At 33.2% G+C, this 230,686-nt stretch carries 188 protein-coding genes (2 of these 188 running past the window's edge); 97 read left to right on the top strand and 91 right to left on the bottom strand.

From position 1 onward, the window contains the following. On the bottom strand, nt 1-6 hold the 5' end (the start) of the coding sequence (locus tag ERX46_RS06080) for an AMP-binding protein (RefSeq protein ID WP_130092947.1). 987 nt of this gene lie to the left of the window's left edge; 6 of the gene's 993 nt are visible here — the first part of the coding sequence; it begins with the start codon at nt 4-6; the stop codon falls past the left edge of the window. A 108-nt stretch (nt 7-114) separates the two neighbouring features. Between ERX46_RS06080 and ERX46_RS06075 the strand changes: the two genes are divergently transcribed. After that, a complete protein-coding gene (locus tag ERX46_RS06075) occupies nt 115-543 on the top strand; it encodes a thioredoxin family protein (protein ID WP_130092946.1) in 429 nt (142 codons plus the stop codon). A gap of 543 nt (nt 544-1,086) precedes the next feature. On the opposite strand, the gene nagB is transcribed toward ERX46_RS06075, so the two are convergent. The 4 genes from nagB to ERX46_RS06055 all read right to left on the bottom strand — a co-directional run bounded on the left by nagB (nt 1,087) and on the right by ERX46_RS06055 (nt 7,104). Then, nucleotides 1,087-1,863, bottom strand: a complete 777-nt coding sequence (nagB, locus tag ERX46_RS06070; RefSeq protein ID WP_130092945.1) for a glucosamine-6-phosphate deaminase — start codon at nt 1,861-1,863, stop codon at nt 1,087-1,089. Nucleotides 1,864-2,234: 371 nt separating this feature from the next. Then, nucleotides 2,235-3,314 carry a CaiB/BaiF CoA transferase family protein gene (locus ERX46_RS06065; RefSeq protein WP_242494539.1) on the bottom strand — a complete coding sequence of 360 codons (1,080 nt, stop codon included), beginning with the start codon at nt 3,312-3,314 and terminating at the stop codon, nt 2,235-2,237. Between the two features lie 281 nt (nt 3,315-3,595). After that, nucleotides 3,596-5,677, bottom strand: coding sequence for a TonB-dependent receptor (locus tag ERX46_RS06060; protein WP_130092944.1), 2,082 nt, complete (start codon nt 5,675-5,677; stop codon nt 3,596-3,598). A 179-nt stretch (nt 5,678-5,856) separates the two neighbouring features. Further along, nucleotides 5,857-7,104, bottom strand: a complete 1,248-nt coding sequence (locus ERX46_RS06055) for a PQQ-dependent sugar dehydrogenase (RefSeq protein ID WP_130092943.1) — start codon at nt 7,102-7,104, stop codon at nt 5,857-5,859. Nucleotides 7,105-7,478: 374 nt separating this feature from the next. Here ERX46_RS06055 and ERX46_RS06050 point away from each other — a divergent pair, with 374 nt between their 5' ends. Next, complete coding sequence (locus ERX46_RS06050) at nt 7,479-9,587, top strand: Tex family protein (RefSeq protein WP_130092942.1); 2,109 nt, start codon at nt 7,479-7,481, stop codon at nt 9,585-9,587. A 447-nt stretch (nt 9,588-10,034) separates the two neighbouring features. Here ERX46_RS06050 and ERX46_RS06045 read toward each other — a convergent pair whose 3' ends face one another. After that, the gene (locus ERX46_RS06045) at nt 10,035-13,106 is read right to left on the bottom strand and encodes a DUF7619 domain-containing protein (RefSeq protein WP_130092941.1); all 3,072 of its coding nucleotides are present in this window, start codon (nt 13,104-13,106) and stop codon (nt 10,035-10,037) included. A 58-nt stretch (nt 13,107-13,164) separates the two neighbouring features. Between ERX46_RS06045 and ERX46_RS06040 the strand changes: the two genes are divergently transcribed. The 25 genes from ERX46_RS06040 to ERX46_RS05920 all read left to right on the top strand — a co-directional run bounded on the left by ERX46_RS06040 (nt 13,165) and on the right by ERX46_RS05920 (nt 39,916). After that, a complete protein-coding gene (locus tag ERX46_RS06040; protein WP_130092940.1) occupies nt 13,165-13,320 on the top strand; it encodes a S1 RNA-binding domain-containing protein in 156 nt (51 codons plus the stop codon). A 159-nt stretch (nt 13,321-13,479) separates the two neighbouring features. Continuing rightward, a complete protein-coding gene (locus ERX46_RS06035) occupies nt 13,480-13,833 on the top strand; it encodes a type II toxin-antitoxin system HigB family toxin (protein ID WP_449374881.1) in 354 nt (117 codons plus the stop codon). Between the two features lie 2 nt (nt 13,834-13,835). Beyond that, on the top strand, nt 13,836-14,186 hold the full coding sequence (locus ERX46_RS06030; RefSeq protein WP_130092939.1) for a helix-turn-helix domain-containing protein: 351 nt from the start codon (nt 13,836-13,838) through the stop codon (nt 14,184-14,186). Nucleotides 14,187-14,300: 114 nt separating this feature from the next. Then, nucleotides 14,301-14,522 (top strand): hypothetical protein, encoded by a 222-nt coding sequence (locus ERX46_RS06025; RefSeq protein ID WP_130092938.1) that lies wholly within the window; start codon nt 14,301-14,303, stop codon nt 14,520-14,522. 566 nt (nt 14,523-15,088) lie between these two features. After that, complete coding sequence (locus tag ERX46_RS06020) at nt 15,089-15,406, top strand: hypothetical protein (protein WP_130092937.1); 318 nt, start codon at nt 15,089-15,091, stop codon at nt 15,404-15,406. A gap of 11 nt (nt 15,407-15,417) precedes the next feature. Next, nucleotides 15,418-18,378, top strand: a complete 2,961-nt coding sequence (locus ERX46_RS06015) for a DEAD/DEAH box helicase (RefSeq protein WP_242494538.1) — start codon at nt 15,418-15,420, stop codon at nt 18,376-18,378. Between the two features lie 298 nt (nt 18,379-18,676). After that, nucleotides 18,677-20,116, top strand: a complete 1,440-nt coding sequence (locus ERX46_RS06010) for a choice-of-anchor V domain-containing protein (protein WP_130092936.1) — start codon at nt 18,677-18,679, stop codon at nt 20,114-20,116. A 388-nt stretch (nt 20,117-20,504) separates the two neighbouring features. Next, nucleotides 20,505-21,278: a DUF6090 family protein gene (locus tag ERX46_RS06005; RefSeq protein ID WP_130092935.1), complete on the top strand. Its 774-nt coding sequence runs from the start codon at nt 20,505-20,507 to the stop codon at nt 21,276-21,278. A 96-nt stretch (nt 21,279-21,374) separates the two neighbouring features. Further along, entirely contained in the window at nt 21,375-22,511 is a 1,137-nt protein-coding gene (locus ERX46_RS06000) for a tetratricopeptide repeat protein (RefSeq protein WP_130092934.1), read from the top strand. 143 nt (nt 22,512-22,654) lie between these two features. Beyond that, nucleotides 22,655-23,392: a DUF6090 family protein gene (locus ERX46_RS05995; RefSeq protein WP_165366138.1), complete on the top strand. Its 738-nt coding sequence runs from the start codon at nt 22,655-22,657 to the stop codon at nt 23,390-23,392. A 406-nt stretch (nt 23,393-23,798) separates the two neighbouring features. Beyond that, nucleotides 23,799-25,430, top strand: coding sequence for a tetratricopeptide repeat protein (locus ERX46_RS05990; RefSeq protein ID WP_130092932.1), 1,632 nt, complete (start codon nt 23,799-23,801; stop codon nt 25,428-25,430). A gap of 102 nt (nt 25,431-25,532) precedes the next feature. Continuing rightward, complete coding sequence (locus tag ERX46_RS05985; protein ID WP_130092931.1) at nt 25,533-26,978, top strand: T9SS type A sorting domain-containing protein; 1,446 nt, start codon at nt 25,533-25,535, stop codon at nt 26,976-26,978. 448 nt (nt 26,979-27,426) lie between these two features. Beyond that, a complete protein-coding gene (locus ERX46_RS05980) occupies nt 27,427-28,158 on the top strand; it encodes a DUF6090 family protein (protein ID WP_130092930.1) in 732 nt (243 codons plus the stop codon). 266 nt (nt 28,159-28,424) lie between these two features. Beyond that, complete coding sequence (locus ERX46_RS05975) at nt 28,425-29,171, top strand: DUF6090 family protein (RefSeq protein ID WP_130092929.1); 747 nt, start codon at nt 28,425-28,427, stop codon at nt 29,169-29,171. A 245-nt stretch (nt 29,172-29,416) separates the two neighbouring features. Then, the gene (locus tag ERX46_RS05970; RefSeq protein WP_130092928.1) at nt 29,417-30,145 is read left to right on the top strand and encodes a DUF6090 family protein; all 729 of its coding nucleotides are present in this window, start codon (nt 29,417-29,419) and stop codon (nt 30,143-30,145) included. Nucleotides 30,146-30,399: 254 nt separating this feature from the next. Then, on the top strand, nt 30,400-31,131 hold the full coding sequence (locus ERX46_RS05965; protein ID WP_130092927.1) for a DUF6090 family protein: 732 nt from the start codon (nt 30,400-30,402) through the stop codon (nt 31,129-31,131). A 320-nt stretch (nt 31,132-31,451) separates the two neighbouring features. Beyond that, nucleotides 31,452-32,465, top strand: coding sequence for a hypothetical protein (locus ERX46_RS05960; protein ID WP_130092926.1), 1,014 nt, complete (start codon nt 31,452-31,454; stop codon nt 32,463-32,465). 601 nt (nt 32,466-33,066) lie between these two features. Beyond that, nucleotides 33,067-33,795 (top strand): tRNA-uridine aminocarboxypropyltransferase, encoded by a 729-nt coding sequence (locus ERX46_RS05955; protein WP_262708082.1) that lies wholly within the window; start codon nt 33,067-33,069, stop codon nt 33,793-33,795. Nucleotides 33,796-34,056: 261 nt separating this feature from the next. Further along, nucleotides 34,057-35,340: an agmatine deiminase family protein gene (locus ERX46_RS05950; RefSeq protein WP_130092925.1), complete on the top strand. Its 1,284-nt coding sequence runs from the start codon at nt 34,057-34,059 to the stop codon at nt 35,338-35,340. Nucleotides 35,341-35,449: 109 nt separating this feature from the next. Next, on the top strand, nt 35,450-36,181 hold the full coding sequence (locus ERX46_RS05945; RefSeq protein WP_130092924.1) for a DUF6090 family protein: 732 nt from the start codon (nt 35,450-35,452) through the stop codon (nt 36,179-36,181). Between the two features lie 817 nt (nt 36,182-36,998). Next, entirely contained in the window at nt 36,999-37,643 is a 645-nt protein-coding gene (locus ERX46_RS05940; RefSeq protein ID WP_130092923.1) for a DNA alkylation repair protein, read from the top strand. Between the two features lie 148 nt (nt 37,644-37,791). Next, nucleotides 37,792-37,974 (top strand): hypothetical protein, encoded by a 183-nt coding sequence (locus ERX46_RS05935; RefSeq protein ID WP_130092922.1) that lies wholly within the window; start codon nt 37,792-37,794, stop codon nt 37,972-37,974. Between the two features lie 15 nt (nt 37,975-37,989). Next, the gene (locus tag ERX46_RS05930) at nt 37,990-38,376 is read left to right on the top strand and encodes a hypothetical protein (RefSeq protein WP_130092921.1); all 387 of its coding nucleotides are present in this window, start codon (nt 37,990-37,992) and stop codon (nt 38,374-38,376) included. A gap of 176 nt (nt 38,377-38,552) precedes the next feature. Continuing rightward, nucleotides 38,553-39,272: a hypothetical protein gene (locus ERX46_RS05925; protein ID WP_130092920.1), complete on the top strand. Its 720-nt coding sequence runs from the start codon at nt 38,553-38,555 to the stop codon at nt 39,270-39,272. A 62-nt stretch (nt 39,273-39,334) separates the two neighbouring features. Next, nucleotides 39,335-39,916 carry a HutD/Ves family protein gene (locus tag ERX46_RS05920; protein WP_130092919.1) on the top strand — a complete coding sequence of 194 codons (582 nt, stop codon included), beginning with the start codon at nt 39,335-39,337 and terminating at the stop codon, nt 39,914-39,916. 227 nt (nt 39,917-40,143) lie between these two features. Here the strand turns inward: ERX46_RS05920 and ERX46_RS05915 are convergent, their stop codons facing one another. Further along, a complete protein-coding gene (locus tag ERX46_RS05915) occupies nt 40,144-41,190 on the bottom strand; it encodes a choice-of-anchor L domain-containing protein (protein WP_130092918.1) in 1,047 nt (348 codons plus the stop codon). 527 nt (nt 41,191-41,717) lie between these two features. Further along, nucleotides 41,718-42,890 carry a proline dehydrogenase family protein gene (locus ERX46_RS05910; RefSeq protein ID WP_130092917.1) on the bottom strand — a complete coding sequence of 391 codons (1,173 nt, stop codon included), beginning with the start codon at nt 42,888-42,890 and terminating at the stop codon, nt 41,718-41,720. Between the two features lie 133 nt (nt 42,891-43,023). Between ERX46_RS05910 and aroB the strand changes: the two genes are divergently transcribed. The 6 genes from aroB (at nt 43,024) to ERX46_RS17480 (ending at nt 47,725) form a co-directional block, all read left to right on the top strand. Next, a complete protein-coding gene (gene aroB, locus ERX46_RS05905) occupies nt 43,024-44,085 on the top strand; it encodes a 3-dehydroquinate synthase (RefSeq protein WP_130092916.1) in 1,062 nt (353 codons plus the stop codon). A 16-nt stretch (nt 44,086-44,101) separates the two neighbouring features. Continuing rightward, a complete protein-coding gene (locus tag ERX46_RS17485; protein WP_165366164.1) occupies nt 44,102-44,263 on the top strand; it encodes a hypothetical protein in 162 nt (53 codons plus the stop codon). A 199-nt stretch (nt 44,264-44,462) separates the two neighbouring features. Next, entirely contained in the window at nt 44,463-45,443 is a 981-nt protein-coding gene (locus ERX46_RS05900; RefSeq protein WP_130092915.1) for an acyl-CoA dehydrogenase family protein, read from the top strand. Between the two features lie 84 nt (nt 45,444-45,527). Then, the gene (locus ERX46_RS05895) at nt 45,528-46,910 is read left to right on the top strand and encodes an MATE family efflux transporter (RefSeq protein ID WP_242494537.1); all 1,383 of its coding nucleotides are present in this window, start codon (nt 45,528-45,530) and stop codon (nt 46,908-46,910) included. 46 nt (nt 46,911-46,956) lie between these two features. Next, nucleotides 46,957-47,553 carry a hypothetical protein gene (locus ERX46_RS05890; RefSeq protein ID WP_130092914.1) on the top strand — a complete coding sequence of 199 codons (597 nt, stop codon included), beginning with the start codon at nt 46,957-46,959 and terminating at the stop codon, nt 47,551-47,553. Between the two features lies 1 nt (nt 47,554). Next, entirely contained in the window at nt 47,555-47,725 is a 171-nt protein-coding gene (locus ERX46_RS17480) for a DUF5522 domain-containing protein (protein ID WP_165366163.1), read from the top strand. A gap of 3 nt (nt 47,726-47,728) precedes the next feature. Here ERX46_RS17480 and ERX46_RS17475 read toward each other — a convergent pair whose 3' ends face one another. From ERX46_RS17475 to ERX46_RS05835, 12 genes are all read right to left on the bottom strand, one after another. Beyond that, on the bottom strand, nt 47,729-47,902 hold the full coding sequence (locus ERX46_RS17475) for a hypothetical protein (RefSeq protein WP_165366162.1): 174 nt from the start codon (nt 47,900-47,902) through the stop codon (nt 47,729-47,731). 5 nt (nt 47,903-47,907) lie between these two features. Next, the gene (locus tag ERX46_RS05885) at nt 47,908-48,582 is read right to left on the bottom strand and encodes an MBL fold metallo-hydrolase (RefSeq protein ID WP_130092913.1); all 675 of its coding nucleotides are present in this window, start codon (nt 48,580-48,582) and stop codon (nt 47,908-47,910) included. Between the two features lie 270 nt (nt 48,583-48,852). After that, a complete protein-coding gene (locus ERX46_RS05880; protein ID WP_130092912.1) occupies nt 48,853-49,158 on the bottom strand; it encodes a hypothetical protein in 306 nt (101 codons plus the stop codon). 3 nt (nt 49,159-49,161) lie between these two features. Beyond that, nucleotides 49,162-49,368 (bottom strand): hypothetical protein, encoded by a 207-nt coding sequence (locus tag ERX46_RS05875; RefSeq protein ID WP_130092911.1) that lies wholly within the window; start codon nt 49,366-49,368, stop codon nt 49,162-49,164. 363 nt (nt 49,369-49,731) lie between these two features. Then, complete coding sequence (locus ERX46_RS05870; protein ID WP_130092910.1) at nt 49,732-50,268, bottom strand: DUF1697 domain-containing protein; 537 nt, start codon at nt 50,266-50,268, stop codon at nt 49,732-49,734. Next, nucleotides 50,268-50,684: a hypothetical protein gene (locus ERX46_RS05865; protein ID WP_130092909.1), complete on the bottom strand. Its 417-nt coding sequence runs from the start codon at nt 50,682-50,684 to the stop codon at nt 50,268-50,270. Before ERX46_RS05865 ends, ERX46_RS05870 begins: the two co-directional genes overlap by 1 nt. 121 nt (nt 50,685-50,805) lie before the next feature. After that, entirely contained in the window at nt 50,806-51,579 is a 774-nt protein-coding gene (locus tag ERX46_RS05860) for a DUF3050 domain-containing protein (RefSeq protein WP_130092908.1), read from the bottom strand. A gap of 152 nt (nt 51,580-51,731) precedes the next feature. Continuing rightward, the gene (locus ERX46_RS05855; protein ID WP_130092907.1) at nt 51,732-52,175 is read right to left on the bottom strand and encodes a PepSY-like domain-containing protein; all 444 of its coding nucleotides are present in this window, start codon (nt 52,173-52,175) and stop codon (nt 51,732-51,734) included. Between the two features lie 136 nt (nt 52,176-52,311). Next, nucleotides 52,312-52,725 (bottom strand): hypothetical protein, encoded by a 414-nt coding sequence (locus tag ERX46_RS05850; protein WP_130092906.1) that lies wholly within the window; start codon nt 52,723-52,725, stop codon nt 52,312-52,314. 137 nt (nt 52,726-52,862) lie between these two features. Next, nucleotides 52,863-53,306 (bottom strand): hypothetical protein, encoded by a 444-nt coding sequence (locus ERX46_RS05845; protein ID WP_130092905.1) that lies wholly within the window; start codon nt 53,304-53,306, stop codon nt 52,863-52,865. 1,072 nt (nt 53,307-54,378) lie between these two features. Further along, the gene (locus tag ERX46_RS05840) at nt 54,379-55,113 is read right to left on the bottom strand and encodes an FkbM family methyltransferase (protein ID WP_130092904.1); all 735 of its coding nucleotides are present in this window, start codon (nt 55,111-55,113) and stop codon (nt 54,379-54,381) included. A 525-nt stretch (nt 55,114-55,638) separates the two neighbouring features. Next, nucleotides 55,639-57,483: a hypothetical protein gene (locus ERX46_RS05835; protein WP_130092903.1), complete on the bottom strand. Its 1,845-nt coding sequence runs from the start codon at nt 57,481-57,483 to the stop codon at nt 55,639-55,641. A gap of 221 nt (nt 57,484-57,704) precedes the next feature. Here ERX46_RS05835 and ERX46_RS05830 point away from each other — a divergent pair, with 221 nt between their 5' ends. Next, on the top strand, nt 57,705-58,871 hold the full coding sequence (locus ERX46_RS05830; protein WP_130092902.1) for an MFS transporter: 1,167 nt from the start codon (nt 57,705-57,707) through the stop codon (nt 58,869-58,871). A gap of 307 nt (nt 58,872-59,178) precedes the next feature. Here the strand turns inward: ERX46_RS05830 and ERX46_RS05825 are convergent, their stop codons facing one another. The 5 genes from ERX46_RS05825 to hisS form a co-directional block, all read right to left on the bottom strand. Further along, nucleotides 59,179-59,736: a hypothetical protein gene (locus ERX46_RS05825; RefSeq protein WP_130092901.1), complete on the bottom strand. Its 558-nt coding sequence runs from the start codon at nt 59,734-59,736 to the stop codon at nt 59,179-59,181. Between the two features lie 1,375 nt (nt 59,737-61,111). Beyond that, a complete protein-coding gene (locus ERX46_RS05820) occupies nt 61,112-61,669 on the bottom strand; it encodes a hypothetical protein (protein ID WP_130092900.1) in 558 nt (185 codons plus the stop codon). Between the two features lie 457 nt (nt 61,670-62,126). Then, a complete protein-coding gene (locus ERX46_RS05815; protein WP_130092899.1) occupies nt 62,127-62,660 on the bottom strand; it encodes a hypothetical protein in 534 nt (177 codons plus the stop codon). Then, nucleotides 62,657-64,153, bottom strand: a complete 1,497-nt coding sequence (gene hutH / locus ERX46_RS05810) for a histidine ammonia-lyase (RefSeq protein ID WP_130092898.1) — start codon at nt 64,151-64,153, stop codon at nt 62,657-62,659. Before hutH ends, ERX46_RS05815 begins: the two co-directional genes overlap by 4 nt. Further along, nucleotides 64,153-65,523, bottom strand: a complete 1,371-nt coding sequence (gene hisS, locus ERX46_RS05805; protein WP_130092897.1) for a histidine--tRNA ligase — start codon at nt 65,521-65,523, stop codon at nt 64,153-64,155. Before hisS ends, hutH begins: the two co-directional genes overlap by 1 nt. Before the next feature lie 745 nt (nt 65,524-66,268). Between hisS and ERX46_RS05800 the strand changes: the two genes are divergently transcribed. Continuing rightward, a complete protein-coding gene (locus ERX46_RS05800; RefSeq protein WP_130092896.1) occupies nt 66,269-68,245 on the top strand; it encodes a ComEC/Rec2 family competence protein in 1,977 nt (658 codons plus the stop codon). 308 nt (nt 68,246-68,553) lie between these two features. On the opposite strand, the gene ERX46_RS05795 is transcribed toward ERX46_RS05800, so the two are convergent. Together ERX46_RS05795 and ERX46_RS05790 are read right to left on the bottom strand one after the other, a co-directional pair. Beyond that, nucleotides 68,554-69,189, bottom strand: coding sequence for a carboxypeptidase-like regulatory domain-containing protein (locus tag ERX46_RS05795; RefSeq protein WP_130092895.1), 636 nt, complete (start codon nt 69,187-69,189; stop codon nt 68,554-68,556). 56 nt (nt 69,190-69,245) lie between these two features. Further along, complete coding sequence (locus ERX46_RS05790) at nt 69,246-69,767, bottom strand: DUF7935 family protein (protein ID WP_130092894.1); 522 nt, start codon at nt 69,765-69,767, stop codon at nt 69,246-69,248. A 237-nt stretch (nt 69,768-70,004) separates the two neighbouring features. Here ERX46_RS05790 and ERX46_RS05785 point away from each other — a divergent pair, with 237 nt between their 5' ends. Genes ERX46_RS05785 through ERX46_RS05775 form a run of 3 tightly spaced genes read left to right on the top strand, consistent with a single transcriptional unit; the run spans nt 70,005 to nt 74,232 of the window. Then, on the top strand, nt 70,005-71,573 hold the full coding sequence (locus tag ERX46_RS05785; protein ID WP_130092893.1) for a hypothetical protein: 1,569 nt from the start codon (nt 70,005-70,007) through the stop codon (nt 71,571-71,573). Continuing rightward, nucleotides 71,570-72,796, top strand: coding sequence for a hypothetical protein (locus ERX46_RS05780; protein WP_130092892.1), 1,227 nt, complete (start codon nt 71,570-71,572; stop codon nt 72,794-72,796). The genes ERX46_RS05785 and ERX46_RS05780 overlap by 4 nt, the downstream gene beginning before the upstream one ends. Continuing rightward, complete coding sequence (locus ERX46_RS05775; protein ID WP_130092891.1) at nt 72,784-74,232, top strand: T9SS type A sorting domain-containing protein; 1,449 nt, start codon at nt 72,784-72,786, stop codon at nt 74,230-74,232. The genes ERX46_RS05780 and ERX46_RS05775 overlap by 13 nt, the downstream gene beginning before the upstream one ends. A gap of 48 nt (nt 74,233-74,280) precedes the next feature. On the opposite strand, the gene ERX46_RS05770 is transcribed toward ERX46_RS05775, so the two are convergent. Beyond that, complete coding sequence (locus tag ERX46_RS05770; RefSeq protein WP_130092890.1) at nt 74,281-74,796, bottom strand: KdsC family phosphatase; 516 nt, start codon at nt 74,794-74,796, stop codon at nt 74,281-74,283. After that, a complete protein-coding gene (locus tag ERX46_RS05765; RefSeq protein WP_130092889.1) occupies nt 74,793-75,566 on the bottom strand; it encodes a Rossmann-like and DUF2520 domain-containing protein in 774 nt (257 codons plus the stop codon). Before ERX46_RS05765 ends, ERX46_RS05770 begins: the two co-directional genes overlap by 4 nt. Before the next feature lie 103 nt (nt 75,567-75,669). Here ERX46_RS05765 and ccsA point away from each other — a divergent pair, with 103 nt between their 5' ends. The 5 genes from ccsA to ERX46_RS05740 all read left to right on the top strand — a co-directional run bounded on the left by ccsA (nt 75,670) and on the right by ERX46_RS05740 (nt 83,185). After that, nucleotides 75,670-78,993, top strand: a complete 3,324-nt coding sequence (gene ccsA / locus ERX46_RS05760; protein ID WP_130092888.1) for a cytochrome c biogenesis protein — start codon at nt 75,670-75,672, stop codon at nt 78,991-78,993. Between the two features lie 4 nt (nt 78,994-78,997). Next, nucleotides 78,998-79,474: a glutathione peroxidase gene (locus tag ERX46_RS05755; RefSeq protein ID WP_130092887.1), complete on the top strand. Its 477-nt coding sequence runs from the start codon at nt 78,998-79,000 to the stop codon at nt 79,472-79,474. Then, nucleotides 79,440-80,189 carry a bacillithiol biosynthesis deacetylase BshB1 gene (gene bshB1, locus ERX46_RS05750; RefSeq protein ID WP_242494536.1) on the top strand — a complete coding sequence of 250 codons (750 nt, stop codon included), beginning with the start codon at nt 79,440-79,442 and terminating at the stop codon, nt 80,187-80,189. The genes ERX46_RS05755 and bshB1 overlap by 35 nt, the downstream gene beginning before the upstream one ends. A gap of 54 nt (nt 80,190-80,243) precedes the next feature. Beyond that, the gene (locus ERX46_RS05745; protein ID WP_130092886.1) at nt 80,244-81,383 is read left to right on the top strand and encodes a glycosyltransferase family 4 protein; all 1,140 of its coding nucleotides are present in this window, start codon (nt 80,244-80,246) and stop codon (nt 81,381-81,383) included. A 77-nt stretch (nt 81,384-81,460) separates the two neighbouring features. Further along, the gene (locus ERX46_RS05740) at nt 81,461-83,185 is read left to right on the top strand and encodes a T9SS type A sorting domain-containing protein (RefSeq protein ID WP_130092885.1); all 1,725 of its coding nucleotides are present in this window, start codon (nt 81,461-81,463) and stop codon (nt 83,183-83,185) included. 476 nt (nt 83,186-83,661) lie between these two features. Here the strand turns inward: ERX46_RS05740 and ERX46_RS05735 are convergent, their stop codons facing one another. Together ERX46_RS05735 and ERX46_RS05730 are read right to left on the bottom strand one after the other, a co-directional pair. After that, nucleotides 83,662-84,576: a polymorphic toxin type 23 domain-containing protein gene (locus ERX46_RS05735; protein WP_130092884.1), complete on the bottom strand. Its 915-nt coding sequence runs from the start codon at nt 84,574-84,576 to the stop codon at nt 83,662-83,664. Nucleotides 84,577-84,578: 2 nt separating this feature from the next. Further along, complete coding sequence (locus ERX46_RS05730) at nt 84,579-85,970, bottom strand: right-handed parallel beta-helix repeat-containing protein (RefSeq protein ID WP_130092883.1); 1,392 nt, start codon at nt 85,968-85,970, stop codon at nt 84,579-84,581. A gap of 349 nt (nt 85,971-86,319) precedes the next feature. On the opposite strand from ERX46_RS05730, the gene ERX46_RS05725 reads away from it, so the two are divergent. The 7 genes from ERX46_RS05725 (at nt 86,320) to ERX46_RS05695 (ending at nt 89,562) form a co-directional block, all read left to right on the top strand. Next, entirely contained in the window at nt 86,320-86,577 is a 258-nt protein-coding gene (locus tag ERX46_RS05725; protein ID WP_130092882.1) for a type B 50S ribosomal protein L31, read from the top strand. Between the two features lie 145 nt (nt 86,578-86,722). Beyond that, nucleotides 86,723-87,073, top strand: a complete 351-nt coding sequence (locus ERX46_RS05720; RefSeq protein WP_130092881.1) for a cupin domain-containing protein — start codon at nt 86,723-86,725, stop codon at nt 87,071-87,073. Further along, nucleotides 87,070-87,474: a group III truncated hemoglobin gene (locus ERX46_RS05715; RefSeq protein WP_207214127.1), complete on the top strand. Its 405-nt coding sequence runs from the start codon at nt 87,070-87,072 to the stop codon at nt 87,472-87,474. Before ERX46_RS05720 ends, ERX46_RS05715 begins: the two co-directional genes overlap by 4 nt. Before the next feature lie 138 nt (nt 87,475-87,612). Next, nucleotides 87,613-88,104, top strand: coding sequence for a thiol peroxidase (tpx, locus tag ERX46_RS05710; protein ID WP_130092879.1), 492 nt, complete (start codon nt 87,613-87,615; stop codon nt 88,102-88,104). Between the two features lie 64 nt (nt 88,105-88,168). Further along, complete coding sequence (locus ERX46_RS05705) at nt 88,169-88,747, top strand: hypothetical protein (protein WP_130092878.1); 579 nt, start codon at nt 88,169-88,171, stop codon at nt 88,745-88,747. Nucleotides 88,748-88,769: 22 nt separating this feature from the next. Beyond that, nucleotides 88,770-89,093: a phosphoribosylpyrophosphate synthetase gene (locus ERX46_RS05700; protein WP_130092877.1), complete on the top strand. Its 324-nt coding sequence runs from the start codon at nt 88,770-88,772 to the stop codon at nt 89,091-89,093. Nucleotides 89,094-89,106: 13 nt separating this feature from the next. Further along, nucleotides 89,107-89,562 (top strand): hemerythrin domain-containing protein, encoded by a 456-nt coding sequence (locus tag ERX46_RS05695; RefSeq protein ID WP_242494535.1) that lies wholly within the window; start codon nt 89,107-89,109, stop codon nt 89,560-89,562. An 11-nt stretch (nt 89,563-89,573) separates the two neighbouring features. Here ERX46_RS05695 and ERX46_RS05690 read toward each other — a convergent pair whose 3' ends face one another. From ERX46_RS05690 to ERX46_RS05680, 3 genes are all read right to left on the bottom strand, one after another. Continuing rightward, the gene (locus ERX46_RS05690) at nt 89,574-90,959 is read right to left on the bottom strand and encodes an FAD-binding oxidoreductase (protein ID WP_130092875.1); all 1,386 of its coding nucleotides are present in this window, start codon (nt 90,957-90,959) and stop codon (nt 89,574-89,576) included. Between the two features lie 139 nt (nt 90,960-91,098). After that, a complete protein-coding gene (locus ERX46_RS05685; protein ID WP_130092874.1) occupies nt 91,099-93,174 on the bottom strand; it encodes an OmpA family protein in 2,076 nt (691 codons plus the stop codon). A 12-nt stretch (nt 93,175-93,186) separates the two neighbouring features. Beyond that, the gene (locus ERX46_RS05680; protein WP_130092873.1) at nt 93,187-94,284 is read right to left on the bottom strand and encodes a tetratricopeptide repeat protein; all 1,098 of its coding nucleotides are present in this window, start codon (nt 94,282-94,284) and stop codon (nt 93,187-93,189) included. A 169-nt stretch (nt 94,285-94,453) separates the two neighbouring features. On the opposite strand from ERX46_RS05680, the gene ERX46_RS05675 reads away from it, so the two are divergent. Beyond that, nucleotides 94,454-95,665, top strand: coding sequence for an acetyl-CoA C-acyltransferase (locus ERX46_RS05675; RefSeq protein ID WP_130092872.1), 1,212 nt, complete (start codon nt 94,454-94,456; stop codon nt 95,663-95,665). A gap of 61 nt (nt 95,666-95,726) precedes the next feature. Here the strand turns inward: ERX46_RS05675 and ERX46_RS05670 are convergent, their stop codons facing one another. The 5 genes from ERX46_RS05670 to murB form a co-directional block, all read right to left on the bottom strand. Beyond that, nucleotides 95,727-96,245 carry a GNAT family N-acetyltransferase gene (locus tag ERX46_RS05670; protein ID WP_130092871.1) on the bottom strand — a complete coding sequence of 173 codons (519 nt, stop codon included), beginning with the start codon at nt 96,243-96,245 and terminating at the stop codon, nt 95,727-95,729. Between the two features lie 141 nt (nt 96,246-96,386). Next, on the bottom strand, nt 96,387-97,154 hold the full coding sequence (locus ERX46_RS05665; RefSeq protein ID WP_130092870.1) for a CDP-alcohol phosphatidyltransferase family protein: 768 nt from the start codon (nt 97,152-97,154) through the stop codon (nt 96,387-96,389). Nucleotides 97,155-97,382: 228 nt separating this feature from the next. Further along, a complete protein-coding gene (locus ERX46_RS05660; RefSeq protein WP_130092869.1) occupies nt 97,383-99,107 on the bottom strand; it encodes a 3-ketosteroid-delta-1-dehydrogenase in 1,725 nt (574 codons plus the stop codon). A 514-nt stretch (nt 99,108-99,621) separates the two neighbouring features. After that, complete coding sequence (locus ERX46_RS05655; protein ID WP_130092868.1) at nt 99,622-100,887, bottom strand: aminotransferase class I/II-fold pyridoxal phosphate-dependent enzyme; 1,266 nt, start codon at nt 100,885-100,887, stop codon at nt 99,622-99,624. A 171-nt stretch (nt 100,888-101,058) separates the two neighbouring features. Next, nucleotides 101,059-102,069 (bottom strand): UDP-N-acetylmuramate dehydrogenase, encoded by a 1,011-nt coding sequence (gene murB / locus ERX46_RS05650; protein ID WP_130093195.1) that lies wholly within the window; start codon nt 102,067-102,069, stop codon nt 101,059-101,061. Between the two features lie 104 nt (nt 102,070-102,173). On the opposite strand from murB, the gene ERX46_RS05645 reads away from it, so the two are divergent. From ERX46_RS05645 to ERX46_RS05635, 3 genes are all read left to right on the top strand, one after another. Further along, a complete protein-coding gene (locus ERX46_RS05645; RefSeq protein WP_130092867.1) occupies nt 102,174-102,593 on the top strand; it encodes a PaaI family thioesterase in 420 nt (139 codons plus the stop codon). Between the two features lie 7 nt (nt 102,594-102,600). After that, nucleotides 102,601-103,578, top strand: coding sequence for a chorismate-binding protein (locus tag ERX46_RS05640; protein ID WP_130092866.1), 978 nt, complete (start codon nt 102,601-102,603; stop codon nt 103,576-103,578). 111 nt (nt 103,579-103,689) lie between these two features. Beyond that, nucleotides 103,690-103,950, top strand: a complete 261-nt coding sequence (locus ERX46_RS05635) for a hypothetical protein (protein ID WP_130092865.1) — start codon at nt 103,690-103,692, stop codon at nt 103,948-103,950. A 217-nt stretch (nt 103,951-104,167) separates the two neighbouring features. Here the strand turns inward: ERX46_RS05635 and ERX46_RS05630 are convergent, their stop codons facing one another. The 5 genes from ERX46_RS05630 to ERX46_RS05610 form a co-directional block, all read right to left on the bottom strand. Further along, nucleotides 104,168-104,881, bottom strand: a complete 714-nt coding sequence (locus tag ERX46_RS05630; protein ID WP_130092864.1) for a glycoside hydrolase family 25 protein — start codon at nt 104,879-104,881, stop codon at nt 104,168-104,170. Nucleotides 104,882-104,960: 79 nt separating this feature from the next. Beyond that, nucleotides 104,961-105,311: a 50S ribosomal protein L19 gene (rplS, locus tag ERX46_RS05625; RefSeq protein ID WP_130092863.1), complete on the bottom strand. Its 351-nt coding sequence runs from the start codon at nt 105,309-105,311 to the stop codon at nt 104,961-104,963. 160 nt (nt 105,312-105,471) lie between these two features. Continuing rightward, nucleotides 105,472-105,900: a hypothetical protein gene (locus ERX46_RS05620; protein WP_130092862.1), complete on the bottom strand. Its 429-nt coding sequence runs from the start codon at nt 105,898-105,900 to the stop codon at nt 105,472-105,474. Between the two features lie 191 nt (nt 105,901-106,091). Then, a complete protein-coding gene (locus ERX46_RS05615; protein WP_130092861.1) occupies nt 106,092-107,207 on the bottom strand; it encodes a DNA polymerase III subunit gamma/tau in 1,116 nt (371 codons plus the stop codon). A 743-nt stretch (nt 107,208-107,950) separates the two neighbouring features. After that, entirely contained in the window at nt 107,951-109,630 is a 1,680-nt protein-coding gene (locus ERX46_RS05610) for an RluA family pseudouridine synthase (protein WP_130092860.1), read from the bottom strand. A gap of 163 nt (nt 109,631-109,793) precedes the next feature. On the opposite strand from ERX46_RS05610, the gene pheT reads away from it, so the two are divergent. Further along, nucleotides 109,794-112,232 carry a phenylalanine--tRNA ligase subunit beta gene (gene pheT, locus ERX46_RS05605; RefSeq protein WP_130092859.1) on the top strand — a complete coding sequence of 813 codons (2,439 nt, stop codon included), beginning with the start codon at nt 109,794-109,796 and terminating at the stop codon, nt 112,230-112,232. A 245-nt stretch (nt 112,233-112,477) separates the two neighbouring features. After that, nucleotides 112,478-112,912, top strand: coding sequence for a DoxX family protein (locus ERX46_RS05600; protein ID WP_165366161.1), 435 nt, complete (start codon nt 112,478-112,480; stop codon nt 112,910-112,912). Nucleotides 112,913-112,970: 58 nt separating this feature from the next. On the opposite strand, the gene ERX46_RS05595 is transcribed toward ERX46_RS05600, so the two are convergent. After that, a complete protein-coding gene (locus tag ERX46_RS05595; protein ID WP_130092857.1) occupies nt 112,971-113,426 on the bottom strand; it encodes an RES family NAD+ phosphorylase in 456 nt (151 codons plus the stop codon). Between the two features lie 2 nt (nt 113,427-113,428). Continuing rightward, nucleotides 113,429-113,854 (bottom strand): antitoxin Xre/MbcA/ParS toxin-binding domain-containing protein, encoded by a 426-nt coding sequence (locus ERX46_RS05590; protein ID WP_130092856.1) that lies wholly within the window; start codon nt 113,852-113,854, stop codon nt 113,429-113,431. 95 nt (nt 113,855-113,949) lie between these two features. Between ERX46_RS05590 and ERX46_RS05585 the strand changes: the two genes are divergently transcribed. The 3 genes from ERX46_RS05585 (at nt 113,950) to ERX46_RS05575 (ending at nt 117,259) form a co-directional block, all read left to right on the top strand. Then, nucleotides 113,950-114,303, top strand: coding sequence for a hypothetical protein (locus tag ERX46_RS05585; protein ID WP_130092855.1), 354 nt, complete (start codon nt 113,950-113,952; stop codon nt 114,301-114,303). 148 nt (nt 114,304-114,451) lie between these two features. Beyond that, a complete protein-coding gene (pepT, locus tag ERX46_RS05580; protein ID WP_130092854.1) occupies nt 114,452-115,702 on the top strand; it encodes a peptidase T in 1,251 nt (416 codons plus the stop codon). A gap of 156 nt (nt 115,703-115,858) precedes the next feature. Further along, entirely contained in the window at nt 115,859-117,259 is a 1,401-nt protein-coding gene (locus ERX46_RS05575) for a T9SS type A sorting domain-containing protein (protein ID WP_130092853.1), read from the top strand. 20 nt (nt 117,260-117,279) lie between these two features. On the opposite strand, the gene ERX46_RS05570 is transcribed toward ERX46_RS05575, so the two are convergent. From ERX46_RS05570 to ERX46_RS05530, 9 genes are all read right to left on the bottom strand, one after another. Then, nucleotides 117,280-117,591, bottom strand: a complete 312-nt coding sequence (locus ERX46_RS05570; protein WP_130092852.1) for a hypothetical protein — start codon at nt 117,589-117,591, stop codon at nt 117,280-117,282. Nucleotides 117,592-117,817: 226 nt separating this feature from the next. Then, a complete protein-coding gene (locus tag ERX46_RS05565) occupies nt 117,818-118,630 on the bottom strand; it encodes a metallophosphoesterase (protein WP_130092851.1) in 813 nt (270 codons plus the stop codon). Beyond that, the gene (locus tag ERX46_RS05560; RefSeq protein ID WP_130092850.1) at nt 118,627-119,535 is read right to left on the bottom strand and encodes a T9SS type A sorting domain-containing protein; all 909 of its coding nucleotides are present in this window, start codon (nt 119,533-119,535) and stop codon (nt 118,627-118,629) included. Before ERX46_RS05560 ends, ERX46_RS05565 begins: the two co-directional genes overlap by 4 nt. A 237-nt stretch (nt 119,536-119,772) precedes the next feature. Continuing rightward, nucleotides 119,773-121,518: a hypothetical protein gene (locus ERX46_RS05555; protein ID WP_130092849.1), complete on the bottom strand. Its 1,746-nt coding sequence runs from the start codon at nt 121,516-121,518 to the stop codon at nt 119,773-119,775. A gap of 15 nt (nt 121,519-121,533) precedes the next feature. Continuing rightward, nucleotides 121,534-125,025, bottom strand: a complete 3,492-nt coding sequence (locus ERX46_RS05550) for a toxin-antitoxin system YwqK family antitoxin (protein WP_130092848.1) — start codon at nt 125,023-125,025, stop codon at nt 121,534-121,536. 335 nt (nt 125,026-125,360) lie between these two features. Beyond that, on the bottom strand, nt 125,361-125,606 hold the full coding sequence (locus tag ERX46_RS05545; protein ID WP_130092847.1) for an AbrB/MazE/SpoVT family DNA-binding domain-containing protein: 246 nt from the start codon (nt 125,604-125,606) through the stop codon (nt 125,361-125,363). 102 nt (nt 125,607-125,708) lie between these two features. After that, nucleotides 125,709-127,856, bottom strand: coding sequence for a cation:proton antiporter (locus tag ERX46_RS05540; protein WP_130092846.1), 2,148 nt, complete (start codon nt 127,854-127,856; stop codon nt 125,709-125,711). Nucleotides 127,857-128,190: 334 nt separating this feature from the next. Next, nucleotides 128,191-129,477 carry a citrate synthase gene (locus ERX46_RS05535; protein WP_130092845.1) on the bottom strand — a complete coding sequence of 429 codons (1,287 nt, stop codon included), beginning with the start codon at nt 129,475-129,477 and terminating at the stop codon, nt 128,191-128,193. A 251-nt stretch (nt 129,478-129,728) separates the two neighbouring features. Beyond that, nucleotides 129,729-131,921, bottom strand: coding sequence for a S9 family peptidase (locus ERX46_RS05530; RefSeq protein ID WP_130092844.1), 2,193 nt, complete (start codon nt 131,919-131,921; stop codon nt 129,729-129,731). 1,239 nt (nt 131,922-133,160) lie between these two features. On the opposite strand from ERX46_RS05530, the gene ERX46_RS05525 reads away from it, so the two are divergent. The 5 genes from ERX46_RS05525 (at nt 133,161) to ERX46_RS05505 (ending at nt 140,912) form a co-directional block, all read left to right on the top strand. Continuing rightward, nucleotides 133,161-134,171, top strand: a complete 1,011-nt coding sequence (locus ERX46_RS05525; RefSeq protein WP_130092843.1) for a lamin tail domain-containing protein — start codon at nt 133,161-133,163, stop codon at nt 134,169-134,171. A gap of 62 nt (nt 134,172-134,233) precedes the next feature. Beyond that, a complete protein-coding gene (locus ERX46_RS05520; protein WP_130092842.1) occupies nt 134,234-136,960 on the top strand; it encodes a TonB-dependent receptor in 2,727 nt (908 codons plus the stop codon). 30 nt (nt 136,961-136,990) lie between these two features. Further along, a complete protein-coding gene (locus tag ERX46_RS05515; RefSeq protein WP_130092841.1) occupies nt 136,991-139,276 on the top strand; it encodes an endonuclease in 2,286 nt (761 codons plus the stop codon). A 15-nt stretch (nt 139,277-139,291) separates the two neighbouring features. Beyond that, nucleotides 139,292-140,002 carry a 5'-nucleotidase C-terminal domain-containing protein gene (locus ERX46_RS05510; RefSeq protein WP_130092840.1) on the top strand — a complete coding sequence of 237 codons (711 nt, stop codon included), beginning with the start codon at nt 139,292-139,294 and terminating at the stop codon, nt 140,000-140,002. A 1-nt stretch (nt 140,003) separates the two neighbouring features. Beyond that, entirely contained in the window at nt 140,004-140,912 is a 909-nt protein-coding gene (locus tag ERX46_RS05505; protein WP_130092839.1) for a bifunctional metallophosphatase/5'-nucleotidase, read from the top strand. Between the two features lie 20 nt (nt 140,913-140,932). On the opposite strand, the gene ERX46_RS05500 is transcribed toward ERX46_RS05505, so the two are convergent. Then, complete coding sequence (locus tag ERX46_RS05500; RefSeq protein WP_130092838.1) at nt 140,933-141,136, bottom strand: hypothetical protein; 204 nt, start codon at nt 141,134-141,136, stop codon at nt 140,933-140,935. 96 nt (nt 141,137-141,232) lie between these two features. Here ERX46_RS05500 and ERX46_RS05495 point away from each other — a divergent pair, with 96 nt between their 5' ends. The 3 genes from ERX46_RS05495 to ERX46_RS05485 all read left to right on the top strand — a co-directional run bounded on the left by ERX46_RS05495 (nt 141,233) and on the right by ERX46_RS05485 (nt 143,349). Further along, nucleotides 141,233-141,730, top strand: a complete 498-nt coding sequence (locus ERX46_RS05495; RefSeq protein WP_130092837.1) for a transposase — start codon at nt 141,233-141,235, stop codon at nt 141,728-141,730. Nucleotides 141,731-141,847: 117 nt separating this feature from the next. Then, on the top strand, nt 141,848-142,663 hold the full coding sequence (gene panB, locus ERX46_RS05490) for a 3-methyl-2-oxobutanoate hydroxymethyltransferase (RefSeq protein ID WP_130092836.1): 816 nt from the start codon (nt 141,848-141,850) through the stop codon (nt 142,661-142,663). A gap of 2 nt (nt 142,664-142,665) precedes the next feature. Next, entirely contained in the window at nt 142,666-143,349 is a 684-nt protein-coding gene (locus ERX46_RS05485) for an RluA family pseudouridine synthase (RefSeq protein WP_207214126.1), read from the top strand. A gap of 244 nt (nt 143,350-143,593) precedes the next feature. Here ERX46_RS05485 and ERX46_RS05480 read toward each other — a convergent pair whose 3' ends face one another. Continuing rightward, nucleotides 143,594-143,839 (bottom strand): hypothetical protein, encoded by a 246-nt coding sequence (locus ERX46_RS05480; protein ID WP_130092835.1) that lies wholly within the window; start codon nt 143,837-143,839, stop codon nt 143,594-143,596. Between the two features lie 100 nt (nt 143,840-143,939). On the opposite strand from ERX46_RS05480, the gene mnmE reads away from it, so the two are divergent. The 6 genes from mnmE (at nt 143,940) to ERX46_RS05450 (ending at nt 150,916) form a co-directional block, all read left to right on the top strand. Then, nucleotides 143,940-145,310: a tRNA uridine-5-carboxymethylaminomethyl(34) synthesis GTPase MnmE gene (gene mnmE / locus ERX46_RS05475; protein ID WP_130092834.1), complete on the top strand. Its 1,371-nt coding sequence runs from the start codon at nt 143,940-143,942 to the stop codon at nt 145,308-145,310. 170 nt (nt 145,311-145,480) lie between these two features. Continuing rightward, nucleotides 145,481-146,599 (top strand): site-specific integrase, encoded by a 1,119-nt coding sequence (locus tag ERX46_RS05470; RefSeq protein ID WP_130092833.1) that lies wholly within the window; start codon nt 145,481-145,483, stop codon nt 146,597-146,599. Between the two features lie 65 nt (nt 146,600-146,664). Then, nucleotides 146,665-147,702 (top strand): hypothetical protein, encoded by a 1,038-nt coding sequence (locus ERX46_RS05465; RefSeq protein ID WP_130092832.1) that lies wholly within the window; start codon nt 146,665-146,667, stop codon nt 147,700-147,702. Nucleotides 147,703-147,871: 169 nt separating this feature from the next. Then, nucleotides 147,872-148,213: a helix-turn-helix domain-containing protein gene (locus ERX46_RS05460; RefSeq protein ID WP_130092831.1), complete on the top strand. Its 342-nt coding sequence runs from the start codon at nt 147,872-147,874 to the stop codon at nt 148,211-148,213. Further along, complete coding sequence (locus ERX46_RS05455) at nt 148,210-149,784, top strand: primase-helicase family protein (protein WP_130092830.1); 1,575 nt, start codon at nt 148,210-148,212, stop codon at nt 149,782-149,784. Before ERX46_RS05460 ends, ERX46_RS05455 begins: the two co-directional genes overlap by 4 nt. A gap of 94 nt (nt 149,785-149,878) precedes the next feature. Next, nucleotides 149,879-150,916 carry a DUF6371 domain-containing protein gene (locus tag ERX46_RS05450; RefSeq protein ID WP_130092829.1) on the top strand — a complete coding sequence of 346 codons (1,038 nt, stop codon included), beginning with the start codon at nt 149,879-149,881 and terminating at the stop codon, nt 150,914-150,916. A gap of 270 nt (nt 150,917-151,186) precedes the next feature. On the opposite strand, the gene ERX46_RS05445 is transcribed toward ERX46_RS05450, so the two are convergent. Together ERX46_RS05445 and ERX46_RS05440 are read right to left on the bottom strand one after the other, a co-directional pair. Continuing rightward, nucleotides 151,187-151,420, bottom strand: coding sequence for a hypothetical protein (locus tag ERX46_RS05445; protein WP_130092828.1), 234 nt, complete (start codon nt 151,418-151,420; stop codon nt 151,187-151,189). Beyond that, a complete protein-coding gene (locus ERX46_RS05440; protein ID WP_130092827.1) occupies nt 151,413-151,775 on the bottom strand; it encodes a hypothetical protein in 363 nt (120 codons plus the stop codon). Before ERX46_RS05440 ends, ERX46_RS05445 begins: the two co-directional genes overlap by 8 nt. 582 nt (nt 151,776-152,357) lie before the next feature. Here ERX46_RS05440 and ERX46_RS05435 point away from each other — a divergent pair. Next, entirely contained in the window at nt 152,358-152,975 is a 618-nt protein-coding gene (locus ERX46_RS05435) for a hypothetical protein (protein ID WP_130092826.1), read from the top strand. A gap of 80 nt (nt 152,976-153,055) precedes the next feature. Next, the gene (locus tag ERX46_RS05430; protein WP_165366160.1) at nt 153,056-153,493 is read left to right on the top strand and encodes a hypothetical protein; all 438 of its coding nucleotides are present in this window, start codon (nt 153,056-153,058) and stop codon (nt 153,491-153,493) included. A gap of 187 nt (nt 153,494-153,680) precedes the next feature. On the opposite strand, the gene ERX46_RS05425 is transcribed toward ERX46_RS05430, so the two are convergent. The 10 genes from ERX46_RS05425 to ERX46_RS05380 all read right to left on the bottom strand — a co-directional run bounded on the left by ERX46_RS05425 (nt 153,681) and on the right by ERX46_RS05380 (nt 174,903). Further along, complete coding sequence (locus ERX46_RS05425; protein ID WP_207214125.1) at nt 153,681-154,733, bottom strand: hypothetical protein; 1,053 nt, start codon at nt 154,731-154,733, stop codon at nt 153,681-153,683. Nucleotides 154,734-154,916: 183 nt separating this feature from the next. Then, on the bottom strand, nt 154,917-160,889 hold the full coding sequence (locus ERX46_RS05420) for a DEAD/DEAH box helicase (RefSeq protein WP_130092823.1): 5,973 nt from the start codon (nt 160,887-160,889) through the stop codon (nt 154,917-154,919). A 3-nt stretch (nt 160,890-160,892) separates the two neighbouring features. After that, nucleotides 160,893-162,311, bottom strand: a complete 1,419-nt coding sequence (locus tag ERX46_RS05415; RefSeq protein ID WP_130092822.1) for a 5-methylcytosine restriction system specificity protein McrC — start codon at nt 162,309-162,311, stop codon at nt 160,893-160,895. Nucleotides 162,312-162,314: 3 nt separating this feature from the next. Continuing rightward, on the bottom strand, nt 162,315-164,045 hold the full coding sequence (locus ERX46_RS05410) for an AAA family ATPase (RefSeq protein WP_130092821.1): 1,731 nt from the start codon (nt 164,043-164,045) through the stop codon (nt 162,315-162,317). A gap of 109 nt (nt 164,046-164,154) precedes the next feature. Then, the gene (locus ERX46_RS05405) at nt 164,155-164,898 is read right to left on the bottom strand and encodes a hypothetical protein (RefSeq protein ID WP_130092820.1); all 744 of its coding nucleotides are present in this window, start codon (nt 164,896-164,898) and stop codon (nt 164,155-164,157) included. A gap of 2 nt (nt 164,899-164,900) precedes the next feature. Then, nucleotides 164,901-169,703 (bottom strand): Eco57I restriction-modification methylase domain-containing protein, encoded by a 4,803-nt coding sequence (locus ERX46_RS05400; RefSeq protein WP_130092819.1) that lies wholly within the window; start codon nt 169,701-169,703, stop codon nt 164,901-164,903. 6 nt (nt 169,704-169,709) lie between these two features. Beyond that, nucleotides 169,710-172,541: a helicase-related protein gene (locus ERX46_RS05395; RefSeq protein WP_130092818.1), complete on the bottom strand. Its 2,832-nt coding sequence runs from the start codon at nt 172,539-172,541 to the stop codon at nt 169,710-169,712. A gap of 314 nt (nt 172,542-172,855) precedes the next feature. Beyond that, nucleotides 172,856-174,076, bottom strand: a complete 1,221-nt coding sequence (locus ERX46_RS05390; RefSeq protein ID WP_130092817.1) for a J domain-containing protein — start codon at nt 174,074-174,076, stop codon at nt 172,856-172,858. A gap of 79 nt (nt 174,077-174,155) precedes the next feature. Beyond that, on the bottom strand, nt 174,156-174,596 hold the full coding sequence (locus tag ERX46_RS05385) for a hypothetical protein (protein WP_130092816.1): 441 nt from the start codon (nt 174,594-174,596) through the stop codon (nt 174,156-174,158). Beyond that, on the bottom strand, nt 174,583-174,903 hold the full coding sequence (locus ERX46_RS05380; RefSeq protein ID WP_130092815.1) for a DUF6804 family protein: 321 nt from the start codon (nt 174,901-174,903) through the stop codon (nt 174,583-174,585). The genes ERX46_RS05385 and ERX46_RS05380 overlap by 14 nt, the downstream gene beginning before the upstream one ends. A gap of 249 nt (nt 174,904-175,152) precedes the next feature. Here ERX46_RS05380 and ERX46_RS05375 point away from each other — a divergent pair, with 249 nt between their 5' ends. The 4 genes from ERX46_RS05375 to ERX46_RS05360 all read left to right on the top strand — a co-directional run bounded on the left by ERX46_RS05375 (nt 175,153) and on the right by ERX46_RS05360 (nt 178,660). Beyond that, entirely contained in the window at nt 175,153-176,184 is a 1,032-nt protein-coding gene (locus ERX46_RS05375) for a hypothetical protein (RefSeq protein WP_130092814.1), read from the top strand. 413 nt (nt 176,185-176,597) lie between these two features. Then, the gene (locus ERX46_RS05370) at nt 176,598-176,966 is read left to right on the top strand and encodes a hypothetical protein (protein WP_130092813.1); all 369 of its coding nucleotides are present in this window, start codon (nt 176,598-176,600) and stop codon (nt 176,964-176,966) included. 159 nt (nt 176,967-177,125) lie between these two features. Further along, entirely contained in the window at nt 177,126-178,289 is a 1,164-nt protein-coding gene (locus tag ERX46_RS05365; protein WP_130092812.1) for a hypothetical protein, read from the top strand. An 11-nt stretch (nt 178,290-178,300) separates the two neighbouring features. After that, nucleotides 178,301-178,660: a DUF3127 domain-containing protein gene (locus ERX46_RS05360; RefSeq protein WP_130092811.1), complete on the top strand. Its 360-nt coding sequence runs from the start codon at nt 178,301-178,303 to the stop codon at nt 178,658-178,660. A 136-nt stretch (nt 178,661-178,796) separates the two neighbouring features. On the opposite strand, the gene ERX46_RS05355 is transcribed toward ERX46_RS05360, so the two are convergent. The 9 genes from ERX46_RS05355 to ERX46_RS05315 form a co-directional block, all read right to left on the bottom strand. Beyond that, nucleotides 178,797-179,744 carry an endonuclease/exonuclease/phosphatase family protein gene (locus tag ERX46_RS05355; protein ID WP_130092810.1) on the bottom strand — a complete coding sequence of 316 codons (948 nt, stop codon included), beginning with the start codon at nt 179,742-179,744 and terminating at the stop codon, nt 178,797-178,799. Nucleotides 179,745-179,792: 48 nt separating this feature from the next. Next, the gene (locus tag ERX46_RS05350) at nt 179,793-182,990 is read right to left on the bottom strand and encodes a C1 family peptidase (protein ID WP_130092809.1); all 3,198 of its coding nucleotides are present in this window, start codon (nt 182,988-182,990) and stop codon (nt 179,793-179,795) included. Between the two features lie 66 nt (nt 182,991-183,056). Next, a complete protein-coding gene (locus ERX46_RS05345; protein WP_130092808.1) occupies nt 183,057-185,831 on the bottom strand; it encodes a tubulin-like doman-containing protein in 2,775 nt (924 codons plus the stop codon). A gap of 18 nt (nt 185,832-185,849) precedes the next feature. Then, complete coding sequence (locus ERX46_RS05340) at nt 185,850-186,758, bottom strand: hypothetical protein (protein WP_130092807.1); 909 nt, start codon at nt 186,756-186,758, stop codon at nt 185,850-185,852. After that, nucleotides 186,751-187,671 carry a vWA domain-containing protein gene (locus ERX46_RS05335; RefSeq protein ID WP_165366158.1) on the bottom strand — a complete coding sequence of 307 codons (921 nt, stop codon included), beginning with the start codon at nt 187,669-187,671 and terminating at the stop codon, nt 186,751-186,753. The genes ERX46_RS05340 and ERX46_RS05335 overlap by 8 nt, the downstream gene beginning before the upstream one ends. A 277-nt stretch (nt 187,672-187,948) precedes the next feature. Then, nucleotides 187,949-188,488: a zinc ribbon domain-containing protein gene (locus ERX46_RS05330; protein ID WP_130092805.1), complete on the bottom strand. Its 540-nt coding sequence runs from the start codon at nt 188,486-188,488 to the stop codon at nt 187,949-187,951. Nucleotides 188,489-188,730: 242 nt separating this feature from the next. Next, nucleotides 188,731-188,988 (bottom strand): hypothetical protein, encoded by a 258-nt coding sequence (locus ERX46_RS05325; protein ID WP_130092804.1) that lies wholly within the window; start codon nt 188,986-188,988, stop codon nt 188,731-188,733. Nucleotides 188,989-189,243: 255 nt separating this feature from the next. Continuing rightward, nucleotides 189,244-189,990, bottom strand: coding sequence for an N-formylglutamate amidohydrolase (locus ERX46_RS05320; RefSeq protein ID WP_130092803.1), 747 nt, complete (start codon nt 189,988-189,990; stop codon nt 189,244-189,246). 400 nt (nt 189,991-190,390) lie between these two features. Further along, a complete protein-coding gene (locus ERX46_RS05315; protein WP_130092802.1) occupies nt 190,391-191,083 on the bottom strand; it encodes a lysozyme inhibitor LprI family protein in 693 nt (230 codons plus the stop codon). A gap of 463 nt (nt 191,084-191,546) precedes the next feature. Here ERX46_RS05315 and ERX46_RS05310 point away from each other — a divergent pair, with 463 nt between their 5' ends. Then, a complete protein-coding gene (locus ERX46_RS05310; RefSeq protein WP_130092801.1) occupies nt 191,547-192,056 on the top strand; it encodes an NADPH-dependent FMN reductase in 510 nt (169 codons plus the stop codon). A 199-nt stretch (nt 192,057-192,255) separates the two neighbouring features. Here ERX46_RS05310 and ERX46_RS05305 read toward each other — a convergent pair whose 3' ends face one another. From ERX46_RS05305 to ERX46_RS05265, 9 genes are all read right to left on the bottom strand, one after another. Next, entirely contained in the window at nt 192,256-193,443 is a 1,188-nt protein-coding gene (locus ERX46_RS05305) for a class I SAM-dependent methyltransferase (protein ID WP_130092800.1), read from the bottom strand. A gap of 137 nt (nt 193,444-193,580) precedes the next feature. Further along, complete coding sequence (locus tag ERX46_RS05300; protein ID WP_130092799.1) at nt 193,581-194,483, bottom strand: LicD family protein; 903 nt, start codon at nt 194,481-194,483, stop codon at nt 193,581-193,583. A 15-nt stretch (nt 194,484-194,498) separates the two neighbouring features. Next, the gene (locus ERX46_RS05295; protein WP_130092798.1) at nt 194,499-195,221 is read right to left on the bottom strand and encodes an SGNH/GDSL hydrolase family protein; all 723 of its coding nucleotides are present in this window, start codon (nt 195,219-195,221) and stop codon (nt 194,499-194,501) included. A gap of 10 nt (nt 195,222-195,231) precedes the next feature. Continuing rightward, nucleotides 195,232-196,716: an MATE family efflux transporter gene (locus tag ERX46_RS05290; RefSeq protein ID WP_130092797.1), complete on the bottom strand. Its 1,485-nt coding sequence runs from the start codon at nt 196,714-196,716 to the stop codon at nt 195,232-195,234. 149 nt (nt 196,717-196,865) lie between these two features. Then, a complete protein-coding gene (locus tag ERX46_RS05285) occupies nt 196,866-197,285 on the bottom strand; it encodes an LNS2 domain-containing protein (RefSeq protein ID WP_449374883.1) in 420 nt (139 codons plus the stop codon). A 98-nt stretch (nt 197,286-197,383) separates the two neighbouring features. Next, nucleotides 197,384-199,108 carry a serine hydrolase gene (locus ERX46_RS05280; RefSeq protein ID WP_130092795.1) on the bottom strand — a complete coding sequence of 575 codons (1,725 nt, stop codon included), beginning with the start codon at nt 199,106-199,108 and terminating at the stop codon, nt 197,384-197,386. 110 nt (nt 199,109-199,218) lie between these two features. Further along, a complete protein-coding gene (gene pbpC / locus ERX46_RS05275) occupies nt 199,219-201,588 on the bottom strand; it encodes a penicillin-binding protein 1C (RefSeq protein WP_130092794.1) in 2,370 nt (789 codons plus the stop codon). Between the two features lie 2 nt (nt 201,589-201,590). Beyond that, on the bottom strand, nt 201,591-207,173 hold the full coding sequence (locus ERX46_RS05270; protein WP_130092793.1) for an alpha-2-macroglobulin family protein: 5,583 nt from the start codon (nt 207,171-207,173) through the stop codon (nt 201,591-201,593). Nucleotides 207,174-207,439: 266 nt separating this feature from the next. After that, nucleotides 207,440-207,829 carry a GxxExxY protein gene (locus ERX46_RS05265; protein WP_242494534.1) on the bottom strand — a complete coding sequence of 130 codons (390 nt, stop codon included), beginning with the start codon at nt 207,827-207,829 and terminating at the stop codon, nt 207,440-207,442. 372 nt (nt 207,830-208,201) lie between these two features. Here ERX46_RS05265 and ERX46_RS05260 point away from each other — a divergent pair, with 372 nt between their 5' ends. Both ERX46_RS05260 and ERX46_RS05255 read left to right on the top strand, forming a co-directional pair. Continuing rightward, on the top strand, nt 208,202-208,534 hold the full coding sequence (locus ERX46_RS05260) for a tRNA-binding protein (protein WP_130092791.1): 333 nt from the start codon (nt 208,202-208,204) through the stop codon (nt 208,532-208,534). A 207-nt stretch (nt 208,535-208,741) separates the two neighbouring features. Continuing rightward, entirely contained in the window at nt 208,742-209,851 is a 1,110-nt protein-coding gene (locus tag ERX46_RS05255; RefSeq protein WP_130092790.1) for a hypothetical protein, read from the top strand. A 373-nt stretch (nt 209,852-210,224) separates the two neighbouring features. Here the strand turns inward: ERX46_RS05255 and ERX46_RS05250 are convergent, their stop codons facing one another. After that, nucleotides 210,225-211,814 (bottom strand): peptide chain release factor 3, encoded by a 1,590-nt coding sequence (locus ERX46_RS05250; protein WP_130093193.1) that lies wholly within the window; start codon nt 211,812-211,814, stop codon nt 210,225-210,227. An 85-nt stretch (nt 211,815-211,899) separates the two neighbouring features. Between ERX46_RS05250 and ERX46_RS05245 the strand changes: the two genes are divergently transcribed. From ERX46_RS05245 to ERX46_RS05235, 3 genes are all read left to right on the top strand, one after another. Next, nucleotides 211,900-212,703, top strand: a complete 804-nt coding sequence (locus ERX46_RS05245) for a murein L,D-transpeptidase catalytic domain family protein (RefSeq protein WP_165366157.1) — start codon at nt 211,900-211,902, stop codon at nt 212,701-212,703. A 614-nt stretch (nt 212,704-213,317) separates the two neighbouring features. Next, nucleotides 213,318-213,509, top strand: coding sequence for a cold-shock protein (locus ERX46_RS05240; RefSeq protein ID WP_107038051.1), 192 nt, complete (start codon nt 213,318-213,320; stop codon nt 213,507-213,509). A gap of 583 nt (nt 213,510-214,092) precedes the next feature. After that, the gene (locus ERX46_RS05235; RefSeq protein WP_130092788.1) at nt 214,093-214,767 is read left to right on the top strand and encodes a response regulator transcription factor; all 675 of its coding nucleotides are present in this window, start codon (nt 214,093-214,095) and stop codon (nt 214,765-214,767) included. 108 nt (nt 214,768-214,875) lie between these two features. Here ERX46_RS05235 and ERX46_RS05230 read toward each other — a convergent pair whose 3' ends face one another. Next, complete coding sequence (locus tag ERX46_RS05230) at nt 214,876-216,213, bottom strand: UDP-N-acetylmuramate--L-alanine ligase (RefSeq protein WP_130092787.1); 1,338 nt, start codon at nt 216,211-216,213, stop codon at nt 214,876-214,878. A gap of 345 nt (nt 216,214-216,558) precedes the next feature. Here ERX46_RS05230 and ERX46_RS05225 point away from each other — a divergent pair, with 345 nt between their 5' ends. The 5 genes from ERX46_RS05225 (at nt 216,559) to ERX46_RS17770 (ending at nt 221,340) form a co-directional block, all read left to right on the top strand. Next, nucleotides 216,559-217,101: an outer membrane beta-barrel protein gene (locus tag ERX46_RS05225; protein ID WP_130092786.1), complete on the top strand. Its 543-nt coding sequence runs from the start codon at nt 216,559-216,561 to the stop codon at nt 217,099-217,101. Between the two features lie 154 nt (nt 217,102-217,255). Then, complete coding sequence (truA, locus tag ERX46_RS05220; RefSeq protein WP_130092785.1) at nt 217,256-217,999, top strand: tRNA pseudouridine(38-40) synthase TruA; 744 nt, start codon at nt 217,256-217,258, stop codon at nt 217,997-217,999. Nucleotides 218,000-218,079: 80 nt separating this feature from the next. Then, the gene (locus ERX46_RS05215) at nt 218,080-218,904 is read left to right on the top strand and encodes a PorV/PorQ family protein (protein WP_130092784.1); all 825 of its coding nucleotides are present in this window, start codon (nt 218,080-218,082) and stop codon (nt 218,902-218,904) included. Next, the gene (locus ERX46_RS05210) at nt 218,904-220,979 is read left to right on the top strand and encodes a helix-hairpin-helix domain-containing protein (protein WP_130092783.1); all 2,076 of its coding nucleotides are present in this window, start codon (nt 218,904-218,906) and stop codon (nt 220,977-220,979) included. The genes ERX46_RS05215 and ERX46_RS05210 overlap by 1 nt, the downstream gene beginning before the upstream one ends. Before the next feature lie 232 nt (nt 220,980-221,211). Then, complete coding sequence (locus tag ERX46_RS17770; protein ID WP_262708081.1) at nt 221,212-221,340, top strand: hypothetical protein; 129 nt, start codon at nt 221,212-221,214, stop codon at nt 221,338-221,340. Between the two features lie 224 nt (nt 221,341-221,564). On the opposite strand, the gene ERX46_RS05205 is transcribed toward ERX46_RS17770, so the two are convergent. Beyond that, the gene (locus ERX46_RS05205) at nt 221,565-222,041 is read right to left on the bottom strand and encodes a DUF2452 domain-containing protein (RefSeq protein WP_130092782.1); all 477 of its coding nucleotides are present in this window, start codon (nt 222,039-222,041) and stop codon (nt 221,565-221,567) included. Between the two features lie 155 nt (nt 222,042-222,196). Between ERX46_RS05205 and ERX46_RS05200 the strand changes: the two genes are divergently transcribed. The 4 genes from ERX46_RS05200 to ERX46_RS05185 all read left to right on the top strand — a co-directional run bounded on the left by ERX46_RS05200 (nt 222,197) and on the right by ERX46_RS05185 (nt 226,336). Then, a complete protein-coding gene (locus ERX46_RS05200) occupies nt 222,197-223,009 on the top strand; it encodes an enoyl-ACP reductase FabI (protein WP_130092781.1) in 813 nt (270 codons plus the stop codon). Between the two features lie 679 nt (nt 223,010-223,688). After that, nucleotides 223,689-224,084, top strand: coding sequence for a DUF5684 domain-containing protein (locus ERX46_RS05195; protein ID WP_130092780.1), 396 nt, complete (start codon nt 223,689-223,691; stop codon nt 224,082-224,084). Nucleotides 224,085-224,311: 227 nt separating this feature from the next. Beyond that, nucleotides 224,312-224,788 (top strand): hypothetical protein, encoded by a 477-nt coding sequence (locus ERX46_RS05190; protein ID WP_130092779.1) that lies wholly within the window; start codon nt 224,312-224,314, stop codon nt 224,786-224,788. A 1,068-nt stretch (nt 224,789-225,856) separates the two neighbouring features. Next, nucleotides 225,857-226,336, top strand: coding sequence for a hypothetical protein (locus ERX46_RS05185; RefSeq protein WP_130092778.1), 480 nt, complete (start codon nt 225,857-225,859; stop codon nt 226,334-226,336). Between the two features lie 81 nt (nt 226,337-226,417). Here ERX46_RS05185 and dnaA read toward each other — a convergent pair whose 3' ends face one another. Beyond that, on the bottom strand, nt 226,418-227,848 hold the full coding sequence (dnaA, locus tag ERX46_RS05180) for a chromosomal replication initiator protein DnaA (RefSeq protein ID WP_130092777.1): 1,431 nt from the start codon (nt 227,846-227,848) through the stop codon (nt 226,418-226,420). A 310-nt stretch (nt 227,849-228,158) separates the two neighbouring features. Here dnaA and ERX46_RS05175 point away from each other — a divergent pair, with 310 nt between their 5' ends. The 3 genes in view from ERX46_RS05175 to ERX46_RS05165 are tightly spaced (at most 38 nt apart) and all read left to right on the top strand, a layout consistent with a single transcriptional unit that may run on beyond the window. Continuing rightward, complete coding sequence (locus ERX46_RS05175) at nt 228,159-228,599, top strand: acyl-CoA thioesterase (RefSeq protein WP_130092776.1); 441 nt, start codon at nt 228,159-228,161, stop codon at nt 228,597-228,599. Then, a complete protein-coding gene (locus ERX46_RS05170) occupies nt 228,592-229,554 on the top strand; it encodes a formimidoylglutamase (RefSeq protein WP_165366156.1) in 963 nt (320 codons plus the stop codon). The genes ERX46_RS05175 and ERX46_RS05170 overlap by 8 nt, the downstream gene beginning before the upstream one ends. A 38-nt stretch (nt 229,555-229,592) precedes the next feature. Next, on the top strand, nt 229,593-230,686 hold the start of the coding sequence (locus tag ERX46_RS05165) for a patatin-like phospholipase family protein (RefSeq protein ID WP_130092774.1). The gene runs 1,189 nt beyond the window's last position; the window shows 1,094 of its 2,283 coding nt (coding positions 1-1,094); the start codon lies at nt 229,593-229,595; the stop codon falls past the right edge of the window.

Here is a 230,686-nt window from a genome sequence, read left to right as displayed (position 1 = left end):
GCGCATTCAATCTATTTAAAGGGCACGGAATTTGAATCACGTTGTTTTAATATTAATCCAAATATGCTGATTTTAAATCTAGTTTTGTAACTTTAGCATAATAAAAATATGAATATGAAATATCTAAGTGTTATTACGATTGTATTTGCATTAATTGCATCTTCTTTCGTTTGGGCGCCTGCTAATAATGATGAAGCAGGAATTAATTTTGAAACGCTTTCATTTGAGGAAGCAATTCAAAAAGCTAAAAAAGAAAAGAAATTAATTTTTCTAGATGCTTATGCAGTGTGGTGTGGACCATGTAAAATGATGGACAGAACGACATTCAAAAATGAAAAAGTTGGAGAAGTATTCAATAAAAATTTCATCAATATCAAAATAGATATGGAAAAAGGTGAAGGTCCAGCAATTGCTAAAAGATATCAAGTTCGTGCCTACCCAACAATGATGTTGATCAATGCAGAAGGTAAAGTTGAAAAAAGAATTCTAGGAGCAGTAAGAGATACGCAGCTTCTTTCAGAGGTAAATGATTTTGTGAAATAATATATTTTTTTCATTGACGATAAATTTAGGGGCGAATTAATTTTCGCCCTTTGTCATTTTTATGAAAATATTGGGTTACCAAAATAAGTCGTAATTATTTAAAAAGACTTCCCTATGTACTGTCATTCGGATAGTTGAGAATAGCTTAGGTTTTAACAACTGAGGAATCCCTTCTTCCTTTTTAATATAGTTTAACTTCTGAAAAAAATAATTGATGCGATTATCGGCTGTAATTATTGAAAAACACAACGTTAAAACTAGTGATTAACGACCTATCTTTGTAGCCCAATCAAAATATAATGTTTAATTGAATGCATAATTTTATTGGTCTCAAAAAGAGGTGGAATACTATGTTCCTGACAATCCATCGGGATTAATTCGTCTCGACTTAGCTTGTATGGGTCTCGATAATAAGTGCTTAGTTTTGTGAGAAAGACAAAAAAGAGGGTCTATTGTCTAACCTCTTTTGTCTATATCTTTTGATTTTCATAGAATATTATTCTCGTACGAATCAATGGTACTTTCAGTCAATTGTTGTTCAATCTATATCAATCTAGCCGCTTCATTATCTAGCACATACTCAACTTGTGGCATTGTTTGAAGAATAGAAGCAGGAACTTGGATAGATATTTCACCGTTTATGGCTTCATTAATGATCTCAGATTTTCTTTCTCCTAATGCGAGTAATAAGATTTTTTTTGCTTGTATTATGGTATGAATACCAATACTTATCGCTTGATGAGGAACTTTGTTGAGCGTCCCAAAATCTGTTATGGCATCTTCTCTTGTAATGGAGTCTAAATTTACCAAGCGTGTTGTAGAATCAAAGCTAGAACCAGGTTCATTAAAACCGATGTGACCATTGCGACCAATTCCTAATAATTGCAAATCTATACCACCAAAACCGGCTATTTTAGATTCATAATCTAGACAGTATTGTGTTATTTGATCTGGTGAAGAATCTGTATGTGGTACGTGAATATTTTTGGGTTGGATATCTATATAACTAAATAAATTCTGATTCATAAAGTAAGTATAGCTCTGATCGTTTTCTGAGCCAATTGGGTAATACTCATCAAGATTGAAGCTAACGACATTGTGAAAACTCAAGCCTTCATATTGATGCAAACGGATCAATTCTTTATAAACTTTTTTAGGTGTGTTTCCAGTCGCTAATCCCAAAACTGCTGGTAAACCCTGTTTTTGTTTTTCAAGAATAAGTTCAGCTATCTGTTTCGCTGTGTAAAGTGAGGCTTGCACAGCATTAGAAAATAATGTTGGGCTTTTAAGTAATGTATGTTTGCTATAATTGTTAGACATATTTGTAGACTGAATTCATTTTTAAAGCATTGATGCTTTTTTAACTATTTTAAAAATGGGATATATTTAAGTAGTTTTTTGTTTAGCTAATATTTTGTTTTTAACACGAAATAAAAAAATGTGTAACAAATATATTTAATTGGTTTTTTTGATTGATCAAATATACAATTATTTTTAAGTCATCAAAAGATTTTGAATGATTTACATGTTCTTCTTTCTTAAAAGTATGTATATCTCAAGTTGTAAATTGTATTAAAAAGTAGTCACTCGTTTTTAGAGACTAAAATTTTATATTATTATTTGAAGTTAGCATATTTTGAAGGTTTTAGAACGAAGAGTTATAGAGCTTGTCTAATTACGGAAGCCAGTTACTATTTGGAACGAAAAGCAATCCCTGTAACACGCTTAGTTTCCACTCCATCAATGACCTCGCTTCTCACTAAATCTTGAGCAAGATTAGTCTCAAAAACAGCTTTTAGATTCTTAATTTCTCCACAAGGAACAAAGTGTTCATTCATGTATTCCAAAGTTTCATCTGCTGAATGTTCAACCACTTTTACTTTCAATAACTCAAATAATTCAGTTCTGTTTTTTACTCTTTCCTGAACAGTAGAATAGCGGTTGTTCATTGCTAATGCTGATAAATTCAAATAGTCACACAGCTTACTGAAATGCGTATTACTTCCAATTGCAAAAGTTATTGTTCTGTCATCTGAAGTGTTGAAAAGCTCGCCATAAGGAGCGATATTAGGATGTAAAGAACCAATTCTTTGTGGAACAGCATTATTCATTAAATAATTCGAAGCTTGATTTGCCAAAGAACTTACAGCAGCTTCGTAAAGTGAAACCGTCACACTTTTTCCTTTGTAATTCTCATTGCTTTTTTTGGAAATTAACTCAATCAAAAGCCCTTCTTTTAAATGATGAGCTGCTAAAACATCTATAAAAGCAACAGGCATTTTTACAGGACCACTTTCTGGAGTTCCGTTCATAGACATAATTCCAGATTCTGCTTGTAAGATTAAATCATAAGCGACACGATCACTTTTATCACCATATCCATTGATTTTCCCGATGATTAATTGAGAATTGAATTCACGAAGAATTTCATCCGTAATCTTTAATTTCTCTTGATCTCCAAATTTGAAATTCATCAATAGAATATCAGCAGTCTTTACCAATTCATAAAGCTTTTCTCTGTCAGATTCTAATTTTAAATTCAGTTGCTGATAAGTTTTCTTGTAATTGATACTCGAAAAATAAGCGGAAACAGAACTTGATTGATTTTCCATTGGTAATTTCCAAGAACGGGTAATATCTGGATATACAGGATTTTCAACCTTAATGACATCAGCACCCAATTCAGCGAAAAATGAACCAACTGATGGACCTGCCAAAACTGTTGATAAATCAATTACTTTAAGGTTTTTGAAAATAGATTGTGTAGACATTGAAATTCGCTTTTCTTATTTGTAAAGATAGTTAATTATGGATTGTATTATAATGCACTATTTGTAAGATTTATTCTTTAAACGGCACGAAAGTGCATTATACTTCAATTTTCAATGCGTGATAATTCAGCTTAGGCGCAGGGTTCATTGGAACGCGGATGACGCGGATACTTCTAGAAGCAACGTGGATTTTCACGGATCTTAAGAATCAAGTAAAAAATCTGCGTTAAATCCGCGTTCGGAGATCCGCGTCATCCGTGTTCCATTAAAGCGCAAATTCCCTAAAACCCCAACTTCACACCTCCAAAGTAATTTCTACTCGCCGCTGGATTAAAATAGCGATTTCCAAAAGCATTGATATCATTTCCTAAACTGTATTTTTCGTTCATTAAATTATCTATTCCTGCGAAAAATTGGATTTCTAATTTTGAAGATATTTTCCAATTCCATGTTCCTTTTAACTGCACCAAATGAAATTCTTCTGAAAAGACAGTGTTTGCATCATTCAAAGGCATTGATGAAGTATAATTATGAGAAATATTTAATCCAAACCTTTTTGGGAAAGTGATGGTCAATGTGTTTGATAATACCCAATCAGGAACCGCAGTTACCTTGTTTTGAGAAAAGTCATTTTCTTTAACCTGATATTTTCCAAAACGATAATAATTAAATGTAGCAGCAGATTGTAAATTCAACTTTCGGATAAATCGACTAGAATTCGGCTTCAAAATAAACGCCCAAACCGAAGCTTCAATTCCTTGTTGATTGATTTCTCCTGCATTCACATAAAAGTCAGCTCCATCTTCGTTGATTTGCCTTACAATTCCATTGTTCATTTTGTAATTGTATAAACTCACATCCGCAATAAATCTTCTGTTGGAAGTTTCCCAGCGCATTCCAACTTCATAATTGATCCCTGTTTCAGGTTTTAATTCTGTGTTGATGGTATTATTGGAAGAACGAACTTCAGCAATTGTGGGTGGAGAATACCCTTTTGAGATGCTTCCTCGAACAGCCAACGTTTTTGTAATTAAATAAGAAGTCGCAACTCTAGGCATTAAAATATTCCCGAAATTGATTGCTCCACTTGAATTTTGGGCTATTGGAAAAAGCGTATTGTAATTGATTTTAGCTTGATTCAAGCCAACCGAAGCTTCAATTGTCCAACGTTTGTATAGGTTGGCCATTGCACGATAGAAGTAACTTCCTTGTGAATTGTCTAAATTGTCTTTTGCTTGTGGATTACCTTTTACTCCTTGATTGTTATCATAATTCTCAATTTCGTTCCATCCTTTTTGACCTTCAAAACCCAATTGCATTTGCCATTGAATATTTTCTTTGATTGTGTCTTTATAAGAAAGGTAGGTGCGTAATCCTAGATTTTTCTCTGTTCTAAATTCATAATTCGTAATGAAAGGATTTTCAAATTCAGTATGTGAACCAAAAATGCTAATTGTATGAGAGAGATTTTTGGTAATTTGGGCATCATGCGCAATTCCTCCGAAAAAAGTTTTGTTATAAATCCCCGCATTTTGTTCGCTTGCAGATGGATTTGGCCCACCAGCTGGACGGGCCATTGTTGGATTTTCTTTGAATTGAAACTCTGTTAATCCCCCTGGAGTTTCATAATGTAAATCAGAATACAAAGCCAAAATCCGCAATTCATTATGCTTTGAATATTGCAAATTATGAGCCGTTTGGAAAGTCTTTTTATCCAATGCTGAATTCTCACGATAACCATCTGAACGTGTAAAAGATTGATCAACTGAAAATGAATATTTATCATTTACTTTTCGCTGAATGGAAAGTTGCTCTTGAAATAATCCGAAAGAGCCTCCGCCTAATAACAATGAACCTTGGTTTTTATTGACATCAAATCCTTTGGGTTGAATTCGAATTACACCACCAGAATTAGCACCATAAAGTGAACCATCTGGACCTTTTAAAACATGAATCGAAGAAATTGAAGCAGGATCTAACAAATTCAAATATGTATTTCCGCCAGCATCAGTCAAAGGAAATTCATCCATATAAATCTTAGTATTTCGAATCCCAAAAGGAGAACGAATCAAACTTCCACGCATTGCCAATCGATAACTTCCCGGAGAACGTTCTTCCATTCGAATTCCGGGAACTGTATTCAATGCTGGTAAAAGAGTCGTGGTCTGTTGGATTTCAATTTGACGAGAAGAAATATTCTGAGCTGATGAGGTTAATCCCAACAAAGGTTGTTTGGAGAAATAAGCAATGATTTCCACTGCTTCGAATTCAATTTCTTGGGACTTAGAAACGCTGTCTGGTTTTTGTCCGAAAAGAAATGCAAATGAAAATATAGATAATGTGAGTGGAAGAAATTTGTGCATTTAAAGTGAGATTTTAAAAATTAACCGCGAAGCCGCAAAGGAATCGCAAAGGTCGCAGAGTTTTTTACCGTTGGTGAAGGGAGGAAAAGGAGAGCTAAACAACTTTGTTTTATCAATGGTTAACGTCAAGTATTAAATTGTAAATTTGACGTTAACCATTAATAATTAAACATTAAAAATTATTTCCCATCAATTGAATAAAGCTTCCCACCTTGAGTAACAACATACAATTCACCATTCTTCCCTTGTGTAATATCTCTAAAACGTTCTCCTTCGTCCGCTAAAATTCTTTCTTCTCCAACGACTTTATTTCCTTCGATAACCAATCTTGCAATGTGATTGCTGTTTAATCCTCCAAGGAAAAGATTGTTTTCCCATTCTGGAATTTTGTTTCCTTTATAGAAAGTCATTCCGCTTGGAGAAAGTACAGGATCCCAATAGTAAACTGGTTGTTCCATTCCTTCTTTTTGCTGAATGACAGGATCACCAATTTTAGTTCCGATATATTCAATTCCATAAGTAATTACTGGCCAACCGTAGTTTTTCCCTGATTTAATTAAATTTAATTCATCTCCACCTCGTGGGCCAAATTCGTTGCACCACAATTCACCTGTTTCTGGGTGGAAAGCCAATCCTTGAGGATTACGGTGACCATAACTGTAAATTTCTGGACGTGCATCGGCTTGATCTTCAAAAGGATTTCCTGCAACAGGTTTTCCTTCGGTTGTGATATGAACTATCTTACCAAATGAAGTACTCAAATCTTGAGATTTCACTCGTGTTTCTTTGTCTGAACGTTCTCCAATGCTTACAAATAAATTTCCTTCTTTATCAAATATTACTCGTCCTCCATAATGCAATTTCCCATCATAAGTTGGTGATGCGCGATAAATAACTTGCGCATTTTCGATTGATTTTTCATCTTTTGACAATTTTCCTTTCGCAATTGCTGTATGGTTTCCTTTATCTACTTTTTCGGTAAAAGCCCAAAATATCATTCTGTCATTTGAAAAATCAGGAGATAAAGTCAAACCCAATAATCCACCTTGACCACGATCGTCTACTTCTGGAATTCCAGTGATTTCTTCACTCACTTTCCCACTCGAAGCGTCTACAATTCGCATTACGCCTTCCGTTTCAGTGATTAACAATCTACCATCTGGAAGTTCTACAACACCCCACGGCGCATTTAAAGATTCCGTAATTACTTTGAATTCATAAGGCGTGGTCGTCTTTACCCCAGCAATTCTTGTTTGCCCCTCAAAAGCGGGTTTATAATCCGCATTTCCTTTTTTGGTTTCTACAGGAGGTAAGGTATCACTGATTTCCTGATTTGCGACCACCTGAATTTTTTCAGATGTGGAATTCGCATTGCTGCAAGATGTTAAGGTTGCAGCCAAGAGTATTGTGGTGTAAATGATCTTCATATTGTTTGTTTTAAGTCTGTTCAATCTAACAAACTTAAATATAAAAAGTTTAATTCTATTATGAGGGTATTGTAATAATTTATCCATATCATGAAATGATTAAAAAGTCCTCCCTCGGTATCTCTCCCGATTCTTTCGGGACAGGCTCTTCAAAGGGAGAGGTGCTTCGAATTAGTCATCTTCATTTAATAAAAGTCGATATTCAAATTAACAAATTAAAAAAAAAATCTGCGATAATCTGCGTTCGAAGATCCGCGTCATCCGCGTTCCAATACAGCGCAACTAACCATCCTAATTCAATATAACATTAACTGGTGTTTATCTCCATTTCACTCATTGAATTTACTAAATTTAGCCTTCTTAAAAATGGATAAATGACAGAACTAAGTTACATCGTTGGGGAAACACAAATCAAAGATAAAAACATTGAAGCAACTCTAAAATTGCTGAATGAAGGAGGAACAATTCCGTTTATTTCACGCTATAGAAAAGAAGCGACTGGCGGACTCGATGAGGTTCAGATTGCAGAAATTCGAGATGTTGCCGATAAATACAAGCAGATTTCTCAACGTCAAGAAACGATTTTAAAAGCCATTGATGAGCAAGGTGAATTGACGGATGAATTGAAGAAGAAAATCAGCGGCTGTTTTAATATCAATGAATTAGAAGATCTTTATTTGCCGTTCAAGAAAAAACGAAAAACCAGAGCTGAATCTGCCAGACTGTTAGGTTTAGAAGGCTTGGCAAAAATCATCATGTCGCAAGGAAATCAATCCCCACAAGCTGCAGCTAAAAATTTTGTAAAAGGAGAAGTGAAAAACGCTGAAGATGCATTAGCTGGAGCAAGAGACATTATCGCTGAATGGATCAATGAAAATAGTGTGGTCAGAAGTCGATTGAGAAAGTCTTACGAAAATCAAAGTTTACTGACTTCAAAAGTGGTGAAATCAAAAGCGAAAGAAGCAGAGAAATACCGTGATTATTTTGACTATTCTTCGTCTTTAAAAAAATGTCCATCTTATCGTTTTCTAGCAATTTACAGGGCGAACAATGAAGGCTTTTTGAGAATGAAAGTTGTGGTAGATGAAGACTATATTTTTGATTTCATGAATCGACTTTATGTGAAGAACAATTCTCCAATGAATGAGCAAATCGAAATGGCTTATCACGATGCATACAAACGATTGTTGCATCCAGCATTGGAAAATGAAGCTTTATCAGAGAAGAAAAAAGAAGCAGATAAAACGGCAATTGATGTATTTTCTGAAAACCTAAGACAGCTTTTATTAGCACCAGCTTTAGGAAAGAAAAGAATTCTAGCTATCGATCCAGGGTTTCGCTCGGGTTGTAAAGTTGTGTGTTTGGATGAAGCAGGAGAATTATTAGAGAACGTTAATATTTACCCTCACGCACCACAAAATGAATTAGAAAAAGCGAAAAATAAGATTTTAGAATTGACTGAAAAGTATAAAATTGACGCAATTGCCATTGGGAATGGAACTGCAAGTAGGGAAACAGAATTCATGGTGAAACAAATAAAATTCAAAACTGAAGTTGCGATTTTTGTAGTTTCTGAAGATGGAGCGTCCGTTTACAGTGCAAGTGCAATTGCCCGACAAGAATTCCCTGATTATGATGTCACAGTAAGAGGTTCGGTTTCTATTGGTAGAAGATTAATGGATCCTTTGGCAGAATTGGTGAAAATTGACCCAAAATCGATTGGAGTTGGTCAATATCAGCATGAAGTAGACCAAAAACTCCTCAAAGAAAGTTTAGATGATGTTGTAATTTCTTGTGTAAACGAAGTAGGAGTGAACCTCAATACCGCATCACCCTATTTAATGAGTTACGTTTCTGGATTAGGGCCACAGCTAGCAGAAAATATTGTTGAATACCGACGAGAAAATAACGGAATTAAATCTCGACTAGAATTAAAGAAAGTCAAAAGACTAGGTGAAAAAGCCTTCGAACAATGTGCTGGATTTTTAAGAATTTTGGATGGTAAAAATCCGTTAGACAATTCGGCTGTTCATCCAGAAACTTATCCAGCGATTGAGAAAATGGCCAAGCAATTAAAAATGACTGTTTCTGCTTTAATTGGAAATGCAGAAGTGTTGAATGGTTTGAATCAAAAAGACTTTCCTTATATAGATGCTTTTACATTTGAAGACATTATTAAAGAATTAAAAAAGCCAGGAAGAGATCCAAGAAAGAAAGTTGAGGTACTGGAATTTGATAGTACGGTCAAGACGATTGGTGATTTATCGGTAGGCAAAGTGCTGAATGGAATTGTGACGAATGTGACAAATTTCGGTGCATTTGTGAATATCGGAATCAAAGAGAATGGCTTAATTCATAAGTCAAATATGGCGGATGTATATGTTGAGAATCCTGCGGATTATATTAAGCTGCATGAGCATGTGGTTGTCGAGGTTATATTGTTGGATGTGGAGCGGAAGAGGATAGGATTGAAGAGGGTGTAAAAATTGATAATTAATTGTTTCACCTCTTTAACGCTAGCGTTAAAGACCGAGCACTGGTAGGGACGATTTGCAAATCGTCCTTACAGCTCGTAGGGAAACTTCATGTATTAAATTTTAAGAAAAGAATCGCGGTTGTGATTGATTCGTAATTAATGGTATAAAAAGAAATAGAAAGATGAGCGATATAATTTTTTATTCTGAATTATTATCATAATCGAACCTTTTTGATAAAGACTTAAAAAGAAAAATCGGAAATTCCGATTTTTCTACTAAACCAACAAATTGGAGATACTTTTTATCGATAATAAATTACAATAAGATAGAGTTGTTGCAAATTTTGCAACAACTGCTACTGATGGGCAAAACCACAATACAAATCACTACAATCTATCAGCTCTTATCGCGGTGGGTTATAAGGGCATTTAGAAAATCATTTAGTCAGTACTTCTATCTCTTTATTATCTTAATAGTTTCACTTTTATCGATATGAATTAAATACAATCCTGTGCTTAAATTACGAATATCTATCTTGTTTTTTTGTTGAGAAAGCTTTCCAGATGACACTATTCGACCATTGATATTTGTGATTTTGTAATCAATTGGCTCAACGATTTTTTCTAATTCTATGAATAACATTCCACTGTTTGGATTAGGATAAACCTTAATAACATTTCCTTCAATGAGCAAAATTTCATTTACCTGAAGAGGTGAACTCGCAATCATATCATTTATGCGATGAACCGTTTCATTTGTAATTATCGGAGAATTGAAATCGAAATAAATATCTGCTTGATTATTTATGATAGTGCCGTTTGGAAGGTTAGGAACTTGATCAACAGTAAACGTTACAAATCCATTACTTCCAGGCTCATTTGTTGTGCTGTCTGGTAAAAGAATATGGTCAAATGTCCATTCTAGCACTCTCTGGCCGTACTTTTTAAAAGTATAGTTATGACTCGATGCTCCAGGTGTAACAGTAAAAATATTTAAATCAATATCTAAGGTGTCTCGAATTACAACAGTAAAAGCAGTATCTGTTCCAGTGTTTTGGAATCTAACGATATACTGCAATTGCTGATTTGGTTTTACATAGTTTTGATCTGAAATACCTGAAGGAAAACCTCTCTTATCATTAGGATCATAACTTCCTGTTACAACATCGCAGTAGATGTCAACAAAGGGATCTGCATCATCCAATGGAAAGTTATTTACCATGTTAGATATCCACTGAGTCGAATCAGATCCACATAATTCAACATGGGCATTAGGATGAGAATTTCCAGGATGTAAAGGATGTTGTTCCGCTGCTAAAATCCAAGTTTGGCCATTTGCGGGATAAGAGAGGTAAATTGTCTCTTGTCCTTGAAGTTGAACAGAATCTATGCTCACTAAAGTATCATTTACATAGAGAAAAATAGGAGCATAACATTCCATATCACCATTTACTAAATCACCATTATTAGTTATCGAGAACTGAACAGAATTTCCTTGACACCATCCATCGACTTGTAAGCTTGAGTTATCCCAAGGTAATGTGCAGGGTTGAGGCATAACAAGGTTAGTGTTGTTTCCATAATTTGAAGGCAATGGGGTTGGTGGTATTGTATCTAAAGCACAACTGTCTATTGGATATAATTTTGCATCCATACAAAGTGTTTCACCTAAAAATGCATTACAACTAATCGTGGTGTTGATAGTAAAACTTACACATTGACCTGGATTGAGATCGCCTAAATCAAATTGATATGTGTTATTTCCAAGACTTGTATACGGTAAAGATGAGGAAGTTGGTGTAAAAAGTGAATCTAACTCCACTGTTGCATAAGATGCGCTAAGGACACCAGTTGCTGTGATTTTATTACAAGCTTGAACGTAAATAACTTGGTCGTTAAAACATCTTCTCAGAAAAGGTGCTTGAATACTAATTTCAGGACTACTACAAGGATTATTATTTATTAATCCAAAATTGGGTCCGGGTGTAAAAATTTGTGGATCAGTAACTATGAAGGTTTGTGATGCAAAACAGGTTGGTGTCCAGTTTAAATTTGTGGTGTCAATTGTCACGGTATAAGTTCCGATTGGCAGTGAATCAAGATACCACATACCGTTAGTGTTGATTTGTGCAATATAGCCACCCGGATTAATAATCAAATGCATCCCCGACAAACTAGGCTCAGAACTTTCCTTAATGCAATTTCCATTTAGGTCGTTGTATGTTTTTCCGAATATGTTAGGAATATCCTCTAGTTTTACAATCCAATAGTCAAATGATCCATTATTATTAGTTACGTCTCCATCATTGGAATTAGATGTTCCAGCAATAATATATCCTCCATCTGATGTTTGTTGAATTGACCATGGAATATCGGACGAAGAGCCGCCTAATGATTTCTGCCAAATGATATTTCCAATTGTATTTAATTTAGCTATCCAACTGTCTTGACCTCCGTTGCTTACAGTTGTATTCCCGTCGTCAGAGTCAGAATATCCAGCAATAATATAACCTTTATCAGCTGTTTGATGGATTGAGAGCGCTCTATCATATCCAGAGCCACCTAATGATTTTTGCCAAGTTATATTTCCTGCTGTATTTAGTTTAACAACCCAATAATCTTGTGCTCCATAATTACCATTTACATCTCCATCATTTGAATTAGAGTATCCACCAACAATATAGCCACCATCCATAGTTTGTTGGATTGACCATGCTTCATCATTTCCAGAGCCACCTATTGATTTTTGCCAAATGATGTTTCCATTTGTATCTAACTTTATAATCCAATAGTCACACCCTCCATTATTTACTGTTAAATCTCCGTCATTAGAATATGAAAATCCAGCAATAATATATCCACCATCTGTTGTTTGTTGAACTGATGTTGCTTTGTCTTGTCCAGAGCCACCCAATGATTTTTGCCAATTTATGTTTCCAGTTGCATCTAATTTAACAACCCAATAGTCAATAAATCCATTATTTCCTGTTATATCTCCATCATTTGAAGAAGAACTCCCAGCAACTATAAATCCACCATCCGTTGTTTGTTGAATAGAATATGCAACATCATTACCAGAGCCGCCTAATGATTTTTGCCAATTTGTACCTCCATTTGCATCTAGTTTAACAACCCAATAGTCGCTCGATCCATTATTTCCTGTTACATCTCCATCATTTGAGAAAGAACTTCCTGCAACTATATATCCTCCATCTGATGTTTGTTGAATTGACCATGCAATATCGGACGAAGAGCCGCCTAATGATTTCTGCCAACTGATACTACCAATTGCATCTAATTTCACAATCCAATAATCACTATAACCATTATTTACTGTCACATCTCCATCATTCGAATAAGACAAACCAGTAATAATATATCCGCCATCTGTTGTTTGTTGAACAGATTTTGCCTCATCCTGTCCAGATCCACCTAAAGATTTTTGCCATTCAATAACAGCTTCTTGGCTAAATCCAAAACTTGAAAACAATAGCAATAAAAGCGAAAATATTAATTTATTTTTCATAGGTTTCTTAAATGAGTTTGTAAATATAAATGAATTTGAGTTGTAGTCCAAATTTGAGATGGATTTGAAAATATTGCTAATTATTAAATCGAATATGGCGGATGTTTATGTTGAGAATCCGGCAGATTATGTGAAATTGCATGAGCATTTGGAGGTGGAGGTGATTCAGTTGGATGTGGAGCGGAAGAGGATAGGGCTTAGGAAAAGAGAGTGAGAAAGAGAGTGGGAGCGATGTGAAACCTTTCGAAATATGTTTAATGATGAATTATGAACGATGAATGTTGGAAAGGATGGAATTTGTTTTCCCTCTTTAACGCTAGCGTTAAAGCCTCGAGCACTGGTAGTACGGACGTACAGCGCGCAGGCAAATTTTATGAATGAAATATCCCAAATTGGGAAATCACAATTTGTTTCGTATATTTGTAGCATGAGAATTATTGCTTTTCGAAGACTAAGAGAATTTTTTGAGGAACAAAAGTATGCTGACTCAGAAATTTCTTTGAGAGCTTGGTATCAAGTTGCGAAAACTGCTGATTGGGAAAATTCTAATGATTTGAAAAAGCAATTTAAAAATGCAAGTATTGTCGGAAATACTAGAGTTGTTTTTAATATTAAAGGCAATGATTACAGATTAGTAGTTGCTATAGATTATGAGTTTCAGGTAATCTTCATAAGATTTGTAGGAACACATAAGGAATATGATAAAATTGATGCTAAAACTATTTGATTATGAATATACGACCAATTAAAACAGAGGAAGATTATACTGCTGCAATTGACAGAATCGAAGAACTGTGGGGAGCAAAAAAAGATACTATGGAAGGCGATGAATTAGACTTGCTTGTAACCTTAGTTGAATCCTATGAGTTGAAACATTATCCAATTGCGCCTCCTGATCCAATTGATGCGATTAAATTCCGAATGGAACAAATGGGAATGACCAATGCTGATATGGTTAAATATTTGGGTAGCCAAAGTAGAGTGAGTGAGATACTTAATAGAAAGAGAAAACTTACATTGGGAATGATTAAAACTTTATACAAAGAATTGAAAATACCCGCTGATATTTTATTGGCTTGATCAATATGAAATCAAATGGTTAAGAATAAAAAATGAAACATCAAAATGACGGATAATATGACTCCATAGAAATATTAACTAATAGCCAATTGAAAAACCGTCATCATTCATCAAATGAAAGTAAAAACAGACCTTGTCAAAATAATTGAAGTACTACCTCACGTAACCTTTGAGTTCGAGAAAAAGGAAGCATTAATTATCAAATCAAAGAAAACCAATTCTTCAATAAGAATTGCATTCTGGGAAAGAGAGCACACTGTGTTTTTTAAAGATTTCCATCAGGAGAAATATGATTTCTTTGTAAATAAAGAGGTTCAATTAGTAGAGTTTGAATAATGGTTTATTCCCTTTTTAATGAAAATAACTACATTTCGGAATGAAAAATCTATTCATAATCTTATCTCTCATCTCAACCCAGACTGCCTTTAGTCAATTGAATTGTCATTTAAAATTATCTGATTCTTATTCGTTAAAGCAAATAGAGAATTTTAAATCATTAGAAACGCTGATTTTTCCAAAAATTATGGTTCGCGGTCGTGATGAATCATCGAGGGATTTATCATTGAATTTTAGAATTGTAATGTGATATCAAAGGTTTTTGCGTCTTTAACGCAAGCGTTAAAGCCCGAGCTCTGGTAGGGACGATTTGCAAATCGTCCGTACAGCGCGCAGGGAAATTTCATGAATGAAATTTTAGGAAAAGATTGTAGTTTATATTGATTGGTGATATATTTAAACAATTAATAATGCTAGAAAATAATTCTTAAATAGTTATATATCAAACAGAAGGAAATCGAGAATTTAAAAGGCAGCATTTGTTTTATAAACTTGACGCTATAATTTCAGTTAGTTATCGGATAAATAAAAAAAATATAGAAAGTAACCTTAAAACTCTAATCAAAATGGATACAGACGATTTATCAATCCCAACATACAACGGTATCCTCAGTGAAGCTGAGAAGTTTAATCGCGACTTAACCTTGCAATTTGGACTTTTAGCTTCTCAGTGTAAAGACGATGATGATTATTTAAATAATGCAGAAGCTTTAATCAAACATTGGCTTGGCGAAAAGAATTTTGAATACATAATCGAAGAATTGTTTTTTGGAAACAATGTAAATAAAATTGAATTCAAAAAGACCTTAAATATAATTCTAAAAAACATAACTGAAATAAGAAAAACCCCCATGAAGGAAAGAGAATATGAAGATTGGGGTTAACTTTATAGTTAATGGAAAGTACTTCTGACAATATCAATGTATTCAAATCCCTTTTCAACGGGAGAGATGATGTGTTTGCTATTCGTTGGGAGAAAGGAAAGAAATCAGGCTATATGCCTGCTTATTTTTATGATCCTTATCGTTATCGAATGCATAGAATGAATGGAGGTACATTCCAAAATTTCACAGAGAAATCTTATCTGAAATATTCGGATGAACAAATTCAAAAACATTTGGATGGTTATCATCACATCGGAATTTATCCTTTATTGCATGACAATACCACTTGGTTTTTAGTTGCTGATTTTGATAAAGAGAACTGGGAAAAGGAGGTGATTGTTTTTCTAGATGCTTGCCAAGAGCATAAAATACCAGCTTATTTGGAGCGTTCACGTTCTGGGAATGGAGGACATGTTTGGATATTTTTTGATCAACCTTATCCTGCAATACGAAGTCGGAAAATATTCATTTCTATTTTAGAAGAATCGGGAGCATTTTCAATCTTTGATAAAAGCTCAAGTTTTGATAGATTGTTTCCTAATCAGGATTATCTTTCAGGGAAAGGATTTGGAAATCTTATCGCTTTGCCACTTTTTAAGCCAACTTTTGAAAAAGGGAATAGTTGTTTTGTAAATCCTGAAACTTTTGAACCATTACCTAAACAATGGTCTTTTCTGAAAAACATTCAAAGGGTTTCAATTGATTATTTAGATGAATTTCATAAAGGATTAAAACCTGATGTTAGTGTTGTAAAACAACCTCCTACAAACGGAAAACTAGGGATTTCATTGAACAATAATGTAAAAATAAGCAGAATTGGATTAACGCCAATACTTATCAATTATTTAAAAGAAGAATTAAACTTTGCCAATTCTGAATTTTTCATTAAAAAGAAATCTGGTAGAAATACTTATGAAACTACTCGTTATTTCAAACTGGTTGAGGAATCGGAAAATGAGATTTTCATTCCAAGGGGTTTTATCGGAAAGCTTTTAAGATTTTGTAGAGAAGCACAAATCGAATTTGACTTTGCCGATGAAAGAAAGCTAAAGCCATCAACTCCTTATGGATTTAATGCTTCTTTACGATCCCATCAAAAGAATGTAATTGAAACGGTTGCTAAAAAGGATTTTGGTGTCATTGTAGCTCCGCCAGGTTCTGGAAAAACAGTGGTTGGGTTAAAAATAATTGCTGATAAAAGTCAGCCTGCTTTAATTATTGTTCACCGAAAACAATTATTGGAGCAATGGACAGATCGAATTGAAGCATTTTTGGGTATTCCTAAAAAAGATATTGGTGTTATAGGGAAAGGCAGGTCAAAAATCGGTAAACAAATTACGGTTGCAACGATTCAAAGTTTACCTAAACAAATAGAATCTATTCAAGATCAATTTGGAACTATCATTGTGGATGAATGTCACCACGTTCCAGCAGAGACTTTCAGGAAAACTATTGAGAAATTAAAAAGTTATTATCTGTATGGATTGACCGCTACACCTTTTAGAAAATACAGTGACGGAAAAATGATTTTTACGCATTTGGGAGAAATTATTGCCAATATTCAAACTACAGAAATAGAAAATTATAAACATGCGAAAATTATCATTCGGAATACAGAATTAGCTGTTCCTTACAATTCTAAAACGGATAATTTCGAAGTATTATCAAAAATATTGATTCACGATACTGCACGAAATAAGCTGATATTAGCGGATGTGAAAACTGAATTGAATCAAGGTAAAAAGGCGGTAATTATTACCGAACGAAAGGAACATATTGATTCGTTGAATTTGTTTTTGAAACAATCTTATGAAACCATCACATTAAGCGGAGAAGATTCAGAAATTTCAAAAAAATATAAATGGGAAATATTAAACGAAGGTAATTTTCAAGTATTAATAACTACTGGACAATATTTTGGTGAGGGAACAGATTTGCAAAACATTAGCTGTTTATTTTTAGTTTATCCTTTTTCATTTGAAGGAAAGTTAATCCAATACATCGGTAGAGTTCAGCGCTCTGAAATAAATCCTATTATTTACGATTACAGGGATTTTAAAATTGATTATCTCAACAAACTCTTTTTAAAACGGAATACATATTATAGGAAAATCAGTAGACAAACAACTTTGTTTGATGAACCAGACAAAGAAATTAAAACTTCAAATGACCTTTTATCCATAGAAAAGAAAATCAAAATACCGATTGAGGAATTGGAGTTTAATTACGGAAATGTCGGATTTACTTATCCTATAAAGGAAATGAATATAACTCTTGAGTTTTACATCGAAAACATTGAAATTCGTCCTGAATTTGAAGTGCTTAAACCGTATTTAATCAAAGTATTAAAATCTAAAAATATTTCAGTGGGGTTGTTTGCTGAGTTTGAAAATGGAAAATTAGTTTCTCAATTAGCTTCATCCACTGATATCGAGAAAATAAATAAAGAAGTAGTTGAGGGAGTAAAAATTCAATTTTTAAATAAGGGATTACTAAAGCAATTCGGCACAAAAAAGAAAAATGTTTTAACTTCAGATGAACTACAAGAAGGAGGACGGGTTTACGATAACGCAGAAGATTTACTAAATGAAATTCTGAAAAATAAACAATACAAACATTCAGAACACATTCAATATTTAGCGGATAGACACGAAAAACAAGTCATGAAAATTCGATTTGTTTTAAAGCCATTTTCGTTTGTTTTCCTTCTTTCTGGTGAGAATAATTACTTTATTGTCTTGGAGACTTTAGATACTGAAGAAGCAACTTATATTTGGAAAACTGCCAACAACAAGGAATCTTTAATTGAAGAAGTAAAGCAAATTGATAAACAATTGGGAATTATTAGAGAACAAGGGAGACAGGTGTTTTTGGAAAATAGCCATCAAAATTTCACAAGAATCATCCACGATTATTCAGACAACAAAAAAGGATTTGTAACATGGAAATCAGGGATAGAGGAAATTGTTTAGTATGTCTAAAGCTTTAATAACTTTTGCAAATGCTCTATTATGTCGATTCAGTATGATTCTTTTTTTCATAAAACGCACCACATTTAACATTCCAAAAAAACAGCTTAAACACTTCTCTGTAAATTGGGGAATAACCACAATTATATACTTAATAAAAGACAGAATATAACCAAAAAACAACAGCTATTAATTGTCTCATTTATTAAAAACAGTCATTTTATTAGCGGGTAAATTCAACTAATGAATTAATAATTAGCATGCTATGTAGGATTTTTTTATACTTGTGAAAACACTACAAATGATAAAAAAATACTTATTTATAGCTTTACTTGGATCAGCTTCATTGGTTTTAATTTCTGCTGGTCTCTCGGAGACATCTAACAAAATAGAATCCTACAAACCGCTTCCAACTTATTCAGGAGGGCCTGGTTCAGGTGGACTTGGAGATCGCACAGGCAGTCCACTTTCGTCTGCAACATGTGCACAATGTCACAGTGGTGGATCTTTTGGTGCTTCAATTTCAATGCAACTTTTAGATGGTGGAGTTCCTGTAACTAGCTATACTGCTGGAACCACATATACCATTGAATATACAGTTGCTGGAACTTCCAGTGGATTTGGTTTTCAAGGGGTGGCATTAACTAGCACAAATGCTGCGGGAGGTTCATTTAGTGCACCATCTGCAGGGAGTCAAACAGTAACTATAGCTGGAAGATCTTATGTCGAACATTTAGGTTTGTCATCGAATGCAAATTTTCAAGCAACTTGGACAGCACCTGCTGCCAATTCAGGATCAATTAGCTTTTATGGTATTGGTTTAGCTTCAAACAGTAACGGCGGAACTTCAGGAGATCAAGTTACTGCTCCTGGAGTTATAACAATTTCAGAATCAGTTCAAACTAGTGTAACATACACAGGAAATCCATTTTGTGGAGATGCAACAAATCAATCACCTCAGGTAACTGGAACTGCAAATGGAACTTATAGTTCAGCAGCTGGTTTATCAATTAATGCAAATACTGGTGTAATTGATGTGAGCGCTTCAACTCCTGGAACGTATACTGTTAACTATGTTTATGCATCAGGTTCAACAAATACAAACGTGACAATTTACCCAGATTATATCACTTCAACTTCTGAAACAATTTGTGCAGATGAAACTTTGACATTTGGAACGCAAGTCTTGGATGCATCAAACGCTGGTTTAAACACCGAAGTTTTCCAATCGATGAACGGTTGTGATTCTACAGTGAACTTGACATTAGCTGTTGAAGTGATTGATATCACAACAACACTTTTCGGTGGCCTATTAACTGCAAATCAATTTGGAGCGGATTACCAATGGGTAGATTGTGATAATGGTAACGCTGCAATAACTGGAGCAACAAATATGTCTTTCACGCCATTGGTGACAGGAAATTTTGCTGTGGAAATTACACTTAATAATTGTACGGAAACATCAGCTTGCACACTCGTTGATGTTGCTTCTGTTGATGAATTTAATATCGAGTCAGTTGTAGTTTATCCAAATCCAGTAGTTGATGTACTTGAAATTAAAAATATGGATCAATTCGGTAATATTAATTCAATTGCTTTAATTGATGCGAATGGAAGAATAGTGAAAGAAATTTCTGTAAATAGTTCTTCAATGAATATCGGGAATTTGGATTCAGGAATATACTTTTTAAGAATTAAAAGTAATTCAAGAGTTTCGACTATTTCGGTTGTGAAAAAATAGTTTTTGGATATCAAATCTTGAAATAAAGCATCGTCAATTGGCGGTGCTTTTTGATGAAGTGGTTATGTATTCTCTAAGCCTTTTTATATAACGACTGCAAGAAAACTAAAGATTTATACCACACACCTTGCACATTGACAAACTCTTTAGAATTTCACCAAAGGATTTTAAGCAGGAGTGTGGAATAGTTTAAATGATATTAATTCAACCAAATGGTACTTTTAAGGCTTTGAGAAAGCAAATAAATTATAAGTATGCAGTATGAAATTTGACCGAACAGGAATAATATTTTAAACTATTGAAAATCAAATAAGTTCATTAAATGATTGAAAGTCAAATGGTTTTCTTAATTTTGATATTGTACTTCATTATGACCAACCAATAACCAATGATAAAATTCTTTAGAAAATTCCGACAACGCATGCTTATAGAAAATAAGTTTGGCAAATACCTACTTTATGCTGTTGGAGAAATTATTCTTGTCGTGATTGGAATTTTGATTGCTTTACAAATAAATAATAATAACGAAGAACGTAAAATAAAAATAAAAGAACTTAGCTATTTGGCAAATATAAAAGCCGATTCACATCTTAATTTAATCGAACTCAAAGCTTATATTATAACAAGAGAAAGATCGGTAAATTCAGCTGAAACTATACTCGAATTTTTTGAAAATATAGAAAACGTCGACCCAGAAGATTTTAATTTTCACAATCTAAATGTTCAGATTTGGTATCCATTTAATAAGAACAACAATGCATATCAAGAATTGATAAACTCTGGAAACCTTGCAATTATATCTAATGATTCAATAAAGAATTTACTTATCAATATGGAATTGAATTACAAGCAAATAGAATTTATAGAGCGTCACATGAGGCAAGATTTCGAAAGTTATTTGTACCCAATTTATTTTAGCATTACTGACCTTCAATCAGATATTACAAACTATACTTTTCAAGTATCAAAAGGAACAGAAGGAACAAAAGCAGAATTATCAAAGGATAAAATGGAATTGTTATTAAAAAATCAAACATTTAAGAATGGATTTGTACTTTCAATTTTCAGTAACAATAGGCTCATTCTTGACTATAAAAAGATGATTTTGATGACTGAAAAATTATTGAGTTCAATTGATTCAGAATTAGCTGAAAATAAATAACGAAAGCACATCAAAGATTATGAGATCACAGTGCCTCAAGGGATACTATGCTTCATAGACTAACCGCTGTTCATCATTTTAACAACCAAGAACCAAATGATAAAATTCTTTAGAAAATTTCGCCAACTCGCTTTGATAGAAAACAAAACTGGAAAGTACTTTAAATATGCCATTGGAGAAATTATACTTGTTGTTATTGGAATCTTGATTGCACTTCAAATAAACACTTGGAATGAGAATAGAAAAAGCGCTGCAATTTTAGAGAATTATTACTTCCAGATACAAGAAGATTTAAAAAAGGACTATAACCTTATAAATATCGCAATTTATAACCTGGAAACGAATATTAAAATGTACAACGAATTTAAAGAAGAATTTCAAAATCAAATGAATCCAGAAGCGGCTTTGAGGCTAGTCAATAAGCTCAATCTACAATACAATGCTATTAAATTTAACGCAAATACTATTAAAACGCTCGAAACCACCGGAGATATTAAATTGATTCCTCCGTTCATGAGGAATAAGCTTCTTGAAACGGCAAATATTCAAGCTGTTGTTACGAATAAAGCGCAAACAAACTATGAACTATTTATGAAGGAAATAATGAATGTATCAAAGTTAGGGTACGATTTACCAGATAGAACGGTGCATGTAGCCAATTTTGATGATTCATATCCCCTGTACAACGCGCTAAACATAAATGATAATTATAGAGAAATCGTATTGATTTTAAGAGCAGCTTTTAAATTTAAAAACGTTAATGAACAAATTCAATTAAGTACAATAAAAGGGGGTAAATATTATATAAATATTCTAAATAATATCATTAATGCAGAACTAGGCATTCCTGATAAGGATATTGAAAGTACAATTGTTAGCTTATATTCTTTATATGAAGCAGGCAGGACTATTGATGAAATCATTGAAGTAATAAAACAGCAAGATAAGGGAAATATAGAAAATATAGATTTTGATATCTCTGAAACAGAAATCAATGCTATAGGTTATTATACTATGACTGAAGTCAAAAGGAACACGGAAGCTCTTAAATTATTTAAACTCAATACAGAACTATATCCTGAAGCTTGGGGCACATACGACAGTTATGGCGCTTGCTTACTGATCATGGGAGATAAAGAAAATGGCATTAAAGCTTATAAAAAATCATTAGCATTAAATCCAGAAAATGGGTCTGCTATAAAAGTACTTTCAGAATTAGAACTAGAAAAGTAACGAGTTCTAGACTGTTTAAATGTAATTAATCTTCTGATTTAAAATGAAATAAAACGCTATGATTCATCATTTAGACTGTTAGCGAAGAAACAATAATAACCCAATAACTAATGATAAAATTCTTTAGAAAATTTCGCCAAAAAATGCTTGTTGAAAATAAAATCGGTAAGTATCTTATTTATGCCAGTGGAGAAATAATTCTTGTTGTTATTGGTATTTTAATTGCTTTACAGATCAATAATCAGAATGAAACCGATAAAATTCACGATAAACAGGATACTTATTTATCTCTAATTAAAAGCGAAATGCTTAACAATCTTGAATCGATAAAAGCGGAAAGAAATAGTTTGGCTAAAAACGTCAATAGTCAAAGACAGTTAATTGAATTTATGCATAATCAATTGACCTTAGACACGATAAGCGAAAAGGTTCTCTCAAAAGTGTTAGCCGCTGTTCTTTCCCCAACTATTAAGGTTGATTACGAAAATGGTATCTTAAGTGAATTAATAGCATCTGGAAGTTTAAAAGACATAGAAAACCTGGTTATTGTTAATGAACTGGCGTCTTGGGAAGGTAAAGTTTCTAAACTGAGAGATCAAGAAAAAGGACTGCGGATATCATGGCATAGGGCCAATATCTATTTTGAAAATCATGGTAATTTTAGAACAGTTTTTGATTATTCAAGCTTTTCGGACTATGTTGAAATCCCTAAATTATCATCTTTTACAAGTAATAAACAAATCCTATCGTCAACTGAGTTTGAAAATATTTTATTAATTCAATTGGCAACTTCAATGCATCTGCACAAAACCAATTATCCCGATTTTGAAGAAGATATTCTCAATTTGATTCATTTAATTGAAAAGGAATTGTTCAAGTAATTTAAATAATAACTGATCGTTTTGATTCCTTTTTCCGAAAAGCCAAGAAAGAGGAACCCAAAGCCGCTTGTCCAGTTCACCTAGTCGAAAGCGGAATGTATTTGCTCATACTTACCAAAGAAAACGGCGAATATCGGATTAGTCGTTTTAGTTTTCCAGTCAAAAAAGACCATCCCAATTTTGATGATTATGTAGAACAAAAAAAAGCACAAATTCGCAGAGAATAAAGTGCGTCTTTTTCTAATTTCATGCATTAGGATATAGTTTGTTTTGTAGCTTATTTGAAGTAATTTTGTTGAGATATAAAATCCAGATCATTAAAACGGATCATGCAAAAGATAAATCCAGTTTGAAAAAAAGCTAGATGCGTTAGCTTAAAAATTTATTTCAGAAAAATAACCCTTAAATGCGATTGAAATTAGTACTAAAATTGTTCATATTCATTCTATTAGTGTCGTCTATTGCTAAGACAAGTTATTCCCAAAACAAAGGAGATTCTTTGCAATCGATATATTCTAATGTAAAAGAATTAGATTCAATAAGATTTAAGGCGCTAAAAGAATATCATGATATTTTCAGCTATTCTCAACCGGATTCAGCGTTATTTTCAATCGATTACCATTACAATTTAGCCAAAGAGAAGAAGGCAACACGCGAAATGTTTCGTGCCTTAAATAGAAGAGGAAATATATACAGACTCAAAGGTGACTTTACTAAATCTTTGGAATCCTATAATAGAGCAGGGGAATTAGCAATACAACTAGAAAATCCAATTCTACAAGCAACGATAACGGGTAATATTGGAAATATTTTTTTAAAGCAACAAAATTATCAAGAAGCAACTCAATATTATTCTAAAGCTTTAAAAATTTTCCAAAAAGAAAAAGATAAAAAAGGCGAAGGTAGGATGCTGAGAAGTTTAGGAAGCGTTTATTTAACAATTGGTAACCGTGATTTAGCAATTGAATATTACAATAGATCTCTTGAAATAGCCAAAAATAGTGGGGTTGAAAATACTGGAACAGCTGTAAATCTAATGAATATTGGATTAATAAAATTCGAGAAAGAATTGTACAATGAAGCTATAATTCCTTTTGAAAAAGCGCTAAAAATACTTGAAATAAAAAATGAGAAATTCTTTATTGCGGGATGTTATAAGCTCTTGGCTAAAATATATCTTGAATTAAATAAATTAGAGAAAGCGCTTGTATTTGCTGAAAAGAATTTAGCAATTAATAAAGAACTCAATATCGAAAGAGGAACTGCTGAAGCCCTTTTAGTAATTGCGCAGATAACATTTGAAACTAATGTTGATGAAGCAGCAAGACAAGGAGAAGCTATTTTAACTTTAATTCTTCCGGAAACAGACAAAGACATAAAAAAAGAGGCATACCATTTATTGTATATGTGTTATAAAGCACAAAATAAAATCAGATTATCTCTTGAGATGCACGAGCAGTACACCATTTTCAATGACAGTATTCAATTAGAAAAAAACAATTTTGCCGTTGCTAGGGAAGCCGTTAAAAATGACTTTGAAGTGAAACTATTTGAAACCAAGCTAGAAAATGAAAAAGAGCAAGCAAAACTAGAATTGAAACAATTAAAAATAACGTTTGCTATTACTTTTGCATCCGCTTTATTAATTGCATTGATTATTATTTACTATTCTTCTCGCATAAAAAGAAACCATAAAAAGAGAGAAGATTTACTTGTTGAAATAGAAAATCTTAAACTTAATGCAAGTTCAAATCTTATTGTTGATGCTAATAAATTTGAATTGGTGAGAGAAAAAATAGAAATTTCGATTAAAAGGAAATTAAACGAAACTGATTGGACAGTGCTTAATATTCTATTGGATGACCCTGTAATTACAAATAAAGATATAGCAGAGAAAGCTTTCAAAAGTGTTGATGGAATTGGTTCTTCATTGCGTAGGATGTATGATTACTTCGGAATTAAGGAAACTAAATACAAAAAAATATCTCTGCTATTGGAAGGAATAAAAATTTCCAATAATCCAATTTTACCGTCTTAAATTTTACGTCTAAAGGTGTTTTTTTGATTTCACCCCTAGCCGTGAAGCCTTATTTACATTGATTGTTGACCTTTGTTGAACAAAAAAAGTAAATAACGAAATATGAAAAAGATAATTTTAGTTTTAGCAATCATTCCAACTTTCGTCTTCGGACAATGGACCCAAATAGGTTCAGATTTGGATGGGGATTCCGCCAATGATGAATTTGGTACAACTGTAGGTTTAAGTGCAGATGCAAAAGTTTTAATCGTTGGAGCTCCAAAAAACGATACGAGCACAGGTCAAGTTAAAGTCTTCGATTGGAATGGAACAACTTGGATGCAAAAAGGGGCGAGTTTATTAGGTTTAGAGGGCGGTTCACAATTTGGGAATAGTGTAGATGTTAGTTCAGATGGAAATACAATACTCGTTGGAGCGCCATCAGCAGCAGTATCTGGTTCTCCAGGATACTCTCAAGTTTATGAATGGAATGGAACAGCATGGTTACAAAAGGGAAGCACTATTCTTGGTGAAAATGCTAACATTTTAAATGGAGCAGGCTCATCAGTAAGTATGAATAGTGACGGAACCGTAATAGCAATTGGTGCATCTGGTAATTCAAACGTTACCAGTTATACCGGACATGTTCGCATCTATGAGTGGGACGGTTCAGATTGGTTACAACGCGGAATCGATATTGATGGACAAGCGCAATTTGATTCATTTGGAGCTTCAGTTAGTTTAAATGAATCAGGTACAGCTTTGGCTGTTGGTGCAATGGGAGCAGGAATTGGTGGAGAATGTAGTCTATTTTTATGGAATGGTTCAAGCTGGTTGCAAAAAGGAAACGTTTTGTTAGGTGAGGAAAATAATGGTTTCGGTTCTGCCGTTCATTTGGATGCTTCTGGGAATACTTTGGCAGTAAGTGCTCAGAGTAATGCCCTCTTTGGAACAGGATATGTAAAAGTATTTTCTTGGGATGGAGCAAGCTGGAATCAAAAAGGAAGTATACTAGAGGGAGAACAAATAGGAACAGATTTTTTCGGTCAAGCTAAATTGAGTGCCGATGGTAATACGCTTGTGGCAGGTGCTTACGGCAATGCTGCAGAAAATGGTTATGTAAAAGCTTTTCAATTTGATGGAACAGATTGGATGCAACAAGGAAGCACAATTTCAGGAGAAGCTGAGGGAGATTTTTTCGGCTTTTCAGTTGATATTAGTGATGATGGGGCTATAATTGCAGCTGGTGCAACTTTAAATGATGCAAATGGCGCAAGTTCAGGACATGTTAGGGTGATTGAAAATTTAACTTTAAGTACTGACAATATAAGCGCACTAAATAATTTGGAAGTTTACCCTAATCCTACAAGAAATATAATTCACTTAAAGAGTGAGTTAGAAATTACATCATACAGCATAATTGCTTTAGATGGTAAAACTCTGAAATCTCAAATTACTAAAGGAAAAACAGACCATGTTATTGATTTAACTGATTTGAATTCGGGAATTTATGTTCTAGTAATCAATACCGCTAACAGTATGAAGTCGGTTAAAATAGTTAAAGAATAGAAGAGGTTTTTAGTTAAAATAGGAGGGAGGTTAGTGGCGAATTTAAGGATGAAATTAATAATCGGAATTATGATGAAAGTTGTGTTTTAGATTCGCCACTGGCCAAAACTTTTATGATAAGCTTTTCAGCTTAAGAAATAAAGAGATTTAATTTTAGTTGCTGAAAGCATTGATAAATTAGGGGGTTATATTTTTAAACGAATTCACGGAATTTTAGAGTGATAGAATAAAGCTATTCATGTTCGTTATTAATATGGTGTTCATTGCTTATCCAAATCTGTTAGCGTTTGAGTTAAGTATGTAAATCTATACAATTCGAATTTAAAATAAAACCTTAAATTATTAAAAATCAAATAGTTTTGTTAATTTTGAAAGGAAGACAGTTGATGTGAACTCATCAATGCATTTAACCTAATATCGTTCATCTTTTAAAATCAAAACTAACCAAATGATAAAATTCTTTAGAAAAATTCGACAAAAATCTTTAATCGAAAATAAGTTCACTAAATACCTGATTTATGCACTTGGAGAAATAGTTTTAGTGGTTATTGGAATTGTAATCGCACTTCAAATTAATAATCAAAATGAGGAAAGTAAGTTAAAACATAAAGAGCTTATTCTTTTAATTGAGATGCAACTCAATTTAAAAGAAGACTTATCTGTATTGAATGGGACTATAGGAGCAAATAAAGAGAGAATTCGTTCAAATGAAGCTGTGAAAACTGCTCTTGAGACAAAACTACCCTTCAATGATTCTTTAAAATATCATTTTGGAAATACTTTTGGAAATTTTCAATTAACGGAGAATACATCTGCTTGGGAAAATATGAAATCTATTGGCTTTGATTTGATTTCAAATGATTCATTGCGAAATTCATTATCTCGCCTATATTCTACAAAATATGTCTACTTAGAAAATGTTGAAAAAGGCGTAGATGATTGGTATCAGTGGAAGCAACTTTATCCTCAGGTTTTAAAACACATTCATATTGAAATGCTGTGGGTTTCAGGAACTCCAGAAAATTATGAGGAATTAATAGAAGATAGAGAATTTTTAGAAGTTATTAAATTGAACATTTTCTTGAGGAATTTTATGCAGAACAAATATATTGACGTTCAAAAGGAAGTGAGTTTGGTGTTGATTCAACTTGATAAACATCTTCAATATCTGAATGATTAATGGAAGTATAAAATAAAGATATATGATTTTCATGCTTCACACTTGGTCTGCATGTCGACCGTAGAATAAAAAATATTTAAATCATTTCCTCTCCTTAAATAGACCAAAACAATCACGTGATTTCCAAAATAACCATTTCAATTTAACAAAACCTTAAATATTTCAAAATCAATTAGTTTTGTTAATTTTGAATGGAAGACATTTGGTGTAAATTCATCAATGCATTTAGCCTAATATTGTTCATCTTTTAAAATCAAAACTAACCAATGATAAAATTCTTTAGAAAAATTCGACAAAAATCTTTGATTGAAAACAAGTTCAGTAAATACCTGCTTTATGCGAGTGGAGAAATTATACTTGTTGTCATTGGAATTTTAATTGCCTTACAGGTAAATGAATGGAATGAGGAATCTAAAAAGGAAAAAATCAGTGATAGTTACATAATCGCATTGCAATCAGATTTAAGAGCTGACGTTATTTTACTCGAAGACCAAATAGCGCGTTTTGCAAATGATATGTCAAATAATTTGGCTTTGTCAAAACGACTTTCCTCTGTCACTGCTGATATTGACACGATAATAGAAATAGCGCGTTACGAATTTTTACCTTATTTTGACCCTTCAAATGAATTGAACTTAAGCACATTTAATGCATTGATTGCAACGGGTAATTTGGATTTGCTTGACAAGGGTTTTGTTAAAAAAATTCAAGAACACCATGCTTACCAGTTAACCGTTTTAAAAGGAATTGATTTTAATCTAGAAATTGCTGCAAATGTCGGTGTAGAATATTCCCAAAGTTATCCGCTAAACATTGCCACTAACGCAATTAATGGTCAGATTTTGAATCCGTTTTGGGAACAAATTGATCACAACAAGCTAATTATAGACTTAAATGCTGCGATTTCTTCGAAAATATTTGGACTTCAGGGAGTCAATTATTTTAGAACAATCTTGTTAGAAAAAACCAAGAGATTAATTTTAGAAATTGACAAAATTATAAATGAGAATTGATATTATTAGAATAGATGGAAAGCCTATCCTCTTCTCTGGATAAATTCGCTTAACAATTTAGAGCTAGGATGGTTTCAAAATAAATAAAATTTACGAATATTCACATTTTCTTTTCTGGTAGAAATTAGAATTAAATATCTGAAATTCAGTTTGTTTTATTAAATTTAAAATTAATAGATTTAGGCTGGAACTCTTAACAGAGACTATCCAATTGTTTTACTCCAACAGCAAAAACCGCCAACCAAATGATAAAATTCTTTAGAAAATTTCGCCAACGCATGCTTATTGAAAACAAGATGGGTAAATACCTGCTTTATGCCAGTGGAGAAATTATACTTGTTGTAATTGGAATATTAATAGCGTTGCAGATTAATAATTGGAATGAAGAAAGAAAGGAACAGCGCTTGGAGGGGCAATTAATTGATTTGTTAATTTCAGATTTAAAAGGAAAACAAAGAGAGCATTTCTCAGACTTAAAAGACACTGAAAATGTGATTAAATCATTTCATAAAACAATAGATCATTGGGAAAATGAAAAAGAAATTGATACTACTAATCTAAAATGGACTTTAAAAAGGTTGGGTACGGATATTTATTTTCAAAATGAAAATTCGCCTCTCTACAACAGTCTATCCAACTCAGACTTATTAAATCAATTACCAGATAGTTTGACTAAACAAATCGACAATATGTACCGTCTGAAAATAATGGGGGTAAAAATACAATTAGATAAAGCTACTGAATATGGGACTCATTGTAAATTAAATTTTTTAGTCCCAAATAATTTGATTGATTTAAATCAAAGTAATTTAGAAATTAAGGAAAGAATTAAAAGTGTGGATAAAGAATTTATTTCTTATGCTAAATTATTTCTAAATACCTGCAATCGCCTAAACAGCGTATTAGAAAGATCTTCTCTCGATCTGAATAAATTGATAGATGATTTGGAATCCTATAATGAGGTTAAAAATTAATGGAATTAGCAAAGTACAATATTGAATAGAAGATTAAATTTATTAACATCTCGTCTATACACTAAACAATTGCTTGACACAGGATTCAATTAAACCATAAAAACTACTATTATTCAATATGATGGTTTCAAGTTTGAAATGGAATTAAATAATTGAAATTCAGTTTGTTTTGTTAAATTTGGATTGACATATATTCTGAATTTATGCTTTGGACTATCCAATTGTTTTGATTCATTATCAGAAACCACCAACCAATGATAAAATTCTTTAGAAAATTTCGCCAACGCATGCTTCTGGAAAACAAGATGGGTAAATACCTACTTTATGCCAGTGGAGAAATTATACTTGTTGTAATTGGAATTTTAATAGCGTTACAGCTCAACAATTGGAAAGAAAAAAATAATGAAAAAATACTAGAGATAAGTACATTGAGTGAATTGAAATCGTCTTTTAGGGAAGATTTGAATGACATTAACTTCAATCTTAACTTTAACAAGAAAGGACTTTATGCGTGTGAGCAGTTGATTTCTGCCTTCGATCAGGGATTGCCGTATCATGATAGTTTAGATCGCCATTTCGGTCAATTCTATATTATTTCAGTATTCGTAAATAATACTGGTGCTTATGAGACTTTAAAATCCAGAGGTTTGGACATTATCAGCAATGACAGCTTGCGAAGACAAGTACAGTTGATGTATGATATTATCTATTCTGAAATCTTGGAGAATCAGCGGAATTTTAACTACATAGATTTAGAACAAAACAAAATCTTTATGATTGAGAATATGACCAATTGGAAACTTTTTGAGTCGGCAAAGCCAAGGAGTTTCGATGAAATTAGTAAAGATACTGTGTTTCACAGTAGATTAGCATATACAGCACAAGTAAGAAATGTATCGATTAGCAGGTACAGTAGAGCGAAGAAGGAATGTGAAAGTATTTTGAATAGGCTTGAGTTAGAAATAGAACGACTTTCGAATTGGTAATGTTATCAAAAACAAATTGAATAGTTTAAAAATCAGGGTTTATCTGAGTATTTGGTGGATTGGTAAGGGTATGTTTTGAATTTTGTTGTAGGTTTTTTTGAATGATGGAATTCTGCTGGTAATTATGGTGGGGGAAGTGGATTTTCGTTTTCGTGAATGGATTTTACATGGATTAACTTCGGAAAATGTAGAGTTAAGTTTTTGTGATTGTTTAAACAATGAAAAGTCTAATTAAATTATTAAATTTGATTGAAAAGATATAGCTTGGGTATGCGTAATACGTTTAGCCAATTGTAGCAAAAACTTTAACAACTATCGTTATGAACGAACATAAATATATAATTTATAGTGATAAACAGAGGGTTGGAGTTAATACAGAAATATCTTTCAGAATTATAGAGCATTATTTCGGGAAAACACAGACTAGAAAAAAGTGGAAAAAGGATAACAAGACTTATAATGTAAATTGGATTGATGGAAACGAAATAAAACAAAGTAGTAAGCCAATCAATTATCTAATAATAGCGAAATACATAAGAGAAAAAGGCTATTTCGATTATCAATATTTCAATTTATCACCATTGGAATGTTTTTGGCTTGACACTTCACTTGACATTGCTGTTAATTGGCACAAATTTGATCATACAGCACCAAATGGTTTATCAGTTTTTGATGGATTTACTAAACAACAATTTGGCGAGAAATATCCTATTGAGCCTATAATGAGTAGAGAAGGTAGGTCTTTCACAACTTTGCAACCGCAACTCTTAAATAGAATAAGAAAGTTACGTGATAGACTGATAAATAACTCTCAAGTTATTGTTGATGACGATTGGTTTTTTGACCTAAGGTCATTAATAAGTGATACCATTTCTCTCGTTGAAATAACACTCACACAGTTTTATATTAAAGCTGAATATGATCCATTACCGAATTGGACTTTTGACATTGAAGTTTTAGGAAAAAGACATGGTAGAAAATTTGATGATAAAATAAATTGGATTTATAAAATAACAGGGAATCATTTGAAAGCTGAAAAGTTTTTACCAAGTTTCACAAAGCTTCGTGAATTAAGAAATCACTTTATGCATTTTGACCCACCATCTTTGATTATAACAATTGAAGAAGCTACAATATGGATTAATTGCGTTATTGATACAGGTTTTTTACTCATAACAATGCGAGATGCAATGGGAGTAAGTTCTTCACTTGCATTGCTGAATTTTGTTTTACAAAAAGATGCAGTTTTTAATCCTGAACCGCATTTTGCACAAAGATTACCTTTAGGAATTGGAAATGCAGATTACAAATCATCTAATTGGCCAAGAAAATAAAAGTAAATTGCTAACACAGCCTTTGACGGTCAGCCTTTAATAACCTTCTATTTTTACATTCATGTAAATCTAAATGTTTGTATCTTCGGTAAAACATTTATTAAACAGGCCGCCGCAAAGCCTTATCTGTTAGCAAACCTTAAATAGAACAACTATAACTCAACTCTCCTATCATTTCTGGTAATAAAATAATAGCATTCATTAAATCTTTAGCATATAAACCAATTTTCTAAAGAGACGGAGGATGAGTAATTCAAGGAACTCTTTTTATTTAGTTTTACCATATTGGTAACTTTTGTCAAATAAAGATTTAGCTCAAATCATAGGTTATAAAAGCAGAGTGTCTGAAATTTTAAGTAGAAAAAGAAAACTTTCTCTTAATATGATTAGAAACTTACACGAAAAATTGAATATTCCTTATGAATCTTTGATTGAGAATTATTAAAACATTTTTGCTAGAATAGCCTTTGCATGAATGTAAAAACCTTCTACTTTTGTATTCTTGAAGATTAAATATTTGTATTTTCGATAAACAATACGCTAACCAGTTGCGCCCATGATATAAAAGATTGGTAATCAGAAAAATAAATAAACATTCACTTTGCAAGTAGAAATAAAAAATCCAAGAATCAAATGTTACAAATGCATGAGGCCTTCGAGTGCATGTATTTGTAAACACACTAATCCTTTACAGACCAAAACACGTTTTATTATTCTTATGCACCCAATGGAGTACAAAAAAGAAAAAAACGGAACGGGACGAATGACCAATCTTCAACTTGAAAATTCAGAAATTATAGTGGGTGTCGATTTTACCGATAATAAACGTGTAAATGAAATACTGAATAAAGAAAATAGTTCTTCTTTTTTGCTTTATCCAGGAAAAGAAAATTTCAACTTATCGACGAGCAAAGGTTCAGAAATAAATTCATTTATGGGTAATAACCCAAGCATCTTCCTTCTCGATGGCACATGGCCTTGCGCCCGTAAAATGCTTAAACTAAGTAAGAATTTGCAAAAACTAAAAAGAGTGAGTTTTGATAATAAAATAAAATCAAAATTTATAATTAAGCAGCAACCAGCATCTCTTTGCCTCAGTACTATTGAGTCAGTTTTTACTGTCATAAATTTACTTAAAGAAGGCAACTTAGAACAATGCGACACGAAGAATTTCCTTTTTCCTTTTGAAAAAATGATTGAGTATCAACTCGAATGTATTCTAAATCCACATAATAAAAGCTATCGTTCAAATGCGAACAAAGGGATTATTCCTAAGAACATGTACAAAAAAGATTCGGAAAGAAATATTATTTTTGAACAAGAAGGTTAGGTGTATTTTTGTGGAAGTTGATGGGTGAATATTTTAAAACATAAAGATATGGATTTTCTAAATTCAGCTTGTATTAAAAAAGATCCTTGCTAAACCACTTAACTAATCATTCACAAACTCTATTTTCTTTCCTAACTATAAATTGAAATCAGATACTTGATAATCAATTAGTTTTACTAAATTTGAATATCAAAATTAATTTAATTAATCCAAAAAAGATTAACCAATTTTCAAACAGCACCAAAACACATAACACACCTTATGAAATCGATTTTTTCCATCTTTTTAATCGTCTTTTTTATCATTTCATGCTCTGCTCCAAAATCAACAGACATTCTAATTGTTGTAAACCAACCAGCAGAGTTTGAAGCCCAAGAAGCGATTTGGTTGATATGGCCATCCACGAATCACAAAGAAGGAGAATCGGTTGAAAATGTTACCCTTTCTATTATTGAAGCTTTAATTGACAATAGTAACATTGTAGTTACTTGCAAGGATAAAGAACTCCTAGGACAAGCAAAACAAACGGTAGAAAATCACTTTGGTAATCAGCCAAGTATTAAATTTATAGAAATCCCATCTTTTGAAATTTGGGTAAGAGACATGGGGCCAACATTCGTAGAAACAAATAAAAATACTTTGGCAATTGCGGACTTTAATTTTAATTCTTGGGGATATTCAGATACTTTAGACAACGATACGAAAACAGAAGAAATGTATGATGTAAGAGCAGCTGAACATTATAACTTACCTGTTATTTCGAGTACAATGATTAGTGAAGGCGGGAATAGAGAAGTAAACGGAAAAGGAATTTTGTTGACCACAGAATCGGTTGAAATGGGAAGAAATCCAACCATGACCAAAAAGGAAATGGAGGCTGAATACAATCGACTTTTAGGAGTTAAAAAAACGATTTGGCTGAAACAAGGTTTAGTTGAAGACAGCCACACTTTCCTAGGCCCTGTTTTAACTTCTGACGGAACAAAAGCCTACACTGTTGTTACCACAAACGGGCACATTGACGAATTTGCGCGTTTTGTAAATGACTCCACAATCCTTTTGGCACAAATAGATAGTTCAGAATTTAGCGACCCAATTGCTTATGAAAATCACAAACGAATTGAAGAAAATTATCAAATCTTATCCGCAGCAACAGATCAAGATGATAACCCATTTACTATTATTCGAATGCCACTAGCAGTAACTATTTTTTCAACATTGAGTCCCGGTGATTATGTTTATGAATACATTAAAACACTTGATTACATTGATGGAAGTATTTTCCCTTCTGGAGACACCGTAAAGGTTATGCCAGCATTTAGTTATCTCAACTTTATTATTACCGACAAAGTAATCGTTGGTCAAACTTGTTGGCGAGAAGGAATGCCTATTGAATTGAAAGAAAAAGATGAAAAGGCAGCGCAAATATTGCAATCTGTTTTTACTCGCCGAAAAATAGTAATGATTGATGCTCTTGCTGTTAATTTGGGTGGTGGCGGAATACATTGCATTAGTATGAATCATCCTAAGTTTTTAAACAGATAGAGTTAAATGACTGAAAGACAGTTTGTTTTTTTTTAAATTTGATGAACATCTATTTCGAATTTATGCTATGTCATAAACCAATTATTATATTTCAATAAACCACTAACCAATGATAAAATTCTTTAGAAAATTTCGACAACGCATGCTTATCGAAAACAAGTTTGGTAAATACTTGCTTTATGCCACTGGTGAAATACTGCTTGTCATGATTGGTATTTTGCTAGCCTTACAGGTAAACAACTGGAATGAAAATAGAAAACTAAGAATAAATGAAATATCAGCTTTAAAAGAAGTTGGACGAAACCTTGACCAAAATATTATTCAGCAAGAGAGTTATTTGAAACATGATTCCACTATACTAAATAATGGCGAGAAATTGATTGAAATTCTTAAGGATGAAAACTCAACCTATCATGATTCATTAGATATAATGTTCGGTCTTATAGGAGTATATAGCCCTTACTTCGTAATAGATGGTGCTTATGAAAATCTGAAAGAAAGGGGAATAGACTTAATTCATAACGATACCTTAAAACGGGTTTTGATAGAATTATTCGAACAATCGCTTCCAATGATAGAGCAAGCAGGGAATGCTTTTGAATTAGATATAGTAAACCGCAGATATGATATATCTATAGCTTATTTTGAAACAGGTAAATCATTTTTTTCTATGCGACCCAATAATTTTAGTGAACTTAAGACTAATCAAAAATTCTTCAACTTTTTATCCATGACAATTGCAGCTAAAAGGTTAACAATACAACATCGAAATAATCTTATTGAACAGACAAGTAGAGCAAAACATGTTCTGGAGGAATATTTAGAAAAAATTGATAAATAACAAAGGTTCTATATGATTTTGTGTGGGTAGATTTAAAATCTATGATTTTAATTGAGGCAAAACGATTGTTAATTTGGTACTACTTTTATTTAAATGGAAACTTTCTATTAAAATACAATTGGCTTAACTTTATAAGTTACTGATATTTAATTATTTATCATTCGAAGTCCCCGAGGGACGGCATGTTAATAGGGATGGAAGTAAGTCCATCCGCCAAACGATACAAACCGAAACAAAACCCCACAAAATCGACCTAATTGCATGCAATTAGGTCGATTTTGTGGGGTTTTGTATTATATCTATTTTTTTTAAACCAAGGACTTATGTCCTTGGCTATTAATATGCCGTCCCGTCGGGGATAAGAAATTGAAATACAGGGTTCTATATGCTTGTTTGTGAAAATTAAATTATAAATAAGGTTTGTGTAAAATGAAGGACCCAAGAGCTTTGATTGATCTTTTTGAGTGCGCTGTTATGGAACGCGGACCTTCGGCATTTCGACAAGCTCAATGCAGCGCATGCTCAGTCACCGCGAAAGAACTGCAAGCAACGCGCATGTGCAGAGCGAAGTCGAAGTGGATGATCGCGGATTTTTTCACCTGTGGTGTTTTATGATAATCGCCGATTTTTAAAAAAAGTATATTACTAGAAAAATCTTTAAAGTTTATTCTCAATGGCATGCCTTATTCCATTAAATTGGTGGTAGAACTATTCTTAATTTCAACAATATTAATACATAAAACATTCTTTTTTTTACCATAAGACAATTCATTTTACAATTTAGAATCCTAAATTTATATTCTAAAAACAAAATCAAATGTCAGCCGAAGAATTCATCGAAACTTTAGAAATGATAGGCCGAGATTATCTTGGAGCAATTCCTAAAAGGGAAATCTTTGCTTTAGCGAAAGAATATCAGCAAATGCCAGTGGATGAGGTGGTGAAACTTTTGAAAGGCAAATCTAACAATCAAAAAATCAGCGCTATTTCAATTTTAGATTGGAAAGCACGAAATAAGAAAACTTCCGAAGAAGAAAAAAAAGCCGTTTATGAAGCTTACATTCAAAATCATGAGTTCATTGACGATTGGGGAATGGTGGATAGAGCAGCTCCTTATGTTGTAGGAGGATATTTGTATGATATGGATAGGAAGCCTTTGTATGATTTGGCGAAATCCAAAAATCCAATGGAGCGCCGAACAGCAATTGTGAGTACCTATTATTTCATTCGCAAAGATGAAATTGAAGACACCTTTAAAATCGCTGAAATCCTTGTTCATGATTCAGAACATTTTGTTCAAACCGCTGTGGGAAGTTGGGTGAGAGAAGCAGGGAAAAGAGATGAAGAAAAGTTGAGGGATTTTCTTGATAAATATGCTGTGGATATGCCGAGAATAATGCTTCGGTATGCGATTGAAAAACTCGATCAGGTGACTAGAAATTATTATTTGGGCTTGAAGTGATAGAGTATTTATGTTTGTTCAATTCTAAATCCTTTTCTCCTTTTTACTAGGAATATAATCTTTGAATTCAGGTGGATTTATTATATTTACTTTCAGGTAATTAACTGCAAACATAGCTATTTCAAAGATTCACCTAAAAAACACAATTATGGAAACTAAAGAAAAATGGTACAACAAGCCGCAATTGGTTGGAACGTTATTGATGTTTTGGCCTCCGTTTGGTTTGTATGGACTTTATAAAAGTGAGAACATAGATTCAAAATTTAAGATAGCGATTTATGGAGTTTTTATTTTTGTAATTGTATTGTTTTTAGTGATTCATTTTGGTTAGATTTCACTAAATATCATGAAATTCTTATCTAAAAATGCAATTAAGCTGCTATTGGGATTATTGACAGCAATAACCATTTTCCATATTTGTATTCTTCTAAAAATAATTCCTTACGACATAGCTTGGGGTGGAAGGCTTCAAAATGACCAAGAAATGTATGTGTTTGAATCCATTTCAATTCTAGTCAATCTATTTTTGATATGGATTTTATTAATGAGAGGTAATCTGGTAAAATTTAAGTTTTCTAATCGAATTGTCAATATAATTCTCTGGATCTTCTTTGTAATCTTTATTCTCAATACCATAGGGAATGTTTTTGCAAAAACAAATTTCGAAAAGTTTTTTGCGCTTGTAACAGGTCTTTTTGCTTTCTTGTTATTTAGGATTTTAAAGAAAACATGAGTGAGGAGCGATTGGTATTGAACTAATTTACCCTTCGTTTTTTGATTTTCACCTACATGAACTATAAACATTCAAAACAATAACACGTGTTACGGTGTTTTTTTATTCGTATAAGCAGGCTTGTTAAAAAAAATCCAAATTGAACAATTTGCCAAAAAGTATAATAACAATTACATATGAATCAAGTCACCACATGCAGTTTTTTTAAGCTAGACACTCTCTCCGCCAAATGGTGGGCATTTAAGCAAATGCAGCTGGGACATTATTCTTTAAAAAATGTTGAAGGTTTAACATTCTCTAAAATATTAGGATCGGGATCCAAAAACGGTTTTAGTTCTATTCCTAATTTTGGTACTTATGTTTTGCTTTGCGTATGGAACTCTGAAAAAGAGGCGGAGAATTTTTTCAATGAAAATACTTTCTTCAAAAACTATCAAGAAAAAAGCACTGAAAATTTTACTGTGTTTTCAAATGCTGCTGAATCACATGGTTTTTGGGATAAAAAACAACCTTTTAAAAAGAAAGCAAAATTGGAGTTGGATCAACCTGTTTTAGTGCTAACAAGAGCAAGAATTCGTTTTACTAAATTAATTTCCTTTTGGAGGAAAGTAGGAAAAGTAAGTCACAGTTTAGAGAATTACGATGGTGTTCTTGTTTCTATTGGAATAGGCGAGTGGCCACTTATCCAGCAAGCAACGATTAGTATTTGGCAAACGCAAGCTGAAATGATGGATTATGCTTATAAGAACGAAGCGCATAAAAAAGTTATCAAACTCACGCGTAAATTGAATTGGTACAAAGAGGAATTGTTTGCTCGATTTGTACCTTATAAAATGGCAGGAATATGGAATGGTGAAGATGTAAGCGATTTGTTAAGTAAAAATCAAACATCGTAGTATATTGTGTTTGATAATTTAACTGCTCATTTTGACATCCAAAATAATAACAAAAATTTCAAATGAAATTCAAGATACTCACCCCGAAAAACTTCCAAACCACAAATTGGTCTGGAGGAACAACAACGCAACTCTACATCTCCCCAGAGAGCGCAACTTTAGCAAATAAAGATTTCAATCTAAGAATCAGTACAGCCAAAGTCGAAGCAAACGAATCTACTTTCACTTCTCTGCCTGGCATAAATCGAAAGTTGATGATTTTGGAAGGGGGAATCACTATTTCGCATGAAGATCAATACAGCAAACACCTGAAACCTTTCGATGTAGATACTTTCAAAGGAGATTGGAAAACAACTTCTATAGGAACTTGCACAGATTTTAATGTCATGACAACTGGTGATAAAGAGATTGGATTGTATCCCTTGAGGATGAACGGAGCGAAGAATTTCAAGTTTGCACCCCTTTTAAATTGCAAAGATTTATTTTTCTACGCAACTAATGGAAATATTACTGTAGAGATTTCAGGAGAAGATTATTTACTTCAAAAAGGGAATTTGTTGGTTATTCAAGACTTCGATGTTCCTTCGATTGCTATTAGTAGCGATGAAGCTTTTGGAATTGTAGTGGTGCAAGTTAATAAGTAAAAATGCAATACCTCTAATAAAATAAACTGATCTCCTAAAGCGTTAAACCACTTGTCGGACAACTGGCGGATTATATTCTTATATATTAATAATTAAAATCCATATAACGTTAATAATCAAACCTTTAGAGTTAATAATTAAGATCCCTATTGCGTTAATAATTAAACCTTAAACATTATTAATTAGATCAAGCCTTAATAATTATAAAGCCTTCCTGTCTTTCCCGCTTATTCTACCACAAATTTAGATGAATAAAAATCTCCATTTTTAGAATTGAAATTTATCCAATAAACTCCAGGATTTGCTTTCTCAAGTTTAATTCTAATTTGAGAATCGTTATTTTTTTCAATTTTAAAAGAAACTTCTCGTCCTAATGATGAAATAACTTTCAAATTTTCAACATCATTTTCTGAAGGCTTTTCAATCGAAAATACGCCTTTATTGGGATTAGGATATAAATTGACGTGTTTTATCTTTTGTGATTCAGTTAGCCTAGTTGATAAACTGCTGGCTTCTATAAATACTCCAGTATCATAAATGCCGTCACCAACATCTGCAATACCAATGATTAAATGATAGGTTTCACCAGGAATAATTTGAGAATATGCTGTTAATTTAGTCGTGAACCCATCGTATTGAATGAATTGATCATCTTGATTGAAAGGAGCTTCTGTTCCATTACCGTTGTTATTATAAAAAATAGGGTTGGTTAGTTGGTTAATAGTATTGATATTAATCGGTTGGGAAGTATTAGGAACTGTAGCTATATTTTGAATCCCTCCAACAATTCCAGGTCCAGAAATAAATATTCCAAAAACACCGTTAAAACTAGTTCCAACAAATTCTGGATATTCGTCAGATCCGAAGATGTAATCTAATTTCAATGTGTCAGAATTTGCAACTAGGTCAAATTCTAAAAGAGAAGCATTATAAGTTTCAACACCTGCCAATTGTGTTAGTAAAGCGTTGCCGAGCGCGCCATTATCAACCCCAGCATTTGATTGGTCATTTGGACCGTGAGGACCATTTTCACTATATCCCGCAGTTCCTGTTGTCATTATCAAACCGTACTGAATTTCTAGAACAGTATTTGCTCCATTAAATAAGCCCATTGAGGAAACATTCCCTGTATAACTCACATTTGAAACATTAACACCATAACCAGAAAGTATAGATTGTGCAAGGAAATTAGGACTTAAACTATTGTTAGTCGTTAATTGCGCGTTGATTATAAGTAAGTTGAGTGAGAATAATATGGCTAATATAGTTTTCATAAAGTAGTTCTTTAAGTTTTGAGAAAACTAAGTTAAGTTTTTTTTATGAAATATATAGATTAAAAATTTCCACGCTTTGTATTTGATTATGAGTGATTTCGGAAATAAATGCTAATCATAAGCGATGATTTAGTTTATGGATTTACTATTTTCAATTAAATATAATTCTCTAACGTGAATAAATATTTAATTATCTTCTCGTAAAAATGAATCGAAATTTAATTAGAAAATAGAAAAGATTACACTGTCGTGAAAAACTCTGAAATCACAGATTAGCTAAAAACCCCTAACTTAATCCCTTCTGGCGAGTTAAAGTAAAGGGCAAATAACCAGCAATTTGTTTAGGATAAAATCCATGCTTAATAATTAGTAGTAAAAGAAACATAGCTTAAAATCAAGAATTACTCTTCCAAAAAGCAGCATATTTCGAAGCTCTTTTTTCGTTTAAAATTAAAACACACCCCTATCGCATTAATAATTAAACCTTAAACATTAATAATTATCAATTATCAATTGTGAATTATCAATTATTTCAAAAGCTTCCGCCTCTTCCATTCTCTAGAAATCAAATTCAACTCCCTTCCCGTTTGACCGGCAACAGAAGTATTCTCATCCGCTCTTCTCAACAAATATGGCATAACTTCTTTAACAGGACCGTAAGGAACATATTTTGCCACTTGATAACCATGATAGGCTAGGTTGAATGAAATGTTGTCTGACATTCCTAAAAGTTGAGCGAAATAGATTCTTTTATCATCTTTTGCAATGTTTTTTTCATCCATTAAGTTGACCAACATGTGCGAACTGTCCTCGTTATGTGTTCCACAGCAGAGTGCACAATGTTCGATTTCTTCAACCATTAATTTAATCGCTGCATTAAAATCAATATCAGTTGAGATTTTGTCAGGTTGAATTGGCGATGGATATTCCATTTCCGCAGCTCTTTCACGTTCTTTTTCCATGTAAGCACCACGAACAACTTTTCCACCAAATTTGTATCCTTCTCTTTTCGCTTTTTCTATTCCTTCCTTAATATGTTGCAATCTGTCATGACGATACATTTGAAAAGTATTGTAAACTATACATTGCTCTTTGTTGTATTTCGCCATCATGGACTCAACAACTCTGTCTAAGGTTTCTTGAATCCAAGATTCTTCGGCATCAATAAAAATGGGAACTTTAGAATCATGCGCGTGTTTACAAATATCATTTATGCGGTTCACGACTCTTGCAAATTCTGCTTTTTCTAATGCGCTTGGTTCAGCTTTTTCATCGTTTAATTTTTCTAATAATGCATGACGCGAAAGCCCAGTAACTTTAAATACAGAGAAAGGAATTCCTTTATTTCCATTGGCTTTTTCTATTGTTGCTAGAATTTCATCACGTGTGAAATCAAAATCTTTTTCATCAGTTTTTCCTTCAACAGAATAATCGAGAATCGTTCCTACATTGTTTTCATGAAGGGTTTTAATAGTGTCATCACAATTATCAATTGTTTCTCCACCACAAAATTGCTTAAAAATAGTGGCTTTTATAATTCCATTGATTGGTAGCCTAAGCTTGAAAGCAATAGGAACCATGAATTTTCCAAATTGTACTAACCAAGATTTACCCACTAGTTTAAACATGGTGTACGCGCGCTTCAAGTCTTTTGTAGACTTATATTTAAACGCGATTTCTGTATTATCAAATGATATCATTCGGCAAATTTAATTTCTAATATTTTATAGACAAGCTTTTTTAACTGATGTTATTCATTTTTTTAACTGATCTTCTTTCGAAAGTTAAAAAGTTTCAGTTGCTTTGTCCTCCATCAACATAATATTATAAAGTATGGCAAAGCAAATCGCCTCTAAAAGTAACAAAATAGAGTTGGGATTGTTGACAAGTTCTAGTTTTAACTTGCTTCTAACCACAAAATATAAAGACAGCAAGAAAATTGTTATCGTCGATGAAAATACGGAACAAGAATGTTGGCCTTTTTTATTGACCACTTTTGAAGCGTTGAGTGATGCTGAAGTGATTCTTTTGCCTTCGGGTGAGGAGAATAAAGTCATGGAAGTTTGCTTTCAAGTTTGGGAAGCTTTCACGAATTATCATATCCAACGCAACGATTTAGTGATTAATCTCGGTGGAGGAGTAGTGACGGACATGGGAGGATTTATTGCCTCAGTTTATAAGCGCGGAATCGACTTTATTAATATTCCAACTACGCTTTTATCGATGGTTGATGCCTCTGTTGGTGGCAAAACGGGAATTAATTTGGGAGCACATAAAAATCAATTGGGGGTTTTTTCAGCGCCTGAATTAACAGTTTGCGATCCTTCATTTCTACATACTTTAGAGCCAAAAGAATTACTTTCTGGAAAGGCTGAAATGATTAAACATGGATTGATTGCTTCGGCATCGTTATTTAATGATTTATTGAAAGATAAAAACGAAATTCCATCTGAGAAGTTAATCGAAGCAGCGATTCAGATTAAATCAGATATTGTAGATAGAGATTATAAGGAACAAGGGGAACGCAAGAAATTGAATTTCGGTCACACAATCGGACACAGCATAGAAGGATATTTATTAGAGAAAGGTGTTGAAATCACCCATGGCGAATGTGTAGCTTGGGGAATGTTGGTTGAATCTTATCTCTCTTATGAATTTGCTGGTTTAACTGAAAAAGAATTAGAGACAATTGAAACTTTTATTCGAAAAACTTATCCTGAATTGACTATAGATGAATCCGAATTTGGAAATCTTATTCATTTGATGCGTCATGACAAGAAGAACCAAGGAGATAAAATCAATTTCACTTTATTGAATGCAATTGGAGAATCAACAGTGGATTATCAATTAGAAGAAGAACAAATTGTAGAAGCGTTAAATGATGTTTTTAAATAATTATAAGTGATTAATTATGAATGTTGAATCAAAAATAAAGGGTTGGAATCACAGGGTATTAGCACACAATGATGATGGTGAGGTTTATTTAGAAATTCACGAAGTTTATTATGGCGACAATGGTACTCCTGTTTCATACACAGAAAATGCTATAAGCGTTGGTGGTGAGGATGTTTAAAGTGTAGCTTGGACACTCAATAAAATGAAAGAGTGCTTGGAAAAGCCCATTCTTTTGGCAGGAGATAAATTTCCAAATGAATATATACTGAATAAATAATTTTAAAATATTTTTGAATTCTTCAATGACGAACGGCGAAGCCCTCAACGCAGTTAATTTTTGAATTTTTCAATACTTGAATCTTTGAATTAAAAGTAATATGAACGCATTCACAATCCAAGAATACCAGCAATTTCATCTGAACGAAGACAGATTACAAAAATGCTACGCCGAGAAATGGTTTAAGCTTTTTGTTCCTAAATCCTATAACGGACTTCAACTTTCAATGGAAGATGGTTGTCGGGAATTATTGAAAACTGCCGAAATTCAAGGAGGTTTAGGATGGACAGTTAATCTGGGTGCTGGTGCGAATTGGTTTTCTGGATTTTTCGATGATGAAATTGCCAAAGAATTATTTACTCCAGAAAATGCTGTAATCGCAGGAAGTGGAACTACAAATGGGAATTGCAAACCTACAGAATTAGGATTTAAAATCACGGGAGAATGGAGTAAATGTACCGGAGCAAATCATGCTACGTTATTCAGTTTAGCGGCAAATAATGACGAACATAATTCCAAAATTTTCGTTGTTCCAAAAGATAAAGTTCAGTTGTCTGAAGAGAAATGGCCAATTATGGGAATGCGGAATTCTTCATCATTTGGAATAACTTTAAATGAAGTTGAAATTCCAACAGGCTATGATTTTCAAATGAATGTCATCAAAAATAATGCTGATTACGGTGTTTTTCATATTCCATTTCAATCTTTCGCTCGCTTGTGTATGAGCGCATCTTACCTGGGAGTAATTAAATGTTTAGTAAAGATTTGTCTGAAAGATTTAAGAAAACCATTGGTTATATCGACTATAGAAATTGATTTATTGCCTTTGCTTCATTCCTCAGCAGAAAAGCTTTATGCACTCGCTAGTCAAATTGAAAAAGCTTGTTTAGCTGGAGAATATCAAGCGGAAGATGAGCAAAATATGCGAACAGAGTTGGGGGGAAACAATATGAAAATATTTAAAGTTGTTCAAACCTTATTTTTAGCTGGTGGATTACCATTTATCGAAGAAGATAAATTAGTACATTGGGCGTATCGAGATGTGCTCACAGCGGTTCAACATTTTATGGTAAAGCCGTAGAGTGAAAGAATAGAATTCTAATCGAACAAAACTGATTTTATAGCGTTGGGTATAAATTCAAAAGTAAACAAAAATAGAAATAGAGTGAAGCAATTAAAAGATAGAAATTTAACGCAAGGAAGCATTTTAAGCTCCTTAATCAATCTTTCTGTGCCTATTATTTTGGCGAATGCTTTACAAAGTATGTATCAATTGATTGATACTTTTTGGCTGGGTAGATTAGGAGTTAATGCCGTTGCCGCAGTCAGTTTGAGTTTCCCGATATTATTTTTAATTCTATCATTAGGAGCTGGATTAACATTAGCTGGATCAGTAATTGTCGCTCAAGCAAAAGGAGCGAAGAATCAGAAAAATGTGAATTATAGTTCGTCACAAACTGTTGTAGTCATCTTTTTTCTATCCATTTTATTGTCATTTGTAACCTATCATGCTTCCGAACCTCTGATGAGATTAGTTGGTGCTGGACCAGAAATTCTAACCGAATCAGTTATTTATTTTAAATATTCTTCCTTCGGATTTGTATTTCTATTCATGTTTTTCGTCTTCCAATCTTTAATGCGTGGAATCGGAAATGTTTGGCTGCCAATGTATATCGTATTGGGGACAGTACTTTTAAATTTGGTGCTCGATCCATTATTCATTTTTGGTTATGGTTCATTCGAAGGAATGGGAGTAGCAGGAGCAGCGATTTCTAGTGTAATTACCCAAGGAATTTCGGCAGTTATCGGAATGATCATTCTCTTTAAAGGAAAACGGGGAATTAAAATAAAGTTCCCTCAAATGAAATGGGATTTTAAATGGACCAAACAAATGTTTGCCATCGGAATTCCGTCAAGTTTGGAACAATCCACAAGAGCAGGAGCAATGACAATGTTGGTGGTTTTGGTAACCAGTTTCGGAAGTGAAGTCGTCGCCGCTTATGGAATTGGAGTGCGGATTTTGAGTTTAATCGTAATTCCAGCACTTGGATTCTCTATTGCCACAACAACTTTGGTTGGACAAAACATCGGAGCCAATCAAATTAAAAGAGCAGAAAAAGTTGGAGATTTAAGTGCTAAAATCGCCTTTTTTGGTTTGACAGGAGTAGGGATCTTACTCTTTGTTTTTGCTGAACCTATTACTGCTTTCTTTGTTCCAAATGATCCACAAGTAATTAAAGAAAGTGCTTTGTTTATCAAGATTATGGCACCTAGTTTTGGACTTTTAGGATTACAGCAAGTTTTGAATGGTGTTTTCAATGGTGCTGGATTTACACAAATTTCATTATTGATTTCTATTTTTGGACTTTGGATGATTCGTTTCCCAGTTGCATTTTTACTCTCCAATAATACGTCTTTAGATGAGGTTGGATTGTGGTGGTCTTTCCCAATTTCAAACTTTTTGGCAGCCTTAGTTGGTTTTATTTATTACAAAACAGGACATTGGAAAGGAATGTTGGTCAAAGGAAGACATCAAATTAGTAAATAGTTTAGAAAGACCCTGAAAACTCTTATTTTCGTTAAAAATATTAGGCATGATTAGATTTACTTTTGTAGTTGTATTCTTCTTTACTTCCTTATTTGGATTTGCGCAGTCCTATCACTCAGAACTTGGCGTTGAAGTTCAAGCTGCAAGTTTCTCAAATATGGGAGGAACAATCGGTGGAGCTCTAAAATGGGCTTTCGTTGAAGAAGAATCTTTAGCGTATGGACCAAGTTTTAGATTCCAATATTTGTTTAGTCAAAACACTTATCTCGGAACATCAAGTAGTGCTTTTGTATTTGGAGGTGGTGGATTTCTTCATTATCGATTTTTAGAATGGTTTTTCTTGGGGACAGAGGTCGAAGTATTGAAAAATCCTTACCGCTATGTTAATCCACAGAAAAATTGGAAATTAACCGCATTTTTAGGAGGAGGGATTTCAAAGGATTTCGACTTTGTAAGATTAAACGTAGGAATTCTTTATGATGTTGCAGATGCAATTTCTGATCCTTTGACTTCAAATCCTTCACCATTAAGTGGAGACTATTTCTTTAGAGTTTCTGATCCCAATAATCCAAATCTAGGTAAATACATGCCGATAATTTATCGTATCGCATTTTTCTTTCCATTAAACAGAAACAAAGATTAGTATGTTTAAGAAGAAAATTCCAATGATAGAAGGCGATTACTACAAAACCGAAGAAGGTTATATCGTTTTCACAGAACAGTATTTACTGAGGCGAGGCTATTGTTGTAAAAACAATTGCAGACATTGTCCTTATGGTTATGATCCAAAAACAGATCGACTGAAGAAGAATTGATTTTTATGAATTGAAATTATACTCTTGAAATTCGATTATTGCAGCGCAGTAGCTAATACCTTTAAATTTACTTTCTCCTACAACATTCCAAATGATATTTTCATTTAAATGATCTGATGTTTTATCAAATTCTCCATTTGCAAAATTTATTGCTATTTCTTCAATTGAATGTTTCATTATGTTTAATAAGGAAGCGAGATAATTGCTTTTTGTTTTCGTAAAATAATCATATTGTCAGGAATATTACCACTAACAGTTTCATTAGGATAAAGATGATAGAGACCAATTCGTTTGGCGTCTATTTTAATATCCTTTTCTTTAGCGTCTATAAAAATCCAAGACGGAAGAAATGCCATATCCATATTTTTAATTTCTCCAATGGTTTCAGCACTTTCAGTATCTCCAGATAGAAAAATCTTCTTTCTATGCCATGTAATCAGATATGAATACTGACTGAAAGAAAATCTATGCTTGGTTTTAAAGGTCTGAATTTCAAAATCTGGATTTGAATCAGCAAATTTCTTTAGTTTTTTAATATTCGATGGACCATATTTCTTTCCGCCTTTTGCTCTTAAAGTTTTCCTCATGTTTTTGCCTGAATAATGGTCAGCATGTTTATGAGTGAAAATAAAAATTGAATTTTCTTTGATGCTATCTAGTTCAGAATTATCAAACTCCATATAGCCATAAGCGCCTGATTTATAAGGAAAATCCGAATAAATATTCAAGTCTCCATCGGTCATGTATAAGCCACAATTTCCAATAAATTTGATTTTAATTTCATTCGATTGTGCAAGCCCTGTGAAGGATAAAAGCATTCCTAAGGCGAAACTTAGTAATGTATAGATATGTTTCATAGTTTTCTCACGAATTTAATGGAATATTGTTTCCCAAGGGAGTAAATCCTGCTTTTTGTTTATCTAATACGCTCAATCACAACTTTCTTTGACCATTTTAGAATTACAAAATCTTCTTTTTTTTTAGAAGTTTCAAGCCTCATACTAATGCTAGAACAATAAATACGTTTGTTATTTCTAGGTTCAGCCTTGAGTTAAGATATCCATAAAAATATCAATATTGCATTTAGGTAATTTATCCTCGATTTCTTTTAATAGGTTAAAATTTATTTATCTCACCCAATTTGTATGAGGGTCTTTACGGGTAGGAATCACAGAATAAACACGAACAGTATTTGATTTCTGATTGACTGAATAGTGAATTAAATATGGAAAGTTGTTAACTTTTACACACCTTATGCTACTATATTTTATTTGATACAAAAGTGCATCTTTATTTAGGGACTTTGGTGTTGCTTTTGATGAAGTATAGAATCTTGTCCCAAGCGAATCTTGTTTCTCATTATAAAAATCAACACCTTTTTGAATATCTTGGGCTGCGTGTTCATTTATAATCACTTTGAAAAAGTGCTTCACATTTTAAAGTTTAATTTTATTATCCAAATCTTCTAAAGGAAAGAAATCCTTCTCTTTGGCATTCTTCATTCTCTCAAGAACAAGCTCCTTGTGCCATTCAGGAGTTTCGAACTCCTCATCTTGATCAGCAGTTTTAATCCCTAACTGTTTCACAAGTTCCATAAAAAAGTCGAACTTATTTTCGGGTATTTTTAAAATTACTTCTTTCATAACATAAATATACAAACTTATTTTTAAAGTTAGCTTTTCGAATGTAAAGAAGTTTTCTTCACCTTTCCGCGTCTGCAAGAAAAGGTAGTTTAGTTTGGGAGGATGAAAAAGACTAGCTTCTTCCGTAAATTATGGAACAAGTTCCAAGTTGAATTTCCCTTCAAATGAATGCAGTGACCGAGCAAGTTTTATTTTTTGATAAAATAATACATGCGCACCACAAAATCTACAATCATCCGCGTAGCTTTTTTAAGCATCCGCGTCATCCCGATTAAAATGCGGGACAAGTTCCGCGTTCCAATACAGCGCAAATGAGCAAACCATACAATCGATTATACTATTCTTATTTCAGATTAAATAATTTCAACCTTCACTCAACTCCATCAATTTTAAAACAGTTTTCCAATTCCTCGTCGTCGCCCCAACTTTCAATTTCTTCTCAAAAAAGTTATTGGTCAACTTCGATTCATGATATTTCCCTTCACAATATATAAAAACATTCATGTCTTTTACCACAAATAAATCAGGAGTATAATCAATTGACTGAATCAAATCTAAATCACTTTTCAACGGCTTTTGCTTTAAAAAAGTTAGGTGTAAATTATTTACATCAGCCTCTGAATCGTAGAATGGATTAGATTTTATAGATTTCTCTAATTCTTTCGCTTTTCTAATAATTACAGGAACAACAAACCCAAACTTTTCAAGAATAGCAGATTCAATTAGATCAGATAATTCTATTGGATCAAGGCTTGATTCAAAAATCACATTTCCACTTTGAATGTAAGTGATCGCATCAGGAATTCCCAAATCATGAAACATAGACTTTAAATCATTCATCAAAATTTTTCGATTTCCGCCAACGTTTATTCCTCTTAGAATTGCAATTTTCTTTTCCATTATTTTTGGTATAACTTTTCGATTACTGAATAATTTTCATTCACAAAATGCTCTAAGTATTTAATTGATTCGTCTAGCGTAAAAGGCCATACATCATCTACTTCCATTCTTTCAGTTTGTCCCAATAATCCAAAAAGTATTTTCACTTTCTTAGGTCTATTAAACCACAATGCAAAGCTAATTTCTCCATCGATAAAATCTGCTGTTAGTGTTAAGGAATACTTAGAAGTGGTATTTATAAATTCCAATGATGGACTATAAAAAATCTGTTCTTCAAGTAAACTGAAGCATAAGTCAATTTGTTCTTTCCAAGGATATTTTTTAGCTAAATCAATAACTTGCTGATTATTCAATACCTCTGAGGGATATTCTATTGCTTGTTTATCTGGATGACAAATGGTGTATTTGAAAGACATAAGTTTTTTTAATTGGTGTTGATTAAATATCAATCACCTATGTAGTTAGTTCAAACTTATTCTTTTCAAATGTTTTATCCTATAGAATCTCTACTATTTTTTAATCTATAAAATAATGTTTTTAAGATTTACTTTCAGTTATCATTTCATCAATAGCATTCCAAAGTGAAATCCTTTGTTTTATAGATTGCTTTGCAATTTCAAGTGTTTCACTCCATTTATTTTCATCAGATGCACATAATTCTGATATCATTTTATGTGAAGCAGGCCCATGTCCATCGCCATCTAAATCTATATGTCGTTGAAGGTAGTAAGTCAGTTTATTATAAGATTTGTTTTCAGCATTTCCTTTTTGTAAAATAGCAATAAACATTTCAGGGATTATTCCCTCTCTGCTAAATGTAAAAGCTGAGGCTATAACGTGAGGTTTGTTAGTCGCGATAATTTCAAATGAAAAACGCACAAAATCTGCAACTCTTTTGTCAATTTTAATCGAATTTAAAGACTGTTCAACTGAATTACCTGCTTGGATTTTATCTATAAACTGATTTATCAAAGTTGTGTTTGCACCGATTTGTTTCATCGCGTCAAGGTACATTTCGAAATGGCTTTTGGGTTCACCTAATTCATTGACATCACTTTCTTCCTCAAAAACTATTTCATTTATAAATCTACAAACAGTCGCATTTTTTACTGGAACCCAAGGCACTTCAATGTTCGTTAAATTTCTTTGAAGTGATTTCAATAAAGACATGAAATCCCAAACTGCAAAGATATGGCTCTCCATAAAAATTTTCACATCAGAGATCTCTTCTAGATTATCATAAAGTTTGTGGTTCTTTAATTCAATTATCAAATCAGAGATTTCTGCTTCTATCTTTCTAATTTTTTCCACAACAAATCAATTTTAATAAATACAATATAAACGATAAATAATAAGGGGTTAATTTGTTTTAAAGAACACGATATTTTTGAATTTAAAGACGTAACCAAGCAACTTCTAATAATTCCTAAATGGGTTTTTCAAGAACAATTACTTTGCACATGTTAATTATCAATACTCAAGAAATCATCATTCAAATCAAAAAGTAATTCTAATCCATTGTCCAATTCAACTTCTTGTGTTCTTCGCTCTAATTCCCACTCTATAATTGAATTGTCAGGAAAATAGGCCGCCACAAAAGCAATAATCTTTTCAGGAATAACTGAATCAGGTAATTTTGAATTTGCTTCAATTTCAATTATTTCTCCTCTTTTATTGAATTCTAAATTGATTTTCCCATCTAAAAATACGTCGTAAGTTCTATTAAAAATATCTTTGCTTTTCACGGCTTTTTTGATTGTATGAGCAGGGAAATGAATATTAACATAATCTTTCATAATCTGCGGAAGCGTATCAACAAAGACGATCTTATCTTTTTTAGATCTTGCTATGATGATCCCTATTGCAGTGGTAATAATTGCGTTTCCTATAAGTTTTCTAGAATTCATAACTGTTTTTTATAAATTAAATGTTCTATGAAAGTTAAGAATAAAATGGCATATTTCAATTTGTTTTAACAGTCTTTTGGTTTTGATCCGCTAATCGAAAATCATGTAAGCTGTTTGAAAACGATTTGACTTCTTTCTAATCAATTAGATTTTGAATTTTGCTTATTGAACGCAATTTAAAGCTTAGTGTCGTTTCCATAATTCCAATAATCAAATACAACACTTGTAAGAAGTGCAATAAGCCTATGAAGTAGACTTGAACGAGCATCCATAAAATAAGAAAGATTCCTAACGTAATTCCTATGGCTGGAGCATATTTGTTTTTAGAGAAAGTTAAAAAAGACGCCAATAGATTGAGTAGACCATTCACAACCAGCAAGAATATTCCTGGGATTAAAAAATCATTAAAAGGTGTGTCTTTAAAAATCTCAGTAGACATTCCAATTGTAAATCCATTAGGTTCTAAAATCATCGTTAAACCAGCTGGAATTGCTCCAATCGCGACAAATAGTTGAGTAAACCCTAACACTCTCCTAAAGTTGATGTCCATGGAATAAATATAGGAAAAGAAATAGGTTAAATTTTTTAGTTTGACTTTATTTTAAAAGATGGGCTAGAAGATCCTTAGTGAAAAATAAATGAGGTAACTCAATAAGCTACCTCATTTATGGAATATATAAAAGATGTTTAGTACACTATTTCAACAGATTCACATGAGTTTGCCTCAAAGTTTAAAATACCTCCAGCAACTGTAAAGCCAAGATCATCTTCAACAGTATACGTATAAGTTTTGTTTTTGGCAGATCCCAAATCTTTGGTAATCGTGATTGAACCATTCGCTCCACATGCTGGTGCGGAAGCCCAATAAACAGAAGCAGAAGTTGAACCTACAAGTTTAGAATCTACATAGAACTTCAACGTTGAAACTCCTTGAAGCATTAATTCTTGAGATGTATCTTCACCATACCAAATAACTGCTTCACCTTCATATTTACAAGAACCATCGTCTTTTTTTGCATCAGCGCTATAGTTTACGCTAGATGAATCTATACAACCTTCTTTTTTGCAGCTTGAAAGAACTGAAGTTCCAGCCAATGCTACGCTAATGATTAAAAATTTTAACACATTCATATTTTATTAAATTAAGATCTTTCCTACTCGTAAGGCTTTTCAGTATCGCCCCGTTTTTGAAATGGTTTCTGGCTCCATTTGTATAAAGTGTTTTTTTTTAGAATTTCCCAAAATAAATGTAATACGAACCTTTATGTTTTAGAACGATATAATCAAATTGATGCGCTTTAAAAACGCTAAGAAATCGAGTTTTATAGAGCTATTGCAAAGTGGAATGTAGATTTCATTTGCTGTATGTTTCAATAATTAGTCATAACAAAATTAATAATTTTCAGCATTTAGCCAAATTTCGTGGTGAATTTGTTGGTCTCAGAAATAGTTCAAAATATGCTCCCGATAAGCCATCGGGATTAGTACATGCATCTTCAGCTTCCAAAAGTTTTAAATCAAACAATGGATTTTAGGCAAAAGACAAAAAATATAATGTCTAGTATCTAAATATCTTGATAGGTATAGAATTTCATTCTCATTTGAACCTATTGTATTTTCGTCCCTAGTAGTTCAGTTAATGCCTTAATACTTCTCTCTTCGTTATTAACGATGTCGCGGAATGATACATTAGGAAACTCAGTATATCTTGATGTATTGAAAGCTTCTTAATTATTTTAAATGCAAGTAAGCCGATGTTATAGCCCAATTCTTTTATTGGGTTACCAAGCTAAGTCTTAATTTTTTAAAAAGAGATTCCTCATCGTTTCATTCCGATAGTTGAGAAAATCTTAGATTTTAACAACTGAGGAATCCCTTCTTCCTTTTTGCTAAAGTTTAACTCTAGGTAAAATTAATCAATGCGATTATCGGCTGTATTATTGAAAAAACACATCGTTAAAATTAGGGATTAACGACCTATATTGGTAGGCCAATTCTTTTATACGTATCCATTTCACAATCTGTGACAACGTCATCTATAAATCCGGGTGAATTAAGTAAGGTTTTGATGTGTTTTCAACAGTCCCGAGAATTAGAATTCTTGCTGAATATCAATGTTTTTGAATTGGATTTTAAAGAGTTAACGACTAGACTTTCTTTCTCTTAGCTGAAGGCTTTAATCAAAATTAACGCAGTATTGTCATTATGAATTTTGGTGTGGCGCTGCAACAAAATAATACTCTTCACCTGTATTAAAGCAATTTTGAAACTCTTTTGCACCCATGGAACTATTGTTTTTAATAAATGATTGTAGGGTAAATATCTTCATGCCTATTTCTTTTGTGATGAAATCGTAAATATCTTCTGGCTTGGTTCCGTAAAATTCACTTGCACCTCTTCCACATTCAAATAGAACAATCGGTTTGTCTTTATTTATTATTTTTTGTGCTCCTTTCAATACACCAAATTCTCCTCCTTCAACATCAATTTTTATAAAGTCAATTTTTTCTTTTAATGATATCACATCATCCAGTTTTTTCATCTCAACTTCTATTTCTTCAATCTCTGGATTCTTTATCGCATATTTTCTTTGCTTGATTCCGCTATATGCAGGGGCATTTTTAACCAATTGGAAAGTGGTTTTTCCATTGGTGTCAGAAAGTGCAAAAGGATAAATTTTGGCTTTGTCTTCAAACTTCTCCTTTATTTCATTAAATAAATAAGGAATAGGTTCAAAAGCATAATGTTTTCCTTTTGGAGAGAATTTAATCATTAAACTGAGGATTTCACCTTTATGACAACCAATATCTACACAGTTTGAATCATTCTTGATGTGCTTTTTCATGATAGCTTTTGTGAGTCTATCGTATTTTAGATTTTTAGTTAAATCAATATGCGAAAAGATCAAAGCTTCTCTAATAAAATCCTTTATAGTCATTTAATTAATCCTTAATTAATATTTAAAATTTACCAGAAATATTATTCCTGAGAAAAAAGAATTGCAAAATAAACACCATTTTTCTAATCCATGACATTAATTATCACTTCTTTTTAATTAATAGCTTTTCATTAATTGATTTCCGACCATCTACCAGTTATATTGGTCAACAATTATAGCCTATCTTTAAATATATTCTCAACAAATTCCATCATATCCCCATTTATGTTTCGACTAACTCTATTCCAATGGAAATTCTTATTCTGTGCTTAAAAAATTAAACAGTATTGTATTGCTGATGGCTGGATTGACGCTTAAGTTCAAATGCCAGTAAAACTTTTTATTGAAGATATTAAGCCTACTTTTATCATTGCTTTTTAAGATGAACTTTGAAGCTCTCTTCAGTCGGTGAACCTTAGGAAAACTTCATTTTATTGATGTTTCTAATATTAATTTTGAGCTAAGAAATACTACAAGGTTGTAATTAATTTAGGTCCACTTTTAAATAGATGGGGATCAAATTAGCTATTTACTTAATGCCTTAATAATTCTCTCTTCATTAATAACGATGTCGCGGAATAATACATGAGGAAACTCAGTATATTTTGATGTTTTGAAAGCTTCTGAAATATTTAAAAGAGTGGAGGCCGTTATTAGTGACAAATTCATTTCCGTATCCATTTCACAATCTGTTACAAAGTCATCACTAAATTCAGGTGCAATAAGTAGGATTTTTACAATTCGTAAGTTACTTTTTAAAGCAACATTTTGATATGATTTTAATTGCCTTGAAACTGAACTGAATTTATTATAACCTCTTTCTTTACTGGTTTTACATTCAATTATTATTATCTCATCATTCCCTAAGTTTATGAGTAAATCCATTAAATCATTTTTGGTATTTAATTGATTTTTTAATGTATCATCGAGATTAAATCCTAAATCTTTAAAGATAACTTTTGTGAGTTCTTCAAATTTAATCCCTAACTCACTTTCTTTAACTATAATACCATTTTCTTTCAGAATATTTAAGTTCCTATAGGCTACATTCTCATAATTTTCCAGATATAGATTCTCAACATCTTTATAATGATCTAAAATATTTAAGATGTTGTCTCCTCTTTGTTTTACTCCGTATTCTTTTATAAAACTGTTTAAGTCATTTTTTTCTATTAAGTCTAAAATGTCTCGTGGTTTGATGTTGTAATCAAGTAAAAAGTCTGCTTTTAATACATATTCTTCCTGTAACTCAAACTGAGTTCTGATTTGTTGGTTTAAACCGGTAAGAGTTTCATTCAGTTCTGTCAATAGTTTGTCATATCCATCTATTGAAATTCCTACTTTCTCATCACGTTCAACATTTTCAAAATGTTCAATTAAACTATTTATCTTCTCATCTAGTGTACTGCCTTTCAAAGTGCTTATATTTAAGCCTTTTTCGCAAAGTTCGTTTAAAGTTTTTTTCTTTTCTGTCAAGTTACTTCCCATTTTATAAATATTATTTAGGAGTAAATTTGTAAAAGGAACACCACCATTAATTATTTTTTCAATTTTTTCAGAATATGATTTTTTTCTGTCGATGTTATGCTCTTTAGCAATTTGGTTAATGATTGGCTCTTTTAGTAGAATGAGAGTTCGACGATAAAATTTTTGAGCCACCTCTTTCTCACGAACTTTTCTTAATATTCTTACCATTTCGTCTGCAACATAAATAGTGTTCTCTTTAGTCGAATAGAATATTACACCAATATTTTTCAAGCTCTTTATCACCTCTTGAATATCGATTTTCTGAATAGGTAATATTGAATAGTTTATCAGTTTAATCTCCTCCTGAGAAAGTCCAAGGTGTTTTGATAAAGTCAATATTATTGATAATTCATCTGATGTTATTTTAGCATCTCTATTATTAATTTTGTCATTATTGTAGGCCGTATGTAAACACGCTTTATATATTTTATAGTCTCTTTTTCTCGAGATACTTAGCTCTGATTTTTCATCTTCAAAATCAGTGTTTAAATCTTTTAAATTTGATTTTAAATTTTTCAATTCGTCATCATATAGTCTTGAAAACCAATCTTGTTTCATAATACAATTACCATCGCGGATTATTATATCTATTAAAACGTCTAGTTGATTTGTAATTTCTTGAAACTCACATTTTATATGTTCTTGAAATTCAGAAGATATTAAAGAGAATATTTTTGAAATATTTTGATTATCAACTGATTTTAGTCCTTTATCCGAGGAGCTCAATATACTGTTGATTTCTTTAAGGTTTTTAGGGTTTTTTGATATGATATTATCAATTATTTTTATGAAAGAATTCTTTTCTAAAGAACCAAGCTTATCTAATATTTTTTCTAACTTCATGATTGTAAGTGTTTAGAGGTTTTTTTTGAATATATATAGTGTTGAAAATACATATTCATTTACTTTCAAAAATAGCAACTTTTCTTAATCCTTAAAGTTTAATGTGATTTAAATTTTGGATTCCAAACTATTTATTTCATTTCCCATCTTCTTCTAAATACAAACCAACCCACGAAAAAATCAATATCTTTGCACTCTTTTTTTAAACGGTAGTAGTAGAGATGAACAAAGGATTAATCGCATTAGCATTTGGAGGTTTAGCAATGGGGATGACCGAATTCAATATGATGGGTTTGCTCATGAATATTGCAGATGACATCAACATCAGTATTCCAAAAGCGAGTAACTTGATCGGACTTTATGCTTTAGGAGTGGTGGTTGGGGCTCCAATTCTAGTTATTGCCACAGCAAATATGCGCCCTAAAAAAGTACTTTTCTTCTTAATGTTATTGTTTTTCTTTTTCAACGGGATTTTTTCAATTGCACCTAATGAATGGAGTTTATACATTTCTCGTTTTGTTTCTGGTTTGCCGCATGGAGCTTTTTTTGGAGTAGCTTCAGTGGTTGCTGCAAAACTCGCTAAACCAGGGAAAGAAGCACAAGCAATTTCAATTATGTTTACCGGGATGACCTTGGCTAACTTGGCCGGAATTCCTCTTGGAACTTATGTCGGTCAGCACTTTTCTTGGAGAATTACTTACGGTGTAATCAGTTGTTTGGGTTTGGTGACTGCACTAACCATCTATTTTTGGCTTCCTGAAATTGAAAAACCTAAAGTTAATATGCGCAAGCAAATGAATTATTTTTCTAGAAAAGAAGCTTGGCTAATTATTTCTGTTATTTCAATTGGTACAGGTGGATTATTTGCATGGATCAGCTATATCGGACCATTGGTGACTAAAGTTTCTGGGTTGGATGAAACCCACGTTCCAATAATTATGTTTTTAGTGGGCTTAGGAATGTTTATCGGAAATCTTATTGGTGGAAAATTGGCCGATACAGTAATTCCTACCAAAGCCGCAATGTTCTCATTTATGGCCATGGCAGTATGCTTAGTTTTCGGGTATTTTGTATCTCACATAGAATGGGCTGCTTATCCAATGGCTTTCTTAACTGGAGGAATTGCCTTTAGTATTGGTTCTAGCTTGCAAATGATGCTTATCAATAGTGCTGAAGGTGCAGAAACGCTAGCTGCCTCTGCCGGACAAGGTGCTTTTAATATCGGAAATAGTCTAGGTGCTTATCTTGGCGCTATTCCAATCGGATTGGGTTATGCGTTCAATACGCCATTACTTGTTGGAGCTGGCTTGGCAAGTATAGGTAGTGTTTTAGCGTTCTTTTATCTAGTGAATTTCCGTTTGCGCGCTATTGGTAAGTCGAGTAGGTAAATTATAGTTCCTACTAGCGTCTTGATTCAGAAAATTTTACGAGTGATTTAAAAGTGTTATCTATTTGTGATTTCAATTAGAATTGTACCTCTTTATTTGTAAAGGAAACATGATTGAAAAGTATTTTTTTAATCTTCTAAATCTTTTTAATCCGTGTAAAAAGTAGTTAATGCATTAAATAAGTAGACGTTAAGCATTTTGTTACCATAATGATTTAGGTCTAAATCTAAATATTAGAATCCATTGATTAGAAATACTCTTTTTGAAATACTATTATCTGTTTGTTTTGTCATTAAAATTAATACTGTTATGACTTGGCCTTTTTCTTATTTTCATCAAGTTTGTTGAAACCAATTGTGTAAAGGAAAAATAAAACTGCAGATGTAAATGCAATGATGAAAATTGGAGTTTCTAAAATCAATCCTGATGGAGTGATAAGATAAGTGCTGATAATTGGAAGCATACTGTAGATTAAGTAAAAACATAATCCTATTTTAAATCCGAAGAACATAAGGAAAACACTTATCAATCCAATTCCAAGCGTAGCCACTAATGATACATTTGATAAATAAAATATTTCATTATTAATGTATCTAGAGTTTTCTACAATTAGTTGTGTCTCTTGCATGAATTCATTGCTTGCACCCTGGTTTACCAAAACTTGAGTATTACCATATAGTTTAGACATTTCTTGCTCCAATTGAACCTCTGTCATTGGGCCATCTATTAATCTTTGTGTAACTGCTGTTAATGTCGAAAGGATAAAAATAGAACTCAATAAAAGTAAAAAGCTCAATAGTTTTGGTCTTTTAGTAGTGCTTATAGAAGTGTAATTTTCAACATATGTTTCGTTTGAGTAATCCATAATAGTGTATTTTAAATTAAAAGTATTTCTTATTTGTAAAGTAATTGTGATGAATAATTCACTTATTACTTGTGCTAAAGTATTCGTTTTTTCTTGATGGCGAAAAAGTTTTAGACGAATAGCTTGGAATTCTTAAATGTGTTTTGAGAAGGTTTTTATCTTTTTATAGATTTATCGAAATTATCACATTGTTAAGCTTAAAATAATGCTTAATCATCTAAGAAAACAAGCGCCAAATAGTAGTTAGATTTCTTTGGTGAGATTCGACTAAAATATGTTGAATAAGCGATATTAAGCGTTTTTAGAAGTTTTTAATAGCTCATTTTCTCCATTTATAAGTATTCTTTTGTCGAAATGAAACTATTCCTACCTCATAACGTATATTGCTTGATTTTTTTTAAAATAATTAGCTTATTCCTTGTTATAGTATTAAAGTGTCAGGCTGAAACTCACATTAAAACTTCATTGTTTTGTAAAAATAAATTTCTGTCTTTACTTTAGTCATATCCGTAAGAAATTTCTCAATTCCATGATTTTTTAGCTCAACTATCGAACTTTTAATAACAGGGGTCTCAGTTTTTATATGAGTGTTTAAAAAAGACCAAGCAACAAATCTGCCTTTTTGATCATAAAGAGATCGTCATTAAAAGGCAGTTCAAAAATATTTTAAATCATTACAATCTGCGTGAAAAAAAATTGATCCACTAATACATTAGGAGTAAAGCGTTTTATAATCTTAATGGAATAGATCTGATTTTCATAAACAGTGTATTATAAAGACACCGTTTGAAACTAGATAAGCATAAGCACCTGTTTTGAATTCGAAATAAATAAACCTCTACCTTAATAGTATTCTGATTCAGGTACCTCACGAGAGATTTTATATTTGCTATCTATCTGTGTATCCAATTAGAACTGTACCTTCTTCATTTGTGACGAAATCAACATTAAAAGACAGTTCAGAGATCTTTTAAATCATTACAATCTGCGTGAAAAATATTTGATACACGAATACAGTAGGAGTAAAACGTTTTATAGTGTTAAAGGAATAGATTTTATTTTCATAAACAGTGTATTATAAAGACACAGTTTGAAACTAGATAAGCATAAGCACCTGTTTTGAATTCGAAATAAATAAACCTCCACCTTAATAGTATTTTTATTCAGATACCTTACGAGAGATTTTATATTTGCTATCTATCTGTGTATCCAATTAGAACTGTACCTTCTTCATTTGTGACGAAATTGTCATTAAAAGGCAGTTCAGAGATCTTTTAAATCATTACAATCCGCGTGAAAAACATTTGATCCCCTAATACAGTAGCAGTAAAACGTGTTATTATCCCAAAAAACCAGATCTAATTAATAAGCGATATTAAGACTTGTTGTTTTTCTTCGCTACATCAAGTTTATGGAAACCAATTGTGTAAAGGAAAAATAAAACTGCAGATGTAAATGCAATGATGAAAATTGGAGTTTCTAAAATCAAGCCTGATGGAGTAATAAGATAAGTGCTGATAATTGGAAGCATACTGTAGATTAAGTAAAAACATAATCCTATTTTAAATCCGAAGAACATAAGGAAAACACTTATCAATCCAATTCCAAGCGTAGCAAGTAACGATACATTTGATAAATAAAATATTTCATTATTAATATATCTAGAGTTTTCTACAATTAGTTGCGTCTCTTCCATGAACTCATTACTAGCACCTTGGTTTACCAAAATTTGAGTATTCCCATAAAGTTCAGACATTTGTTGTTCCAATTGAACTTGTGTCATTGGACCATCAATTAGTTTTTGTGTAACCGCTGTTAATGTTGAAAGAATAAATATAGAACTCAATAGAAGTAAGAAGCTTAATAATTTTGGTCTTTTAGTCGTACTTAAAGAAGTATAATCTTCAACATATGTTTCGTTTGAGTAGTTCATAATAGTGTATTTTAAATTATCTGTAGTTTCGATATTTTTCACGGTATTTACATGAAAATATCACTTGTTACTTACACTAATGTACAATGTTTTTTCTAATGTTAGCAATGTTTTAGACGAATAGCTTGGAATTCTCGAAAATTCGTTATTCGATATTCTGCTGTTTTCTTGGGTCTGTCGCTTTTATATTATCGTTAAGCATTGAAAACGCCTTAATCGTCTAAAATAAATATTTTCAGAAAAAAGTTGATTTTATAGCGGAGATTCGACCAAGCTTTTCTAAAAACAAGATATAACGGGTTTCTTAGGTGATTTAACTGAGTTTAAAACCTCTTTTTTATGAGTAAAATGATGTTCTTTTGTCGTAATGAAACTTTTCTTGTCTCAAACCATGTTATTAATTGGATTTTTCAAAAATTATATACTTGAGAGGAGATATTATATTCCTAAGTAATTTCTACTTCATGTACTTTAACTTCGAACCATATAGGAAAGCAAATAACGCAGCAAAAATTAACATGAGAACAATTGAAGCTGTAAGTATAAATTTTTGTGGTAAAGTGATATAGGTCGTAATAATTGGAAATAGACTGTAGAATAGGTAAACATGAAATCCAGTCTTTTTCAATTGAAACATCAATACAATACTAATTGCTCCAATAATAAGCTCAAGTAGTCTAAGGTTATTGGTCAAATAAAAAGCTTCATTATTGATGTAAAAAGAAGATTCGATCATTACTCCAGCCATATCCGTTAAGCCTTCGCCAATTCCTTGGTCTTTCAATTCAACAATTGAACTATAAAATTCAGCAGTATCAGTCTCCATTTGAACTTCAGTTCGTGGACCATCTGAAAGAGATTGAAGTGTTGCAGAAAAGCTCATCACAATATAAATGGAACTCAGTATTAAGAGAACATTAAGCGATCGTGGACGTTTTCCATCTGCGTTTGAAAGCTCGGAATCAATTAAATTTTCTTGTTGGTTATTCATACTAAAGAATTATTTTCTTTTTTGATATGCGTTTTACTCGCTCTTAAATAAGCAGACATATATTCGTCTTCGTTGATAAATGGAATGCTTTTTCTAAACTTCTTGTGGATGTCTTGTAATAAGGGACTCGTTTTTTCGACTCCTTTAAATTCTAATCCTTGAGCTCCTGCCATTAATTCTATTCCTAAAATCTGCCAAACATTCTCAACCACTCTGTGCAATTTAGTCGCAGCATTTGCACCCATACTTACATGGTCTTCTTGTCCATTCGATGAATCAATTGAATCTACTGAAGCTGGAGTACACAATTGTTTATTCTGACTTACAATGGATGCTGCAGTATATTGCGCAATCATAAATCCACTGTTTAAGCCTGGTTTTGCAACTAGAAATGCAGGTAAACCTCTAATTCCAGCCATTAATTTGTAAGTTCTTCTTTCAGAAATGCTTCCCAATTCAGCCAATGCTATCGCTAGAAAGTCTAAAGCCAAAGCCAAAGGTTGACCATGGAAATTTCCAGCTGAAACAATTAAATCTTCATCTGGAAAAATTGTAGGATTGTCTGTAACCGCGTTAATTTCTCTTGTCACCACTTTTTCAACGTGATCTAAAGTATCCCAACTTGCGCCATGAACTTGAGGAACACAGCGGAAACTGTAAGGATCCTGAACATGCACTTTTTCTTGACCAATAAAATGACTGCCAATTAAGTGTTTAGAAATCGCCGCAGCGGCCTTTATTTGTCCAGCCTGATTTCTTATCTTATTTACAGAAGGAGTAAATGGATCAATTCTTCCGTCATAAGCTTCTAATGACATTGCGACGTTTATATTCGCTTGTTTTAGAATGTTTTTTCCTTCATAAACACAATGCGCTAAATATGCACTCATAAATTGTGTTCCGTTCAATAATGCCAATCCTTCTTTAGATTGTAATTGAATAGGAGCGAGGTCCAATGAAGACATTACTTCTTCAGTATTCGTTTTCTTTCCTATATAATAGACTTCGCCTTCGCCAATTAAAGCAAGTGCGATGTGTGCCAATGGAGATAAATCACCAGAAGCGCCTAAACTTCCTTGTTCATAAACTACTGGAATAATATCGTTATTGTAAAAATAGATCAAGCGTTCAACAGTTTCTACCTGAACTCCGGAATGTCCGTAATGCAATCCAATAGCTTTAAATAAAAGCATTGTTTTCACAATAGATTGAGGAACTTCAGCTCCTGTTCCGCATGCGTGAGAACGAACTAAGTTCACTTGTAACTTCGCTAAATCTGCTTTCGAAATCGATTGGTCATAAAGTGATCCAAATCCAGTATTGATACCGTAAATGTTTCCTTCCGTATTTTCCATTTTATCGTTAAGATATTCACGGCATTTTAGTACGGCTTTACGTCCATTTTCTCCTAATTCTACTTTGTTTCCTGATAGAATAAATTGAAATAATTCGTCAATTTCGAATTGCTGATGATCTAGAACTAATGTTTTCATTATGAACAATATTTTTCGGTGAATGATTTAACGGACATCGTTTCTTGATCTCCAGATTTCATTTCTTTAATGGTAATCTCATTATTTTTAAGTTCACTTTCGCCAACAATAACTGCATATTTTGCATTTCTATCGTCTGCGTATTTAAACTGTTTCTTCAATTTTGCTTCGTCCGGATAAAGTTCCGCCGTAACATTGTTGTTTCTCAATTGCTGTAAAATAGGTAAGGAATACTCAACTTCTTTCTCGCCAAAGTTGATGAACAAATATTCAAGCGTTTCATTGATGTCTGTTGGAAATAATTCCAATTCTGTCAACACATCATAAATTCGATCTGCACCAAATGAAATTCCAACTCCCGAAAGATCTTTCATTCCAAATAATCCAGTTAAATCATCATATCGACCACCACCACAAATAGAACCCATATTTACACCATTCGCTTTCACTTCGAAAATTGCGCCTGTGTAATAGTTTAATCCACGTGCAAGTGTAACATCAAATTCTAGTTTTGCATTTTTCAATCCTAGAATTTCAGTTTTCTTAAATACGTATGCTAATTCCTCAATTCCTTTCTTCCCAATTTCACTCTCAGCAAGAAACTCATTCATGAACGCTAACATTTTTGCAGTGTCGCCTTTCAAGCTAAACAAAGGACGAATCATAGCAATTGCTTTTTCGCTTACTCCTTTTTCATTCAATTCTTTGATCACGCCATCTTCCCCGATTTTATCCAGTTTGTCGATAGCGACAGTAATATCAATGATTTTATCTTCTTCGCCAGTTACTTCTGCAATTCCAGAAAGAATCTTGCGGTTATTAATTTGAACCGTAAAATCTGGAACTTTTAACGCTGAAAGTACTTCATCAAAAATCTGAATAAAGTCTACTTCAAATAGGAGGGAATCACTTCCTACCACATCAGCATCACACTGATAAAATTCTTGGTAGCGCCCTTTTTGTGGACGATCAGCTCTCCAAACGGGTTGAATTTGGTATCTTTTAAATGGAAATGTCAAATCATTTTGGTGCTGTACAACGAAGCGTGCAAAAGGCACAGTTAAGTCATAACGCAAAGCTTTTTCAGAAAGTGAATTAGCGAATTTCGGTAAGTTTCCTTCCTCAAGCGCTTTTAAATCTGCTTTTTTGACCTTGTCACCAGAGTTTAAAATTCTAAAAATCAAACGGTCTCCTTCCTCACCATATTTCCCCATCAAGGTCGTTGAAAGTTCAAACGATGGAGTTTCAATAGGAGCGAAAGCATATTTTTTAAACACATTTTTAATCGTGTCATAAATATAATTTCTTCTGTTCACCTGAAAAGGTAGAAAATCACGTGTCCCTTTTGGAATACTTGGTTTTTGAGCCATTTTTAAAATATTTTAAGCAAAAATAGAAAATTTCTACGCTTAATATGAAGTGTAGCTGAATATCTTTCTTTTGGGCGTGCCCCAGTCAATTTTCCGGCTCTACTTTTAAAAATAATTTATTGAAAAGAATCGGAAAATTAACTGCGTCGGGCTTTCCACTATATCTTTTTATCACCGCGAATTTTCAACTCGTGGTAATAAAAAGGATGCCGTTACTATCCCTCACGCAAAACCGAATAATAACTTCGGAATTAACTTTTTTTCCATGTAAAATAAACCAGTACCAAAGGCGCTCCCCAAAACTCGGCATCCATTTTTCATGCACAACTTTTTTTTCTCCGTGACCCTCACATTCAGCTTGCTCAGTGCAACGCTGTGAAAAACCTCCTTTTATCTCTGTGTAAATAAACCAATGCCAAAGGCGCTCCCCAAAACTTGGTATCCATTTTTTACGCATAACTTTTTTTTCTCCGTGACCCTCACATTCGGCAAGCTCAGTGCAACGCTGTGAAAAACCTCCCTTTATCTCTGTGTAAAAAAACAAGTGCCGCCGGTGCTCTCTGCGTCCCGACAGCTGTACGGGACTCCGCCCCTCCGCGAAACTCCGCGTCATTCTCCCTTGTCCACCTCCTCTTTCTCTCACCCAAAACTCATTCAATACCAAAAAAAACACCTCTCAACCTACTCATTTTCAATTATTATTTTTAATTTCAAGTCAAATTCACTACATAAAACTTAAATCATTTTGCTCAAAAGTTCAATCTTCATTGCTTTATCCGCTTTCCTAGTAGGAATATTTGCGGGCGATAGGATAGACATTCATTGGGTGCTGACTTTTACTATTTGGGCAACTTTATTATTGACATTAATCATACTTCTTAGATTCGGTGAACAAGTTTTGTTCTTTAAAAAATGGATCAGTTGGAATGTAATTATCGTCCTATTCTTCTCCGGAATGTTAGGTTATCAATTGAAAATGCCATCTTCTTTCGAACAAGATTTTAATGGACTTTATCTCGAAAATGATCAACTGATTGGAGGAATTATTGATTATCAAGAGGGGAAAGGGGATTACGATAAAGCAATCGTTTCAGTACAGCAAATTGTTAAACCACATACTAATATTTATGCGCAAGGTCAATTGCTGTGTTATATAAAAACCAGTTCAGAAAATTTATCTGAAGGAAGTGTAGTGATCTTACAGCCAGAATTACAGTCCATAAAAAACAAAAATAATCCAGGAGAATTTGACGCCGAGAAATACTGGAAAGCGAAAGGCATAAGAACAATTTCATTTTTAGGAGACGAAAATGTTTCTGAATTGGGTTTTGTAAATAGTTTCTCAGGTTTTTGGACAAATTCAAGAGAATATTTAATCAATATCATAAAAGAAAAAATTTCAGAAGAGAATCAAGGGTTAGTAGTCGCTTTAACTTTGGGAGACAAATCAAAACTAACAATCGAGAAAAGAAATCATTTTGCCAATGCCGGAGCAATGCATGTTTTAGCAGTTTCAGGAATGCATGTTGGAATCTTGCTTGGTTTTCTTCAATGGATCTTCTTTCTAATCAAACCACTTAGGAAAAGAAATCTATACTTGTATTTTGCCTTGATTTTAATTTGGGCTTTTGCATTCTTAACAGGAATGTCAGCATCTGTAGCTAGAGCAGTAACTATGTTTAGTATTTTAGCTGTAGGCCAATTAATGGGGAAGAAGTTCTTTGGTTTGCAAGCTATATTTGCATCCGCTTTAATATTGCTCATCTTAAATCCTTTATTCTTATTTGATATCGGCTTCCAATTGTCCTATTTAGCCGTCCTTGGAATAGCATTTTTCTATCGACCTATAATTGACTTAGTCCATTTTCGCTATAAAATTGTCAACTACTTTTGGCAAGGAACTACAATAGGAATTGCAGCTCAAATTGGAACACTTCCCTTGACTTTGTATTACTTCAATCAATTCCCGAATTATTTCTTTTTGACCAATATTGGATTAATAGTGCTAGCTGCCATTGCATTAATTAGCGTTGTTGTGTTGTTTATATTTCATGCAGTTCCTTATTTAAACGATTTGTTGGCTGATGGTGTCAACCTTATATATGACACGCTTACTAATTTTATCAAATGGATTAATTCTTTACCCGGTGAAGTAAGCACAGGATTCACACCAAGTGTTTTACAAGTCACCTTGTTGTATTTAGTCCTAGGATTCACATTCTATTTTTGGCAAAGAAGAAAACGCAAAGCTTTCCGATTAGGAATACTTGTGCTCTTTTTTTTAGGCCTTAGTTTAATCGCCAATCGAGAGTATAATAAATCCAAAGAAGAACTTATCGTATTAAACCATTATCGAAAATCAGTTTTATTCAAAACGAATCGAAAATTGTATTTTATTTATGACGACACCTACCCAACAACCCAGAAATCAATCGATTTTTTAGTAAGAGGTTATGAAAACTCTGTAGGTGTAAAAGCACAAATCCTTCCATTAAATAAAGGAGAAGAATTGAAAATTATTGATGGTGTTTATTTTCAAAGCTCCGAAGAAGGCTGGTTGATTAATTATGAAAACAAGCGCTTCTTTTTAGCTAATATAATAAATAGCAAACATGATTATTCTGGTGAATCAATTGTCAAAGGAGCTTGGAACCCGTATTTAGAGAATGAAAAAACGGATTTGAATACAACTCAAAAAGCACTAATTGTCAAGAAGAGTTGAGGAAGCTCTTTTTAAACTGTTCTAAAAAGCTAGTTTCATTTTAAATTGAGGTGGTGATTAAAAAAGCAATCACGTTCCCTCAAAACAACAAAACCCCATCATTAAGCATTAGTGCAACGATGGGGAGCTCTCCGACCTCTGCCGGAATCTTTTTTTATTGGTCTCAGAGAGAACTGAAAATATGCTCCCGATAAGCCATCGGGATTAGTGCATCTAGATTTAGCTTCTAAAAAGTCTATAGTCTAATTGTCTAAAATCTAATGTCTAACATCTAATAGTCTAACATCTAAAGTCTAACATAAGTTATCCTATTCTCTTTGAAGCTGACCGTTTTTCCAAGAATCAATGAATCTACCCCAAGCAGCAGGATTTAACAAGTTGTTCATTGGTGTTTGACCTTGCGTATAAATTTGTGTCTGTCTTTGTTCAGATTCCCAGTTGTAAGATAATCTTCCATCTGTTGGAACTCTTGAAGCTATAAATGCTAAGCTTTCACCAGAAAGTTGTTTCTGAGCTCTTCTTAAAGCATCATCGTAAGGATCCATTTCAACAAATGCCCTAGCAAATTCTTCTCTTGAAGGCCAAGGATAAATATCTACCTCTGGCAATAATAAAGTGTCTGGTGTCATTACATGAATAATAGAATAACGAATTTCTTTTAACGAATCGGGAACGATGTATGAACTTGTCTTGTATCCAAAAGCATTAAAAAGAATAGTGTCTCCAGGTCTTGTTACAAAGCTGAAATATCCGTAATAATCTGACATTGTACCTTTTCCAGTTGTTTTGTCGACTACAGAAGCGTATGATACTTGGTCCAAACTATCGCTTGAAACCAGTACTCCTGAAAATTGAATTAAGCTTTTTTTCTTTCCTCCATTCTGTGCATTTAAAGCAGAAGAAAAGCCAATTAGTAAAGTGATAAATAATATAAAAATCCTCATAGTTTTGTTTTAATCAATATTACAAAAAAAAATCTTCAAACGATTCTTTTGAAGTGTTAAAATAACCTTTGAAGTTCCTCTTTCAAAAGCTTAATAGTTATCTCTGTTGGTAATTCATCTAGTTCACCAACGATTTCAAAAACCTTATTGCTCAATTCTATTGAAGTAGCTTTTTCATCCAAGGTCTGAGCAGCTACGTTGATGATTTTAATCGTTTCTTCTTTACTCTTTTTTACCATTTCCCAAGCAGAAGTAGAAATAAATATTTGCTGTGCAACATTGTGGTCAAACTCACTTCTGATATTGCTCAGTAATTCAGTTTGAAGCATAATTGCTGATTTATTTGCATCATGTAATCTCATTATTAAACTTTGAGGATTAATGCGCTCCAAAAGCAAAACAATTCTTTGGTAAGCCTCCATTCGTGGCTCTAAAAAGAATTTTTGACGCTCCATCTTTAAATTAACATTCAAATTGGTGATTTCACGTTCGTTTTGTTTTTTAAGAAACGTATTAACAATGTAAATAACAGCTAGGGCAGGCACTAAGGCAACAATTATATAAGTTATGTACTCCATTTTTTAAAAATATGATTTCATCAAAATTAACATGCTTTCATTAATATCGACTTATAAATCTCGAATTATTTATTAATCCAATGAAATTCATTTGAATAAATGTTTTTGATTAAATTTGTTCCTTACTGCGTTTTACTTATTGAAATGGTATATTTGGTTCAATTTAATCGAATGGTTTTATAGCCTGCCAACTTTGGTGATGTGAATAGCGTTCTATTTACTATTATGATTAACTGTATGAAAATAAAATATATATTTTTCACCATAATTCTTTCCATGGCTTTTGGCTGTCGTAAGGATAAAACGACCTGGAACTCTGATTGGGTTGTTCCGTTAATTAACGATTCGCTTTTAATTAAAGACTATGTAAATGATAGTACTTTAGCAATAAACGGTGATCAAACCATTCAAATTATAGCCGAAAGAAATCTTATCAATTTGGATCTTTCTTCAATAATTGAAATTCCGGATACTTCAGTTGTTCAGTCTTTTGCAATTGGATTACCATCTTTGACCTTGGCGCCAGGCTCAAGTTTTATAGACGAAATTAAACAACATGAGTTCTCTTTTGAAGAAATTGTACTTACCTCAGCAAGAATAAAATCAGGAAAAGCTATTATTCGCATCGAAAATCCAGTTTCTAGCAAAGGTGTATTTACAGTTTCTCTTCCCGGAGTAATTAAAGATGGTGTAGAATTCTCTTTTACTGAGATAGTGTCTGGCGGAACAGCCGCTAATCCTGGAATAGGGAATTTGGTGCTCAACTTAAAAGGTTATACAATTGATATGACTGGCGAAAGTGGACAACTCTACAATTTACTTCAATCTAAAATGAAAGTTTCTACCGATCCAAATGGACCTTCAATTACTATAACAAATCAAGATGTTTTTAAAACAAGAGTTAAGTTTGAAGGCTTAAAAGTAGATTATGCAAAAGGTTACTTTGGAAACGTAATGTTTTCAGATACCACAATTGTAGATGTTAAAGAACTTTCTAAAATTACTGGCGGTTCTATTAATGTGGAAGACATTAACTTGCAATTAATTATCCGAAATGGAATAAAAGTAAGAGCGGTTGGAGAAGTTAATTTATTTGAAAGTATCAATTATAACAACAACGTTGTAGGATTAACGCATCCTTATTTTGGACAACAATTCAATATAGAACCTGCTTTAGGGGCATGGAATTCACTTGCGCCTTCAGAATTACCTTTCCTGTTTGATCAAACAACTGGGAATATGGAAAACTTTATTGAGAATATTGGAAGTAAATATGAAATAGGATACGCTATTGAATTGAATCCCCTTGGAAATACTTCAAGCGGAAACGATGTGCTCTATCCGCAAAGTAGTTTGGGAATTGATTTAAAAGCAAATTTTCCATTATTGATTGGAGCGGATAAGCTAACATTGAGAGACACTTTTGAAATTGATTTTAAAAATGACAGTAAATTGGTTCGTGTACTAAATGGAAAGCTAATATTGAATACAACAAATACTTTTCCTTTCGGAGCTGAAGTGAAACTGGAATTGTTAGACGAAAATAACAATAGCATAAAACAAATAAGTTCAACAGGGTTGATTTCTCCAGCGCAAATAAATAGTGCTGGAAATGCACATCTTCCAATTAAAGAAAAACTTGAATTTATGATAGATGAAGAAGCTGCTGATTTACTTGCTGAAACGAAATCGATTATGGTAACAGCTGTTTTTTCAAGTACTACATATACCAATAATAAAGTTTTTGCAAATGCCGCGCTTAAGCTTTTACTCACAAGCCGATTAAAATTAAAGTCTGAATTATGATCCTGAAAAAAATAAACCTGATATTTTTCGGAATTCTATTTGCGATTGGGAATAATGTGAATGGTCAAGAGTTGTTACCTGTGATGTATGATTCTACATTGGCGAATCGTCAAATTATTATGAATGGAAGCTTTTTTCAGCATGGTTCCTCCTTAAAGAATGATTTTTCTAGAAAATTTATTTTTGGGGGTGAAATATCAGATGAATTGAGTCAAAGAACTTACGAGGGTCAGAAAAAATACAATAGAATAGGAGGAGGCGCAAAATTCAGAATTGCTTATAAATCTGCAAATCAAATTTTTAAATCAAAACCCAGTTGGAGTTGGATGATTGATTTAGCAAATGAAGTTCATGGTACAGCTGATTATTCAGGTGATCTATTAGGTCTTGCATTTTTAGGGAATGCTTCGTTTTTAGGTGAATCTGTGAATTTCTCAAACTCTTCTGCTCAATATGTTCAGTATTTAAGTATTGGAGGTGGAATTCACAATAGAAAGAACAAAAACTTCATTTCTTTAAACGCAATTTTACCTCAAAATTTCTTTATGTTATCAGTCAATAAAGGTAATGTCTCCTTTGCTGAAGATGGCGCAAACATTGATTTGATTTTGCAAGGTGAAATATTGGAAGCAGCAGCTGATCCTTATTTTAAAGGACTAGGAGCAGCAGTGAATTTTGATTTTAATATTCCTTTTGGGAATTCTGAGTCTTTCAGCGGTGTAATGAAGGTTACTGGTCGAAATTTAGGTTTTTATCAGTTACACAATGCAAAACTTCAAGAAATCGATAATAGTATTTCCTATAGTGGTTTTCAGTTAGCAGATTTTGCTAATGATTCACAAATGACAACATTAAAAGATACTTTGGGTGTGCGAGAGTCAACAACTTCGCCAACGAGACTTTTACCAGGATTTATTCAGGTGGGTAAAGTAGCAACTGCTGATTCTAAACATAAACTACAATCAACTTTTGGTGTGAGAATGTACACCAACTATTTTTACAAACCAATGATTTATTTAGGAGTTCATTATCAACCATTGACAAGCTTTTCATTAGGGTCACAAATTAGTTATGGCGGTTATGGCGGATTTAGACTTGGACTCTATGCTAATTACACAGCGAAAAATATAATGATAGGTATAGGTACTGAAGATATTCTTGGTGCTTTATTAAAAAGTCAATACGGACATTCAGGATTAATAAGATTAGCATGGAAATTTTAAGAAAAATAATATTCATTTTTATCTGTGCTTTTCCTTTTGTAGGAATTTCACAAATTACTTTTTATAAAAAATATACAGGCGGACCATTTGATCAAGGAAATGGATTAACCCAACTTCCTGACTCAAGCTATGCTGTAACTGGAACATCTGCTGCCTTTGATAATAATTCAGGTCAGGCTTTTTTGATGATTACGGATAGTTTAGGAAATCAGAAGTGGACGAAAAATTATGGCGGATTCGGTGAGGATATTGGTGTAAGAGTAATTCATGTGCCTAATGATGGATTCTTTATTGCCGGTTTTTCTGGATCTACAAGTAATGGTAATTTTGATTTTGTTCTCTATAAAACCGATGAACAAGGTAATTTGCTTTGGGAGAAAATGTACGGTGGACTCGATTGGGAACAATTACATGATGCCGCACTTTTATCAGATGGAGGATTAATTCTAGTTGGAGAAACTGAAGGTTTTTCATCACAAAAGAAAGACATCTTTATGGTGAGAACAACTCCACTTGGGGATACGGTTTGGACCAAAACCATTCAAACCCCAGAAGATGATTATGTAAGTGCTGTAGAGGTTTTATCACCAACGGAATTTATAATTGGAGGAAATAAAGGTGAGTTTGGTTTGTCAAAAGGTATGTTAGCATCTTACAATATTGATGGAACAGAAAACTGGATTGAATTTTTAGATCAGGCAGGCATTACAAGGGTTAATGACATTACAATCCACCAAAGTAATATATACGCAGCTGGAGATTTACAACATCCAGTAGAAGATAAAACGGATATTTGGTTTGTTAAAACGGATTTGACAGGTGGTTTCTTGGGTCAAGAAATGAATCCCTTCTATACTTCAAGTAGTTTTTATAATACCATTGTTGTCAATGGAAATAATAAAATATATTTAGGAATTATGTCTGAAACTCAAGAATTAAATCCATACCCTGGGGGATTGGATGCTAGTACGCATTGTTTTTTATATGATTTGAGTTTTTTATCAGGCGAGAGTTACTCAGGTTTCGATGAAGATTTTATTAATAATATGATTGTTACAAACGATGGTGGTGTTGCATTTGTAGGAACTGTAAGCGATGATCCCGGTGCTCTTACAATGGGAACAAATGTTATGCTAGTAAAAATTGGGTTAAATGATGAAATAACCTCATTTCCCGATTTAGACTTAGATTTAGTAAGCGTAATGACTGAAGAAAAGAAAACCTTCATTGTACATCCAAATCCAACCAGTTCATTCATTAATATTCCAAATGAATTGAATAATAATGCTTACGAATTAAGAAATATTCAAGGTCAGATAGTAAAATCAGGAAAGGTGACTTCTCAAATATTTATGCATAATTTGGAGAATGGAATTTATTTCTTGAACATAAATGATCAAAACCAAATCTGGTCAACAAAAATCATTAAAAAATAGGATTTCTTGTAGGCGCTATCTAGTGTCTACAAGAAAACTAAAGACTGTCTACCATTCATGTGCTTGGTCAGTAAACCATTTACCTTGTACGCGCAAAGTCTGTTCAATAACGTCTCTTACACAATGATGTCCTCCTTTTAATGGTGACTGATAATCTGAAATATTTTTAATCTCGATTGCTGCATCTTGAGGACAAGTAGAAACACCTACTTTTCTCATTACATTATAGTCAGGAATATCATCTCCCATGTAAAGAACCTCCTCGTCTTTGAAATTGTATTTTTCCTTCAGTTCTTCATATACTTTCACTTTGTTAGAAGCTTTTAGAATCACTTCTTTTGCTCCAGCGTTAATCAACCTGTCTTTTACTGCCTGTGAATCTCCGCCAGTAATTATGAAAATATTATATCCCATTTTTGAAGCATATTGCAGAGCATACCCATCTCGGGCATTTATAGTTCTTACAACTTCATCTTTATAAAGTATTACAGTTCCGTCTGTCAGTACTCCATCAACATCAAAAATAAAAGTGTTTATTGAGGGAAGTTTTAATTTATAACTCATGATTTATTTATTTCTTTTTCTATTAATTCACTAAACAAACGATAAACTTGTTTGGTTTCAGGACTGCTTATAGAGTTTATGTGTTTTTCAATTATATTTTTATCTCCTCTTACAGCTGGACCCGTTTGAGCCTCCAAAGGTGTGAGCTCATTAAGTTTACTAACAGTTTCTTTGATTAATGGTTTTAATAAATCGAAATCAATTTTGGTTTCATTCAAATGCTGTTGTGCTAAATGATAAATAAAGTTGGTGAAATTATTAACCATCACCGCCGCAATATGTGTGTTGAATCTATCTTGTGAATTCGCAACTGTTACTTTAGAACTCATTGTTTTAGCTAAACGTTTTAAAGTGGCTTCGAATTCTTCATTTGTTCCTTCAATTAAAAAAGGAACCACTGAAATATCTACATTTCTATTTTCACTAAAAGATTGAAGTGGATAAAATACACCTAGATTTTTTCTATCTGTAATATCTTCTAATCGAACACTACCAGAGGTGTAAGCCACTTTCACATCCGCATGAAGCTCAGAGATCACTTCCTCGATTGCATCATCTGTAACGCAAACTAAAGCTAGACACTCTACTGGGAATTTATCTAAAGAGGGTATTGTAGTGGTTTCAAAAAGCTTTGCTAGCTTTTTTGCTTTTGAAATATCTCGGCCCCAAACATTCTTAATTTTATGTCCACTTCGCATCAAGTGGAGTCCTAAATGCTGAGCCACCTTTCCCGTACCAATAATTACTATATGTTCCTGTCTTTTTGCCATAAATACTTTTTAAGAATCCCTTATTTAGCCCAAAATTAACATTTAAAATCAATCTAAATTAGCAAAGCTTTCGTAGTTTTGTCAGGTAAAACAGGAAAAGAGAATGTTAGATAAAATAATTAGAGGAATTTTCTCAATGAAAATGATGGCCGTAAGTATGGTTATCTTCGCAGTAGCAATTGCAATAGCAACATTTGTCGAATCAGATTACGGAACACCAGCATCAAAAATCGCTATATACAACGCCGTTTGGTTCGAAATACTTTTACTTCATTTATCAATAGCCTTGGTAGTGAATATCGTGATATATCGAATGTACCAAAAAGGTAAATGGGCAACTTTCGCATTCCACCTTTCATTTCTGCTAATAATAGTTGGTGCCGCTTTAACTCGATATGTTGGTTTTGAAGGACAAATGAGAATTGGAGAAGGAGAAACAACCAATATTATCTACAGTTCCATTCCTTACCTTACTTTAAAATCGAATGATCTCGTTAATCAATATACTCATGAAGAAAAACGATGGTTGTCTGAAGGAGTAGAGAATCCATTTTCATTTAATTTCCAATTGCCAGATCAACCTAAAATTAATGTTGATTACATTTCTTATAAAGAAGGGATGATTGATTCATTAATCGAAGACTCAGAGAATGGTAGAAATGCCATTGAATTAATGATTCGTGGTGAGAATAAATATATATTTCAAGGTGATCAAGATGTGATTGGAGGAGTCAACTTCTCTTTTGAAAATGATAACGCTGCACATCCAGGTGTGAGGATTGATGAAAATGGTGGAATGTTATACATTCAAACTGTTCAACCTTACAAGCGTGTTGATATGTCGCTACTTTCTAAGGAGGACAGAATGACAAACAATATTGATCCTAGTGCGGTAACTTTAATTCCTGCAGATACTTTGGTGCCTTTTTATCCAAATCAATTGTACATGATTGGTACAGAAAGTTTGGTTTTTAAAGATTATAGAAAGAAAGTTTCAATTAGTAAAATGAAATCGCCTGAAAAAGATGGAGGGTTAGACTACCTAACAATGAAGATTTCAACAGAATCAGAATCAAAAATTGTAGAAGTTCAAGGAAGTTCTAATCATATTTTACAAGGACAATATATTCAATTTGCTGGACTCAATTTTGAAATCGGGTATGGCGCTAAACCAATCGAAATTCCGTTCTCATTAAAATGTAATGAATTTAATTTGCACAAATATCCTGGTTCTTCAATGGCAAGTTCATTCGCTTCGCAAGTTACAGTGATAGATTCAGTACGAGGAGTAACGCATGACCAACGAATTTTTATGAATAACGTGATGGATTATCATGGATACAGATTTTTCCAATCAAGTTATTTTCCAGATGAATCAGGAACAGTTTTAAGTGTGAATTATGATTGGTGGGGAACTACCGTTACTTATATTGCTTATTTAATTATGACAATTGGAATGATTATGTCATTATTCAATTACAAAGGAAGAATGAAAGAATTAAATAATCTAATTAAAAAGTCAAGAACAAACCGTTCTAAAATGCTTAAAACGATTACGTTGTTGATTGGTGTTGGATTAGGAGGCTTTACTTATGCTCATGGCGATGATACCACGCACACACATGACCATGAAACGGAACATAATCATGAATTAGAAGAACATAATCACGACCACGACCACGACCACGACCACGACCACGACCATGCAAGTGGACACGATCATTCAACTCATGAAAGTGCTCCATTTGAAGCGAGTAAAATTGAGATCAATTACCTTTCTGTAGAGAATGCACAAAAATTAGATGATTTATTGGTTCAAGATTATGATGGAAGAATTATTCCATTCCATACTATGGCTGATAAGTTGTTGAGAAAAATTCATCATGCAGATAAGTTTGGTGAACAGAATGCTGTCCAAACTTTGCTAGCAATGCATTTATACGGTCCAGATGCATGGAAGGATATCGATATTGCCTTCGTTTCAAGTAAAATCAGGAAAGAGTTAGGGACTGGAAAGTATGTTTCAATTACAAACATGGAAGATGAATTCGGTGTTTTTAAATGGATGAAAGAATATGAAGTTGCTCACGGAAAATCTGATGGTCAAAAGAATGAGTACGATAAAAAACTTATAAAATTAGGAGAACGTTATCGAATTTTAAAAGAGATTTTTCAATTTAAACATTTGAGAATTGTTCCAATTCCAGGTGACGATAATGGGAAATGGATTTGGCCTTTTGCTTTAGAATTAAGAGAGAAAGATCAAAAAGCAAATACCTTAGCGATGAATCTGCTGACCAATTTGTTCTCTGTGTCTCAAGGTGAATCAGCGTTTTCAGATGTTCAACAATATTTAGTTCCATTGAAAGAATACCAATGGGAAGAGTTAGGAAAGTACGAAGCAGAAAATCCTCATTTGAATAAATTGACGCACAGTCATGTGGACGTAGAAATTGCCTACAACAAATTTAAAGTATTTGATAAAATTCAAACTTTCTACTTTTTATTCGGTTTCTTAATGTTGATTTTATTCTTCTACAGAACTTTGGCAACTCCAACATTGAAGAGTGAATCAATCATAAAGAAAATTAACTATGTATTCTTGGCAGGAGTTGTCCTTGTTTTTATAGGACATGGTTCTGGTTTGGGGATGCGCTGGTATATTTCTGGTCACGCTCCTTGGAGTAACGGATATGAAGCAGTTATTTTTATTGCTTGGTCAACTATTCTAGCAGGTTTGTTCTTTGTGAAAAAGAACCCAGCTGTTATTGCTGCGACAACTTTATTGGCTGCAATGATGTTGTTTGTAACAGAATTAAATTTATTAGATCCTGAGATTACACCTTTACAGCCTGTATTGAAATCTTATTGGTTGATGATTCACGTTGCTATTATTACCTCGTCTTATGGTTTCTTGGGAATCTCAGGAGTGCTAGGATTGGTGAACATGATCTTGTATTTATTGAAAAATAAAAATAACAAGAAACGTCTTCAAATGAATATTGTCGAGTTGACATCTGTTTCAGAGATGGTTTTAATCATAGGTTTATTTATGTTAACCATTGGAACATTCCTGGGTGGAGTATGGGCCAATGAATCATGGGGAAGATATTGGGGATGGGATCCAAAAGAAACTTGGGCGCTTGTATCAGTGTTGGTTTATGCCATCATTATTCACTTGCGTTTCATTCCAGCGTTGAGCAGTAGATTCCTATTTAATGTGTTGAGTTTGTGGGGTTATTCTGCAATTTTATTTACATTCTTCGGAGTGAACTTTATTCTTGTAGGATTACATTCTTACGCACAAGGAGATGGTGTTGCGGAATGGCCAACGTCTGTATTTGTTGCACTTGGAATATTTGGTGGATTCACATTGTTGACTACAGTTAAGTATTTAATGGATTCTTCAAAGAAATCAAAAAAATAAAATTATGAATTTATACGATTTTAAAGTAGATCAAATCAACGGCGAGTCTTTTGACTTAAGTGCGTTGAAAGGAAAAAAAGTAATGGTGGTGAACACTGCTTCTGAATGTGGATTGACTCCTCAGTACGAGCAATTGCAAGAACTTTTTGAAGGATCTTCTCGAGATGAATTTATGATTATTGGTTTTCCTTCAAATGATTTTGGAGCGCAAGAACCAGGAGCAAACGATGAGGTCGCTTCTTTCTGTCAAAAGAATTATGGAGTTACCTTCCCTATGATGTCAAAAATTGCTGTTAAAGGAAGTGAACAACACCCTTTATATTCTTGGTTACTAGAAGAAAGTCAAAACAATGGCGGAGCAGAAGAAGTAGCTTGGAATTTCCATAAATTCTTAATTGATGAAGAGGGTAATTTTGTGAAAGAGATTCACCCGAAAACACTTCCAAATGCAAAAGAAATCACAGATTGGATCAATGGTTAATAAGGTAGATATATTAGCTTTTGGCGCACATCCAGATGATGTTGAGTTAGCAGCAGGAGGGACGATCATCAAAAGTATTCAACAGGGAAAGAAAGTTGCTATTGTTGATTTAACGCAAGGAGAACTTGGTTCTAGAGGAACAATTGAGACCCGTTACGATGAAGCAGCAAATGCAGCTAAAATTATGGGCGTTAATTTTAGGGAGAATCTTCAGTTAGCAGATGGTTTCTTTGAAGTAAACGAAGAAAGTTTGATAAAAGTAATCACTGCAATTCGAAAATATCAACCTGAGATTGTTTTTGCCAATGCGCCATCTGATCGTCACCCAGATCATGGAAGGGGTAATGGATTGATTTCGCGTGCTTGTTTTTTATCTGGTTTACTGAAAATTGAAACAGAAGAGGAAGGACAGCAACAATTACATTGGCGTCCAAAAGTTGTGTACCACTATATCCAAGACAGGTATTTAACGCCTAATTTTATTGTAGATGTCTCTGAGCAAAGAGATCAAAAGTTTGAAGCAATTTTGGCTTATAAAACACAGTTTTTCCAATCAGATATGACAGGACCTAAAACGCCTATTTCTGGACAAGAATTTTTAGCTGCACTCGAAGCGCGTTTAGTACAATACGGGAGGGATATTGGAGTTAAGTATGGCGAAGGTTTTATTACCGAAAGACCGGTTGGTACGAATGATATTTCAGATTTTCTTTAGTTATTAAAAAAAAGCTTTTATCTTCATCCTATTAAAAACACTAACTTTTTACTTATGGGGAAGAAATCAGAGAAAAAAGTGCTGTTTTTAGCTAGTTGGTATCCAAGCAAAGAGAATTCTACACTTGGCAATTTTGTTCAAAAACATGCTGAGTTAGCAAATGAAATTGCAAATGTGGATGTACTCTACGCAGTAGATTCAGAAACTGTAGATGAAATCACTGTTGTTGATGAACTGGTTAATAATGTACGCACTGTTATCGTTTACTACCCACCTATTAAATCAAATGTACCTTTTATTAGTACTGTTCTCAAAAAAGAGACTTATTTACTCGCTTTAAGAACAGGTTACAAGTATTTAGACAACACGTATGATGTTGTTCACCTTAATGCTGTTTTTCCTGCTGGGATGTTTGCCAGATGGATAAAAAATAATTACGGAACTCCGTATGTCGCCACTGTGCATTGGACTGGATTCTTGTCGCATCATAAGATTTATGAATCCTTACCTTTTTATGTAAAGCGCATTTATCAACAAATCTTTAATAATGCAAGTAAGGTTTTACCTGTGTCGGACCATTTAGGTAAATCTTTGCAAAAACTTGATTTGATCAATGATTATTCAGTTCTTAATAATGTCGTGAAATCCGAATATTTTTATCCGAAGGAAACCATGGAGTCAAGTGGTTTGCCAAACAGATTTCTACATATTTCGACATTTGATGATGAACATAAAAACATTTCGGGGATGTTGTCGGCATTTAGTCAGCTTCAAGATGATTTTGTATTACACCTTATAACTGAGGGAGAAGAGGCTGAAGTATGGACTGCTTTGGAGAAATACAATATTCCCAAATCGAAATGTATTGTTAATAGTAAACTATCAGTTGATGAAATTGGTAATGCAATGCGTGCAGCTGACTGTTTAGTATTGTTTAGCAATTATGAAACCTTCTCTGTTGTATTGGCAGAAGCGTGGACATCCGGATTACCTGCAATTTATAGTCAATGTGGAGGTCTTACTGAAATAAACGATTCTAAACTCGGAGTACAAATAAAATCTAAAGATGTAGCTGGGTTGTTTAAGGCTTTAAAAAGCTTTTCAAAGTCAAATTACAGTGCAAATAATATTTGTAATTACGCACAAAAATTCTCAGAAGAATATATAAAAAGTGAACTTCTAACTATTTACTAGTTATTTAGATTCACTTTAATTTTTTATTTAACTTTAAATACGTTAATTTCGCTATAAATAATTGAAAAATAAATACTATGAAAAAAAATTTACTTTTAGGATTGGCATTATTATTTGCGGGAGCAATGAATGCCCAAGTAATTTTCCTAGGTCTTAGCCCAGCTAATATCGCAGGAGGTTATGAAATGACCTACGGAATGCCAGCAAGTGACTGGGCAAATCCAGACTTTGGTCTTCCAGCTAACTCAGTAACAGGTGACTTAGTTGCTTATGGAGCTGATAGTACAGCATGTACTTCAGCAACAAATGCAGCAGCAATAGCAGGAAAAATTGCAGTAGTTTATAGAGCTGACTGTTCGTTTTCATCAAAAGTGTTGAAAGCAGAAGCTGCAGGAGCAATTGCTTGTGTAATTATTAATAACATTCCAGGTGCTCCAATTGCTATGGCAGGTGGTACTGACGGATTATTAGTTAATATTCCAGCGATCATGCTTTCTCAAACAGACGGAGCTACTATAATGGCAGAAATGCAAAATGGACCTGTTAACGTTTTTATCGGTAACAAAGAAGGTTACTTTGCTAATGACCTTGGAATTAAAGCTTCACAAATTTTACGTCCAAAATACTCTTCAATTCCTTCTGCTTTAGCAGCTACAGGAAACGAGTATCAAGTTGATCTTGCTGCTTATGGTTTTAACTATGGTAGTGCTGATCAAACAGAAGTAGTGCTTAATGCAGTGATTACTTTTAATGGAAATGAAATCTATAACGAAACTTCAACTTCAGCTACCATCGTTTCAGGTGATAGTATTTTGTTTAGCTTGCCAGATTTCGCTCCTGCTACTTGGGCAGAAGGGTATTACAAATTAATGTATTCAATTTCAAGTGGTACAACTGATGAGTATATTTTTGATGATGCTTTGGAATCTGATTTCGTAATCAGTCCAACTGACTTGTCTTATGCAAATATTGATGAAACAACAATGAAGCCTTCAGGATTGACTGGTTTAAGAGCAGTTTCTCCAGTAGCTCAGTTTTCTTCTTGTATGACATTTAAAGATGCTAATGCAAGTCTTTTAGCTCCAAAATTCATTTCTTTCTCAGCTTCAAAAGGTGCTGATGCAATAGATCCTTCTTTAGTTGGTTTAGATATTATGATTCAAGTTATTAAATATGATGACTTGTTTACAGATATTAACGACCCAGGATATACTGTTCCAATCGGTGCGCCAATATTGATGTATGAAAAAATTTACCAATATACAACTGATGCTGCAGGTGTAACAGTTACAGCTCCATTTGATAATGCTGATGTTATGGCTTTAGAAAATGACGTTCGTTACATGTTCTGTGCAACTACGTATGATGAAAATGTATTTTTAGGACATGATGCAACTAGAGATTACACATTCAATATTGATTACTATTTACAACCAATGTTCCCTATTGAAGTTGCTGGTGATTTTGACCCAAGAGGATTTGGACCAGAAACTGTAACGGGTGTAACTGTTGGATTTATTGATGCTGCTAAAGTAAGTTTAAACCAAGAGAAATTAGCAATCAAAATGAATGCTTATCCTTCTCCTGCTTCTGACTTATTGAATGTAGATTTCAAAAGTAACGAAGTGAATAAGGTTGAATTAGTTAACATGATGGGACAAACAGTAGTTTCTCAAAATGTAGCTAACAATGCTGAAACTGCAACTATGAATGTAGCAAGTGTTGAGAATGGAGTTTATATCGTTAAGGTATACTTGACAAACAACATGACTCACACAATGCAAGTAGTGGTTAATCACTAAGCAGCTTTAAAATATTTTAAAAGAAGGGCGACATTTATGTCGCCCTTTTTATTTATAATTTTATGTGGTTTAACTTATCAATTTTTCAATCTCCTTATTCATGTTTTTCATCCGCCTCAAATCAATACAAGCGTTTTTGTTCTTTCAAGTCTTTGCATAATTCTTTATTCCATTCACTCCTCAAACCTTCCCTTTTTCTCTTCTCTGCGAAAATTTACTTCTGCAGGCTAGTCACCGAAGAGTAATCCGTTGAATGAGCCTGTCGAAGGCATTGAAGAGGCAAGAGAAAACATATTGAAAAGACTTGAAATAATATACAAATAATTAGGTTATATCTTAGAATGCTCTGTACAAGTGCGAAAACTCTGAGAATCTCCGCATAACTCTTTTTTCTTTCTTTTTCCTTTGCGAACCTCCGTGAAAACCCTGCGAAACTTTGCCCCTCTGCGAATTTTCGCTTAATTATTCATTCCTTTTTAATAAGTAAAACTCCTATTCAATCCAAACTGGAAGAAAAGTTTAGCGGGCGCAGCTTCTTCTTTATAATGCACTGGATAACCATCTGAATTGAGCATTGGGTAATTAACATTCGGTTTTCTCCAACGCATTGGAATGAATTTCTTATTGTGCATAAACCTATTTTGCAATCCATGACGGACGCGTTCACTATCAATTCCTGCAACTGCCGAAAAATGATTTCCATAGATTATTTGATAATCAAATCCTACACTAAGAATTCCGTTACTTGACCTTCCATATTGTGTTGTACTCAAATCTTTATATCCAATGATGTACATGCTGTCAACAGTATTTAAGAGTCGCGTTCCTCTGGTGTCACCAGTCCATAATTGTGTGTTCAAACTAAAGTTGTATAAATCGTCATGATAACTTACGCTTGCGTGACTTGTTCTGAATCTATCGCCACCTGTTCCAGAGAATAAATCATTCTCCACATAAAAACTAATTTGTTTAATGTGGAGCCCAAATCCTCCAGAACGTTGAGAAGTTCCTGCATTGTCAGTATACCAGAGATAGTTATAAGCAATGGCATAATCATGCTGACTTTGGTGATTTAGTCCGTCGAGAATCAGTTGTGGTCTACTGTTTTTTTCTCCTCCAAAAAGAGCAATTCCAGTGTTAATCCTTTGTGTGACATAATTTTTCCGACCGCCTAAATTAGAAGTGTTAAATCTGATTTGATTTCCTAAGTTGAATTGAATAAATTCTGATGTGTAATAACCTTGAACTTTCAATCCAATTTGATTGATGTGTGTTCCAATGTCAGCAGAAATTCCTACTTGAAGTCCCCAATATTCTCCTGACCATTTTTGGGCTGTCAAGTGAGAACTCAATAGAGTTAAAAAAAGAATATGATAGAGTTTTAATCTCATTTTCAATCTAACTCGTAGGCACCGATGTCAGGTGCAGCCATATCTCGAAAAGTACCAATAATATCTTTTTGAGTAGCAAAAGCACTACTGCCATTGTTTCTGCATGAAGAATTACTTCTAATGATAAATTCTTTACCCGCAACGTTTTCGAAATTAGGATTTACGTTCCATGTATTGCTAACAAATCCCGCATTTGTTGGAACCGTTTTTTGTCTAATGAAATTGGTGTTGTATTCTATATCAATCGAAACTGCTCCATTATTGGTAATAGTGTCATAAGCAATTTGAAAATCTCCACCACCGTATATTATTGAGTTGTAAAAAGCGCCTTCGCCAACATTTCCGATATATGTAATTTTATCTTCTCTTGTGAAGTAGTTCTTAATCGCCACAGCTGGTTGATTCCCATCAGAACCATAACTCAAAAATTGAGAGTGTCTAAAGTTGTGACTTCCTCCTTCTAATAAGAAATAGGCATATAATCCATTACTATGAATATTCAAATTTTCACCTTTAACTTTTCCACCAGAGTAATTAAAAATTCCATAACTGGCGTGATTAGAAATTTCAGTATTGGTAATTTCAACTGTATATCCACTATTTGAAGAATTGTTTCCAAAAACGTGAACACCAGCTGTCCCGTTTTTTATAATTGCATTATCAATGGTGGATGAAAGTGCTTCATTAAAATAGATTCCATAATATTGACCTTTCACATCTTTATAAAATGGCTCTAATCGATCTCCTTCAATAATTACTTTGTTTTCATATTCACCTTCAATATGTAATTCTCCTTTGTTTACATAAAGAATAGCCCCTTTATGCATGTAAATTCGTGTACCAGCCTCTATTGTCAAAGACTTACCTTCATCTACTAAGGCGAAATCATAAATAACATGTGGTTTCAAGTTATCCCATATTCCTTCGTTCAAGTCTTTATAATGAAAATACGCGTCTTGTCCCCAAGCAGCCAATTGCACACTTTGCATTTTTCCATTGGTTTCGAATTCAACTATGTCTTCAATAATCATTGGTACGGTGTCATTGTTTTCTCCCAATGTCACTTCCACAAACATAAATAGACTATCATCAGCTGGAATTACGAAATCTTTAAAAATTGTTCCGGAAACTCCATCTAAATTTATTCTGAATGGAGAGTTCTCTCCACCAACCAAAATAACACTTTTCACCTTTACAGGTTGATTAGATGTGTTGTAAATTTTCAATCTTTTTGTAGTTGAACCTATCGTGGTGAAAACAGTGTCAAACAAGACTGTATCTGCAGAAAAAGAGAGGTAATCTTTAGAGAATAAAACGTCTTTTTTACAACTTGTAAGGTAGGAGGTCAACCAAGCAAATAGTATAAATGGAAGTAAATAAATTAATTTTCTCAAAGTGATATTTTTTGATGCTGCTAATGTAACGATTTATTATCGGTTTTATTTTGAGAAATTCATTTTCAATTGTGGTAATAATAAGGATTTTAATAAAGTAATAGAAGCTGATTTTTCTAACTATTGAAAAGGTTTAATCAAAAATAAGTCTGCTAAAGGATCCCCAAAACAAACAGAAATGAATATTTTGGAATTTATTTCTTGTCAAGCTTCAAATAGCAAACTAATTAGGTTATATTTGTCAGAAGAAATTTAATATTGAAATATTTCGCACTTCGATTGTGTGAATTGAATTTTAATTATTAAATTTGCCATCCGATTTTAGATAGAACAAGAAATTTTAGTTGAAATGAAAAAAGATATACACCCAGAAAACTACCGTTTAGTAGTATTTAAAGATATGACGAATGAGTATTCATTTGTTACACGTTCATGCGCTGCATCTACGGAAACAATTGAATGGGAAGATGGTGCAGAGTACCCACTTATTAAGTTGGATATTTCTCACATGTCTCACCCTTACTTCACAGGTAAAGAGCAATACGTTGATACTGCAGGTCGTATTGATAAGTTTAAGAATAGATATGCGCGTCACATGAAAAAATAGTGACCCAACTATAAACATATTGAAGAGGAGAGCTTTATAGTTCTCCTCTTTTTATTTCCTAAAAACTATAAAGGATAAACTTGTCTTTTATTGGCTGAATGCTTAATTTTGCTTATATTTAATGTTAAATATAATGTCAAGCAAAATGGAACAAAATTCTTTTTATAACGATTTAGTCTTTACAGATGATAAAGTAAAAATATCTGTAGTATTAGAAACTTCTTTCTCTAAGGAAATTAGAATTGCCTTTAAAAAAGGGCAAATAATGAAAGAACACAAAACTGCTTTTCCAATTGTAGTACATTTACTAGAAGGTTCAATTGAATTTGGAGTAAAAGGGGAGAAGCATCAACTTAAAAAAGGTGATATTTTAACCCTTGAGGGAAATATACCTCATGATTTATTGGCCAATGAAGAAAGTGTAGTTCGATTAACTTTATCGAAATTAGATTCACCAGAACGTGTTGAAAAAGTAGCCGAAGATTCTAAATCATGAAAGAGATAGAAAACAGAGAAGATGTAAGTAAATTGGTTCATGCTTTCTATGATAAAATAAGAGCGGATGAAGTCTTGGGACCTATTTTTAATGCGCATCTTTCAGCTGAACAATGGCCGCCACATCTAGAAAAACTTACAGATTTTTGGGAAACTAATTTATTTGGAATTCCTAAATTTAAAGGCAATCCACCAAGGGTCCATGCCGAAGTTGATCAAAATATGAATTATGGCGTTACGCAAGAACATTTTGCCCATTGGATGCGTTTATGGTTTAAAACCATTGACGAAATGTTTGAAGGAAGATTAGCAGATAGAGCAAAAAATGGGGCAAGAAAAATGTCGACAGGTTTGTTTTTAGCAATCTGGAATCATCGTCCAGAAAACAGTTTACATAGATAGTGTCCGCAAGAAAACTATGCGTTTTCTAGTCTTTGATAAGAAATCTCAAAGACTAGATAAGTGAATAGAAAAAAGTGAAATATGATAAGTAATAGGGTCGTTAAACACTAATAATTAAACATTAATAATTATAAAGAAATGGAAATTAAATTTAAAGGAACAGCAATTAAGACAAACGGCAGCTTCCCAAAAGTTGGAGATACTTTGCCTGAAATGAAATTAGTGAAAGCAGATTTATCTGAATTAAACACGAAAGATTTAAAAGGAAAGAAAGTAGTTTTTAATATTTTCCCAAGTGTTGATACGGCTGTTTGTGCAATGCAATTAAGTAAATTTGCAGACAAATTGAAAGATAGAAACGATGTTGATTTAGTTTTCGCATCATTGGATTTACCATTTGCATTTAAACGTTTTTGTTCTTCGGAAGGAATTGAAAATGCTGTAACAGCATCTGATTTTCGTTACAGAGATGCTAATAAGTTGGGAATCGTGATGGAAGGTGGGCCGTTAAATGGGTTACACGCAAGAGGTGTAATTGTTACTGATGAAAATTTAGTAATTCAATATGCTGAATTAGTTCAGGAGGTAACGGACGAACCAGATTATCAAGCAGCTTTAGATAAAGTGTAAACTTGTTTCTGTGTTGACATTATAAAGTGTGTTTATTTTCATACCTTATCGAAAAAATAAGAATATGAAAAATATAATATTAGGAATTTCTTTTTTATTGGTTTCAACTGGATTTTCACAAGAAGCATTGAGTAATGAAGCTAAAATTAATTTAGCAACTCATTTTTTACCTGAAAAAGATAAAAATGAAGCCAAAGTAATTGGTTATGCCGACGGTGTAGAAATGACTGTTTTGAGAGATTCTAAAAGTTATTTGACATGTGTTGCAGATGATCCAAATAAAGACGGAATTCAAATTGTGTGCTATTATACAGAGCTTGAAGACTTCTTTCAGCGCGGCAGAGTTTTGAAGTCAGAAGGAAAATCTCCTATTGAAGTAAGAGAGATTAGAAAAGTTGAAATTGATTCTGGAGAATTGGATTTTCCTAAAGGTCAAAGCATGATGTATGTTTTTAGTGGTAAAGAAGAAAATTTAGATGTAAAAACAGGAGTTTTAGAGGAAGGTAAATTACGTTATGTGATTTACATTCCTTATGCAACTCAAGAGTCAACAGGGCTTCCTCTTTCACCTTCTGCTCCGGGAATGCCTTGGATTATGGATCCAGGTACTCATAGAGCTCATATCATGGTAATGCCAAATTAGGTATTGCTTTAAATTTGAAATCATGAAAAGAAAACCAACGTATGAAACAGTATCCGAGGCGATTAATGATTTAATGAAACGCGGTTATACTACTGATTTTTATATTGAAGCTACAAAAGATTGTATTGTTTGTAGAAAATCAGATTTAGCATTGTCTGAAAAAGACTTCGTTATTGATGAAATTCATCGTTTTGAAGGAGAAAATGATCCAGGAGACTCAATGATTGTGTATGCGATTTCTTCAAATAAGCATGATGTGAAAGGTGTACTTCTGAATGCGTACGGTGTATATGCTGACACTGATACTTCAACAATAATTTCACACTTACATAGACAAATTAGATAAAATGGAAAGCAAAATGAAACCACTTAAGCGACATGAATCAATTAAATCGTTTAGTAGAGAGCATCACCAAGGGCTTCTTTTGTGTTGGAAAATTCGAAAAGGGATTAAAAATGGAGTTTCTGTAGAAAGAATTAAAAAATACAATGACTGGTTTTTTGAAAATCATTTGAAGCCTCATTTCGCTGATGAAGAGAAATATATTTTCCCTATTCTTGGTGATGAAGATGAAATGATTAAAAAAGCACTTACAGAACACCGAAGACTAATCCGTTTATTTACTGAGGAAAATGATCTTGACAAAACAATCAATCACATTGAAGAGGAACTTGATCGACATATCAGGTTTGAAGAAAGAGAATTATTTATGGTAATTCAAGAAAAAGCAACTCCGTCAGAAATGCAAAAGATTGCAGAGCTTCATGATGAATTGAAATTTGTAGAGAATAACGACGATAAATATTGGGATTAAAATCTGCTGGTTTAGATTAGAATTTTTCCCGGGTTCAAAATATTGTTTGGATCAAAAATTTTCTTGATATCTCGCATAAGTTGCAATGAAACGTTTGTAAAAGGGATATCCATGTAAGATTTTTGAACGAGTCCAATTCCATGTTCTCCTGAAATAGTTCCGCCAAGTTTTACTGTTAGCGTAAATATTTCTCGAATAGCCAAAGGAAGTTCGTTGTTCCATTGGTCATCTGTTAGTGCTCCTTTAATAATATTCACATGAAGATTTCCATCGCCAGCATGACCATAACAAACAGATTTGAATCCATACTTTTTTCCTATTGCTTTCACTCCCGATAATAAATTTGGCAATTCAAATCTGGGTACAACAGTATCTTCTTCTTTGTAAATAGAATGGGATTTTACTGCTTCTCCAACTTTTCGTCGGACTTCCCAAAGTTTATCTTTTTGTGCTTGACTGTCTGCGAAAAGAATATCGCCCGTTTCGAATTGCTCTAAAACCTCGGCGATTTTTTCACATTCTTCAATGAGTTTGTTTTCATCAAAACCATCTACTTCAATTAGTAAGTGAGCTTCATGTCTTTCATCAATTTCCATTTGAATCGTCGGAATATTATTTAATGTCCATTGAATTGCATCACGTTCCATAAATTCTAAACCACTGGGTGTAATTCCTGTTTTCATAATGGCTGCAACGGCTTCACAAGCTTTCTTTGCATCAAAAAAGGGAACTAACATCAACATGTCATCTGTAGGATGCGGAATGAGTCGCAATACAATTTTTGTCACGATTCCTAATGTTCCTTCGCTTCCAACAATCAATTGCGTGAGATTATATCCCGTTGCATTTTTTAAAACGTTAGCGCCTGTCCAAATAATTTCACCATTTGGTAAAACAACTTCTAGATTCAAAACATAATCTGCTGTTACTCCATATTTGACTGCTTTTGGTCCTCCGCTATTTTCGGCGATGTTTCCACCAATAAAACAACTTCCCTTTGAAGCAGGATCAGGAGGGTAAAACAAACCTTTTTCTTTAACCGCGTTTTGTAAAACCTGAGTAATTACGCCAGGTTCCGTGATCACTTGAGAATTATTCTCGTCAATGTTGATGATTTTATTCATCTTTTCTAAGCTCAAAGCAACTCCACCGTTAATAGGTAAAGCTCCACCACTTAATCCTGTTCTAGCTCCCGAAGGTGTGACAGGAATTTTATTTTCATTGCAATAACTCAGAATAGCAGAGATTTCTTCAGTTTTTGAAGGTCTTAGAACGATGTGTGGAGGAAACAATAAATCTTCCGTTTCATCTCTTCCATATTTATCCAAAGAATCAGTATCAGTTAAGGCGATGTCCTTAAATTCTTTCATTAAATATTCTACTTGTTCTTTTGTCATGGTGTGAAGTTAAAGCTTATGCTAATAATTTATCCAGCTAAACATACCTAAAACATCATATTTTAGATATTATTAGTTCTGCCTAAAGAATTAAAACGCCGAGGAATCTCTTTTTTTAATTGATGAAGTTTAATTTTTTTTAATTTTCTATAATCTCAAATTCTGTTCTTCTATTTTCTTGTCTTCCTTGTGAATTGTTATTGCTTTCCATTGGTTTTGATGAACCGTATCCTTTCGCTGATAATCTTCCTGCAGAAATTCCTTTTCCTTTTAAATACACAACAACTGCATCAGCTCTGTTCTGAGATAATTTATCATTGATAGAAGAAGAACCAGTATTGTCAGTATGTCCGGAGATTTCCACTTTTAATGAAGGAACATCTTTCAGTAATTTCACCAATCTGTCTAGTTCAGCATTTGACTCACTGCGTAAAGTAGCTTGACCAACATCGAAGAAAATATTACGCAATGCAATTTTACTTCCTACAGCAATGTTTTTCAGTTCTATGGTTTTATTGATAAGATTATATGCACTTCCATCTAGTACATCAAAATTTTCTGAATGGAATAAATATCCATCTGCTTTAACAGCAATTCCATAGTTTTTACCTGCAGTTAACGAAAGTAGAAATTTACCTGTTGCACTATTTGTTGTGAAACGCTCAATTATTTTTCCGCTTTTATTGTCTGTGATTTCAATAGCTGCTTCAACGGCTTTACTTGAAAGTGCATCAATTGTTTTTCCTTTAAAAACAGTCAAAGAAACTTTGTTAACACTTACGACCTCCTCAATTTGTGGGTCTTTTATTGGTTCTGCAATAGAAGCCAATAGGTAATCTTCCATATCTACAATTGGTTGTTTTTGAGCTCCCCAAAAAGTGACCTTGTAAATATCAAATCCACCTGCGCCATTCGGACGATTAGAAGAAATATAAGCATATTTTCCATTCGCTGTTGCTGCAAAGAAAAAATCATCGTAAGGTGTATTTATAGGATAACCCATATTTTCTGGTTTCGACCATCCACCTTGAATTTTCTTAGAAACAAAAATATCATAACCACCAATAGATTCATGTCCTTGTGAAGCGATATACATTGTTTTACCGTCAATATGCATGTAAATTGGTCCATCATTGAACTGACTATTTACTTGATTAATCGTTGTTGCAGTTTTATAATCTTTCTTCAGCATACTCTGCATTCCAGAATACATGATGTTTGTTCCTTTGCTTAAATTTTCATTTCCACGCGCAAAATAGATGTTGTAACCGTCATGATTGTATGATGCATACATATCATTTGTACGCTTTGTACTTATTTGAAAATGCATAATTTCAGGAGTACCCCAATTTGCTCCATTTAAAACAGTTTCATAAATATCTATTTGACCTTCGTTATCTTTGTGCATCAACATTTTTGTTCCGTCATAAGATAAATTATTTACGATGTCATCTAAAGGGGAATTTACACTTCCAGGGATAGCTTTCACTTTTTTCCAAGTTCCCATTTCATTCAGAGAAGTATAGATGTCATGATCATACTCTCCAACTTCATTTGGTTTATTTGAATTTGGACGATTAGAACTGAAGATAATTTCAGATCCATCTGTAGTAATAGTTGGAGCAATCTCGTCAAACTCCGTATTTAATGTTTTTACATTATCAACCCAACAGCGCACTGGCTCAGCTTTATACTTTTTAGCATAGCCGCATTCAAGTTTGCGCATAGAAACGAATTTGTTGAAATTATCAGATTTTCTATAGTTCTCTTCAAACTTCTTGTAAGAAACTAAAGCTTCGTCAAATTTTTCTTCCAACTGCATTGCGTTTCCATGGTAATAATATAAGAATGGATCACATTCAGGATCTAAGGCATAAGCTTTTTCTAGGTATGAAATTGCTTTGTAAGGAGTTGAGGAGTGAATATAGCAAACACCGATTCTAAAATTATTCAAAGCATTTTCTGCATTTAACTTTTGCGCAATTTTGAATTGGACAAGAGCTTTTTTAAATGCTAGTTTAGGGTCTTTAACTTCAAAAATAGCTACTGAACCTTCTTCAAAAAGTGGAACCCCTTTGTCGATAGCATCAGTTGCTTCTTTAAATTCTTCAACGTTATCTTTAAAATTACTGCGTTTAAATTCAACATTTTGGGCTGTAGTAAATCCACTGATAAAAAGTGAAATAACTAATATATATCTGTTTATTTTTTTCATAATTATCAATTTTTAGAATCCACAGTTTTGTGCAGCATATTGTCCGCCTGTTTCAGAACCTAATTCTTTGGCTTTCTGCCAATCTTCACAAGCTGCATTCATATCACGTAACATCTCGTTAATCATTCCTCGGTTGACATAAGCAGTTGCATAATCTTTATCCAATTGAATCGCCTTGTCAGCAGCTATTTTAGCTCCTTTGTAATCTTCTTTCTTGAATTTTACAGCAGCAATATTTGCATAACCGGGTGCATATTTACTGCTTACATTGACACATTTCTCGAAATCAGATAAGGCTTCATCTAATTTGTTACGCTCCATCTGTGTTGCTCCACGATTGTTATACGCTAAATGAAAATTCTTATCGATAGAAATAGCTCGATTAAAAGCGGCCATTGCTCCATCGTAGTTTTTCATTTTCATTTTAGTTGTTCCGATATTGTTTAACACGAAAGCCAAATTTGGATTTTTCTTTTCTGCTTGTTCATAATCTGCAATAGCTTTTGAATAATCACCTTTCATTCGGTGACAACTTGCGCGATCATTGTATGCATAAGCCAAATTTCCATTCATTTCTATGGTTGTAGTAAATGATTGAATCGCTTTGTCATAATCTTTTTGTAAGAATTGAAGTGTTCCATAATTATAATATGCATTTGGATTTTTTGGATCTATTTCAATTGACTTTTTGTAATCAATTTCAGCTTTAGAATATTCTAAACTTCCTTGATGAGCGCGTGCACGTTGAAAATATGCTTTTGAATAGCTTGGATCTTTCTCTAATAAGGTCGATAAAGTTTTTGAAGCATCACTAAATTGATTCGCTTCATTTTCTGCAACACCTTTGTTGTAATAAGCCGCAGTGAAATTTGGATCTGAAGCAATAGAAGTTTTAAAAGAGGCTATTGCCTGTGTATAAGATTTCTGTTTGAATAATTCTATTCCTTTATTGTAAGCTTCTTGGCTTGCTGCAATTGTGCTGTTTTCTTTATTTTCAGCGGCAATAGAATCCATGTAAGCTTGTTCTTTTTCTGTGAGTTCCTGAGCAAAACTTACTGGGCCGAAAAAGCATAAGCAAATTCCAGCAAAGAATAATTTTCGTTTTATCATAATCTATAATTTTATCGATCTTAAAAGTAAAATAATTTATTGGATTCCTTAGAATGAAATCACCAAATGAGATTAGATAAAAATGGGTTTCTTCAAGGTCTTGATGTGCATATTTACCTTAATTCTCTAAAATTGTTCTTATTTTAGCCATTCAAAATCAAATACAAAGATGAGCAAGGAAGTATATATAGTAGACGGTGTGAGAACGCCAATCGGAAGTTTTAGAGGTGCATTATCAAATGTTCGTCCAGATGATATGGCAGCATTAGTAATGAAAACTGTTGTAGAAAGAAATTCAACGTTAGATCCAAATGCAATTGAAGATGTGATTTTTGGTTGCGCTAACCAAGCGGGTGAAGACAATAGAAACGTGGCAAGAATGTCACTTTTATTGGCGGGATTACCAAGCTCAATTGGTGGTGAAACGATCAATAGGTTGTGTGCTTCTGGTTTGTCAGCAATTGTAACTGCCGCTCGTGCAATCAAGGACGGTGCTGGAGATATTTATTTAGCAGGTGGAGTAGAGAACATGACACGTGGACCATGGGTGATGAGTAAATCAGCTGTTCCTTTTGGGAGTGATGCTAAATTGTATGATTCTTCTTTCGGATGGCGTTTTGTAAATCCTAAACTGGATCAAGTTTATGGAACAGAAGGAATGGGGCAAACCGCAGAAAACTTGGTCGCGAAATATGGTGTTTCTCGTGAAGATCAAGATAAATTTGCTGCATGGTCACAACAAAAAGCAGAAGCTGCATGGTCAAATGGTCGTTTAGCAGAAGAAATAGTTGCTGTTGAAATTCCACGCCGTAAACAAGATGCTTTAATATTTGATAAAGATGAGTTTTTCCGTCCAGGAACAACTGTTGAAACATTAAGTAAATTACGTCCAGCTTTTAAGAAAGAAGGCGGTTCTGTAACTGCTGGAAATTCTTCAGGATTAAACGATGGAGCAGGAGCAATACTTTTGTCGAGTGAACAAGGTTTAAAAGATCACCAATTAAAACCAATGGCTCGATTTATTGGAGCTGCTGTTGCAGGAGTTGAACCAAGAATCATGGGAATTGGACCTGTTTACGCTGCCAATAAATTACTAAAAAGAACAGGCTTAACAATGGATGATATGGACATCATTGAATTGAACGAAGCTTTTGCAGCCCAAGCATTGTCTTGTACAAGAGCATGGGGATTAGCAGATAATGACCCAAGATTAAATCCAAATGGTGGAGCAATTGCATTGGGTCACCCACTGGGTATGACAGGTTCTCGTATTTTGCAAACGGCAGCGATTCAACTTCAAAAAACACAAAAAAGATATGCTTTGATTACGTTGTGTATTGGTGTTGGTCAAGGTTACGCAGCTATAATTGAAAGGGTTTAAAGACAATATTATTTAAATTTAAAAGGCAAACGATTCGTTTGCCTTTTTTTAATCTCCTTACTCAAAACTCTCTACTCAATACAGTTTTCTCAAATGCCTTACGAGCACTTCCTCTAAAAAACACTTCTCCACAATACACATAACCCAGTTTTTCAAAAAGGGCTAACATTGCTCCATTATCAAAATTTGTATCCGCTTTAATACTGTGTACTTTATTTTCTAAAGCAAACTCTTCTATGAAATTCAACATTTTTCTGGCCAAACCTTTTCCCAAATGACCTTCAGCAATAGCAACTCGGTGATAAACAACAAAATCTCCATTTGTCAACCATTTCCCTTGAATATTAGCGTATTCAGGCTCATCGTTAATCAAAATCGCGCAATATCCAATTACTATATCATTCTCAGTAAGAACAAATCCAGCGTCTTTTTCAATGTCTGAATTTATAGAATCTTCATTCGGATAGCCATCTTGCCATTGGTTACTTCCATCAGCTTTTCTTCTTGCAATTGCTTGATTTAAGATGTTCCAAATTAAAGGTAAATCTGAATTGTCTGCTTTTCTAAAGTTGATATTCATTATTTTTATTGTGTCTAGAATGAAAGTAAATAAACCACACCTTTTCTTGTTCCGATTACTAATTTTATTCAATGTAGAACTAGTGATCGATTTAAACTAACGGCATACAGCTTAAAGTATATATCCAAAAGCTAAAATCCGTTACTTTAAAAATAGCTTTCTTATTCCAATAAATACCAAAATGAAAACTGAATACCAAGTTAAAAATGGAATGATGTATTCTGCTAAATCTATCATTAACATTACCGCCATAATTAACAATTGAAATCCTAACCCGTAAATTGAGACCAGTGTCATAAACCATTTTGGGAAAGGTTTACTGTTGGCTGCATCTCTATCCATTGCATAAATAATCTTATCAAATGGTCCATAAAATGCAATATAGGCTTTGTATAATTTGTCTACAGTACTTTGCTTTTCACCTGGAAGTGCTATAGGTACTTCATTTTCAAAAACACGACTAGTTGAATCTCCGTTGACATTATTTCTTAGAATAACATAGTAGAAATTATAAAGTGTTCCTTGTAATTGGATTCCAAAAAAGGCCAAAAGCATTTCTCCAAACGGCGTTCCTGTAACGTAGGTAATTGATGAAAGAAATAGGAAGTTTAGAAAAAGATCTGCCAGTGAATCATAGAATCTTCCAGTGTAAGAAGGAGTATTTTTTAATCTCGCCAATTCTCCATCAGAAGCATCGATAATTGATTTTAAAACTATGAAAAATGCCGCAGCATAATAATATCCACTAAGAATACACGCAATTGCTACTAATCCAGCAACAATGAACAATGAAGTTACATGAATTGGAGTGGCTTTTGTGTTGACCAATGATTGTGCAAACCATCTACCTGGTTTTCTACCATAATCTGATACGTCAATGAATTTGTATTCTAAAGGAAGTTTAGACATTTATTTTATTAACAAGTAGAGATATGAAACCCCTGTGTTTTGTGATAATATAATCAACGGGTACAAAAGTAGTACATCTTAAACTCTAACACTTCTTTTTTAGTTAGAAATCAGTTGAATTGTTAAGAAAAGCACACTGTATAAATAAAAAAAGTGCCATTCATTTTTGAATGGCACTTAATTGAAGTGTGAATGGTAAAATGTTAAATAGTATAATTATTATTCAAATTAAGCATTTTGAAGTTTGACATTTACAGGCGCTTTTTTTGATGCATGTTGAGCAACAATATATCCATATACAAGTCCTTGGCAAATTGTTCCTCCAGCTCCTGGGTATGTTTTTCCGAAAATGTTCGCAGCTGTGTTTCCAATTGCATATAATCCTTCAATTGTAGATTTGTCTTTACGTAATACTCGACCATGCTCATCGGCAACAAGTCCTCCACATGTTCCTAGGTCTGACAGAACAACTTTAACTGCATACAGCTTGTCTGTTAAAGCGAGTAAATTTGGATTCGGTTTAACCGTTGGGTCACCGTAGTATCTGTCGTAAGCGCTATCACCTCTTTTGTAATCTTCATCTTTACCTTTATCAGCCATTTCATTAAAGCGGTTAAAAGCTGAATTGAATTCATTTACTGGCAGACCTATAGCTTTAGCAAGTTCTTCAGCTGAATCAGCGGAATAGGCAATTCCAGCATTATACCATTCTTCTGGAAGTTTGGCTCTTGGAAATAATGATCCAGCTAGAATATACCTGTTGCGATAGGTTTGGTCGAATACCAACCACATATCACCAATCGGTGTTCCTTCTTTTTCATCCGCTAAAAGCTTTTGACCAAAACTCATATAGTCGGTTGCTTCATTAATAAATCTTTTCCCTGTACTATTTACCATGAAACTTCCAGGAAGCGAACGTTCAGCTAAGAGAACCTGTGGGGAATCACCTTTTTTCACTGGAGCAACCGCCGGGAACCACCAAGCTTGTTTCATTAAGTCGATATCAGCTCCAATTGCTTGAGAAAGTAAAATAGCATCTCCTGTATTTCCTTCCGCTCCGAAACTATAATTCGGCTGTAAGGAGGCAGATTGATACTTTTGACGCATTGGCATGTTGTGATCAAATCCACCAGCTGCCAATACTACTCCTTTGGTAACATTAATTGTTTTTATAGTTCCATTTTGGTCAACAACAGCGCCAACAACGTTTTCGCCATCCATTAAAAGTTCTACTAGTTTGGTGTTCGTTATAACTGGAATGTTTGCATTTAATGCTCCTGCGTATAAACCCGCTCCTAAAGCCTGACCACCTGCAGCATACTTTCGTCCAATTATTAAACCTCCAATACCTTGAAATAATCTTTTGAAAATTATAGGAAATGATTTAAAAGGCTTTCTAACCATTAAGTTCATCCATTTATAATCGTAACCAGTTACAGGCATTGGAACTGGAGCTTCCATCTGACTAGGGCGGTAGTTGGATAAATTGTCACCTAATTTTTTAAGGTCAAAAGGTTTACACTCACATGTTCTCCCTAATGGATCTCCTCCTGGAATTTCCGGGTGATAATCGGAATATCCTTTTGCCCAGAAAAATTTCATTGGTGTTGTTCTCAATAGCATTTCCACAGTTGCGCTTCCATTCTCTAAAAAGTTTTCCCACCTTTCTGAAGGAGTATCATTTTTAACAAGGGTTTTTAAATAAGTCCTACCTTTTTCAATCGTGTCTTTAGAGCCACCAGCTTTTAAAGTAGGATTGGCAGGAATCCAAAACGCTCCGCCGGAAAGTGCGGTTGATCCTCCAACGAATTCTGTTTTTTCGATCACCATAGTACTTAGTCCTTTTTCGTTTGCAGCTAATGCGGCAGAAATTCCTGTACCAGATCCAACAACAAGTAAATCTACCGTGCTGCCTTCAAGAATTGATTGAACATTGCTTTTATTATTTGTCATAATTATTCCAATTTATTTATTATTCGTTGAATTATAGACTTTCTACTTCATCCATCTTATTAAGATAGTAGTCTAACTTATCATGGTGCAACATACATTCTTAACAAGGACAAAATAATGATATAAGTCATGATAGGACATGAGCTAACTCAGTATTTGTTTTCGGCTAATAATTAAAGAGGATTCAAAGGAATCGTAAGCTTATTTTACTTAAAAGACTGTTAATCTTATGTAAAATCATGTGGCTTTTTGGTCAAATAAAAAGATGTTGAATTAAGGCTTAAATAGAAAAAAATGAAATGTTGGGGCCTTGGGTTCTCAAGCGAAGGAATGGTAAAGATTTAAAACAATTAAAGATAAAATCATTATAACAGTATTATAGCTTGAAAATTGGAATTTCATTAATGCTGATATAGTTTGAGCCAACAAAAAATGCTCCCCAACATAGTTGGGGAGCACTTAATTATATTAACAAGTTAAGCAAAATATATATTCAATTTCTAATTCAGAAATTTTATTTGTCAACTTCAACGTTTGCAAGCTCTTCTGCTTTGTATTCTCCTCTATCCAATTTAGCTTTCACTATTTTGAAGGTATCAATTGTGTATTGTACATCCTCTAGGGTGTGAGCCGCTGTAGGAATTAAACGCAACATAATTGTATCCTTAGGAACAACTGGATAAATAACAATTGAACAGAAAATACTGTAGTTTTCACGTAAATCAAAAGTCATATTTGTTGCTTCAGCAAGATTTCCTTGAAGATTAACAGGAGTTACAGCAGAGTTAGTTTCTCCAATGTTGAATCCGTTTTCTCTCAATCCTTTCTGTAATGCAGTTGCGATTTTCCAAAGGTTCTCTTTATGTTCTGGCTGAGTTCTTAATAACTCTAAACGCTTACGCGCACCAACAACTAAAGGCATTGGAAGTGATTTGGCAAACATTTGCGAACGCATGTTGTAACGCATGAATTCGATAATGTGTTCTTTTGCACAAATAAATGCTCCAATTGAAGCCATTGATTTAGCAAAAGTTCCGAACAATACATCGATTTCTTCGTGAACACCTTGTTCTTCACCAGCACCCATTCCTGTTTCACCAATAGTTCCGAAACCATGCGCGTCATCTACGAATAATCTAAAGTCGTATTTTCCTGACTTTCTGAATTCAACGATTCCTTTAAGGTCTCCTTGATCTCCAGCCATTCCGAATACACCTTCAGTAATTACAAGAATTCCACCGTTATTGTTTTCAACCAATTTAGTTGCTCTCGACATTTGTGTGTCAAAGCTCTCCATATCATTGTGCTTAAAAACAAAGCGTTTTCCTGCATGCAATCTCATTCCGTCTAAAATACACGCGTGAGATTCACTATCGTAAACGATAACGTCATTACGGTCTACTAAACAATCGATAGCTGAAACCATTCCTTGATAACCGAAGTTTAAAAGAATGGTGTCTTCTGTACCCATGAAATCTGAAAGTTCATTTTCTAAAGCTTCGTGCTCACTTGTCTGACCAGTCATCATTCTAGCTCCCATTGGATAAGCCATCCCCCATTTTGCAGCCGCCTCAGCATCTGCTTTACGAACTTCTGGGTGATTTGCTAAACCTAAGTAGTTGTTTACTGACCATACAAGGCACTCTTTTCCTCGGAATAACATCTTGTTTCCGATTTCACCTTCCAATTTAGGGAAAGTAAAGTAGCCATGAACTCCTTTAGCATGCTGTCCTATCGGACCTCTATTTTCTTTTATTTTTTCAAATATGTCTTTAGCCATAAAAGTCTTTTTTTAGCCAACCTTATAAAAAGTTGCTATTAATTATGTTTGCAAAGATAGCTGATTTTTAGAGATTTTCATACTCTAAATGATGATTTATTAAATCATATATTGTTTAAATAGTTGTTTTATAGTGGTGTAAGTTGTTTAGAACTTTTTTAAATACTACTTTTAATGGATAATATTCACTTCTCGTTCGAGTTTTATCCCATAACCCTCAAAAATATCCTGAATTATCTGTTCTGATAGATTTAAAATATCCACTCCTTTGGCGTCTTTATAGTTCACAAGGACCAAAGCCTGGCGTTTATGCACACCATAATCACCAATTGTTTTGCCTTTCCATCCAGATTGATCAATCAGCCAACCTGCTGGAACTTTTACGTTCAATTCATCCACTTTATAAGAAGGAATATTCGCGTAACGCTTCTGTAATTCTACATATTGCTTTGTAGGAATTACTGGGTTTTTAAAGAAACTCCCAGCATTTCCAATTTTCTTAGGATCAGGTAGTTTTGATTGACGAATAGCAATTACCGCATCACTCACATCCTTAATTGAAGGCTCTGTAATCTTTCTCAAGTTCAACTCTTCTTCTATTGCACCATAACTTGTGTTGAGTTGTGAAGATCTCCTGAGTTTATAATTGACAGAAGTAATAACGAATTTGTCTTTTAATTCCTTTTTAAAAACACTCTCTCTGTAACCAAATTGACAATCTTCATGCGAGAAAGTACGGATTTGACCTGTAGCAATTTCTAATGCCTCTAAAGATTCAAAGACATCTTTAATTTCTACTCCATAAGCCCCAATGTTTTGCATAGGACTAGCGCCAACACTTCCCGGAATAAGAGATAAATTTTCTATTCCTCCCCATCCTTTTTTAATTGCATGTAGAACTAATTCGTGCCAATTCTCCCCAGCACCAACTTTCAAAATTACTTCCTTATCAGTTTCTTGGATAAGTTCAATTCCTTTTATTTCATTGCGTAAAATAACGCCATCATAATCCCCTTGAAATAGTACATTACTTCCTCCACCTAAAATCAATAAGTTTCTGTCTTTTACCTCAGAAAGAAGGGTTTGTAACACTTTTATTGATGAGAAAGTAGCGAAATATTTCGAATGAACAGTTATTCCGAAAGTGTTGAATGGTTTAAGATTTACGTTTTCTTGAAGCATTTTGTCAATTTTTATACGAATGTAATTACTTTTAGGGTGCACAAATACAGAAGTTGATTGTTTTATCATTATTCAGTATTTAAAAACTTTTTAAAATCAATTTTATGCTCAAACAAGTAGATTTAGATTATATCAATTCTTTTAGTAAGGACACGCTGATGGAAGTTTTGGATATAAAGTGTGTGGAACTAGGAAAAGACTATATAGTGGCAACAATGCCTGTGAATTCAAAAACGCATCAACCTATGAAATTACTTCATGGTGGAGCAAGTGCAGCTTTAATTGAAAGTATTGGTTCGATGGGTTCAACATTGATGCTAGATATTGAAAAGGAAGTACCTGTTGGAATTGAAATTAATGCAAATCACGTGGGTGGAATGTCATCTGGTTTAGTAAAAGCGGTTGGAAAAGTTGTGCATGCAGGAAAAAGAACGCATGTTTGGCAAGTTGATTTGACTGATAATGAAACAGGTGTTTTGGTTTGTACAGGACGTTTAACAGTTATGGTTGTACCTAGAAAATAGAATTATTATGGCTTGTTTAGCATATCAGTTTCCAAATGGAACTGCAAAGATGTATAAAGGTAAATGGGTAGAGAAAGGCCTGGAAAAACTTCCTGACGACTGTTTTTTTATTACAGATTTCACCAAGAAAAAGTCGTTTTATTTTGAAATAGATCAGGAAATCAGTTCTTTTTCTAATGCTGATTTAACTTTTAATAATGAAGACAATATTTTTGTAGCCAACGAAAAAGCTTACTTAAACGGACTTCAATATTTCATTGACGGCTTCGAAATGTTCGGTATCCAAAAAGCTATTTTCTCTAGAATTAAATTGGTAGAAAAAGAAGATTTGTTAGAAATGGAAACTGTTTTTAATCGATTAGCAAAAGCATACAAAAGCCAAGCTTTGGTCTATTTAGCAAGCGATGAAAAATTCGGAACTTGGATAGGGGCGACTCCAGAAACTTTACTTTCTGGAAATGAAAATTGTATGAAATCTATGGCTCTGGCCGGAACAAAAAGTTCTGAAGAAACTGAATGGACAGAAAAAGAGCAAGAAGAACAACAATATGTAGTAGATTTTGTAAAAGATAAAATCAATGAACAATCTCCAGGAAAACTAGTTGTTTCGCAAGCGGAAACAGTAAAAAAAGGAGCAGTTTATCATTTGCAAACAGATTATGAATTCCAATTGCCAAAAGAAAAATGGAATGCTTTAATGCAATCGCTTCACCCAACACCGGCTGTTTGTGGAACCCCAAGTGATTTAGCACAAGAACACATTCTTACCAACGAACCACATGAACGTGAGTTTTATACAGGACTTGTTGGATTGAAATCTAAAGATGAATTGGCTGTTTATGTAAACCTTCGCTGCATGCAAGTTTTAAAAGAAAACTTCGCTTTATATGTTGGAGGAGGAATTACGCTTGCTTCAGATCTAGCAAAAGAATTACAAGAAACAGAAGATAAAAGCGAGACTTTGTTGTCTGTTATATTTGGGTGATGTCGGGGCTTCGGTATTTCGACAGGCTCAATAACCGAAAGCTCAGCCGCCTCGATTTAAAGTTTAAAATGTACTTTACATTATGTTTTAAAGTTGCTAAATATTTTAATAATGAAACTTAAAATTTTTATCAAAACTGGCATACTACTATCGTCTGGCTTTTTGCTGATGATATATCATGAGTTGATTTATAATGGACGCCCAGAATTTATCATTGTTCAAATTGCTTTTATTTCAATTTTAGTAAGTGTTGTTTTTGGTTTGATTTATGGTGCTTTTTCACTTTTGAAGAAAATTGATTTAGTTTATCTTTATATATTTTTTCTTTCCGCAATTTTATTGAGTCAAATAATGATTATTTCAATTTTATGATATAGCATATTCCATTTGATTTCGCCTCATTCCCTAATTTGTCGATTGTTAAAGTGGAGAGCGAGGATGAAGAGCTATTCTATATGTGTTTTTTCTTTTAGATGATCGGCTTGTTGCTTTGGGGGGGATTTTAAATACAGGGGAACTTTAATAATCAATAAAACGCTAGTCGGCTGAGTAAAATTAACAGTTGGCTGAGCGGAGACGAAGTCAGTTGTTAATCAAAAGCCACCCGACTCACATTCAGATCTAATTTCACATTCTTATGATACGGTAAATCTCCTTGATCTGTAAATTGCCAATATAGAATTCGTTCGTCTTTGGGTAAAAGAAAAGGCTCTGAATAGGCTGCTATCCAAAATTTGTAATCTTCGAATTGATTCTTGAATTTTGTTCTGTAGAAATGGAATGAAGTATAGATAATTGGTCTTTTACCCGTTCTTTCTTCAACTTCAACTAAGAAGATCTTCATGTTTTCTAGAAGTACTTCATCAGAAATAGCTTCGATTTCCACGTCTAAAACTGGAGCTAAGTCGGTTTCACGGGGTTGGTATTGCTTTAAAAAATGGTTTACTTGTTCTAAAGGATTTGTTTCTGGTCGAAAGAAATGGTAGGCTCCATGTTTTATTTTTTTTCTTATCAATTCAGATCGGTTGTATCCCCACTCTCTGTCTGTATGGTCCTTTCCTTCAGTTGCTTTTGCATAAACAAATTGAATAGTTGGAGAAAGCGGTTTGGAAAATAAAGTGTCCCAATTAATTTTACCTTGGTGGTGAGAAACGTCGATTCCGAATCCTTTGTAGTTTTTTGGAATTGCATAATTGAAATCATCACTGCTTTTAAACTGTAATGAACTCCAAAGGATCAAGCTGAAAATGATTAGGAATAGAATAAGTGGGATTATGACTGGACGCTTTCGTTTCCTTTTCATTCTAATTGAAATTTATTCAACCAAAAAAAGGACTTCCTTTGGAAAGAAAGTCCTTAAATATATTTTAGGAAAGAAAATTCTAGAATCTTCTTTTTTCCTTAATTCTTGCAGCTTTACCAGTTCTTTCACGGAAGTAGAAAATACGAGCTCTACGTACAGCACCTCTTTTAAGAACTTTAATATCGTCAATAAAAGGTGAGTGTAATGGGAAGATACGCTCTACTCCGATACCACCTGATATTTTACGAACAGTGAAAGTCTCCGTTGATCCAACACCACGACGTTGTAAAACAACCCCAGTGTACTGCTGAATACGCTCTTTTTCACCTTCTCTAATTTTATATGAAACAGCTACTGTGTCTCCTGCTCCGAAAACTGGTGCGTCGTATGCCGTTGAAAATTCGTTTTGAACTTCTTTTATTAAATCCATGACTATTATTTTATTCTTATCCGAAATTGGGGTGCAATATTACATATAATTTATGAATTAAACACGCCGGATATTGAATATTATTTAAAAATTTAATTCGCGTTTAATTAGTGGTGCAAATATACATATTTGTTTAATTACTACAATGCTTATTGGCTTACTAAAAATCAATATCTAGCTTAAATTTTTGACGTAATGTTGTTAAATGCGGATTACGCTCCGCCATGTCGTTAAATTTATCTTGACTTGAGTAGAATTTTCCTGCTTCAATTGTTTCTTCAGTTAGTTTTAATTGAATAGACCAGTTATTGAGTTCTTTTCTTAAATATCCAACTAATGTTGTTTCATGCGTTTGAATAAATCCTAGCTGAACATCATTATCTACTCTGTGCTTTATCAAAAAGTTTTCTCCAATTTCCGGGTCATTTCCAATCATCGCTGTGTAGAGTGTTCCCATTCCATCTTCTTTAGCTTTGAATGCGAACTTTCTCCAAGTCATTCTTAAATCATCAATAGAAAATGAATCTGTTGGACGATTGTCGTGGTTTTCTTCAACAACTTCCTCTTTTTTCTCATTCGCTTGAGACATTAAATCGTTGATGCCTAAGTAGGAATTATTGAGCTTTCGAGTAGGAGCGGAGAGCTGCTTAGCTTCCTTGTTTAAAGTTATCGGTTTTGGTTTTTCAACTGTCTTCGCTTGTGGAGCAGAATTTCCTTTATTATCGCGTAATGCTTTACTGTCTTTTTGTCCTTTAAAAGGAATGATCTCAACAGGGTCAGTTAAGGCTTTTTTTTTTCGAGCTCGTTTTTAATCGAACACAATTGCATCAAAGTTAATTCAACGAGTAACCGCTGATTTTTAGCTGCTTTATAATTAGTGTCAGCGCTACTTATAACTCCAAGTGCACGCATTATGTGTTTAGCGTCAATTGTTGCTGACTGGTCTTTGTAACGTTGCTTAATAGAATCTCCAACTTCGAGTAATTCGACGGTTTTTGGATTTTTACCCACCAATAAATTACGGTAATGTTCAGAAAGTCCAACTAAGAATTGGTGACCATCAAATCCATGATTTACGATTTCGTGATACAATAATAAACTACTTGTAATATCCTCCTCTATAGCGTAATCAACTAATCGGAAATAGTAATCGTAATCCAAAACATTTAGATTCTCTATTACCGATTGATAAGTCAATGTTTTTCCTGTAAAACTTACAATTTGATCAAACATAGAAAGCGCATCTCTTAATGCACCATCTGCTTTTTGAGCAATTAAATGTAATCCTTCACTTTCTGCATCAATTCCTTCGCTAACTGAAATCTTTTTCAAGTGTTCAGCGATATCAGAAATTTGAATCCTACTGAAATCAAAAATCTGACAACGGGAAAGTATGGTAGGAATTATTTTGTGCTTTTCGGTTGTTGCAAGAATGAAAATTGCATGCTTTGGAGGCTCTTCTAATGTCTTTAAGAAAGCATTAAAAGCAGCTGTTGAAAGCATGTGCACCTCATCAATAATATAGACTTTGTAATCTCCTAATTGTGGAGCAACTCTAACTTGGTCAATTAAACTTCTGATGTCGTCCACACTATTGTTAGAAGCGGCATCTAATTCATAAACGTTTAAAGATTGACCTTCATCGAAAGATTTACATGATGGACATTCTCCGCATGCTTCAATGTTTTCAGTGCGATTAGAGCAGTTAATTGTTTTTGCTAAAATACGAGCAGTGGATGTTTTACCAACACCACGCGAACCACAAAATAAAAATGCTTGCGCTAACTGATCGTTTTTGATTGCATTTTTTAAAGTTGTAGAAATATTGCCTTGACCCACCAACGTATCGAAGGTTTTGGGTCTGTATTTTCTTGCAGAAACAATATAATCACTCATGATACAAAAATAATAGAAATTAAAGTCTTTCCCATCTAATATGGATTAGAAATTTATAAACAATCTCAATACTCCGATGGATGCGATGGTTTTACTTCTTACTATCCCCAGAGCTATCTAAATTAACACTTTAATAATAATGTAATTAGAGAATAGCCGATAGAATTAATTTGAGCATATATTTAAATCATTATGCTTCGCGCTCCAGCAAGATCCTTCAATCACTAAAATCAAAGATTTATATTGATTAAAGAATGACATTCCTAGATTGGGTTTGGAGTGAAAAAAAGGGGGATCTCTTTTGTGTTAAAGGCAGATTTAATTAAATAAAGAGGTTCTACCCTGATTTTAATGGTTAAACCATTAACCTTTCCATTTTATCAAAACTAGTTTTATATAGATGTTTCCATTTTTGAGTTCAAATAACTGCAATACATGGGTTTAATATTTTCAGTTCCAGAGGAACGACATATTAATAGATATGAATGAAATCCATCTCTATACAAACCCACCGAAATCGGTATAATTGCATGCAATTATACCGATTTCGGTGGGTTTGTTTTTTGTTTATTGATAACCAAGTACACTAGTGTACTTGGCTATTAATATGTCGCTCCTCTGGAGCTAGTTATTTAAGGAATGAATAATTATTGATAAATATTTTAGAATCCATATTGTATGAGTTCCCATTAAAATAGTGGTAGAACCACAATTATCAATTATCAATTGTGAATTATCAATTATCAAAATTCTGGTTGCGCTTCAAAAAACATATCTTCCTTTGTAATTGGATGTTTAATACCTAGCGTTGTTGCATGTAAATAAAGTCTATCTTTCACTTTTCCATACAAATCATCTCCTTTGATCGGTGCGTTTAATCCTTTGACATGCGCACAATGAACGCGCAATTGATGTGTTCTTCCAGTAATAGGAGTTAATTCAATTCTGGTCATTCCTTTCTTGCGTTCTAGAACTTTCCATTCTGTTCTGGCCGATTTCCCAGTTTTAAAATCTACTTTCTGACGCGGTCTGTCTAGAATATCTTGCTGTAAAGGCAAATCAATAATTCCTTCAGTTTCTTTTAAATAACCTTCTAATAGGGCAGTGTAGGTCTTTTTAACTTTACGTTTGATAAATTGCTGCTGCAGAAAATTATGTGATTTCAAATCTTTAGCGATAATCAATAATCCAGAAGTCGACATATCTAATCTGTGAATCAAAAGTGGACCTTCGGCATCAGGGTATTGCTTTTTAATTCGAGCATAAACAGAGTCATAAATTTCTTTTCCTGGAACAGAAAGTAAATCATGTGGTTTATTGATGACTAAAATTGCATCATCTTCATAAACTGTCTTTATAACTTTGTCAATTCCCGGATTAGCCAATAAAGGATTCACCTCAACGTCCATTCCTTGCAGCATGTGAGAGAGAATTGGTTTGCATTTCCCCAAACAAGCAGGATAAAATTGTTTGTGTTTACGAATTTCTGTTCCCGGAGGTGCTCCCCACCAAAATTCAGCCATCACAACAGGCTTTAAATCATTCTTAAAAGCATAATGCAATAGTTTTGGAGCAGCACATTCACCAGCACCAGCAGGAGGCTTCCTGAATGCAGTATCTTTAAATATATCTAGTAATGCCTCTTCTTTACCATCTTTATTGAGGAATTTGTAAGAAGTAAATAGCTTTTGCTGTAATCGTGCTGAATCTGTCTTGCGTTTTTGAAGTAGTAATTCTAACTCATCTGTAAAAGGACTCAACTTAGCTTGAATATCAGTAAGTTGTTCCTTCTGATTGCGTTTAAATTGTGCTAAACCAGTTTTGTATTTTATACTTTCATCCGCTAAAGAATTCATCAACGTTTCAAAGTCAGCAGAATTCATTTTCCCTTCGTTTTCTTGACGCTGTTGCTTTCGATTGGCTTTTGCATTCCGCATTTTTTCACGCAGTGCTTCTTCTTCTTCAATTAATAATTTCTGAAGAATTTTGAATTCTAGATTAAGCTTTATAAATTCTTCATTTCCTTCTAATTCAGCGATTCTAGCGTTCACTGCGTTAATTTTTAACTCGCCTTCCAAAAAGAAACTTCCTTCTGTCAACATATCAAAAACCGGAGGAACGAAGTATTTGTGGTGATTAGAATTCGCCAATTTCCCTGAGAAAGCTGCTAAATATCCCAATTCTCCTTGAGGATTCTCAACAACCAAAACGCCAAACATTTTCCCTATTTCTAGTCCATCCGCATTCGCATCTATTCCAAAATTGTGGTTCCAGTCATGCGTTTCTATGTATGATTGCAATTCTTCTGTAGCAGTTAGGGCTAATGGATGCGGAGTATAATAAAACGGATAAGTAAATTGCTCAGGCAATGAAATAGCGGGTAATTCAGTTTTAAAAGGAATAAATCTTGAAGGATTTTGCATTGACTTGTGCTATTTGGAATTGAAATTTGATGCAAATATAGACATGAGATTTTATAATTGATAATTAACATTTGATAATTGTCAATTACCTATTATCCATTGTCCTCTATCCACAATAATTTGACTATTTTTGCATATTGAAAAATACCGAAATTAAAGAAGCATGAAGATTTCATATAACTGGTTAAAAAATTACGTTAAAACTGAGCATTCACCTGAACGTTTGAGTGAAATCCTTACGGATACTGGGCTTGAAGTTGAAGGTCTTGAAAAAGTTGAGATCATTAAAGGTGGATTGGAAGGCGTTGTAATTGGTCAGGTGACGAGTTGTGTGCCTCATGAAGGCGCTGACCGTCTGAATGTTACGAGCGTAAATATCGGGGAAGATGAAGAAGTTCAAATCGTTTGTGGAGCACCAAATGTTGCTGCCGGACAAAAAGTTGTAGTAGCGACTGTTGGAACTACTTTATTCCCAAATCCTGATGAGCCTTTTAAAATCAAGAAGGCAAAAATTAGAGGTGTTGAATCATTCGGTATGATTTGCGCTGAAGATGAATTAGGAATGGGCGTTTCTCATGATGGAATTTTGGTATTGCCCGAGGACGCTAAAATTGGACAAAAAGCTGCTGACTATTTTAACTTAGCAGATGATTATAGAATTGAAATAGGATTAACACCAAATAGAAGTGATGCTTTAGGTCATTTGGGTGTAGCACGTGATATTGTGGCTTATAACAAAGTTCATAAGGTTGAAAAAAGCTCTTTACTTTTACCAGATATTAGCGCTTACGAAGTGTTTGAGAGTGGTGAGAAAGTGAAAATTGAAGTTCAGTCACCAGATGATTGTACCCGATATATGGGTTGCGTTATCTCTAATTTGAAAGTAAAGCCTTCGCCAGATTGGTTGAAGAATTACTTGTTGACAATTGGATTAACGCCAATCAACAACGTTGTTGATGTTACCAACTTTGTAATGCATGAATTGGGAACGCCTTTACATGCATTCGATTTAAGCAAAGTAGGTGAGAAGATCGTTGTGAAGCACGCTGAAGAAGGTGAGAAATTCATGACTTTAGATAACGTTGAGCGCACAATGTCAGACCAAGACTTGATGATTACCAATGGAATAAAGAATCTTGCTATTGCAGGTGTTTTTGGTGGTGCTAACTCAGGTGTGAATAATGAAACATCTTCAATTTTCCTTGAAGCGGCTTATTTCAATCCAATAAGCGTTCGTAAGACTGCAAAACGTCATGGAATGAATACAGATGCGTCTTTCCGTTATGAAAGAGGTGTGGATATCTGTATGATTCCATTCGCAATGAAAAGAGCGGCGACATTGATTGCAAAGCTTGCCGAAGGAAATATTTCTCATGAACCAATTCCATTTTATCCAAAACGTGTTGAACCAAACGAAGTAATGTTTAGTTATTCAAGATGTAATCAATTGATTGGGAATGATATTGATGTGGAGAAAGTGGGTGAGATTTTAAATGCATTAGATATTCAGATTTTACAAAATAATGGAGATCAAGTTAAATTGAAAATCCCAACTTACCGTGTTGATGTTACCCGTGAGGCTGACGTTATCGAGGAAGTGTTGAGGATTTATGGATTTAATAATATTGAACTTCCACAGAAATGGAACATCAGTCTTTCAGATCAAAACTTGAGAAGTGAAGAGATGAAACTGAATACAATTGCTGATTTATTGGTGTCTCAAGGTTATTTCGAGATGATGAATAATTCCTTGACATCAAGTAATTTAATAGATGATCATGGAGGAGAAGCCTTCTCGAATGACAATTCAGTGAAGATGCTTAATCCATTGAGTTTAGATTTAGATGTGATGCGTCAATCATTGATTTTTCAAGGATTATCAACTGTAGCTCACAATAAAAACCGTCAAAACTCTGATTTAGGATTATTTGAATTTGGTAAGATTTACCAAAAGTTTAACGGAGAATTTCATGAGAACAAACGTTTATCGATTTTCTTAACGGGTGTGAAAGATCCAGAACAATGGAATTCAAACCAAGAAGAGGTTTCATTCTTTACGCTAAAGGGAATTGTTACTGCGATTTTAGATCGACTTGGGTTGGATGGAATGGCATCAATGAAAGGTTTAAAGAAATCAATCCTTGAAGACGGAATGCAATTGTATGTTCAGAAAGATAAGATTGGAGAAATTGGTTGGACAAGTACAAAAATGAATAAAAGCTTAGGTTTAAAACAAAGGGTTTATATCGCTGATTTAGATTGGGATATGATTCTTAGTTTAGGCAATAGAAACAAAGTTTTGTTCAAACCTTTACCAAAGACTTTTGCAATGCGTCGTGACTTTTCTCTGCTGTTAGATAAGGCTGTTACTTTCCAAGAAATTGAAGAAGTGGCACGCAAAACGGATAGAAAATTATTGAAAGAAGTAAATCTTTTTGATGTGTATGAAGGAGATAAATTACCAGAAGGTAAGAAGTCTTATGCTGTTAGTTTCTATTTCCAAGATGAAGAGAAAACATTGAAAGATGATCAGATTGATAAGGTTATGGAAAATATCCGTATGCAATTAGAAGGACAGTTAAAAGCGGAATTAAGATCATAATTTTTATTTCCGTAGAGGCGCAATGCATTGCGCCTCCACGGAAATAAAAACCCCCACGGAAATAAAAAGCCCCACGTAAATAACCTCCCCACGGAAATACCCCCCACGGGAATTTATTCAAAACAACCTGCCATCAAAAAAGCAAGAGATTGCGCCTCAATTCTTATAATCTCATGCTTAGCCCGCCTTTGTTGAAATGATTAGTGAAGAATAAATATTTTAATCTTTAGTAAAAATCCATGAAAATGATTGATGTAAATAAAGTAGTAGGTGTTTTTATTATTCGTATGCTTTTAGGTTTGATCTTTCTAATGCAAGGATTTGGAAAGGTTTTTACTTGGGGAATGGAGAATGTCATTAATGCTGACTTCTTCGGTGATACGTTTAAAGATATTCTTCCGGACTATGTTATTCATATAACAGCTTATTATACTTCGTATGTGGAGTTGATTGGTGGATTTCTATTGGTCGTAGGCCTGAGAGCGAACATTGCGTTATATGCTCTTGGCTCAGTTTTGATTATCGTAACATTTGGTCATGGTTTAGCTGAACCAATTTGGGATTTGTCTCATGTAATGAACCGTACAATCTTGTTAGTGGCGTTGCTTTTCTTACCGAGAAAATGGGATAAGTTATCAGTGGATTATCTGATTCAAAAGCATTATTCTAAAAAAGGATAACTAGCAGGTGTGATTTCATCTCCGATAGGGTGCTGTTTAAGCATGAAAAATAAAAGGTTTAAGAAAACAACCTCCCATCAAAAAAGTAATCTTCATTTCTAACCAATTTCACTTTTTCTATAAATAAAGGATGTTGTGTATTGATGATGTAATTATATTCTTGGGTGATTATAGCAGAAGGAACTTTGAGAATTAACGTACGTTTACTTTTGTACCATTCAGATCCAATTTCTTGCAGTCTAGGGTACATTTGGAATTTTCGCCAGTCTTTTGGTAAGTTCGTAATTGAAACTTGTTCAACCAATTCTTCTTCATCCGCTATAGAAATAATCATAACCTCGTAGTTTGGGAATGGACTTATGGAGCTTCGATGAACGACTAATTCGAGGGTAGACAAAGACCTTGAGGAGCCTGTATAAATGACAAATTCATTTTTTCTATTCCATCGATTTGCAGAACCAGAACTCGATAATTCTTTTGAATGTTTTGTATGCGAAATTCTAAATACTTCCATATTTAGGCGTTATCACCGTATTCTATTCCTGTTAAACGATCTTCGATGTACCTTATACCTGAAATACTTTTAAAAAACTCCACTGGAGGCGTGTTGTTGAATTGAAAATTTGGAGTTTCTAACCAATGATTAAAAGCTTCTTTTGAACCAAAAACCAACTCGCCTTTTTTATAAAGTGATACTAAAAGTAAAAACTTCTCTTTGAATGGCATGGAGATTTCTGTTTTTAAATTTTTGTAGTTTTGAAACGTTTTTTCACTGATATTGAACCATTCAGAAATTATTTTATCAGTTTTTCGAGCTAATTTTTTGAAGAATTTAAACTCTCTACTTGCTATGTTGACTGAATTGACGTAGTAAACCATTTCTACATCAGATACTGTAGCGGGTGCTTCTTCAATCTTATATGGATGTTCTTTTGTGCTCATAATTATTGCTTTACACGAAATTAAGTATATTTACTTTGACTTACAAGTAATTGTACTTTTTTTTGACATAATTTATATTTAATTACCTTTGAAGAATGAAGATACGCATTGCAGAGAGCTTTAAATTCAGGAGACGAATAACTATTTTATTGTGCGCTGTAATCAGTCCACTTGTATTTTATAAGTTGTACAACTGGGTAGCATTAATTGAGGCTTTACGGGTAGATGATTATAGCTACGGCGCATTATTTTATCTGGTGGTTTTTTCAGTTTGTTTAACCACTAACGCTGTTATAGTTCATTTATTAAATCAAAATTCTTCAAAAGACGAAAAGATTCGTTTATGGATCAAAGGAAGTTTGATTGCTCCGTTATTTGGGCTGACCTTTATTTTGTTATACTTTTTTATTGATATTCTCATACACGGAGCCCGTTGGAACTTCGGTTAAATTTTTTCCTTTCTGAAATTTAAGACTCCTTTTCATGATTCTTAATTAGCGAACAGCCTTGGTTTATGTGTTGAATTCTCCTTGCTTAAATTGCTTCAAGATTCCTGATTTTTCGTTAACTTAGCAATTCAATAAAAGATCAAAAATTATGGCAATAAAAGATTATAATCACAAGGTAGCAGAGCGTTTGATGCGTTATGTACAAATCGATACAACAGCAGATCCAAATTCAACTTCATTTCCATCTACAGAGATACAAAAAGATTTAGGTAGACTCTTACTTCAAGAATTACTTGATTTAGGTGTAAAAGATGCTGAAATGGATGAATGGGGTTATGTATTTGGAACGGTAAAAGGAAATACTTCGAATGATGTTCCAACAGTATGTTTTTGTGCACACATGGACACTGCGCCAGACGTGACAGGGAAAAATGTTAAGCCAATTCTACATAGAAACTACGACGGGAATCCAATTACACTTCCAGACGATAACGCTCAGGTTATCACAACAGAAAAGCATCCTTACCTAAAGGAAAAGATTGGAGATGATTTGATTACTGCAAGTGGTTTGACTTTGCTTGGAGCAGATGATAAAGCAGGTGTTGCATGTATCATGGATTTCGTGGAATATTTGATGGGAAATCCTGGGATTAAGCACGGAGATATTCGTATTCTATTCACACCAGACGAAGAGGTTGGTAGAGGAGTTGATCATTTAGATATGGAGAAGCTGAATGCTGACTACGGTTACACTTTAGATGGAGGAGTTTTAGGTTCTATTGAAGACGAAAGCTTTTCTGCAGATGCAGTTAAAATCACAGTTCATGGTGTAAGCGCTCACCCAGGTTATGCGAAAGGGAAAATTGTTAATGCTTTAAAAATCGGAGGTAAAATACTTGCTGCACTTCCAAATGACAGCTGGTCACCAGAAACTACGGAAGGTAGAGAAGGATTTGTTCATCCAACAGCATTTGATGGAATTCAAGAGAAGGCTACAATCGGATTTATCATTCGTGATCACGAAACAAGTAAATTAGCTGAATATGAAGCTCGTTTGAAAGAAATAGCTGAGAAAGTTGTTACCGAATATCCTGGTGCGAGCATGGAGTTTGAAATAACAGAGCAATACAGAAACATGAAGGAAATTCTAAAAACTGTTCCTTTTGTTACTGATTATGCAATCGAAGCAATGAAAAAAGCGGATATCACGCCTCGTCCAGTTATTATTCGTGGTGGAACAGATGGTTCACGTTTATCTTTCATGGGATTACCTTGTCCAAACTTGTTTACAGGTGAAATGGCAATACATTCTAAGCATGAATACGTGAGTGTTCAAGATATGCAGAAGGCTGTTCAGACGATGGGAGAGTTGGTTCAAATTTGGGAGCAGCATAAATAAAGCGCAGCTTTATTTATGCTTAGAGTTAGAGCAAAGAGCGAAAGAACTTCGAACTTATTTAATTGATAATAAAAAAGATCCAGCCCACGAGTTGTAAACTCGAGGTAGCTGGATTTTTTTATTTCCATTAATATTTTCGTAAATTGTAACAAAAAGATGATGCGGAAACTACTATTTTACACGATTTTAACTTTTATTTCTTGCGGTTCTTTGTATGCTCAAGGAGAGTATGATAAATGCTATTTCGGAACGGCAGGAATTGATTTTACAGGAGGAAATCCTTACGTTTTGACCAATAGTCAAATGATAGGAGTTGAGTCAGCCGCTTCAATGTGTTCTCAAAATGGAGATTTACTCTTTTATAGTAATGGAGGTGATAGTCCAACTGTTCCTGCAAGTGTAGGCGCTGTTTGGAACGCTAATCATGTAATTATGGAGAATGGAATCTTAGGCAGTGAAAGCGGATGTATTAGTTCTTTTGATGGTGCGGTTGCTTTTCCTAAATCTCCAAGTAATTCAAATTTTGATGGTAGCGCAAGCCCAAGTAATTCAACTTATTATATTTTCATGCGTGATTGTGTTGAAAGTTCAGTCACAACTCCGAGTTATAATTCAGGATTAACATATTGTGAAATTGATATGGATGCTAATAATGGATTGGGTAAAGTTGTGAATAAGGGGAATCAAGTTGTTCCGTTTGATCCTGGCTTTGGATTGAGCACGAACCATGAACCACTTGCAGCAATTTCAAATGCAAATGATGATGGATGGTTTGTATTCTCTTATACTCTAGATTCGTTATACAGCATAGAAGTGGATGATAATGGAATTGGAAATATAAAAGTTCATGTGGAAGGAGCGAAGAGAATTGTATTTTCACCTTCTAAAGAACACGTTATTGTTGGAGGAATACTATATAATTATAATAATTTATTGAATGAACTTTCAGTTATTAGATCATTTCCAGAATCATCTTTTGCATTTTCTCCCAATGGAAAAGTTTTATACGCAATTGGAAGTGGTAATTTGAATCAATATGATTTAACTGCTACAAATATTTTTGGAAGTAAAGTGACTATTAATTCTGGTGTTACAGCAAGTAGATTGTATTTAACTCCAGATGCTAGAGTCTACCTTTTTAATGTTGATGCAGGTTCACTTCCTGGGGTTATTAATTGTCCAAATTCTTTGGGTACAAATTGCGATTTCTCCATGACATCTTTTAATCTTGGTGGCAAACAAGCAGGACATGTTTTTACAAATATTCCTGCCAACTATTTGTTTTATAACGGAGCAGACTGCAATCTTTCAGTAAACGACTATAAAGCCGAATCTATTGACTTTGAAGTTTACCCAAATCCATCTAATGGAAATATTACAATTTCAATGAGTAAATTCGAAAATCATATTCCATTTAATGTTGTTTCATTAGAAGGGAAGGTTGTTTTTGATGGAATGGTTCGAAGTCATAAGGAGATAGTTGATTTGAGAGGTGTTGAGCGTGGGATTTATATCTTGGAGGTGAATGGCAAGAAGAAGAGGTTGGTTTTGAGGTAGAATCATAATATGAGAAATACTTAAAATACTCTATTGTGCATGTTTTGGTCAATAGTAGATGATCTCCCTTTGTAAATAAAGTTTGAAAAAGCATTTATAAAATCAATTTTCATCAGGGAATCTTTAATATTTTCTGCATCAACTGATACTACATAACCTTTTCCTGGAATTATTACTATCAAATGAATAACTTTTAAGTCTTTGTCTGTGTATTCTTTAAAAAAACGAACGATATTGTCTTTAAGAGATATTAAGTTTTGTTTTAATAATTTTTCAGCAAGAAAATTTTTTCTAATTTCACCAATACGTACTATATCAAAATGAACATCCATAACCTTTAATTTTTTTTAAACATTGTTCGAATAACATCAAATATACCCAAATTAAAGATTCTTATTTTTTTATATTAAAGTATCAAGAATTAAAGTTGTCAACTAATGTTTTAAATAATAAAATAATCTCATAATTTGTAACACTTTTAGAATACCGAAACACATAATTAAATAAATAAAGTCCCCATAAAATGTATTTTGAATTTTTTTTCTATCTTTCAACGCTTTAAATATCCATTTCTACCATTTCTGCTCTTGCTCCAAAACGAATAGGTAAAACACTAGTTCCTATACCTTTTGAAATATACATTTTTGGTTCAACATCTTTGTGCCATCCTTTCAAATACTTCCCACTTCCTTCAGGTTTAAATGGTGCATAACCGAATAAGGTAATTTGTCCACCATGTGTATGTCCAGAAAGAACTAAGTCAATATTCAAATCACCTTTTTGCTCCGTAATCGTATCTCTGTATATTGGACAATGAGATAAAACGATATTTGTATCAGAAGGAGTGAGGTCTTCTATTGACTTTGTGAAATCAGCATTCCCACCAACTAAATCATCAACTCCAATAACTGAGACTTCTCTATTTCGAATTGAAACTGTTCGGTTTTCATTGATGAGTAATTGACAATTGTTAGCTTCATACACCTGTTTTAGCTCTGTTAAATCCACATTTCCCCAATATTCCCAATTTCCTGTAATGGCGTACTTTTGAATAGAGTTGTCTATCAATTCTAGAAATTGATTTAAGGCTTCCGTATTGTTAGGCTTGTCAAGAGAATCTCCTGTAATAAAGATTAGATCTGGCTTTTTTGAATTTATCTTTTTAGCGATTGTTTTATGAAAATACCGTAGTTTGTCAAAATGTAAATCTGATATTTGAATAATTTTAATTTTGTTATCATTTGACTTCGCAATATCATAATAGTTCCAATCGATTACATATTTCTCAAACCATAAAGAGTCGAGTAGAATTAATCCCAGCGCAGTTAAAACACTTCCTTTTACAAATTTCCTTCTACTGATTTTTCTCATTTCTCAACCAAAACCTTCTTCACCATCTTCTGACCTCCAACTTCAAAATGTAAGAAATAAACTCCATTTTCAAAATCAGAAACATCGATTGTCGTCGTTTCTCCATTAGCTTTTACTGAATGCACCAACTTCCCATTAACATCATAAATCTCAATATCGCAATTTAATTTCTGAGAACTCTCAATCGTCAAAATTGAACTTACCGGATTTGGATAAATGCTGAAATTGATCGCTTCTTGGTTTTCAATACCTAAAGTTATATTGACGTAGCAATTTGAATATTTAGGACTTTGATATAAATCCTGAGAATTAGCGTAAGTACAAGTTAAAAACAATGAATCTGGCATTTCTTCGCTGAAAAGAATAGGTGTGTGAGGGAATAGCGGACCATGAATACTTCCAATTCCTTCAATCCATTCTTCACCGAGGTGAAAGAATCCCATTAAACTTGGTTCTGTAAAGTTAAATTTCCGATAGGTTTGTCCATCGATTTGAATATTTTCAATTAATTCAAGGTATAACCATTCTGGTGTTCCATTAAAATCATAAAGCACACTATCGCCAACTGATAAACCAAAATTATAAAGTGTGTCAACAGGATTATTCGAGTTTCTGTAAAGAATTAAATCATTCTCAACTCTCGTTAAGCCTTCAAATACAAGATTGTTTTGAAATAGAGAATCGCTTGTAGAATACATTTTTGACCATGTTTCGCCATTTATTGTGCTGTCTCCTTGAAAACCATAAATTGCCGTTGTTGTAGCTACAAAACTTGGATGTTCTGGGTTCCCAGCAATAAAAGTTTTAGCAACATTCCATTTTGCGTCTTGGTGAGAAAAATGGTTAATGATTTGTCCGAATAGGAGAGTAGGGAGTAGAAATGAGAAGAGTAGAAGTGTTTTCATGTTCGTGTTTTTAATTTATTGATGGTTAAATTTATGAATTTAATTTTTAATCCACAAAAGTTGTTGTTCTGATGACGGAACGCGGATGACGCGGATGCTGAAGCAACACGGATAATCACGGATTTTTTAGTTTAAAAATCAGTCTGTGTTTTTGTTTTTTAATTTTACAAAAATAAAAATCCGCCTTTAATCCGCGTTCGGAGATCCGCGTCATCCGCGTTCCATTACAGCGCATAATTATTCCTCCCAAAACCCAAACTCATAAACATGCTCAATAACAGTTTCATTTGAATAAGAACCTCTTACTTCTTTAATCACTAAGGCTTTAGTTTTATCCATATGATATTTGTAAGTAACTAGAAATGAGTTTCGAGAGTCAGATTTCGAATTCAGTTCTATAATTCTTCCTTGTTCGTCATAAGTGAAGAAATGTTGGTGCCTGTCATTGTCAATATAACTTTCAACTGGTTGATTTTTGTCATTGGTTAGAATATCAAATAATCCGGATCTTTTTTGTTTAACTCCAATTATATTTTGATTTTCATCAGTGAGAACACAATAGGAATTTGTACAGAATTGGTTCTTTTCTAAATATCGAAGTTGCGTATAAGCTCTGGTATTAAATTCACCAACTAGGTTTAATCTTAGCGTATATTGATAGTTGTTACTGTAAATAATATGCTCTTGTTCTATTTCTAAATCAACATTTGTTCCTTGGTAACTTGATTCAACATCGAGCTCATAATTCTCAGTATAATCTAAAATATCATTTTTATAATGATACAATTTTAATGATTTATCACGATCCGAAGTTCCTATGTTTTCCAATTGATTCTTAGCATTGTACTTATATATTTCTTCACTTCTGATTTTACCGTATTCATCATTGTACTCAATTAGATTAACCTGCTGGGACTTATTAAAGAATATCTTTTTCGTTCCCATAAATCTCCTATTGGTATCATTGAGTTGGTAACTCGTGATTTTCATCGTGTAGACTTTTTGTTCAAAATCAAGAATATCCAACATTTGCAATTCTTTTGGAGCATGTTGAAACCTTGACAAATCAAAGTTGTTATCGTTATTCAATTGTTCAATTTGTGTTTTTGAGGATGGAGTCAAATCATTTTTGAAAGCAGGTTTAAATTCAGGATAAACTTTCAGTAATTCTTGAACTTCTTCATCCTTTAGAAACACACGAAATGACTCATTATTGAAAAGTTCAGAGGAATTGGATCGTTCTGGGAATTCAACTATAACACCAGTTAAATAAGGATAAACAAGTGCTTCTGAGAAGTAGATTTTCGATTCAATTTCTAGTCCTATAGCTTTATTTTCTTTCGCATGCTCAATTCTTTCTAAATTGTCTAAATCTATTTTCTGTGTTTTCAATAAGTAAAGCGTCTTGAATTTAGAAAGTGTTAATTTCCTCAATTCATCTTGCTGCTTAGCACTCGGGGAGTCGTTGATTTCAATTATAGTATTCTTTTCAAAATCAGCTAAATAAAATTGTTTAATGGGAATTTCATCTTTTCCGTAATGTCCTCCGCTATTCATTTCAAAATTGTAATTAATAGAATAGATTCCACAATTATTAAGCACACTAACTAATTCTATGTCAATAGATTTGAATTTCGGATTAGTGGAGAATCTAGTATCATTTCCTTGCAAACGATTCCATTTTTCAATCTGACTTTGTTGTTTTAAAGCTTTACTGTTCAATTGAAAAAAGGAAACTTCATCGTTCACAGTCGCTGTTGCTTTTGAGAAGAATTGATCTTCAATTTTCGACCAAACCTCATTCTTATCCTTGTTTTTGTCATGAACAATTTCCAGTTTACTTGGAGAATAATCCTTTTTAATCTCAGCGCTTAACACATAAGAAGAAACCGAATATTCCTTATTCTGAAAAACGTCTAAAATTTGGGTTTGACCCATTATTGAGAATAAGCATAAAGCCAATATTGTTGTAATTCTTTTCATTATTCTGTCTTTAAACTATTTTTCTGTGTAAAATTCGATGAATAAAAGCCCTTCCTTGATTTCTGTTTTCACACGATAAAATCCTTTTTGCTCTAGGAATCTTTGGAGTTCTTCTGTCTTAATTATTGTTTTACCATTTTTGAGTGTAAATTCATTCACGTTATCGGATTTCCCTTCCACTTCAATTCTTCCGGCAACATAATTAGCTCCAGCAACAATTCGATTTACGTTGGCTTTAATTTGAATAGAATCTTTTCCATTTACATAATCAAAATCTACTTTGGCTTCGGTGATATTGAAACCATAGAACTGCTGAGATTCATTCGGTAATAGAGGAACATCAAAGTACTTCCCTCTTGAAGGTTGAATATCTAATTCAGCTTTAGAGATTTCAATTTTCATTAAATCATTGATGATTCCTAGTGGATAACAAGTGCTGTCTTCATCAATAAATTGAATACTTTTAATGTCATTTTCATCGAAATTCATTCCTTTCGTTTCAAAATGAATGGTAAAAGGTTTATTGTTCAAATCAACCAACGGATTCTGCTGCAGACCAATCGCAATTGTTTTTGTACCCAAGTATGCGTAAACAGTTTTCTCATTTGAATAACTGTAGTTAAAGTTCCCCTCTATGTTACTGATGTATCCTTCCGTTTTACATGGATTCAAATTGAATTTCAGGAAATTAACCGCTGGATAATGAAAAGAAAACTCTTTAAACATCAATAATTTCATACTTGTAAACCCACCTGAATGACTGTTACTGGTTTGTAAACCAACGTAGAAAATATTTTCATAGTTAAAACTGTCAATAGGAATTATCGTTTTTGGAATAAAATCTTTGATATTTTCAAATTCTTCAAAACGAGATAGGGAACCAGCATATCCAATTTTACCAGATTTCAATGTTTTGTCATAACATCTGCATGAGTTTTCATCTTCTAAACTTTTGTCAATAATAAACTCACCATTTTCGAATTGACTAATTTCAGCATCACTTTTCTCGTCATACTTTATCCATTGTCCATGTCTTTTTCCATCCTTGAAATATCCTGTGTTGATAAGCTTCCCGTCTTCATCTAAATTTTTGTAAAGGCCATGAGTCTTGCTGTCCTTCATTTCATGTGAAGTTTTGAGCTGACCATTTTCATAATATGTTTTTACTTCCCCTAAACCTGTTGTAAAATTGTTTCGACGTTGTAATCTTAGAATGTTCCCTTTATAGAATTGACGTTCTAGCTTTATAGAATCTCCAGCCGTATTTAAGAAATTAAAGTTTGAAGTATCACCATTTTCCCACATACTAATACTGTTGCTCAATTCCGGCTCTCGCATGCTTTTCAAATTTCCATTTTCGTAATAATCAGCGAAATATTGTTCTTTTCCAAGACTGTCATATTTTCTCACCTCCCTTAAAAAGCCTTCGTTTGCATAAGAATAGCCATTTTTCACTTTATGATTTGGAAAGTAAGAAATCCGTGATTTAATCACTCCGTCAACCGTTTTATCTACCCAATTCCCAATCGGAAGTCCTTTGTTGTATTCTGCATGAGTTAAAGTGTCACCATCAATTGGATTGTAAGAAATCCAAGTCCCATTGGGTAAACTGTCTTTAAATTCTATTTCAAAAAACGGAAATCCATTTTTATAATTCCATTGGTATTTTCCATCTTTGAATCCTTCTGTAATTAATTTCTCATTATTCCAATTTGGATTGTATTGGTCAGCTATTTTTTTTGCGATTTTATCAATTTCCTCTTCATCAACGGAATTACCTGTACTGGTATAAACTTGATTTAATTTTCCATTGGAGGTGAAATTTGCAGTTGTAGTATAATGTTTATCTGCAATAAAATGAATTCTCCTCAATTGCTGATTGGTGAACATATTATATCCGAAACTAGGTCGAGAATGCCTTAACCAGTGAATTGATTTTATCTTTTGGTCTAGTGAAATCTCAAAGTTTAGGGCATCAGTAATACTTAATTCTTTTAATTTCCCATTTTCATAATTTAATCCTATGCTATTCTTGTCATTTCCTTGTGCATGAAATACTCTCGTTAGTTCACCAGATTCATCATAAGTCCTGTTCCAACCAATGTGCTTGCGAGAACTATAAACACGCTGATACATATAGTCTTCTTTGATTTGTCCGTTTTCATAATAAGTTTTGTACAAACCATCTAGTTCTCCATCAGAAAAATGCATGATTCTTTCAAGTGCACCATTTTCATAGAACTGCTTTGTGGCCCCTTCTTTTTTGCCATTTTCCCACATGGTTGTGTAACGAAGTTGACCTTTCGTCCAGCTAGTTTCTAGTCCTGTTTGTTGAGAGACTTTTTTTCCATCAATATGAAGGATTTCAAAATGTCCTTCGTAGATTTTTAGTCCATCTGTATCAAAACGTTCTTCAACTCCAGACTTCAGATTATCTTTGAAGTGTGTTCTAATTGATAGTTTTCCTGTGTGATAGGAGTAATCTTCCTGAACTCCATTTCTCATAAAGTTCTCCCAATTTTCTATGCGTTGAAGTTTACCACTATTATAAATCGTGATTTTGCCATCATATACGTTTTTGTAAACCGTGTCTCCAACTGCTATTTCTCTATAGTAAATTCCTTTTCGTGCTTCATTGCCCTCATTGTCAAAATGAATAAATGAACCATGTTCCAATCCGTCTTTAAAAATAACCTCAGACTTTAATGTGTTGTTTGTATTTTGGTGATATTCTTTACATAATCCATCTTTTTGTCCATTTTTGAATTGTAAATCGGAAGAAATATTCCCGTTGTAATGGTAATATTTAATTGAACCATCTAAAACTGATATTTTTTCAGGTACATATTGAATTTCCTTCCTTACATCAGATGAACTTTTTTCTCTATTCTCCTTCTTAGATATATTGTCAATAGATTTCGGATTGTCAATGATGATATAATTCTCATCTCTTTGTAAAATACCATTGTTCCCATAAGACAACTTATTCCCAATATTCAAATCATTTTCAAACTTTCCTTTCTCTTTTAAACCTCCATTTTGTTGGTAAATAGTGTATTTTCCATTTTTAGATCCATTTTTGTAAATGTATTCTTCCTTAATTCCACCATTTAGATAATTCGCAATTACTTTTCCATGTAAAACAGAAATGCCTTCTTTAGGGATGGCTTTGTAATTTTCAGTTCGTGTTAATTGCTTATTATTTCGATCAAAGTATTCTACTTTTCCTTTAAGCAATCCGTTTTTATAATTCGCAATGAGTTTTATCTCTCCGTTATCAAAAAACAATGTTTGATCTCCATTTAATTCTCCGTTTTTAAAACCACTAATTTCTATAGTGTCTTTTGAAGCATTAAGAATGATGATTTCTTTCTTATTAAAAATTGTATCATTTCCAGCCAGTTTCCTGTAAGAATCGTTGAATTTATTCCCTGGTTGAGAGAATGAATAAAATGAGTTGAATAGGAGGAAAGGCAGAAGGAATATGAGTTTATGGTAAATCTTCATTTTTAAATTTGTTGGGATTTTAATTTTGTACAGTTTAAAGTGTTATTCGTTCAAAATAGTATTGGAAATCCACTCTTATTCTGATCATGAAAACTTATTTTCTTAATCTTTAAAGTTAATCAATTTAGATAAAAGCGTGAAAGATTCTAATTCTTAGGATATTTTTATTTGAGTTAACGGAAGATTTTAAATTGAGTTGCCTTTTCAAACCGAAGTCATTTTAAGTGATTATGTCAAAATTAGTACGGGCTGAAAGTCCAGATCAACTCAGCAGGACGCAACGCGTTCTGCTGAATTGAGGGTGTTTTCACGCGCTGAAAGTGCAGCTCAGAGTTTTAGCCTAAATCTTCAAACGACTCATCTTCGAAAACATCTGTAATCAATAAATTGTCATCACCGTTTTCATGCAACTTCTTAAACGCTTTATCCCATCCTGTCCTAGGCTCTTCAATCGGACGCAAGATTATATGATTCTCCTCTAAAGTCATTTCAACTTTATCACCTATGTTGTATTGCTTTAAAATCTCATTTGGAATTAGAATACCTTTTGATTTTCCGATTTTAATTATTGAAATTTCCATTGTATTTTTGTCTAAATACAAGGTTATTACAATTTATTTTGCAAAACTAATCTATCTATGAAAGTGTATTATTTCTAAGTTACGTTTAATCGACTCAAATTCTTACTTCCGCTTAAATATATTCGAGATATTCTTTCTTATATCTTCCAACATTTCCATTGGTTCTATGAAAGTCGCATTTTTTAAATTCATCTGACTTTTATCCATTACTCCAGCTTGCATTGGGAAAATCAGAATATAGCTCGTTGTTTCGAAATACCTGTTCAAATAATGTGGGATTTTATTCATACTTGAATGATAGGAAGGTTTATCTTTGCGACTTAAAATGATAATCAAGTTATCATCTTTGTGAAAGTTTCGAGAGAGAATTAAGAAATCTTCCCACGCACTAAACTCTTCGAATTCACATTCTATTGGATGTTTTGTTTGAACTTCTTTTATGATTTTCAAAGTGTCTTTGTGTCCGTAGAAATGAAGCTTTGCACCTGAGTTTCTTGCGATGTTCCAAACTTTTATCAACCAGAACGGAAATCCTAATTCTTTCTCAGCATGTTCTGGAACGATAATAACATGTCTTTTAATTGTTCCAAATGGTTGAGCTGGCTTGTAAATTAAAGTCGTCGTATTACACTTTGTTAAAATGCCTTCAGTTAAATGTCCTATAAAACTAGCTGAAATTCCTTTGGCTACATGTAGTCCAAGAATTATATCAGTGATTTTATTTTCTTTAACAACGCTTGTTATTCCATTCACAATATTCAAATCATAACGGAGTAATTCATGCAGTTTATTGTCAGTTGCTGCAGCCGTAACAGCTGCTTTATTCAATATGATCTTCGCTTTTTTATCCGAACTATCTGGTGTAGTATTGTCAATGATTTTTAAAGCATATAAACCATCTGTATTCTTTTTGGACTTTATGGTAACTCCTAAATTGACCAATTCTTCAGTCGTTTCAAGGTTATTGATTGGAATTAAAATCCTTTCTAATTCTTCATCTTCCGTTTCATCAGTTATGTCACTTGCTTCGGCTAAAGCAATGTTTTTCGCTCCTTTTTGAGCTGCAAATGATGCAATTGTGCAAGTAAAGAGAATCATTAAAATAGTACCATTTAAAATACTTTCACTCAATAATCGAATGGGTTCGCCTGATGAAGTTTCGCCCAATATAATATTGTATCCAACCAAGACCGCCGCTAAAGTTGCTGCTGCTTGTGCATTACTTAATCCAAAAATCAATCTTCTTTCATCCGCTGAAAACTTGAATGTCTTTTGAGTCAACCAAGCGGCTAGGAATTTCGAAAATGTAGCAACAACAATCATTACCGCAGCAACTTTTATTGTTTCATTGTCTTTGAAGAACACGCGGTAATCGATAAGCATTCCAACTCCAATCAAAAAGAAGGGAATGAAAATGGCGTTTCCAACAAACTCAATCCTGTTCATTAATGGAGAAGTTGATGGAATTAATCTATTGAGAGCGAGTCCAGCTAAGAAAGCTCCAATTATAGCCTCCACACCAGCTAATTCGGCCAATACAGCTCCTAAATAAACCATTACCAACACAAAGATGTATTGAGAAACCTTATCATCGAAACGTTTGAAAAACCATCTTGCAATGATTGGGAATATCAACATGACAATCAACGCAAACAATACAAGTGAAACAGAAAGTCTAATCCAGAATTCAGTGTTCACTTCTCCAGTAGTTACCCCAACAATCACCGCCAGAACTAAAAGTGCTAGGGTGTCAGTGATCATTGTTCCGCCAACCGTAATATTTACCGCTTTGTTTTTAGCGACTCCCAAGCTACTGATTAATGGATAGGCGATGAGCGTATGTGATGCAAACATACTTGCTAATAATACAGAGGTTGGCCAAGTAAAATTCAATACATAATAACCAGAGATAAATCCCAATCCCATCGGAATTAAAAATGTGTACATTCCAAAAACCATACTTTTCCCACTGTTCTTTTTGAAGTCAGCCATGTTCATTTCTAATCCGGCCAAGAACATGATATAAAGTAGTCCCGCAGTTCCGGATAAAATGATACTGCTGTCTCGCTCCATTAGGTTAATTCCATAAGGTCCGATTACTGCTCCAGCGATAATTAACCCCAGTAAATGTGGAATTTTGATTTTGTTCAAAAGAATAGGAGCAAATAGAATAATCATCAATATCAAAAGGAATTTTAATATTGGGTCAGTAAGGGGCAGAGTTGTATCGAGTATACTTATTAATGTCATTATTTCTCCTTTTTAAGTTGGAAATCCAAACATATTTCTAAGCCTGTTTATCAATGTTTGAAAGGTATATGGCTTTGTGGAAGTAGGTTTGAAACACTCCGTAATTTTAAGTCGAATGTAGTGATATTTTGATTCGAAAAACAAGAGGTGAAAAATAAATATAATAGGATTGATTGACTGTTTACAAAAGGAAAGTAAAAGAATTCTTAAATTTTAACCAGAAAGGAGGGAAGAAGCTTTTTAGAATCTACAAAAGCATTTCTACTTAAAAATTCATCAAAAAAAAAGTCCAGACGATAACGCCTGGACTTTATATAAATTTATGTTTTTGAAATTATCTTTTTTCAATAGAAACGTAGTCACGTTCAGTAGCACCTGTATAAATTTGACGAGGTCTTCCAATTGGTTCTTTGTTTTCAACCATTTCTTTCCATTGTGCAATCCATCCTGGTAATCTACCAATTGCGAACATTACAGTAAACATTTCAGAAGGAATCTCCAATGCTTTGTAAATAATTCCAGAATAGAAATCTACGTTTGGATATAAACCTCTTTCAATAAAGTAAGGATCTTCCAATGCAATTTTCTCCATTTTCTTAGCAATTGCTAAAGCTGGATCATTTACACCTAATTGTTCAAGAACATCATCAGCTGCTTTCTTAATTATCTTAGCACGTGGATCGAAGTTTTTGTAAACTCTGTGTCCAAATCCCATCAAACGGAAAGAATCATTTTTGTCTTTTGCTTTAGCAATCCACTTGTCTAAGTCACCTCCATCAGCTTGAATTTTGTCAAGCATTTCAATAACTGCTTGGTTTGCTCCACCATGTAATGGTCCCCACAATGCTGAAATACCAGCAGAGATAGATGCGTAAAGATTAGTTTGAGATGATCCAACAATTCTTACAGTAGATGCAGAACAGTTTTGCTCATGATCAGCATGAAGAATTAATAATTTATTTAATGCTGTTGCAACAACTGGATTTGGTTTGTATTCTTCAGTTGGCATTGCGAACATCATGTTGAGGAAATTCTCAACATAATCCAATTCATTTTTTGGGTAAATAAAAGGATGACGAACAGCATTTTTATATGACATTGCTGCTAAAGTTGGAAGTTTAGCAAGTAATCTGTGAATTGTTAAATCAACTGCTTCTGGTGATCTGTTTGGATCTTGAGATTCAGGATAAAAAGTAGATAAGCTAACTACCATTGATGCCAAAACTCCCATTGGATGCGCTTTTGAAGGGTAAGCTTCAAAAAACTGCTTCATGTCTTCATGAACCAATGTGTGATTCGTAATACTCTTTTTAAAATCTGTTAGTTGAGTTTCAGTAGGTAATTCTCCATAGATAAGAAGAAAAGCCACCTCTAAAAATGTCGCTTTTTCTGCTAATTGTTCAATTGGATATCCTCGGTATCTTAAAATTCCGTTTTCTCCATCTAAGTAGGTGATTGCACTAGTTGTACTTCCTGTGTTTTTAAAACCAGGATCTATTGTAATTACTCCAGTAGTACCTCTCAATTTCTTGATGTCTATTGCTTTTTCATTCTCCGTACCAGTGATAACAGGGAATTCGTATGTTTTCCCTCCAATTTCTATTTTTGCAGTCTCGCTCATTTTTTTTTACTCGTTTTAATGTATTTTAATTTGGTTGCCTAAGTTAATGAAAACTTTCATTTATTTCACTTTTATTTGGCAGTTCTTTTCTCTATAGAACATACGTAATGTCAATAAGTTCACAACTTCTTAATTTTCAGACTTATTTTTTTTAATCTTTTTGTAAAATTTTATTCGCCTAAGCGCTAAACTTTTAATAATTTTTCTTTACAAGAAAATTTCACATCTTTAATCCTAGTTTATAAAACTCGTTATAAATTTTCTAAAGTATAGGCTAACATCATTCTGAATAAATGATTTCGAGTGTTTCCACCATAAATTCCATGGTCTTTATTTGGGTAAATAAATTGATCAAAATCTTTATCTGCTTTCACCAAAGCTGTAATCATTTCCATAGTGTTTTGCACGTGCACATTATCGTCTCCAGAACCATGAATGATAAAATAATTTCCTTTTAATTTATCGACATGAAAAATAGGGGAATTATCGTCATATCCTAAAGGGTTCTCTTGTGGAGTGCGCATGAAACGCTCTGTATAAATATTATCATAATATCTCCAATTCGTTACTGGTGCTACAGCAATAGCCATTTTAAAATCATCTGCACCTTTTGTTATTGCCAATGAAGCCATGTAACCACCATAACTCCAACCCATTATTCCGATGCGATTTGGATCAACGAAATCCCATTTCTTTATGTACTGAGCAACAGCAATCATATCCTCTGTCTCTAATTTTCCCAGTTGTAAATAAGTCGATTTTTTAAATTGAGCACCTCTGTACATTGTTCCTCTTGGATCAACACTCATTACAATGTATCCTTTTTGTGCCAATAATTGGTGATAAGCTCCATTTCCTCCATCATAAGCATCCTTCACCATATTGGAACCTGGACCTCCATATATATTAAAGTATACAGGATATTGTTTTGTGCTATCGAAGTTTGGCGGATACAAAATCCACGCATTCAAATCATGGTCTGCGCCTTCAACTTCAATAAATTTCTTCGGTTGAAAATCCATTTCATTGATTAAGAATTTTAAGATTTCATTATTCTCTAATTCCATAATCAATTTTCCACTTGCATTATGTAAAGAATAAACAGGAGGTGTATTGATGTTTGACCAACGGTTAACGTAATATTGCATTCCTTGAGAAAAAGTAACCGAATTTGTTCCTTTATTATCACTGATTTGGTCTTTTTTTGTTCCATCTAAGTGAATAGAATATAGTGCTGTATATTGCGGGCCTTCTTCTGCTGATGTGTAATACAAAATCCCTTTTTCTTCATTGATTCCCATAAATTCAATAACATCCCACTTTCCTTCTGAAATTTGCTGACTCGATCCGTCAATTCCAATTTTATAGATGTGATTGTAACCATCCTTTTCACTTGTTCTGATAAAGTGTTTTCCGTCTTTCAGGAAGTATAAGTTATCATCTATTTCAACATAAGCATCATCTTTTTCTTCATAAATAACTTTGGCTGTCATGTTCTTTTCTTCAACATCTATCCAATGATATTTTAAATGGTTTTGATGACGGTTTAAAGTCAATGCCATTAATTTATTTTCAGCAGATGAAAATTTTATTCTTGGAATGTATTCGTAGTCTCCTAATTCAATGGTTGTGGTCTTTGCATTTTTTACTTTGGCTACCTTCAAACATACTTTTGAATTGTCTTCTCCCGTTTTTGGATATTTAAAAGTATAAGGACTAGGGTAGAGGTCTTCAAAATACATCATCGTAAATTCCTTTACTTCACTTTCATCAAAACGTAAAAACGCAATGTTTTCACTGTTTGGAGACCAATCATAAGCTTTCGTGTAAGCAAATTCCTCTTCGTAAACCCAATCCGTGGTTCCATTGATAATTTCATTTTCTTTTCCATCCTTAGTAATGGCTTTAACTTTTCCAGTTGCGATAGTTTTGACGTAAATATCATTCCTATATATATAGGCCACTTTTTCACCATCTGGAGAATAAGATGCTAAAGTTTGTGGTTTTCTATCTGAATCGAGCGGAGAAAGAGTTTTAGACTTTAAATCATACAAGTAATATTCAGCTGAGAAACTTCTTCTGTATCGCTTTTGACGATTTACGGTGAGCAGTAGTTTTGTTTCATCATCATTGAATTCGTATCCGTCAACTTTTAATTCAACACCTTTATAAACAAGTTCTTTTCCATCGAGGATGTTTTCACCAGTTCCCGAAAGGTCTTCAAACGAATAACGCATGATAGATTTTTTTTCATCCACTAAAGCGAAACGAGAATAATGTTCTCCATCTTTCATTGAACGGAATCCACTAATTCCATTTCCATAGAATTGATATTCTTTCCAGATTTTTTCAACTGTTAATTCGTTAGTTGAATCTTTTTCTTGTGCCAAACCTAAAAAGTTTGTAAAAGCTATTATCAATGCTGATAAAATGATGTTTTTCATGCCGAAATTATTTTTTTACGAAGATAAAAGAAATTCCTTATTCTCAAGTTGCTTCATGAAATTCCAAATGGTTGCTAATTCGAAATATTCTAGTTTTATATGATTTTGTTGGGTTTTGTTTTGTCTCTGTTGATATTATACCAAGGACTTACGTCTTTGGCTATTAATACGCCGTCCTGCTGGCTTTATTGTTCTGAAATATAGTTCATTGTATATTTGGTTCTACCACTATTTTAATGGAATATTGAATTTTTTCAACTATATAAAGCTTCGAGTCACTAAACGGATTCACTCTATTTACAAAACTATCGTAATGTTTTATAAAATAAAAAAAGAGATTCCTCGTCGCGGTGCTCTGTTGGAATGACAAGAGGTTCGGATTTATTGGTCGGGGAAAGTGTTGCTCAAGTTCCGCTTGAGCAACACTTTCCCCGAAAACCTACCAACTTGACTGTCATTCCGACAAAGTTTTAATTCTTACCAAATAATTAAAGTGCCGAGGAATCACTTCTTCAAATATCTTTATTATTAAGTAGTTCAGATTAATATTGAATTAATATTCTAAAACCTTCCATTAAGATCAGGGTAGAATCATATCTTTATAAATTACAAAAGATATCCTTCGAAAAGACTTGACAGCGTATTGATAAATATTTTAAAATTCAAATCTTTTAAGTTTCAGTTTAATTCGTGGTATAAAGATTAGTTTTTGGAAAGATTAAAATTGATTACCCGCAGTATTTCATGTAGAGCCAATATTCTAGTTCAGAAAGAAAAATTTTCAAAGTGTCAATTGAAAGTTAAAAGACTAAAATAGTATTTCACATATTTTTTCAACAATTTTATTTTCTCTAATTTCTTTTAATAAATAAAAAGTGATATTTCGCTATATCCTGTTATTAATCCATGTTTTATGCAATTATTCAATTTAAAATTAAGTGTACCTAGTCAAGTATTTACATGTGTTTATACATTTATTACACACGATTTTACCAAAAAAACATAAATTGTTCATAATTTGATAATATAAGGTTCAATAAAAAGCCTTAATTTTGTACTGAAAATCATTTTATGTTCTCCTTGAGGCAATTTAATTTCATGCTGAAACCATTAAATGATAAAACAATAAAACATTAAAAAACGATTATAAAATAAGTTGTATCCATATAAGTTTGTTCAAACTCGCAACTATTTTTGTTTTTTTAAATTTGTAACATTTCTCAAATAAATATAATAACTATGAAAAAAATTTTACTTTCATTCGGTCTACTTTTAAGTGCTGCTGTTAGCGCACAAGATTGTGACGGTTTGTTTATCTCTGAATACGTTGAAGGTTGGTCAAACAACAAGGCAATAGAGATTTACAATCCAACAGGTTCACCAATTAATTTGAATGACTACATGTTAGTACGTTATTCTAACGGAGCTACTTTTGTAGGTCCTGAGTCAGGAGTTCAATTGAATGGTACAATCGGAGCTTACGATGTTTATGTAGCAGTAATAGACAAAAGAGACGAAAACGGAATTGGTCAAGAAGCACCGGTTTGGGATTCTTTACAAGTCCGTGCTGATGGTTTCTACTCTCCAGAGTACAATGTTTCTAAAGCAATGTACTTCAACGGAAATGATGCTATGGTTTTAGCAAAAGGTACATTGTCTGATATTGCTAACTCTCAATTAATTGATGTTTTCGGAAAAATTGGTGAAGATCCAGATGTTGGAGATCCTTACAATGGATGGACAGATACTTCTCCATTCTACGGAGTAGGAACAGTGCTTACAGTTGACCATTCTTTAATCCGTAAGCCAGGTGTTAAAAAAGGTGTAACAGCGGTTACTATTACAGAATTCAATGCACTAGCAAAATGGGATTCTATACCAGCAGTTCTTCCAATGTTGGATGCTAATGGAGATCCTATTTTAGATGGAGCTGGAAATCCTCGTATTGAAGGAAACTGGGCGACTTTAGGAAACCATGACTGTGAATGTAATGCATTGTCAGTAAATGATGAAGTAGCAATCAAATTGTCTATTTATCCTAATCCTTCTTCAAATGGAGTATTTAACTTTGCAACTGAAAGCAATATCGTAAATGTTGAAGTTTACAGTGTAGTTGGTCAAAAAGTATGCTCTCAAGAGAACAAAACAGGTATTCAATCTTTCACAATCGGAAATCAACCAGGTGTTTATTTAGTTAATCTAAAGACATCAAATGGAGTTGTAACTTCTCGTCGTGTTATAGTTAAATAAGAATTCAAAATTTATTTAGGGGAGTATAAAAGCTCCCCTTTTTCATATCAATTTTTTCCATTGTGATAAAGAAAATTATATTCCTCGCTTTCCTACTTCCATTTTTTGCTCTTGCGCAAAAAGGAACCCTAAACGGAAAAATTAAAGATCATGCAACCAATGAGCCAGTTATTGGAGCTTATGTCTATATTTCTGATGATTATAGATCAAAAGCACAACTTGACGGGTCTTATTCAATTCAAAATTTGCCTTATGGTAAATATGAATTAAGAATATCAATGTTTTCTTACGATACTTTATTTACAACTATCACTATAAATGCGCCAGTTGTAATTAAAGACTTTTCTATGGGAGATACCCAAGAAATGGAAGAAGTCGAAGTTATTGGTCAATTGGCAGTAGATAGAAAAACTCCTGTTGCTGTTACCCGTATTTCAGCCAAGCAAATTACCGAAGAATTGGGATCTCAAGAGTTACCAATGATTCTAAATTCCACTCCAGGAGTTCACGCAACTCAACAAGGTGGTGGTGATGGTGATGCAAGAATTAGTATTCGTGGATTTAACCAAAGAAATATCGGTGTAATGATAGACGGTGTTCCAGTAAACGACATGGAAAATGGAGCAGTATATTGGAGTAATTGGTTTGGATTAGACCAAATTACAAATCAAATTCAGGTTCAACGTGGATTAGGTGCTACAAAATTAGCTATGCCTTCTGTTGGTGGAACCATGAATATCATTACTCAACCTACAGGTGGGAAACGCGAAATTAAAGTGAACCAAGAATATGGGTCAGGGAACTTCCTTAGAACTTCTTTGTCTTATAAGTCAGGTAAATTGAAAAATGGTTGGGGAGTTTTATTCTCTGGTTCATACAAACAAGGTGATGGATGGGTTGACGGATTGAGTACGCGTGGTGCCTTCTATTATTTAAAAATTCAAAAGAAAGTGGGAAAACACTTGATCTCTTTAAGTGGATTTGGTGCTCCACAAGAACATGCTCAGCGTACATATAATCAACCAATTGAATATTGGGATTCAGAATATGCAAGAAATCAAGGGATTGAAGTTGCTGCAGATGCTGTTAATATTGATAATGGAATTCGTTCTAATCAACATTTTGGTTACATAACAAATTCAAATGGAGATCGAGTACAAAAAGCAGAAAGAAGAAATTACTACCACAAACCACAAATCACGTTGAAAGATTTTTGGAAAGTGAATAAAAAATTATCTATTTCAAACATGGTTTACATGTCGATTGGTAGAGGTGGAGGAGAACGTTTGAAAAATTCAAGCGGAATTCTTTATGATGAGGAAGGACATGTTGATTGGGATCAAATTATAGAAAATAACCAAGAAGTTAAACTTTTTGGAACTATTGTTCCAAGTGTTGATCCATCACATCATCCAACTTTATTGAAATCTTCTCAAGTTATTACTTCAGCAGTAAATAATCATATGTGGGTTGGAGGTGTTTCACAATTCGATTATAAATTAAATGATAACTGGGAAATATCTGGAGGTTTAGATTACCGTTATTACAAAGGAGAACATTATACAGAATTGACAGATTTATTAGGAGGAAATTATTGGATTAATTCTAATGACCAAAACGCATCTACCAACATGAAAAAAGTGGGTGATAAAGTGGGTTGGCAACCTTACCATAATTACCGTGATGCTTTGGTTCAATGGGGAGGAGCTTTTGGACAAGTAGAATACAATAAAGGAAGATGGTCATCATTTGTAAATTTATCTACTGTTATTAACGGATATAAAGGAATTGATTATCACCAAAAAAGAGAAATTCATTTGGCTGATACAATTTTATATATTGGAGGACAAGATGTAGTGAAATATGAGGGTGAATACTATCACCCAGATCATCCAGATTTAAAATACAATCAAACTGACTGGAAATTATTGGCTGGTTTTACTGCAAAAGCAGGTGCTAACTTCAATATTACAGAGAAAATGAATATTTTTGTTAATGCTGGATATTTGTCAAGAACTCCTCAGTTTAGTAATGTAATTAACAGTGAGGACAATCAATTCTTTGAAGAAATTTTGAATGAAAATATTTTAGCATTTGAAGCTGGATACGGATTTAGATCTAAAAAATTCAGTGCAAATGTTAATGGTTACTACACAATGTGGCAAAATAAACCATTTCCTTTTGGTGTATCTGTACCTGATCCAAACGATCCAACAGAGTTTGTTAGGGCTAACGTGAATGGAATGGATGCATTACACATGGGAATTGAATTTGATGCTGTTTATAAAGTGTTTAAAAAACTTTCACTTGAAGGAATGGTTTCTATTGGTGACTGGACTTGGCAATCATCTGAGCAAATTAATGTTGTTGGTCAGATCTTTGAGTTTGATGCAAAAGGTGTTCATGTAGGAGATGCAGCGCAAAGTACATTTGCTGGAGCAATTCGTTTTGAGCCCCTGCCAAGTTTATATATAAAAGCAGGATATACACATTTCGCTCGATATTTCAGTGATTTTGATCCTTTCTCTTTAAGTGTTGCAAGTGGTAATGGAGGTAAAGAGTCATGGCAAATTCCTGATTATGGAATGTTGTCAATTCATACTGGTTACCGTTTCAAATTTGAAAAATCAAGCTTGGTTTTGAGAGGTAATGTATTTAATGCATTAAATACATTGTATATTTCTGATGCTAGAAATAACCAAAATGGAAGTGGTTTCGACGCTACTTCTTCAGGTGTTTTCTTTGGTCAAGGAATTCGTGTGAATTTCTCCTTAGGTTTCGAATTTTAATAATTGAGGATCATAATAAATTAGAATAAAATGAAAAATAAACTTTTACTTTTTGGTGCGTTGTTTTCGATGTCAGCCTTGTTTGCTCAAACAAGTATCGATGACGCACGTAATTTTCCAGTTGGAGCTACTGTTACTATTAAAGGGGTTTCTTCTGATAGTGGAGAATTAGGTCCAATTCGTTATATTCAAGATGCAACGGGTGGAATACCAATTTATGGTAGTATGGCAAACGGAGTGAATAGAGGAGACTCTGTAACTTTAACAGGAGTAATTAAAGATTTTAGTGGACTTTTGGAAATAGATCCAATAACTTCATTGACTCCAAATGGAGCAGGAACAGAAATTGCACCTTGGAATATAAATATTGTTGATTTAGGAAATACGTATGAAGGGCGTTTGGTAAGAATTGATAATGTAACTTTCCCAACTTCAGGGGCAGCATTCGCTAATAGTACAAACTACAATTTTACAGATGGTACAAATACAGGAACGCTTCGTATTAATTCTGGAACAGCAATGGCAGGACAGACGATTCCAGGTGGAGCGCAGTCAGTTGTTGGATTGTTGAGTGAATATAACGGACTTTTCCAATTGTTGCCGCGTGATATAAATGATATCTTTGGATATACTGCTCCGGACAAGAAAATTGAGGTTTTAGTTGATGGAACACCTGTTTTAAACGGTGCTACTATTCAAATTGGAACTACAGCTTCTACACCAATTGAATTAAAAAATATTGGAGTTAACAATTTAACAGTTTCTGCGATTAATTTCGCTGGTGCTGCTGCAGCTGATTTCTCAACGAATTTAGTAACTGGAGCTATCGCAGGTGCTGGAAGTGTTACTGGAAATATAGCTTTTTCTACAACAGTAAACGGTTCTAGAATTTCAACAATTGCTATATCATCTGATGATCCTACTGATCCAGTTTTTACTTTGAATTTATACGGAATTGGGAATGATAATTTAGCAACAGAGCCAAGTTTTGGAACATCGATTATTGGAATTACAAATGTTCAAGCGTACACTATGAATGTTCAGAGCCATGCTTCTTTTGATGGTGAAGGTTTCCTTATTCTTTGGAAAGAAGGAAGCACTCCAACTGGAGTTCCTGTTGATGGAACTTCGTACTTAAGAGGAGATGTGATCGGTGATAGTAAAGTTGCTTATGTTGGAAATTCTGAAACTTTTACTCCTAGAGGAATTCGTGCAGATATAGACTACCATTTTGCGGTTTATGTTTTAAATGGTTATGGAAACTTTGTTAACTACAACCAAACAGATGTTGCAATTGATAATCAAATGTCGAGTGGAAGTAACATTGGTTCTTATTATGGTGCTTTAAATACTGGAACATCAACTTTAACTGATGACTTAACTGCTTTAATTAATCCTCATAATTATAGTTCTTACTTTTTATATAAGACATTATTAATGGATGGTTTTGAAGCTTTAGATACATTAGCAGGAGAAAGCTACATTACTTGTGTTTACTCAGGTGAGAAAAAAGTGTATAGCGGATCTTTTGATTGGACTGCAACAGGATATTCAAGAGAACATACTTATGCACATTCTTGGTTCCCAACTAATCCAGCAAACGGAACACCGGAGGAATTAGAGTATGCAGATTATCACAACTTGTATCCAACAAACTTAAATAAAGCAAATACGCCAAGAAGTAATCTACCTTTCGGTGAAATCGTTGGAACACCAGCTTTTACATATTTAGAAGGTTCTAGAGGACAAAATGCTAGTGGTTCATTAGTTTATGAACCAAGAGATCAGCAAAAAGGAAACTTAGCGAGATCAATTTTCTACATGGCAACAGCATATAATGGTGCTAGTGGAACTGGTGATAACTGGGGAATGCCTTCAAACCAAGAGCAAGACGTATTGAAAAAATGGCACTTTGATGATGTGCCAGATAGTTACGAAATTGCTCGTCATGAGTTAATTTACAGTATTCAAAACAATAGAAATCCTTACATTGATAGTGCTGATTTCGCTTGTTATGTTGATTTCTACGCTGTTTCTTACATTTCAGAAGGATGTGAATTAGGATTGTCTTCTAACTTTATTGAAAACAACTTGTCTATTTTCCCTAATCCAAGTAATGAAATCGTTTATGTTCAATTGAATGGAGTTAAAATCACATCAATTAATGTAACGGATATGACTGGAAGAACAGTTGGAACATTCACTGCAGCAACAGAATTCGTTGAAGTAGATGTTACGAAATTCAATGCAGGAACTTATTTGTTGAATATTAATACAGAAAAAGGTAATTTGGTAAAAAGAATTATCGTTCAATAATAGATGATATAAACCATGAAAGTTTTTCAAATTTTATGGATATTAGCATTAGGAGCAGGTCTTTGGGCCTGCTCTTCTGCTTCTGTATTTGTCCAAACTGATAAAGTTGAAATCAATACTGCTACATCTCCAGATGATAGTCTGCAGGCTTTTATTGCGCCATTTAAAAAAGAATTGGCTGCCAATATGGACCGAGTAATAGGATTTGCCACTGGAGATTTATTGCGAGACCGACCTGAAGGAGCTTTGGGAAATTTCGTAATCGATGAAACAGAAAATTACCTCAAAGAATACGATTGGTTGAAAGGCAAACATTATATTTCTATTATGAATCATGGTGGTCTAAGATCACCCATTTCAAAAGGGAATATTACTGTAGGAGATATTTACCGACTAATGCCATTCGATAACACCATTGTTTTGGCAAAACTTCCAACAAGTGAATTAGCATCGATTGTTGCTTATTTAAAGAATTCAGGTGGCGAACCCATCGGAGGATTTCAAATTAATGGAGTTGAAATTAGTTTTAACAACCAAGCAATTTTAGAAGATACATTATATGTCATCACCACCGATTATTTGTCAAATGGAGGAGATAACATGAGCTTTTTTAAAAGAAGCTATAAAACTACAGATACTGGAATCTTCCTCAGAGAAGCATTAATAAAAAGGGTGGAAGCAATAGATACACTTCGTCCAATTTTGGATAACCGCATAAAATGGTAATATGGAACGTCGCATATTTTTACAAAAAAGCATAGTTGTTGGAGCAGGATTAGCCATTAGTCCAAGTTTATTGAGTTTCCCAAAAGATCCTCAAAACTTAGAGAAAATCACCATTCTTCATACCAACGACACCCATTCAAATATTGAAACATTTCCAGCTACTCACGCCAAATATCCAAATCAAGGAGGAGTAGCTAGAAGATACGCTTTATTAAAAGAAATAAGAAAACAAGAGAAAAATGTACTGTTATTTGATGCAGGAGATATTTTCCAAGGAACACCTTATTTCAATAAATTCCACGGAGAATTAGAAATGAAACTCATGACCCACATGGGCTACGATTGTGCAACAATGGGGAATCATGATTTCGATGCCGGATTAGATGGTTTCATAAACGCCTATCAATATGGCAAATTTCCTTTCGTCTGTTCAAACTATAATTTCGACAATACTATCCTAAAAGACGTCACAAAGGAATACCAAATCTTCAATAAAGGACCTTTTAAAGTTGGAGTTTTCGGTTTAGGAGTTGGACTAAACGGCCTAGTTGCAAAAGCGCATTTCCAAGATACAGAATGGTTAAAACCAATTCCAATAGCCAACCGAATAGCCAAACATCTTCGCTTTGAAGAAAAATGTGATTTAGTGATTTGTCTTTCCCACTTAGGCTACAAACCCAAACAATTTTTAGACAACGATCAATTATTGGCTTCCGAAACAGAAAACATAGACCTCATTATTGGTGGACACACGCATACCTTTTTGCCTAAACCAGAAATTCATTTTAACAGATTGGGCGAAAAGGTGCTGATAAATCAGGTGGGTTGGGCTGGATTGGCTATGGGGAGGATTGATTTCTTTCTAGGGGAGAAGAAGAGGAACAAGCGACATGATTTGGTGATGGTGTAGGGGCGATTTGCAAATCGCCCCTACACCACCACCCAACATCCACCACCCAACATCCACCACCCAACATCCACCACCCAACATCCACCACCCAACATCCACCACCCAACATCCACCACCCAACATCCACCACCCAACATCCACCACCCAACATCCACCACCCAACATCCACCACCCAACATCCACCACCCAACATCCACCACCCAACATCCACCACCCATATCCATCGCACATATCCATTACACATTTGCAAATCGCCCCTACATTATTACAAACAATCTCATTTTTTTCACTATCTTAACATAATACTTAAATCAAATATTATGTTTAACCCAGAAAAACACCACCGCAAAAGCGTTCGACTTAAAGGTTATGATTACTCTTCCATGGGCTTTTATTTTATAACAGTTAATGTAGAAGATAAGCTGAAATTGTTGAGTCGTATAGAAAATGGAAAGCTAGAATTAACCAAAATTGGACAAGTTTTGGAAGAAGAATGGAAAATCACAGAGAAATTGCGTAAAAACATTCAACTTCACGACTATGTAATTATGCCAAATCATTTTCATGCAATCGTAGAGATAAGACATTCTGTAAACAAGGAGAATGAAGTTGGTCAATTTAAAGCTCCGAAAAATTCATTGGGCGCGATAGTTAGAGGTTTTAAAGGTGCTGTAACTAGAAAAGTAGTTGCAAATAATCTGTATAAATCCTCTTTTTGGCAGCGAAGTTTTGATGATAGAATAATTAAAGATGAACCTAGTCTGATGAATGTGAAGAAATACATCAATGATAATGTGAGGAATTGGGATGATGTGTAGGGGCGGTTTGCAAACCGCCCTTACACAAACCGCCCCTACGCAAATCCCACACAAATTTCCCAAATTTCAACACCCAATTTGATTTGTTCTCGTACATTTGCAGAAAACAAAACAATTATGTCTGTACATAAGAATGTGAAGCGTGTAACCACTCATACGTTGCAAGAAATGAAAGATAACAAAGAGAAAATCTCGATGTTAACTGGATATGATTTTTCGATGGCTAAAATTATTGATTCTGCTGGAATTGATGTCATTTTGGTTGGAGATTCGGCTTCGAATGTGATGGCTGGACACGAAACAACTTTGCCAATTACTTTGGACCAAATGATTTATCATGCGGCTTCTGTAGTTCGTGCGGTAGAACGTGCTTTGGTAGTGGTGGATATGCCTTTTGGTTCTTACCAAGGGAATTCGAAAGAAGCGTTGGTGACTGCGATTCGAATTATGAAAGAATCTGGTGGACACGCTGTGAAAATGGAAGGTGGACAAGAGATCATTGAATCTATTACACGTATTCTTACGGCTGGAATTCCAGTTATGGGACATTTGGGATTAACGCCACAATCAATTTATAAGTTTGGAACTTACGTGGTAAGAGCTAAGCAAGAGGAAGAAGCAAATCGCTTGATTGAAGATGCTAAGGCATTGGAAGCAGCTGGATGTTTTTCTATCGTTTTGGAGAAAATTCCTGCTGAATTAGCAGCAAAAGTTGCTAAGGAAGTAAATATTCCAATTATTGGAATTGGTGCTGGTGGAGGAGTTGATGGACAAGTTTTGGTGGTTCACGATATGTTGGGGATCAACAATGACTTTAATCCACGTTTCTTGCGTAAATACCATAACTTATTCGAAGAAATGACAAACGCAGTGAAAAGCTATATCAGCGATGTGCGTTCTGGAGATTTCCCTAATAAAGAAGAACAATACTAGGAATGGCAATTGACGTTATTTATGAGGACAACCATCTGATCGCGGTCAACAAAGCTTCGGGTGACATTACCCAAGGCGATAAGACGGGTGATATGCCGTTGCCTGAAATAATAAAACTTTGGCTAGCCGAAAAATATAAGAAGGAGGGCAATGTCTTTTGTGGTGTTATACATCGATTAGACCGCCCTACTTCTGGGTTAGTGATTTTCTCAAAAACGAGTAAAGCACTTTCCAGAATGAATGAATTGTTCAAAAATCAAGAAGTTGAGAAAGTGTATTGGGCTATTGTGGAAACAAAACCCCAAACTGACACTGGAAGTTTACTGGATTACTTGAAAAAGAACACTGATCAAAACAAAAGTTACTCTGTAAAGAAAGGAACACCAGAAGCAAAAGAATCTGTTTTAGATTATAAATTAATTGCTCAAAGTGACCGCTATTTTTTATTAGAAGTAAATCCAAAAACAGGAAGACATCACCAAATTAGAACGCAATTGGCTAACATCGGTTGTATTATTAAAGGTGATGTGAAATATGGCGCAAAACGTTCCAATAAAGATGGTAGTATTTCATTGCATGCAAGAAGAGCCAAATTTATTCATCCTGTGAAGAAGGAACCAATTGAAATTACGGCAGATGTTCCCAATGATCCGTTGTGGAAGTGGTTTAAGAAGGAAGTGGAGTGAGATTTCTAGATGTTAGATGTTAGACTTGTGGACATTAGACTAGTGACATTAGATGTTAGACAATTTTGATTCGCTTCAAAATCTAAGTGTTTCATTGGCGAAGTGTACATTGTCTTCGATATTTCGGTGTCTTCGTCGCCTTCGACAAGCTCAGTCACCGAAGTCACCGAAGAGCAATCCGTTGACCGTCGAATGCAATGTTGGCAAATGGAAAAGCGTTTCGAAGTAACAGAAAAGATTTTTTTTAATGTCCTCCCTCTGTATCTCTCCCGATTATTTCGGGACAGGCTCTCCAAAGTGAGAGTTGCTCCGAACTAATATTTAATGCTAATTGATGTAAATTAAAATGATAATCTAATAGCTTTTTGAAGTGCAAAATCCGCAATAATCTGCGTTGATTGCAGTTATCTTGCGGTGAATAGCTTGTCGAAGGCCCGCGTTCCATTACAGCGCAACCAAAACCGCTCACTAATGCCATCTTCGACCTCATACTTTATCAGTTACACATTCATCAACTTTCATCTTTTTTCGACCAATAACTCCCTTTCGAATCCCTACCTTTGCAGAATTAAACGATTAGAACATTTATCATGGCTTTATTGATTGAGAAAGATACAATTTGTGCATTATCCACTGCAAATGGAGTGGGAGCAATTGCTGTTATCCGTGTTTCAGGTGAAGAAGCATTAACATTGACTTCGAAAATATTTTCAAAGGATTTAACGAAGGTGGACACGCATACTGTTCATTTTGGAACAATTCGAGATGCAGACAATAATGTAATCGATGAAGTTTTAGTCACTGTTTTAAAAGAAGGAAAAAGTTTTACTGGTGAAAACACCACTGAGATTGCTTGTCACGGTTCAACATTTATTCAGCAGCAAATTCTCAATCTACTTTTTAAAGCAGGTTGTAGAATGGCAAAAGCTGGAGAATTTACCATGCGGGCTTATTTCAATGGACGAATGGACTTATCTCAAGCTGAAGCAATCGCTGATTTAATTTCTGCGGATTCTAAAAAAGCGCATGAGATCGCAATGAACCAAATGCGTGGTGGTTATTCTGATAATATTCAACATTTACGTCAACGTTTAATGGACTTTGCTTCATTAATTGAACTAGAACTTGATTTCTCAGAAGAAGACGTTGAATTTGCCAGCAGAACAGAATTGAATGATTTAGTTATTGAGTTAAAAGAAAAGTTAACCTTACTTACTGAATCTTTCGCTTATGGAAATGCAATAAAACACGGAGTAAGCACTGTAATTGCAGGTCAGCCGAATGCTGGGAAATCAACATTGTTGAATGCATTACTCAACGAAGAACGCGCAATCGTTTCGTCAATTCCAGGAACAACAAGAGACACAATTGAAGAACGTTTAACAATAGACGGAATTCTTTACAACTTTATAGACACCGCTGGAATTCGTGAAGCAACAGATGAAATTGAAAAAATAGGAGTAGAGCGAGCTATTTCTCAAGTGAGCAAATCGAACATTTTACTTTATGTTTTTGATGCCAACGACCTTACAAAAGAAGATGTTAAAATCGATTTAAAACGTTTAGAGCGCGATGGTTTATCTATAATTCTCCTAGCCAACAAAACGGAAGACATGGATACCGCTAAGTTTGCTGATTACAGTGAAAGGTATCCAGTCATTGCGATTTCGGCTAAAAAACACGCTGGCTTAGATGCTTTAAAAGCAGAATTGGCTAAATCTGTAGCGTCTTTGGCCACAGAAAGCGATACGATTGTAATCAATGCAAGACATTACGAAGCTTTTTCAAATGCTTTGGCCGATATGTCCAAGGTTGAAGAAGCTTTAGAATTGCAGATTTCTGGAGATTTATTGGCCATGGATATTCGCAGTGCTATAAGGCATTTGTCTAGTATAACTGGTGAGATAACTTCTGATGATTTGTTGGGGAATATATTTGCTAATTTCTGTATTGGAAAGTAACTATATCAAAGTAGAACAAGATGTATCAATGTTAAGTATTGTTTATTAGTATGTTAGTTGATTATTGTTGAAAACTATATAACACAAAACTAATTCAACTTTGTGTTATATTGATGGTTTTTGTGTTACATTTGGTTTTGTAAACACAAATAACACATAAAAACACAAACATGAAGATTACAGTAAGAAGCCGAAAAGCAAAGAACGGAGTGTCAAAACTTTTTTTAGATATCTACGATCCTTCTGCAAAGAAAATAAGAACATCAATTACTCTCGATCTCTTTGTTTATGAAAATCCTAAAGGGTCGCAAAAAAAGAGCAACAAAGAAGCGATTGAAGCAGCAGAACGAATCAGAGCTAAAAAGACAATTGAATTTGCATATGATAACAATTCCTTATCTGAGCTGAGTGGAAAAGATAAGTCAGTAATAAATTTTATAGATTATTTTCAAGAGCAAACTGATAAGAGATACGATAGCCTTGGTAATTATGGGAATTGGGATTCAGTTTGTAAATATTTACGCAAATTCTGTCCCGACGATATTTCCATAAATCAAGTTGACGCAAAATTCTTAGAAGACTTTAAGTATTACCTTGAGCATATTGCAAGAACTAAAAGCAATACAAAACTTTCTCAAAACAGTCTTTACTCTTATTTTAATAAAGTCAGAGCATGTTTAAAACAAGCTTATAGAGAAGACCTTATTTTGAAGAACCCTTCCGAAAAAGTAAAAGGTTTTAAACAAGGAGAAGTTGAAAGGGAATATTTGACTTTTGAGGAACTTCAAAAAGTAGCAAAAGTTGATTGTGAGATACCACAATTAAAATCAGCTTTCCTTTTCTCTTGCTTGACTGGAATTAGATGGTCTGATATTAATAACCTTCTATGGAAAGATTTGCAATATTCAGAAAACAACAGTTATTGGTTCGTTCGTTTTCGTCAGCAGAAAACAAAAGGTGTAGAAACTTTACCTATTTCGCAACAAGCTCACAGTTTACTTCCTGAAGTAGAAGCGGACGAAGAAAGAATATTCAAGGGTTTAAAATATTCTGCTTGGCACAATATGAAATTACAACAGTGGGTGATGAAAGCAGGCATATCAAAGACCATCACTTTCCATTGCGCTAGACACACCTATGCTACTCTTCAATTAACTAATGGGACTGACATTTATACTGTATCAAAACTACTCGGCCACCGTGAATTAAAAACTACACAAGTGTATGCTAAGATTATAGACCAGAAAAAAGTGGATGCTACTAATGCAATTCCTATATTAGATTTATAATGATTGATTTCTACGAAATATTAAAAAGACTGACGAATTCATATAAGAATAGTATTCAATCTGAATTGATTGAAGATGGATTCGTCAATTTTGATAAACTTAAGCATCATTCAAAGGTATTAACTGAAGAGTCTATACTCATTGAGTTATTGAAAAAACCTTTATTTAAAACTCTAAATGAGACATATCTTAAAGGCGAGAGTTTAAACCTAAAGCTCAACTCTATACATACATATGAATCAATTTATAAAGAATTAGTTAGTGGAGGAGTTTTACGAATGAATCAGGCTCCTTCAAAGGTGATGAAAGGAGAGAAAAAAATATACCAAATACCTACTTCTTTTAATATTGCATTTCCGACTTATGAGATTTTAAATAGGAATGAATTTGATAAGGTCAGAAGAGAAGTATTTAAACAATTTATTTCATTAATTCTTTTTCAAAAAAAATGTAATATTTTAAAGTCATTCTTAGATGTAATAGCAGGCGGTGGTACTTTTGCTGCTGCTGAAATAAACAAAATAAAAACCTACTTAGATAAAAGGAGTGATTTTTTTATGGTTAAATTCTCTGATAATAAAGACACAGCTAGAGGGGTTGAATCCAAATTGAAAATCAATAATAATTATACTTTTAAAAAGGAAAATATTTTATTATACAAAACGTTTTACTCTGATAAAGCAATTCACCGTTATAAGAATTTTAACCATGAAGATTTTAATTTTCCTGTAACAAAAATATTTAATGACTTTGTGAATTTTGGTTTTATATGTAATTCTGTGAAGAAAATCGAATTCCTAAATCTTTTTATTGGCAAAGAAATCCCTCCTTCTGATAAGGTCTACTGGATGGGTACTCCGTGGGATTTGAAAATTTTCACAAGAACAATGGCACAATCTAATTCGATCCAAAAATTGGACACTCAACAACAATGGTTTGTAGCCTCTCATTGTTTTAAGGTTAAGTTTAAAGGGATGAATGAGCCAGGAAATATTCCAAAATATGAAAGCTTGTCAAAATCCAAAATTTCTAAAAAGGACAATACTACAAAACTTGAAGAACTTTGTGGTAAATTGATTTCGCTTTTCGAAACCTCGAAATAGAAGGATCTTCGATTAAATTATTTCCTCATTGTTACTGCATCATTCAAACCATTTGCTCGAATGTTTCTCGAAATCGAGTAATTCTGCCTTGTGATAGTTTGTGATTCATCGTTAATTCGTTCCAGCAATGGCCATTTGCACTTTTTATTAACATTTAAAAATTAAAAAGATGGAACAAAATAAAAGACCGATATTTTCTCTCTCTGTAGAAGAATATGTTGAATTACACAAATCACTTCAACAAGAATATAAATATCTTCATCTAGAACCTGAAAAGGTCGAAGAATCCAAGCCTGATATAATCTATTCAGATGAAGCTGCTGAATTAACAAATTATACTAAAAGTACACTTTACACGAAAGTTTCCCGTGGTGAATTACCAAGAATCTCTTCTCGTCGTCCACTTACTTTTTCAAGAGCGCAATTAACTAAATGGATGCTAAAAGGTAGACCGACAGTAGCTGATATGATCGCAGAAGAATTTATGAACTCTAAAAAAGCGAAGAGATGAAAAAGAAAGAATTTTTAGTATCCGAAATCCTTGATTCTTTTAATATAACCAAAATTAAGGGTCATTTTTCTAAGAAGAAATATGACTTAGGAAACGGTAGGTATGGAAAAGATATCTTTACGTTTTTTGTTAAAAAAGAAGAAAAAGGATATGTCGTTAAGATTGGAGGAGTGTATAAACATGGGATTGTCAACCTCCTTCATAAAATGGGACTTTGTTATAAAAAAGAACATGGCGTTTTCATCTTGATTAGAAAACAAAGGAATATTATTTATGAAATTTCTCATAAAGAGATAAAGGATTTAGTGAGCGAGTATTTATATCAACTCCCATATTTAGAAGTAGAAATTAATGGTTCAACTGAATCGTTTTCTCCTGAAGCACAAATTGAACTTTTTTATCGACAAACAAATTTGGTTCTAAACGATAGTTTTCTTGAATTTTTAAAAGAAGACAAGACATCTATCATAACCGATACCTCTGATAGTGTCATCTTATTTTTTGATAATGGTATACTTGAGGTTACTGAGTCTGATGTTAATTTAAACAGCTATAGCTCTTTTACAGATGGATTAGTTTGGAGAGAAAGTGTAATAGATTTTAAACTAGGTATCAAAGATGTTGAGAAGTGTAATTTTTCACTATTCATAAATAATGTTTGCAATAATGATGAAGATAGAGTCCTAGCTTTAAAGTCAGCATTAGGTTACTTACTTCATTCATTTAATCGAAAGTCAGGCGGACAGATGGTTCTTTTATATGATGAGTCTATTACTAACTTAGATAGTCCGCAGGGAGGAACAGGAAAAGGAGTTATAGCGAATGCTATAGCGACGCTTCGTGAAACAGTTAAAATGGATGGGAAGAAATTTAAAGGTGATAACCGCTTCGATTTTCAGGATGTCACAGTATCAAGTAGGGTCCTATGGTTGGATGATGTAGGTAAACAAATGGATATCGACAGATTTAATTCAATTTCCACAGATGGATTTAATATTGAGAAAAAACACCAAAAATCAATCTTGATTCCTCCTGCATCATCTCCAAAAATTTTAATTTGTTCTAATATTATTCTTGACTGTTCTGGTACCACAAGGAAAAGACGTCAATTCATCATTGAATTATCAAATTATTATTCCTCTAAAATCACTACAGGAATCGAAGAGCCAATTGTAGCGGAACATGGTGCTAGGTTTTTTACTGACGAATGGGATAATGTAGAATGGAATCGATTTTATTGGTATATGATTGACTGTGCTAAGCTTTATTTAAGCAAAGGGTTGATTCCTGCACCGGGTATAAACATAATAGAAAATAGATTGCGACAAATTATCGGAGAAGACTTGTATAAATGGATAAAGCTCAAGGAGTATACAGTAGGTGAAAACTACAATACAAAAACTGAATTTAAAGAGTATAAAGATCTCTATGAAGACGGAGATGAAAAATGTACGCAGCGCAGTTTTAGTAATAAGTTAAAAAGCTTTTTTAACCACCAGAATAAATCAATTGAGTTTTTTACAGAAAGTAGAAATAGTGAAAAAATAAGTCTTTTTAGAATTAGGAATTAAGATTCCTTTAAATAGGGTATACCCTATTATTAATATAACATGAATTAGGATATACCCTATTGCAGAATATCCTAATTCCTTAATTCCAAAGATTATGAAGTATAAAAATGAACTCGACAAGTCGAGTAAGAAATTCTATTGCCCAAAATGTAGCAAAAAACGTATGGTGAGATTTATTAATCTTGATGGTGATTATCTACCAGCAGAGTACGGTAGGTGCGACCGAGTCTTGAAATGTGGCTACTTTAATAAGCCTAATGGAGGAGATGATATATCCAATATGCATGTAATTTATCCACCAAAACCAAAACCTCCAACGTCATTTATAAAAAGAGAAATTTTTGAGGCATCAATGCGTGGATATGAACGAAACAATTTGTATCAGTATTTGATAAAACATTATGATGAAAACTTAGTAAAATATGTTTTTCTTAAATACAATGTTGGAACTTCGAAAGCTTGGGGAGGATCTACTGTGTTTTGGCAGATGGATGGCTCTGGAAAATTAAGGTCTGGAAAAGTGATGAAATACAACGCTGATAGTGGTAAAAGAGTGAAGAAACCAAGACCTTTGATTACATGGGCTCATTCTCTGCTCAATTTGAATCAGTTTAATTTAAAACAAGTGCTTTTTGGTGAACATTTACTATCTGATTTAAATAATGAAAATGTGGTTTGTTTGGTCGAGTCTGAAAAAACAACATTAGTATGCGCAATAGAGTTTCCTCAATTTAATTGGATAGCGACAGGCTCATTTCAGTTATTCAGACCTAAATCATTACAGGTATTAAAAGAAAGTAGTATAATTGTTTTTCCCGATACAGATGCGCATGATGCCTGGGTCAAAAAGGCTGCTGAAATTTCTACTGATCTAAAAATAGAAATAGATGTTTCTGATTTTTTGAAAAAGAAGTCAGTTAAAAGTAATTCTAAAAAAGGTTTAGATTTAGCAGATATTCTAGTAAGGAATAATGATATAAAAGCTCAATTGGAAACAGAGTTTAATACTATTCTTAAAACTAAAATAATGCGTCATCCAATATTAGGGAAAAATATTGAATCATTTGATAAAGATATGGTTATAGATTTATCTTCATTTAAAAAGTTGCTTTGCTTTAGCAAAATTGGTTAAATAATTTAATTTTAATGCGCCTTGAATATAAATTAATGTAATTCAAGGCGCATTTATTTGTATCTAACTATCTTATTTCTAATTGTTCAACTAAAAATTTTTGTAAATCAGGCATTGAGGATATAACCGTATGTTTACCTGATAATTTTGATTCTACTCCTTTACTTAAAATTGATTTAAATTGCTTTTTTAAGATGTTGAATTTTGAAAGTTTCAAAAGAAACTTTTCTTTCTTTTAATTCCTTAACAATCATTATGAAAGCAAGTTATTTATGATTTGTTACGAGTAGAAATATCTTCATGTTTCTTTATATTGTAGTAAATTATTAAGCCACAAGCTGCAATTCCAATAATCAATATCCAATTGAATTTGTTTTCCGGTGGATTATCAGATATGACATTTGTTTCAATATTTAATACAGATCCAACACTTGGTGCCTTGACTATCTTTAAATGATTTGGTATAGTTTCAATAACTTCTCCTATTTCTAAATATCTACTCATCTCTATTGAATTTTATTAGTTCATATTTTCCGATTTCAATTAGTCTCAAACCATAATCATAAACTCCGAAATATTGATTTCCTTCGCTTTCTCTTATGTTGTTAAAGAAATTGAAGTTATACCCACATCCAAGTAAATAGTCTTTTGATTGGATAAGTTTATCAGCGTTTTCTAAAACATCAGAAAGTATTTGCCAATTTCTTTTGATTTGAATGTCAACTTCAGCCATTTGGTCGCGTAATTCCTTCGCTTTAGCATTGTTATAAGCTACTTGATTTTCTCGATTTGCAAAACGTTGATTACTTCGTTTTGCATAAAATATTTCTCCAGTGTAAGGGTCTTTTTGTTGTATCATAATTAATTTTTTTAACTAAGATACTGCTCTTTTTACTTGAATTAAAACTTAGTAAATGAAGGTTTATAAGTGATAATTTGATTTAAATTGATTTGTTTTAATCTAATTTGAAATGGAAGAAAAAGGTGTGGAAATAAGTTGATTTTTGTTAATAAGTTTCCTGTTTAATAAAAGTCTAACATTTGTTTTTCAAAAGAAATTGAAAATAATTTTAAAAAAGGATTATCTTTTTTTATGTACATAGTTTAAATTGTTTTATTTTTCTTAGAAAGAAATATTTCGAAAATAAGTTTGATATTCTCTTTAAATTAAAACCATTTTGTTTCAAGTTGAAACTTTACAACATTTAAAGAGTGAGGTTTATGATAAATTTGATTAATGAAAAATAAAAGTGTTCCTTTATTGATGCCAAGTAAGTACTTCTTTATAGCTAGGTTTGATTTATTATTTTCAAAAATAATAAATCAAACCTAGCTAAGTGTTTTTGGGATTAACAAAACCAATTTTAATTTTTGTTGAAATTATTTTTTGAAGCCATCACAACATAATCTAAATTAATATAAACTCTTTAACCTAAATAATATGAAACCTAATGAACCCGAAAACTACTTAGAAGACTTTGAAGAGCTCAATACCGAGCCTATTATGAGTTTGCAAAAGATAGAGTGGTGGCTTCTAAAATATTCGGATGCTTACGCTGAGATTATGCTATATTTCAAAGAGAAGAATGTTAATTATGATACCAAATTTGTAGTCTACACTGAGTATCAAGATACAATTATGAATCCTTATATGGAATTTATATACTATTTTAATTTTATGGATGAAATTTCTCTAATTGCAAAAAAAGAAGCGTTTTTCAAGAAAGAACTCAGAGAATATCGACAAATATTGCATTCCCGTGAAAAAACAACACAATGGCTCGCCAAAAATGAAAAGGTAGGACTTGGTGATTTTCCTGAATTTATTTGGTCATATTATCGCTATTTTACAATTGGCGGAACATTATGGATAGGTGATAAATGGAATGAGATTGGATTTTTTGTAGATTGGAATCGCTTTTGCTTTACCTTATATTTCTGCAAGGTATTTAGTGAATTGTTTTGGAATCAAAAATTACTGCCCCATAGCCTAGGTGATGCTATTGACGAAGTGCGTAAAGAACAAATACTATATTGGTTAGAATATTATGGGGAGTGAGCAAGTTTTTTCTAAAATACTCTAAAATCTTTATCGCGTTAAAAAGGCTTGACGTGTTATACAATAAATCGAGAATATAAATGGGATTTAAAATGGGGGATTCAAAAATAATCAAAGGAATTTGTATCAAAACAAATGCGCTAGACTACTTTGGTAACGAAGATGGAAAGTGGTTCTTAGAGGTTGGAAAGGAATATGAGTTTTTGTCAATTAGATCAGGAATAAAAGAAGGCAATCATGCTACAATGGTTGTTTATGCAGACAAAATTAATGATTATCGTCCATCGGGGTTGGAGCCAATAGAGTTGTTTGAAATTGATTTAGATAATATCTCCGAAATCTATCATACAATAACGAATTCAGATAATGAAACAATCATAGAGATTGAGGCTTTGTCGGACAAACACCTAAATCCAATCCATGATGCCTTTTGGGAAGTTTTGTTTAATGAAGACGAAAAGGTTAATAAAGTTTACTTTGAAATACTGGATAGGTTGGGGTTTAGGCTAGTGCTCTAATGCATAAATTCCATCACTTATTTCACTCCTCTTTTTCCTTTATTCTTCGTTAAAATTTTAAACCGTAACTATGGCTATGCTTGAAAATTTTGCCTTGTCTAAAGAAAAAAATTAAGCGAAATTTAAGCATCGTTATTTATGAATTACAGCACTAGGGTGAAATGGGAAGCTTCATTTAAATGAGATACTATTTTTTTATAACTGGATATTGTTCTCTAAATAAATGCCATAAATGATGATGTCTTTCGATTGGGTCTTCCTCACTCCTTATTTTTATTGGCTTTGTAGGTATATGCAGGTGCTTTGAAACCACCTCAAAAAAACCTTTGTATTTAGGATCATGGTAACCATATGAATCAAATGCATATTTAAACCTCATATGTTTGAATTCTTCTTTGTATTGCTCTTTATAAAGATTGAAATAATGAATGAATTTTAAAATTTCATCTAAGCCGTCTATCCTGATTTTACAATTTTCAAACTCAAAATATCCTTTTTCTAAATTGGATTCAATTTTTTTGTCATAATAAGATATTAACCAAATAGGTAATCTTTCATACCTAGCGAGCCAAGGGATTATTTCTTCTACTTTTGTTGGATCTATTTCTAAGAATTCGTGATAGCCTTTTTGTGCAACAAATTTATAGATTTCATAATTGAAGTATTTTAATTTTCTGATCCGTAGAAATGCTCTGAAGAACTTATGAAACTTAGTTAAACCTTTTCTATCATAATAAAGACTTTCTTCAAAAAGAGAGGAGTATTTTTCAATCCAAGCGACATATTCAGAAAGATCTCTAATGTCTTTTTGTAATTGGATAAGTTCTTTAAATGCTTGACTACCTTCTCTATCTTTTTCTATAGTATACTCATTTTGAAATTGTGGTAGTTTATCAATTTCCTCAATACAGAAATCGAGTGATTGACCTTTCGATTTGAAATCCTGACTATAACTTATGACTCTTCCAATTTCAAAAACTATGATATCTTTTTCTTCATAAAGGATTAACTTAAAATGATCCGCATCAATACTTTCATTAATAACGTTCTCCGTTTTACAAGCTATAAACTGAATAGCAGATTTTGGCTGACCATCCCTACCATGGCCAATTGTTGGATAAAGAAAAAGTGAAGTGTTACCTCTCTGTTTTAATGTGTTGAATACATCATCGATGGCTTCTAAAAAGACTTTAGGACTTGTTTGTAAGAGATAATCCTCTTGAGTTAAGAGTTTTCTCAAGCCGTTTATGTCCATGTTTTGGAAGCAGGTTTTTACTTTTTCTAGTCTTGATGACATGGGATTTACACTTTAAAATTAAATATCGTTTGTCTTCTCACTTTTAACATAGGGTTATAGAATAAATATAGTAAGCTCTTTTTAATTTCTACATAAATTCTTATTGATTCAAATTGTATCATATATTTAACTGATAACCCCAATCAAACTATACAACCTCAAAAACCTCTCCCACATCACCTTATCAATCTTTTCAAGCTGCTCTACTTTCAAACCAGTCAATACATCAAAATCTTTCAATCTGGCTAAAGCTGTAAACTTAAATAAATCATTGGCCTCTGTTAAGTCTGATAACAAATAGGAATCACCATTGATAGATGCCATTTCGACATCTAGGTCTCCATTTATCAACTTTTCAGCATTAAGAAGCGAATAGGCCTTTTTACCAAACTCTTCTTGAAATGAAAGGAGCAGTAAGCCCACTTCACTTTTTATTTGTGATGAATTACTGTTCTGTAAATACCATAATAAGCGTTCGATTGAGTTTTTAGTTTCCCATAAACCCGCTGTTAAGATGGAAGTAGCTGGTAAGGTTTTTAGTTTTTTAATTGAATCGTTGTATCGATTTTTTGACACGAATAACTCATCTAATTTATCTTCATCATTTGTTGATTCTAAAATCACTACATCTGACCAGCCTAATGACCATGACTTAATATTCGGAGTAGCGTTAATTTCGTTTCTAATGGCTAAATCATTATAGAAGCGCATGTGTTTATCTGAAGCGTGGTAAGTGTAGCCATCAAGGTATATCGCTACTTCCTTATATGCTAAAAGCTCATCAATATCTTCGATAATTTCACCATTTCGTTCCAACTGAATGCATTTGATGTAAAAGTCTGTTCTTGTATCAATTCCTACACCGTCTTTTTCTCCTAATAGAAGTTGGGGTTTTATCAAATATGTAATTTTACCATCTTTAATTGGAAGTCCTAAGTGGTATGCAACTTTACCGTTTTCTTTCTTGTCTTCAAAGGTGTACTTAGTGTTTTTCTGACCTTTCACATACTTTCTAAGCGCATGAATAAACTTTAGTTCCAATTCACTTTCCTCAATCATTCCTGTCTTGGTTAGTGAAGATATCCCTTGGGTGATTTCTTCCCAATCTTTTTTTCCTGCTGCGCGAACTATTCTACCAAATAATTCTTCAGCTCCTTCACGGCTAAGATCTTCTCTTGTGTATTGATTTCCATAAGAGAGAATACATCTGTAACAACCGTCCTTTCCGTTATCTTTACATGAACAGTCTCTGATGCTTTCATAAGCTCCTTTTAATAGTTTAGTAAACTCAATAGGATTAAAAAGTTTTTGGAGATAACCTGTTCCTCCAGGAACTGTATCATACATTACTAAATACCTATCAAATCGATCGTTTGCTTTGTTGTATTCTGAGTAAAACTCGAATGCAACATGGTCTGGATTTCCATTGTAGTATTTCTTTAATCCCAATTGGAGGCCTGACTGAAACATAAGCTGAGTTGCTTCATTTAGAAACTCTTGAACTGGAAGTATTATTTTTATTGCCTCGGTTCTTACACTTCGGTAGAGGAAAACTTCTTCAAAAATGTCATCAGTGATATTGTTATATTGTTCCTCTTTGTGCTTACAGTAGCCATAGTGAAATTTCTTATTTTCAAACTGGTGTACTTCTCGTGGTTTAGAAGTTGATTTACCACAATGTCTGCAGGTAACAAAACCATGACGAGCAATTTCCTCGTGTTGATTTATGGTCAAGTGGTTTGAATGTGGAACCCCAGCTCCTAAATTGATTTGAGTTAACTCAACATCTTTCACGTACTCAATTCCAAAAGGAATCTTCGTCATTCCCCAAGTTCCTTCAATCGTATTTGGATTGAATTTGAAATGAGTTGAAATGCGATAGTTTTTTTGCTCTCTTTCGTCTTTGGAATCGTTTAAAGCAGATTTATTTCTTGAATTAACTGATTTTACCGAATGAAGCTTTGCAAACCTATGTTTGTTGGATGCAGAATTCCACGATTCATGATCACATTTTGGACAAGCTCCTTTTTCTGCTTTTACATCTTCTTCTAAATGATCACAATTAGAACAAAACCTCATGGTAACTAAACTTGACTTTTGACCACTCCAATCATAAGTGTTAAGGCCTGTAATTTCCAACTTATTTCCTTGGCTATAGAAGAAGTTGTCCGGTGCATATTCTTTTAAAGCACCAGTTGCTGAACGAATAATTTCGTAGGATTGATTTACTGGATCCTGCTCAGCTCCCTCTGGTTTAAAGCCATAAACATGGGCATTCAGAGTTACCCCTGTTTCAGGGAAAGCATAATTTGGAAGAATACCGACATTCGTTAAGTGCTCAATTACTTGTCTTAATTCTAATGACTTTTTTAGCTGCCACAAAGATTTTATCTCTTGTTCGAGCAACTTGCGTTCATCATCTTCTTTTCCTAAATCCTTGTCTTTAATGAATTCTTCAATCTCTTTCTCTTTTTCAATGAGGAAGAAGATTTCTTTTCTTAAATCTTCAAAAACATCTAATATTTTGCGTTGAAAAGCGCCTTGTTTAAAACTCGTTTTAATTGTTTCGATTAACTCTACGTCAACTTTTCCATCATAAACAGCTATGAAATTATCGAAAAGTTCTTTTTGATTGTCAAAGACAAAACTTATTAATTGATTAATAAAAAACGAAGTATCAGTAGTTTTCGTTTTAAGAAGATTCAATGATTTTATCATTCCAGGAATACGGTTTCGTTCTGGATCATCCTTGGTCCAACTATCAAAACAATAGGCTGTAAAGTGACGAATTAATATATCCTTTGCATTTAAGAAGCATCCTGGCGTAGCAATGTCTCCTTCCATCATTTCTAAAGGTTCTTCATAATAGAACAAGTCGTGCGCTTTGTTCTGTGCGAAGTTTTCTATTAGAGCGGTTCCTGATGAACGCCCTGCACGCCCAACTCTTTGTAAGAAGTTGGATGGGAGGGGAGGGACACTTGTATTTATAGCTGTGTTCAATGACCCTACATCAATTCCCATTTCTAAAGTAGATGTTGCAATTAATGTATTTAATGAGTTATATTTTGGTCGCTCTTTAAAGTCTGACTCTGTATGTTCTCTAACAGATCTTTCTAAAACACCGGTATGTTCTGCTGCATATATTCTAGGAGAGTTTGTTCTGTTGTAAATCAGATTATAATAATTGAGCTTATTCTCTTCAGACTTTTTATAATGTCCTGAACAACGATAACCTAAACAAGAAGTATCTAAAGTCATATCGTCTCCTTCTGTAACTTGTAAAGTTGAAGAGCACGTATCACAATGATAATTAGCGACTTTGTTACTCACCTTTATGTTTTCAGGAAGTAGCGCATAGTTCTCTCCTTCTTTAGTCACTTGCTGACTCATTAGACCGTTGAATGTTAGTTTATCAAATAACAATTCATAGAACTCATTGATAACAGCATTATTTACCACAGTCAATTGGAAACTCTTCGCGAAATAGGAATGATACCAATTGGTTGTCTTGGCAAATGTAGTGTCTAAAACTCCTCTGGTATGTACACCGTTACTAATCAATTTTGGAATTCTTGATTTTGGACCAAAGTTTTTATTTAAATAGTGTCTTGAATCTCTCATCCAATTCAAATCCCATAGTTTCAATTCATTCGTTCTGAACTTAGATAGGAACTCATGATCTATGGCTCCACGTTTTCTCATGCGGTGCAGAATTCCATTTAAAAACTTAACAAACTGTTCCTTTTCAATACTACTCAACATATTGGCCTGCATCCAGTCCAGCATGTCATCAAAAGTAGATTCAAAGAGTTCTTTGTTAAAACTCACTGCTGAAGAACCTGTTTTTTCTAATGTTCGTCCAATGGAAGCATTGTATCCAAATTCAGATAATATCTCCCAATGAATTCGGGTGTCAAATTCTTTCTCAAAAGCTTTAGAAAATGAATTGGTATTTGGATTACGGTAATCTTCTACTTGTGCTTTCCCAATATAATCTGAAGGAAAGAAACGGTAGAAATAAGCTTCTAAATGATTCGCTTCTTGAGGATCAGAATTGCTTTTCCAATAGCTGATAAACTCATCTTTTAAAGTTTCTAAATCAACTGGTTTTCCAATGTGATTAATCACTTTTTGTAAAGATGCTCTGAATGTAAAACGGTAGTTTCTTGCTTCTACGAAACCTGCATGATGCGCAGCATCTTGTACTCCATTCGTAAAAGCCAATACCTTACGGTACTTTTCTCCTCGTTCATCTAAATCAGAGGATAGGATTTGACTGATAGAAACTGAATTCAAAGTAGCTATACGTGTACCGATGATACTCATGTCGTTTGCAGAATTACATTCTGGACAGGTATGAATGTTCTTTTGGTCTTTCACCTTCCGGTATGCAATCATGTGCATACGCTGTTCGGTGATGTGATCCATGTGTTTTAAATCTACTTGATGGACGAAAGGTGTAATTGTAGTTGTTGGATCATATTCATCTATCCCATAATGTGCTTCTTCATGGGTGTTTGTAAAATATATGTTCTTATGATTCGTAAAATACTGTTCATAAACTTCTAAAGGATCTAGCTCAAATTGATTTCTGTTGTCATGTTTTACCGCTAACCATCCGCTCGCGCCACACTCTCTACAGAAATAAGGAGGTAAAGCTGCATTATGTTCTTTTCCAACAATTTTATCTCTCCAAGTGAATGTTGGTTCTTCATTGAATTCTCTCAACAAACCACTCATTTCTCTTACCCAAATCTGAATTTGAAGAAACAAAAATGGAAATCTTCCCTCTTCATCTGATTTTGCTTCAGCAACCAATGCTAATATAGAAGTTATCACTTCCTCTTTTGGCGAAAAGTCACCCTCTGCTTCGTATTCTGCTAATCTTTTAAACTCTGGATTGATGGCTTCAACGCCTTCGATTAAATCAGCTATGGAGACAATTTTATCAGATAAAACACGCGAAATGTCTTTTACAACTTTTAGTTTTTTTAGTTCCTTCGATAGATTATAGGCATCAATATTTTCAGGTAATTGCCATAATTTCTTTTGGCGAATAACGTAATCTACATAGTTTTCATTTATACCCAATCTACTTTGCTGTAAGCCAACAATTCGAGGAATAAAAGTATCCAATTCTTCATCTGGTATGGTAAAAAACTGATCTGAACTCAATCGGTGTTCAATGATTACGGAATCAGCTGTGAAATGCTCTCCAAAAACATCCGAAGCATATTCGGTCAACAATTTAACTGAATCTTCTCCTTTACCAATGGTCGCAGAAGTTCCTACAGGACATAAATGATTTTTCGGCGTATTTAATTTAAGCTTCAACCTACGAATAAGATTAGCAACGTCTGTTCCTTGTGCTCCATCATAGGTGTGTAATTCATCCAATACCAAGAAACGCAGCAACTCAGGATTATCAAAATTGTGTGTCCAGAGCTGATGAAAGTTGTGACGCATTAAACCGTAATCCAACATCTTAAAGTTGGTTAGCAAGATATCAGGCGGATTACTAATGATTTCATCTCTGTTTTCAATGATATGGGTTTCTCCCATGTTCTTTGGAAACTTCGATTTGTCTTTCCCTTCCCCAATAAACAAGCCTGCTGTAATTTTACCATTCAACCTTTCATCCCCATGAATCAACTCTGCCAAACGTTTGGCTTGATCGGTTGCCAAAGCATTCATAGGATATAATATAATTACCTTTATCCCTCTTTCATCCTTGTGTTTGTGACAATAGTCTAGAATAGGGAATAAGAAGGACTCCGTTTTACCCGAACCTGTTCCTGTTGTTAACAAGGTAGGTTTTGGTTGATGTCCATCTTTTGTATGCAATCTTTTAAACGCCTCAAACTGGTGCTTATAAGCTGAGAAGTTAGGTGAAATTTCTAAAGGCATTTCTTCATTCGAAGCGGCAGTTTCAAAAGGTAATTTCAATGAAACATAAGGTCCTTTAAAGATTCCTTCTTTTGGATCTTCTATAAAGTTGTAAAAAGCATCAGACACCTTCTTTTCCTTAAAGCTAAATGTAGCTTTTAAGTATTCAATGATGGACTGTTTTACCTCGTAGGCTTGTTGTAATGGTAGCATAGTTTATACAATTTTAAATTCTTTTTCAGTTTCAAAACAACAAAACTCTTTTGAGAAGCCCTTATCATAACTTCTTTGAGTATCATATTCTTTAGTAACTTTATAAAAGTAAATATTGAAGGGGATTTCACACTTTCCTACAGCCACATATTGTTGCTGCTCACCAACACTGTTTACTAATCTCTCATGCTCATGTTCTTCGCAAGGATAAATAAAACCAGAATTAACAACCTCATAAGTACTAGTATATGAAGCCAAATAAGTAATTAATTGGAACCTGTCCTCTCGATTCACTCCTTTATCTTTACCATCAACACGGAATCGTTTGTATTTCACGTCAAATACTCCGATTTTATTATCTCCGTAATCAATTATAACGTCTGGGAATAAATTATTTTCATCTATTCCGTTTGGAACTTTAAATTCTTTTTTATTTTTCTGATGGATAGTAAATTCTTGATTAAGAACTTTACGAATATGATGTTCAAACAATAAGGAAATATCGAAGATGAAAGCTGAGAAATCACTTTTAGGATTGTTATAACTTAAAAAGTTATCGTCGATGATGTTTTTTGATAAATTATAAACCTCATTATACTTTTGGTAATAGGGGTTTTTAACTCTAGTAGATAAATCTCGTTTTCTGTCATTTTCAAAATGAACATTATCATAAGCTCTTTTGATATCAATTATATCATTAATTAAATTGCTGTATTTTGATTTAGCAACCTTTGCAATAGCCTGTTTAATAATTCTATTTATATTATTTTCATAGCTATGTTCCTTAAAGGTACAGGTGGTTTTTCCGTTAAAAAAAGGTTTTTTAATAAAGTCATTAATCTCAATAGCACCTCTCACTGTAGAAATATCTTCTGTAATACTTTTATAATTTTTATACATCCCTAGAGTAAATGCTTTCTTTAAAAGCATTCTCCAATATAAAATCATTATCCACTCTCCTAAACCTAAATCATCGCTTTTACCACCGAAGTTTTCTAATTCAATAAAACCACTAGTATTGGCAATCATGTATTCCAAAAAGGAATTCCCAAAACGACAATTGATGTTAAGCTGATTGCCCTTATAAATAAACGACCCTACTATATTTCCTGTCTTGATTTTAAAAGTATCATATGAATTACCTATGATTTCAATGACTTTTTGATCTTGATTAACATCAAACTCTTCATCCCGATTTATAAAATTAATTATTGAAGAGCTTAGATCATATGTTTCAATGTTTTCTCTTATACCTTGTAAAAAAACCTCAATGCCCTCTCTTCTTATAAGGCCATAATTTTTTCGTGCCTTATTATAAGTAGAACAATTAAAGTTTTTAGTTAACTCAATACTATCCGCTATCCTATTCAAACGATAGTCATTGTCAGTGATATGATTTTTAAAATATTCTGAAGCTATCATATCTTAAACAAATGAATTTCTAAACCTTTGAATTTTTTCATTGGATTTTTTTTCATCTCCTAAACCTCTTAAATATTCTTCCAATAATGGTTGTATAAAGCTTCCCCATAAAAACTCTTTAGCTTTAACAATAGAATCATACCGATCACGATTTGTTTTTCGCAACTCTAAAACATAAGATTGTCCAATGCGGTAGTTCTTATCTAGAATCTCATCACCCTCAATTAGATTATTAAGACGCAGTAATGAATCTGAAAGGTTTTTACAATCTTCATAGCTCCATCCTCTCCCTGAGGACATCAATACAGATTTAATTACAGAATAATTCGGATGAACTTCCTCCCACATAAAACGTCTTCTCAACGCAAAGTCAAAAGTATCTACAGATCTATCAATATTATTCATTGTTCCAATTAGATATATATTCTGAGGTACAAAGAACCAGTTTTGATCATCCTCAAAATAAAAAGCAGAATCATCGTTTTTATTTTTACATAAATGAGCGTACTGAGTTTTTATCTTTCCTTTTACACCTCTGTATTCAAGGCTCAACATTAATTCTCCAAAAACTTTAGAAAGTTCTGCTCTATTAATTTCGTCTATGATGAAAAAAGCCGGTTCAATCCAATCTTGAATTGTTAGCTCAGTGGCAAACTCCTTATCATTACATCCTAAAATTTTCTTTTGTTCATCGTTAAGATCATTTATACGGATTTGTGAAAAATCATATTCCAATTTTTTAAATTTTTTATTTTCAATAAAATCATCTGATTTGTACAATGCTCTTTCAAGAATACTGTTATCCTTGCAAAACTGTTTAAATGTACCATTAAACAATTTCAACTTCCCATCTTCAGTTGGACGAATTCCTTCGAAGAAGTCTTCATAAGAATAACTTGGGTGAAACTGAACAGTTTGAATACTGTAATCATTTAAAACAGACCTTCCCACTTTTATTCTATGCAGGTCAATATATTTTCTAGCATTTATATCTGAGATAAATGTTTTTCCTGTTCCAGGCGCTCCATAATAAACAATCGCTTTTTTTAAATCCAACTCATCATTAAGCATATAGTAAAGTTCCCATGTAAACATTTGTCTTAAAGCAGGATCATCCGTCTCGATTAATTTACATAATTCATCATGTTTTTCAATTGGAGTGCTTCCCGAAACAGTAACTCCTAATTTAGTATCTAAAACACTAAGCAACCTATCCATTTTTCCATTAGCATCTGGCGAGCCAAAAGTATGTGGATGTAAAGTTCTGATAAACCGGTTTTTAACAGCAAACTGATTTTTATCCATTTTCAACAATTCATCGATTTTTTTATCCGTTTCTACACGATCATCCTCAACCAAGATGTTGTAAAGTAATAAAGCAGATGCATTCTCTCTAATTATTTTTTTGTGTGGATTTTTTTCAGTATCCCAAACCACTCCTTGACTTACATCTCCCACACCATTACCTTGTAGAAAAATGTATCTTTCTAAAAACGATTCAGTATTTGTGATTTCATTAGCAGAACATTCTGCAAAAACTTCATTTAGTTTTGACTCTTGGTCTTCTATTGACAATTCAGCGAAGTTCTCTTCCGCTTGCAATGTTTTTTTTATTGCCTGTACAATATTTATGTATTTTGTCAATCCACGATACCAGTTTTCAAGTTTCGGCTCATGATGTGCTACATAATAGTCAAAGTATAATTGAACTTTGTTTTTTTTAATTTCTGTCATAATTTCTAATTCTAAACTTTACTGGTAAGTCGTTACAGGGAAATAAATTATCTGATACCTTTTAAATTACTTAAGGTTGGTTCGGTTAGTTAAATTTCTTAATACTGTTTTACAAGGCTTTCTGTTGTCTTTTGTTTTTTTCTTCTGACTCAACTCTATTGTACTCAGCAATCATATCAAATTTACACCATGTGATTTTTTCTGGACTGAATAAACAAACAAATAAATTGTCCTGTGCCTCTCCTTTTGTAAGCATAAGATGTTTACCAAGATAATATTTTGATAGATTATAAGTTTCTTCATCTTTGCATCCAACAATTGATACAAATGCGACATTATTTTTAGAGCTTATTTCATATTTATCGTTTTCAATATTTGCGTATTTGGCAGGAATTAGTCTATTCATTATTTTAAGGAGATCCTCATGAGCTGTTTGTGATGCTTTATCTTTTCTTCTAATAAATTTCAACTCTATTGCTACAGCTGGTCCGTCATACGCGAAACCTTTACTAGTGTACTCTTCAAAAAGCTCAATATTAACAACTTCTAATAGCGCTGGGCTACCAATAGTTAAATCAACTTCAAAACCAGATTTCTCATTCTCCTTAAACCAAGTAACCTGTGAATGAACAAAAGATGTTTTCCGTTCACCTTCATCCACAATAAAACCTAAAGAATTACCTTTGGAATTATGATAACCTTTTAAATTTTCTTGTGCCATGAGCGCATTAAATACATGGCATTCTAAATCACCTTCAGTGAGTATCATACCTTGATATTCTTTATATGTCTCTTGAATAGACGTCATACTATTCTTAATATCTTGTATCCAACTTTTAGTAGGTTCCTCCATAATCAATCTTCTTTAAATACCTTCTCAAAATGTGCCCAAGCAGTCTTATAATCTTCTACACGATCACATTTATCAAACGGTGCATAATACGTAATTTTTTTACCGAAATACAATTCACTTTTCTCTATGGTGTGCTCGTAGGTTTCTCCTGCTTTTAAATCTTTTATGGTGTTCCAAACTGGACGGTCTATACCAACGCCTGTTAAACCTTTGGAACAAGTAAATACAATATTGCCTGTGGTGTCATACCAAGTATCATCTTCGTTTTGTTGGAGAACTGGAAATTGAACGTTGTAAATTAAGATTAACTCTTCTAAAGTTAAGCTTAAAGCCATTGCAGATATTACATCTATCTCAACTAAAGCCCATCTGCGTTCATACCAATTACGCAAAGGTGTATCCCATTCCCACTTTGGTTCTAAGCTGTCAAAAGGAGTTAGTCTATTATCTTTCTTGCTCCAAAAATCAACTTTAAAATCATCATTCCAGTTTCTCTCCCATAGCTTCGCATAATTAGAATTCAGGCTGTTTAATAATAGACCTCTAGAAATTAAAAAGTTTTTGAATCGTTCGTCTACACCTATTTTTAAAGTTCTTAACGTGTCGTCATATAAATTACTCTTACCTAAAGCTTTAATATAGAAGTCATAAATGATTGAGGAAAATAGACCAACTGATTCTAACAGTTCTATTTCATTTTTATAAGTAATCGAAATAACACCATCAATATGTGAAGAATTTGAAGGTAAGATTGCTGGTTGTAAAGTTCTTTCACTGGCAGTGTTTAGCATTTTACTAAAAGCTAGTTTAAATTCTTGTTCCCATTGCGAGCCCCATGGAGTTATAATTTTATTAATGTAATTTGAATAATTATATGATTTTTGATAATTTGTTCTAGGTAAGAAATCTTTGTCTATTGATTGAAGGTCCAAAACATCATAATGAGAACTCAACTTACAGGCTTCATATGGATTTTTGTTAAATGGATTTGAAACGAAAAAGTGAGGTCCACTAAATATTACTGCACTATTTTCAAAATTACTATATTCTGTTTTTCTTTTAATTACGCCATCCTTAACACCGTTTGTTTCATTAAAGCACATGGTCACAAAATATTTCATTTTGTCTTCTAATTTCATTTGTAATTTACCTAATTTTGTTAGGATAGTCAATACTTCATTAGAGTGTACTTCAATTAACTTTGTATTATTATAATTATCCTCTTCTGTTCCGAACGCATTATATATTATTTTCAATGCACTTTCATTTATGTTAACCTTCCGATTAGAACTAGGTTTAGTATTCCAAATAAATTTACCATTATCATCTTTTATTTTCTTTCCTTCAGTAAAGAGGCTTGGTTTACTTATAAAAATACCATCTATGGTTTGAGGGATATATAAGTTATGAATTGAAATAAAATCAACTTCATCTTCAAAACCACGATAAATATTTATGCCAAAATTCATTTGGTCATGAACCTCGCTAAAAATGAATAAAGCATTTTTAAATTCAAAATGAAATTTTAATCTTTGGTACACTTTTTCTCTTAAATTACTAGCTTTAGGATCTTCATATATTCCCTCAGGATGAACCAGCCCACAAAATCCATTTTTAGAAACTAAATTAAAAGAATTGGTTAAAATACTTTTATACAAATTATTTCTTTGACCTTGAAGTAAAGGGTAATTCTGAAAGGCACCTATAAACTCTTTAGTTCCTTCAGCCCACATATTTTCAGTAATATATGTTTGCTCTATATCTGCATTTTCTTTTAATATTTTTATTGCTTGTTTTTTTATCTGTGGGGCAGATAACTTTCTAATAAATATTTCCGGATTTTTCTCAGAAAGAATCCCTGCTTCATCCATAGTTATATTTACCCATGGCGGATTTCCAACAATCACATCAAAACCACCTCTTTCTTTAAAGACCTCAACAAACTCTAATTGACTATGAAAGAATCGATATTGTTCACTTAAATTCTTTACTTCTTCTAAACGTTCTTTGTTGTCATACAAGTCGCTTTTTTCGGTTTTTTCAATAATCTGTTGTTGTGCTTGTTCTCCAATAGAAGGTTCGTGAAATAACGCTGTTTGATTATTCTCGGAATAGGAGGTAGGCTGTTTTTTGAATACTTTATCTTTTTGAGTTAAGTCAATCCTTAAGATATTTGCCACATCATTTATATACTGTTGGCGTGTAGGTAAATGTTCTGCTTTCCGCACATCCCAAAACCACAGACTACACCAATAATCCATTACCATTTTTAATTTATAATACGGAGAAGATTGACGATTACGTTGATCGTTGAGTTGTTCTTTTTCATCGTAAGAACGCAGGTTTAAATTCTTTTGAAAACCTTTATCTCTTCTCTCTATTTCATAACCGCACCATATATCAACTTTATTCTTGGTTTGAAGGTTTAATCGTTTTTGGAAAATATAATACGCTTCTAATTGCTCGTCAATCGCATCACATATATTTTGCAATTGGCGGAACTCTGTCTCAGAAATTGGTTTAATGGCATCTTTACGCCATTCCGTTACTCTATTGGCATGTTTTGGAAATTCATCTTTCAATAATTTAATTCCAGCACTGGGAACCATTCCTTTGTCCGGCAATAAGAAGTGATAAACTTCATTCTTTTTTCGCTTATCCCCATCTGGTCCTAACTGCAACATTTTCGGAGCTTTCTCCCACCATTTCTTTTTCAGCTGTTTTTCGGTATATACCTTAAACCAAGCCCCAACAACTGCATTTCCTACTGCCAAGCGGTTGGCAAAGAAAGGCGTTTCCATGTCTTTATGAATTACGTTCAGCCAAAGCGATAGTTTCCCTAGTTCAATAGCTGTTGGGTTTAAATCGACTCCGTAGGCATTGTTCGTTGCGATGTACGCTTTTACTTTCTGAAGTTCTTCAATGTATTTCTCCGGAGAGATTTTCGTTTTCTTCTCTTTTTGTCGGTAATTCAAATAAGCTTCAGCCAGTTGGTTAATCAACTCATTGTGGAAAGCAGCTGCTCCCATTGCTGGTTCCAGGAGTTTTAAATCCAGTAACTCAAGGGCTTTCATTTCCCCATTTTCCACCTTCTCTAAAATAGATTTCAGCGTGTACTTCACTGTAGTTTGCGTCAACACCTCAGGCGTATAATAAGAAGCAGATTTCTGTCTGTCACGTCCGCTCAAGCGGTACACAAATTGTCCTTTCGGAATGATCACATCTTTCCCAGACTCATCTTTCAATACCTCATCTGTATGGAAATCATCTCTTCTTGCTCTTTGCACCAATAAAGTTCCTTCTTTGGGTTTCTTTTTTGGGTGTACTTCAATGTAATCTTCTTCGGCATAAAATCCTCTATAGGCGAGTAAGCTTTCATAAACGCTTCCCAGTTGGTTAATTCCAAGGTTAGCGTAAGAAATTCTACCTCTGGCTTTACCGCGTTGCTCTCGAGACAATGATAGTTGACAAATCACATCTTGCCAAATGTAATTTCTGAATTTCACATTGCGCAGTTGAAGCAACTTATCGTCATCAAACATCGGGGAATCAATGTGACGAATTCTAAAACTTTTATTCTTTAGCGTAGATATAACTTCTCCATCTTTAAGTTGTATGGTTTGATCTTCATTTTCACGGTAACCCCTGCTCATCAATTCGAACAGTTGTTTCAAAGAATCGTGAAAGAAATATCCATTTCTACTGGCATCTGTAATCAATTGAGTTTGCTCTAAATCACGTAGCATTTCCAAAGAGTATCCTTTTTGGTAAACACTATCAGAAATAGGTAGAATGTCTAAATCTGATCTTGATTCAGCATAAAACACAAAAAGCAGACGGTACACAATATTCAAACAATCATCTTTCACTTGACTTTCGAATAAATCGTCCGTTTCATCAAATTTTTCACCGAGCTTTTCTTTTCGGTAATACAAAGCTTCGTTCGCCAAAGCTTCCACTGCATGTATAATTCCTTCCTTTAGGTCTTTGGTAACTTCGTAAGCACTTTTATGACTGTCTTCTTCCAACTGATCCATCAGTACCATTTCACTATCAGGTGCTAACATTTCTTTAGAGAGCATTAAGAAGAAAAGAGAATAGTATTTACGTTCAATCGTCGCTTCCGAAAACAGTTCCTCTATGTCAAGCTGTAAATACGCTCCTTTAAACCATTTTTCCACCTCCACCAAAAAGATTTTATTTCCCGCCAATAACATAATGAATTGCGGTCTTTCTTTTTGATCCAATAAGCTCAATTGAGAAATTGCCTTATTGATAATTACTGGAGAAATTTTCAGTTCATCAGGAACAGTAAACACACGGCTCCATTGTGCACGGTGATAGCGTTGTTCTTTCGATTCGTGCTCTTCATCCTCTATATTATAGCGTTGTTCAAATAAACCATCAGGTTCTTCATCTCCTTCTTTAATCAATGGCTGCATTTCCATAATAATTAAATGCAGTTTATCTCCTCTGTACAATTTATGCCTTACAGGAAGTACTTCTTTTTCAGAAAAGTGAAAAGGTTCATTGTACTGATGGTGATCTCCATCGTAGCCCAATGCATTTAACAAATGTGAATGGAATTGATGTGTTTCGTATATTTTATCTTTCGTTCTTAACCTTCCCTCAATAATGTTTTGCTTATAACGGTAGTATTTATCCTTTAGTGGCGAAATTCGTTTTTGCAAGCCTTTATGATCCTCTGATTTATAACCAGATTTTTCATGAACTTTTTTTACAAAATCTTCATCATAGTAGTTGGAAGAGAAAAAGTCACCAATGTTATTTATAAATTTTATCATCACTTACTAATTAAAAAATACTGCCATTACTTTAATATATGCATCTTGATCCAATGCTACCATGTCTTTCATGTATTGACTAGAACTAGAAGCAATGGTTTCAATTTCTTCTAATTCATTCTCTTTTTTCTTTCTTGAAAAAACGGTATCTGCTACTTCTTCAAAATGCATTTCTAACTGCTGTATAGAAGTTGCTTTCCATCTGTTTAAATGTGCTTCGTGTTCTGTTGCTTTATCAAGCATCACATCTACAAGATCATCTTGTTTTTCTTTCATCTGAACGTCCTGAGCGTAATCAATTACTAAAGGAAGATTGTCGTGAAGTTTTTTCAATTCTTTTTCACTTATTTCCTCGGTAAACAACTCTTTATCTAACTCAAACTTTTCAATAAAAGTGGCGATGGGTAAACTCTCAATTACTTTCTCACCGTCAAAACCAATGACAAAAAAGTCTGAAATTACAGGTTGGCCCAAGTTATTGGACACCTGTCCATGTAAAACATACCAAGAAGAACCTTTTGGGAATTTAGAAGATATTTTAACCGCTAAAGCCTGATCTTTTGGAACACTGGCTTCAAGCTTGGTCATAAAGTACTTAATCGCAGGATGTAAATCATACAAAATTTGAAACTCTGCCCAAGTTCCTTTCTTCTTTCTTGAATCTTCAATTGCTTTTTGTACTAAATCCTTATCCAAGGTTAATTTGAATAATTCTCCCACCTTTGGTTTGGATTCAGGTGGCATATCATATAAAATACTGTCTAGCTCTTTTGAATTGGCTAACTCTAAATAGCCATCAGTTTCATTGAATTCATAAGAATTGGTATCAATCAAATTGGCACTTTCTAACTGTGCGAATAAGTGTTTATAATAAGCGTAATCATTCGCATACACCGTAACAGCTTCTTCGTAAGGATTATCTGTAATGACAGCAGAAGTGTTTTCATTATCATCAAAAAGTGAGCTGTAGTCAAAGTTCTCTACTTTATCCAAAAAGCTTTCATCTCCCTCTTCAAGTGCTTCAATGGTTTTCTTTTCTTCTTCATTTGAATCGTATAAATGCATTACAGAACCAGCGTCACCTAAAGTTTTATGCACCTCTTCTTCTTTAACCGTAAGCTTATTTATAATGTGTAAATCCGTTTTTATATCTTCTACATCAGTATGCGCAACTAGGTAATAGATGTATGGCACTTTCTTCTGACCGTATCTATCAATTCTACCATTACGTTGCTCAAGCGTGATCAATGACCAAGGAATATCATAGTTCACCATGTTGTTACAGTAAAAGTGTAAATTCACACCTTGTGAACCTGCATCAGAGCACAATAGAATTCTCACTTTGCTATCTCCTTGACCAAAGTCCTCGATTTTCTTTTGTTGTTCTACATCACTATCACTTCCGCTAAAAGATTCAATCGCATCTGCCGATAAATTAAAGTCCTTTGTCAACTTTTCTTTCAAGTAATCCAAGGTAGCTATACGTTCAGCAAAAACAACAAATCGATCATCGTTCTTTTTACCTGACCATTTAAGATCAGTCAGTTTTTCTTTTAACCTTTTGTATTTACTGTCTGCACCTTTATCTAAGATGTTTTTTAATAATCTTTGGTGTTCTTTTAGGACCTCAAGACTATCTTCGTATTTGTCACTTACTGAAGATAGATTACTTACTTTTTCTATTCTATTTTCAATTGAATTTAAAGCAGCAATAGGGGAGGACATAAAGGCTTTAAATATCATAATAGAAAACAAAAAGTCTTCTTTTGACTTCCCTCTTTTTAAGGCTCCTAAAGCTTGAATCTTTAAATTCTGTTGGTATCTTAAAAATTCAATTTCTTCTGGAGAAAGATCGGTTTGTAAGCGTACAATCTCTCGTTCTTGAAAGTTATCGCGAACTGCTGCATCTTCAATATCGTTTTTAAATCTTCTTACGTAGTAAGGTTCTACATCTTTCTTGGTGTAGTCCCCACTCTTAGGGATTGCAGTAGGTTCAATCATATTGATGAGGTTTGCAAAACTCTCTTTTCTCCCGTTATGGGGAGTAGCAGAAGTCAGCACCAAGGACTGACATTTCTTTGCCAAAAACTGCGCTAAATCACCTCTTTGGCTATCTATATTCGCCACAGTATGGCATTCATCAATCACGATGACATCCCAGTGAGATTTTTCAATGTAATGTCTAAACTTTGCGTTATTCTTTAGTGTATCTATGGATACTATCGTCTTATCGTAGTAATCAAATGGATTCTTATTGGCAGGAAGTTGTGTTTTAATTCGTGCAATTCCTTCACTGTCTAATCTGACCAACGGAATTGCAAAACGATTCCACATTTCTTGCTGGAATTGCCCTAAAATAGATTTTAAAGCAAGAACCATTATTCTTTTCCCTTTACCTCGCTTCATTAATTCAGTAAGGAAGATTCCAACTTCAATGGTTTTCCCTAAACCAACACCATCTGCAATTAATATTCGAGGACGTGGTAATTGTAGAGCTTTTAAGGTTGGCGTCAGCTGGTATTCAGAAGTATTAAACGCTCCTTTATTTGCTATTGCAATTTTATCTGAAAATATAGTCGAATTACGAATGTGCGTTTCAATATAAAGCTTAGATTTTCTATAACCTGTTGCAGTATCTGCAATAAACTTTGTGTTTATGGGGTCTACAGGTTTGATGTCTTTATCAATGCTTGTGTCAAAGCAAAATTTCTTTCCTTTTACAAGTTCGCTAATCCCTTCTACATCAATGATGAAAGAACCATCCTGATTGGTAACGAGATCTGTAATTAAAAAATCTTCACCTCTGGTAGTTATTCTTTGGCCTGCTGTTAAGTTCATTCTATTGTTTCTAAATTTGAGGTGATTAAATATATGGAATCAAGATACAATTCTATTTACTCCTTGATTATTAGTCACTTTTAAAATACGATTCATGGTTCGAAAACTTTAATCCACCAATTTAATGAAATTCTCTGAATTGGGTTGATTTAATTGTTTGGATGTAGTTATTTTAAATAATGTTTAAGAACTAAAAAGGTGTTGTTTATTATCTGCTTTATTCATAGTCAATTAGTAGTTCAAAGGAATAACTTAAAGATAAGGTAGTTTATAAACACCTGTATTTAGCCCATCCTGTTTTAACTACGTTTTTTTTATAAACTATACCCTATTAATATCTCAAATGACTTTAAGAAAAAATTTCTATTACAAAGATCTAATAATGGTATTTTATCAGCATCTCCCGATTTCATAAAATAAAATTTTCTTTCGAAGTTTATATGTTCAATAAACAAATCATTCCCTTTTCTATAAACATATTTTATATCATCATAATTATATGTAAATTCTTTGTCATCTCTAATAAAAGTAATTTCTCCAACTCCCATTTTGATATACTTTTTTACATTTCCATAATTGTATAAGTGAAAAGTAAGACACCCGTCTTTTTTGAGCTTATCTTCAATTGTATTAAGTAAATAGATATTCCACGATTGTTCAATTTTTCGACAGAAATTTAATTCAACCTTATGAATTTCAACTTCTTCATCTTTTTTAAAAGAACCCGATTCCGAATAGACTTTTTCTCCATTATTTATGAAAATATATTCGTATTCTGTTTTTTCATAGATTAAGTTTTTTTTCACTTCTGTCAAATGAACATACATATCTGTGATTTCGTTAAAATTTATCTCAAATTCTTTTGTAATATTATCTTTTGTTCCTCTAATTTCAAAATGAGCAAAACCATTAGTTCCCACAAAAAAGTTTTGGAAATGAAAAGTGTTAATTGAGTCTAGTAAAAATGCGGTAATTATTGAGATTGCTAGAAACCAAAAAATTGACCAATTTTGGCTTGGATTTCCTATATAAAATATTAGTAAGTACAATATAATAGAGACCACAACTCCTTTAATTATATTAGATTTCTTTTTTTCTTTTGATAAAGGTTTATCATCTTCTTTTAGTAGACTGAATGCGCCGATTATCACTCCAATGTTTTTCGGTAATTTAAAAAAGATTATATTTTCTGGAGCCTTTTCACCAAATAAATCAAAAGAAGGTTTATACTGAGGTGTGTAATCATCTTCAATAGTTGAACTGTTAAATGGGTTCTCATGGAAGCTGTTCTCTTTTGTTTTCTGGTTTTCGGCATTGTGAAAAGATGCAGTAAATCTAATATCATAATCTTGTCTAGACAAAGGATCGATAAGTGTTTCATAGGCTTCTTTTACTTCAAGAAACTTTTGAGTTAATTTGTCATTTCCTTGATTTTTGTCGGGGTGATATTTTACAGCTAAAACTCTGTATGCTTTTTTTATTTCTTGCTTTGACGCATTTATGTCAATATTTAATATTGCGTAAAAATTTTCCATTGTTTTTTTTCGTAAATGTTGCTAATGTATATATCTGATAAAACACATTTTATAGTTCCTAATCATTTGGTTATAAGTCTTATTTTCTTAATTCATCTTCTAAATATCGCATTTCCTCCTCTAAATAATAAATGTGATCTTCAAGTTTCATTATTCTATAATGCATAATTACCAGCTGTTCACTTTCAGTGTAGTTCTTTAAGAAATCATCTTCGTTAATTGTTTCTAAAGTATCTAAATCAACAGTAGTTGTATCATCTTTAAATTCACCTGTAGTTATATATTGATAATCATAATTTTCAAATTCCTCTAGATATTCCAATAGAATCGCCTTGATTCTTGCTTTTTCAATTTGGGATTTATCAGCTATTGAGTTTACATCAGAATTTAATTCTTCGATATAAAACTCAGTCATCCGTTGGTTAAATAACTCTTTTTCTTTCTTTTTATCCTTTCCGAAAAAGGAGCAGGAGCTAAGGGCTATTGATAAAATTAAAATAAATAGATTAGTTGTCTTCATTTGCTTCTTTTTTTACAAAAACAGAATAAAGCAACCACCCACCAACTATCACATCCACAATATTCCACATTTCTCTTCCTAATGCAATTTTGAAAAATGGCTGAAAGAGTAGGGCAAGGGTACCATAAATAATCATTTCAGTTTTGTCTTGCTTATCACTTGCTTTGTAAGCTAGAATTCCGAAGCCTACTAATGCTGCAAAGCGAACGAGCGTAAAAAAGCCATAAGGCATGTTGAGTAAGCACATGAATAGTAGGATTGCGAGGATTACTTTTATTGCAGAGGAAGGGTTATTTAGTTTGGTCATTGGTGGTAGTATTTTAAGAATTATTTAATTAACGTCGAAACTAAATAAAAATAATCAAATTATCCGATAACTCTTGGACTCTTTCTAAATTTAATACCTTAGTTCTTATTTTGAAAGGATTGTTAATGTAAGTCGTTATTTAATTAATAGAATAAACGTTCATTATTGTCAAAATAACTTCATGATATATTCGATTTCTTTAGTTATTATTGTAGGCCAGTATACTAACGCTTAATTCATCAATCTATAATGCACTATTTTTCTTCAACAAAAAGAGATCTATTTAGATATAATAACGAGCTTCCAATTAGCCTATATGGAAATGTTTTTTTTATTGATAATGGTCAACAAGAGGAAGTTGTTAATTTCATAAAGGCTAATTATGATGAAATTAAACGTGTTTTTCGGACTGATTATAAGCGTTTTATTCTTTTGTCTGATATTAAGTTTAAGGATGGGTTTTTAGACACTCTTCGATATTATTATCCTAAATTACCAAGTGTATCCCATGTCAATGACTTGAGTTTTGAGGTTGTTAAAAATTATCTGGGCTATAAAGGAAATATCAAAACAGGTCTTCTTTCTATTGATGATGAATGTGAATTTATTGAATTTGAGACTGATTCTGTAGCTAAATTTAAGCAATTGTATATTGGTTTTATTAAATATCATAGAATTTACATAGAGGATGAACTACCTTGTTTTGGAGGAGAATATGTTAATAATAAAGATGATCTTATAGCATTAGATGATGAGACGAAAGAGGCTGTTGAAATCATTTTCAAACAATTTTTATCTCTAAGAGAAAATGGTAGTTTTCTTCAAGTTTTACCCTTGTTAGAAAACTATGTTCAAGATGTGAAAATTCAAGATTTGAAGGGATTAAGTATGCTTAAGGTTGATAATGAATATAACATACTTTTAGTTGATTATAATTTAGAAATTAAATTAAGCCACCTTACAAAAAGTTTATATTTACTTTTTCTAAATCACTCTGAAGGCATCTTATTATCTGAATTGAGTAAACACCGTGATGAACTTTTTGAACTTTATCAGTCCATTTCTAATCGCGTTGATTTTGGGAAAATGAATGAAAGTATTGATGATTTAATTAATTTAAAATCGAATGCTATTTATGTTCATTTGTCTAGAATAAAGTCTGCATTTATAAAGGTCGTTATTGAGCATATTGCGGAAAACTACTTTATTGATGGAGGTAAAAATATGCCTAAAAGGATAAAACTTACCAAGGAGTTAATTGATTGGGATTCTAAATTCTGATTTGCAAGGTTGCAAATAACTTAAGCACTTACATAAATACCCTATTTTTGATACTTAACTAAAACTAAAACATGAAAACAATAATTTTTATTCTGGGGGTCGTATTCTTATTATCATTTACAAACACAAGCTCAGATTTTTCATCTAACGACTTTCAAAAAACAATAAGCTATGAGCTGTTAGATTGTAAGTACAGCCAATGTAAAGCTACAGCAAAGAGTACAGGTGCAAGATGTAAACATTGTGTTTCAAATGCTGGAGATACCAATTGTTGGCAGCATTAAAAATAAATTGATTTATCATAAAAAACATCACTTATGCGAACTTTTAAACAAATCAGATTACTGATTTTCTTTACTCTTATGGTCTTATCCTATTCTTGTTCTTATGAGGAAATCCAACTAAATAATTGTATGGAAGATGTAAATTTTTCAATGTTTAAAGGAATAGAGCCAGAAATGGATATGGAATTGGTCTATGACAAATTAGGTGATCCTGATGACATGGAATATTTTAAAGAAGATGGTGATCCAGGTTATTATTACTATTTTTTTTATCCTGAGGGGACAATAATATTAGCTGTTTCAGACTACTGGGGATTGGGCCTAATTCGATATCTTCCAAAAACAAATTTGTATATTGAAAGTATAGTCCATTGTGATATTAAAAGTCAAAAAAAATCTTTTGAATTTTATTGTAAGAATGAAAGCATGAGGAAATTCGATATATTTTTAGATAAAAAAAATAGGACAATAACAAGAATAGATTGGTGGAATAATTAAATACCACAGGCCGTTTTTTTTTAAGCCTTAAACCGATTGTTTAATAATTCATATTTTCTCTGAAAATTTTAATTAATTTAAGTTTTGAACATGACCAATAAAGAACAATTTCTGAAATGTTTCTCTACAATGAATACTAAATCCCTTGAAAGCGTTTTGGTGAAAAATGCCTTTGGACGTTTTAACAATATTAGTTTTATTGAAAAGTTGGATGCGTTTTTTTCCGTATTTAAAAATAAAGGTGACACAAGTATTGAAATCCATACAGGAACAGGAGGTTGCAGTTGTAATAACTGCAGAAATGTGATGTGCTTTGTAGGGAATCTATCAAGAGATTATTTTGCTTTAAGCTACCAAGAAAGCGAGCGAAATTACTTTAGTTTGAATAAGACATGCAAAGAAATAATACTCGAAGAAGATACCCAATTAAATCAATTTCATTACTTCAAAATAAAGCCTAAAGAAACGACAGAATATTTACAGTTTAGAGGCAAATCAGAACCTTTCAAAGAGTTTTATTTCTTTTGTGAAAGAGATTTTTGTAACATGAATGTAATAGAATTTTGGTTAGAAAAATATGCACATTACAACTCAAATATAGTAGCCTCTTTATTGGAACATAAAGTGCGATTTCAACTTGATCCAGTTACATTGTTATTAAATAAAGAATTTGAGAAGCTATATGGTCAGCTACTTATTTTATCAATGCTTTATAAAAAGGAAAGCTATTTTAAAAAACAGTTATCTGAATATAGAAAAGTAGAAGACAGTATTTCTAAAAGAAGAGAATGGTTTGATTTTCATCGCAAGAATAAACAAGAATATGAATTGTTTAACGCTATGTTTTACGACAGCAGAGAGCAAACTCTTTATCGTTTAGCATTAAATGAATTGGTGCTTAATCCAGAAGATTTTAAGTACACTCTTGAATTTGTTGAATTAATGGAAGACAGTAAAGCGATCGTATTCGAAGGAACGATTAAAGAAATCCATGAGATAGAAATATTTGAGAGAACCGTTAAACAAAGTGCCTATAGAAGGCGAAGACTTTTACTTGAAATTGATGACTTTAATCGTAGTGAATATCTTGTCACTTTTTCAGATGGAAGAATAAATCATTTAGAAGGATTTATTGCTGGTCAATATGTTAATGTGCTCGCACGGCTTTTAGGAGGAGAGTTGAAAAACTCGCAAGGAAATAAAGAATTTCAACATTCTTTATTTGGTTGGAAAATCGAAGAGGTAATGAAAAATACAGAAAACAAAGAAACTTCTGACGATATGAACTTATACTATAAATACATGATGTTACCCTCATTATAAAACTAAAAACTATGGAAATTACAGGTAAAATAAAAGTGATTAATGAAACTCAAACACTAGGGGATAAGGGATTTAAAAAACGTGAAGTTGTAATTACAACTGAAGAGAATTATCCACAATCTATCTTGATTGAATTCACCCGAGACAAATGTGAACTATTAGAAACTTACTCTGTAGGTCAAGAGGTGAAAATCAATATCAACATCAGGGGCCGTGAATGGATTAATCCAAAAGGTGAAGCTATTTACTTCAATACGATTCAAGGATGGAGAATTGAGCCTCTAATTGGACAGGCACCAGCGTTTAGTTCACTTCCAAAACCAGAAGAGGTAGATTTAATGGATGATGACGATGGTGATTTGCCTTTTTAAGGGGTAAGGTGTTGTAATATTGCTCTTTTTTCTATGTTTTTATAGCATGAATAATAAGATGGCGAGTATTACTTTTATTATAGAAGAGGGGTTATCTAGTTTTTTCATTGGGGTTAGTACTTTAAGAATTATTTAATTAATGTTTAAACTGAATAAAAATTGGCAAATGATCTGATAATTCTCGGGCTCTCTCTAAATTTTGACAGTCTTTTATAAAATCAATACTTCCTGAATTAATCATTTTTATTCCTGATGTAAAATAGACATTATCGATAGGGTGACTTAAATAATTACCATTGTTACATTTTGTTTTTAATGTTGTACGTTGGTTAAGTAATGCACTCTGATAACCTTTACGATAAAACGGTTTCCAAATTGCATGTTTTTCACTAAGATTAAAATCTCCAGCGATAAGTATTTTATTAGAATTAAGTCTTTCTTGATAATCAATAAAGTGAATAATTTCTTCCTCTGGTTTATCGTTGTGCTTTCTGGAATGGCAATTAATTATATGAAAAGATTCAGAACTTCCTTTTGCCTTAAATTCGGCAATAAAAGGTTCACGATAACAAAGGTTCTCTAACTCACTGTCTAAATATGCTCTATGCACAATGCTTACCTTTGATGTTTTCCAAACATAAGCATATCTTTCGCTAATATACACTGAAGGACTCTTAGTAGGGTCGCTAATCTGATAATCCCATTTGGATCCCATTCTATTCAATTCATCAGCGATTTTCGCTACTGCTTGAGCTCCTGCAGGATCTTTAGCCACTACTTCTTGAATTGCTACTATGTCAAAATCTCGAAGAAGATTAGCAATTTGATAAATATCATCAGGAGTCTTTGATCTTCCTAAATGACGTATGTTCCAAGAGGCTAATGATATTGTGCCAGATTTAGAAGAGTTGGGTAATTCGAATTGTGGATTGGTAAAAGATGAAACTTGGGTAGGAGCGAAGGGATGGTTTTCAGTTTGATTTGTTTCAGAAGTTTTATTCTGATTAGATGAGTTTCGCTCACAACCTAAGATGACGGTTGTGAGTAGTATTAGGAATATGAATCTATTCAAAAATAATTTCATTTCTGTTGTAGTCTATGGTAAGTTTCTAACCTTTGAAAATAATTGTCATTACAAGTCATAGCTAACTAAACTTTGAATACTATCTAAAGGCGCAACTTGGATAGCAACATACTTCTTACTATTATCCTTTCTAAAAGTCAATATCGGTTTGATTGCTGCATCTCTATGTCTCGCAAACTCTTTAAGTTTACCATGTTCATTACTATTGATTTGCTCATGAAGTACATAGTTTTGAATCTCTAGTGATTTAGAAGAGTGTTTTAAATTACAAAACGGCATGGATATTTTCTGAGTTTTGTTTATTAAGCCATCAAGAGGTGGCGCTGAATCAAAATAGGCATATTTGGTTTCGCCCTGAATATAATCTACTATGCTTATATCTAAAATTTCGGCAATACTTACATTAATATCTTTTGATAGGTAGCTTTCCAATTCTTCAAATACTTCATTCTGATTATCTGAATTTTGTTTGTATTTTTCATAAAACATATCAGTGAAGCAAGGTAAGTTTTGAAGAAACTTCTTTTCTTCACTAACTAGATATTTAAGCAACGGCTCTTTTTCAACAACATTTATTACGAAATCAGGTGAATCGAATTCAATTTTATTTAGGGCTATTTCACTTTCTAATTGCCATTCTTTAATTGCTGAATGATAACTCGACATCGCTTTATATCGTTTAAGCAAACTCAGATTCATATCTTCAAACATTTCAAACAAAGCATCAGCAGTTTCAAAAGTATACATTTCTTTTTCCTTAGAATCATTACTAATTGGATTTTCTGATGCTAACATTTTATTCTTCTTTGCGAGCTGAGAGGCACCAACAAGCAAAATAACTATCCCAATAACTACTCCTAACAGAGTTCCTGTTAATGAAATAAAACTAGTAAATAATACAGAAACAATTGAAATAATAACTCCAAGTGCTATAATAAGTAAGGGTTTATTTTTATTAACTTTTAATTCAATATCACTTACAGCGGGTTGAACAGGTTTTTGAGTTAGATTTGATTCTGATTTTTCGAAGAGTTCTTTTCTGAAGAGCGGATCTTTAATTTTTTCAGCATTAACATCATTCAAATATGCCAGTTCATCATGTTCTTGTTTGGCATTAGCTAAGTCTCTTCTTTTTTCTCTTAAATTATATTCTCTAATTACTTTTCTTCGGATTATAGTATCACTCAAGAAATTAAAGCTTGTATTATTCTCTATTTTAAATTCAGCAAATGACAAATCTACTATTTCCGTAATCACAAAAGCCTCTTGACAAAACTCAGGATCAGTAATATAATCGTATGGAGCATAACAATACCCTTTATCACCGAACTTCTCCCCCCAACTATTTCTTAATTTAAACAGTTTTTCCTCATCATTATATCCAACAATTAATAAAGCATGATTACCGTGACTATCATAACTATTTTCATTAGTTGAAGGAAAAGGAATTATTCCCGATTTATTTTTAGGATAGAAAGATTTAAAAATTTTCAGACCAATAATAACAGGATGACCATTAGCTATAGCATTTTTAAATTCATTTTCATTTATTTCAATTCTAGATGCACTTTTAACTAACTGACGTTGAGCTTCTGAATAAGCTTCATCGACCGGCTTGTTCATAAATGCATCAATCTTATAAGGATGGAGCTTTGAAGTACAAGCTCCTTTCTCCCTAACGGAATGGATAGCGTCTAATATACTCGTACCTACCTCGACATCAGTGTTGCCATTTAATTCTCTAGTATTATAATAAACAAAAAGTTCGCTTATATCGACCTTTTTATTATTTCGTTTTGCATAATATTCATAAACAGCTGTAATGGGGAAAGCTGTACAACTCCCTAACTCGCCTTGGTTCTTTACTTTTGTAAAGTCAGCTGAAAGGTCTAAACTGTTTGGTATATCAACTTTATTATAAGAATAAAACTCATCACTCGGACTAATTTTAGACGGGATATAACCTGAAGCGTTTATTCTTTGCCCATCCACACTAAATATTCCTTCATCGAAAGATATATTTAAGTCACTGCGTAATTCAAAAGATTGATCTTCTAGTTTTTTTAAATTTTTCTCATCCCTTTTTATGCCTTGGATTAAATCAGAAATCTTGCTTTTGAGTTTTTTTTGTTCAAAAAAATCAACTCGCTCATTTTCATTCAAAAAACCATTAAAATAATCAATTATATCAAACTCTAAGTCAGCAATGTTTAATCTCTCTTTTTCCCAGTCAATGCCATCAATCTCTTTATCACTCTCTCCTAACAGATTAGCGAGCAGTGATTTTGATTCACCAATAGTTTTACTTCTACTTAAAATCAGTTCTTCTAACTTGTCCTTAAAATCTGATATATACTTCTCTGAATTAGAAGTTAATGCCCTACTATTTTCTTCAGAAAATGGGAAGTCTTCTAAAAATTGGGTGAAGAAGTTTTGATGCTTCTCAATAAAAGGATTACAAAGCTTACTTATATCTCTTAATTGTGCACCATTTTTATCTAAAACACCTTCTTGTTTAAATTTAAACTGTAAAATGGTATTGGTTACGACATTTCTGAAAAGCAGCTCATTAAAATGAATAACACCTAAGCCAAAGACTTTTGACTTATTCATTATTGCTCCAGATGTTTCACAGATCATTTGGAAAACTATAAATTCACTAATAGCAAAACCCAGCCATTCAGAGCTTAAGTTCAATACCACCCTTTCTTCATTCCTATCATCCAAATAATAAATATCTCTAATTACAGAGTCATATTCATCGGTTATTTGCTCCAAAGCCAATAATTCATCGTGAATATTGATTTCTTGAATGTTAGTACTTCTATTAATGTCATAAAGAACTACAAAAACTTTAACATTAACATCTGCTATTTGTTGTTCTTCCTTTAGCTCTTTAATAGCTTCTAGAAGTACTTTTAATTGAGTGTTTGAGTATTTATCAAAAATCGAGATAATTATATTCACATTTATATCACCATCAACTTTACCATCTACAACATTCCTTAATCTATTAATTTTCCCATATAATTCAGAATCAAACCATGTCTTAACATTTTCTGATTGATAAAGCTCTCCATCTTTTATTATAGAAAGTGATTGTATTGAATCTTTCAATTCCATCGCTGAAGAAAGAATGAAATTCTCATAGAAATTATTTTCATGATTATTTAAGTGTAAATCAATCATTGAAACGAGTTCTTTACCTTGTTTATTAATACCGATGATAATGGAAGATGCTGGCATGAATTATATGTTTAAAGTTATTTAAAAAGGCTATATCATTAATGATATAGCCTTTATATAAGTACGTTATGCTTCTAAATCTGTAACAAAAAGAATTTCATTACTGAATAACTCTCTCACTCTAGACATCTTAGAATCATCTAATTCTTCCATCTCAAAATCTCTTTTTGAAAATTTGTCAACATAATTCAATTCAGAAACAACTTCAGCAATTAATTTTTGATTACCTGTTTCTCCTAAGGTGCTAACTTTATCATCTATCATTTTTTTAAACTCTACTTGTAATTTTCTTCTTTTAAATTCATCAAAGGCTTCATCTCTATATTTACCCAAAACAAACCAAAAGCCTTTGATAGGGTCACCATGCTTTCGGCTATAAGCCAGGTAGTTTTTACCATCATATTTTATGAAGTCGTAAATCAATCCAAATACCCAATACTCTAAACTATGATCCTCACGTTTCGTTGGATATATATCAAAACCTTCTTGCTCCATTTTAACTAGCCAGTTTGCATCTATATGATGATTGATACTGCTTAATTTACTTTTCTCTTCATACAATGCCATATTAGAAACTGCATAAATAGGAACAGTTGCTTCCATTCTATAAATTACTATTCTATCATGCATATTGGTGGAATTGAAATTTGCTTTTTGATTCGTTCCAAGAAGGTTCGTAAACAAATTATCCTTCACGAAAACTGAATTGCTGCTATTTGGAACTCCCACAATAAAAGCTTCATGATGCTGTCTATTTACAACATGTCCTTTGTAATTATAGGACCAAAGTGGATTCGATTTAATGATTAATTCTTTTATCATATCATTTAATTCTTCTGTAGAATACGATGATAATATATCGTCAATCTTTCTATTTCGATATTCTAAAGCTTTTGGTAATTCTTTAGAAAAAAACCAAAATGCATCATAAATCAATTTATCTGTCATCTCCGAATAATCATACAAACCATTATTATGATCATTAGAAATGCTCTTGATGAAATCACTTATGCTTAAATCAGTATCAGATACTTTCACCTTATTCACAAAATCACGATGTAATTCTTTGACAAACTTTTTTGGAACCTCATTAATTTGATTTTGTAAGCCTATAAACCTTGATTCACAGTCTTCTGCAATATTTGTCAACTTAAACATGATGTCTTTAACTCTTGAGTGATGACTATCAATAGTTAATAGGAGTTGGTTGAAGAAAATTATAGCATGTTGACGTCTATAAACTTCATGTAAGTTACTAGCAACTATATTTACCGCTTGTATAATTCCATCCCTAGTATCATTTAAAGAAGAGCCAAACTTTTTTTGCATATAGCTTAGTTCCTTCAATTCTGAAATGTTTTGACTTAACTGATTTCTATATGCTTTATCATTTAAATTTTTTTCTTTTTCCTCGGCCTTCATTTCTTCTAAGAAAACATTAACATGTTTAGTTAAAGCATTTAAAAAGCGTTCTACATTTCCTACTCCAGAAGCTTTGTTGATATGATCAACAATAAACTTATCCAATTTTTCATTTACTTCCCTTTGCTTAAAATTGAAGTTTTCTATAATTTCTTTTTTTGCTGTCTCAGAGATATTTCCTAAGTAAGATGCTGCTTCAGTCTCTATTGATTTTTCATCCTGTATGAAGTTATATGGAATACTAGGGTTTTCTGATAAGAGAGAGTCAATTAAATCATTATTTTCATCACCATTATTCTCTCTAATTTTGGCATCACTAATAAAGATATCATCCAAATCAAACGAGTTCGTTTCTGGTGTTATTAAATTGTTGATAATTGCTACCGATGCCTTGTGAGCGTATATATTTCCAAGTTTATTACCATCATAATAAAGCTCACTAAGTCCAAGACCGCATGCCCAAGATTGTTTGTCTTCAACCTTCATGGATCCACCAGCGATAACTGTCTTAACATTGTCATAAGAGCTAGCCATAGATCCACTTAATTCACTTGCCCCAGTAAACATAGCTAAGCCTATCAATTCACTTAAATCATTGATTTTCGTATAAGTATTAGCGTTTTTATCACTATTGTTTATCGTGAAAACTAAATCAAAAGGAGGAGTTACAATTTCTATGGTTTTATTCGCATATTTAATTTCAAGCGGTTTTTTATCAAAATTATGGTGCATTAAATAATCTAAATCGTATAATGCTCCATAGCCGTTAGGTAATACGTTTGCCATAGCAGGCCCAGTCATCATAGCGTTAAAAACATCTGGAAGAATGGCAAAACCAATTATTGAAACGCCTACATTAGCATTAATACTTTTTGAAACCTCTTTAACAATATAAGCTATATCCAAGAATGTTCCACTTCCTGTTCCTCCTGCAACAGAAAACATCATGTTTACTTCTACATCATCACCATTTACTTCAAATTTTTTATTTGAAATTGAATCAGCATTTAAAATAGAGGTTAACTTACTTTGAATGGCATGCTCTATAGCACCATAATTAAAATGAGTAGCAAATCGACCATTTGACCTAACTTGTCCAGCACCATCTTTTAAACTCACAAGCAAAGGTCTATTTTCAATAGGAACAAAATTAAATAACTCCGCTTGTTGCTTTAATACTTCTTGAGGGCTATGAACTTTTATATAAAGAAACTCTGAACTGTCTAAGCCGATTCTTTGATCTCCTAAATTACTATCAAGTACTGTGTTTTTACTGTCTCCATCTGTATCGAGTGCTAAAAAAGCAGTCATTGGGGGGATTTCTCCGTACGTATCAATAAATCTTTTTTTAGTATGCAAGATTGATCTTAATCCTGTACCTCCTAATCCTATAAATAAACTTCTTTTTAATTTTGCCATTATAATGTGTTTTTTGAATTATGAATATTGTATTTCTATTGATTCATTATTATACTGAATAGAGTATTTATTAAATTTTTCCAAATTGATAACTGAGGGACTAATTCGAGCACCGATTGGCAACTTAATCTTCAATTTGCTACCTCTGCCAGGTCTCAAAATAATGTCTTCTTGGTACATGGTGTTTACCTCGTAGATAACTTTCCCTGTGAATACCTTATTTAAAAGCTTTTGTTTTTTTTGCGTAGCTGTTAATACAATAAGTTTTGCTTTTCGATTAAAAGTGATCCCACCAAAATAAGGCTTTAGAATCTGAATTTTTCCTTTTTTAAATTTTGGATAGATTCTGTTTCTAAAAACTAAAAACCACAACAAAAGAATTGAAAGAACTATTACACTAAACCACATTAATCCTTTTTTTAATGGATTCATTATTAGTTTATGATTTGCTTCCCATTTAAACAATCTCAATTCTGAGGATGTATTTAAATCTGTATTATTAACGATGTCTAAATCATGGCTTGAAATAGAAATAAACCCTGAAGTATACCCCGCTGGATAATCAGGTAAAAGTTGTATACCTATTCTGATCTTACCGCTAACAGATTTCTCACTATTAATTTCAAATTCATTATTCACAACAAATTCATCATTGATATAAAGTCTAATGTTTTTATTAGTTAGAATGTTTTGGGAAGTGTCAACTAGTTTGATTGCTATTTTAGATTTTTGCTCGAAGGCATAATCATTAAAATCATATTTTAAAGTCTTCGAAATGATTAATGTATCACTCTTACTGAATAAGAAAGGTTTGTAATATTCTGAAATACCAAAATCTTTTGTTGGACCTTGATATTTATCTCCCTCTTTACAACTATACAAAAAGAGAATACTTAAGATAAGAATTGATATTTTTTTTTTATTCATCATCAGTAAATTCTAAGGTTAAAACTCTTTCTTTTTTATTTCGAACAGAGATAATTATTTTAGGATTTAGAATCTTTACATCTTGAATAGTAGATAGCTTCATAATCATTTTAGATTCTCCATCAGGATTGTTTTTTATTAACTCTTCAAAAGAGTCATCATTTTTTCTTTTAAGTTCAATGAGGATTTTATTGTTTTTAATAGTAGCACTTTTACTTTTCAATTCGAAAAGTGAATTTTCTTCTAGATTTAAATCTATCGTAAGATTATTGCCAATATAAGTCCAATCATTAGCCGTTAAGGCAATCTCTATCCTCTCCGGATTATCGTTTAAATTAATTTTAATTTCATTTGAGCTAGGCTTTATGAAAGCAATATTAATATTTGTTCCTTTAACTGCATAAGCATTACATTCATTCTTAACTATTTCAATTATCTGTTCACTTGCAGCAACTTCTGTTAGCATTACATAAAACAAATGGACATCTTTTTTATTTGAATAATCACACCAATTATTTAAGGAGGATAATAATTCTGATTCACTAAAATCTACCTTATTAATTTTATTTGGAGAGCTAGGAACAGTGGACTGCTTACCATCAGTAAGTAAGAATATATAATTAACCCTAGAATTATCTATCTTCTCTTTAGCCTTTTCTAAGGCGGAATAAATATCTGTGTATCCTCCAGGAACAGACTTCAAAGTATAAGAATTAATCACCTTTTTTGCTTCATTGAACTTATCAACGTCTCCAGCTTTAAAAGTCCAAGAGCCTAGAGCTTCATATGTGTGAGTTGCTTGAAAAGGAATAATTGTTACTATAGTTTCTGGATCTTTTATATCTTCTATCCCCTTGAAAAGAGCATTTTTTACTTCTTCATATATATCAGGTCCATTATCTGATCCCCACATAGATTTCGTGATGTCAAGCATATAAATACGCTTTTCTTTCTTGAAGTTCTGTCCAAAACTAAAGCCCGATGTGAGAATAAGGAATAGAAAAAGTAGTTTTTTTAAGATCATTGATTTTTATTGGTTTAATTTGGTTTCAGATATAAAAAGCCTTTAAATAATAAGTTTTAGGTTAATGAACCTAAATAAAAGGTAACACTCAAATATAATATTAATCTTTCGAAAATGTTAATAAAAGTGAATAAATAATATAAGGTTTTATTTGTTTTAAATTGTGTTATTTTAATATCATCTTAATCGGCATAGTCTTACTTTCTAACAGCAATAGATTCCGCTTCTTGTATTTCTCTTCTGCTGCAATAATAAAAGCTGGATTATATCCGCTTGATTTCGAAGATAAAATCTCTATTAATTCAGCGTCATTTTTTTTTGATACAGTTTCCACCCATTCTTTACTGGCTTCAAGATGTTTGCTTCTTTCAGTTTCTGCATTTTTCTGTAAAGCATTGTGTATTTTTTGCATTTGAATATTCTTCTCTTCTTCAGAAATTTTATTCTCTATAAATGATGAATTTATTTCTGCAATCGATTTGTAACTCTTAAATCCTACAGAATCTAGTTCAATCCCATAATTGCATATAGGACAGTAATACCAATAGATCGTGTTATAAGGAAAAATGGGGATAAAAAATAATGTAAAGAATTTTGATAATCGATTGAGTTGCCAAAATTCAGTGTTATTATAATTTTGATATTGGTTTTGTTCAACAGGTCCAAAGGAGGTAGTTATTTGAAGTGTTCCGAAGATAACAAACATAATCATTGTGATTTAGGTAAGTAAACAATTATAACCTAGTAACAATTAAAATGAAATCTATCGTCCCATTAGTAAGGAATTTCCGTCTTACAATTCTCCCAAAATAAATGGCTATGAACACCGTTCATATACTGTTCAATAAAACTAACAATTTCTTTTTCCATTATTGGTGTTGCTTCAGTAAACTTATTATAAAATATTAATTGATGTATATTTTTGGTAGCACTTTGGTTCATTTTATATTAATCAACCTTTCTAATGAATCTTATTACAAAAATCACAATAATTATAAAGACTACTAAGCCAATCGTTCTACCAATAGCTATTTCATCTGGATCCAAATAGTAATCAACGCCTCCGTGCCAACTGCATGTCCCGCTGCCTGTAGAATGACTTCTCCATCCATCTCGACAAATTGCACCTTTGCCCTTTTTACAAGCTGCAACTAAAAAAAATACGAAAGTGAAAAGGATGAACCTTAACCAATAATATAACTTCATCTGTTTTGATTTATTAGGTATGTCGACAGTATGATTTATGATTGTATTGTTAACAAATGGTTGAAAATACGAGATTGAACCTTTTGGTAGAGCTATATTATATTTATTTATCTACTAATCCCTCCCAAAAATCAATCCTTTTACTTATCAAAACAGCCTTTATAATTTTCAAGAATTGAACTTAAAACCCTCTGTCATCCCAAACCTTGACAAGAACAAACCCCACCTTCTAATCAACAATTTTATCACTCCTATTTATAAACTACTTTTAATTGTCTTCATGAATTCAGATGTGATTTCCTTTATTTCTAAATATCGTTCTGACTTTTCATTCGTAGGTTCGTTTAAGTATAATCCTCTATTTATTTCAAGCATTATTGTTTGAACATTTTTGTTCTTATTATAATATTCTAATGGAACAATTGAGCCCTTGTAAGGCCAATCGATTCCTAAAGAATATCCTGCATTTTTAAAGAATGAAACAGATAAATCAACGAGTTTCTGTGGTGTATGAAAAGCATCTGTTCCAATATTAAAATCTGGACGATCTGAATTTTTATCGAGGTCTCTTATCAAAGGAGTACTTGGGTAGGAATGACAATCGATAATTAATGCCTTTCCAAAGAGGTCTAATTGTTTTTTTACAGCTTTACTTAGCTTTTCGTGATGCTTCCAATAGTATTCTGTAAGGACCTTTTCTTTGAGCTCTGGTGTTACATTTCTTATTGTTTCATCATTATCATTTTTTTCGTAAAGAACTCCCATTCCAAATTGCGCCATTACCTCTTGTGCATCGTCTGTAAATCTTTCAGCGTCACAAAATATTCTAGAAAATTCAGCCTTTATCATTTCATCTTCCTTGGGATAGAAAAGATCATCGGTATACCAATCGGTTAATTTTAATATTTCTTTATCTAATGAAGCGGAGTCGACAACATAGCCTTCTTTGAATGGGATATTTGTAGACGAATGAGGTATATGAAGGATGATTTTATTTTTCAAAATTTAAGTGCTTGGGGTTAATAGATTAAATTATTTATTTCCTATAAACATACATTTTCTGTTTCGTTTAAACAAGACTTGAGATAAGTTTGATTTGGAATTCAAAGTATAAGCTATCCTAATTTAATTGTAACAGTGGTTTCCTAATATGTGAAGAACAAATTAAAAACAGCTGTATATATTAAATCAATACTATCCGTTAATTCCTTTAAGATAGGGGTGTAATTATCCAAAACAAAACTTCTTGTTATTTATTTTTGAAAGTAGATATTCTCCCTGAATTTCTAATTATCTTTAACATATTGAGGGTTTTTCTCTTCGAAGCCGGTTAAGTTTTTGAACCACATCTTAATTTAGGTTAATTTATAATATTTTAAAAGTAGTCCAAACCAATTAATTCCTATCTCTTATTTTCTATTGTACCACTGCACATTTTACCACTTACTTCGCCAATAAGCCAATTATTAAGCATTACAATACGCTGGTCTGTTAACTCGATTAAATATTCAAAATAGCAAAGATTAAATGCGCTAACATCACGAGAGTAGGAATCTTCTGGATACTTTACCAGTATTTGGGAACGCATATATTTATACCATAGGTCTTGAGACTTGTCTAGATTGCTAATGAAACTTTTACCTCTACTTTCTCGGTAACTATCATTGGTTTTATTATCCTCTTTTATTGTTTCTATAACCTTGGCAAGAAGAATTTTTCTGTCAATATATTTTTGCTCCATGCCTATGTTAATTTCAATTTGAGAGCCTTTAAAAATATGATCATACTTAGCTGGGTCAGGATAAATTTCTTTTTGTATTTCTATTATTTTCTTTCCTAAAGAAGTTGTTGAGTCTAACTGAGCTATGATTTTATTCGCTTTGGAAATGTTGTTTTCAACTATAACTTCTTCTATTAAAGTATCTATATCAGCAACAAAAACAGTATTCGTATCAATTTCCGTTAGTGGAACTTCTGTTTCTATATTGGTGGAATCCTTTTCAGTACATGATGAAATAGGGATGAAAACGAGTAAACTCAATATTAAACAGAATTTACTGAAAGACTTTAAAGAAGTAGAATTGGATTTTTTCATAGTGGTCATTGTTTTGGATTTGATTATTCTCAAATATAATAAACGATTAGTATAAAAAGGTGAACTAAAAATAATAAAGCAGATTTTCACCTTAAATCTTACACTGATTAGATTAATTTTAAACTTAAGAAATATTAACTAAATTAATAATACATTTTTTTATTGTGTTCTATATGTGTTTTTGTTTCTTAAAGCCCTATAAACAAAAGCCTATTACTTCATGCATCGGAAAATAGTAACTTTTTATTTATCCATAAATTTCATAAATGAAACTCCCTTCGGGCTAATTACGGACGTTTTATAAAACGTCTGCACCAAACTCAGAACTTCCGTTAAAAGCGAAAGAATAAGAATCTCCAAACCTACAATTCCCTCGATTTACCTAATTCCATTCTCAAAACTTAATGCTAGTTTTTTTATCTTTACTCATTCATCTGATAAAACAAATTCTAAAAACATAAATATGAAAATCTTAGCAATTTCTGGTTCTGCAAGCATAAAAAGCAGCAATTACTATCTTTTAAAAGCCATTCAAACACTGTTTAAAGACCGTTTTGAGATCACTATTTATGATTCGCTGTCAGAATTCCCATTGTTTACTCCGCAACGCTTAAAGGAAGGGATTCCTGAAATTGTTCAAGATTTTAAAGGGCAACTTTTTAAAGCTGATGCAGTGGTGATTTCTACTCCAGAATATACGCATAACATTCCGGCTGTTTTGAAAAATATGATAGAGTGGTGCACGCATTCAGGAGAGTTTACTGATAAAAAGGTATTGCCCATTACTTTTACACCCTATGAACCAAGAGGAGAAAATGCGATGAAATCTCTCTTGTTTTCATTAAGCGCCTTGGATGCAAAACCAATTGTTCAGCTTCCAATTTATAAAACTGATGTTACAATTGGAGATGAAGTAATACTGCTTTCTGATGACGTGAAAGAATTGATTGAAAGTGCTTTTGAATTGTTTTGAGTTTCTTTTTCTGAATGCTTTTCTGAGTCAAAAACACCAATACCTTCCGTTATAAACAAGAAAGAATACGTTTAAAAATCTCATCTTACTCAAAAAACAATCCCCTGTAAACAGAAGTCTACAGGGGATTACTAAATATTTTTGCTTGACTATTATTTGTTCATAATCAGCGTGCTCTTAAACACGAATACCTTATATGTTAGGATTTTAACGTAACTCTAATACAATAAGGATTCTCTTCTTTGTAAATAGCCAAATCATTGTCTTCTAACATATATTCTATATTGAAAAGTGGTTTTAACTTTTCCTCTAAATAGCTTTTCGAATACAAATATCTGTAATGTTTATCTCCAATTGACGATTTGAAAAATGTGATTGATTTCTTGTCGTTGGTAATGTTTTTGGAAGATCTAGTTTCAATATAGAAGATGAAATTTTCTGATTCTGACTTAATTTTATTCAATAATGCATCTAGAATATCTTCTTTAATTGAATGAACAAAGAAACGAGCATAGAAAACGTTATATTTCTGTAAATCAACATTTAGAACGCTGTCATTGTAAGTTTTGATTAAAGGGTCGCTTAGGTTAAAACTAAGGTCAACTCCTTCGATATTTACTCCATTACTGTGAAAGTATTTTGTGTCTCTTAAGTTTCCACAACCTAGGTCAACCATTTTTATTGTTCCTAAATCAGCGTATCTTTTTTCTAAATCGGACAATACAAATCTTGCAAAATCAGATTCTTTATTGAGGTCTTTATTTGATTTGTAAAATTCATCCCAGTAAGATTTGTTTTCAAAATTCATTAGCGAATTGAAATCACTTTCTGATTCACTAAACTTAAAACGCTCCTCTGTCTTAATTGCATTATTTGGAGATTCAGTAATTGACCAATTTTTATCTGGAGTTTGCCAGGTTGGGCCATATTGCTGCTTTAAAACATCTTCAGTGCTTGCAGGAATAAAGAACTGATTTCCATGATATGTTGCTTCAGTTAATTCAAATGGTGCGTAAACATAATCATATTTCAAGCTTTCGATTCCATCCACATCTACATAAACAGAATGATACCATTTCGCTTTCTCCTTATAAAAGAAAAATAGATTGGTTTTAACATCATTCTTTGCTATTTCAACCATAAATCCGTCTTCTAATTTTCCGAAAAAACGCACAATAGAAAAGTTAGCCTCATTGATCCTCTGAAACATATCTTTCGAAATTGTTTTCACATTAACAGACATATCAGTATTAGAATCACCAGAAATTAAATCATTATCACGGTATAAACCCAATAATGTTCCGTTTGATAACCAGTATTCTACGCCTAGTTCTCTAAAAATTGTATCCAATTCTTTGAGGTTGTTTACTGCTTGGCTTTTATTCATTTTGTTTTCTGTAAGTGAGGATTATTGAGTAAAATAATTTACTGTTTCAAAAATGTAAGCGGTAAAGATAATGAAATCTCGTTCAGTATTTAAATGCAATTTAGACAATGCAATAAATGACTTTGAAATTTCGTGTTCTATATCGTATTCTTATCTAGATTTTTGATTTTAGTAGGCAATGTAAAACTTCCTTTAATAGCTTTTAAAGCATAAAGTGTCCAAAGTAGTTTCTTTGTTAAGAATACAGGGATTTTAGCTGGACCAAGTGATTTTGAGTAAGGTTTGCGCTTATCTTCTGGTGGAGGAATAATGAAATTCTCACCATATAAATTAGATAGATATGTTTTCGTGTCTCTTGGCGCAAAAAACTTCGTGTCTTCAAATTCAAGCTCTTGCAATGGGAATAGATCAGTGTAGTTATATGGTTTTACTTCCCTCGAAAAGAAGATGTCGTTATAGATATTTTCATAAACGTGATTTTCGTCCATAACATCAAGTTCATCAACGTAACTGATGAAATTTTTAAGGTAGCGTTCACGTTTGAATAAGAAACTGCCTGTTAAAAGATGTTCTTTAATCAAGGCTTTATTTTCGATTTTCACCTTCTTCTTTTTCCCAAAAATATAAGCGTATAAATTCACTCTATCTACATCATTTTGAATTGCTTCGGGCGTATTAGGAATAGATTTAACTTTTACCAAATCAATTTTGATAGGGTACAAGTGGTCACTCATAATGCGCGTATCTGCCAAGTATTCCGAATAATGTGGAAAAGGTCTGTTTTCGTTGTATAAAATATAATGTGGATGCTCAATTAAAACCTCCTCTTTCAATACTTTGAGCAATTTTCGATACTCAGCAACCGGAAAGCACATGTCTAAATCATCATCCCACTGAATAAAACCTTTATTCCTCACAGCACCCAAAACAGTTCCAGTACAAATCCAATAAGTGATATTATGTTCTCTGCATTTTTGATCAATTATTTTTGCCATTTCAAGCAATGCAGCTTGTGTTTCTTTGAGGTATTTGAAATCCATGTGATGTAAATAGTTTTATTTTAGAATTTTATTTTGATTGATAATTACTAACAGTCTTTGAGCGAGAACTTTATTCCCTTCTTCAGAAAAATGAATACCATCAGGGAAGTGTTCTTCAGCTTTTAAATCATCAAGATTCAAATAGATTGCTTCTTTTTCCAAACAAAGCGCTTCTATTATTTTATTGAACTTTTGATAATTCTTGTAAGTTCCTGGAATCTTATCTTCAATGCGTTGATTCGGTAAATTTATAGCTACACAAATCACTTTTCCATTCGTATTGTGCTGAATTTCATGAATTAATTTGCTGTATTCTTGCTTAAATACTTTGGCAGATGTCCAAGCACGTTTTCCCCTCAACTTGACTAATAACCTAATGTTTGGCTTGATTGCATACAAGTGAAAAGCTTTCATTGCTTTAACGAATAAACTTCTTTTGTTAGAGAATAGAAAGTCAGCAAACCATCTTGGGATTTCGCGCGTTGCAGCGTCTGAACTACCAATATTGATAATGTATAAATCTCCGTAATTATTGATAATTTGAGGGTAAACCTTGTGTAAATCATAAACAGTAGCCCTTGTAAAAGCCAAATTATTTACCTGAATGATTTCGTTCTCCTTTCCTTCGTTGAGCGTTTTTTCTAAAATTTGACCATAATTTTGACTCGTTAAATTGTTGTGCGGTCGATTGCGTAAAGCAACGGAATTTCCCACTAATACAATTTTCTGAATCTTCATTTTAACGCTTTTATTTTAGAATTTTAGCTCTGTATTTATCGATAAATCTATTAATTTCTATTGAAATATGGAGCTTGTAGACCACAAAAATAAACAATAAAATAAATGTTCCTGAAATCAACACAGAGAGTAGGATTGATTTAAATAGAGTAGGGAAGAACAAAGGCATAAATATCGCCATCAAAAGGAAGAGCGAAATGATGATTAATGGCCAAGTAAAAGGATGCATTTTGTATTTAATGGCAACGAAAAACGTTTTCAATAAGTTGAATACTAACATTGAAATAGCTGTAGATAAGGCTGCTCCAATGATGTCAAATGAATTAATAAAGTAATAATTCATTATCACGTTTGATATTGCTAGGATGAAAATGAACAATGTGTTTACTCTAAAATACTTTGAATAAGAGATGATGGAGAAGTTTACACTCGTTACCATATCAATGATTTTCGTTAACGCCAATAAGAGGAAAACCGTTTTGTACATCACTAAATCCTCTCCATTGGTCATTACCACGAAGAAAGTTTCAATATTCAACCAAATCAAGGAAAATAAAACAATTCCAACCACATATAAATTCGCTGATGAAGTTTTGTACAACTTTTTAATTTCGTCCATTTTATTGTCTTCAAAAGCTTTTGAAATCATTGGACCGGTAATTTGGAATACTGCTTTTGTTGGAATTTCGATAACCACAGACAGGAAAAGGAAGATACTGTAATAACCAACTTTTGTAGTGGAAAGGAGCAGACCAATCATCACAATGTCGATTTTATAAACCAAAATATTTCCAACGTGATTCATAGCTCCATAAAGCATGTATCGAATCATTTCAGCATGTTTCTTTCTCTTAACTCTTCTGATAACGCCAGATTTGAAATCTAAACCATCCAAAGATTTTAGATAAAGCATCAAAGCAATGGCGATGATAATATGATAAACTACGAGAATCCAACCTGCAACATTGTAATTTATTAAAGAAAAATAACTCAATAGAATAATTCCAGGAACGATTATTTTTAAACTGAAATTGGAAATAATATCAGGATAAACGATTCTACCAAAGTTAAAGCTATGGGCGCGTAATACAGCGATAAAAACCATCAGAACTCCCAAAGGAAGAATGATGAATAGATTATCGCTTATTTTATCGACCTCAAAACCACCCAATGCTAACATTGAAGAGAAAGGAGCTTTAAAAAGAAATAAAAGCGATGAAATAAACACAGTGTTAATAGCACTGTAAATGAAAAGAAGAGATAAAAATCCCTTCGTTTTCGTACTTTCAAAATAGGGGAAATACTTATTCACCAAAGCATGACTTCCCAATGAAAAGAAGGCACTGAGTAAAATAGCACTAGACAAACTAAATTGAATCTCACCATAAAGTTCCCAATCCAAAGGATAGATGAACATCGTACTTAATCCACCGATGATGATGCCCAAGTAATTTACGATAGAGTTCTTTAAACTTTGCCTTTGTACGATTCCCACTATATTCCTTTGCTTATGTAATTCTAAATGGATTTATGATTTTAATCAATCCCTACAAAAATATGAATATTGAAGAGTATTTGAAGTATTCCAAAAGATAAAGTTGTGTTACGAAACTCTCGAGCTTTTATGGGGTGAACTGCTGCGCGCTACTCTTTATCATTAAAAACTTCAATATTAACATTCTTACTCACCAGATCAGTGAATTTACCTTTGTAGCGAGTCGCTCTAACTATATGATTATCTATCCAATGGTAATTGCCACCTCTTGGTTTTCCGTAGACTACACTTTGATATTTGAATCCATGTTTATCCAACCATTCTTCTGTGACTTGCTTGTGTTCATGCGTTCTTGATGTAAAAAAGGTTATAATATGACCTTCTTCATACCAGTTATTCAGCGTTTCCAGCGCATCAGGAAAAGGGACGCAAGTAATCATTCTTTCAGGTTCTTCATTGGGCACATCTTCCGTGATAGTTCCATCAATATCAATAAGGTAGTTTTTCATACTTTCACCTAACTTGGGACTAATTTTGTTCCCATTTTCGTCTCGTAATTCTTTTAGCATATTGTCTTTATTCAAATTCATATTTTTTTGTTTTTTTGTAACGTGGCAGCGCTGCAGTTGCACTGCTGCGCCTACTTTTTCGCAGCTGTAAAGCAGTTTTATTGCTTCACACCAACCAACTCTTGTCCACCTTGAAACAAAGTCAAACTCTCCACTTCTCCAGCTTCATTCAAATTAAAAACTACCTGAGCGTCTACAATTTTATAATAAAACTCATTATTTGACTTAGGAAAAATTGGGGCAGCGCCTTGTCCTGTCGCTTGTGCATTCAACTGACTACCATCTTTACTGATAGTTAAAATGAATCCTTTAGCCAATTCATAATCACCCACATAACTTTTTAAAACAGCATCTTCAACAATTATCTCTTCAACCATGTCTTTGGTTTCAACTCCTAATTTTTTAAGCATTTCAATCGCATTCGTATTTCCAGGATTGAGTGCTACAGATTTTTTATAGTTTTTAATCGCTTTTTTATTCTCCTTATTTTTCATCAGAGCTTCCGCATAACTGTCATAAGCATTCGAAGATGTTGGAAAAGCATCAACATTCAATTCGAAAATTGAAATTGCTTTTTTGATTTCATTCTTTTGCAAATAGGAGTAACCCAAAGCATTTAGTTGTTCTTCACCGAAATCATAAGCTTCTTCTTCGTTTTTCTTAATAATCCAATACACTTTAGTCGCCTTTCTAATTCCTTTATTGTCGAGGATGTGCTTTACTTTCGTTGCAATGGAAGGTTTTGGATCGCTTAGCGCTTTCGAAGGATCCAATATATGCATTCCGATATCTGTAACTCCAGATTCTGAGTTGGTGAGTACTATAACGCCTAGACTTCCATCTTTTTTAAATCCAGTAAAAGTATTATAACCCCCTGTTGCGCCATTGTGCCAAATATATTCAACACTGTCGCTTTCATCTATTATCCAACCTAGTCCAACTTTTTGTTCAATTTCTTCATCACTTGTAATTTGATGGGATAATCTCATCGGTGAATAAAGGTCACTTTCTAGAATTCCCATATTGGCAGATAGGAACTTTACCATATCAGCAGCTGAGGAGCGAATAGCGCCCGCACCAGCTAAAGTTGGTAAATCCCAGTTTTCTACTTCCAGTCCAGTGTTGTGACCATAAGCCAAATTCTCTCTCATTTCTGTAGTGAAAACAATAGCTGTATTTTTCATGCCCAAAGGTTGAGCAATAATTTCTAACATTAATTCTTCATAAGTCATATTGCGTTTGGCAGCCAAGACATTACCCAATAATCCAACAGCATAATTCGAATATTCAAATTCAGATCCAATAGCCCTGGTTAATTCATAACTATTTAAGAAATCATACATTTCCTTTACAGTGTAATCAGCATAAGGATTAGCTGGATTACTTGGATTCATGTTGTTAGGTAATCTAGGCAATCCTGAAGTATGATTGGATAAATGAAATAACTTAATTGATTTTCCATCTTTTGTAGGAGCGGTAATTCCTTCCGGAAGAAGATTTTGTAAAGGTTCATCTAAATCTATTTCTCCTTTTACGACCATATCCGCCAATAGTATTCCTGTAAAAGTTTTAGAAATAGAACCCAACTCAAAAATCGAATTTTCATCTACAAGCTCCTTGGTTTTTAATGATTTTACTCCATAACTGAAATAAGTAATTCCATCAGCATTAACCACACCAACGACGATAGCAGGCGTTATTTCTTTGTCCACTCGAGATATTATGTTTTCCTTTACTTCTTGCGAAATTACAGGGGCTTGTGCTTGGGAAGTAAAAGTCGTTCCTAGGAATAAAAGGAGGGATGGTATGATGTAGTTTTTCATATTTGTTTTTTTGTCTATTTATAAAGATACGCAATTCTAAGGATTCAAAGATTTAAGGATTCAATAATTTAAGTATTAGTGTCGCGCTGCAGTTGCACTGCTGCGCAACACTAATCCCCCAAAATCGTAAATATTATCTTCTTTTGATTCCCCATTTCATCCAGCACCGTCAATAAATGCTGACCTTCTTCAGGAATGTACTTTATACTGTGCTGACCTTTTGTTTCTCCTAAATACTGATTGTCCACATGCCAAAATAGCGTTGCCGAATTATCAGGGTGAGAAGCTTCAAAGATAATTCCTTTGGAAAACCCATCTAAATCTACCGTTCCGATCATTTTACTGTTGTGATCAGGATAAATAATGGAGAAAGTCTTGTCTTCTGTAACGCCTTCACAATCTGGATGAAATGGTGGAATAGCTTTGTAATTCGGATGAGAGTTCTTATAGAAATAGGCTTGGAGTGGCGGCAAGACAAATTGAGAAACTGTTTTTACTCTCACATCATGCGCACAACCTTTGTTGTAGCGGAACTTTTCCTTCATATCAGTGAGGAAAACTTCATGGAAATTACATGACGGCCCTCGTAAAGCCATTTGATGCACTTGAACTGTATCTATTTTTGTGCAATTTACAGTATTCCTATGTCCACTTTCTTTACAAATACTCATTTTCACTAATTCATCATAAGGCGGAATAAACCAGCCTCTTTTTGAAGACAAATGAGAGAAAACATCAAACATAATTGGACCAGCAGCGGTAGTTCCAATAATTCCCGGTCGCCCTTCGCCAGTTGCATTTCCTACCCAAACCGCAACAACATAGTCAGGAGTGCAACCAATTGCCCAAGCATCCCTGTTTCCGTAACTTGTTCCTGTTTTCCATGCAATGCGTGATGAAGAGGAGTATTGTTCCCAGGAAGCGTCCATATAAGGTCGATTTACACTTAGCAAAGCTTGAAATGTTTCATAAATTGAAGCGGCATCAAATTTTGAAGTCGTTCTTGTGACAGCTGAAGATTGTGGTGCATAAGTATTGAACAAACTCGCATCGTCCCATGTGTTTGAATTGTATTTGTTTTCCGTATTATAATAATTCAAAGTTTTCGCCATTCCTGCATAGGCATTAGCAACATCCCAAAGAGAAGACTCAGCTCCTCCAAGAATTAAAGACAATCCATAATGTTGTGCACTTTTCGAAACATGTGTTTGACCGATTGAACGTAATTTATGCAGGAACTTGTCAATTCCATATTGTTGCAATAGATAAACAGCGGGAACATTCAGAGATTGCGCTAAAGCATCGCCAGCTTTAACAGCTCCTTCATTCTTTTCATTGTAATTTAGAGGAGAGAAGTGATCGAAATTCATTGGAACATCAGGAATCAATTGATCGTTGTGAATCATTCCTTCTTGCGTCATTGCAGCATAGAGGAAGGGCTTCAAAATACTTCCTGAACTTCTTGGAGCGCGAACAATGTCCACATATTTCTGATACTTATTCTCAGTTGCTGAATTCCCAATGTATGTAACGACTTCGTTTGTCTTGACATCAATAACTATCAAAGCAGCATTATGAATGTAATTCTGATTCAAATGTCTTTGGTGACGTGCTAAAATTTCCGTTAACTTTTCTTGTTTTCTATCATCGAGTGTTGTCGTAATTCTTTGACCTTTCCTACCCGAAGAAATCGCATTGTCCAATAGGTGAGGAGCGAGAGAAGGTAAAGTCTTTGGAGCGCCAATTAACGGTTCGTCCAATGACAATTCATAAGTTATTGCATCGATTTTATCTTGTTCAAATAAGGTAGTCAGTACTTTATTTCGTTTTTCTAAAAGAATCTCCCTGTTTTTTCCTGGGTGAACTAATCCCGGAGCATTAGGCAGAACAGCTAAGGTTGCTGCTTGCGACCAAGATAAATCATGAGGAGGCAAACCGTAATATCGCCAAGAAGCTGCTTCTAATCCAACAACGTTCCCTCCAAAAGGCGCATGAGAAGCATAGATAGTCAGTAATTGTTCTTTACTGTATTTTGTTTCCATTCGAAAAGCCCAAATGGCTTCAATAAACTTATTGTAGAATGTTCTATCAGAATTTCTCGCCATTCGAGCAATTTGCATTGTGATTGTACTTCCGCCACTTACCACCCTTTTCGCTTTGAAATTACTGATTACTGCCCTACCAATTGCTCTAATACTAACTCCTGTATGCGCATAAAAGTCATGGTCTTCAAAAGCTATAATTGCTTCATTGAATTTTACTGGAGTACTGTCCATTTCTGGAAAGCGCCATTGACCGTCTTCAGCTATTCGCGCATTCATTAATCGACCATCTCTACTTAACAGAATAGTGGAAGTAGGACTGTCAAATAATGGAGTCGGTAAGCAACCCAGAAAGTAAACCGTAAATGCAAAGAGTGCAAAGTAAGTTAACTTTCTGGGAGCAAAGTAAAAGCGATATTTACCTAGTTTTAAACGCACGATTATCTTCCGCCAGGCGAAACAACTTTAACCAATTTACCTTTCTTCAAAGCAGAAATCGTAGCATCATACATCGCTTCAATATGAACAGCTGGCATGTAATATTCTCCAACATAAGCCGCGTGAAGATTGATTTTAATCGTTTTGCTCTTGTTCTTACGTAAATCGAAATAAGTATAAACTCTATCATCGCGAATGTCTTGGTAATTGAAAAGATTTCCTTCGTTTCCTGAGTAATTCATATCCATTCGTTGATTGTGAATTTCCCAACCACTCGGGAAGATTTGAGACAATGCCAATTCTTCATAGTTTCCTCTCATTCCCGGATTAGAAACCGTTACTTCAACCGAGAAGTCAGTTCCTTGCTCAATGTTTTCAATATTGATGACTTCATTCGCTGCATTGCGGTAAACAACATCCATATAAATATTATCCGATTTAGAAACTTCATTTCCTGCCAATGGAATCCCTGTTGCGATTAATCGAACGAAGAGATAACTTTCTCCAGCATTCTTGATTTCTACATCTACCTTTTTCTGAGTTCCATTAACTTTTAAATCAATTAACTCAATTGCTTTAGAACTTTTGATATCAACGGTTTTACCATTGTAAACATAAGAAGCTTTCATTCCATCTTTTGGTTTATTGTTCTCCGTAAATAACGCAATTGCCATGAGAGAATAAGCAGTCGTTTGGGTACTCATCCATCTGTCTCGACTCAAAACCTCAGAAAGTTCTCTCACCAAAGCAGCTGCTTTAGACTTTTCTCCCATCAAAGTCAAAGTCTCAATAATCATCGCTTGATCTCTGTCATTATTACCATACGTATAACTCAATTCCGTATAAGGATCAACCTTGGTCGATTTATTCTTCACAATGTCATTAGCAACTTCGCTTTTCCCAGCAATTTGATATGCTGCAGCCAATCTCCAAGCGGCTTGAATAGATAAGTCGCTTTGTGTACGTAGTTTGTTCATCGCACTCAAAACAGGTTCTCCAGCCAATGCCAATGTATATAGACGATAAGCTTGTGGTAAATCAGAATTACGGTAATTGTTGTGATTACGTGAACTCCATTTCTTCGCTTGGTCTTTCTGATAATTGATCCACTTTTCTTTCATTCCATAAGGAAGCGCATAGCCTTTTTTCTCAGCTTCTAACATAAAGTGTCCGGCATAAGTTGTTCCCCAATCGCTTGAAGTACCACTGCCTTGCCAGAATGAGAATCCTCCATCATTCAGTTGATGTCTTTGGATTTTATTAATCACCGAACGAACATTATTATCAATACGCGCTTTTGTAGGCGCATCAATGTCCATTAGAGAAGACAAATATAATTGTGGGAAAGCTCCAGAAGTTTTCTGTTCCAAACATCCATGCGGATAACGGATCAAATAACCCAAGCGTTTCTCTAAATTAATAGGAGGGATGGTCGATAATTCCAATTTCGCTGAATTACTGTTGTCCATTCCTGGCAAGTCAATACTGTTCATCCATGAAGCATTGCCATCAATTGTTCCTTCATTATAAACTGTAATTGGAAGATTGGGTTGGCGCACTTCGAGGTCAATAACATGCGTAGATTTTTCATTTCCGCTTGTTGCAATAACTTCTACTTTGGCAGCACCAGTAATTGTTCCGACTTCTAAGTCGAAATAAGCCACTTGATCACCCACATTATCGAAAGTGATTTGCTTTTGTGGCGAACCAATTACTTTTACCAGGCTATTCGTTTTGACTTGTAAAGTTACGTTCTTCACTTTTTTGTCCATTGCGAAAACGTTAATCGGTAAAGAAACTTTCTCTTTAGGGCCTAAAACACGAGGTAAAGTCGCTAGAACCATCAAAGGTTTCTTGACAGCCGTCGTCTTTTCAGCACTTCCATAAGCGCCATCTTGACCCGCTACAACCATTGTTCTCACTGAACCAATGTAATTTGGAACGCTAATTTTATGTTTTGCAGTACTTCCAGCATTCAATTTGAAAGGCCCGATAAAACGAACCATAGGTTTAAAGCGAATTGGACTATCATCTCCCGGATTAATGTTTTGATCTCCACCAATTGTTAAAATATTCTCGACTTTTGCTCCATAAGCGCCAATTACATGGTCAAATAAATCCCAAGTTTGAACGCCTAAAGCTTCACGTGCATAGAAATGATTCCACGGATTCGGAGTTTTGAATCTTGTTAAATCCAATAAACCTTCATCCACAACGGCAATGGTATAAGTCATTTCACGTCTGTTTTTCTCGCTCACTTCAATCGTAAACGAAGATTCAGGCGCTAATTTATCTGGCATTTTAATTTGTGGTTCAAGAATCGTGTGTGGATCTTTGACCATAATTGGAACAACTCCATACATTCGAATTGGAGCGTCATTGGTTGTCTTTTCGTGCTTTTGAAGGAAGGTAATATGAACATAGCAATTTGGAGCCAAGTCTTTAGTTATTGGCAACTCAAATGATGTTTCACTTCCAATTGTTTCAATCCAAAAAGCATCAATTACTTTCTTTCCATTCTCAATACTGATTAATGCTCTACCATAAGCAGCAGAAGGAAAACTGATTTTCGCTTTTTCTCCAGTTGAATATTCTTTTTTATCTGAAGAAAAAACCAACATATTTGCACCGTCTGGAGTTTCTCTTCCAGCTCTTGACATCCAATTCGGCCAATCAAAATAAGTCATCATTCCCGTAGAATGTCCGCTGTTTAAATCTGTCACTTTGATGAGGTAACGTCCCCAATCATATTTTTCTATTTTAGTAGAAGTTTTTCCATCACCACTAGCATTGGTAGAGATTACTTCACGCGAAATAGGAGTGACGTTGTTTCTGTTGATATAGCTCGCTACATTGTTAGAACCGCTTTCCCACCACCAACTCCATTCAATTCTATATACTTCAACTTGTAGTTGGCGATTTCCTTTTCTGATTCCGTTTTTATCTACAGAAACAATTGGGAAATTGTAAGTCGTATCGGTTTGTAAAGCACCGTATTTATTAATTTCAGGTGTTTGAATTCCAACAAAATGATCGTAAGGAGCATAGTTTACTGCCATTTGATCCGTACTGAAATCTCCACCACGTTCAAATGCTCTGGTTTTAAAAATTGCTTTTAACATTCCCGGAGCTTGGTCCTGTACTTCAATTTTCTGACTGAAAGACAATTTTCCTTCGTCGTTTAATTTTTGTTCTAAGAACATTTCTTCAGAAGGATAAAAGGATTTACTTGGATCGTCAAAAGTATAATTCTTGAAAGCTTTGAAGGTCGTTGTCGTCGGAACAAACTTCAATGAAATATCAGTTTTCAATTGTTTTGCGGGTGCTCCGTGCAACCATTTTACCGTTAAATTACCTTTCACAAATGGATCTGAAGCACTAATTAATTCATCATTTAGCTTCAAGTTTATTTTTAACCTGTTGGGTTTAATCGTTTCAACCTTAATAGTTTCATAGAAAGTAGCTCCACCGACTTCAACTTTTGCATTCCAATTTCCTGTTGGAGCATCTGCATCTGTTGGAGTAGTGAAATTATAGAACCCGTTCATTGATTCTTTGCGGACTTCTCTTTTCACCAATTGACCACGTGCGTTGTGTAATTCAAAAATAACAGGGTGGTCGGCTGGAATCATTCTGTCTTTGTCTTCCAATATGAAATTCAAGAAAAGTGTATCTCCAGGACGCCAAACACCGCGTTCTCCGTAGATATATCCTTTAATTCCTTCTTGAATTGTTGCACCATCAATGTCAAATCGACTCAGTGGCAAAGAATTTCCATTTCCAAGACGCAAATATCCTTTTTGATTATCGTGTTCAACCACAATAAAGAATGGCGCTCTTTTGAAAGGTTTGGTTTTAATCATTCCTTTAGTGTCCGTGCGAATTTCTTCCATAAGTTGTTGCTGGTAATCGTACAATCTCACCACAGCTCCTTGAATAGGCAGTGCGCTAACGATATTTGTCACGGCAACAAGCGTTTGACCATTCGTTCCAGTTTTCGCAATAATCCCGATATCAGAAGCATAGATGTTTTTAACAACGCTTTTATTTCTGTAGAACGAATAAGAGCAAGGATCGTCTTCTAAACGGTAGTCATATCCATCGAAATAGTCGTAATCGTAATAATCATGACTCCAATCATTGATGTAATCCCACTCATTAGCTTCTGCATAATCTTTTTCATCCCAATCGGTTTCGTCTCTTTGAACATCTTCATCAGCAGAACCGCTGCAAGGATAAACAGAATGGTGTTTTCTAAATCCAATTTCTATTCGGTAAATTGCACCTTTATCCACTTTAATGTATTGAGATAAATCTAAATTGAATCGGTTCCATTTTCCTAAATCGAGTGGTTTATCTTCCGCTAAATAGATCGTTTTCTTACGAATAACGCGACCTACACGCTTTAATTCATCACTTCCATCATAATCATTGTTTTGAAAGAATTGCGTAACATTACTTTCAAAAATCTTAATGATGCGAATGTCTACGGCTTTGATGTTGACTGCTTCAAATGGTACCATCATATTGTTTGATGAAGGCAGAATACTTCCTTTTCCAACTAATCTAACCGCTGGTTTTATGGCTTTAAAATCAACAGAAATATTAACTGTTTTCTTGAATTTATAGCCTTTAGCGTTTTCGATTGCTTCGTTTAAGACCAAAGTCTGCGTTCCTTCTAATCGACTTCCTGGATAAATGCGTAATTCGTTGGTTGAAATGGCTGTTTTAACATTCCCTAAACCTCTTATTTCAACTAATCCACTTAAGTTTTGATTGGTTAATAAAGGATCTGAAAAGCGCACTAAAACATATTGCTCTGGATATTGAATTACTGTTGTTCCAGTTACTTTGAAATCTCCCATTGCAGGAACTTCATGCTTAATTTCGTATTCCTCTTTATCACCTTTTGGATAGGTATTCCAAACAACTTTCACCTCTCCAGCTTTCTTTTTTCTATGGATGCTGTCTACTACTAAATTGTATAATCTTTCGTTCCCTTGCTTAACCCATTTTGCTTTTTTAGTTTCCCCATTTACAGTAACTTTGAAGTTCTCATTTAAAGTTTTTGTTGAAACAACGTCAGCAGTAATCGCAGTTCCTAAAAACTGATACCAATCCATAGATTCACTTGAATAACTCTTCAATCCATCGACTTCAAAATTGATAGCTTGTTTGATAATGCTGAAAGGAAATTTGAAAGTTTTCAATTCTTTTGGAACATCACTTACTTTTCCTAAATCAAATTCAACCCAATAAGTTTCGCCAGAATTGAATCTTTTTTCAGGAATAAATTCGATAGTATATTGATCCTTCCAAACTGTTTTTCCTTTTACAGATGGCGTTATTCTTATGAAATCCTCCTTGATTGCCTGATTCAGTGTTACCTTTTTCGGATAAGGTTCCGTCAACTGAATTTTAATTGGAGCAGCTGCCGAAATAACACCAGAAGTAAATGAACTGATGTGTTTTTGATATTCAGGATTTATCTGAAAATCTTCGGGATTATCTTTTCCACAACCCGCAAGGATTAAGGTTAATGTCAGAAAGAAAAGGAAACTACGGTTGATGAAATATGTATTCATATCTAAATTTTGAATCGGTATTTGTAAAATTTGGGCTCAATCCACTTGAAAAAGAGCAAAACAGTATGAAATTAAACAGAAAATAGGTGTTAGGAGTGAAATCTGAGAAGGAACTTATCAACAAAAAATGTAGATTTGTTGATAAGCTTAGTTTGCGTTGTGTTTGCGCTGTATTGGCACGCGGATGACGCTGATCTCCGACCGCTGATTAAAGCGGATTTTTTTGAATTCGTTTTTGCTCCGAAACTCCTTATTTAATGTTCTATTTATTCCAAACTCGATTCTAAATTTCTTTTATTAGTAAAAACTTTTCTCTTAAACTCTGGTTTAATACCAAAATTCAATAAAAGACCAACCTCAATTTCAGTGGCTTTTAAGTAATTTAATAGTTGGAATTCAAATTCCTTTACAATTACTTCAGCTGCTTTTAATTCTAGTATAATTACTTCATCTATTATTAAATCAGCATAATACACTCCGACTTGAGTGTTCTTGTAATAAACTTTAATTTGTTTTTGTGCTTCGACATAAAAGCCTCTGTTTTTTAATTCAAGATATAGAGCATTTTGATATACATTTTCAAGGAATCCGTGTCCAAGTTCGTTGTAAACATCATAAAAAGTTTTAATTATCTGATTAGTTAAGTTTTTGTGCATTAAGTACATATTGCTTTTGATTTAGATTTTGACGTCTAACTAAGATACACAAAATGTTGAGTTAGCTCAAAGTTTCAGTAAATAAATTTTAATACATGTAGTGTTCCGAATCATTTTATGATTTCTTCAACTTCACACTGGGATGATATGCTATAATAGCATGTGATTGACGCTAATTTGTCACTAATTTTCTGAGTTTCCAATCTATCGCAGATAAATAAAAAATCCGCTTTAAATCCGCGCTGCTTGCATCCGTATCATCCGCGTGCCATTACAGCGTGCTATTTGAGTCCTTCCAAAACCTAATATGCTATTTCTTCAATATTCTCATTACTAATTAATAGATTAGCAGAATCAGAAAACATTTTAGTTATGAATATAGATTGGAAAGACTTTGAGAAAATTGAAATGCGCATAGGAACGATTCTTACCGCTGAAAACTTCGAAGAAGTAAGAAATCCAGCCTACAAAATGACCATTGACTTTGGAGAATTCGGAATTCGTAAAACTTCCGCTCAAATCACCAAATTATACCAACCTGAAGAACTCATCGGAAAGCAAATCATCGCTGTAATGAATTTTCCACCAAAACAGATTGCTAATATAATGAGCGAATGTCTTGTACTTGGCGGAGTAGAAGGCGAAGGGAAGGTGGTTTTAATTGAACCAGAAAGAGGAGTTGAGAATGGAACGAAAATTAATTGATAATTTACTGATTCTTTGATATCCTTGAAAGGAAGGAGGTGTGTATGACGTTTTTCTAAAAGTGAAATAATTACAATTGAATTGACCCAAAAGGGTTGAAAATCGGGTGAAGGTTGTATAAAGGCTGTGGTTTGATTATTTTTGTAAGCTATTGGTTGAAAATAGGAAGTAAATGAAGGTTTTAAGCATAAACCATAATTGATAAGCATGAAAAATATAGCATTACTATTTATAATAATTGTTGGATTAATTGGTTTTTCATCTTGTAAAAAGGAAAAGCTAAAAATTATTGATCAAAATGTCCCTAATTTACCAGTTGGTGAAACTTTTGTTGATCTTTCAGGTTCCTCTTGGAAGAAGATTCAAGAAGTTTATTTTTCAGATAAAGTAATTGAAGGAATTGGGACGGTAGACGGAAATATGGTGCTTACTTTTTTCGATTATATCGATCAAGGAACATATTTTTTATCTGGTCATCTTACTGGAGATACTAATTTAGTTAGACATGGGCTGCATTACTGGCCGAGCGGACTAGGTTTGGAAGATATAGAGGTCATAGATGGTAAAGTTTATTCGATGGGATATTGGGACGGCAATGGATTGTGGGAATTTAAAATTGATCAGATAAATAGCTTGCCATACAACAGTTGGGATCCTGTATCTGGTGGATACGGAACTCAACCCACAGCCCTTGCCGGATACGGAACAGATAAAATCATAGGAGTTGGAACATCACCTTATGTAAGGTCCATTTCTGGAAATATAAATTTTATCGATTTTGAGCATTCCAGTAATGTGAGAATTAATGCTCTTATTGAATACAAGGGAGAATTGTATTGTGCTGGTGAGTTTACTTCTTCAAATGGAACTATTTTAAACAATATAGCAAAATGGGATGGAAGTGAATGGGTTGCACTGGGAGGTGGAGTGAATAAAGCTGTGCGTGATCTTGCAGTTCTTGATGGAAATCTAGTCGTTGGGGGTAAATTTACTGAAGCTGATGGAAATTCTGATCGCTCTTATGTTGCGATTTGGAATGGTTCGGAATGGGAGTCGATGCAAAAAGGGCTTGTTGGTGGTTCAAGTGGAGTACATAGACTTTTCGTGTATGGAAAACAATTATTCGTAGGAGGAGATTTTTCTGGAACTCCATCCATGAATTCAAGAAATATCATCAAATGGAAGAACGGCAATTGGATAGGATTACCGAATACTGTTACAGAGAAAATTGGTGAAATCGGAGTGTACAAAGGAAAGCTGCATATTGCCAATTTATACCACAGCATGAATGGAAACTTTCTGATGAGACTGGAGTAATCAATTACGAATTACGAATGTGGAAATTACGAATTTGAAACCGGCATTGATTCTAATAAAGACAACTACTAATTTTCAAGGTTTTGCCTCAGTCGATTGATAATGTGTGCTTTGTGAATTGACTGAGATTTGTGTAAAATTGATTTATGTTGAAGGTTTATTAATTACAATAGTCCTCTCCCTTAATCCCTCTCCAAAGAGGGAAACCAAAAATTATTTTTCAAATTGTCGTAAAGTTTCATGAATTTTCAAAACATAAAAATTATATCAGCTTACTATTATCAACCCGTTTAACACTAATAATTATCTCCAAACTAACCACCAAAACTCCTTACCACCAACACGTTAACCATTAATAATTAAACATTAACCATTATTTTACTTTGAATTCACTCGTCTTATGGAAAGTAATCTCTGGATAATCTCTTTCCGCCATTTCTAACAAGAATGAAGTTTCCGCTAAGAATACATAGTTTTCGTCTTTATCTTTCGCTATACTTCCCACTTTTGCTCTCATGAATTTCTCAATTTCTTCAGGTTTGTCTGAAGTAATCCAGCATGCTTTGTGGTAATTCATTGGGGTGAATGAACATTTTGCTCCATATTCATGCAGTAAACGGTAAAGAATAACCTCAAATTGAAGTTGTCCAACTGTACCCACAATTTTTCTACTTCCTGGTTCTTGAATAAACATTTGAGCCACTCCTTCATCCATTAATTGACGAATTCCTTTCTCTAATTGTTTAGATTTCATTGGATCGTCATTACGTAATTCTTGGAAGAATTCTGGCGAGAATGATGGAATACCTACAAAATTGAAGTCTTTTCCTTCGGTAAGTGTGTCACCAATTTTAAAGTTACTTGAATCATATAATCCAATTACATCTCCCGGATATGCCTCATCGACAATACTCTTTTCTTGCGCCATAAAAGAAGTAGGATTCGCAAATTTCATTTTCTTATTGTTACGAATGTGCTTGTAGAAAGTGTTTCTTTCAAATTTTCCTGAAACAATCCGTAAAAACGCAATTCTGTCTCTGTGATTAGGATCTAAATTGGCGTGAATTTTAAATACAAATCCTGAAAATTTAGGATCATTTGGTTCAACAAAACCAGCATCAGTATCTCTGCCTCTTGGAGAAGGAGAAATTTCAACGAAAGCTTCCAATAATTCACGAACACCAAAGTTATTCACTGCACTTCCAAAGAATACTGGAGCTATTTTCCCACTTAAATAATCTTCTTGATTAAATGGATCATAAACTCCATCTACCAATTCAACTTCTTCTCGTAATTCTCTTGCCGCTTTTTCACCTATGATTTCATCTAAAGCAGGATCCGACAAATCATTGAATTTTACTAACTCCTCACTAATATTTGTCTTATTGGCATCGAATAAACTTAATTCATGCTTATACATATTATAAACACCTTTGAAATCGTCTCCCATTCCAATTGGCCATGCAAGCGGACGAACGCCGATACCTAATTTTTGTTCAATTTCATCTAAAACATCAAACGCGTCTTTTCCATAACGGTCCATTTTATTAATGAACACAATTACTGGAGTATTTCGCATGCGACAAACTTCCATGAGTTTCTCGGTTTGACTTTCCACACCGCTGGCATTGTCAATTACCAAAATCACACTATCGACAGCCGTCAAAGTACGGTAAGTATCTTCAGCGAAATCCTTGTGACCAGGAGTATCCAAAATATTTATGTGTTTACCGCGATAGTCAAAAGCCATAACAGAAGTTGCAACAGAAATTCCACGTTGCTTCTCAATTTCCATAAAATCGGAAGTCGCAGTTTTTTTAATCTTGTTGCTTTTTACCGCTCCAGCAGTCTGAATTGCCCCACCAAAAAGTAATAGTTTTTCAGTCAGCGTAGTCTTTCCAGCATCAGGGTGAGCAATAATTCCAAACGTGCGTCTTTTTTCTATCTCTTTTTGATTCGTCATAAATATCGGGACATTAGTCGAATACATGAAAATAGCATTCGAATTTGTGCACAAATGTAGTGACAATTTATTATTTTGCTCCGCTATGCTAAATAAAAAACCCCTTCAAACTATTGCACTGCTTAGTGTAATGGTCTTATTTTTTAGTTTTACGACTGAAAACATTCCTGTAAGTACCAATGATGTAAATCTAGATTTTCATAATCAGGAGCACATAATTAGTGTAAAAGGTAAACCTACAGCAATTAATTTTTGGGAACAATATGTTTATTCCAATTATGAATGTTTGGGTGACACTACTTTAACTTACGAAGCATTTTATAATGGACTGAAAGGTTACTATGCTTTAAAAGAGAAAGGAATATTAAAGCAAGAGGGAGTTTTAACGATTGTTGATTTTACACAACATTCCTCAAAAGAAAGAATGTACATTATAAACGTGAACACTTTTGAGATCATTAAAAAGACTTTGTGTTCGCATGGAAAAAATACTGGAGCTGCAATGGCTACAAGTTTTTCCAATACAAATGGAAGTTTACAAAGTAGTTTAGGGTTTTTCTTAACTGCGGAAACTTATTCTGGGAAGTTTGATTATGCGATGCGCTTGGATGGATTAGAAAAAGCAAATTCTCGAGCACGTGAACGCGGAATTGTTGTTCATGGAGCAAATTATGCAACTCCTGAGTTCTTGGAACGCAATGGGGGAGTGCTGGGAAGAAGTTATGGTTGTCCAGCTTTACCTAAAGACGACGCAACAGAATTAATCGATGAAATAAAAGAAGGGACTTGTTTCTTTATTTATTCCAATGATTTTAATTACCTTCAAAGTTCTGATGTTATAAATTCATACCGTTATGAAGATATAATAGACGAGTTGAATAAAGTTTAAAGCCTTCTCATTAGAAGTGCTATTTGATACCCGAAGAACATATATAAAGGTTAGGCGTTAATTAAGCGCATTAATCAATTTATGATTCTTCATTTACACCAATTTTGTAATGTAATACTGTTTAAGTGTTGCATTGATTTTAATGCCGTTCCCATTTAGTGTTTAGAAACGTCCATTTATTCAAAGGACATTTATCTCAAATATTCCTGTGAAATTCTCAGGAGAGCTAATAGGGACAAGTTTTTATCATTTTTTGAAGCATAATATCCATGGGTATTAGAAGTTTTAACTGTTACAAGAAGAACAAAGTGTTTTTGGCCTATTTATTTCGCTTAAACAACACATGTTCTTTCATTTATTTATTCATTTTAATGTGTTTTAGGATCCTATCAGGAACCTGATGAGTTTTTTTAATGTTTTTTTTCTAAATATTTTAAAATCAATATTTCGCTTAATATGTTAGTCGTAGTAAGGGGGGTAGGGTTTTTTGGTGATGATATTAATCGATGTGATATGTTAAATTATCGATTTTCTATGAAATAAGTTTTGATTTTACTTGCATAATCAGAATTGATGGTCTATCTTTGTGCTTTATATTTTTAATTATATTTATTATGCCACAAGGAACAGTTAAGTTTTTTAACACAGAGAAAGGATTCGGTTTTATCGTACCGGAAGATGGAAATGACGTTTTCGTTCACGCGAACGGATTAATCGACGAAATTCGTGAAGACGATAAAGTTGAGTTCGACATCGAAGAGGGAAGAAAAGGATTAAACGCAGTTAACGTAAAAGTTATCGGTTAATTATAATTTGCTTTAAGTACTCTAAAGGGCTATCGATTATTCGATAGCCCTTTATTTTTGCGTTAACTTTTTTGTGAATAAAGCTTTATTAGGTAATAGTTTTTCTCTGAACTAATAAACAGCTTTAGTTTTTTTATTTATATAACTGTTAATACACCATTGAGAAATTATTTGAATTTAGAAAACTCGTTGTTTTTTAAAGAATATTTTTCCTGACACCACTTATTCCAATCCGATAGCAGTTTATAACGGTTAATGAATCTTTGAAATGATCGAAGGTTCTTGAATTCCTTACTGACTTTCAAAGAATAAATATCCCAATAAACCCGTCACATCAATCCCATAGTCGTTTATAACGGTTATCGTATCTTTGATATTCGTCAAGTATTTTAGAATTTCTGTATATTTTTTAAGAATAGATTTTACTATAATCCTGTCATATCAACCCCATAGCCGTTTATAACGGTTAATCAACCTATAAAATCAACCAATATTTATGGAACTAAAAGACAGTATATTATTTTGATTATTTTTTATTTAAAATGATTCTAATTAAGAGGATAAATATCTTACCTTTGTTTTCATGAAAGTCATAATAGCAGATAGCAACGATATTGTTCGCGTAGGATTACGGTCAATCTTGGCTTCCGATTCTATTGTAGATATCGTTGGAGAGGCTGTTTCGAGTGAACAATTCCTTGATCAATTGAAATCATTAGAGGTTGATGTGGCTTTATTAGACTATACTGCGCCTGGATTTTCAATTGATGTTATTCCAAAAGCTTTAAACATCAATAAAAGATTAAAAATCGTTGCAATTACTCCTGAACAAAATCCATCTGTAATTTTAGATGCTTTGAAATCTGGTGTAATGAGTTACATCAAAAAAGATTGCGATATTCCAGAGATTATTGCTTCTGTCAGAGAAACAGCTGGAGGAAATAAGTTCTTTTGTGGCCAAATCCTAGACAGTATTCGTCGTTCTTCAATTGATGTAGAGCATTTGGACAGTGAAAAGTTTTCTTGTGAACCAGTTTTACTTTCAGAAAGAGAATTAGAAATTATTAAATACATCGCTGAAGGAAATACCAACTCCCAAATTGCGGACATTCTTTGTTTGAGTCCACACACTGTTACGACACATAGAAAAAATATAATGGCGAAACTCGGTACGAAAAATACTGCCGGAATTGTTATGTATGCTGTGAAAGCTAATTTAGTGAGTCCTAATAAGTTTTTGTTTACGCGAGAGCAGTAGTTAATTACGAATTTTTTAATTACGAATTACGAATTGAAAAATTTGGATTTATAATTCATCCTCTTGTGCGACCTTTAAATAATTCATAATTCGTAACTCGTAATTATTTTATAATTGACTATAATCCACCCCATCAAAATTCCCTGAACTCATCATTAAAAGCACCATGTTATCAGTACTTTCTTCTTCAATAAACTGTAAAACTTTTTCAGTTTCAGTTTCGACTTGGACGTTCTTTCCGAAAGCTTCGTAAACCTCTTCTTTGGTGATTGGATCTAGTTTTTTGTGTTTTACAACATTCGGACTGAAGTAAACCAAGGCTTTATCAGCCATTTTCATTGCGTCTTTATATTGTGGAAGGAAATCCTTTTTTAATGACGAGAAAGTATGTAATTCCATACAAGCCACTAGTTTTCTATCAGGATATTGTTCTTTAACCGCTGATGTTGTAGCTTTTAATTTACTTGGCGAATGTGCAAAGTCTTTATAAACTATTCTTTCTGGTGTTTCACTAATTTTCTCCAGCCTTTTTCCAGCTCCTGTAAAGCCTTTCATTGCATTTAAGAAGTCTGTTGGTGCAATTCCTAATGCTGCTACCACATTTAATGCTCCGTATAAATTCTGTAAATTATGTGCTCCAAAAATCTTTAATGGGAACTTTTGATTCTCGTAATGAAATATTGTTCCTTCGTCATTAACCTCGTATTTTGGAGTTGAGTAAGGCACAATCTTCAATCTGTCTATTTGTTTTAAAGCGACTTTTTCAGTGTCGGCATCTTCTTCATTATAAACTAATATACCATCGTCTTTTATGACATTACAGAAAATATCAAATTGATCAACGTAGTTTTCATAAGTTGGGAAAACGTTAATATGATCCCAAGCAATTCCACTAATTAAAGCAACATGTGGTTTATACAAATGAAATTTCGGTCTTCTGTCAATTGGTGAACTCAAATATTCATCTCCTTCAAGAATAATAACATCGTTGTCTTCTGTCAGTTTCACCATGCAATCATAACCTTCCAATTGTGCACCGACCATATAATCCACCGGGAAATCCAAAACTTGCAATGCATGTAAAATCATTGAAGTAATGGTTGTTTTTCCATGTGAACCACCAATTACAACACGTTTCTTGTTCTTCGCTTGCTCATAAATATATTCAGGATAAGAGAAGATTTGTAAACCTAATTCTTTTGCTTTTGCTAATTCAGGATTATCTGCTCTCGCATGCATTCCTAAAATTACAGCGTCTAAATCGGCAGTAATAAAATCATCATTCCATCCAATCTGCTCAGGAAGAATTCCTTCTTTCTTCAATCGCCCTTTTGACGGTTCGAATATTTCATCATCAGAACCCGTCACAACGAATCCTTTTCTTGATAATGCAATAGCTAAATTGTGCATAGCACTTCCTCCAATGGCGATAAAATGAACTTTCATGAGATATATTTTGAATGTTAAAAGTAAACATCTTTTAATGGGGTTAGAATCGTAGAATCAATTTTCTATTAACTTTCATGTGTTGAAAGGAGTGTTTATGTACTTAAAACTATGAAAACTAGTTTAAATTTATAATTATAACTGGAATTCGAAATGTAAATAACTAATCAGTAAGTCACCAAGAATTACTTATAGGTGCTCAAGCTATCTTGAAATAATTTTAGAAACATTAAACTATAGATTTCAAAAGGAAGGAATCAAAATTTCCTGAATATACGTCAGATGTCGTATTTCATAAATGTGTTAAAGTCATGATTTTTGTTTTGAACAATTAAAAACACAATTATGAAAAGAATTATAGTAACAATCGCAATCGTTTTGGGTTTAGGTGGAACAGTATCAGCGCAAACCTACAATGAAGGAGACAATATGTTGAATATTGGAATAGGTTTGGGATCAGCATTTAGAACGGGAACTACGACATTACCTCCAATTTCCGCATCTTTCGAGCATGGTTTTACTGATAAGATTAGTGTAGGTGGGGTTTTATCCTACATGGGATCTAAAGAGGAAGTATCATTTGGTGCTTCTAAGTATATTTTCAAGTATTCTTACATCATTTTGGGGCTAAGAGGTAGTTACCATTTTTACAATACCGATAAAATAGATGTGTATGGTGGTGCAACTTTAGGTTATATCATAGGAAATTCCAGGGTTGAGATTGAAGGTCCTAATCCATTTATTACTCCACAACCTGCTTCAGTAAGTGGAATAGCTTACGGTTTTCATGTCGGAGGTAAATATTATTTTAATGAAAAAGTTGGTGCTTTTGCTGAGTTAGGATATGGTATGGCAATATTAAATTTAGGGTTAACTGTAAAGCTTTAAATCTAAAAATCCCAAAATTAAGAGTTTATTAAAAGAGAGTTTACAATATGTAGCTCTCTTTTTCTATTACCAGGACTCACTGTGTTGTCATTTTATATCTTGTTTTGAATAATACTACTTTCCGATTATCTTATAATTTTACTACTTTCACAACATGAAGAAACGTCTATTTTTTCAATGTGTTTACGATGGAACGGATTATTCTGGTTGGCAAAAACAGCCAGTTGTAAAAACCATTCAAGGAGTAATTGAAGAAAAATTATCTATGTTGTTTGGAAATCAAACCATTGATATTGTGGGTTGCGGTAGAACTGATGCCGGAGTTCATGCTTTACAAGCGTATTTTCATGTGGATTTAGAACCTGTTTTCTCGAACGAACAGTTACAGTATAAATTGAATAATATGCTTCCTTTAGCAATTGCTATTGGTAATATTATTGACGTAGAACCTAAGGCTCATGCACGATTTGACGCTACCAAGCGGACTTATCATTATTTCATTCACCAAAAGAAATTGCCTTTTCATCAAAATGACAGTTGGTTTTATCCTTCAGAATTATCCATTGAAAGAATGAATGAAGCTGCTGCCTTTTTGTTAGGGCGACAGGATTTTACTTCTTTCTCAAAATTACACACGGATGTGAATAATAATTTCTGTGATATTTATAACGCAGAATGGAAGGTTGTTGGAGATCAATTGCGGTTTGAAATTAGTGCCAATAGATTCCTACGTAACATGGTAAGAGCGATTGTTGGAACATTATTGGAAGTAGGAAAAGGGAACATTCCTCCAGAGGAAGTCAAGTTAATTATAGCGAAAGAAGATAGAGGAGAAGCAGGTTGTTCTGTCCCAGCGAAAGGTTTGTTTTTGCAAAGTTTAGAATATCCTTATATTTGAAAATATTATTTAAGAAATAAAGTACGAACGTAAACAATCACCGTTTCATTTTTACAATTTCTTATTCATAAAATTGAATTATGAAAACATTACTCATTGGAGGTTTAACTATGCTTTGTGCATTCACTGTTAGCGCACAAGGTTGGTTGTCACAAGGTGCTAGAAGCGGCGCAATGGCAAACAATGGTGTGACTTTGGTTGATGCTTTTTCTTATCATCATAATCCTGGAGCATTAGGATTTATTGAAGAAGGAAGCGCTGGAATATCTTATGAAAGTCGATATGCTTTAAAAGAATTACAAACACAAAGCTTTGCAGTTGCTGTTCCACTTAAAGTTGGAGTTATTTCTACTGGTGGACAATTTTATGGTTATGATACCTATAGAACAACGAGAGCTGGACTGGGTTATAGCATGAAATTATCTGAAAAAATATCAGCTGGAGTTCAAATTAATTATTTAGGAACGCGTTTAGATCCTGCTTATGGAGTAAAACATGGCGTTAGTGCCGAGTTTGGTGCTTTGGCAAAACTTAATGACAGAGTGAATGTCGGATTTTCTGTCGTAAATATTAGTCGAACTAGACTTGCAGATTATAAAGATGATCGATACGGAACACTTATTAGACTGGGACTTTCCTACCAACTTATTGAAGAATTATTGATTGTTGCTGAAATCGAACAAGAAATTAATTTTGATACACGATTAAGAGCAGGAATAGAATATCATCCTATTGATTTATTATACATCCGCGCTGGTGTTCAAGGAGCACCAATGGATTTCGCATTTGGATTCGGCTTAAAATATGAAAGACTTAAATTAGATATTTCTTCTCAATACAATCAAATCTTAGGTTGGACTCCTGCAGCTTCATTTATTTTTGATTTCTATAAACCGAAAAAATAATGAAGTATCTCATTTTAATATCCTTTTTAGTAATTGGAGCAGTTGTTTTCGGACAATCCAAAAATGAAATTATTCAGCAAAGAATCGAGTTCATTGCGCAAGATTTGGAAGAGGAAGAACTTTCTTTAGAGGATTTATTTGACGTACTTAATAATTACTACGACAATCCATTAAACTTAAACACAGCAACAAAAGAAGAACTTCAGGAATTGTTATTGCTTAATGATTTTCAGATCAATGCTTTGTTGACAAGGAGAGATGAGATAGGTTCTTTTAATACGATTTATGAAATTCAGGAAATCGAGTATTGGGATATTCCTACATTGGAAAACATTTTACCTTTTGTTCTTGTCTCCAAAGTTGAAGAGAAGAAAAAAGGGAATCTTCAAAAATATTTAAAGGAAGGAAAAGTAGAAGCGTATTTCCGATACCAGAGAAATATTGAAGAAAAATCGGGTTACGCCGATGTCACGGATGAAGAAAAGGAGGAAAGCAGTAAGTACTATTGGGGCGATCCAAACAAATTGTATTCTAGAATTCGATATACACACCAAACTGATTTAAGTATTGGAGTCACGATGGAAAAAGATCCAGGTGAACAATTATTTGGAGATAAATCACCAAATGGATTCGATTTTTATAGTGCTCATGCTTATTATAGTGGAAGTAAATTTATAAGAAAAGCTGTGATTGGAGATTATCAAGTTCAATTTGGTCAAGGTTTGGCGATGTGGACAGGTTATGGATTCAGTAAAACAGCCGATGCAACTTCAGCTAGAAAAAACGCCAAAGGATTAAAACCTTATAGTTCGACCGATGAAACTAGATTTATGCGTGGAGCTGGGGTAGAGTTAGGAATAAAAAACTTTTCATTAACAACGTGGGCTTCTTACAAAGGAGTCGATGGTTCCGTTGAAATGTTGGATACTTTGGATTCCGAAGAAGCGAGAATGGCTTCCTCAATCAATATGTCAGGATATCACCGAACAACATCTGAATTGGAACGCAAGAACAGTTTAATGGAAATGGTTTACGGCGCAAATGTAAAATATGAAAGCAGAAGTTTTCAGATTGGAGTAACCGCTGTCCAACAAGCTTATGATGCGTATTATGAACGAGCAGATCGCTTGGTAAACAAGTATCAATTTGCAGGAAAAGAGTTGACAAATTTAAGTGCAGATTACTCTTATATTTATAGAAGCCTTAGTATTTATGGTGAAGTTGCACAAAGTAGAGGTTCTAATGCAGTTGCAATTTTACAAGGAGCAACAGTTGCAATGGGAAGAAGGGCGTCAATAACTGCGCTTTATAGAAACTATCCAAAAGACTACCACACGTTTTATGCACAAGGATTTGGAGACGGAAGCAATACCAATAATGAATCTGGAATCTACTTAGGTGGTTCATTTAAATTGAATAAAGCATGGAGTTTGAACTCTTATGTTGACTTCTTTAAATCTCCGTGGTTAAAATTCAGAGTAGACAGTCCAAGTGAAGGTCAAGAAGTACTCGCTCAATTAAAATACCGCCCAAGTACACGCTTTGAGACCTATTTACGTGTTCGAGAAAAGAACAAAATGATTAATGTTAGTGAGTATACAGGGAATATTCGTCCAATAGAAAATTATAAACAACGCAAATATCAAGTTGGACTAACTGCAGATTTAGGTTCAGGTTGGAAATGGAGATCAAGAATTGATTACGTAACAGATCAAAGAATAAGCTCTGGAAAACAAGAAGGATTTGCCTTGACGCAAGATTTATTGTACCGCAGTAAAAAGTTCCCAGTTGAAGTTTCAATGCGTTATGCAATTTTCAATACAGACAGCTACGATACTAGAGTTTACGCTTATGAATACAACCTTGAAAACGTATTCAGTATTCCAGCCTATTTCAATAAGGGAAGTAGAGCGTATTTAATGTTGAGATACACTTTCTTCAATGAAACATGCGATTTATGGGTACGTTATGCTGCATTTGTGTACAATCAAGAAGAAACATTGAGCAGCGGATCTGAAGAAATTACTGGAAATGTGAAGAGTGAAGTAGGAGTTCAGTTGAGAGTAAGGTTTTAAATAATGATTAATGGTTAATTTTTAATGGTTAACGATGTATGTTGTTATAGGGATTGCGGTTCTTGCTTATAAATTTCCAAGTGAATAGTTTCTAGAGTTGTTTTAAAGTGCTGTTGTAAACTTAAAGGCTGCGCTGCAGTTGCACTGCTGCGCAACCTTTAAGTTTACTCGAAGTCTAAAATTTATCATTAAATACCAAATCTGAAGACCAACTGATTTATCATAAATAATCATGAAGAATAGCGAGCAAGACAAAGAAAATAACAGATTGAGTATATTTGATTTAATCCGCAATTTCAATTTTTGGATGTATGTTGTTTTAGGAATTGGAATTCTTGTTTATAAATGTACAAGTGAGTAGTTTATAGATTTGCTTTAAAGTGCTGTTGTAAACTTAAAGGCTGCGCTGCAGTTGCACAGCTGCGCAACCTTTAAGTTTACCCGAAGTCCAAATTTTATAATTAAATTTCAAATACCAAATTCTTTATTAAGATTATAAAATAAGCTTATGATTTCTTTCTTTCTTTCTTCTCTGCGAATCTCCGCTCCTCTGCGAATCTCCGCGTTATTCTTCTAAATCTAAATCTATATCTCCAGGTCACTCTTCTCCAAAACATCCCAAGTATGATCCGCCAGTAACTGAACTGTAGCCACAAACTCAAACGTTTTCTTAGATCTTCCCCATTGGTCAGGTGCAATCAATGAAAGCAAATATGTTTTATTATCTTTTTGATACAGGTGATAAATATGATTAATCAACGGTTCGAAGCGCATTTCTGCATTATAAATCTTCTCTGAAACAGTTTTTCTATCTTGTAAACCTTTCGCTTGACTTGCCAAAAGATTCATCTGATCATAAAGCTGTTTTAGCTGCATGTCCGTTTGATGCTCCATTGCGTTTAAGGCACGACCTTTTACTTTCCCTTCGTCCACAGGTTTTACCAAAGCACTTCCTTGCGTGTGAGGATAAGGTAAATTATGTGGATTTTCAGTTATGTGATCTGGATTTACTGGATTGATAAACTCAGTGTTGTTCTTTTCGTCGGAGTTATTTTTAGACATGCTTTTAGTAATTTTTTATTGCTATGAAGGTATAACACGAAGATATGAATTTGGTTCATAAGTTTAAAGTCTTTTTCAATTTGATTCATATCAATATTGGGATTAGAAGCGCTATTTAAGGAAGTTTTCTATTTTTGTGACCAAAGAAATTAAATATGGCTAACAATATACTAAAAGGAAAGCGCGGAATTATTTTCGGTGCATTGAACGAGAAATCAATCGCATGGAAAGTCGCTGAAGTGGCTCACGCAGAAGGAGCAGAGTTTGTTTTAACAAATGCGCCTATCGCTATGCGAATGGGAGAAATTAATAAGTTGGCTGAAAAAACAAATAGTCAAATTATTCCTGCTGATGCAACGAGTGATGAAGATCTTGAGAATTTAATTGAAAAGTCAATGGAGATTCTTGGAGGTAAAATTGACTTTATTTTACATTCTATTGGAATGTCGCCAAACGTGCGTAAAGGAAAGCATTACACGGAATTAAATTACAAATTCTACAGCCAAAGTTTAGATATTTCTGCTACTTCACTGCACAAAGTCTTGGCTATTTCTATGAAGAAAGATGCAATCAGCGAATGGGGATCTGTTTTGGCATTGACTTATATTGGTGCGCAAAGAATTTTCCCTGATTACAATGACATGGCAGATGCTAAATCACTATTGGAGTCAATTTCACGTAGTTTTGGTTACCATTATGGAATCAAAAATAAAGTAAGAGTAAATACGATTTCTCAATCTCCAACTGCTACAACCGCAGGAGAAGGAATTAAAGGATTTAATGAATTCATTAATTTTAGTGATCAAATGAGTCCATTAGGAAATGCTACGGCAGAAGCTTGTGCAGAATATTGTGTTTCTATGTTTTCGGATTACACAAGATACGTAACAATGCAAAACCTTTTCCACGACGGAGGTTTCAGCTCAACTGGAGTTACTCAAGGAGTTGTTGATAAATTTGCTGAATAGTTGAAATAGATGAAATATTTAGAGAAAAGGATGCCTTCGGGTGTCCTTTTTTGTTTTTGATTGGTTTGCCGAATGATAGGAAAGCCTCTATTTAAAATTATTATCTTTATAATATGAAGAAAAGACCTTGGCACCTGGTTGTTTGGAGTTATAATTTTTCTAGCATATTCCATTGGAATTTATGATTTTATAAATATCCATACTAAAAACATAGACTATATTAATTCAATAGATGCCGAGGGTGATTTATTTGTATATTTTAAAAACTATTCTTCTGTTTTATCATTAATTTGGGGAGTCAATGTTTTTAGTTCTCCAATCGCGGTTGTGTTCTAATTTGCACAATCTAAATGGGCGGTAGGATTATCATTTATATCTGCTGTATCAATGACATTATTATCAATTTACACTTTTGGATTCATGAATCGTTGGGAGTTTTTTGGATCTATGTTGGCGAGTGTTGATTTATCGATGCTCTTGTTAACCGTTTTATTCTTTTTCTATTGCAGGTATTTGTTGAAAAAGGGTTTTCTCCATAAAGAATATTGGGATTAAAAACTTCCGTTTATAGAATTATCTCTATATTCATAAATTCAAAGTGGAGACCAGCAACCACTGAACTAAACAGGGCGATACCGAAAAGCCATACGAGTAGGTATATCTTTAAACACTGCACTTTATGGGAGTCCTTTTAATTGTTTTCTTATCAATAATTTATCTTAGTATTCTTGTTCTAAGCATAGCTTCTTATTGGATTGTTTATGCAAAAGCTGGAAAACCAGGTTGGGCTTCAATTGTTCCAATTTATAATATTGTTGTTTTATTGGAAATTGTTGGAAAACCTATTTGGTGGATTTTACTTATGTTTATTCCAATTGTAAATATTGTAATTGGTATTAAAATTTATCATCACCTTTCTTTATCTTTTGGTAAGGATGTAGGTTTCACAGTAGGTTTGATCTTATTGCCAATTATTTTCTTCCCAATTTTAGCATTTAGTGATGCAGAGTATCAAGGGCCAACAGGAGGTGAAGGTGGAGGGAATTCTCCAGAATTAGATCAGAATTTTAGATAGTATTTTTGATGGATTTGAATTTGAAAGGATGTCTGCGGATGTCCTTTTTTGTGTTTGAGGATTTTGGAATTTAAAGATTCAAGGATTCAAACATTCAAACATAGAGTGATTTAAGAAATCCAACATTCAACAATTTGCATAATGCTTTTTCAATTCAAATAATTGAACAGCTGTATTGACATCTATTTACTATTTTTATGAAATTATAGCATTTTAAATTTCTAATTATGAATACAATTAAAAGATCAAAGACTGCAATTATCTCTACTATAATACTTCTTGCATTTCTATTTACCAGCTGTGATGGAGATGACTTTAAGAAAGTGAGCATCGATAAATTTGAAGGAAATTGGGAATTGCAAGGTCGGCCTATGTTTGATGGTGTTATAATTCAAATCGATAAAAATAAAAATGGAGAATTGAAAGGAAAAATCGTTTCTCTAAACGAAAACAAATTCGTTCAACTATTTGCTGAGCAAGAGGATACATGGATTTCTGAAATTAGCAAGATCTCCAACTATGAATTTAAGTTAACCGAAAAGAAAATAGGAGGTGCTTTATTTTCTGTTTATGGTTTAGACACATCTAAAGATTTTAAAGTTCAATTCATTGATGAAAACACAATTGGATTAAGTGCTGGTAGCTCAGATCCGAAAACTTCTACTGTGAAATATATTAGAGTGAGAGAAGATTTAAATGAATAATATTTTAGAAAAAATTCATTAGTAGCTCATTTTATATTAGAATCAAGTTCAAATATGCAATTTTTTGAGCCACAAATGATAAAATTTTGAGCTTAAAAATAGTTCTAGATGATTTTGTGTGAGTAGATTTAAAATCTATGGCTTTAATTGAAGCTAAACGAATGTTAATTTGGTTCTACTTTTATTTAAATGGAAACTTTCTATTTAATTACATTTCGCTTAATTTGATAAGTTCCTGTTATTTAAGTGGTTATTGTTAGTAGCCTACCAACTTATGGGCTAATCAACTGAAATACAGACCACCATAGGCTTACCTGTAAAAATGAAATTATGATTTTGATAAATACTTTAATTTGGTTACCAAGATAAGTCGTTAACTGTAATCCCATATTCATTATAAAAACTTATTATCACTCCTAATTATCTCGAGTAACAGAAAAACTATTATACTTTTCTGAAATGGATGATTATGATTCGGCTTATGTATAATCGCCACAGGAGTGGTGAAATGTTAGTAGCTTTAGCTACCCAGTAATAGCATAAAGCCACAGAGTGGCGGCATGTGAATGTGTTTCAATTTTGCGAAAACTCTATTTTGTTTAAGAGAATTTGGCGATGTATTTATAACGTGTCACCACTCTGTGGTTTTTTAAAAAACGTTATTCGTTTTTTTATTAACATGTCACCCACTCCGTGGGCTAAGATGAAGTTAAGGCATATTAAAAACATTCTTCAATTAACGACCTATCTTGGTAACCCAATACTTTAAAATACAACTCGTGTAGGTTACAGTTAAATTCGTAGTAGAACTATTAATTTTTCGAAGGATTACTATTGATTATCCACAGTATTTCAGGTAGAGCCTTAAAAATAGATTTTTATTAACCAATTTGAGTTTGCAGTAAAGACATATTTTTAGAACTCAATTCATCGCTAAAAACACAACTGGATTAAGTGATTGAAGATCAGATCCAAAAAAATCAATTGTTAAATATCTTAGCGTGATAGATGTTAAGTAGTTAAAAGTGTATATTTAACGAAAACTTAAATAAATCAAAAACATTACGCATGAAAAAGCTACTTTTAATTCTTGGTATATTAAATTTTTCCGAATTCTCGTTTGCACAATTTCACACTCCAAATGCTTTGACTATTACACAATCGCGAGGAGGAGAAGATTATGGAGGATATAATTTTCAGATGTATGGAGAGGAATCAACAAGATTAAAAGAGTCTTTACTTTTAACTTTTTCAGATTTTAAGGAGCATCGCTATATCTGGAAAATTAAGAAAATTCAAATTCCTGGAATAGATGATCCTGTTACTATAAGATTGCACGAAGGACTTCATGTAAAAAAAGAAACTTATCAATTTCAATTTTTGACATTTAAAAACACAAAAGATAAAGAGTTGAAACTTTCAGAGATGGACGAAAAAGAAAATCTTGGTGTTTTAGTTTACATTCAACACGGAAGAAAAAATGCGCTTAAAACTATTGAAGAAGCTGCAATTGTAAAAGAGTATTTACTTTCACTTTATGAAGAGTAAAAGCTTTTCCAAAAACCTTTATAAAACAAAAATGCCGAATGAAAATCTCATTCGGCATTTTTTATATCTTAACAATACAGCTTACTGCATCGATAATTTCTTTTCTAAATCATTCAAATAAGCTTTGAATTGCTTGTCTGTTTCTGATAGGTTATTAACCGTTCTACAAGCGTGCAATACAGTTGCGTGATCTTTTCCTCCACAATGTGCTCCAATATTAGCCAATGAAGACTTTGTCATTTTCTTAGAGAAGAACATAGCAATTTGACGGGCTTGAACGATTTCTCTCTTTCTAGTTTTAGATTTCAAGATTTCGATTTCAATGTCAAAGTAATCACAAACAACTTTCTGAATGTATTCGATAGAAACTTCACGGGTGATGTTCTTCACGAATTTGTCAATCATTTGCTTCGCTAAATCTAGAGTAATCGCTTTTTTGTTTAACGATGCTTGTGCAATCAATGAGTTTAATGCTCCTTCGATTTCACGAACGTTAGTATTTATGCTGTAAGCTAAGTATTCAACAACTTCTTTCGAAAGTTCTATACCATTGCTGTACATTTTCTTTTCAAGAATAGCAATACGCGTTTCTAATTCTGGCGCTTGTAAATCTGCAGATAATCCCCATTTCATTCTGCTCAACAAACGTTGCTCCATTCCTTGGATATCAACAGGTGCCTTGTCAGACGTTAAAATGATTTGCTTACCGTTTTGGTGCAAGTGATTAAAGATGTGGAAAAATACATCTTGCGTTTTTTCTTTTCCAGAGAAGAATTGAACATCATCAATAATTAATACATCCATCATTTGATAGAAGTGTACAAAATCATTTGAAGTATTGTTCTTTATAGAGTCAATAAATTGGTGAACGAATTTTTCAGAACTTACATATAAAACTGTTTTGTTCGGAAACTGTTCTTTAATACCAATTCCAATTGCGTTCGCCAAATGCGTTTTACCCAGACCAACTCCACCATATATCAATAATGGATTAAAAGCTGTTCCACCTGGTTTGTTTGCTACTGCATAACCAGCAGATCTTGCCAAACGGTTACAATCTCCTTCAACGAAATTGTCAAAAGTATAAGCGGCATTTAAGTTAGATTCAACTTCAATTTTCTTTAACCCTGGAATAACGAAAGGATTACGAATTTGATCTTCGCCAACCTTTAAAGGAACAGAAACAGGTGCATTTCTTAAAGAACTACCTCCTGATGTTGGAATTTTCACTGTGTAAGGAGTAGAATTTGGTGTATTACGTTCCATAATAATACTGTATTCTAATCTTCCATTGGCACCCAATTCCTTTTTGATTACCTTTTTCAGTAATCCAATGTAATGCTCTTCTAACCATTCGTAAAAGAAATGAGAGGGAACTTGAATTGTTAATACATCTCCATCTAACTTCACGGGAACAATCGGTGAAAACCAAGTTTTAAAAGCTTGTAATGGAATGATGTCTTTAATTACTTTCAGACAAGCTTCCCATTTTTGTTCATGCAATTGGCTCATTTAATCAGTTTAACGCGTTTATAGCAAATAAATATAATTGTAAGTGATATTTTATCACTTTTATGTCTCGTTATCGAAGGGCAAATATTTGGATAAAAAAGTTTAAAAAAAAATCAAAACCCTATTGACTTTTACAAAACTTTTACACCTACACCAAATAAAAAAATATAAATTTTATAATCGTTTTCGTCGTAAAATTTTACTATTTTAATCGACAATTAAGTCAGATTTGTAGTATTTTTCTATTGATTGATTCGTTCACAATATACATATCTTTTTTTGATTATTAACTTTCAATTGTTAAAAAATAATGAGTAAAAATAACGACTGTTTACATTCAGCAATTACACAACTTCGTGTAAGATATGGAGAGACTGATCAAATGGGCTATTGCTACTACGGAAACTACGCTCAATACTTTGAAGTAGGTCGGGTAGAGGCCATGAGAGATCTTGGGATGTCTTACAAAGACATTGAAAACAAAGGGTTTATGCTTCCTGTTTCCACTTTTAGTGTGAAGTATATTGCTCCTGCTTTGTATGATGATTTGTTAAGTATCACTACAAAAATAGTGGACCTAAATGGGGTAAGATTGTACTTTGAATATGAAGTGAAGAATGAAGAAAATCGTTTATTAGCAACTGCGGAAACAGTGTTGGTTTTTGTCGACAAGAAGACAATGAGGCCCGTCCTTCCACCTGATGATTTTGTCAAATTATTGCACTCTAAAAAATCTAAAAAAGATGTTTAGTAATTCCAAGTCATTTGAGCTGTTGAAATTCGATAAAGACGATATATATAAGTGTTTTTCCAAGAGAGATGGTGAAACCAAGTTGGGTCAAGTTATTAACAATTCACCAAAACCTAAGTATGTTATTTTGGGAATTGAAGAGAGTATTGGGCCAAAAGCAAATAGTGGTAGATCAGGTGCTGAAAATGGATTCAAATCGTTTTTAAGCGTTTTTAACGCTATGCAGTCCAATGAATCCTTAGTGGGAGACAATATTCAGATTTTAGGAAAAGTCATTCAACACCAAGAAGATGAAAATGATCTTTCTAAAACTGTTGAAGAGCTCGATGATTTCGTTTTTGAGGTATTAAAATCACATATCAGTGAAAATCAAATTCCAATAATAATAGGAGGAGGACATAATAATGCGTTTCCTTTGATTAGCTTTTCTAAGCATAGATTTTCGAATTCAATTGATGTAGTGAATCTTGATGCACATGCAGATTATCGTTTATTGGAAGGAAGGCATTCTGGAAATCCATTTTCTTATGCTTTCAAAGAAGGTTATTTGAAAAACTACCATGTTTTTGGATTACATCAACGTTATAACAGCCAACGTACACTCGATGATTTACGTCGAGATGGACATAAGTTCACGTTCAATGAATCTTATTTAATGGAGGAACGCAATTATTTAGATGACTTCAAGACTAAAATGAAAGAACAAAGTAATCAAGAAAATTATTTAGGAATAGAACTCGATTTAGATGTAATTGCGCGAATGCCTAGTTCTGCATCTTCACCAGTTGGAATTTCGATAGAAACAGCAAGACAATATTTACGTATTTTCGGTACAAATGAAAAAGTTGCCTATTTGCATTTACCAGAAGGAGCACCACAAACGGATGAAGAAGAACGCATCGTTGGAAAAACTTTGGCCTATTTAGTAAGTGATTTTATTATTGTACATGGTTAATCAAATTCTTTGTGCTATATTGTTATATATAAAACTACATGATTAAGCAAGTACTAAAATTTCTAGAAGGAATACGTACATTTTTCCCTATCAACTTACTGTTTTCACAGGTAAAGTATAATCTCATTGTCCTATTTTATTGGATTTTGCTCTTTGGAATTATTAATAGTAGTATAGGAATTGGAATAGGATTACCCTATTTATTTTTATCTCCAGAATACCTCGGACTTTCTAGTTACTTGGCATTTTTAATATTAGGAATCAGCATTGGCGGGTTTATTATGGCTTTTCATATATACAGCTATATCCAAATAGGACCCAAGTATCCATTTATTGCAACGCTTTCCAGACCATTTTATAAATTCTCTTTAAACAACAGTTTACTCCCGTTAATTTTTGTTGTCAATCTGTGCTTTCGGGTGTATTACTTTCAAAAGGGACAAGAATATGCTGGTGAATATGAAGTTTATGGCTTAATTGGATCATTAGTATTGGGAATTACACTTTTTATTTTGTTTTCTCTACTTTATTTTTTCCCAACGAATAAAGACCTTTTTTCAATTACAGGTAAACGATCTGAAGAATTTCAAAGAAATGCTAGTAATGTACAGGCGACTTTGCATAGAAAGCAAATTTGGTATGAACCTTTTATGGCAAAAAATGTCGATCGTTACTATTATATTGGTTCGAGATTTAAATTCATGCAATCGCGCAGTAGTTCTCATTACGATATTAATGTGCTCAATAAAGTTTTTTCTCAAAATCATATTAATGCATCCGTTTTTGAGATTTTACTTGTTCTTTCCTACATTGCTATTGGTTTTTTTAGAGATTATGAATTCTTCCAAGTTCCTGCTAGTGTAAGTGTAATGATGATTTTGACGATAATTATAATGTTGATTAGTGCGCTTTTTTCATGGTTTAAATCTTGGACCTACCCAATTATTGTAGCAGCATTCTTTTTAGTGAACTACTTAAGCACAGTCACAGATTTATTTCAATTTAAGAGTTACGCTTTCGGCCTTTCCTATGAAGAAGATAAACTAGTAGATTATACCAAACAATCGCTTATTGATTTGAAATATTCTGATTCAGTGATTAAAAAAGATTATGCGAATTATATAAATACACT

It is taken from the genome of Brumimicrobium glaciale (assembly GCF_004152935.1).
Taxonomy (GTDB): domain Bacteria; phylum Bacteroidota; class Bacteroidia; order Flavobacteriales_D; family Crocinitomicaceae; genus Brumimicrobium; species Brumimicrobium glaciale.
This window is presented reverse-complemented; position numbering and strand designations above follow the sequence as displayed.

What these genes read in the sequence shown, in the direction of transcription:
- ERX46_RS05995 (WP_165366138.1), top strand. Translation starts at nt 22,655, where the DNA reads ATGCTTGTTGAAAATAAAATCGGTAAGTATCTTATTTATGCCAGTGGA.
- ERX46_RS05985 (WP_130092931.1), top strand. Translation starts at nt 25,533, where the DNA reads ATGAAAAAGATAATTTTAGTTTTAGCAATCATTCCAACTTTCGTCTTC.
- ERX46_RS05270 (WP_130092793.1), bottom strand. Translation starts at nt 207,173, where the DNA reads ATGAATACATATTTCATCAACCGTAGTTTCCTTTTCTTTCTGACATTA.
- ERX46_RS05615 (WP_130092861.1), bottom strand. Translation starts at nt 107,207, where the DNA reads ATGAGTGATTATATTGTTTCTGCAAGAAAATACAGACCCAAAACCTTC.
- ERX46_RS05675 (WP_130092872.1), top strand. Translation starts at nt 94,454, where the DNA reads ATGAGCAAGGAAGTATATATAGTAGACGGTGTGAGAACGCCAATCGGA.
- ERX46_RS06045 (WP_130092941.1), bottom strand. Translation starts at nt 13,106, where the DNA reads ATGAAAAATAAATTAATATTTTCGCTTTTATTGCTATTGTTTTCAAGT.
- ERX46_RS05795 (WP_130092895.1), bottom strand. Translation starts at nt 69,189, where the DNA reads ATGAGGATTTTTATATTATTTATCACTTTACTAATTGGCTTTTCTTCT.
- murB (WP_130093195.1), bottom strand. Translation starts at nt 102,069, where the DNA reads ATGCTTCAAGAAAACGTAAATCTTAAACCATTCAACACTTTCGGAATA.
- ERX46_RS05765 (WP_130092889.1), bottom strand. Translation starts at nt 75,566, where the DNA reads ATGGCAAAAAGACAGGAACATATAGTAATTATTGGTACGGGAAAGGTG.
- ERX46_RS06015 (WP_242494538.1), top strand. Translation starts at nt 15,418, where the DNA reads ATGGAAAGTACTTCTGACAATATCAATGTATTCAAATCCCTTTTCAAC.
- ERX46_RS05770 (WP_130092890.1), bottom strand. Translation starts at nt 74,796, where the DNA reads ATGAGTTATAAATTAAAACTTCCCTCAATAAACACTTTTATTTTTGAT.
- ERX46_RS05470 (WP_130092833.1), top strand. Translation starts at nt 145,481, where the DNA reads ATGAAGATTACAGTAAGAAGCCGAAAAGCAAAGAACGGAGTGTCAAAA.
- ERX46_RS05930 (WP_130092921.1), top strand. Translation starts at nt 37,990, where the DNA reads ATGAAATTCTTATCTAAAAATGCAATTAAGCTGCTATTGGGATTATTG.
- ERX46_RS05655 (WP_130092868.1), bottom strand. Translation starts at nt 100,887, where the DNA reads ATGGCTAAAGACATATTTGAAAAAATAAAAGAAAATAGAGGTCCGATA.
- ERX46_RS05785 (WP_130092893.1), top strand. Translation starts at nt 70,005, where the DNA reads ATGAAAATAAAATATATATTTTTCACCATAATTCTTTCCATGGCTTTT.
- ERX46_RS05980 (WP_130092930.1), top strand. Translation starts at nt 27,427, where the DNA reads ATGATAAAATTCTTTAGAAAAATTCGACAAAAATCTTTAATCGAAAAT.
- ERX46_RS05205 (WP_130092782.1), bottom strand. Translation starts at nt 222,041, where the DNA reads ATGTCTAAAAATAACTCCGACGAAAAGAACAACACTGAGTTTATCAAT.
- aroB (WP_130092916.1), top strand. Translation starts at nt 43,024, where the DNA reads ATGGCAAAGCAAATCGCCTCTAAAAGTAACAAAATAGAGTTGGGATTG.
- ERX46_RS05900 (WP_130092915.1), top strand. Translation starts at nt 44,463, where the DNA reads ATGAACGCATTCACAATCCAAGAATACCAGCAATTTCATCTGAACGAA.
- ERX46_RS05375 (WP_130092814.1), top strand. Translation starts at nt 175,153, where the DNA reads ATGCACTATTTTTCTTCAACAAAAAGAGATCTATTTAGATATAATAAC.
- ERX46_RS05210 (WP_130092783.1), top strand. Translation starts at nt 218,904, where the DNA reads ATGAAGTATCTCATTTTAATATCCTTTTTAGTAATTGGAGCAGTTGTT.
- ERX46_RS05840 (WP_130092904.1), bottom strand. Translation starts at nt 55,113, where the DNA reads ATGACTATAAAGGATTTTATTAGAGAAGCTTTGATCTTTTCGCATATT.
- ERX46_RS05970 (WP_130092928.1), top strand. Translation starts at nt 29,417, where the DNA reads ATGATAAAATTCTTTAGAAAATTTCGCCAACGCATGCTTATTGAAAAC.
- ERX46_RS05430 (WP_165366160.1), top strand. Translation starts at nt 153,056, where the DNA reads ATGGGATTTAAAATGGGGGATTCAAAAATAATCAAAGGAATTTGTATC.
- ERX46_RS05225 (WP_130092786.1), top strand. Translation starts at nt 216,559, where the DNA reads ATGAAAAGAATTATAGTAACAATCGCAATCGTTTTGGGTTTAGGTGGA.
- ERX46_RS05720 (WP_130092881.1), top strand. Translation starts at nt 86,723, where the DNA reads ATGGAACAAAATTCTTTTTATAACGATTTAGTCTTTACAGATGATAAA.
- ERX46_RS17475 (WP_165366162.1), bottom strand. Translation starts at nt 47,902, where the DNA reads ATGAAACATTCAATTGAAGAAATAGCAATAAATTTTGCAAATGGAGAA.
- ERX46_RS05555 (WP_130092849.1), bottom strand. Translation starts at nt 121,518, where the DNA reads ATGAAAAGAATTACAACAATATTGGCTTTATGCTTATTCTCAATAATG.
- ERX46_RS05775 (WP_130092891.1), top strand. Translation starts at nt 72,784, where the DNA reads ATGGAAATTTTAAGAAAAATAATATTCATTTTTATCTGTGCTTTTCCT.
- ERX46_RS05300 (WP_130092799.1), bottom strand. Translation starts at nt 194,483, where the DNA reads ATGGATTTCAAATACCTCAAAGAAACACAAGCTGCATTGCTTGAAATG.
- ERX46_RS05570 (WP_130092852.1), bottom strand. Translation starts at nt 117,591, where the DNA reads ATGGATGTTCATTTTGATATAGTACGTATTGGTGAAATTAGAAAAAAT.
- ERX46_RS05925 (WP_130092920.1), top strand. Translation starts at nt 38,553, where the DNA reads ATGAATCAAGTCACCACATGCAGTTTTTTTAAGCTAGACACTCTCTCC.
- ERX46_RS05780 (WP_130092892.1), top strand. Translation starts at nt 71,570, where the DNA reads ATGATCCTGAAAAAAATAAACCTGATATTTTTCGGAATTCTATTTGCG.
- ERX46_RS05420 (WP_130092823.1), bottom strand. Translation starts at nt 160,889, where the DNA reads ATGCTACCATTACAACAAGCCTACGAGGTAAAACAGTCCATCATTGAA.
- hisS (WP_130092897.1), bottom strand. Translation starts at nt 65,523, where the DNA reads ATGGCTCAAAAACCAAGTATTCCAAAAGGGACACGTGATTTTCTACCT.
- ERX46_RS05660 (WP_130092869.1), bottom strand. Translation starts at nt 99,107, where the DNA reads ATGACAAATAATAAAAGCAATGTTCAATCAATTCTTGAAGGCAGCACG.
- ERX46_RS06020 (WP_130092937.1), top strand. Translation starts at nt 15,089, where the DNA reads ATGGATACAGACGATTTATCAATCCCAACATACAACGGTATCCTCAGT.
- ERX46_RS05875 (WP_130092911.1), bottom strand. Translation starts at nt 49,368, where the DNA reads ATGAAAGAAGTAATTTTAAAAATACCCGAAAATAAGTTCGACTTTTTT.
- ERX46_RS05935 (WP_130092922.1), top strand. Translation starts at nt 37,792, where the DNA reads ATGGAAACTAAAGAAAAATGGTACAACAAGCCGCAATTGGTTGGAACG.
- ERX46_RS05265 (WP_242494534.1), bottom strand. Translation starts at nt 207,829, where the DNA reads ATGCACAAAAACTTAACTAATCAGATAATTAAAACTTTTTATGATGTT.
- ERX46_RS05670 (WP_130092871.1), bottom strand. Translation starts at nt 96,245, where the DNA reads ATGAATATCAACTTTAGAAAAGCAGACAATTCAGATTTACCTTTAATT.
- ERX46_RS05565 (WP_130092851.1), bottom strand. Translation starts at nt 118,630, where the DNA reads ATGAGAAAAATCAGTAGAAGGAAATTTGTAAAAGGAAGTGTTTTAACT.
- ERX46_RS05255 (WP_130092790.1), top strand. Translation starts at nt 208,742, where the DNA reads ATGAAAAATATAGCATTACTATTTATAATAATTGTTGGATTAATTGGT.
- ERX46_RS05680 (WP_130092873.1), bottom strand. Translation starts at nt 94,284, where the DNA reads ATGATAAAACGAAAATTATTCTTTGCTGGAATTTGCTTATGCTTTTTC.
- ERX46_RS05235 (WP_130092788.1), top strand. Translation starts at nt 214,093, where the DNA reads ATGAAAGTCATAATAGCAGATAGCAACGATATTGTTCGCGTAGGATTA.
- pheT (WP_130092859.1), top strand. Translation starts at nt 109,794, where the DNA reads ATGAAGATTTCATATAACTGGTTAAAAAATTACGTTAAAACTGAGCAT.
- ERX46_RS05530 (WP_130092844.1), bottom strand. Translation starts at nt 131,921, where the DNA reads ATGAAAAACATCATTTTATCAGCATTGATAATAGCTTTTACAAACTTT.
- ERX46_RS05480 (WP_130092835.1), bottom strand. Translation starts at nt 143,839, where the DNA reads ATGAGGTCGAAGATGGCATTAGTGAGCGGTTTTGGTTGCGCTGTAATG.
- ERX46_RS05315 (WP_130092802.1), bottom strand. Translation starts at nt 191,083, where the DNA reads ATGAAAAAATCCAATTCTACTTCTTTAAAGTCTTTCAGTAAATTCTGT.
- ERX46_RS05855 (WP_130092907.1), bottom strand. Translation starts at nt 52,175, where the DNA reads ATGAATTCTAGAAAACTTATAGGAAACGCAATTATTACCACTGCAATA.
- ERX46_RS05405 (WP_130092820.1), bottom strand. Translation starts at nt 164,898, where the DNA reads ATGGAGGAACCTACTAAAAGTTGGATACAAGATATTAAGAATAGTATG.
- ERX46_RS05175 (WP_130092776.1), top strand. Translation starts at nt 228,159, where the DNA reads ATGAGTAAAAATAACGACTGTTTACATTCAGCAATTACACAACTTCGT.
- ERX46_RS05215 (WP_130092784.1), top strand. Translation starts at nt 218,080, where the DNA reads ATGAAAACATTACTCATTGGAGGTTTAACTATGCTTTGTGCATTCACT.
- ERX46_RS05910 (WP_130092917.1), bottom strand. Translation starts at nt 42,890, where the DNA reads ATGATATCATTTGATAATACAGAAATCGCGTTTAAATATAAGTCTACA.
- ERX46_RS05825 (WP_130092901.1), bottom strand. Translation starts at nt 59,736, where the DNA reads ATGGATTACTCAAACGAAACATATGTTGAAAATTACACTTCTATAAGC.
- ERX46_RS06060 (WP_130092944.1), bottom strand. Translation starts at nt 5,677, where the DNA reads ATGCACAAATTTCTTCCACTCACATTATCTATATTTTCATTTGCATTT.
- ERX46_RS05960 (WP_130092926.1), top strand. Translation starts at nt 31,452, where the DNA reads ATGAACGAACATAAATATATAATTTATAGTGATAAACAGAGGGTTGGA.
- ERX46_RS05835 (WP_130092903.1), bottom strand. Translation starts at nt 57,483, where the DNA reads ATGAAGTTAGAAAAAATATTAGATAAGCTTGGTTCTTTAGAAAAGAAT.
- ERX46_RS05435 (WP_130092826.1), top strand. Translation starts at nt 152,358, where the DNA reads ATGAAACCTAATGAACCCGAAAACTACTTAGAAGACTTTGAAGAGCTC.
- ERX46_RS17770 (WP_262708081.1), top strand. Translation starts at nt 221,212, where the DNA reads ATGAAGAATAGCGAGCAAGACAAAGAAAATAACAGATTGAGTATATTT.
- ERX46_RS17485 (WP_165366164.1), top strand. Translation starts at nt 44,102, where the DNA reads ATGAATGTTGAATCAAAAATAAAGGGTTGGAATCACAGGGTATTAGCA.
- ERX46_RS05450 (WP_130092829.1), top strand. Translation starts at nt 149,879, where the DNA reads ATGAAGTATAAAAATGAACTCGACAAGTCGAGTAAGAAATTCTATTGC.
- ERX46_RS05915 (WP_130092918.1), bottom strand. Translation starts at nt 41,190, where the DNA reads ATGAAAACTATATTAGCCATATTATTCTCACTCAACTTACTTATAATC.
- ERX46_RS05885 (WP_130092913.1), bottom strand. Translation starts at nt 48,582, where the DNA reads ATGAAACATATCTATACATTACTAAGTTTCGCCTTAGGAATGCTTTTA.
- ERX46_RS05190 (WP_130092779.1), top strand. Translation starts at nt 224,312, where the DNA reads ATGAATACAATTAAAAGATCAAAGACTGCAATTATCTCTACTATAATA.
- ERX46_RS05495 (WP_130092837.1), top strand. Translation starts at nt 141,233, where the DNA reads ATGTTTAACCCAGAAAAACACCACCGCAAAAGCGTTCGACTTAAAGGT.
- ERX46_RS05920 (WP_130092919.1), top strand. Translation starts at nt 39,335, where the DNA reads ATGAAATTCAAGATACTCACCCCGAAAAACTTCCAAACCACAAATTGG.
- ERX46_RS05340 (WP_130092807.1), bottom strand. Translation starts at nt 186,758, where the DNA reads ATGAATAAAAAAAAAATATCAATTCTTATCTTAAGTATTCTCTTTTTG.
- ERX46_RS05725 (WP_130092882.1), top strand. Translation starts at nt 86,320, where the DNA reads ATGAAAAAAGATATACACCCAGAAAACTACCGTTTAGTAGTATTTAAA.
- ERX46_RS06065 (WP_242494539.1), bottom strand. Translation starts at nt 3,314, where the DNA reads ATGTCTACACAATCTATTTTCAAAAACCTTAAAGTAATTGATTTATCA.
- ERX46_RS05250 (WP_130093193.1), bottom strand. Translation starts at nt 211,814, where the DNA reads ATGACGAATCAAAAAGAGATAGAAAAAAGACGCACGTTTGGAATTATT.
- mnmE (WP_130092834.1), top strand. Translation starts at nt 143,940, where the DNA reads ATGGCTTTATTGATTGAGAAAGATACAATTTGTGCATTATCCACTGCA.
- ERX46_RS05705 (WP_130092878.1), top strand. Translation starts at nt 88,169, where the DNA reads ATGAAAAATATAATATTAGGAATTTCTTTTTTATTGGTTTCAACTGGA.
- ERX46_RS06040 (WP_130092940.1), top strand. Translation starts at nt 13,165, where the DNA reads ATGGATTTGAAAATATTGCTAATTATTAAATCGAATATGGCGGATGTT.
- ERX46_RS05990 (WP_130092932.1), top strand. Translation starts at nt 23,799, where the DNA reads ATGCGATTGAAATTAGTACTAAAATTGTTCATATTCATTCTATTAGTG.
- ERX46_RS05185 (WP_130092778.1), top strand. Translation starts at nt 225,857, where the DNA reads ATGAAAAAGCTACTTTTAATTCTTGGTATATTAAATTTTTCCGAATTC.
- ERX46_RS05645 (WP_130092867.1), top strand. Translation starts at nt 102,174, where the DNA reads ATGCTCAAACAAGTAGATTTAGATTATATCAATTCTTTTAGTAAGGAC.
- ERX46_RS05245 (WP_165366157.1), top strand. Translation starts at nt 211,900, where the DNA reads ATGCTAAATAAAAAACCCCTTCAAACTATTGCACTGCTTAGTGTAATG.
- tpx (WP_130092879.1), top strand. Translation starts at nt 87,613, where the DNA reads ATGGAAATTAAATTTAAAGGAACAGCAATTAAGACAAACGGCAGCTTC.
- ERX46_RS05620 (WP_130092862.1), bottom strand. Translation starts at nt 105,900, where the DNA reads ATGTCTCAAGCGAATGAGAAAAAAGAGGAAGTTGTTGAAGAAAACCAC.
- ERX46_RS05870 (WP_130092910.1), bottom strand. Translation starts at nt 50,268, where the DNA reads ATGGAAAAGAAAATTGCAATTCTAAGAGGAATAAACGTTGGCGGAAAT.
- ERX46_RS05195 (WP_130092780.1), top strand. Translation starts at nt 223,689, where the DNA reads ATGGGAGTCCTTTTAATTGTTTTCTTATCAATAATTTATCTTAGTATT.
- ERX46_RS05950 (WP_130092925.1), top strand. Translation starts at nt 34,057, where the DNA reads ATGAAATCGATTTTTTCCATCTTTTTAATCGTCTTTTTTATCATTTCA.
- ERX46_RS05330 (WP_130092805.1), bottom strand. Translation starts at nt 188,488, where the DNA reads ATGTTTGTTATCTTCGGAACACTTCAAATAACTACCTCCTTTGGACCT.
- ccsA (WP_130092888.1), top strand. Translation starts at nt 75,670, where the DNA reads ATGTTAGATAAAATAATTAGAGGAATTTTCTCAATGAAAATGATGGCC.
- ERX46_RS06055 (WP_130092943.1), bottom strand. Translation starts at nt 7,104, where the DNA reads ATGAAGATCATTTACACCACAATACTCTTGGCTGCAACCTTAACATCT.
- ERX46_RS05685 (WP_130092874.1), bottom strand. Translation starts at nt 93,174, where the DNA reads ATGAAAAAAATAAACAGATATATATTAGTTATTTCACTTTTTATCAGT.
- ERX46_RS05665 (WP_130092870.1), bottom strand. Translation starts at nt 97,154, where the DNA reads ATGTCTAAACTTCCTTTAGAATACAAATTCATTGACGTATCAGATTAT.
- ERX46_RS05745 (WP_130092886.1), top strand. Translation starts at nt 80,244, where the DNA reads ATGGGGAAGAAATCAGAGAAAAAAGTGCTGTTTTTAGCTAGTTGGTAT.
- ERX46_RS05740 (WP_130092885.1), top strand. Translation starts at nt 81,461, where the DNA reads ATGAAAAAAAATTTACTTTTAGGATTGGCATTATTATTTGCGGGAGCA.
- ERX46_RS05525 (WP_130092843.1), top strand. Translation starts at nt 133,161, where the DNA reads ATGAAAAAAATTTTACTTTCATTCGGTCTACTTTTAAGTGCTGCTGTT.
- ERX46_RS05585 (WP_130092855.1), top strand. Translation starts at nt 113,950, where the DNA reads ATGAAGATACGCATTGCAGAGAGCTTTAAATTCAGGAGACGAATAACT.
- ERX46_RS05170 (WP_165366156.1), top strand. Translation starts at nt 228,592, where the DNA reads ATGTTTAGTAATTCCAAGTCATTTGAGCTGTTGAAATTCGATAAAGAC.
- ERX46_RS05295 (WP_130092798.1), bottom strand. Translation starts at nt 195,221, where the DNA reads ATGAAGATTCAGAAAATTGTATTAGTGGGAAATTCCGTTGCTTTACGC.
- ERX46_RS05635 (WP_130092865.1), top strand. Translation starts at nt 103,690, where the DNA reads ATGAAACTTAAAATTTTTATCAAAACTGGCATACTACTATCGTCTGGC.
- ERX46_RS05560 (WP_130092850.1), bottom strand. Translation starts at nt 119,535, where the DNA reads ATGAAAACACTTCTACTCTTCTCATTTCTACTCCCTACTCTCCTATTC.
- ERX46_RS05890 (WP_130092914.1), top strand. Translation starts at nt 46,957, where the DNA reads ATGATTAGATTTACTTTTGTAGTTGTATTCTTCTTTACTTCCTTATTT.
- ERX46_RS05305 (WP_130092800.1), bottom strand. Translation starts at nt 193,443, where the DNA reads ATGAATAAAAGCCAAGCAGTAAACAACCTCAAAGAATTGGATACAATT.
- ERX46_RS05575 (WP_130092853.1), top strand. Translation starts at nt 115,859, where the DNA reads ATGATGCGGAAACTACTATTTTACACGATTTTAACTTTTATTTCTTGC.
- ERX46_RS05690 (WP_130092875.1), bottom strand. Translation starts at nt 90,959, where the DNA reads ATGACAAAAGAACAAGTAGAATATTTAATGAAAGAATTTAAGGACATC.
- ERX46_RS05260 (WP_130092791.1), top strand. Translation starts at nt 208,202, where the DNA reads ATGAATATAGATTGGAAAGACTTTGAGAAAATTGAAATGCGCATAGGA.
- ERX46_RS05410 (WP_130092821.1), bottom strand. Translation starts at nt 164,045, where the DNA reads ATGACAGAAATTAAAAAAAACAAAGTTCAATTATACTTTGACTATTAT.
- ERX46_RS05545 (WP_130092847.1), bottom strand. Translation starts at nt 125,606, where the DNA reads ATGGAAATTTCAATAATTAAAATCGGAAAATCAAAAGGTATTCTAATT.
- ERX46_RS05815 (WP_130092899.1), bottom strand. Translation starts at nt 62,660, where the DNA reads ATGAATAACCAACAAGAAAATTTAATTGATTCCGAGCTTTCAAACGCA.
- ERX46_RS05945 (WP_130092924.1), top strand. Translation starts at nt 35,450, where the DNA reads ATGATAAAATTCTTTAGAAAATTTCGACAACGCATGCTTATCGAAAAC.
- ERX46_RS05505 (WP_130092839.1), top strand. Translation starts at nt 140,004, where the DNA reads ATGGAACGTCGCATATTTTTACAAAAAAGCATAGTTGTTGGAGCAGGA.
- ERX46_RS05360 (WP_130092811.1), top strand. Translation starts at nt 178,301, where the DNA reads ATGGAAATTACAGGTAAAATAAAAGTGATTAATGAAACTCAAACACTA.
- ERX46_RS06030 (WP_130092939.1), top strand. Translation starts at nt 13,836, where the DNA reads ATGAATATACGACCAATTAAAACAGAGGAAGATTATACTGCTGCAATT.
- ERX46_RS06000 (WP_130092934.1), top strand. Translation starts at nt 21,375, where the DNA reads ATGATAAAATTCTTTAGAAAATTTCGCCAACTCGCTTTGATAGAAAAC.
- ERX46_RS05590 (WP_130092856.1), bottom strand. Translation starts at nt 113,854, where the DNA reads ATGAGCACAAAAGAACATCCATATAAGATTGAAGAAGCACCCGCTACA.
- ERX46_RS06010 (WP_130092936.1), top strand. Translation starts at nt 18,677, where the DNA reads ATGATAAAAAAATACTTATTTATAGCTTTACTTGGATCAGCTTCATTG.
- ERX46_RS06050 (WP_130092942.1), top strand. Translation starts at nt 7,479, where the DNA reads ATGACAGAACTAAGTTACATCGTTGGGGAAACACAAATCAAAGATAAA.
- truA (WP_130092785.1), top strand. Translation starts at nt 217,256, where the DNA reads ATGAAGAAACGTCTATTTTTTCAATGTGTTTACGATGGAACGGATTAT.
- panB (WP_130092836.1), top strand. Translation starts at nt 141,848, where the DNA reads ATGTCTGTACATAAGAATGTGAAGCGTGTAACCACTCATACGTTGCAA.
- nagB (WP_130092945.1), bottom strand. Translation starts at nt 1,863, where the DNA reads ATGTCTAACAATTATAGCAAACATACATTACTTAAAAGCCCAACATTA.
- ERX46_RS05355 (WP_130092810.1), bottom strand. Translation starts at nt 179,744, where the DNA reads ATGAAATTATTTTTGAATAGATTCATATTCCTAATACTACTCACAACC.
- ERX46_RS05390 (WP_130092817.1), bottom strand. Translation starts at nt 174,076, where the DNA reads ATGGAAAATTTTTACGCAATATTAAATATTGACATAAATGCGTCAAAG.
- ERX46_RS05755 (WP_130092887.1), top strand. Translation starts at nt 78,998, where the DNA reads ATGAATTTATACGATTTTAAAGTAGATCAAATCAACGGCGAGTCTTTT.
- ERX46_RS06075 (WP_130092946.1), top strand. Translation starts at nt 115, where the DNA reads ATGAAATATCTAAGTGTTATTACGATTGTATTTGCATTAATTGCATCT.
- ERX46_RS05240 (WP_107038051.1), top strand. Translation starts at nt 213,318, where the DNA reads ATGCCACAAGGAACAGTTAAGTTTTTTAACACAGAGAAAGGATTCGGT.
- ERX46_RS05535 (WP_130092845.1), bottom strand. Translation starts at nt 129,477, where the DNA reads ATGAGCGAGACTGCAAAAATAGAAATTGGAGGGAAAACATACGAATTC.
- ERX46_RS05790 (WP_130092894.1), bottom strand. Translation starts at nt 69,767, where the DNA reads ATGGAGTACATAACTTATATAATTGTTGCCTTAGTGCCTGCCCTAGCT.
- ERX46_RS05965 (WP_130092927.1), top strand. Translation starts at nt 30,400, where the DNA reads ATGATAAAATTCTTTAGAAAATTTCGCCAACGCATGCTTCTGGAAAAC.
- ERX46_RS05940 (WP_130092923.1), top strand. Translation starts at nt 36,999, where the DNA reads ATGTCAGCCGAAGAATTCATCGAAACTTTAGAAATGATAGGCCGAGAT.
- ERX46_RS06005 (WP_130092935.1), top strand. Translation starts at nt 20,505, where the DNA reads ATGATAAAATTCTTTAGAAAATTCCGACAACGCATGCTTATAGAAAAT.
- ERX46_RS05600 (WP_165366161.1), top strand. Translation starts at nt 112,478, where the DNA reads ATGATTGATGTAAATAAAGTAGTAGGTGTTTTTATTATTCGTATGCTT.
- ERX46_RS05460 (WP_130092831.1), top strand. Translation starts at nt 147,872, where the DNA reads ATGGAACAAAATAAAAGACCGATATTTTCTCTCTCTGTAGAAGAATAT.
- ERX46_RS05975 (WP_130092929.1), top strand. Translation starts at nt 28,425, where the DNA reads ATGATAAAATTCTTTAGAAAAATTCGACAAAAATCTTTGATTGAAAAC.
- pepT (WP_130092854.1), top strand. Translation starts at nt 114,452, where the DNA reads ATGGCAATAAAAGATTATAATCACAAGGTAGCAGAGCGTTTGATGCGT.
- ERX46_RS05700 (WP_130092877.1), top strand. Translation starts at nt 88,770, where the DNA reads ATGAAAAGAAAACCAACGTATGAAACAGTATCCGAGGCGATTAATGAT.
- dnaA (WP_130092777.1), bottom strand. Translation starts at nt 227,848, where the DNA reads ATGAGCCAATTGCATGAACAAAAATGGGAAGCTTGTCTGAAAGTAATT.
- ERX46_RS05850 (WP_130092906.1), bottom strand. Translation starts at nt 52,725, where the DNA reads ATGGACATCAACTTTAGGAGAGTGTTAGGGTTTACTCAACTATTTGTC.
- ERX46_RS05445 (WP_130092828.1), bottom strand. Translation starts at nt 151,420, where the DNA reads ATGAGTAGATATTTAGAAATAGGAGAAGTTATTGAAACTATACCAAAT.
- ERX46_RS05500 (WP_130092838.1), bottom strand. Translation starts at nt 141,136, where the DNA reads ATGGATATGGGTGGTGGATGTTGGGTGGTGGATGTTGGGTGGTGGATG.
- ERX46_RS05865 (WP_130092909.1), bottom strand. Translation starts at nt 50,684, where the DNA reads ATGTCTTTCAAATACACCATTTGTCATCCAGATAAACAAGCAATAGAA.
- ERX46_RS05640 (WP_130092866.1), top strand. Translation starts at nt 102,601, where the DNA reads ATGGCTTGTTTAGCATATCAGTTTCCAAATGGAACTGCAAAGATGTAT.
- ERX46_RS05415 (WP_130092822.1), bottom strand. Translation starts at nt 162,311, where the DNA reads ATGATAGCTTCAGAATATTTTAAAAATCATATCACTGACAATGACTAT.
- ERX46_RS05400 (WP_130092819.1), bottom strand. Translation starts at nt 169,703, where the DNA reads ATGATAAAATTTATAAATAACATTGGTGACTTTTTCTCTTCCAACTAC.
- ERX46_RS05845 (WP_130092905.1), bottom strand. Translation starts at nt 53,306, where the DNA reads ATGAATGTGTTAAAATTTTTAATCATTAGCGTAGCATTGGCTGGAACT.
- ERX46_RS05735 (WP_130092884.1), bottom strand. Translation starts at nt 84,576, where the DNA reads ATGAGATTAAAACTCTATCATATTCTTTTTTTAACTCTATTGAGTTCT.
- ERX46_RS05610 (WP_130092860.1), bottom strand. Translation starts at nt 109,630, where the DNA reads ATGCAAAATCCTTCAAGATTTATTCCTTTTAAAACTGAATTACCCGCT.
- ERX46_RS05630 (WP_130092864.1), bottom strand. Translation starts at nt 104,881, where the DNA reads ATGAAAAGGAAACGAAAGCGTCCAGTCATAATCCCACTTATTCTATTC.
- ERX46_RS06025 (WP_130092938.1), top strand. Translation starts at nt 14,301, where the DNA reads ATGAAAGTAAAAACAGACCTTGTCAAAATAATTGAAGTACTACCTCAC.
- ERX46_RS05485 (WP_207214126.1), top strand. Translation starts at nt 142,666, where the DNA reads ATGGCAATTGACGTTATTTATGAGGACAACCATCTGATCGCGGTCAAC.
- ERX46_RS05285 (WP_449374883.1), bottom strand. Translation starts at nt 197,285, where the DNA reads ATGCTAAAAGAATTACGAGACGAAAATGGGAACAAAATTAGTCCCAAG.
- rplS (WP_130092863.1), bottom strand. Translation starts at nt 105,311, where the DNA reads ATGGATTTAATAAAAGAAGTTCAAAACGAATTTTCAACGGCATACGAC.
- ERX46_RS05335 (WP_165366158.1), bottom strand. Translation starts at nt 187,671, where the DNA reads ATGTGGGGATCAGATAATGGACCTGATATATATGAAGAAGTAAAAAAT.
- ERX46_RS05695 (WP_242494535.1), top strand. Translation starts at nt 89,107, where the DNA reads ATGAAACCACTTAAGCGACATGAATCAATTAAATCGTTTAGTAGAGAG.
- ERX46_RS05370 (WP_130092813.1), top strand. Translation starts at nt 176,598, where the DNA reads ATGGAAGATGTAAATTTTTCAATGTTTAAAGGAATAGAGCCAGAAATG.
- ERX46_RS05385 (WP_130092816.1), bottom strand. Translation starts at nt 174,596, where the DNA reads ATGAAGACAACTAATCTATTTATTTTAATTTTATCAATAGCCCTTAGC.
- ERX46_RS05715 (WP_207214127.1), top strand. Translation starts at nt 87,070, where the DNA reads ATGAAAGAGATAGAAAACAGAGAAGATGTAAGTAAATTGGTTCATGCT.
- ERX46_RS05540 (WP_130092846.1), bottom strand. Translation starts at nt 127,856, where the DNA reads ATGACATTAATAAGTATACTCGATACAACTCTGCCCCTTACTGACCCA.
- ERX46_RS05200 (WP_130092781.1), top strand. Translation starts at nt 222,197, where the DNA reads ATGGCTAACAATATACTAAAAGGAAAGCGCGGAATTATTTTCGGTGCA.
- ERX46_RS05380 (WP_130092815.1), bottom strand. Translation starts at nt 174,903, where the DNA reads ATGACCAAACTAAATAACCCTTCCTCTGCAATAAAAGTAATCCTCGCA.
- ERX46_RS05280 (WP_130092795.1), bottom strand. Translation starts at nt 199,108, where the DNA reads ATGAAAAACTACATCATACCATCCCTCCTTTTATTCCTAGGAACGACT.
- ERX46_RS05325 (WP_130092804.1), bottom strand. Translation starts at nt 188,988, where the DNA reads ATGAAGTTATATTATTGGTTAAGGTTCATCCTTTTCACTTTCGTATTT.
- bshB1 (WP_242494536.1), top strand. Translation starts at nt 79,440, where the DNA reads ATGCAAAAGAAATCACAGATTGGATCAATGGTTAATAAGGTAGATATA.
- ERX46_RS05455 (WP_130092830.1), top strand. Translation starts at nt 148,210, where the DNA reads ATGAAAAAGAAAGAATTTTTAGTATCCGAAATCCTTGATTCTTTTAAT.
- ERX46_RS05595 (WP_130092857.1), bottom strand. Translation starts at nt 113,426, where the DNA reads ATGGAAGTATTTAGAATTTCGCATACAAAACATTCAAAAGAATTATCG.
- ERX46_RS05830 (WP_130092902.1), top strand. Translation starts at nt 57,705, where the DNA reads ATGAACAAAGGATTAATCGCATTAGCATTTGGAGGTTTAGCAATGGGG.
- hutH (WP_130092898.1), bottom strand. Translation starts at nt 64,153, where the DNA reads ATGAAAACATTAGTTCTAGATCATCAGCAATTCGAAATTGACGAATTA.
- ERX46_RS05310 (WP_130092801.1), top strand. Translation starts at nt 191,547, where the DNA reads ATGAAAATCTTAGCAATTTCTGGTTCTGCAAGCATAAAAAGCAGCAAT.
- ERX46_RS05550 (WP_130092848.1), bottom strand. Translation starts at nt 125,025, where the DNA reads ATGAAGATTTACCATAAACTCATATTCCTTCTGCCTTTCCTCCTATTC.
- ERX46_RS05510 (WP_130092840.1), top strand. Translation starts at nt 139,292, where the DNA reads ATGAAAGTTTTTCAAATTTTATGGATATTAGCATTAGGAGCAGGTCTT.
- ERX46_RS06035 (WP_449374881.1), top strand. Translation starts at nt 13,480, where the DNA reads ATGAATGAAATATCCCAAATTGGGAAATCACAATTTGTTTCGTATATT.
- ERX46_RS05820 (WP_130092900.1), bottom strand. Translation starts at nt 61,669, where the DNA reads ATGAACTACTCAAACGAAACATATGTTGAAGATTATACTTCTTTAAGT.
- ERX46_RS05395 (WP_130092818.1), bottom strand. Translation starts at nt 172,541, where the DNA reads ATGAACTTAACAGCAGGCCAAAGAATAACTACCAGAGGTGAAGATTTT.
- ERX46_RS05350 (WP_130092809.1), bottom strand. Translation starts at nt 182,990, where the DNA reads ATGCCAGCATCTTCCATTATCATCGGTATTAATAAACAAGGTAAAGAA.
- ERX46_RS05440 (WP_130092827.1), bottom strand. Translation starts at nt 151,775, where the DNA reads ATGATACAACAAAAAGACCCTTACACTGGAGAAATATTTTATGCAAAA.
- ERX46_RS05230 (WP_130092787.1), bottom strand. Translation starts at nt 216,213, where the DNA reads ATGAAAGTTCATTTTATCGCCATTGGAGGAAGTGCTATGCACAATTTA.
- ERX46_RS05345 (WP_130092808.1), bottom strand. Translation starts at nt 185,831, where the DNA reads ATGGCAAAATTAAAAAGAAGTTTATTTATAGGATTAGGAGGTACAGGA.
- ERX46_RS05515 (WP_130092841.1), top strand. Translation starts at nt 136,991, where the DNA reads ATGAAAAATAAACTTTTACTTTTTGGTGCGTTGTTTTCGATGTCAGCC.
- ERX46_RS17480 (WP_165366163.1), top strand. Translation starts at nt 47,555, where the DNA reads ATGTTTAAGAAGAAAATTCCAATGATAGAAGGCGATTACTACAAAACC.